Here is a 230,686-nt window from a genome sequence, read left to right as displayed (position 1 = left end):
GTTAAAGGCAAGCAACATCCAATCAACTTAGAGGTTTACATGACTATGGAAAGAAACTTTAAGTGGAGTCTAGGAGTTTTGGCTACCGCGATATGCGCCGTGTCTAGCACGGTGTATGCAGAAGAAACCAAACCGAATATTTTGGTTATTTGGGGGGATGACATAGGACAATCCAATGTCAGTGCTTATACCTTTGGTTTGATGGGTTATAAGACACCGAATATTGATTCAATCGCCAGTGAAGGCATGATGTTTACCGATTATTATGGTGAACAATCGTGTACTGCAGGGCGTTCAACATTTATTACCGGTCAGAGTGTGTTGAGAACCGGCTTAAGTAAAGTAGGTTTACCGGGTGCTGACTTAGGTTTGCAAGCGGAAGATGCCACCATCGCCGAACTGCTTAAGCCTCACGGTTACATGACGGGGCAATTTGGTAAAAACCACTTGGGCGATAAAGATGAATTTTTGCCAAGCAACCACGGCTTTGATGAGTTCTTCGGTAATCTCTATCACCTCAATGCAGAAGAAGAACCAGAAAACGTTGATTACCCGAAAGATCCCGAGTTTCGTAAAAAGTTTGGTCCTCGTGGGGTGATCAAATCATCGGCGGATGGCAAGATCGAAGATACTGGTCCTTTAACGCGTAAGCGTATGGAAACTGTGGATGAAGAAACGCTATCGGCGGCGCTCGACTTTATGGATCGCGCGGTAGAAGCGAAAAAACCTTTCTTCGTTTGGTGGAACGCCACTCGAATGCACTTCCGAACCCATGTTAAGCCAGAGCAACAAGGACAGTCTAATGTCAGTTTCTATGCTGACGCGATGATAGAGCATGACAATCATGTGGGCGAGTTGCTGAAAAAAGTCGACGACTTGGGCATCAAAGATAACACCATGGTCTTCTATTCCACCGACAACGGTCCTCATATGAATACTTGGCCGGATGCCGGCTTAACGCCATTCCGTGGTGAGAAAAACACCAACTGGGAAGGGGCGTATCGCGTGCCAGCGATGGTGCGTTGGCCAGGCAAAATCGAAGCAGGATCGGTATCAAACGATATTATGCACCACATGGATTGGATGCCGACTTTCCTCGCCGCCGCGGGTGATCCGGACGTCAAAGATAAACTGTTGAAAGGCATGACCGCGGGCGATAAGTCGTTCAAAGTTCACCTTGATGGTTATAACTTCCTACCGTATCTCACCGGAGAAAGCGATAAAGCCCCTCGCGAGGAGATCTTCTACTTCTCTGATGACGGTGATTTAACCGCGCTGAGATACAACAACTGGAAGGTCGTGTTTATGGAGCAGCGTGTAGAGGGGACATTGCAGATCTGGGCAGAACCGTTTGTCACATTGCGTTTGCCTAAGCTGTTTAACCTGCGAATGGACCCATATGAAGTCGCTGACGTAACCTCGAACACCTATTATGACTGGTTAATTGACCACGCTTATATGTTTGTACCCGCACAAGCCTACGTTGGAAAGTATCTTGAAACTTTCCAAGAGTTTCCTCCGCGACAAAAAGCCGCGAGCTTCAACCTTGATGAAGTGATGGAAAAACTGCAAACACCAGCGAACAAATAACTCGTTACTTTACCTGCAACGTTAAAGAAAAGTAGTTAAAAGGGTCAGGCTAATGTCTGCCCCTTTTTGCGCTTTATAGAACGTAGTCGGGACAGGCACTTTTAATTCTTTTAACTCTCAACCACTCCGCCATTCCTTAACCACTGCGCCATTCCTCAACCATACCGTCATTCCTTCGCAGGAAGGAATCTACTACCAGCAAGCGCCCCCCGTAAGTAGACCCCTTCCTTAGAAGGGGAGACGTCGCAGGAGTGTCATTCCTCAACCACACCGTCATTCCTTCGCAGGAAGAAATCTACTACCAGCAAGCGCCGCCCGTAAGTAGACCCCTTCCTCCGAAGGGGAGACGTTGCAGGAGTGTCATTCCTCAATCACACCGTCATTCCTTCGCAGGAGTGTCATTCCTCAACCACACCGTCATTCCTTCGCAGGAGTGTCATTCCTCAACCACACCGTCATTCCTTCGCAGGAGTGTCATTCCTCAACCACACCGTCATTCCTTCGCAGGAAGGAATCTACTACCAGCAAGCGCCGCCCGCAAGTAGACCCCTTCCTCCGAAGGGGAGACGTCGCAGGAGTGTCATTCCTCAACCACACCGTCATTCCTTCGCAGGAGTGTCATTCCTCAACCACACCGTCATTCCTTCGCAGGAAGGAATCTACTACCAGCAAGCGCCGCCCGCAAGTAGACCCCTTCCTCCGAAGGGGAGACGTCGCAGGAGTGTCATTCCTCAACCACACCGTCATTCCTTCGCAGGAAGGAATCTACTACCAGCAAGCGCCACCCTTGAGTAGACCCCTTCCTTCGAAGGGGAGACGTTGTAGGGAGTGTCATTTCTTGTTCGTTGTTGGCGTTGTACTGTTGGTGTACTGCTGTTGGGACAGGCACTTTTAACTTGGGCATTTTTACCTCTTATAAGAAACCCATAGTATTAGGAAAAAATGGCTAACTGGCACGAGTCGAATATAAATACCGCTTTAATGGTTCAGGTATCCCAAAAACTCGCAGGTTTCCTGTAATAACGAGAATGACACCCAGCATTGAAAACCCTGTCCATTGATAACCTTCAAACAGTGTGGACAGTGACAATGCAACTAAAGGAAAAAGGACCGTGCAGTAAGCGGCTTTTGCAGCCCCAATCCGACCGACAAGTGCAAGGTAGGTGTTGAATCCAATAACCGATCCTATTATTGCGAGATAAAACAAGGCTGAAAGGTAGGTTGGAGTCATAGTCACGGCTAACGACATCCCCGATACCAAAGCGATAACAACAAGATAGATTGAACCGTACCCCATCGCCCAAGCGGTAGTGGGGAGAAGCGGCATTCCCTTGCTTTGGGCTCTGGCAGAGACCAAATTTCCGATAGAAAAGAAAAAAGTGCCAAGCATGCTGAGTAACAGCCCGTACAAAATGTTCAAATCCATTTCTGCGCCCATAAATTGTGATGCAAAGAGGAAAACCACGCCAATAAATCCAATAAGTGCGCCTTGAAGAAAAATCATTGTGGGACGGCGTTTTTCTATAACCCACAGATTAAGCGCATTTAGCATTGGAGCAAGCGAGAATACAACGGCATTCAAACCACTAGGAAGGTATTGAGTGGCTATATAGAAGCATAGAAAATTATTGGAAAACAGGCAGAGACCGAGTAAAGCGGCTATTTTATGATTTTCTGTGGAAAGTTGGAGCTGGGATTTTCTAGCCAATAATAAGGCAAACAAAATCACAGAGGCGAGTGCAAATCGCCATGCAATCGAGACAACAACAGGCGTATCACCGAGTTGATAGGCAATCGCAAGCCATGTTGAACCCCATATAAGCACCGTTGTTGTATATAAAACACTCGTCATTAACTTGTCTTCTTATGCATTTCTGAAAGATGTGCTCAGATTAACGCTTGTCGCTTCTATCAAGCGTTCAAATTGTTGTGGAATTTATAGATTCTTGCGGTTTTTATTCCGAAATGTATTCATGATTGACGAAATACCCGTATATTTAACAGATAAGCGATTGAGGAGCATGGATGAGCACAGGAATACTTAAAGGGATGAAAAACAAACGTGTATTTAATGTTTTAGCTGATAACACCGCGCAGCTACACAATGAACTTTGGCTGAACAACGGTATGGGCTCTGCGGTTTGGAGCAATTGTCATGGAAGCGCATTTTATGATACGCCGAGTCACCATACGCTAAGTTTTTATCTAAAAGGCGGTCAAAGTACTCAACGGTTGATGAATTCAGGTAACGTACATGGCGGTGAGAACAAGCTGTGCCTAATGCCGCAAGGTCATCGCTCTGAATGGGCTTTCTCTACACCGTTTCGCTTTTTCCATTTCTATTTTGAACAAGAGCATCTACAGGACTTTGCCGCACAAGTGTTTGATAAAGAGGGTCGCCATATAGAGTTGAAAGAGAAAACATATGTCGACGATAAATTTGTCAACCAGTTAATTCGTGAAACAATATTAAAGCTCGACTGGAATGAGGCGACGGACAAACTAATGATATCGCACTCACAGCAGTTACTATTGCTGCACTTGATCCGTCAGCATTGCCATAATGCGCCACAAACGGTGATCAGTTCAGGTGGCTTGTCGACAATTAACCAGCGACGTGTACAAGACTACATTCAAGCAAATCTTTCAACTGCGTTTACAATCGGTGATTTAGCCGCGCTGACACATTTAAGTGACTTTCATTTTGCACGAATGTTTAAAGTAAGTTTTGGCTGTTCACCACACCAATATGTTCTTTCTCAGCGAGTTGATCTGGCGAGGCAATTGCTGTCTAGCGGTGACATGACGCTGGCGAACATCGCTCTCGCATGTGGTTTTTCTTCGCAACAACATCTTTCACAGCAATTTAAACACCGTATCGGTGTTTCACCAGCCCTGTTCCGAAGGGAGTTTCGTAATGGTGCGCAATCGTAATTATTGATGACAGATTGCGTTATAACGCAGTCGGACGCGTAGTAGCGTAATCGGGATATAATCGGGACAGGCACTTTTAATTATCGGGACAGGCACTTTTAACACTCAACCACACCGCCATTCCTCAACCACATCGCCATTCCTCACCATACCATCATTCCTTCGCAGGAAGGAATCCACTACCAGCAAGCGCCACCCGTAAGTAGCCCCCTTCCTTCGAAGGGGCGACGTAGCAGGGAGCGCCATTCCTTCGCAGGAAGGAATCCACATCAAGCGAGTACCATCCATAGCTACCGCCTTAACCTCAACGAACGTGCGGTCTATTTATAAAACTCATTAATAATACTTCGTAACAATTGCTAATAAATTAATCGGGTATCTTTATTTTCTGCACTAAGATTCATGATGACGAATATATAAATCTTAAGGCTAATCATAGGTTTTGACGTTTTGTATATAATAGTTACAAAATTAAAGTTGCTAAGTGATGTCAAATTAAGCTTACCAAGATAAACAAAGCAACACGCCTCTGATTGTAAAAAGCATTGTTTATTCCATTTTAATTTCCAGTAAAAAACAGGACGTTAATAAAGTATCGAATATGAGTCGTTTGAGTCACTAATTTATCATTTACACAAAACGAACACTTTCAACTGTTCAGTAATTTTTAGAACGGTTGAGAGACCCCCAATCGTACACCCATCTCAATCGTAACCCTTATGCCTAACCCTTAGGGAGCAAGGATTGGCGGGCATTGCCCTTAGCTGTTTCTTGACGGCAAAGAAATAAAATAACTAAAAACAATTGATCTTAATAAGTTTTTTTAGCAAATGTTCTCGCCCAATAACGACCTATTTATACCTATTATAGGTCATTGAATATAATCACTTAATTCATGCTTAAATATACCAATATTATGATGAAAATAGATTGCATTGTCGGAACGTTATTGTTTTTTGTAGGACAATTCTGTTATTGATGCTTAGGCCTAGTCTATTGTTTTCTACCATGGCAGAATCACCTCGTTGTTTAGGGATTATTCAATAACAACGGCTTATTTAATTGACGGTTTCATTTTGAATAAATTTAAAATCGTCAATGCTAAAAATTTACTTTTAACATTAGTCACAATCCAAAGGGACTCCATGATTTAATTTATGGATCTATTTAATTGTTAATTTACTTCGTCAGAAAATAAGGAAGATTTATGAGTTTTTCTAAAAAAGCAGTTGCAATTGCATGTGGTTCACTATTAATGGGCGCACAGGCTTTTGCTTCAACAGGTACTGTAACTTTCACTGGTGCTGTAACAAGTGTTACGTGTGATACATCAGTAGTCGATGGTGCAGGCGTTGCAATCCCAAGTAATATCATTGATCTAGGTACTTCGGCTGTTAGTTCAACCGCTCCAGTGGTTGACTTCTATATCGTTTCAGAAGCTGTTGGTGGCGGTGCGTGTGCGGTTACTGGTAACTCTGAGACTGTTTGGTCAAGCCCAACAATGCTGGCGGGTTCAATCGCAAACAATGGTGGCTCTGCAACAGATGCAACGATGACACTGGTATCAAAATCAGCTACAAACGGTGACGTTAACATCAGCACGACAACTGCAAAGGCAGATTTTACCAATACTGAAACCTTAGCAGCAGGCGGTATGCACTATGAGGCTCAGCTTGTCGGTGGCACCGTTCCAGGTAACTTCAATACGACTGGCACTTACAACGTTGCTTACTTCTAAGTAAATAAGCCTCCTTACGCCTCCACTTTTTGAATACATGCGTTCGTTTCCTTATCGAAAAGTGGGGGCGCTTTTTTTTATATGTTGCTCGGGTTTTTAATTATGCATCACAACTTGCTTCGTTGTTCGGTTTGTTTGTTATGTTTAAACTTTGTCGTTTACAACGATGCAAACGCAACCGATGACGTATTCGCCTTTAACACCGACTTTCTTCATGGGGTAAATTCTAATCCCAAGGTTTTTCGTAGCCAAAGTGGGATCGTGGAAGGTCGTTATCAGACGCTTGTCTCTTTTAATGGTCGTCAAATAGGACGCAAAGTCCTCGAAATTACAGCAGAAGAGGAAGCTAGGGATTCACTCTGTCTTGCGGTAGGTTTGCTTGATTCTGTTTCGGTGAACTTTAATCAGGAATTTTATGACCTTGCGTTAACCGACAATGCGTGTTTAGACCTAACCAAAATTGAGTTCGCAGACCTAAAGTTTGATTTATCCAAGCCATCGCTTGATATCGCCATTCCTCAAAAGTACATCAAAGCCAATGACGCTCGTATTGACGCGGCTGACGGAATTAATGGCATCAAAGCGGGGTACAACGTCTCCGCTTCGACGGGCACTAATGTCGATGAATCAATGTTTAGTTCTGTGAACGCACAAATAAACCTATGGGGTTGGCAAGCACATACCGATATTGCTTCTAACTGGTCGTCAGGACAATCGTTCGAAAGCAATGTGTCTAACTTGTATTTGACCAAAGCCTTACCTCAGATCCGATCGAATTTGGTGATTGGTAAAGGCAATGCCAACGGGCGTTTTGTTGAAGGATTTTCATTCGGCGGGATCGGTCTTACGTCCAGTCGTCTAATGTCGAATGCACGCTCAAGTTACCTCCCAGATATTTCAGGGATAGCGAATTCCACCTCAAAAGTGACGGTCAGACAGAACGAGCGAGTGGTTTACTCGGAAGTGATTTCATCAGGTCCCTACAAAATAGATGGCTTTGATGTGTTTGGTTCGGGGGATTTGCGGGTCGAGATTGAAGACGCTAACGGAAATATCGAAGAAAAAGTCTACCCCCTGATCTCGGTCTCTTCCTTGTTAAGAGAAAACTATTCCGACTTTAGCTTAGCGGTGGGTAAAAGGCACTTAAGTGGCAAAATCGAGGGCATGTTTGATAGCGACAGAAACTTTATTTTTGCTGATGGTCGCTATGGCTATCAAAACTACACCTTAGGGGCAGGGCTTATACTCGACGATGATTACCAGAATCTTGGCATAGGTGGCAGTTTCTATTTAGGTCGCGCTGGCTCGCTGTCACTTAAAGGCGGTATGTCTATTGCCAACTATGATGATGGCAGTCGATTAACCGGAATGACCGCCAACGTGGAATATGGCTACCAACTGCTCGAGGATACCCACTTGCAGTTAGCCGCCTATCGCTATCGAGACAGTGACTACGTGCCATACAGCAGCTTTTATCCAGAAAATTACAGCGACACCCGACAACGCCAGAAGCACCGATTACAGCTTCTCATGAGTTCAAGATTTCAAGGTGCCAATATTAGTTTCTCGGGCTGGCAACAGACGTACTGGAACAATGACGACATCAGTACAGGTGGTTCGCTTTCTCTTAGCAAATCTTGGTGGAGAGGGTTAGGAAGCAGCTTATCAGTCAGCTATTCCAACCAAAATGGCACCAGTGATACCAGTTATGGGCTGTCATTGTCTTTACCATTGAATTATGGCGATCAGTATCACACGGTAACGACGTCCGCCTCGATTGGTAGCAACTCTGATTTAGCACTTTCAGCCTCGTCCGGTGGCAACATCAGTGACAAGGTGGGCTATAGCGTGAGCGTTGGCGATTATGGTGTCAATACCTCGTTAAGCTACCGACACAATAAAGCGAGTTTGAGCTCACGCATCAATTATCAGGATGGCGAGTCATTACTCTCGGTCGGGGCAAGTGGTGCGGTAGTTTGGACTCAACCCAGTGGTCTTCTCGCGTCAAATAATCGCAGCGGTACGGTGGCTTTGGTCAGCACACAAGGTATCGAAGGGATCAAGGTAAGGGGTGCTGAGAGTGACGCTAATGGCTATGCTTTGGTCAATGTCTCTCCGTATCAAAATAACGCATTGAGAGTGGATGTGAATACGGTACCGGTTTGGGCGGAAGTGGATACATCGGTGCAAAATGTCACGCCGGTAGAAGGGGCCATTGTCCATCAAATAATAAACAGTAGCAAAGTCTACAGCTACACTTTAAGTGTCAAGGACAAAGACGGAATCAGTCTAAAGACAGGTGAACTTGAGTCAAGTGGTCTCTATTTGGGCGCTATTGCTCCCAATGGAATGGCGACCATTTCATCGGTCAACCCAATAGAACGACTCTCTATTAATAGTGATAGTCATGAATGTGAAATATATATGCATGATGTACAAGCAAATAAAAAAATAATCTCTGAGGTGATTTGTGAATAGTTTATCAAAATTTGGCGTTGTGGTCGGATTGCTGATGCCCACGTTTTTTGCCAATAGCGCTTTGGTGTTACACGGCACCCGTTTTATTTATAAACAAGAAGCCAATGCCATTCCTGTGACGGTAGAGAACAATGCTAAAGAAAAATACGGCGCACAGTTTTGGATAGAAAACAGCGACGATACCCCGGATATTCCGTTTGCCGTCAATCCAAGCATGTTCACCGTTGACCCCAATAACGGTCGACATGTGGTGCAGGTTTCACAGATGCAAACGGACAGCCTTGCCACGGACAGAGAAAGTCTATTTACCATTAATCTGCAAGAAATACCGCCAACGCCGAAAAGCGATGGGCTGTCAAATAATCAGTTTGTGATGGCGACAAGAACCATTGTTAAGCTGTTATATCGACCAAGTGAGCTCGGGGTTGAAAGGCAGGATGCGGAAAGCAATATCAAATTATTGCGCAAAAACGGACAGGTTTACATGGAGAACCCGACGCCGTTTTATTTCGCCATTATCGCCATTAACGACGATAGAACATTAGTGAACGATAGTTTGACCACAATGACGCCGTTTTCTTCCGTACCTCTAAAGAGTCTCCGGACACAAGATACAAAACTCAGTTTTTCTTCGATAGATGATTACGGCGGCGTGAGACAGTATGACTGCGATATGCGTGCTACCGAAGGAAGTCAATGCACGTTTAGTGAAAGCAAGCGCTAAGGGAGTCATCTATGAATAAAATTCACGCACTCTTGGTGTTGATATTCAGCGTCTTGACTGTGCTTCCAGCCCGGGCTGCTGATTATGATGAGATTGAAGTTATTTTTACTGTTGAATATGTCCCGGTGACTTGTTTGATCACGGTGCCACCCGTATTTGACTTAGGTATGCTGGCGAGAGGAACAAGCGGGAGTGTCGGCAATGTCGCAGTAGATATTGATTGTGACCACATCGGTTATGCAACCGGGCTTACCGCTACGTCCACGGATTTAGTGGTCGGTGATGTGACGGCACTTGAGTTAAGAACCGATGCTGAGATGAATCTAAAATATGCTGGAGCGGCGGTGGATTTAGACGGTAGCGAGGAGTTTTGTATACAAGTCCATACTACCGCTAGTCGATCGTGCGTACTCGATGTTGTAACAACGATCGGGACCGGTGCAGATACAGGTTGGTTTAGTAAGCCCGTCGTGTTTACTTTAACTTACCCTTAAGTGAAGGAGTCAATCATGAAGCTATCTTTAGCGAACAACGTCGCGAGAGTTAACAACTTTGCGATAGTTAACAACTTTGCGATAGTTAACAACGCCATTATTGTTACCGTTGCTTGCCTCGCATTCACGACTCAAAGTGCCTACGCCGATGGATCGACTGGGCTGTATCTCGGTGGGCAGTTGGGGTATGGACAAGTCTTAGGTGAAGTCGATGACAATCATCGCTTAGTCGATAATAGCAATCACCTTACCCGAGGTTTGGTGCTTGGCTATCGCTATTCAGACTATTTTTCGACACAAGTTGAATACCAACATTTAGGTCACTCTGAACAGTTAAAGCATGATGGGCTAGTCGTGAGCGGATTGCTCACCTATCCGCCCACACCCCATTTAGATATCTCCCTAAAACTGGGTGTTTCGGATATTCGCCATGCAGCCTCGGGCAGAAATGACTTATCGCTTGTAATTGGTGGTGGTATTTACTATGGATTTACGGAGCAGTTTGCCGCTGGGTTAAATTATCAATATATTGATTTTGACTCTAATGCTGACGTACACGGGCACAGTGCGACTTATGTTGAACTTAAGTGGCTAATTTCAAAATAGTTAGGATGAAATTAATAATGAATAGAGTGAAAACCTTATTAACAAGTATGTTGGTTTTTTTTGTTACATTTTCTGTGCGTGCTGATATTGAGTTGACTGCTAATACCCATTATACTTTTTTTGAAAATAATGCATACAAAGATGTGTTATTCGTTGGTACTATGACCTCGAGTCGTGTTGGTCGCTATTTTTTTAATCAGTCAGCAGATTATATATATTATTTGGAACCTGTCGGTACTAGTCCTAGTACTTGCTCCTGGTCGTCATGCGGCAGCTATGTAGATTCTTCAGTCTTTCCGTTATTATCAAACCCGCTTTATACTCCGCTGTATACTGGACCCTATGTCGATGTAAATTTAATAGGTTCAAATGTAACATGGGACACTTATGTTATTAATGAATATGGAAATGAGGTTTTTAAAAATGGCACTAATCCGAGTGATTTGAATACTGCTAATTGTTATTTAGATACCGATGCTTTAAGGTGTGATAATAGCATATTGCCTGGAAGAAAAGTCGTTTTTCATGATGTAGTTAGCGAAATGTTGAAAGTTACTCAATCTCATTCTGGTTATTTATGCCCAGATCCCTATTATAGAGATGGGTCGGTAATGGCGCATTTATGTCTTGAGCTAAAATATTATAGACATTATAAAACAGTCACACTCATATCAGAACCAGTCATTGATTTCGGTAGGCTACCTCAATCTGGGACTAGTAGTAGCGTGGAAATACCGTATACAATAGAAGTCCTTTTTGATGGTGGTCATGCGCCAGTGTCAGATTACGCCGGGCTTATGTTTATAGATTACGAAATAATAGACCCCCCCACCTGTGCTGGTGCCTCTTTCAAATTATATCGTCCCGATGGTACTTTTTGGGATACCTATCCTAATGGAGACGAAGCGGACCTAAGTGAGGTCGTGAATGGCAACATCACCGCCCAGTGGGTCGCCGACGGCAGTTGTACGGGTACAGATCAAATAAATGTGCTGTTTTTTGCTGCCTTTCATTAATGACGAAGATCTACAATAAATCACAACGCGTTACTTAACCTTCGACACTTTAAATCATGGATTTCATTTTTTGAGCCAGCATTCGTTATGCTGGTTTTTTTTGTGTCTTAAAAAGCCAATCGTTGACGATTTTGCCAACAAACTTGATTTTACTAACGCCATTACCGCAAATAGACTAAGATACACGACCCTTATTTAGCCCAGAGCCATCACACGTCATGACTGATCACACACAGCCAGCAAAATTTGCCGACCTTGGTCTGATTCCAATCCTAGTTGAGCGACTAGAGGAATTGGAGTACACCCAACCAACGCCAATCCAATCTCACACTATTCCACATCTGCTTGAGGGACGTGATTTCGTGGGTGGGGCAAATACCGGCTCTGGTAAAACAGCCGCATTCGCGTTGCCAATCTTGCAAAAGATTTACCAGCAAGACAGTTACCTGCAAAAGAAAACAAACACACGTCGTGGCAACTTCGTTTCTCACCTGGTTTTAGTGCCTACGCGTGAATTAGCCTCTCAGGTGGCTTACAACATCAAATCTTACTCGTATCACCTAAGACATGAGATTAAAACTGTCGCGGTATTTGGTGGTGTTTCAGTTAACCCACAAATGCTAATGCTTCGCGGCGGTTGCGATATTGTGGTCGCCACCCCTGGTCGTCTGCTTGACCTCGTATCGAGCAATGCCATCAACCTAGAGCAAGTCAAAACCTTAGTGCTTGATGAAGCCGACCGCATGCTCAGTCTTGGCTTTGCCGAGGAGCTCAGCAAGATCCTAGCTCTATTGCCGGACAACAAACAGACGCTACTGTTCTCTGCCACGTTCCCTGAAAAAGTGACCACTCTGGCGCAAAACCTTCTTAATGATCCCGTTGAAGTACAGCTGCAAAGCGCTGAAGCCAGCACGCTGGTACAGCGTGTATTCAGTGTCAACAAGGGCGAGAAGACCGCTGTATTGGCACACCTCATTAAAGAGAACCAATGGCGACAAGCGCTGATCTTCGTTAATGCAAAAAATGCCTGTAACCACCTAGCGCAGAAGCTATCAAAGCGCGGTATCACGGCGGAAGTATTCCACGGTGATAAAGGGCAAGGCGCTCGTACTCGCGTGCTGGAGGGATTTAAATCTGGAGAAATTCACGTGTTGATCGCCACCGACATTGCCGCGCGTGGTCTGGATATTGAAAAGCTTCCTGTCGTCATCAACTTTGACTTACCTCGCAGCCCAGCGGACTATATGCACCGAATTGGACGTAGTGGTCGTGCGGGTGAGGTGGGTCTTGGATTGTCACTGATTGATTACGATGACTACCATCACTTTAAAGTGATCGAAAAGAAAAATAAATTCCGCCTAGAGCGCGAACAGGTGGCCGGTTTTGAAGTGGAAGACGATCAAAGTGAAGCGTACTTTGCACCAATGACACCACGCCCGAAACCAGAAGGGACGGGTAAAAAGAAGAAAAAGCGTCGTCAGTAGCTGAGGTGAGCACAATCGCAAGTCGATGTGTTAGGTCGCACCTCTAAAGAGCTCTTTGATATAAGCTCTTTGATTTAGGCTATCTGAATTTAGACTTATCTGAATTGAGGTAGCTGCAATATAGCCAAATCAATAAAAGAGGTGCCCTAACATTATGTGTGTCTCAAAGCCGCTGACCGACCAAGAATCTCTAGGAAACTTCACTATTTTTTCACTCTAATGCCTATATAAATACGGTTCAGAAAACTCCTGGAGGCAATATGAAAAAAATCATAATTTATACCGTCGGTCTAATCATTATCTCAGGGGCGAGCTTTTTCGGAGCTAAAGTGTATACAGATAGCGTGTACGGAGAACCGAACCTAGCATCAGGGCAGAAACTCTATAATACGAACTGCGCCGTTTGTCATGGTTCGAAAGGATTAGGAGATGGAGTCGCTTCAAACACGCTCGCAGTTCGTCCCGATAATATTTTTGAAGAACTAGTGAACCCATTTGGTTTTAAGTATGAACTGATCAGCTCTGTGCTAGATGGTGACAACGGGCAAGATGGCTTGATGCCCGCTTTTAAGGGCATACTAACCGAAAAAGAGGTCAATGACATACTCGAACACGTCCGCCATATAAATTAATACTCGCTCTAACGATAATTAGAGGCACTAAGGTACTGGTTTACAAGGCACTAGGAGAACTAGTGCCTAACGTTCACTTTCGCAACCCCCTCTTCTGGTGGATTCAGTGGATCATCATTATTACATCTAGTAACAATGGTAGATAACAGCGCAATCGCGATTAAATTCTTCTTCATTTAGGCTTTTTAGTCGTTATATTCAGAACCACTATTGTAAATAACCCTCCTAGACTTAGACGACGTGCATTTCCTATTGATGAAACAAAAATTATTGATTTAAATTTAAAAACAAAGTCCACCACTAAACATTTACGACATGATTAGGTTCACAAAAATAATATCTACTGGCTTTGCTTTACAATCTGTTTGAGAGACGAGTGTTGCTATAGAGAGCGACAAAATGTATTTTCGAATAGTATTTATATTAATTATTATTATTCTAAATGATCGAATAACGGATTGTTTGATTTTCACACTATAGGCAGTACTTCAGTGGATGATTTGATTGATTTTAGTGACAATTTGAGCGTCGAGTCTCTGTATAAAAAATTCGATGAAAAGGGAAAATCACTTATTGAAGAGCTTATTCTGGTGGCGACCGCCGAATATTTATCTCATGAGTGTAACTCAACAATAGAAAGAATTAGAAACAGCAAATCCATAACGTTAGAGGTGGGTTTGGAGCACCTGTTTTCCGCGATATTGTCCAACGTCGAGATATTAAGTGCATTAGCGGAAAGGTTAAAGTCACAGACCTATCAGCTAGCGTTTAGCGCCAAAGCCTATCAATTAAGAGAGAATATTTTACAGGTTGCTGAAAAACGCAGTTATGGCGATCCATCGACGACTTGGTTTCAAGATGCCCACAGCTTAATTCCCAAACTCTCTTTATCGCATGATCTTGAAAGGCTCTTTTGGGAGTCGCTGGTGAGCAATCAGCTTAAAACCGATAAGCTGGTCGAAAACCTACTGGCATCCAAGAGCCGCGAAGTGGACGCATTTCTCCACTTAAACCCAGTGACAAACAACTTAGTTACTAGGGCTAAAATCAGCGAAAGAATAAATATTGAGCTCACGGGATCGGTGATCGGTCAACAGAAAGCGATTGAACAACTGTGCTATGGGTACTTAGCCTCCAGTTTGCAAGCGCAACAAGGACCTAGGCTCATTTATACTTTCGTCGGTCCATCAGGCGTTGGAAAAACCTATCTTGCCAAGCAGTTTGCAAAACAGTTGCAGCAATATGAACACTCGGGTTATCACTTTAATGTGTTTAATATGGAGCACTACCAAGATAAAAGAGACGCCCTAAAACTGTTTGGTTCAGGGAGCCAATATGCGGATGCAAACTTAGGCGCGCTGACTCGTATCGTGAGGTCTAATCCAAGACAAATATTGCTGTTTGACGAAATCGAAAAAGCGCATGCAAGCGTGGTGCAATCACTACTGTCTGTACTCGATAGTGGAAACGCGAAAGATCAAACCAGCCAAGACGACGTCGACTTTAGCCAATGCATCATCATATTCACCACCAATTTAGGTCATGACGTGATCAGTCATGCTACCCAAGGTAAAACGGTCAGTGTGTTCGATATTCTTAAAACGTCTACCAATCCAACCAATCAACTACAGCTTTCTCATGAGTTCGTTAATCGGTTAGCCAAAGGGTATCCCATTATATTTGGCGATTTACAACCGAATCACCTAATTAAAATTGCCGAAATGGAGCTTGCCAATCATGCAATAAAATCGGGACAGGCATCATTTCATTGGCAATGCTAGACCTTCATGCTATCTGTGTTTTTGCTCAGGCAAGTTCGTCTATTTCTCAAGGGGATATTCAGCAAGTGATTCAGAGTCAGTTGGCGAGCAAAGGGGGATTGGATGCATGTCACAATGTACTCGACCGCTCAGCTTTGACCTTTTTGGACAGTCAAACTCGTAAAAGCTTACGTTTGAAAAACATCAGTTTTGTTCCTAGTGCATTTGATAAGTTGAAAACCTTATACGATAAAAACGTTGATAAGAGGGTGGATTTTACTTGTCAGCTTAATGATTCATTGCAAGGAAAAGTCACCTTAGTGGGTTTCTAATTGAGTCATGGTGAAAGGGAGTACTCATTTTAACTATAGGGAAAGTACCAGTGCTATAGGGATGACTTTAGGTTCTCGATAGCCTCGAAGATATGCGGTCGTCGGTCGTTGTTTTTAATTGCAGCATAGACGTCAATATTTAGATGCTTACTATGACTGTCAGTCAGCTCTTTATAGCACAAGTCTTCATTGTAAAAAGTACACATGGAGCGAGGCATCAATGCGATGGCGTTGCCTTTGGCAACTTTGGAGAGCATTACAATAGTGTCATCGGGCTCTTTGATTCTTTTTAGAGGGAAAGGGAGCTTTTCAAACAGCTTCTCGCACTTTTTGTAAAAAGCAGGGTTGGCACTCCAAGGAAACCAAAACAAAGGTAATTCAGAGACATCTTCAAGTGATACTTGGTGTTGTGTTGCTGCTTTGTGTGAGGAAGGCATAACGAGTAACAGTGGCTCGCGGTATATCCAATGAAAGGAAATATCTTCTTCTACGCGTGTATTTTGCTCTCCAATGAGAGCGATATCCAAGGAACTCTTCTGTAAGCTTTGAATTAGCTGACTTGAATTCATACTGTGAACGTCTACACTTTCAATTCCAACGAGAGAGTTTAAAGCTCCTGCGATTGGCGAGATATTCTCGAAGTTAAGAGTATTGGTCGCCCCAACTCGAATCTTATCGACACTTCTCGCATTCAGTGCTTTTAGCCCACTAATTAGGCATAAGATTTTCTCTGCTTCAATAAGGAGATCATTGCCCGATTTTGTTAGGTGTACACCATGAGTGTTACGAGTGAATACTTCATAACCCAGTAAATCTTCTAAGCACCTTATCTGTCTAGTCAGTGGTGGTTGAGTCATATTTATACGCTCAGCCGCCTTGCGGAAGTTAAGTTCTTGTGCAACAGCCAAAAAACACTGAAGTTGTTTTACGGTTGGTAAACTACTGTTGGTTAAAGTGAATCTAGTACTCATACAGAACCTATGGATAAAAATAACGCTGATAACATTAAAGTAAATTTATTTATTCAGATTGTGAATAATTTGCACAGAGTAACCGCGTACTTTGCTTGTTTTTCGACCAAATAAGACTTCACTACGCATAGTATCGCTCCAACCAGCTTGTTTTAGCTTTGATCTCATGCTGAATTTCTTTGGATGTAAACGCGCTAGATTTAAAGTAAAACGGCGTATCACCCCTACATTTTCTGCACCGTCACCAATTCTGATACGTGAATCATCTTCTTTAAAGGTGACATCGAGCACCCAATGAACCTTATTCTATACTGCTGTAACCACTCAAGCTTATTGCATCCAAAGTCTACGATGTAGCTAAAGTGGTCTACAAAACTCATTTCGATACCTTATTTTTTGTGTGATATCGTTCTGATCGTGCTTTCTGCTTAAAGTTCCATCAAAGTACGATCTTACCTTGATAATTTGGATTGTAAAGGTTGACTTTTATAAATGACAAGATAAATGTGACTATTTTTTGGAGAGCGACTAAGTATTACAAAATTATGAAGATCTTCTCATTGGGGGTTGTATTTATATGTATTTTACTCATTAGCCTTAATGATGAGGTTGAATTTAGTAGTGATTCATAAATAAGCTATATAATTATAATTAATGGTGATTCAAAAGTTAAATTACATAATTAGTAATTCCACAATTATCAATATATGCTAATTTTGGTGCGTCTTAATTAACTGGAGTTAAACATGTCTACAAACTACCTTTTGATCTCTCGATACCCCGTAAAAAGCATTGGTAATGAAACTATTGATAGCATTAAGTTCAGTGATGATGCTAGATATTTTATTAGCGAGGATGGAAACAATGAGATCTTGGAATTAAAGGCTATAAATAAAGTTGAAGATATTTCAAATTTAGAAAAAAACCTCATAGGTGCATTTACTGTTAATAAAGATTACTTGTCTGGTGATATAAGACGCGAACTGCTTCGATTCGTAGAGGCACCTATTGCTAGTGAGTCAGAGTTGCCAAATTCGGAGTTTGTGCAGCTGCGACACGTCGAAGTGCCTGCAGAGCGTTACGATGACTATCTTGAGTGGCGTGATAGAACAATATTCAACGTTGTTCGAGGTAATGCCGACAAGATTAATAGCTTTGAAGCCTATCATTCTCTAATTAGTGGGCAGCCAGGTGTTATGTTTGTTTCTTCATTCAATGGAAATGTTAATGAATATATGCGGCCATTTAATGATGAAAACTATAAAGAGATTATTAGACAAGCCGGTGATGATTATATTACTGGTGGGGATGAAGGACTATATACGCGTCTGTATAGAGCAATATAAGAGCAAGTGATATGGAATTTAATAAAATTGTAGTCGTTGGCGATAAATATTCAGAATATGCCAAAGGAAAAAAAGCTTTAACTATTTCTCAATTAGAACTATTAGCAAAGCTACCTGACAATCTATTTCCTGATGAGTATGAGCTGATTGCAGGGCAAGGTGTTTGCAAGCACAAAGCTAAGAAAGTTATTGATGATATTGGCAATAATCAAAGGCTGAAGAGCAAGCTCAAAACTTGCTCAGTAGAAAAGCTAGCTTCTGAGCACAAAAATCGACATACCCATAAATGGGACGAGCGAAACATCCTAATTGGTCAGGCTGAAAAGGTTGACCATAAGTTAGATATGTACGCACTGCCTCTCGTCATTGATGATAACTGTGAACTGATGGGAGACCATCAGACAGGACAGCATGTTCAAGGGATGTTGGTGGTAGAGGCGTGCCGCCAAGCTTTTATTGCGGTGACTGAAGAGTTTGTTTATCAAAAGCAAAGTGACAAGTATTACGTCATCAACAGTATGTCGATTGATTTTGCGAATTTCCTATTCCCTCTGCCTGCAATCGTACATTTTGAGTTTGTCGAGAAGGATGTGAATGAGCGCCGTGGAAGATTCAAAGCTCGTATGAGTGTGATGCAGAATCAAACCAAGAGCGCCAGTATGGACGTATCTTTTTCAGTCTACTCTGCTAAATCAATACAGGCCAAAGAGTGGGAGCTCGCTGAATCCGCCACTGAGGCGGTTGTGAGCCCTAGTGACCATTTTAATATGGAGCAAGACTGTGCGTAGAAGTTACCAACTATCGGCTACGACGCAAGGTCCGCTCTATCCTCCCTCAGAAGTGATGGATGCAGAAGGCAACTTTGTTGTTGTCGGGCAAATCCCAAGTGATAGTGGTGTTTCTTGGTCTGGTGCAATTGTCGCGCCAGAAACTCCTGTGCCTGAATTTGGCGAGATCAAACCGTACCGCATTGTTACTCAAATAGAACAACTTTCTGAGCAGCAGATGAAGGATATCACCTTGTTCACACTTCCTCTGCCTCTGCCTTCGAATAACTATCCGATGATTTTCGCTCCAGAGCAGAGGTCGCAAGCCAGTCGCGAGGTGAGATCCAGCTTTCCTCTTCATCAAGGATATATTGAGGACTATCGGTATGAAGATGGTAAGCGGCATATACCACCAATCAACTTATTCGATTGGTTGCAAGCCAAAGGAGAGTTGGTAGTTAGCTTGAAGAATGACAAACAGTTGGCTCGTTTTGATTTTCAATTTAGTAACCTAGTTCCGAATAGCCTCTACACCGTGATGAGTCTAAGAGAAAAGGATCTTTGTCCCGAATCTCCGACTCGACCAGGTCCTCTAGGTATTCCGAATGTTTTTGTTACTGATGCTTTAGGTAGTGCTCAGTTTTGGGCCGAGTTGCCTGATCCTTTTCCGGCCCATGAATTAGAAGGTAACCGAGTAATAAATGTTGTCGTCTTATATATGAGCTCTCGGCAAAGTTATGGCGGCGCGATTGGCCTACATGGTCTCGGTGGAGATATTCACGCCCAGCTTAAGCTTAAACAACGATCGTTTGATGAATTTGTGACTACGAATAATAGGGAAGATTAATATGCCTTTTATCCATATTACTACTTGGAAAATGAACAACGAAGAGCAAGTTAAAGGGATGCTCGAAGACATCACACATGCAGTGCATAAGAATACTGGTGCACCTTTAGATAAGATCTCTGTCGCTGTGACAGAAGTCGCTCCAAACCGCTGGGCCGACGCTGGAGTGGTAGGAAGTGAGCCTGACTTTCCAGTGAAGAGTCGTCGCTTAAACTACGAGGAGTGATTATGACCAAAGTCGCGGCATTTTTTGATGTGGATGAAACTCTAATCCACACCAAGAGCATGTTTGATTTCTATGAATTTTGGTGTAAAAAAATCGGACAAGGTGACCTGTTTAAGCGTTATAACGCAAAGCTCAATACAGATAGAGCTGCTGGTGTTGTAAGAGAACAGTTGAACAGAGAGTACTATCAACAGTTTGAAGGACAAAGGTACCAAACACTTGAGAGCGTTGGACAGGAGTGGTTTCAAAGCTGTTGTGATGACTCTTTTTTTCTCGAACGTTCCGTTACTGCGTTAAAAGAGCATCAGCGGGCAGGCCATCAAGTGGTGTTTGTATCTGGTTCGATGTGTCCGATCTTGGAGCCTATTGCCCAGTTTCTGAATGTAGAACACATCCTGTGTACCTCTCTGATCTTAGATCAAGAAGGGATGCTAACCGGTCAAATCGGTAAACCGCAGACCATCGGAAAAGGTAAAAAGGTTGCCATGTCTGATTTTTGCCAAACACATCATATCGATCTGAATCATTGCTATGCATACGGAGACGATATCTCTGACGTCGATATGCTTGAAGCAACAGGCAATCCGATTTGTGTAGGAGAAAACCCTCACCTTCTTCGTCATGCCAAACAGCATGGATGGAAAACTCTTTAAAAACATATGGAATGAAAAATGAGTATTAGTGAAAATTCTCAGAAGATGACGCTTCGTATTTGGTTAGCGTTGTTTGTATTAGCTTTGTCGACGTTTAACATCGTCACGACCGAACTGGCTCCGATTGGCTTACTTACGCCAATGGCCAATGCTTTAGCAACCTCTGAATCATATATTGGTATGACAGTATCTTTATATGCTTGGGTTGGTGCTTTGAGTGCACTTGTGGCTTCAGTTTTTCTTGGTGCGGTCGGCAAAAAAAATCTCTTAATTGCTTTGAGCATAGTACTGGCTGTTTCCAATGGTCTTGCTGCTAGTGCTGAAACCTTTGAGAGCCTAATGTTAGCCAGAGTGATAGGGGCTGTTGCCCATGGTGCATTTTGGTCAATAATTGGTGTCAGTGCTGCGTCGATTGTTCCGTCTAACTATATCGGTGTAGCTACCTCGATCGTATTTGGTGGAGTATCAGTTGCCAGTGTGTTTGGGGTGCCTATTTCAAATTACATAGGTATGCATATAGGTTGGCGCTCCGCATTTATGGTTATGTCAGGGCTTAGCGTGTTGTCGCTTGTCGGGATTGCTAGCTTAGTCCCTCAGATTAGCGAGAAGAGTAGTGTGGGTATTGGGGCGATTAAGGCCGTGTTTAAATCGAGTTCACTGATCAAAATCTATTTTGCCACCATTTTGACCATATCGGCTCACTTTACCGCCTTTACCTATATAGAGCCTATGCTTAATTCCCTCACTCACATTAGTGAAGAGTTCGTCCCGGTTTTATTGTTGGTCTTTGGTGTCGCAGGTATTGCCGGCAATGTCATCACAGCGCTATTCATTGATAAACACCTCAAGACGATCGCGGTTTTGTCTGTACTATTTGCAGCATCAATGCTGGTTCTTATTGGTGAATTCCACGTGCAATGGTATCAGGCTCACATCGGCACAGCACTCGCTATCTGGGGAGCGACGGCATCTTGTATTTTCGTGGCCCTTCAAACTTGGGTGCTTAGACTGGCTTCAGAGCAAGCATTTCCAGCATCTGCTCTTTATGTTGCCTTCTTCAACTTGGCAATTGGTATCGGAGCGTCTTTAGGGGCATGGTTAGTTGCTTCTTACAATGTTTCCTTTCTATACATTTTTGCTGGTGTCGCGATGGCGCTTTCCTTGGTATTTATCACTATCGTTCCGATGAATTTCGAGAATGTTCAGCGAACGCAGGAGGCTTAAATAATGAGCGATAAACAGACGACGATCAAAGGCATGTACGTTATGGATCGTTTGGAAGATGGATTAGCTGAAAGAATGAGTCGTCGACTTTCCGAGCTCGATAGTGACTTACCTCGATTGATTACGGATTACGCGTTTGGCTCGGTCGTCGCTCGTCCTGGTTTAGATTTAAAAACCCGCGAAATGTTGACAGTTGCTTCTCTGATTAGCTTAGGTAACGCGACCCCCCAGCTTGAACTGCATATGAAAGCGGCGATAAACGTAGGGGTGTCGCCTGAAGAGCTGCTTGAAGTCGTTATTCAGATGGCTGTTTATGCTGGCGTGCCTGCTTGTATGAATGGTCTGGCAAGTTACCGTAAGATTATGAATGAGAAGGGGCTGGTTCTCCCTGGTCTTAAAGAGGAAGTAGAGTAATGGAAGACATTGTTGTTGTCGCAGCAAAGCGAACACCTACTGGTGCATTTATGGGGGAGCTTTCCGGTTTGTCTGCTCCTAATCTTGGTAGCTTGGTGATCAAAGCCTTGTTGGCTGATTCAGACGTTAAACCAGAGCAAATCGACAGCGTCATTCTTGGGCAAGTTCTAACGGCTGGCTGTGGTCAAAACCCAGCTCGCCAAGCCGCAATTGGCGCTGGGTTAACACATAACGCGCAGTGTTTAACAGTAAACAAGGTTTGTGGTTCCGGCTTAAAGGCGGTTCATTTAGCGATGCAAGCGATCACTTGCGATGACGCTGAATTTGTTATTGCTGGTGGGCAAGAAAGTATGTCAAATGCGCCCCACATTTTACCTAACTCTAGAAAGGGCAAACGATTGGGAGGAACTGAGCTACAAGATAGCTTGGTTCACGATGGTCTTTGGGATGCGTTTAATGATTATCACATGGGAGTGACGGCGGAAAACGTTGCCAATCAGTATGGAGTTGCTCGTCCTGATCAAGATGAGTTCGCGTTTCAATCTCATCAGAAAGCACTTGCGGCGCAAAAAGCCGGTTTGTTTGTGAATGAGATAGTGCCGATAGAAGTAAGAGATCGAAAAGGCAATGTTCGTATTTTTAGTCAGGATGAAGGTCCACGAGAAACAAGCGTGGACAAACTTGCCAGTTTGCAGCCCGTGTTTTCTAAGCAAGGTACAGTGACGGCAGGTAATGCATCATCACTCAATGATGGAGCGTCGGCACTTCTGCTCTGTCATCGCCATACCGCAGAAAAATACCAGTTGAAAGTGCTTGCTAGCTTAGGGAAATTCAGCAATTCAGGAGTTAGCCCTGATGTCATGGGAGTAGCCCCGATTGAAGCTATCTCTAAATGCCTTGACCAGTCAGGGTGGGAAGCGAGTGAGGTTGCACAGCTAGAGTGTAACGAAGCGTTTGCATCGCAAGCTATTGCTGTTGCTCGCGCGATAGATATTCCTGACGATAAAATTAATCCATATGGGGGAGGGATTGCGTTGGGGCACGCGATTGGTTCTTCAGGGAGTAGAATCCTAGTAACTCTTATTCATAGCCTGATAAGAGATAATAAAAATAAAGGTGTCGCTGCTCTTTGCATTGGCGGTGGAGAAGGTGTAGCGATGAGTATCTATCGCTAATGAAAAGCCCAGGTAGCTGGGCTTTTTCCTTTTTAGACATTGACTCCTTTCATACCCTCTTCAGAGTAACGTTGCCCTTTTACCTCAAATTGAAGTAGGATGTTATTCAATGTTGTAAGGTCTTCTCTCTCTAAGATTATTTCAGATGCCTGAACATTTTCTTGGAGATATTGCCGCTTCTTAGTTCCTGGGATAGGAACGATATGTTCATATTGAGCTAACAGCCATGCCAACGCGATCTGACCAGGTGTTGCTTGATATTTTTGTGCAATCGGCTGAATGATGTCTAGAATATTGCGGTTGTGATTGATGTTCCCATCTAGGAATCGATCGTTGGTTTTGCGAAAATCACCGTCAGGGAGATCACTATTACGCGTTAACTTGCCTGTGAGAAAGCCTCTACCTAGCGGGGAGTAGGGCACTAAGCCGATGTTATTGGTTTTCAGTGTTCCAAGAATATCTTCCTCAATGTCTCGAGTCCAAAGTGAGTACTCTGTTTGCAGAGCGGTGACTGGAAAGACAGAGTGTGCTTTAAGCAGTGTTTTCGAAGAAACCTCACAAAGCCCTACATGAGCAATTTTGCCTTCTTTGACTAACTGTCCTAGGCAATCCATGCTTTGTTCGATGATCTTACTGTCGACTCGGTGAAGGTAAAACAAATCAATACACTCGACCCCTAAGCGCTGAAGAGATTCATCGCAGCATTTTCGTATATAGTCCGGTGTGTTATTGATGCTGCGAGCATACGCACTTTCTGCAGGGCGATCGATACCACACTTGGTGGCAATTTTAATTTGGTGGCGCTGAGAAGGTTGCAGTTTAGATAGGTAGTAACCAATCAGCTCTTCATTGTGACCACGTCCATAAAAGTTTGCGGTATCAATGAAGTCAACACCAAGCTCAAGTAACTGGTCAAGTAGCTTTAGAGATTGTAAGTCATTTGTTTCGCCATAGAATTCACTCAACCCCATCGCACCATAGCCAATCGAGCTGACTGTCAACCCATTTGCAAGTTCACGTTTAAGCATAAAGCCTCCTTATTTAGAGCTCAATTATTTCATGATCTAATTAGGGACTGAATTCTCTTTTTGCTTATACCTAAAAGGTATCACCATCAATTGCGAGCTACTGGGTCTCAGTAGTGGGCTTTGTTGCTTAAACCGTATCCGCCCCATAAACCCACGGTGCGATAGTGCTAATGTTTGAAGTTCCAAGGTAGGAGCGCATCGATATCAGGCTCTGCTTTCGCCAGCTCTTTCATGCACTTAACCATGTGGTCGTAGAGTATAAGGTCGTTGGCTTTCGCAGTCTCGACGATGCTGTAAAGCATCGCGCTCGCATCAGCGCCATTGGGTGCGGTCGAGAAGAGCCAGTTCTTTCTGCCAATAACTAGCGGTTTAATTGCCCGTTCAGCTCGATTATTGTCGATAGATAAGTGACCGTCATCGATATAGCGAATGAGCTTCGGTCATTGCCCAAGCGTGTATTTTATCGCTTTACCTAACGGGCTAGACTCTATTACTCGCTGAATCATCATTCACTCGTAGAGTTCATCGAGTATCGGTTTCGCATGCAGTTGCCGCTCTGCTTTTCGCTTCTCTGCCGATGCGCCCTTTAACCTCGATTCTATCCCATAGAGCTTTTGGATTTTAGCCAAGGCATTGTCTGCTTTACCTGACTTGCCTTTACCTTGCAGCTTTTTCGCGTCCATGAACTTACGCCGAGCATGAGCCATGCAACTGTAGTAGCATTGGTATAAGAGATGACTTCTTAAATACCAAGCAAGAGATGACCGAACAAGACGAGAAAGCAGGCAAAACGGGTAAGGGCTAGATATTTTCCCGTAGAGTTGCTTGTAAAACGCAAAGTGGTTAGCACAAACTTTCATAATAAAGCAATGATGAGCCGAATAAGACGGAAGTCAGTTTGCGACTTGTTACGGTTCGTTTCATTAATGTTGGTCGGGGACTTGAATAGAAACCGTACTATTTAACGAGTTTGTGCGCTCACTGTAGTTTTTCTCGAATTTGTTTAGATTGCAGAATACAATAAAGTTAATATGGTTGATTACGATTAGTTAGACAAATTACTGATGATAAACTTCGAACCCAAACGCTCTTATCAAACGATAGGATTAATTTTAAGACAAGAACTTTCCGATGGAATGTATCCTATCGGCAGTCGCTTACCTCCTGAACGCGATATTGCAGAGCGTTTAAATGTGGGTAGGACGGTTGTGCGCGAAGCGATCATCATGCTTGAACTGGAAAACCTAGTGGACGTGAAAAAAGGTTCCGGTGTTTATGTGATCAATTTGCCACAAGACGATTTATCTCAAGGCAATTTACCTCAAAGCAAACACAGCCAGTCAGGTTCAGGCTCTGCCCGACAAGAAGATGTGGGTCCTTTCGAAATGTTGCAAGCACGACAGTTACTGGAAAGCACCATTGCGGAGTTTGCTGCCGTGCAAGCGACACCGTCAGACATCGCAAGAATGCGTGAAGCGCTTGAGATTGAGAAAAATGAAATCAACAGCGACGATGATTTAGAACCTACTGGCGACAAACTGTTTCATTTCTATATCGCAGAAGCGACCCAAAATTCTATTTTGGTGGATATGTTTAAGCAGTTGTGGGAACGCAGAGAGTCCAGCCCCATGTGGCAAAAGCTCCATTGTCATATTGAAAACAAAGACTACTGCAAAGAGTGGCTGGATGATCATGCACAGATATTGCTTGCCATGCAGCGCAAAGATCCGAGTGCCGCAAAGCATGCGATGTGGCAACACTTAGAGAATGTCAAAATAAAGTTACTTGAGTTATCTGATTTTGAAGATCCTCAGTTTGATGGCTATCTGTTTGAATCCATCCCTGCAAAGTTAGTGTTGCAAAAAAAATAGCCGGATCTGGATCTCAGACCAACTGTAAAGATTGAACAGCATAAAAACAAAATAGCAAAAAGGATGTCGTGTTTGGCGACATCCTTTTTTGTTATTTAACGGCTGGTGTCGGGACGCAGCCGAGATTCAGTGATTCAGTGATTCAGTGATTCAGTGATTCAACTGTTCAACTATGCCGGTTGAGAAACAGGGAGAGGCGGATAACACTCGATAATTTCTACCCCCTCCATCGTTTCAATCTCAATCGAATCAACCCCCGCAGGACAGAAAAATTTGTCGAATTGACGCAATGTCAGTTGCTTATCCCCCAGCGTTACCGTGCATTCACCTTGTGTGACGATACCGATGTAAAAGTCCTGTTCTTGTTTGACAATATGGCGAGTGACGTTGCTTCGACACACTCGATAGCGATCGGTGGTTGAGGCATCGATCAGCATGGACTTAGAGGAACCATCAGGGTAGGTTTGCATCGGTTTGGGTGTTTTCTTGTTTTTAGCGATCACGTCATGGGTGGATTGCTGCGAATAATCAAACACGTCCAGACAAAAATCGAGGTCACGCTTCATAAAGCGGGCTTGTTCTGGAAGGGTATAACCGCCACGCTCAAATTCAAAACGTACCGCCCAGTCCGAAGGCTCCATAATTTCGATCATAAGAATGCCTTCACCAATTGCGTGGGGCATACCGCCGGGGATGAAATAGCATTGACCTTCTTTGACGGGTATTTTTTCAAAGCATTTTTTCAGTTGAATTGCGCCTTTTGGGGTGGGTGTTGAAAGCCTAAATAAATATAAGGATCGTTGATATCTTCTCTGACTTTCAGAATGTAATAAGCTTCAGCTTTGCCAGCATCTGAGTTGAGATACTGCTGCGAAAATTCTCTTGTTGGGTGCGCTTGGAAATGCAGTCGAATCGACGAATCTAAGAACTTAACCAATACCATCGGATTGGTGCCAAATTGTGCCACATGATCACGACCCAGAAAATAGTCTGGGTCTAACGCAATCAGCTCGGAAAAAGGCATGTTCTGATCGGTGAGTAGGGCGATGGATTCTCCCTCATCGATATGCTCTCGCCCCGGATTGACCGCTTTGGTCGTTGATGCGATCCAGTCTTCCGGAAAATGCGAGTCTTGCGCTGGGACAACGCCGGCAATGTCATCAAGCACTTTTCCGCCTTTATATGAACGCCAGACTCTATTTTGTTTAAACTGCACTAATTGGTCTTTGTATTTCATGGTGCTCTCGGCTTGTTTATTTGTTTCAGGGGATGCGTCTAACGGAATTCGTTTCATGATAATTCGTTTGATGATAGCGGCTTTAACTTTATATCATTGACCATGTTGTAAACGGTGACCTTTGCTCCAGATTCTTGGATGCGAACGAATTTGTCAACGATGCGGTCAACCAATTCGGTGTCGTTTACAATGGAGTCACTGAATATCGAGTCAAGGTTGATCAATGCTAGCGCGCGCTCTCTGTTGCTGGTAGGGCTAGATTTGATGCTATCAAATACTGCGGATAGCGGATCGTTAACCTCTATCGCATCCCCATTATCGTCTTTGCCGATAACGTAACTCATCCAAGCGGCAATGCCCAACTCAAGCCAATAGGTCTGAATCCCATTGCGTCGGTTATAAATCAGGGACTCACAAAATCTTGGCGGCAGCTTTTGGCTACCATCGGTGGCAATTTGGGAGGTCGCATGCTGCAAATTATTGTTACTAAAACGGTCAACCAATAACGTCGCATAGTGCTCAACATTGACCTCTTTGGGTAAGTTCAATGTAGGCGCTTGCTCCGCTAACATAAAATCAAGGACGGCTCTAAGAAATTGCTTATCATCAATGACTTGTGAGATAAATTTATAGCCACTTAAATAGCCCAAATAGGATAAAAATGAGTGACTGCCGTTGAGCATTCTCAGTTTCATCTGTTCATAAGGGACCACGTCTTCAACAAATTCCGCCCCCACTTGATCCCAGTCAGGTCGCCCATTAACGAAATTATCTTCGATGACCCATTGACGAAATGGCTCGCACGCAATGGCGCAAGGATCTCTGTAACCCAATTGACTTTCAATATAGCTCAACGTGTCAGCGGTCACCGCAGGAACAATTCTATCAACCATGGTATTTGGGAACGTGACATGCTCCTTAATCCATTGATAAAGCTCAGGTTCAATCAGTTTGGCATAGCCAAGGATAGCTTGGCGGGCGACGTCGCCATTACTTTGAATATTGTCACATGACATCACTGTAAACGGCGGTCGTTGATGTTGTTTTCTTAACCTAAGTGCCTCGACGATATAACCGATGGCTGAGTTGGGGCTATATGGTGACTTCAAATCCTGTTGTATTAACGGATTGTTGCTATCGAGCGTACCGGAACTGGGTTCGATGCAGTATCCCTTTTCGGTAATGGTTAAAGAGACAATCGCGGTGTTCTCATCGGCAAGTGCTTCTAATATTGGCTCTTTTCCATCCAACGCAGGGTGCAGAGAATGGGTAATGGATTTGGATATTTTGACTTGCTTGTGGTTTGGACCTCTTTCCAGTACCGCGTAGACATGATTTTGCCCACGCAGTTGAGTGATCAATTCAACAGAACCGAAAAGGTTAATCGAATTGATCGACCAATTGCATTTTTCTTGGTCGATTAATTCGCTGGTATATAGGGCTTGGTGCGCACGGTGAAACGCACCCAAACCGATATGAATGATTTTGGACTGGTTCTTAATGCATTGTTTTATATTGGTTTTGTTCATAATGATATCATTCTTCCTGAGGTGCGTGACACATACAGAGTTCCACTTTTCTAGTCTATAACATACCACTCATTTGTATGATTTATACACTTTAAAAATTAACAATTATTATTCTGTGACTAAGGTCAACCAATTGGCATGCCAATTCTGTCAGTCTAATGGGGAAGAATGAAAGTGAATGAATTTTAATACTATAACGTGGACAAAGGCTGAATAATGAATATTGATATATACATAGTTTTGGGATACTTCGTGTTCCTGATGGTCGTGGGGTGGATGTTTCGATCCGCCACCTCTTCGACAAGTGAATACTTCCGTGGCGGCGGTAAAATGTTGTGGTGGATGGTTGGCTCCACCGCGTTTCTCCAAGCATTGAGTGCAATGACATTTACCGGTGTTATGGGTAAAGCATTAGATGTTGGCGTGTCTATCGTGGTTATCTTTTTTGCCAATGCGCTGGGTTACCTTTGTAACTATCTCTTTTTTGCTGCGAAAGCGCGTCAAATGCGAGTCATTAGCCCGATTCAAGGTATACGCCTACGCTTTGGTCGAGTGAGCGAACAGGTCGTGACTTGGGCGACAGTACCATCTAGCGTTTTGCAAGCGTCATTGTGGCTTAATGCGTTGGCTATTTTTGCCAGTGCGGTGTTCAACATTCCTATTGAAACCACCATTATTGCGGCGGGTGGCGTGGTGTTGTTTATGTCATTAGTCGGCGGAAGCTGGGCGGTGGTGGCATCAGATTTCATTCAAATGATCATCATCACAGTGGTGACATTTATCGCCACGATTGTTGCGATTACTAAAGCGGGTGGCGTCACGCCAATTTTGGAAGCAGGCTTACCTGATCGCGGTTTTGTCGGTGATGGTTACAGCTACGGCTACTTATTTGTTGGTTGGTTTATTTGTATTTTCATTAAACAGTTCTTTAGTACCAACAATATGATCGATTCTTATCGTTACATTGCGGCTAAAGATACTAAGAATGCTCGAAAAGCGGCGGTTCTTGCTTGTTGCTTAATGGCGTTCGGTCCTTTTATCTGGTTCTTACCAGCATGGTATGTGGGCGGACATTATCCTGATATGTCTACGTGGGGACTGGATGTGTTAGGTAAAGACATCGCCAATGCAACGTATTTTGTATTTGTTCGCAATGAAATGCCTGTCGGCATGGTGGGTCTGATGATGTCAGCAATGTTTGCGGCAACGATGTCATCAATGGATTCAGCGCTGAACCGAAATGCGGGTATCTTTATCAAGAATGTATACGAACCTTATTTTGCCAAAGACAAATCGGATAGATCGATTCTGATGGCGAGTAAAGTTGCCACGGTGTTTTTCGGTTTAATGATCATTGTCGCCGGTCTGTTTATGAGTAAGTTGAAAGACTTTGGCTTGTTCGACGCACTGATGATGGTCAGTACATTAGTGGCGTTCCCGGTTCTTATTCCGTCGCTATTATGTTTCTTTATCAAGAAAACACCCGATTGGGCATGTTGGGCGACGATTGCTGTCGGTGCCTGTGTATCTGCGGTCATTGCCTCAACGAGCGCACCGATGATCGAAAGTTTGTTCAACTTGGCAGAGCCACTGTCAAAACGTGAATTCGCAGAAATGAAATCCATCACCATGGGTGTGACGGGTCACATCATTATCACTGGTGGTTTCTTCTTGTTGACTCAGTTGTTCTATAAAGAGCCACAAGGACAACGTGCCGAGGAGATTAATGAGTTTTTCAATAACGTATCAACACCTATTGTTGTTGAAGAGACAGTGCAAAGTTTCCAAGCAGATAGACAGCAATATGTGTTACTTGGTCGTGTTCTATTAGCTACCAGTGTCGCGTTGTTGATATTGACCTTAATTCCTAATCCATTGTGGGGACGCATGTTATTCGTAGTGATGTCATTGATGGTCGGATTCATTGCTTGGTTGTTACTACGTGCCGGTAAATTAAAAGACGCTGAATTAAAAGCGTGTACGGTTTGATTATTAGAACAGTGAATTTATAGATTATTCAAGGTGGGCGGATTAGCCCACCTTATTTGAGTTGATTTTGAGGAGAGAGTTCTGTGAAACAAACATGGCGTTGGTATGGTCCGAACGATCCTGTGACCTTGAACGATATTCGACAAGCAGGGGCAACAGGTATTGTGACTGCACTTCATCACAAAGCAAATGGTGATATATGGCAGCAGCATGAAATACTTGAAAGAAAACACATGATTGAGAGTCATGATTTAACTTGGGAGGTGGTTGAAAGTATTCCTGTTCACGAAGAAATAAAAACACAAACCGGTAATTATCTGGCGTGGATTGAAAACTATAAACAATCCATTATCAATTTAGCCAAATGTGGTATTCACACCATCTGTTATAACTTTATGCCCGTTCTAGATTGGACTCGCACGGATTTGGAATATGTTCTCCCTGACGGTTCAAAAGCGCTGCGTTTTAATCATATTGACTTTGCGGTGTTTGATCTTTGTATATTAAAACGTGAAAACGCCGCCAGTGAGTACAGTCAAGCAGACATCGAAAAAGCCCACGAACGTTTTCAAGCGATGTCAATTCAGCAACTTGAGCAATTGACGTCGAATATTATTGCTGGGCTGCCCGGGGCGGAAGAAGGCTACACGTTGGATCAGTTTCGATGTCAGTTAGCAAAATATGACGCCATTGATGAAGCAAAACTGCGCCAACATCTGGTGTTTTTTCTGCAACATATTACCCCTATTTGTGAAGAGTATGGCGTTAAGTTGGCGATTCATCCGGATGATCCACCGCGCGCTATTTTAGGACTGCCACGCATCGTTTCGACGATTGAAGATATCGCCTTTCTGACGGAAGCTGTGCCGAGTGCCACCAATGGCATCACCATGTGCACCGGTTCATACGGAGTGCGCGGCGACAATGATTTAGTCAAAATGATTGAGACATTTGGCGAACGGATTTACTTCACTCATTTGCGTTCGACTCAACGGGAAGCTGACCAGAACAGTTTTTACGAAGCTGCACACTTAGACGGTGACGTTGATATGTACGGTGTTATTTTTTCTTTGCTTAAAGAGGAAAACAGACGGCGTATTGCGGGCAAAGCGGATCCTATCCCGATGAGACCTGATCACGGACACCAAATTATTGATGATCTGAATAAACAAACCAATCCGGGCTATTCATGCATCGGTCGACTCAAAGGTTTGGCGGAAATTCGTGGTGTTGAATATGCGTTAAGTAAGAGTTTTTTTAATCAGTGATTTATTAATTCAAGAAAGGGAAGTCCCTCGCTTTCCTTTCCTTTTATTCAGGTAGCGGTATGTCAGTGCAAGAGAAGTTTGGTGGTGAGCTGAGTGATGAAGAATTTCGAAAATTCACGCTATACACCAGTCAAAGTAATAACAAACAAGACGATGAAACACGCGCTCAAATTCTGGGCTTCACCAATGCGAACGTAAGAGTTGCGCCCGGAGCAATCATACGAATTGGTGATAACCAAATTGGGTGTCGAAGTTACATCGGTTTATACAGTTACATCAATGGTGACGTTGAGATTGGTGAAGAGGTTGCGATTGGTCCTCATGTTTCTGTGGTGGCTTCAAACCATGTTTTTGACCCAGCGACTCAATCCTTTAGCGCACGAAGTTGTGGCGTGAAGGGAAAAGTTATCATAGAAAACGGTGTTTGGTTAACCACGGGCGTGGTGGTGACTCCGGGAGTGACCATCGGACGGGGTTCTTTGGTGTGCGCAAATTCTGTTGTTACTTGTGGCGTTGAACCGTATTCCATTGTTGCTGGTTCACCTGCCAAAGTGGTTGGGCGTATTGATGCCGAATCAGGTGAGTATCACTGGCACAATAAGGAGTAAACGGATGCTATCACTACAAAGAACCCATGACTTTCAACTGTTTGTTTCACCTAGCATTGATAGCGCGATGGTCAATCCTCCGAGCTTTAACTGGCCTCAAGATGACGATGCTAATTTATATGACCTTGAACTTGTGGGTCTCGACCACGATGATCAATGGTGTTGGTCAGCGATTCAGTCACCTCATCAACTCGATTTTAAGCTAGAACCAGGACAATACCGCTGGCGGATAACGGAGTTAAGCCAAAATCTGACGTCGGATTGGATCGAATTTACCATTTCTACACAAACGGACTTATATCTTGCGCCGACGGCGGATACGTTGTTTGCGCTATGCGCCGACAAACAGCAGTTTCTGATGTACTTTGATGAAGACATCGAAGTTGTGCGCGATGCAAGCCAAGGCGTTAGAGACAAATTAGCGCGCAGTGTCGCTGATATCGATATTGAGCAAATCCAGTACCCCAACCATTATCGTCGGGGTCACGAGGAGGGCAAGCGAACCGCCATTGCCAATGTTCGAAACTGGATAGACCGAGATCTTATCGCCCTGACGTTATTGTATAAAATATGGGGCGATAATGAGGCCGGACTCAAAGCTTGCCAGCTATTATTACGTTTATCGGAATGGAGCCCAGAAGGCCCCGCTTCTCTGCTTAGACCTTGTCGTTGGGGAGATGAAGTCGGACTGTCTTTGGCGAGAAACCTGTATTTAGCGTATCACTGGTTGTCTCCCATTTTAACCGAGGATGAGCGGGCTTTTGTTCGCCCTCTGTTGATTCGAATAGCATTCCAAATGGAGCAGCGTTTAGAGCAAGATCAATTTAAACAGTTCCCAGGACATTCCCATACCTCAAGGCTACCCGCTTACTTGGGTATTGCGGCACTGACTTTACACAAGGAATTTGAACATAAAACCTGTGAGCGTTGGCTAAATTACGCATTGATGATCTATCGCGGTGTGTTGCCATTTTACGGTGGAAAAGATGGCAGTTGGGCTGAAGGGTCGTTTTATTCTTCTTCCTATTCCAAATGGCATCATCCGTTTTTCTTATCCGTTGAACGGTTAAGCGATTTCTCGTTTTATGATCACCCGTTTTACAAAAACTATGTGAATTTTGCGATGGATTTTGTTGCCACTCAAGAGCGTATTCATCCTTTTGGTGATGGCTTTTGGTGCCAACGAGACGGGAAAGAATGGCCCGGATTTTTTGCCCAAAACCCACTCAGAGTCTATGCACAGCGATTTGGCGACCAGAGCGCAATCGCCTTAGACGAAACGCTAGAGTCACAGATCGAGAGTTACCAACTCCATCTATTGGATATCGTTCCTACGATCATACAACTGGCTTATGCTCCGTCTTCGCGCAGGGGTAACGAAAGCGGCAATAGTGAAAATAGGAGCGGCGAAAACAGAAGTAGCGAAAATAGAAATAGCGAAAACAGCCAAGTAGCCACAACAAACCACTCGTTTTATGCTTTCGCCGGGCTTGGAAAAATCTCCAGCGGTACGTTATCAACGTATTATCGTGCCAGTCAATTTGGGAATAGTTCGCATCGACATGGCGATCAAGGTAATTTCGCGCTGTTGAAATCAGGGCTGAATATACTCACACCAAGTGGTAGCTATGGCTATCGGTTTGGCAGTAAACACCACAGCCTTTGGACTCGCACCACCCAAGCGCATAACCTGCCGCTTATCAATGGTGTTGGGCAAAAGCTTGACTGTCCCAGCGCGACCGCTTCTGTGATTGCTCGAATTGATCAAGCGGAACTTAAAGCAGTGATGCTGGATATCACCAGCGCCTATGATGATTGCAAAAGCTTTATTAGGACCTTAATCCAAGTCGCCGATCAAGGTTTGGTGGTGTATGACCAGATCGAGCTCGAACATGCAGCGCCATTACAGTGGCGATTGCATACACCATTAAACATCGCCTTTGGTCGCCAAGTTCATACTCTATTTACCGAGTTGTCAGGCCAAGACTCAATGGAGACAATCCAGTATCAAATGGAAATGCTGGTGGGTAATGCCTCTTCTTCTAAGTTAGTCGAAGAAGTGAATGATGCAGAGAGCTACTGTGTCAGTGTTGAATCCGATGCCCAAAAGGATATTAAGCATATTGAATGGGAAATACAAAGTCATACTGACCATCACGTATTATTCACCTGTGCCACTAATCCTATTGACTGTCAATATATAAAGGATAAGGGCGTCGTTGTTCGCTGTAATGGCAACGCTGTGCTTATTAATAAAGATAAGAAATTAATCGAAACCTTAGATTGATTTTTAGTGAGTAAATATCCAGCAAGCCACCTAAAACATTTGGGTGGTTCATCTAATCCGTAGTTAAATTAATGAAAAATAATGAGAGCTAATATGAAAAAAACAATTCTATCTACATTAATTCTATTGTCATCCATGTCCAGTTATGCGATTGACTTGGACGAAGTTTCTCGTCACTCATTGCTTACCAGTGAACGATTGCAAACGATAGCATCCGCAGACTTGTCCACCCAATCAGAAAAACAAGTGCAAGCGTTGAAAGCCAAGCTTGAAGCAGCGAAGACGGGTGATACGATTGTTATTCCTTCAGGTAAATACCCTAATTTAGGTATCGTTACTATAGCCGCTGATAATATTACAATTAAAGCTGAAAAGGCGGGTCAAAGTTGGTTAACAGGTTTGGTGCAACTTGTTATGAATGGTGACAATTCAACAATTGATGGCATGGTATTTACTGAAGGTGGACCGGGAGAAGAATCTGGTGGTGTTATTATTAGAGGAGACAATAATACACTGACTAACTCGACGTTTTATTATTTTAATGATGGCTATGAATATCAACCAGATGATATACGTCAAGAGTACCCTAAGCGACTTTGGATAACAGTGTGGGGAGAATCTGCAAATATAACTTTCAATCGATTTGAAGGAAAACAAAAGCGAGGGGCGCTTATCCTTTTGCGAAAAAATGAAACCCCCGATCATCATGTTATTGAACATAATATCTTCCTCGATATGCAAAAAAATAAATATGGTGAGTTGAACAATAAAGCGGCCATCCGTTACAACTCGAATAGCTGGGAAGCGTTACAAATGGGTTATAGCTCGGAGTCTCAGTACCCATCAAACTCAAGCTTTAGTCATAATCTGATGATTAATATGGATGGTGAGCAAGAGCTTATTGCCGTGAAGTCAGGAGAAAATAGAATTTCCGGCAATACTATTTATCGTTCAGCAGGTTTGATCTCTTTGCGTCATGGGAAAGCGAACCATATTGAAAATAACGTGATTATTGGTGACCACAAAAAGCTGACTGGTGGTGTTCGTATTTACGATGAAAGTCATGTGATCAAGAACAACTATATCACTCAAACCGCAGGCGGTGATGAAGGTGTTGCGGGGAATGCCGATGTCCGTGCAGGGATTGTTATCAACACAGGGATTATTGATGTTGCCAATGGAGAGCAGCTATCTAAAACTAAAAAAGGTAAGGAACTTAACAAGCAGTGGACACCAAGAAATATCCAAATATCAAATAACTCGTTGATTGATAATGAAATAGGTATTGTCTATGGAGAGCAGGTTCACCGAGTCAGTATGTATGATAATAAGGTGGTGGAATCGGTATTTGGTGCCGATAAAGTTCACTTTGAGCATAACTTTATCGATGCAATTTCACCTGATAATGTTGCGGTTCAAGCAACCAGCATTACACCACTTACCAATGCGACTTATGAAGGCGAAGTTTACTTAGGAAAGTTAGTTGAGCCAACGTATGTGAAGAGCTACAGCTCTCAACGCCCAACGCTGGTTGAAAAAGGTGGCTTTGTTTCAGCCGGAAAGGTCGGTGCCGATGTTTCCAAGTTGAAAATTGTTACTGCCGATATTGCGGGCCCGACTTATGCGGTAACTAAATAGTAATAATTCGAAAACTTTCTGCCGCCCTCTAGCCTGAACTAATACCGCTGTATGGCTCAGTTTAGAGGGCATTTTTTAGACATCGTTATCTGCATAAAATAGCGGCTTAACCAAGATCGCTTAACCAAGGATCAGTGACGAAGACAATTCACGCGCTTTTTATCTATACCCATGTGACCTCAAGATGCGAGGTTCAATGACTTATTCTTGAGTAACAAGTCTCGTGTCCCATCGAATCTCTCCGATTGCTTAACATTTGGCGGTATTACTATTCCTTATCTGCTGTAGGTGGCATCCTGCTTATAATATTTTTTATTAAATTTCATTGAGTTATGACTAGCTTAAAAAGTGGTCGATTTGAGCTTGTGTGATCGTGTGATTATTCTCGTCGTTTTTATTGAGAGTGCATGAGACACAACAATGTTGAACAAATTTAAACGCGTAAACCACAAACTATGGGCCATTATCATCGCAGCAATGATTGCGTTGTTTTTGACTTCGGGTGTCAGCGTGTTTACCAGCAAAATGCTGAAGAGTGAGTTTGATGAATTTCAGATTTATAACCAGAGCGCCATTGGTGCGGCTGAGATGGAAGCTCAACTCTTAAGTGCCAGAGTTAACGCTCTTACGTTTCGTATTTCGCAACAGCCAGACTTCTATAACAGCGCTCAAGAGCAGTTGTTAAAAACCAAGCATCAGGCATTACAGTATGCTGAAAAGAGCCGATACCCAGAGCGTGCTAACGCATATTTAAACGTTAAACAGTCACTTGATGACTATGGTTCGCGTCTAATGGAGGTGAAGCGGAGAATCGCAGAGTATAACCAGTGGGTCGCGGATGTCGGTAGCAGCGATATTGAAATGCAACAGCTACTCGAGACACTGCTGGCGAAATTGAGTCACTTACCAGTGCAATCAGAGCAGGCAACTGAGGTGGATCAGTCTTTCCAATATGCACTCGAGGCGGCGGCCGAGTTCTTAGTGAGCCACAGCCCAAAGAGTTTTGCGTCTTATGAGAAACGATTCAACCTCTACCAGCATGCATTGCAATCTTTAGCGCCATCAATTCCTTCTCAGCTAAGGTCAAACCTGATCGCAGAAAGTCAAAATTTCTCGACGCTGCTTTTGCAGATCCGTCAGGTCAACAGTGAACGCAACCAAGGGTGGGACGAGCTCAATCGCATCGGTTTTGTAATTGCTGACAAGTTACAGCAGTTGAAACAGCAATCGGTCAGCAGTCAATCTCAGGTGCAATCAGCGATTGCCGACACAATGCAATCTTCGACTATTGCGGTGTTGGTTACGTTGCTGATTACGCTGTTCACACTTTATTGGTTATGTCATCGCATTGGTCGCAGTATTACCGTTCCGTTGCAGCAGGCGAGTGCGGTAGCTCAGCGTTTATCAGAAGGTAAACTGGCGGTAACAGAGCTAGGCAGCGTTGGGCGAGATGAAGTTGGACAGTTGCTATTGCAACTTAATCGTACCGAAACTCGTCTCTATCAAACCATTGAAGAAGTGGTCACTTGCAGTGAGTTGCTCGCTTCTGCCTCTGAAGAGTTATCCGCAGTGAATAGCGAAGTGTTGCAGAGTGCGCGTGACCAACAGTTGGAGACGGATCAAGTTGCCACTGCGGTTAATCAAATGTCCGCAGCAATCAATGAAGTGGCAAGTAGCGCCAATCAAGCCTCCATCGAAGCAGAAACTGCCACGGATAACGCAAAGCGTGGTCAAAGCGTTATGGCGCAAACAATGGAGCGGGTGGGTGGTCTTGCCAACCAAATGGGCAGCTTAAGCGTAGAAGTCACCACGTTGAAGAGTGGTACGCAAGAAGTCACCGAGATCATGGATGTGATTCAAAAGATTGCCGAGCAAACCAATTTGTTGGCGCTTAATGCGGCTATTGAAGCGGCGCGGGCTGGCACTCAAGGACGTGGCTTTGCGGTCGTTGCTGATGAAGTGAGGCAATTGGCTCAGCAAACGCAAAGAGCGGTTGAACAGATTGAAGGCAAGATATCGACCTTGCAACAAAATACGATGCAAGTGGTTGAGTCAATAGATGAGAGCCAAGGTATGCTCAAGCAGACAGTGGATCAGTCACAAAGTGCCAGCCAATCATTTACCGCCATTGTCGGCTGTGTCAACGAAACCAATGCACTGAACACGCTAATTGCCACGGCGACGGAGCAACAAAGCACAACGGCGGAACTGATCAACGAGAGTATTACTTCAGTGCGCGATCGGGTCGAAGTGACGGTGGCACAAATCCAAGACAGTAACCAAGCTGCCGATGATTTGGCGCGCATGGCGGTGACATTGAGCGATCAAATTCACTTCTTTGAATTGCAAACAGCAAGGAAGAATTAAACCGGTCTTTTTTATCCAACGGTTATCTAGTTTTTTCGACAACGACGGCTATTCGATAACTTCAATCTAATCACAAGTTATCGTCCAATAGTGAGGCGCACAACTATTGCGCCTCACTATACGCAAGTTACTTCTGATATACCCAAGTTACCTCTGAACTCTGTATCTTGAGGTAACTTGGGTATAGATATTCCTTTGTTCTGCACTCTGGCTTTCCATTTTTTCAATTTGCCCTTTCAAGAAACGAATTGCCTATTTCCCTATACTGGATTCTATGTTGACAGCCTAGGAGGTATGTCGAGCGTGACATGAAGTCGCTTTTTCACTATTAATAAGGGGAAATTCGATGGCAAATAAAACTTACTTACTTATTGATCATCAACCACTGTTTTCTGATGCGGTTGAGCAGTTGATCAACGATAACTTCCAACCCAAAGAGATCATCAAATGCGATGATGCAACGACCGCTTATCAGTGGTTGCGAGATGGCGCGGTGGATGTATTAATTCTTGATATCGAGCTAAAAGAAGGCAACGGTATTGAATTGGTGAAGAGGGTACGAAAAGCGGGCTTCGCTGGTCTTATTCTATTTATCTCTTCACAAAGTTATGAAACCTATTCGAGCCTTGCAAAAAGTGTCGGTGCACAAGGCTATGTGAGCAAAACTGAATTGCAAAGCACGATTATAAAGGCGCTTAAAGCGGTCGAATTAGGTTACAGCTTTTTTAAAACCTCAGTGACTACCGATTTACCTGAGGTGAAGTTGTCTAAACGCGAACTCAGCGTACTCAACTACCTGTCACAAGGGTATTCAAACAAAGATATTTCACAGTTTCTTTATTTGAGTGAGAAGACGATCAGTACCTACAAAACAAGGTTGCTAAAAAAATACAAAGCGAATTCGCTGGTGCACCTACTTAATAGTGCTGCGGCTCATAATTCAATTACAAGCGATATGAGCGAGATAGCGATTCAACCATTTTAGCCAATATCTGATGAAAGGGGCTATGACGATGTTGTACCTTCATCATGACGCAATTCGGTGGCAACTGTTCGATTGAAATATCTAATGGAATACAATGAAACCCAGGGATGGGTTTATTGATCGTTGCTAAAATGGTCGCAGCCTCCAGTTCGAACACTGAGTTTAAAAGACAAGTAATATTCTCTATCTTCGCCACTACATCTAATTTAGTCTCCACCAATTCTTGCATCAAATCTTGATATAAAACATCATCAAACCAACCTTTCGCTTGTGGCATCACAAACGGAAGTTTGAGTGCATCTTGTTGACTGATTCCCGCCTTGTCGTTTGACACAATCAATGACATACCAAAACGCCCAATGGCTTTTTGGTAAATGGTTTTTGGCAGCTTGGAGCTTAAAAGCTGGATACCGATATCTACTTGACCTTCCAATATTTTCTTATAGGTTTCTTCATCCCATGAAGTAATGGTGACCGGAGCATTCGGGAACTGATTCATCACTTGCCTTAGCAATTCGTGGCCAATGTAATATTGCGACAATTGAGGCAGGGCGATAACAATTTCTTTACGGTAAGCGCTGGGATCAAATTCGGTACGATGGAGCGTTTGTTCTAAGGTCAATAGACCGTTTTCTATGTCGGGTAACATATCAATGGTGAATGGTGTCGGCTCATACCCATTTTGTGGGTCAAGCGTGAACAGGTCATCACCCAGTTGCTCACGCAATCTCGCCAAATACTTACTGACAGACGCTTCACTTTTACCCAAGATTTTCGCCACAGATTTAATTCTCTTATGGCGATAGATCAAGGGCAGTACTTTGAGTAAATTCAGGTCTATATCGCTTTTCATCGATGTATTTTATTGTGCCAAACGGACTTCTATTATAACACATTTTGAGGAACAGCAGCCTGTTTAGCGCAGACCTTAACTCAGACCTTAGCTTAAACCTTAACTCGCAGCTGAGTTCACTGTTTCTGTTGAACTCTTTTCAGATTTACTTTGTTGCAAAAGCTGTTTTTTATGCTCGTATAAGTTCTGATCGGCACGAATAATCGCTTGTTCGATAGGCTCATGGATTTCTCGATAGGTGACGCCCGTTGCAATCGAGATATAGAGTTGTTGCTCCAAAATCGGCGTTCGCTGCACTGCTTGTTGCAGTGACTGCGCGAGTTCATCAGCGCGAGCGCGGGAACAGTCGGGCAATATAGCCAAGAACTCATCCCCACCATTGCGAACCAGATAGTCTGATTTTCTAAATGTCGCTCGCATCGAGTTGGCGATATGTTTAATGGCCACATCGCCAGCATGATGACCATGTTGATCATTGATTGCTTTGATGCTGTTGCCATCAATGGCTATCAAGGCGGTCCCTTTTTTACTCAGGACTTCTTTAAACAACTTAGACTTAAACAGTTTGCGGTTGTGTAAGTTTGTCAGTTCATCCGTGGTCGCGTTCGATATGGCATTGACCAGTTGGCTTTTATGTTGTTTAGACTCCATAGATTTGACATGCAGTAAGTAAGTTGCAACAAACATCACCAAGAAAAAGAACAGCTGCTCGGTCAACAGTTTGCTCATTGGATAATTATAAGTAAAAATACTCATATTATCAGCGACATAGGTGCTTCTAAACGCCAAGGTATTAAACCAATAATCTTTATAGAGGATCTCAAAATGTTTAGTGCGTCCACGATAAGAGACGTCTATTTCCTTGTCATGCAGCCATGCGTTATCGAGATACAGATTAACAATGTATTCGCCGATGATGTCTTCATTCTGAATGGTTGCATCAGTTGAACTATGAGTCGTAACGGGAACCGCTATCGAAATAGCGGGTCTGCCGGTCACGGTATCAGTATGGATTGATGAGATAATCACTCGATCTTGCAATTGATCAGCCCAAGCGTACTTACTGCAAGTCTGCGTGATGACACAGTGTTCATCGGTAAAGTATTCCGCTTTAGCCTCAAACCCTTTTGATGGACGTTGCATGATGAACTTCTCTCCAGCAAAGGAGCGATACATCAGCTTAATATCGGGATTGTTGATAAAGTCCGGTAGAAAGCTGATGGCACGGTGCATCACACTACGCACGACACTTTCCTCTAAGGTCAATGCTTGATCGTTTGTACTATAAATAGCGTCACGATAACGTAGATTAATACTGTCATTGATTGTTTCCGCAGAGTGACCCTCTAATCGATCAATCTCCGATTCGGTTAATAGACTTAGTACCAGCAGTTTCTGTTTGTAGTTATCAACCTGACTGGTGACGAGTTCAAAACGAGTCAACGCAGTCTTAACAAAGTAGTTTCCTGTGGTGGCTAAGAACAGCACATAGCCAAAAACGGATAACAGTAGCGCTAAGATCAAACTGTTTGAGGTATTGGGATTAGTCAATTTCATAATATTCATCAGCCGTTATACGTTATTGCCTTGCGGTGACCTTGGAGAGTTCGAGTAAATTGGAGACCGCGTATTTATCCATAATACGTTTTTTGTAGGTGCTCACGGTTTTGTCACTGATGGACAAAATAGCGGCGACTTCTCGGTTGCTTTTTCCTTGCAATAAATAGTTCATGACGGCCGTTTCACGTTGTGACAATGACTGTGTTTGTTGCTGAGTAGAACGGGTCGGTACGAACTTAAAAAAGGAGTAGCCGTTGGCAATACCTTCCACGGCATCTTTTAGAATGCTGTGGTTTTCCGATTTGCATACATAGCCATCCGCTCCGAGTTTTAAGGCGATCTCACTAAACATTTGGCTGCTTTCAGCCGAAAAGAACAGCACTTTTCCTTTATAGCCTCGAGCAATCATGCGTCTGACTAAGTCGAAACCGTCATGATCGCCAAGATTGACGTCAACAATGATGAGATTGATGTCGTGCTGTTTAATCAGTGTTGTTACCTTAGACGCATCCATTTCCGTCTCAATGCTGTTGATGCAGGGCAGGTTGGTCAGTAGTGCTTTAATGGCAACACAAACTAAGGGATGATCATCTAAGATCAAGCAGTTAAAAGTAGACATAGTAAATTCCTATTGGATAGCGGCAAGATCTTGTACGGACATTGGGCGGTAACTGTAAAACCCTTGGCAGATATCAATGCCATAGGTTTTTAGTGTGTTCCAGGTGGTTTCGTTTTCCACGCCCTCAGCGACGACGCTGATCCCCAAGGCTTGCGCCAAACTGCAAACAAAACGAATGATTTGGCAGTTTTTCGGTTCGGTGATAAGGCCTTGCACAAATGAACGGTCAATTTTGATTTCATTGAACGGCAAAGCAGAGAGTTTTTTCAAAGATGAATGACCGGTGCCAAAGTCATCAATTGACACGCTAACGCCATTGATGCGCAAGCGTGAAAGGTTCTTAAACATGACGGTGCTATCAGAGTAGGTATCTCGCTCGGTGATCTCGATAGTGAACTGCTCCGGTGACACGCCATGCGCCCAGCAGGTGCTTAGAAACTCATCGGCAAAGGTCTCATTTTGCAGATTGACGTGGTCCACATTGAGTGAGACGTGACAATTAATTAACCCAGAACGAATATGAGCGATAGCGTGATAGAACACATTATCAAACAGTTCATGGAATAACTGGCAGCGTTCGATAATAGGCAAAAATAGCGCCGGTGAAACGATGCCGAACTGGGGGTGAACCCAGCGAGCAAGTGCTTCGACGCCAATAATTTCCTCACTGTCAAAATCGACTAAAGGCTGGTAATAATTGACGATTTGCCCTTGTGCTAAAGCGACCAGCACATCGCTTTCGCTGACTTCAACCGACTGGGGTTTCTGTGCGGGCTTTTCGACTGCAGTGACGCTCAGCAATAGCTGTTTAATCAGTGCCACTTTGTAAGGTTTACTGATTCCTGCGATCACTTTAAAGCTGAACGCGTGACACATAGAGCGAACTGCCGCCGTGATAGAGCGTTCCATCGCGCTAAGAATAATGACATGACCGGAATAGGCTTGTTGATTAAGCAGCGTTAATACTTCGATGCCGTCGTGTTCGGGCATTTGCAGATCGCAAAATACGATGTCGGTTTTATTTTTAGCGATCCAAGCTAACGCGTCCGAGCCGTGATTAAACGTTTGGATTTGTACGACACCTAAATGTCGCAAAGTTCTTTCAAGCAACGTCAGTTGCAATGGATTATCGTCGATAAGGACGATAGACATCTGCTCAATCATGATTATTGATCCAAGATATAGTGGTTTGAATTTCTGACTCCAATTGACCTACAAACTGGTTGATAGCTTGCTTAAATTGGTCGCCGCTTTGTTTCTCTATCGCAATCACCTGATCAACTAAGCCAGTAATTTGCAGTGCGGCAAGCCCACCTTTAATGTTGTGAAGGGCGCGTTTTTGTACTGGAGTAATTTTGTTGTTCGCCAGACTTTGCAGATCGTGGCGCATGGTATCGACAAACAACTGGGCAATCTGCTCTCGCTCACTAGAAGCAAAAGGCGTAAGCCATGCCGGAATGGCATCAACCGTTGACAACAGCGGTTGCAATGCAGCGGCAAACTGCTCAAGGTTATAAGGTTTCGTCAGCACAAAATTGATCCCACAGTCTTGTGCTTTGACTTGTGCAACGCGTTTATCATCGGCAGTGATCGCGATGATTGGTAAGTCACAGTAATGCGCGTGTTGGCGAACAAATCGCGCTAACTGTGGACCATCCATTTTAGGCATATGGAAATCACTGATTAGCACCTCAAAATCACTGCGCTGTTCTAGCCACTGTTTTGCCATTAATCCGTCATTAACCATTACAAAGTCCACACCTAATTCGCGTAATTGCATGTCTAAAATAGAGCGATTTAACGCATTGTCTTCAGCCACTAAAACTGACCCTGAAAGCCTCGGAAGCGCCAATTCGACAGGGGCAATTGAGGTCTGTCCGTCCTTGACGGCACGATACAGAAGGTCAGGGTACTTTTGCTCTAACGCAGTAAACTCAACCGCGGCTTGTTGTTGGCTTGCTGGCATATTGTCGACACAGGTTAGTGGTACTTGCCATATCTCCAACCAGGCTTTGGTTTGCTCTGGCAGCGAATCAAACGGCAGCGAATGCAACCAATGGTGTTCAGGCTGTTCCACCGCCTCGAATGGCAACGTCACCGTGATGGTCGTCCCGCAATTCGGTTCACTTTTTATACTCAGTTGCCCTTTCATTGTGCTGACCAGTTTGTCAACAATGGTCAGCCCTAAGCCGGTGCCACCGAATTCTCGTGTAATGGTGTCGTCAGCTTGAGTAAAGGGTTTAAGCACTTTGATTTGCTGTTCTTCACTCATTCCTATCCCCGAATCAGCAACCGACAAGATCATGGCGTGGTCGACAACCCGTGCCGAAAATTGCACAAAGCCTTGCGGAGTAAACTTAATTGCGTTCGAGAGCAAGTTGTTGATAATTTGCGTGACGCGTGTGCCATCAATGCAAACCAATCGTTGTGGAAAAGGCTTGATGTCGACGCGATATTGCAGAGACTTCAACTCGGCACGAGGCTCAAAGCTGCGTGCGCTTTCACAAAGAGTCGCGACCAGATCAATATCACTGGGATTGATGCTGATTTCACCCGAGTCGATTTTGGAAAAATCGAGGATCTCGTCCACCAATTGATTCAGATGCGAGATTGAGCGCTGAGCTTGCTCAACCATGCTGATCAGTGTTTGCTCCTTTAGCTTCATTTGCAAAAGGTCAAGCAGACCGTGAACGCCCGCGATCGGTGTGCGCAACTCATGACTCATGGTGGCGAGGAAGCGCTCTCGAGCTTCAACCGCGGATTGCGCATCCTGTTGTGCTTTGAGGTAGCCGTCCTCACGACGCTGTTGCTCGCTAATGTCTTGTATCACCGTGATGACATAAGGCTTGCCACTGGCGGTTGACTTAATCGCTTTACGCTCACGAGTGGCATGTTGAATATTTAGATGACAGCCGCTGGTGCGATGGGTCTGAGATAAGCGCTTGTTTTTAAATACCGTGCGCAGCTCTTGTGCATTGTCGGTAAGTGATTGTTGGGTGTCAGAATCTATTAGCTGGCAGCCCGAACAAGAACCATCACGCAGCTTTGAACAGTTGCTGAGTACCAGATTATTTTCGGTGTCATGGATGAAGACTAAGCTGCTGAGCTCTTGAATGATGCCCGTGAGCCAGAACTTCTCTTTTTCTTCATGATCAGCCAGTGATTCAGCCAGCTTGATTTTTAACCGCAGATTGTTGCGTCCAATGCAGCCAAAGGCGATCAGAACCAAAAATACGATAACAACGGCAATCGCAATGCGGGTGATTTCTGCCGTGTTGTAACCGTAATGAAGGTTAAATAGGCGGTAGCGCTGATTGATTTCTTCGACCTCTTGCGCATCAATGGTATCGAGTAACGCATTCATTAATTTGAGGATCTGACTGTTCGCTTTAGAGACAGCAAACGCCAAAGAGATCGACAGTGGTGCTCGGTTACCCAATAGAATGTCACTATCCACACCATTAGCAATAAAGGCGTGTGAAACATCCTCAGGTACATAAGCCACATCAATATCGCCTTCTTTCAAGGCTTCAACCATGTCAGAAAGGTCATTAAATCGAATCACTGATGAATCACGCCATGATTCCAAATGTACGATGCCTTGTTTTTGTAGACTGATTAAAACGCCGATTCTCCCGTTCTTTTCACCGGTTAATAGGCTTGAAGTCTCCATAGACACGTAATCTTGAGTGATAAATGGTTTCGTAATGTTCCAGTCCGTCGTGGGTGGTTCATTAGAGTAAGCAACCGGAACCAGATGCGCGGTAAAACCAGCCACGTCGCCCTTAGAGGTAATGGGAGAGTGATAGCTAAACTGCAACCCGGTGCGAGCTTTCAGTAACGCAAACAGATCAATAAGAAATCCTTGATTGACGCCCTCTTCATTGGTGTAGAAAAAAGGGTAGGCATTGCTGCTAGTGCTATAGGTAATAGGGCGTTGCTCGCCAAAGGTTTGGCGATATTGGCTGATCAATTTATTGGCAATATGGTAGCGATTACGAGAGGCAATCGAACGCACATTGAGCCCTTTTTCTTCCCATTCCAGAATATGGTTAAACTTGTCGACCAGTTGTTGATTGTCTTTGGTGGTCAGCAAGCGCATTTGCACTGGGGGCAAGGTGCTAGGAATCGACAGCAGACCGTCAGTGATGTTATGACGATCCAAATACTCGGAAATAGAAATAAATCCAGAGACGATGGCTTGTGCCTCACCATTTAGCACCGCTTGCATGGCTTGAGGAAAGTTGTCATAACGCTTCAGCGCTTTTGGCGAGTGCTTAAGGATATGTTGGCAAAATGTGGAGTTGGCAACACATGCCCACTCGATGCGTGACTGAGGCAGTTGTGCGAATCTTTCATCGCTATACCACTGTGCTACCGAGGACTCAAATATCGGTTTTGAAAACAGAAAGCGTTTTTCGCGTTCTGGTGTTCGACTAAACCCAAGCGCTCCGTCGATCTCTTTGTTCTCAACCGCATTTAAAATGTCGTCGATATTGCTAAAGGCTTTGAATGTGAAGTCCATATCTAATGCTCGCGCGATGTTATGCAGGTAATCAGAATTAATCGCGTAATGGGTCGTCAGATTGGCTTGATTGTGTTGTAGTGCGACAGAGTCTGTTGGGTTTTCAATGATCACCCCAAAAGTGAAGTGCTTTGAATATTGGGTAGAATGAGCCCAAGATGCTGGGCTAAAAACACCAACAATCAATAAAACTAGATAGCAAATGAGTTCGATAGGTCTGCGCACAATATTTACTCTACGGTTGAAAACCCGGCTAGATTAAGTCGTGAGCGTAATAAGTCAATTTGTGGCAATAATGTAAATTATGATTAAATTTATGTTTTAAAAGGATATTTCCGGGTCGTGTAGGACGGTTCTTACGTACGATTGTGATTACACTTACATGTGAGATTGAATTCTGTAACGATCCTTGCCCTGTTGACAGTGGCAAATTCTGTTGATTGAAAAGCGCTCTATAGAGAGCCGAGCAGTAGATAAGAAAGACTCACATCCCCGCGAACGAGCGACTCAATCGGCGTTCACATGGCACTGTCTTGCGGTTACATTTCTTGCGGTTACATTGTTACACCTGAGTAAAAGTATTTTCCTCTTGCGGGGAATTATCTTTATTGTGGAAACAAATATAATAGGCAGTTAACTCCGGTAAGCGACTGAGAGTGGGCATCAATAATCCCGTTGGCAGCAATCAAAAAACGAAGATATCGAAATGTGGAAAAACAGTAGTTATATCAGAAACAACATCAAGATGGCTTGGCCCATTGCTATTAACGCGCTCTTGATGCAAGGCATGTTGATGATCGATACCTTGTTGATTTCTCCTTTGGGCGAGGGGTCATTGGCGGCAATAGGGATTGCCAGTGCGATCGTGTTTTTGATGCTGGGGGTGCAAAATGCGTTGGCAACCGGTTCTCAAAACGTGTTATCTCGCGCAGTGGGTTCGGGAAAACAGAGCTTAATCAGTAAGTCGTTTTTATCTGGCGTCATCATTAATCTGTTGGTGGCGATCCTGTTTTTCTTATTGGTGACGTTTGCCAAGTGGCCAATCATTAAGTTATTAAGTCACGATGCGGCGCTTTATCCGGAAATTGATGCCTATCTGACCGTGATGAGTTATACCTTGATTCTCACTGGTATTTCTCAAGTGGCGATTGCTCTGTTTAATGCGATGGGCAAGACCAAACTCCCTCTGCTGAGTTACCTATTGACCATGCCGATCAATGCGGTGGTCTCTTACTATTTGATCTATGGATTCAATGACTTTACTGGCATGGGCGTAGAGGGAGCAGCGCTGGGATCGGTCATTGCTTTGCTGCTGAGAACGCTGTTTTTACTGGTGTGCTTAAAGTTTGAAAGCAGCTTGCAGTTCTCGTTATCACAAGCGATGCAGGGGATTGGGCGTAATATTTCTCTGCATTTCAAAGAGATTTTTCCTATTGCCGCCAATATGATGGTGTTAGCGATTGGGCTGGCTGCCTATAAGTTTTTATATACTCAACTTCCCACCGAAGCCTATGCCGCCGTGGTGATGGTCACGCCTTGGTTGTCAGCATTGGCGCAATTTGTGGTGGCTTGGGCGGTCTCTTCTGCCATTACTATCTCACAAGCGATTGGCGCGAATAAACTGGATACCCTTGAGGCGGACGTAAACTTAAGCATTAAAGTGACCATCGCCGTCTCTTTAATCATCTCTTTTGCTTCTTTTGTGTTGAGTTTGCTTATCGACAAAATCTACCCCGGACACTCAGCGGTGACCTATCAAGCGCTTGCGGCGATTGCTCCTCTGTATATTCTGATGCCTTTAATTCAAGGCTACGTCACGGTTCATGGACAGGTGTTGCGTGCCTTAGGGAAAACCACGGCGGTATTTAACATCAATTTTGTCACACGTTGGGTGATTGCCTTACCGCTGTTTGCTTTTGCGGTTTTGGTGCTCAATGCCTCTATCTTCTGGGTCTATGCCATTACGGTATTGGAGCAAATCTTGAAGATCCCACCGATGCGCAGTCAAGCTAGACGGTTCCTTAAGGAATTTGATAGTACTAAAGCGAGTAAATTGATGTATGACTAGTCCGAATTCGCAATTCGAGTGGGGTTGATTGAGTCTCGATTCAAAATGAATCCCAAATTGAGAATCGTAAATGTTGAATATAGTAACTGTCTGAAAATACGTTGGTTTTATAGTTGGTCTGTTTATTGAAATAGTGCTTGTACTCCTAAAAACTAAAGGAATACACAATGAGCAAACCGACTAAGCCAACGTCTGTAAAATATGGAGTTGCTGGTGTGATAGCAACAGCTCTGCTATTTCACAGCCATCTTTCTCAGGCCGACCCTTTTGATACCTGCCCCGAAAAAGCCTATCTGTTCCAGTCAAACCCTGTCCAAGTCTATGGGGTTAATCTGGCAACCGGCACCACCAATTTACTTCAAGGCGATACCGGTCTTGATGCCAACATCAATGGCGTCGGTTTTGATTTTGATAACCGCTACTTGTATGGCTACGACACCTCCAATCGACAATTGGTGCGACTCAATAAAGAGTTTAAAGCGCAAACTCTCAATACCACGGGTTTACCAACGGGTCATACCTTCTATGTCGGCGATGTCCACAACAGCGTGTATTACCTTTACAGAAAAGGTAAAGGGCTGTTCACCGTCGACTTGTCGCCCCTTGAAGCGGATCCTTTAGCCACCTTGACCGTCAATCAAGTCTCCAGTCGTGCGGTAGTTAACCTCACCGATATGGCATTCAATCCGGTGGATGACAAACTGTATGGTGTTGATAACAACTCTGGTCTGCTTTATGAATTTGACCCAACCACAGGGCAAGAGAGCCTAGTTGGTGATACCGGACAATTAGGCACCTTTGGCGCTGGTTACTTTGATGTTGACGGCTATTACTATGTATCACGTAACCAAGATGGTCAGATTTATCGTATTGACCTGACGGAAGCGAATCTGGGAACTGGCGATGCTTCGGTGGGCAATGCTTCGGCAGGTAATGCTACGGCGGAAAATGTCACGGCGGTGAAATTCGCCGACGGTCCTTACTCGAATCAAAATGACGGCGCACGCTGTGCCTATGCGCCGATAGTCGGGTCTGACTCCAATATTGATTTTGGCGATGCCCCAGTGACCTACGCCACCAAGCTCACCGACAACGGTGCAAGGCATGAGTTGGACGGCGTGACTTGGTTGGGAACATCAGCGCCTGATGGTGAGTCAGATGGTCTTGAGTACAACCTACGGGATGATGAAACCGGCATAGATGATGAAAACGGGATTGGTTTTGTCACCGCCGTTGAACCGGGATTAGATAGTATCATTGCGGTGAATGCGTCCACGTCAGGCTATCTCTCTGCTTGGATTGATTGGAATCAAGACGGCGACTTTGCTGACCAAGGCGAGCAGGTGTTTGCGGATAAGTGGATAGAGCAAGGCAATCAGTCTCTGATCTTTACTGCCGATATTGACGCACAGATAGGCTCAACCTGGAGTCGCTTTCGTTTTAGCCAACAACAAGGTCTCTCTTACGATGGCGGTTCGACCTCGGGTGAGGTGGAGGACCATACGCTAGAAGTGACCGGAGAGGGGCTGTCTATTCGTCATTATCCTGATGCGACAGGTTTTGCGACCGTTGCGTTTGAAGACAACTGGCCATACACCGCCGATTACGACATGAATGATGTGGTTGTGCGCTATCGCATTACAGAGATCCTGCGCAATGGGTCAGTGATTAAGTCCAAAGTCGAAGGTTATCTGGGCGCGGTGGGAGCTTCTTATCACAATGGCTTTGCTTTGCGCTTACAGGGACTGAATCGCTCGCAGATCGATACCGCCACCACCAGACAGATCCACAACGGTATTACGCTTGAGCAGAGTGGCTTAGAGGCGATCTCCAATGAAGCGATCTTTATCATTAGCGAGGATACATCGCTGTATAAAACGCAAGGCTGTGAATTCCATCGCACCTTAGTGTCTTGTATGGGTCAAGAGTCAGTACAGCTTAACTTTGAGCTGCATATCAATATGCTTGAGGGGACAGACACTGCAAGTTTGCTCTCAATGCCTTATGACCCGTTTATCTTTGCCACCCCCGGTTTTTATCATGGCGAGGGTTATTTGACACCGGGACGTAGCTGGGAAGTACATCTGCCCGACTATGCACCAACCGAGCAGTTTGACGCGCAACTGTTCGCAGGGCTTGGCAGCGATGTAAGCGATTCGGATAGCAATGTCTATTTCAAAACAGCCGGTAACCTTCCTTGGGCGTTGTTTATCAATGATGAGTGGCAGTGGCCAACGGAACGGACCGATCTGGTTGAGGCGTACCCCAACTTTGCACAGTACGCAGAATCAGCTGGCACGGCGTCACTCAACTGGTTTCAATCTCAATTCGCCACCCCTGGCAAATGTTATCAACCTTAGGAGAGAACGATGAAAAACGTAATGATGTTAATAGCGGCACTCGGCTTGATAACTGCGTGCGGTGGCAGCGGTGGCGGTGGCAGTAAATCCAGTGCGAGCCCTGATCCAGCGCCAGAAGTTGCAGCTATTGAAGAAGCGACTGAAGAAGTGATTGAAGTAATCGAACCCGTGGTCGTGAGTATGCAAGAACTGCAAGTTCCGGATGAGTTTGACTATCAGCCTTTTACTGACTTTACCTTAGATGTGGACTTGAGTAATGAGTTAACCCAACGCGCCTTTGTCTCAGTCTACACCGAATTTGAGCAGGGAGAATCAGGCAGTTGGACGGCTAACTATGACAGCAAAGTTGCCTCACAGTCACTTTCCAACGGTCAGGCGTCACTGAGCTTCACCAGTGCTGAACATATTAGCCAATTTTTAGTGGAGATATGGACCTATGATGGCAATGCGCCACAGCAGAAAGTGCTAGAAGGGAGCAGCGAAACACTTTATTGGTAGTTGATACCAGCGCAAAACGATATTCAAACCCAAAACCCATATTACCGAAAAGTCAGCGTCCTTCGTGTCGCTGACTTTTTGTGTCTAGCGTCTCTGATTGAGTCGCAGTACAAGATTCTATTTGAGATTGTCGCAAACTATCCTAGCTTGTAGATACAAAACATATGCACCTTCATTTATAAAGCGTCGCTTATACGTCAGTAACTTAATGATCTTAATTGGCTGGGCAGCAAGGTGACTGGTCTTAAGGAGAGAGGCCCATGGTAGAGAGAATTTTAAAGACGCCTTGGTTTGTCGGGCTAGATGAATTTAGGTCTTTGATGCTCTATCAGGCATTAAGGCTCAGATTTGCCAGAAATTTCATTTTAAGTGCCATGGTGCTCACCCTGCTTATTGGGTTAGTAGCGGTTAAGTCTTTATCCGTATTGGTTGCCACCCAGAAAGAGATGCTCGATAGTCGAGCTCAATCGACGATCGAAATTGTTCGTACCATCATACATAAAGATCTCAATGTACTGATTGATGATGTGTCGTTTCTTGCGGATCAAATAACGCAGTCTGGGTATTTGTACAGCACGAACCCCGAGGCAAGAGCGTCGATTGAGAAGCTATTTATCAGTGAGTTGGTAACGCATTCCTACTACGATCAAGCACGAATACTTGATGCCAAAGGGCAAGAGCTTATTCGAGTCAATTATAACGAGGGCAATCCATTTTCGGTTGATAAGACTCAGCTGCAAGATAAATCAGGGCGCTACTATTATAATGCCGCTCTCAACTTACAGCCGGGGGAATTTTACCTCTCTAAGCTAGATCTCAATATTGAAAATGGTGTTATCGAGTTACCAATGAAGCCAACCCTGCGAGTGTCTCTGCCTATCTGGGGGGAAAATCAACAGATCGTGGCGATGGTGGTGATCAATTATAACGCGACCCAAGTGTTGCAGTTGATTCAGCTTAATCTTAATAGCGTGCAGGGTGATGCGATGCTATTTGATAACGATGGTCACTGGCTACTGAAAGACAATGAATCGGTTAACTGGAGTTTCCAATTAGGCGGTGATCGATCCTTTAAGGAGAGTGATAGCGATATTTGGCATCAAATTCATGGTTTCCAATCCAATCAGTTTGATTTCGGCGAGCAGCATTATGTCAGTGACACGATTAATTTGCAGACCGCGAACGCATCCAACTTAATCAACGCTTCCGCTTTGGGAGACATCCATTGGAAGTTGGTCATTGCTTATCAGAAGCCGACAATTGGCTGGGCATTTTTTATTAACAACTCAGCTCTGGCTCTGTTTTTTGTCGGTATCTATCCCTTGTGCGCGCTGTTGGCGCTGACTTTGTGTATACAAGATATTAAGCGTAAGAATGCCGAGTTGGAGTTAGTGAATCTGACACATTCGTTGGAAGAACAGGTTGAGCGAAGAACTCGTGAATTGATAGTGACGCAAGATGCGACCATTGAGTGCTTAGCGGATTTAGCCGAAACCAGAGACAATGAAACTGGTGGTCATATTCGGCGTACCCGAAATTACATTCGTTTACTACTCGATGAGTTGATGTTTGACTCTCCGTATAAATCTCAACTCACGCCAAAAATCTGCAAATTGATCGTTCGCTCTGCGCCTTTGCATGATATCGGCAAGGTGGGTATTTCTGACAGCATCTTATTGAAGCCGGGCAAATTGACCGACGATGAATTTAAAATTATGAAAACACATACTTTGCTGGGATTTCAGGCGTTGGATAATGCCAAGAGAACCATCTGTACTCAGTCCACCGATAAGATCAATTTTTTAAGTTACGCCTGTGATATTGCTTTGTGTCACCATGAAAAGTGGGATGGCAGTGGTTATCCAAAAGGTCTCAAAGGGGAGGAGATTCCACTTGCTGCAAGATTAATGTCGCTGGCTGATGTCTATGATGCGTTGGTATCCAAACGGGTTTACAAGCCCGCATTTGAGAGGGCGGAAGTGGAAGATATTATTCTCAACAAGAGTGTGGGGCATTTTGATCCGGTGTTGCTCAACGCTTTTGCCAAGCTTAAAGATGAGTTTTGGACCATCCATGTTAAATATCGTGATTAATCAATACTGTTGTGATTAATCAATACTGTTGTGGCTAAAGCATCACTATCGCGATAAACCCTAACGCCGCTCAGCCGTAAGGGCAGGGCTGAGCGGCATCACCTCAAATCCATTCAATTATTGACCGCGACCATTCACCATCACTGATAGTGTTTTGAAAATAATGCTTACATCAGTCAAGATCCAAGTGCGAAAAGACATTAAGGATAGGGCATAGCCGTGGTCAAAACCGACCTTGCTACGAACATCTTCGATACAGGCGTCATAGCCTTGATTCACTTGAGCTAATCCTGTGATGCCGGGAAGGACCCCATAAGTGCGCTCAGTAAAGAACGGAATGTTTGACTCAAGGTTTTGATAGAAATCGGGTCTCTCAGGTCGAGGACCAATCAAAGACATATCGCCAGCCAGTACATTAATAAATTGCGGTAACTCATCAAGGCGACTTTTGCGTAAAAAGCGACCGACGCGGGTGATGCGAGGGTCATCTTTGGTCGCCCATTGCGCCCCTTTGACGGATTCTGCATCGCTGACCATGGTTCGGAACTTCAACACATAAATCAAGGTCATTCTATCTGGCATGGATACACCAACGCGCAATTGGCGATAGAAGATAGGACCCGCTGAGTCCCATTTGATAGCAAGGGCAATAAAGGGAAACACCATCGCAAGTATCAACATGCCAACAGCAGCGCCAATGAGGTCAACGATACGTTTTGCACGTAATACAAGTGCGATGTGACTAGGTTGTTTTAGAGAATTGATATGTTCCATTATTGACTCCCTTTATTGACGGGTTTGTTGGTGCAAGTACGGTGAGTGCGCTTGGTGAGATACTCAAGCCCACCAATAAAATTGGCCCAGTGACCCAGCAAAAGATAACGCAGCAAAGCAAACGGCTTTAAGCGAGCCAAAGCGGGTTGGTAGTGAGCAATAATGCCCAGTGTGTAGGCAATGATTTGCAACGCAAAGCTGATAACCAACAGCGGATGTGCCAGCAGCATGGCGTTACTCAATAAACAAATAAGCATCAGATAAGGCGTGATTAGGCGCAGCCCTTTGCTGGACACAAAACTAAACGCGGTCATGCCGTATTTGGGGGACAATAGGTCTTTGAGCCACAGTGTTTGCTGCATATTGCCCGCCGAGATACGCAATCGACGCGAAAAGTCTTGCTGGTCATCGCTGCCCTCAAGTTCAATGGCATTAAGTTGAGTGGCATGCACCACTTGATAACCTTTTCTGATGACTTGCATCGGGATAACAAAATCATCATTGATGGTATCAGGATCAAGCGCTGAGAACAGGTGAGTGCGAATCGCATACAGTGCGCCGTGTGCGCCAATGACTGCGCCTAATGCCGCTTCTTGTTGCTTGATCTTACTTTGGTACTGCCAGTAACTTGCCTCTCCCTGACTGCTCGCTTGATAGAGTTGGTAGTGAGAATTAACCGCGCCCACAGAGGGATTGTTCATTTGTTCGGCAATTAACAATAACGCATCAATAGAGATGATCGCCGAGGTGTCGGTCAAGACCGTCACATCGCTATCAAGCTGAGGTATGATCTGATTTAACAGCGCAACCTTGCCGATATTCTGCTTAAGTTCTAACACTTCAAAATAGGTATCGGCACAGATCGCTTCTTGGATGGTGGACTGAGCCAGTATCACGGTTTCGTCGGTGCATCCATCGCAGACAATCATCACTTTAAGACGGTTTTTGGGATAATCTAACGCCGCAAGGTTACGGATTTTTTCGGCTATCCACTGCGCCTCATTGTAAGCCGGCATCACGATGGTGATGGTGGGCAAGTGATTATCACTCACCTTCACCTGAAAGTTTCGCTGCTGAACCGATTGAGGCTTCAGCGGATGTTTTTTTATGTACCAAGCCAATAGCAGCGGGTATCCAATATGATGATAGAGAATTAACACTGCGCTAAGCGTGAATAAGCCAAACCAGAACCATTCCATAATACGACCTCAATCCATTAAACGTTAAATGAAAGCGCACGATACGCGGCTGACATCGTTGTTAAGCTGTTGTTGTGTAATATAAATTCTCGCGGCTGTTGAGAGTCCGCTTGTCGAGAAACTGTTTGTTGAGAATCCATTTGTTGAGAGAGCATGGCTTCAATTTTGTGTTGCAAGGCAAATGTTCTGCCAGCTTTCACCACGCCACTGGTCACGGGACACGCGGTTTCTTTTGCGCCACCCACATTGGTCACTAAAACTGGCGTGTTGCAAGCTTGAGCTTCGAGTGGGGATAAGGGAAAGCCCTCACACAACGAGGGTAGACAGAACAGATCTAACGCCTGGTAAAAGCGCGGCATCTCCTCACATAACCCAAGGAAATGCACTCGATTCGCCATATTTAGTTGCTGTGAAAGCTGTTTAAGTGGCTGTTGTTGACTGCCATGCCCCGCAACCACTAAGTGGATTTTCGGATCTAGCCGCTGTAAGGCGTTGATTAGGTATCGCTGTCCTTTGACGGGCTCTAAACGTCCAGCGCAACCCACCAAGGTTTTATCCAAGGGGAGTGCGAGAGATTGGCGTGCCGCGATTTGATCACCGGGCACAAACTTTTCGGTATCAATGCCGTTTTTAATCACGTAGGGATTCAGTTGCGGGAACAGCTTTTTTAGTTGTTGACCAACAAACTCGGCATCGGCGACGACTTTGGGCTTAACGAGGTTGAAAGCCACGGACTGCATTTTGCGATGTTTATCCGAATTTAGATGCCACGCATCATGCTCGGTATGTATGCAGACCGGAGTGCGGGCGAGTCGCGCTGCTATTCCACCGTAAAGCAGAGGCCCAATATGATGAGTATGCACGGTATAGGGATTAAGGCGTTTGAAGACGCGGTATAACTGCTTTACTAACTGGTACTGACGTCCGGGTTGCTTATTCATAAACAGCAGTCTGGATTGAAACGGCTTGAGCCTCGGCCAGTGAGCAATGGCTTGATCAATATTTCCCTCAAGACTAATGATAAAGGTGTTTGAGTGATGTCTTGAATGGTTGAGCAACTCTAGTACCAAGGTTTCAATACCACCCGGAGCAAGGTGTTGCACAATATGCACCGTGGTGTCTTTGCCGTGATGATCAGTAGTGTCTGGGCGTCTCATAGAAAGCATAATCAGTGATTCCTTTTTTGTGCTCATAGCCAAACAATGCATAACAAATGCCAGAATTATTTTATGTTTAAATACAGAGAGTTAAGTTTAATTGTGAGTTGTTCGTGTCCCTTGCTGCAATCTGATTTTCATTTTGACAATGACATCGCTAGTTTGGCTCAGAGAGTCTAGGAATCGTGGTGATAATCGGTGCCTTAGTGATCGCTAATAGCTGCTGCTGACGACGCACCGTACTGTCGAGCAGTTCCAGTATGATCGCGCTGCCTATTCCCAACGCGGTGCCAGCCAGTAAGCCAATCAGAATAAAGATAGCGGCGGGGAGGTTGGTGGGAACGCTGGGGGTGAAAGGCAAATCAATCACCTTGACGCGCTTGTCTTGTTCAAACACGCCCAATGAACCGGTTAATTGCGCCATTTCATAACGCTGGACTAGCTCATCATATAACTGCTGTTGCAGGGTGAACTCGCGCTGCAATTGCTGAAGGCGCTTGGCTTGGTAGCCATAAGTTGCCGAGCTATCTTCAAGATCGTCAATCATCTCGGCTAACACCTGAGTCTCTTGTTGCAGAGATTCATATTGACTGCGCGCCTGTTGCAATCCTTGTAACTGGGAAATCAGTAACGGTTGAACCTTTAAGAGCTCGGCGGTGGTTTTTCTGCTGTTGCTGTCCCATACCTGTTTGCTATTGGTTGTCGACACGTTGGACGTCATTAACTGTTTACGTTCGCTTTCAAGGCGCTGCAATTTTCTCAGTTCGGCTTGTACGGCACTGTGGCTGTCGGTGTATTTGGCTTGCAATAGCGCCAACTGACCGCGTGATTCGATGATCTGGTCCTCGATTTTGCCGATGATGGGGTTGGTTTGCGTCAGTTGCTGATCAAGGCTGCCTAAGCTCTGCTCCACGCCAGCCAGTTGTGCCTGTTTCTGCGCCAAGGTCTGTTTGAGTGCCGCAAGGCGACTAAGGTTTTCCGATTGTCTTTCCGGGGTCGAATTTGTGTATTGATTATAGAATTGCGCCAAAGCCTGTTCTGCCTGCTCAAGGGCGAGCTTTCGCTTTTCGATATGAATGGTTAAAAATTCACTGGAGTCGGTAATGGATGAGCGCTCCGGAGCCAGCAGTTCTTCCACAAAATGCGTGCTGACCGATTCTAATAAGGCTTTCATGCCTTTTGGGTTGTTCGAGGTCAATTCTATTTTTAAAAAGTCTTTACCCAATTGAGTCACCGTTAGATTTTGTGCTAGACGCGTGATGACATTATCAATAGCTTGCGGAGACATGCTGTCATTGATCAGCGCTTGTTCTTGGGCGACGGAGGTTAAGACATGGCGACTTTTTAGCAGGGTTTTCAATGCCGATAGACGATCTTTTAGCATGGTCGAGACTGCAATATCCTCTAAAAAGGGATTCATCTTAGCGGTTTCTTGGAGCAGCAAGCTGGTGTGTGCCTTGTATTTTGGTGCGCTCATACTTGCCACAGCAAACGCGATGCACGGCATAATCAATATCGGTGTAACAATGGCATAGCGGCGATGCCATGCGGCGGTGAGTAAAGTGAGCAATCGCACCTTTAATTGATTCATAGAGCCTCCAGTAACAACTCAACTTGCTGCGCTTTGTGCTGCCAACTCTCTTGTTCGACCAGACCTTTGGGCAGTCTTGTTGGCTGGTTTTTAATGGATTGCAAGCACGCCACCATCTGCTCCACATTCGCCGCCGTATGAATGTGCTGTTGGTATGGCTTAAGCGCAGGAAAAGGGGTAGAAACAACCGGCGTACCTGTCGCTAAGTACTCTTTTAGCTTGAGCGGATTGCAAGACAGAATCTGTTGATTAAGCACAAAGGGCAACAAACTTACTTGCCAATGCTGTGAATACTGAGGTAGCAAATGATGCGGTTTGGGACCCAAAAGATGGACATTGTCGGTCTGTACTAAAGGGAACGGCGTGATCTCTTGCGCGCCGATAAACACAAAATCCCAATCTGGCAGGGCCAATATGGTTTTATTGAGCAGCTCATAGTCGAGCCATTGCGATAAGCTGCCATAAAAGCCGGCAATCGGTCGACCTCGACTAGGCAGATCAGGGGCGCGCTTGGCGGGTGAGGAGAAGTGCTGACAATCCACGCCATGAGTCAGCGTCACCGTGTTGGCATCGGCAAATTTGGCGGTCAATGCGTCACTGGCGGTCAGGACCAAATCGGCTTTGTTGACTAATTCAGCTTCGTATTGAGTGACAGTGTCACCGTCAACGCCCGCCAATGAGGCAAAATCATCGCCGCAGTAATAGACACAGCCACGGTCGCCGAGTTGATTGACCATATCCACCGCGGTTGGCAGTGATGTCCACAAAATAGGGCGGTGTAATTTTAGCGCTTTAACCACAGGCTGTAGCTGTCGCGTAAGCCAGTGTTGAGCAATCCGACGCGTTATTACAGAACGAGGAGCAGGGATGGTCATCACGTTGACGACATGCAAATTTTCCGGCGCAGCAACGGGTGTTTGATTAAACTGCTGCGCTTTACTGCGCCCCAACAACTTATTGGCGGCGCGTTGCCAATCTCTGAGGTTAAATTTAGGTTGGCGCAAGCCAATGGAGTTGACCCACAGCACCTTGCGGGTTTGTGCTAAACAGTTAATTAAATGCTGAGTGCTGGTGGGCAGTGCCCCATAATCCTCACCGAAGACAATAAGATCACGCATAAGCACCTCGAGTATTCGCATCTCGACGGTTTGCATCAAGACCAAGGGTTTCTAATGAGCGAATCACCTTGACCGGTGCGCCCGCCGCTAAGCAGTACGGGGGAAGGTCATGAGTCACGATACTGCCCGCCGCGACGATTGTACCAGCACCCACGGTCACGCCGGGTAATACTCGCACGCCAGAGCCCAGCCATACATCATGCTGCAATACAATCGAGCCAACGCGGTTCTCTTCATCAGGCATGCCTGCCGCGCGATCTCTGGCATCAATCGGATGACCCGAGTAACCAAACAGTTGGCAACCTGCGGCGATCCTGACGTTATCTTCAATCACTACCTGAGTCGCCACGGAAATCGTCACCTGCCAACCGATGCCGACGTTATTGCCAATTAAGAGTTCAGGGCGCGTTGTGTTCACCAAAGTGCTGCGACCATTAAAGGTGGTCATACCGGAAATGCGGCACTCATCGCCAACAGTGATATTGAGTGGACCACTAATATAAGGCAGTCCTCCGTAAAGGTAGAGTGCATCGCCACATTGTTGGCAACGCCCTTTGAAGGCAGGAGTGGCAACAAACAGGCGTTGTAGGGTAGAAAGGCTATCTCGACCAAAGGTGTAACTGGCATAGATAACCTGATTGACCAGTTTTGGTGTCGGCAACGAAGAGGCTCTTAGACGTTTAAGTCCAATGAACAGCTTTTGCATTTTTGGATCAGGGTGCTGTTTCAGCCAGCATTTAAAGCGTTGCATAGAGTCGGCATTCATACGGACAAGTCCTCTATTGAATCATCATTGGAAATCCAATCCATCACTGAGTGAATGACAGGTTTGATAACTGGGTTGATAGAAACAGTTACAAAATGCACGCCAAAAATATATTTGCTAAAAATCAGTCAGTTACAATTTGGCTTATGGGGTTTCTCAATTTGCGACGCAATATGTGATGCAGAGATAGTCAATCCCGCAAGAATATAGATCGGCCAATTAAAGCCTTGGGTCAGAAAAGTACCGGAGACGATGGTGCCAATAAGCCCGCTGTAGGTCGCGAGGGCCGTTGCCAACAGATAGGGCGGAGGCGTGGTGAGTTTAGCCAATACCGCGATGGTTCGGCGTGAGGTTCTGATCAGTGACACACAGAAACCGATAAACACAATGAGTCCGACGAATCCGGTTTCAGCCAGTACCCCAAACCAAGTGCTGTGTACGGCATGATTGAGTCCGTCCCAGTGGGAGCTATAGAAAAAGTAATTAAAGTAGAAGTTATTTAACCCAACCCCAAAGATAGGATTATCCAGCGCCATCTTAAACGCCGCCTCCCAAGCATACAGGCGTCCCATTGCTGACGCGTCAATCCCTTGCTCAGCCGCACCTCCCGAAGCGCGATCCGAAATACCCGCCGCCGCAAACAGAGCTAACGCAGCCACAATACCGACAATAATCAAGACGGTTTTTGATGGAATCATTCGCCACGCGAATACCGCACAAACCGCTAAAGCACCGAGCAGACCCCCGCGACTTTGTGTGGCGATAATCGCAACAAACAGCAACGCAGAGGTCGCCGCGGAGAGTAGCCTTAAACCAGAGTGAATTGATGCCGTGGTCGCCAGACTAATAGAAAAACCGAGCGGGAACATTAACACTAGAGCAAGGTCATTGGGGTCGCCAAGCATCGAGCCAAAGTCACGGCCGATAGTGACGCGCGACCCCTCAACCAAGCCAATCCCATTGACAGAGTTATAGATCGCTACACAACCTACCAATAGACCGGCCAACACCATCAACAGAGAAAAGCGCGAGAGCTGTTTGTCTGAGGTGATCAGCCATGCGACGGCAAGGGTCATGATCATGATTTTCCAGTACGTCCCTTTAAACATGTTGATTGCCACCCCTTTATTGGCGGCGAATACGACGCCAATGATCACCAAGCCCCAAAACAGAAAAAGCCAACGGAAGCTGGGATGCCAATAGAGTTTGAGCGACTGACTGATAGTAGTGTGCCAAAGCAAAGAGGCGAGCGCGCCTGCCGACAGTAACAGCGGGATTTTCAAAGGATAGAGCATCGGAATCACTTCATGGATTCGAAAGAAGGAGAACACAATAAACAGCGACACCAGCCAGAAAGTCTGGCTAAGCGCAAACAAAATGGCAATTGGCACAAGGCTAATGACCAGCCCGGTTAACGGATGAGGAATCACTAGCCAGAGCAACCCCACGGTCAGTGACAGCAATACGCCGGTAATAAGATGTGGTTTGCCTTGAGGCTGGGCGCGTACCATGTTCAGTGACTCCCTTTGTTTATGCTAAGCCCAATATCGTCACGCAAACTGCGAAACTGTTGAGCAAACAGAATCAGACAAACAGGGGCAAGCAGGATTAATGATAATCGCCAGAAAAGGGAGTCCACTTGCGGTGAAGTCAGCAGCAAGGCCGCGGTGAAGGTAAACAGACATACCAGATAGACGGTTCTATAGGGGAGGCGAACACAGCGCTGGCTCAAATAGCCAACCACACACAATCTTGCCACGGCGACTGCAAGCATGCCGTAAAGCATGGCAAGGGTGCTGATATTGATCAGCAGCAAGGCGAGCAAGATAGAGGACAGGGCTGTGGCGATATTAATCATCAGCAGCCACTGGGTGCGTTTTTGCGCTAATAAACCAAGGTTAAGCAGTTCGCCAAACTCTTTACAAAGGGCAATCAGCAATACCACGCCCAGCAGTTGATTAGCAGAATGGTACTGATCATCGAGTGCATATTCGATAAAGATAGGGACTGAAAAACACAGACCAATCGCAAGCAGACAGGCAAATAATAACCCTAATTCCGTGGTGTTGGTCGTTTGTTGCCTATCCGCCTTTAAGCAGGCAAACCGTTTTGGCATCCACCACATACCGAAAGGTTGAATCAGTAAACAGAGCGCCAAAGCAAACTTAGCAGCGATAGCGTATAAGGCCAGTTGTTCTACAGACGCTCCAAGGGCGAGTACCCATTTTTCGGCGCCGTTGACCCCAAAGGCGACCACGCCAGACAGCACCAAGGGTAAGGCATAGGTGAGATAGCGTTTGCATTGTGTTACACGAAAACGACGCCAAAAAAAGCCATTGATAGACTGAAAGGCGGTCAGTTGAAATAGGGTTGCGATCAATGAAGCACTCAATATGGCGTTAATGGTCGCGGACGACATTAAGCTCACCACGATAATCACCACCTGTATGACGGTGGCGCCGATGCTGACTAGGGCAAAAGGGATCACCTTATCTTGCATTCTCAGCCAAGCGGTAGAAATCATTAACGGTCCGGTAAGGACTAAGTTGCCACAGACCAGTAAAATCGAGCGAGTGTCGATATCAAGCTGTGTGGCCAGTGGCAACAATATTCCGATAATGGGCACAATGGCTAATACCGCGAACAGGCATGATAGCGACATGATACGATTCGCCACGATAAACTGTTTTCTCTGACAGGTATGCACGCCAGCGTAGCGATACAGTGATTCATGCAAGCAAAGCGATACCGCCACGCCTAACAGTGCCCCAAAACTGGCAAGCAGCTCCAGTTTGCCAAGCTCTGTCGGAGTTAGGTAATGGGTGATAAACGGCAGCATAAATAGTGTGATACCGCGAGTTAACACTAAACTGATGCCGTAAGCGGCGATGCTGGCAAGAGGCTTATTCATCACGAGTGACCTGCTGTTTTGTGGTAATAGTTTTGTGGCAATAGTTTGGGTTGCGGTTAACAAGGCGGTCAATGCCTTGATAAATACCTTGATAGCAAGTGTCCGCTTTATAACCTGCGGCAACCGCCTGAGCTGACTGTGCAAGTCGCTGGGTTAAAGTTGGATTGGCGGCGAGTTTTGTTATGGCGTTGGCTAAATCCACACTGTCCGCGGGTCGATATTTAAGACAATTTTTACCATCGCTGAGCTGCTGATCCCAATAGGCACCGTCTTGAGGAATCACTGGACAAAGCCCTGCCGCCATTGCTTCTAATATCGCAAGCCCGAAAGGCTCACGTTCGCTGGTGGAGACAAAGATCGAGCAGTGGGCACGGATTTGATCGAAATTGTCCGGTTGTTGGTGCCATTGAATATTCGCCATATCCTTATAAGTGATGGGATCCGTAGCGTCGCTGACGAGACTGGGGTTGCTTGGCTGAATGTAACAGATGTCGGTGATAATCGGCGGTGTTATCTTTGGCAGCGCTTCAAGCAACACGTCTAGGCGTTTCCACTTTAACAGCGAGCCTGCCCATAACACCCGCATTTGCTGATGGCGACTCGCAGTTGGCCAATCGTTGTCAGCCAAGCCATTACTGAACGGATAGTGATGAATATCGTCTAGGGTTAGATTGAGGGTGCTCAGTGCCGTTGTTATCGAGTCCTTAGTTGAATTGAGGTAGTGAACCTCATCGGCGAACTGAAGACACTTACCCACCGATCTTGAATTGCCGACGGGACCATGAACCAGTTGCAACACAGGAATGGAGAACAGCCATTTCAGACCATAGATTGCCATATCAGAGCCCGGCTGGGTTGAGCCAATCAACACATCAATCTTGGGGCAGGTCAGAACATGCCAAAAGCAGACAATAAAGCGATAAAGGGTGAGTAAGTAAAAGCCTTTAGCGTTGCAGTGACTGAACCACTCAGCATAAGGTAAGGTTCGCACCGTAACTTGATCGCCATAGGTTTCAAGGACGTTGTGCCAACTATCGACATGCGCCGTGACTAAGGTAATGGCGAGTTGCTGACGTGGATAGGCTGTTAAAATGGTATTGGTCGCCACTTTTGAGCCACCCGCAAATGGAACGGGATCGAAGATAAACAGATGCTTTTGGGTAAGATCATGCATGGCTAGCTCCCGATGATTGACGTTTGGCGAGATAGATTTTTAGTGGCAGCAGGCAGCGGGAGAGCTTAACGTGATTCTGGGCTGGTTCACTTAGTACGTGGTGATAAACGCGCTCGATTTTATTGGCGTTATTGTCGAGTGTTAAGTTATGAGCCACGGTTTGCTGGGCATTTGCGCTCAATGTTGGAGCGAGGGTGTCAAAATCAGTCAGTAGATCTGACCAGCATTGCAGTAATCCTTGGTCATCATCATAGAGCAAGGCGCTGTGTTGATGTGCGACAAACTCGGGAATCCCACCAATGTTGGGGGCGATAACGGGTAACTTGGCTAGAGCCGCTTCTGCGACAACCAATCCAAACGCTTCTTCTCTTGCACCGCTAACAAATCCATCGATACCCCCCGACAACCATTGATAGACATCTCGTTGCTCACCAGCCCAAGTAACCAAATGGTCGACCTGTTGCTGCTTGGCAATATCTTGTAGCTGCTTTTTTAACGGTCCGTCACCAATCACCAGCAGATGCAGCTGTTCTCCTTGCGTGTGTCGTTTTTCTCCTTGCCTGTGTAGCTGGGCTAGCGCGTTGATCAGCCTATCGATCCCTTTGCGATGAATCAGAGAGCCGACGGTGGCAAACAGGCGTGTCTCTGGCGATAAACCAAGCTGCTCGCGTACCCAATAGGGGGAATGTAAACTGGCTGGCAACGCTGCAATACCGTTATGGATAACGGCAAGCTGCTTGTGGGGATAGCCATCAGCAAGAATATCGTGTGACACGGCATGGCTGACTGCAATAATTTTGGAAGAGGCGTAGCAGCCGGAGTAAAAACGTTCGCTCAGAATATAAGGAGAATGCAGTTGGGTAACGAGAGGCACCTGACATAGTTTGGCTGCAAACACCAACCACTGACACGGACCCGCGCTGTTGACATGGATAAGACCAATCTGGTGACGGCGTATCAGTTTCACAGCGCGAGTGACGAGCTTGCCCCACTGCCAAAAAGACGCCTTGTCGCGATAACCGTATCCGAGCAAGCTAAACGTGTCGTGATGGGTAGCGATCTGCATCGCTTCGGTTCGCTGGCACAGAACTTGGTTGTTACTCCACACTATCGGCTGAAAATGACGTTTATCTATGTGGTCTAAAAGATTCAATAAGCACTGTTCACTGCCGCGAATCCACTCTTCACCGTAATGTGCATAGAGAATATTGACCATGTGTGTGCTCCTTGAAAACAAAATAGCTTGCTGTGTCTAAAAGGAGCAATAGTGGTGCCAATATAATTTATTTAATTAAATCATGTGATTATATTTTTTCTACTTTGACGTGAGGCGGTTTTCTCATTTTGAGAATCAGGATGAAAGTCGAATCCATAGTGATTATTGAAGACGTGGAGCTGGATCTAACCGACCAAAATAGAGCTGCAACAACTGAGGGATCACCGCTTGATAGGAGTAGTGATCGATAATGGTCGTTCTGGCATACTGTTTAATCGCTTGGCGCTCACTAGCGCTTGAGTTGAGGTAGGCCTCAATCTGGATGGCCATTGTCGGAATATCGTCAACGATCCAGCCATTTTTGCCATTAACAATCAGGCTTGGTATCTCGCCCACGGCAAAGCTAATGACAGGGATACCTCGAACCATCGCTTCCAATGCCGACATCGGTAACCCCTCAAAGCGGGAAGTCAGAACAAGCAGACCAATTTGCGCCCACACGGGTTCCATATCCACTTGATGACCGTGAAATTGAACGTTGTGGGTGGCTTCACCTTCCAAAACCTCTTCCATAGGACCTGAGCCAAACAGATGAAATTCGCAGTGAGGAATTTGTTGTGCCAATTGCAAATATCGGTCAGGGCCTTTTTCATGGCTTAGACGGCCGACAAAGGCGATCTTTTCCCCTTTGGAGAGCGGGGCATCGGCGACGAAATTGTTAACCCGTTGACTCGTAACCGGGATCTTGTTTTGTATCGGACGGCTGACGGCAATTCTTATTGGACTCAGAAAAGCGGTATAGCGGTCCAGCCAGTCATAGAATCGAACGCGTCCGGTCGGCGTTTCGCCCGCGTGGAATGTGGTCGCAACGACAAGGTCTTTGGGCACAATGGAGAGAGCTTTGGCGGCACGAATCAACAGTGACGCTTTATATCCGTGGCTATGAATAACGTCCGGTTTGTCCTTGGTTTGTTGCCAAAGCTGCGCAAGGCGACCCAGTAGGTTGCTCTTTGCGTATTTTTTTGTTGCGTCTTGTTTTGAGTCTTCACTTGAATATTGACGATTGAGCGCCGTATAGGGAATACACTGACGTTCGAGTTGAGGGATCAGTAACGATTGATGATCGTAGTCTGAAAGCAGGATCACTCGGACTTTAATTTCATGGCTTAATAGCCCAGACGCCAGCGCAAGGATATGGCTTTCGATACCGCCAAATCCTTTGCTGTCGGTGAGCAACCAAACCCATTTACTCAAAGGCGTTTTCCTCGGCTTCCCATGCTTGCTTCTTGCGATAGATGGTGGATGGACTCAACTCCAACAGCATCGCGGCATTCAGCACATTACCGTCGCAATGATCAATCGCTTGCTGTATCGCATCGCGCTCTATTTGCCACATTGGACGGATTGGCTGAGCAGAATTGGTCGGCATTGGTGCTGCTGTGTTGGCAGTCACATAGGCAGAGGTTTCAATTGATAGCTGAGGCGTTTCAAGCTCAATACTGTGCGTAGGTCCCGATGATTTTGCTGGGCTTGTTTTGACTTTGATCTCATTGGGCAGATGTTGCACACCGAGGGATTTTTCATCGTTCAATACCACGATGCTGCGGATAACATTCTGCAACTGCCTAACGTTGCCGGGCCAGCGATAGCGTTTAAGGAAGCGTTGGGCATCTTGGCTAATGGATTCAAACTTACGGTTATCTTGCTTGGCGTAGAGACGCAAGAAGTGTTGAGCCAAGGTGATAATATCCTCATCACGATCTCGCAATGGCGGCATATTCAATGGCACAACATGCACGCGGTAATAGAGATCTTCACGGAACCGACCTTGTTCCACTTCTTGTAACGGGTCTCTATTGGTAGCACAAATGATACGCACATCGACCTTGTGTTCTTTGCTACTGCCTAGCGGGCTAAAGGTGCCAGTTTGCAAAAATCGCAGTAACTTTTTCTGCATTTCTAGCTCCATTTCGCACAATTCATCTAAAAACAGTGTGCCACCGTCGGCCATTGACGCGGCGCCTTTGCGGTCGAGGGTCGCACCGGTAAAAGCCCCTTTGGTGTGACCAAAAATTTCACTCTCCATCAGATCTTTGGGGATCGCGCCGCAGTTGATGGCGATAAACGGCTTATCGTGGCGATTGCTCTCTTTATGAATGGCGTTGGCACAGACCTCTTTACCAGTGCCGCTCTCGCCGACAATAAACACACTGGCGGTGGTCGAGGCAACGGAATCGATCACCTTATAGATGTTTTGCATCGGAATACTGGCACCAATAAAGTCATGAAATCGATCTCTGTCCAGCTTCTCCTTGATGTTGGTGAGCATGGTTTCCAGTTTGGCTTGCTTAAGATGAATAGCGACAGAGGTTTTTAATCGACTGGAACGAATCGGTTTTTCTAAGAAGTCTTTTGCGCCCTTTTGAATCATGTTGACTGCGATATCAACGCTACCGTGAGCGGTGGCGACAATCACTGGAATATCCAGACTCTTGTTTTCCATCCAAGACAGAATCTCGTCGCCTTGCATATCAGGCAGTTGTAGATCGAGAATAACCAGGGCGGGGGTGGTTCGCTCTAGCGTGCGTATCGCCTCGGCACCCGTTTCCGCATGGATAATATTGTATGGTTCATCTTTTAAAAATTGCTTATACAGTACCGCCAAAGAGTTTGAGTCTTCGATCAGTAAGATTGTCACTGCCATACATCCACCTTATCCCTAACTAGCCATAGTGATTGATTATTGCTATGCCTAGGCGTTTGATTATTACCTTTCCGTTGTCTTGACCTCGTTAACTGGTTTTGAATACGAGGCTGATGACAGCCTAAAAATCTGAATATTTTTAGGCTCTCTAATAGTTAAAGATAGGTTAAGTCAGTGAAAAGTCGCAAAAAAAGGTCAAAATTTCTGCGTGTTTATCGCTAAATGGATAATGATAAGAAGTGGTTAGTCAAGACTTTGGCTTTGCACCAGTCAGTCCAACGCTTGGGTAGCCAAGAGAAACGGTCGATCTCTCGAACGATTTCTTGCGCCAACGTCGGTTGATCACGGCAATTGATGAGCGTGCCAAGCAGTTGCGCGCCATGCTCATCGCTTAACATACTGATCGACCGTTCTACTTGGTCGGTCGTGGTGCTGCCGGATAGCACCAATAAATAGGCACCGTCACAGGCTCTGGCAACAACAGGAGCAGGGATGGTGTTTTTGTTGATGGCAAGAAGCGGCGAGGTGTCAAAGACAATGCGGTCGTAGTGCTGCGACCATTGCTCAATTTGACGGGCGAGACCCTGTTGATCGCGTATCTTTAGTGCGGTTGAGGGGGAGTTAGGAGCCACAACGCCCATCAAGACTCGGCTTGAATCTGGGGTTTGTACTAAAACCTCGGGAAACTCTGAGACCTTGGAAAAGACTGGGACCTCGGGAAATACAGAGGCTTCAGTTGAAGGTCCAGCAGCGTGCGCATTCTCTTGTATCTCAAGCGCGACTAAACTGGGGTTAAGCAGGTTGAGATCCACCAATAGCGTTCGATAGTCAGCCAGCAGGTAGCGTTCGCATAAAGCTTGAGCCACGCTGGAGGTTCCTTCGTCCGAATTGCTGGCGGTAATACACACCGTTTGGCACTGGTTAGATTCAGCACTAATAAATAGACGCTCAATTTCGGCATGAGTGGCGGGAATAGTCATCATAAAGCTCCAATCAGTGCGATGGTGGATACAATTCTAAATAGGTCGGTCAGACCCAGACGAGCTTGCTCGCCAAAGCTATTACGACGATCGGGAATATAGATGGTGTCGCCAGCTCGCAATATCGGTAGCATTCGAATATCGGCGGTTTTACTGAACTCCAGCAAGTCAAAAGTACGTGCTTGGTTTTGACAGCATGACATATTGACGATGCTTATCTTCTCGACATGGGCGCGGTCACTCGGTCCGCCCGCCTCAGCCAGCACATCGAGCACGGTCATATTGTCGTTAAACACATAACGACCGGGATTGTTCACTGCACCTAAGATACGCACGGTTTGCTCTTTAGGCGTGTCGAGCCAGTTACGGTTTTTTTCTGGAATATAGATGGTATCGCCACTTTTTACGCGCGGCAGTAAAGACTCATCTCCGGTTTCAAAATAGAGTGACAGATTCAGCTTACTGATTTTGGCGTAGCTTTTATCTCTATGGGTAATTCTGACATTGTGAATATCGGCATCTTTCGTTGGACCGTCGGCAGCGGAAAGAATATCAAGGAAGTGCATTTCGTTGGTGAATCGATAACGCCCCGGCGCATTCACTTGACCAAACACATAGATGGAAGCATCAGAGCTTTGTCTTACCCATTGGGATTTGTTGTCTGCGGGATCTTGCGGCAGATCGTGGACACGCACGATAGTGCCAGCAGAAATGTAAGGCAGTTCGGATTTCGGCGCCCCTTTTTTGATAAACGCATCCAGATTAAAGACCTGCATTTTACGTCCATTTGCGATCTCTATCTTGGTGGTATCCGCTCTGAGTGTCGGACCGCCAACATGCGCCAGTAGATCCATTAAATCCATTTCATCGGACCATTCAATACGACCCGGTCTCACCACCTCACCAATCACGTTAACGGCTCGGTCTGGGGCGATTTTAAGCCACGACTTCTCGTTCATATCGGTCTTTTCCGGAACGAAAATGGCATCACCAGAAGCAATGCTGGGTGCTTTGGCACCCGATATTCCCTCAGTAAATGCTGTCATATCAAAGCGAACCACTTGTCCATTGGCGCGAATAACGCGGATCTGGCGAGACTCTGCAAAACGAGTCGGCCCTCCTGCGTTAGCAAGAATATCCATAAAAGTCGCCCCAGGTTTTCCTTCGTAGGCACCCGGACTGGCGACTTCACCCATCACGTAGACAGTATTTAATCCAGATTTGATTTCCTCTTCTTGTTTGGGAATAAACACCGTCGCGCCCGGTTTAAGTGGAGGAAGTAGGCTGGTGTCACCGCTGTCTAGATAGCGTTTAAGGTTAAATAGCGTCGGAGTGTTATTGGAGATAACGCGGATCTGTTCCACAGCCGCATAGCGCGTCACACCACCGGCACGCATAAGAATGTCGACCAAATCACTGTCTGATCGAAAGGAGAATGAACCGGGCGCATTGACCTCACCGAACACCTTAATCGCTTGTCGTGCATCGCCACTATCACCCGCATCGGCAAGTTTAGCGGGGTCGAACTCTTGTTCAATGTTACCCACCAACGGTGAAGCGGGGACAAATAAGGTGTCCAAAGAGCGCAGCGACGGCAGTTTGCTTTCATCGCCGGTATCCAAAAACTGCTTATAGTCAAACTCAATGCGTTCTGCACCGCGTTTCAAAATGACTTTGTTGAGCTGTGCTCCGGCGCGCAACCCGCCCGCGGCATAGAGCGCCATTTGTATATTTGAGTGGTCGGCTAAGGTGTATTCACCGGGTGAGACCACGTAGCCTTGAATAGAGATAATAATCTGTTTTTCAGCGACATAGACCTGGATATTCGAGGTATCGCGATACACTTCGCTTAGGGCGGTAATGACATTAGCCTTGAGCTGTTGCTCGTCATACCCAGCAACAAATAGCGTCCCAACCTCTGGCAGGGTAATCCGCCCACGTTTATCGACCTGAAAGCTTTGATTAAGACTGACCTCGCCGGGTAGATCGATCTGTATCTGATCGCCTACTTGCACCACTTTGTCTTCATTGTCAGCGCTATTCACCCAACCACTAGCGAACAAAACACACAGTGAAATGACAAGGCTAATGACTTTATTCATGGCGTCTCTCCTTGTGAATAAAGGGTTTCAGTATCAGCAAGTACGTCGATACTGACTCGGCGATTGGTCAGTTTAACCCCCGCGCTATCTCCGGGATAAAGCGGTAAATCTGCCCCAAGAGATTGAGTGGTCATTCGCTCTGGTGACAACCCGAATATCATCAGGTAGCGCTTGACCTGCTCTGCTCGTCCTTTTGCCAGTTTGTCGTTGTACTCGGAAGTGCCGGTAATATCGGCGTGACCCGTCACTGAGAGTTTGATGCTGGGGTACTGCTTTAATAGGTTCGCCGCTTGTGCTAGATGACCCATGTATTTTGGGTTGATTTCCACCGAGTCGATGGCAAATTGATTGTCGATATTCAACAGTTCATGCAACTCCTTGACCACTTGCATCAGGTTTTGCATTTCATCAGCGGAGCGGGGGGGAACACATTGGGTTTGCGATAACACGTAATTGAGCTTGAGTTCTAACGCGTTAAGCTGTTTACGTTGGATGACAATATCGTTGGCAGCGTCAATCCAAAGGTTGGCTTCCAGTTCTCGGGCGATACGTTTCTGCTTGGTTTCCGCTTGCAATACCGCCGCAGGAAAGCACCAACGTGCGCCTTCGTTGATCAGGGAGTCAAGGTGGAGTTTGCTCAGCTTCCAATCGAAACGCAAACCGTGTTCGGGACCGAGGGGCTCGTCCGGCATAACAGGGGAGAAGTCAGCGCCGATGTAATATTCACCCACACCACCCGTCCCGTTGTCTGGATAACTGGTGGAGCATCCCGCGCTTAACAGCAAAGCTAAGGCAATAATCCCTGTTTGTACGTTGCTCGTTATTTCCATAAGAACCACCCTTCGCTTTGTGACGATTATTTATTGGTATTCTGTTATTGGTATTCTGTTATTTATACCTGTTAAAGGTATTCGTTCGATGAGGCGATGTTAACTGGAATGGCTTGTCCAATGCGCAATAGCGTGATGATCTTAAGTGGCTGTCCTTCCACGTTTTCTAGGCGCATTGTGCGTTGCTGTTCAACCAAACGCTTATACAAATATACAATAGCACCGATGCCTGAAGAGTCCATAAATCTTACCTGATGCAAATCCACTTCGATTTCTTGATGAGTATCGCTGCTGATCAACTCATCAATACTTGGCTGGATATCACGACATCCTTTGGCGTCTAAATCGCCAATTACATTGATATTGAGGGTATTGGTGCTGATTTCAGATTTGACTAATTGCATAATTCTATCCTCGATTTTTATTGACAGTAGATAGATAGCATTAGCTGTGCCAGTGTTTTTTGTTGTTAATTTTCAATGGCTTGGTTTTTGTGGGGGAGGGGATTCTCAATTTGAGAAATCCTTGGTGTCAAAATGAGAGGCGGAATGGAATGTGGAGAGGTAGTAGGAGACACTTGAGAGCATCAGGCACAATTCAAGCCTAGCAAGGTTGAGTGCTAGGCTTGAAACAAAGGAGCGCACCCGCTTTATATTATCTTCAGCTATAGCACTACTTTTCAGCTTGGGGTGATGAAAATGGATCCGTCATTTCATATAACGTTGTTTTCTATTATGTCTGTCCTGACTTTACCGTCCTGACTTTGCCCATAAAAAAATAACCAACCAAACTTTCGTTCGACAGAAAATACCTACAAGGAAAACCGAGTTATTGGTGGTTAATAGGACGGTAACGGAGTTGTTCTTTATGATTATTTGCGGATATGGAGTAAGCAGTATTGTATCAGTAGTGCTTCGAGATTCTGTTTTTGCTGGGCGATAACATCAACAATGACCCTATCATTTTTAGTTGGATCGATTCTATAAATAATCTTGAAGGTATCGGCGTGAAACTCTCGGTAATTGATGACTCCAAGCTCTAGTAATGATGGTGATACTCCAACAGCATGCGCGTCAACAGTAATGATTTTTTCGAACCTGTTAATTAAGCGTTCTATTCTTTCAATAACTTCTGCTTCACTAGCAAAGTCAGACAAATAAATGATTAACTTATCAAGCAAAATCTCGAAGGTTTCGGTATAGATAATGTCCAGATTATTGCTCACTTTCACGCTCCAGAGCTTGCTTTTTGCGTTCAGCAAGTTTGGATTTTAATGTAGAGCTTGTCATTACTCTTCCAGCTTTTTCATCTTCGGCAGAAAATGACAATAGCTTGAGTAATGCAAGTGCTTCATCACGTCGTTTTCTGGATTCATAGCTTTCTATAACGTAGGCTGGCTTGCCATTCTGAGTGACACACATAGGCTCTGAAAGCTCAAGATTTGCCGCATTTTTCTTTAGATAACTGATTGTTTCTGTCTTCATTTGATATACCTGACTACATTCGATGGTCTGAATATAGTTTAAATATAGGTCACATTCAAGCAAGGAAGGCTCAAAGCTATCAAGCCAGAATCAAGGCTCAAGTCGGGACAGGCATATCAAAAACTCAGCCTCTGTCAGTAAATTACGCTCGTATACATCATTTATAGCGTTTAAAGTGGTCATTTTAGGGGCGTCAGCGACTCTCAATATTGATAGGTGTATTCACAATTGACGTTCATGATTGCAGTGATAATATCGCGACCATGGTCAACAATGGTGACATCCTCCCATTTTGGTAGCGACACAGATTGCCCACTTTTAGCCGCATAATCTTTAGCCGCATTATTGATAAGTTGAGTACACCCAACAAATCCATCATGACTGCTTCTAACGAACTGATATTCACTATAATGACCAGCAACAGTGAATCCTTGTTCTGTATTTTGAATACTAAATTCGTCACCCTCTTTCGTTTTGATGGGTTCACCGACATGGCTTGGTTTAGTTGAACAGCCCGCCAATAGCACAATGAACCAAAGACTTAATAATTTACGCATAGAACACCTCAATTTTAATAATTAGTATATCATACTATAAAGCTGGAGTTTGTGCGGTACAGATTAAAATATTATATAAATCGACGTTTGATTCTATACGTTGATGCCGCCATTTTCTGTTCATCACTCTGATTTATAAAGAGTAATTAGATCGTTTAATCTAAGGTGTTTCGGTCTCGAAACCGCGACTGCACATTCGAATCTCTGACCAAAGCTTCATCGTTCACGATAAACTACGCAAAGTAATCTTGACACTTTTAAATACTCATTGGGCGCATTCTGTACTGGAATCTATCTGCTAGTGTTACAAACTTATTGCCCAATAGGTAAGCAAGTGAGAGTGAGTGCTCAAACTATCTCTATCAGTTTTTAAAGCGCCTTATGAGGTGTTTTTACCCTGACTTACCCATTTACATAAAGGGGCATGACGAATCAATCATTAGGCGAAGGTATGAATTACACGATTTATATGGTACGCTATACTGTGTTTAACGATGTGGGAGGTTTCTTGTGGAAGTTTTTGTTCAGCTTGGTATTTGTTGGTTCGGAGTCAGCTTGATTGGTGGGGTTTTAGGTAAACTTTTTGGTTTTGGTTTTTGGCGTTCTTTTCTTGTTAGTGGTGGAGCTTATTTAGTATTTACTGTCTTAAAGGCTGCAACAAGAACCTCAGGAAGCTAGGTTATGACATTAAAAAATGAAATGAAAAACGCTGCTAAAGAAGGGATTGAGCTGAGCTTGTCTGAGAATAGAAACAAGGACCAACTAAAGATAGACCTTTTTGAGAGTGAATTCTTTGTTTCAAAAATGAAGAAGCACTTTATTGTATTGGTGTTTATCAATATTTTTGTATTACTCGTTCCGGATTACTCATTTTTAGGAGCTGTATTTTACTTCCCTTTGTTTATTGTTCTTATGAGTTCTATCTCTTACAGGTGGCGAAATGCTATTGGAGATAAGGCTGCTGCGGGTTGGTTTGATAGATGGAAACCGAAAGTACTTGTTCCTATGTTATTTACGTTCGCAGCCTTCATGTTAGATGTTTTACTTCTAAAGTTTGGTCTGCCTGTATTCGGTTTATGTACTATATGTTTGATTCTATTTTCATGGAAAAAGTAGAAAATTAGACATAAATCTCGCTTTGCATACTTGTGTATACCGCAATCAAGAGACTGAAAGTTCAGTCTCTTTTTAATTCCCTTAACAAACTTTGGTGCATTTTTGCGTTAGCCAATGGTATTAAGTTTGTATGGCATACGATAAATTAGTTATGGAGGGTTCTACCGATGTTAATGGCACTCAATACTCGCTATTTTGATCATAAAAAAGCTTATGGATACGACCGTATCATTATTGATGCTAACTACGCTCAGGTTCAACGAGCCAATATTGAATGCTTAGATAGTATTACCACAATGGTTCGGTTTAGTTATACCGAAGACAAACAAGTACTGATTGAAACTTTCGACAATATCCAAGTACTAAAAGACATTACGACTAAGGACTACGATTTTGAAGATGCAGAACTAGGTGTGCTGTTATTGGGTGACCTGATAACGACAGAAACGGTCAATAAGTCTTCAGCGGCCATTCTATTTCCAAAAGCTTTTAATAAATTAGGGAACTTCAACCAGTTTACGCTTAAGTTCATGGGAGATAACTAACGTTTTATTGAGGCAGTTTTTGCGTTTTTCCACTCAGTCTAAACATCAGCACCCAGTGATCCTTTAGGATGCTGATGGTCTATCTATGCGGTGGTCTAGCGAACAGGCTCTCTATTCTAAGCTTTTCAAACTTGATGTATCGACCCCTTTCAGTACTTCCTTGGCGATATCGTCTGGGTTGGTGGTTTGAGGCTTTTGCGGATAACTAGCCGCAACCCCGTTACCTACCGCTGTTGCTTCAGCTTGTAGCTTTTTCCCCTCAACCTCACCGGCGAGCCATCCTTGTTGGTAGTCAGCATCTGATGCAAAGCGTTTTTCATCCTTGATATAGCTTTCAAAACTATTGCCCGCTTCTTGTATTCCGCTATGCCTGCCATCATGGAAACCTTGTATGTAAGCCATATTGTGACCACTCTCAATAAGAGCACTGTCACTTGTTCCACAACCCGTGGACGTAAGAGCGAACAGAAGTATTAGCAACAATTTTTTCATCTCTGGGACCCTAATTAATTCGATTTCTGGGTTAAGAATAGTTCAATATGTCGCTAGTGGGGTGTGCTGGATTAAGTGTGGGAGGTTGCTGTTAGTAGACCCCTTCCTGCGAAGGGGTGACGTGGTAATAAAGCGGTGACGTGATAAATAAAGGGATGACGGATAAATAAAGCGGTAACATGATAAATCAAGGGTAACGTGCTGTTCCTTTGTGGTTATCTGTTTGTGATTGAGAGTTGAGAACCCACAGCGCTTATTGAGACAAAATAACGCAATTTTTGCCGCTGTTCTTTCCTTGCAGCAAAGCAACGTCAGCTTGTTTGATGGCTTGGTCTTGAGATTGAACGACTTCGGCAATACCGAAAGTGCAGGTCAGGCTTTGACCATCGATTAAGTGGATTTTTTGCTCGATTAGCCCGCGAAGTCTTTCGGCAATGGCATAGGCTTGTGTTCCAGTGGTTTGTTCGCAAATCACGATAAACTCTTCGCCTCCCCATCGAGCAAGATGGCAGTTTTTCTCAATGTTGGTAGAGGTATATTCAACAATTTCGACCAGAATACGATCACCTTCATCATGTCCATATTGGTCGTTGACCGATTTAAAATTATCGACATCGAATAGAATAACGGAGCAGCCAGAGCCTAAATTGCGGCAAAGGTGATCAAGTCCGCGTCGGTTAAGGGCTTTCGTCAGGTGATCATATTGTGCCAACTTGAGGTAATTTTGCTTTTCACTGTGCAACCGTTGTGCGGATTGCGTCAGCGTGCGGATATGTCGATGGGCAATGGTAATACCGTAGAGAATGGCTGAAGAGAGCCAAACAATAACAATAAACCGATACAGGTCGAGCTTGGAGATCCACTTACCGCTAAAGGCAATATCTTCAATCTCTATTGTCACGTTTTTGGCAATAAAACTGTCGCCAGTTGCAATCTGAATATATTTCACATTGTCAAAGGTCGCTGAGTGCTGTTTAAGCTCAGGGTGATGATACATCCACCACGAAGGCACAGAAAATTGGCTCAATGGAAGTTGATAACTCGATTTATTGCCAAGATTGGGAATGATCGCCGCTTGGTTCGCTCGCATAGATTCAAAAGTATTTCGAGACTTTGGTAGACCTTCGTCATTAAGCAGATAGATAAGAATGGTATCTCTTAGCTGCTCCTTCTCTTGGTAAGAAAGCGTAATGGAAAGCTGATCGTAGCGGCTAAGATCAACGCCTTGTCCAAGGCGTTCATTCACTGGGATTAATACACTACAGAAAGAAAACGTATCCGACTGTACCGTCTCACAGGTCAACGAACTGTTACCGTTGGAGGTTTTTAGTTTACTGCGTGATAAACCACCATTTACATCATCATTCAAAGCAATCGTTTTGGAAAAAGCCGCTTGGGGAATCCGATATTGTAAATTCATCCCCAGTTCTTGCCAGACAATCAAAACAAAGCTAATCATTGTTAATGCCAGCGCGAATTTATTGAATTTTTTATCTTTACGAAACGCTTGGTTTGGAAGGGGGTGAAGCATATAACTGACCGAATGAATGCTGCCGTTTTGAAGTTAAACAATATTATATACGCTTACTGTAACAAATTACGTGATGAATCTTTAATTTTAACCAGTTTTCTTACCAGAAAGTTTGTTGGGGTGTTGGGTATTAGAGCGTAAGGAATTGAGCGAATCTTGAACAGTGAGAGTAACAAAAACGCCAAAATAACAAAAGTACCTGAACATTTACGGATGAGCTGCGTAAAAGACGGAACGTGACTCATGAGGTAAGTACTATGGATACACTCGCCGTTGATTTAGCTCGCTTTCAATTTGCGTTTACGGTCTCTTTTCATATCATTTTTCCCGCCTTTACCATCGGGCTCGCCAGTTTCCTTGCAGTGTTGGAAGGTTTGTGGCTGAAAACAGGACAAGATAAATACATTCAACTCTACAAGTATTGGATAAAAATCTTTGCCATCAGCTTTGGTATGGGGGTCGTCAGCGGTATCGTACTTAGCTATCAGTTCGGTACTAACTGGAGTGTCTTTGCCGACAAAACCGGACCGATACTCGGACCATTAATGGGCTATGAGGTGTTTACCGCCTTTTTCCTTGAAGCGGGTTTCCTTGGGGTCATGCTGTTTGGCATGGAGCGAGTTGGTAAGAAAATTCACTTTATGTCTACTTGTGTGGTGGCGTTTGGTACTTTCTTGTCAGCCTTTTGGATTCTGTCGGTCAACAGTTGGATGCAAACGCCAACGGGTTACAGTATTAACGAGGCGGGGCAGTTTATTCCAGAAGATTGGTTCGCCATCGTGTTTAACCCATCATTTCCTTATCGTTTGGTGCATATGTTGTTTGCCGCTTACCTCACCACGGCTTTTGTCGTGGCGGCGGTTGGTGCATACCATCTGCTCAAGTCACCCAAAAACCCGTTGGCACGCACCATGTTTTCCATGGCGATGTGGATGGCGGCCATTGTCACACCGTTGCAAATCATCGCCGGAGATATGCATGGATTGAATACTCTTGAGCATCAACCAGCTAAAGTCGCCGCGATGGAAGGGCATTTTGAGACTCACCAAGGCGCTCCGCTGATTTTATTTGGTATCCCGGATGAAGAGAATAAAAAGGTGGACTACGCGCTAGAGATCCCCAAGTTGGGTAGCCTGATACTGACGCATGATCTGAATGGAGAAGTGAAAGGCTTAGATGCCTTTCCCGACGATCAACATCCACCAGTGTCGATTGTGTTTTGGAGCTTCAGGATCATGGTTGCTATCGGATTTGGTATGCTGGCAATTGGTCTATTTAGCTTATGGTTGCGTAAGCGAAAAACACTTTATCAGACCACTTGGTTCCTGAAAATCTGCACCCTGTTTGGACCAGCGGGGTTTATTGCGGTCTTAGCCGGTTGGATAACCACCGAAGTGGGGCGTCAGCCTTATACCGTGTACGGCTTATTGACGACGGCGGATTCCGCCTCACCGATTGACGCCGCGGCGATCAGTGTCTCGTTAACGGCATTTATCGTGGTCTACTTTATTGTGTTTGGCTGCGGTTTTTTCTACTTGTTGCGCTTGATGCGTAAGTCTCCATCTCGATATGAACAGCCGCTCGATACCCGTCTTCCTGATGGCAGCGATGCTCATCCCGCCACGCACTCGAATCATCTGCCTTAGGAGGGAATGATCATGGATTATGCATTAATTTGGTACGCACTGATTGGTTTGGCGGTCTTGATCTACGTGGTGCTCGATGGTTTCGATTTGGGCATTGGTGTGCTGTTTCCCAGTGCGCATAGTGACAACGAACGAGATATGATGATGAACAGCGTTGCTCCCGTGTGGGATGGCAATGAGACATGGTTGGTGTTGGGCGGTGGAGGGTTGTTTGCGGTGTTTCCATTAGCTTATGCCGTTGTTATGCCAGCGCTGTACGCGCCATTGATCATTATGTTGCTGGGGCTGATTCTTCGCGGCGTGTCGTTTGAATATCGCTTTAGAACTAAGCGCGGCAAGTTCTTATGGGATGCGGCGTTTTTCTTAGGCTCACTGATGGCGACCTTGACCCAAGGGATGATGCTGGGCACCTTGCTGCAAGGGATCACCGTTGAAGGGCGAGCTTATGCAGGTGGCTGGTTCGATTGGTTATCACCGTTCAGTCTATTTTGTGCGTTTGGTTTATTGTGCGCCTACACGCTGCTTGGGGCCTGTTGGTTGATCATGAAGCTGCCCGATGACTTGAGTGGGCGTTACTACGCCATTGCCAAACGTTGGGGACTGATGATGATCGCTTGTATTGTTATTGCTAGCGCTTGGCTGCCTTTAAGCAACGCGCTGGTGTTTGAGCGTTGGTTTAGTTTTCCAAATGTGATTCTATTTTTGATTATTCCACTGGCGGCTGGACTCTGTGTCTGGCAACTGTTTGCTTCGCTTCTGAAACACAAGCCACTAAGAGCGTATCTGTTCGCTATTGCCCTGTTTGTGTTGTCTGCGCTGGGTTTTGGTGTCAGCACATTTCCATATTTGGTGCCGTTCGCACTTACTTATACCGAGGTTGCAGCCCCAGACTCCAGCCTGAAATTTTTGTTGGTTGGCGCGGTGATTCTGCTGCCGATGATTATTGCGTACTCGGCGTACTCTTATTGGGTATTTAGAGGCAAGTTGAAACATGGCGAGGGCTATCACTGATGTCAAAATCGATTAAGCGCTGGATATGGTTTTTAGTGATTTGGACCGCGAGTGTCGCGGTTCTTGCCACATTGTCATACGGGATACGCAGTGTATTGCTCTAGTGCCATGACTGTTTTAGGTTCGGTCGCTTGAGGTGCATGACCACTTTAGGACAACGACGGTATTAGGGCAATCACTGCTTTGAAGTAAAACCGCTTTGAGGCAAAACCGCTTTAGCGTATAAAATGTGGTTGTAATCGACACTTTTCCGACCATTCACTATTCTCCCATAGCTTTTAAACCGACTTTGTCCCAATATGTTGGCATTAACAGTGACATATGACGCTGAACCTCGCACCTGAGGTTATACCCAAGTGATTCTTGTTCTGCCTCGTATTTGAGGTGCCTTGGGTAGTCGACGTGGCAATGAGGTTTTAGCGTTGCTCTCAGCGATAGCGTTTAGTTAGCATGGAGATCTGCCTTGAAAAATAATCAACCCTCGGCTTTGGCTTTAGCCTTGCTCAGTATCTTATTTCCAGTGTCGACAATGGCAGCGAATGTGCCGAACTCGGTAACGCTGGCTCAGACACAAGAGTTGGTGCGTGGTAACGACGCAGAAGCGGCAACCTTAGACCCAGCCAATGCGGAAGGGATGCCCGAGATGCATATTCTGCGCGATCTATTTGAAGGGCTTGTGATACAAGATGACGAGGGCAATGTGATCCCCGGCGTGGCGGAATCTTGGCATACCAAAGACAACCAAACCTTTGTCTTTAATCTGCGTAAGCAGGCGAAGTGGTCAAATGGTGATCCCGTAACGGCTCATGACTTTGTCTATAGTTTGCAGCGAGCCAGTGATCCCGAGTTTGCCTCAGCCAATGGCTGGTACTTGAAGATGACCCGCATCAATAATATTGCTGACATCATAAATGGCAAAAAGCCGATGGATTCTCTCGGCGTTAAAGCACTCGATGACTATACGCTAGAGTTTCAGCTTGACAGTCGCGTGCCTTATTTTGTCGCCATGACCGGTCACAGCTCGATGATGCCAGTGCATAAAGCATCGGTGGAAAAATATGCCGATAAGTGGGCAAGGGAAGATCATATGGTCTCCAATGGCGCGTTTAATCTGTCGAAGTGGGTAGTGAATGAGCGTATTGAATTGACCAAGTCACCGACTTATTGGAATGCCCAACAGACAGTATTAGATAAAGTCACCTATATTCCCTTTGAGAATCAAATGTCGGCGATGAATCGCTATGCATCGGGTGAAATTGATATTACCTCAGACATTCCAGCCCAGATGGCGAGCAACCTTAAGCAGACGCACAAAGAGGCTTATACCGTCGTGCCGCTCCTGTGTACTTATTATTATGCCTTTAACACACAAAAAGCGCCGTTTAATGACGCTCGGGTAAGACAAGCGGTCTCATATTCCATTATGCGAGATGTCATTACCGACGGTATCACTCAAGTGGGCAATCAACCCGCTTATACTTTTGCTCACAGCTATGTTGCCGGGTTTGATGCCACACAACCGGATTATGCCGACTTGACTCAAGATCAGCGAGATGCGAAAGCTAAGCAGTTGTTACTAGAGGCAGGCTACAACGAGAGCAATCCTCTAAAGGCGAACTTGTTATACAACACCAGTGAAAGCAACAAAGCCATCGCGGTGGCGATTGCTTCAATGCTGAATAACAACTTAGCGGCGCAGATCTCGTTAGAGAATCAAGAGTGGAAATCTTACCTGCAATCTCGCAAAGACAAGCGTTTTGATATTTTGCGAGCCTCTTGGTGTGGCGACTACAATGAAACCTCAACCTTCCTAAACTTGCTAACATCCACCAGCAGCGGCAACCACGCTTCATTCCAAAGCACGGATTATGATGCCGCGATAGACAACGCGATGAAGGCGACGGACCAAGAGAAACGCAACCAGTATTATGATGAAGCAGAAACCATTCTCGCTGAGCAGATGCCGATTGCGCCGATCTATTATTATATGCAAGCACGCCTAGTCCGACCGAATGTGGGTGGTTTTCCGACGAACAATGTAGAAGGGCGAATCTATTCTAAAGATCTCTATATCGTTGAGTAGCGTGATCGTCGGATAGCTTAATCATCAAATAGCTTAATCATCAAATAGCGTGATCATCTAATAGCGCTGCGAAAACTAATAGCGCTGCGAAAACCAAAAGCCAGAGCCACACAGCGTGACTCTGGCTTAATTGTGATTAAAAAATAAATTCCACCAGTGCAGACTTTTTAAGCGCAAACGCGTACACTACGCGGCCGTTTTGTGTGTGAGAGTTGAGTATTATGGTAAAACGTGAGCAATTTGAGCTATTGGCTCCCGGTGGTGATTTGGACTCGATCAAAGCTGCTATCGCCGCAGGTGCTGACGCTATCTACTGTGGATTAGATCGGTTTAATGCCCGTAATCGAGCGACCAACTTGACGCTAGAGAACCTTAATGGCGTCTTGAGCCTTGCCCATCAACATAACTGCAAGATCTTTCTTACCCTTAACGTTCTGATCCTTGAGAGCGAAATCGCCGCGATAGTGCGTCTATTGGCGCAGTTGGATAAAACCCAGATTGATGGGGTTATTGTGCAAGATCTCGGTTTGGCTTACTTACTCAAGCACCATTTTCCTGATCTGGACGTTCACGCCTCTACTCAGCTGAATACACACAATGAAGGGCAGATCGAGTTACTGGCTCAGCTAACGGCAAGCCGAGTTAATCTATCTCGTGAACTGAATATTGATGAGATTAAACACCTCGCCCAGTTTGGCTTGCAGCGCAATGTATTAATGGAAGTCTTTGTTCACGGCTCTTACTGCATCGGCTTTTCGGGACAGTGCTATATCAGTTCCGCTCGTAATGGTGCGTCGGGGAACCGTGGACGATGTAGCCAACCTTGTCGAGAGCAGTACCAGACCACGAAGACCGGTAACGATTATCCGCTCAATTTAAAAGACAACTCGGCATTTTCTGATCTGCCCGCGCTGGTGGATGCGGGGGTGTATTCACTCAAAGTGGAAGGGCGCATCAAAAAGTCGCACTACGTCTATACCGTAGTGGATAATTGGCGTCAGCAAATTGATCGCTTTTGCGAACAGCAGCCTCTTTCTGAGGATACTCAAGCGTTGTATACCGTCTTCAACCGCGATTTCTCGAATGGATTTTTGCAAGGTAATGTCGGTCGAGATATGTACATCGACAATCCGAGAGACCATGCGGTGAGCCATTTTTCTGAGGTGTATCGTTGCCAAACCCCTGAACAAGTACAGGCGGTGAAACGCAAGCTCTATGATGATAAAACCGAAATCATTCACACCGTTGAGCAGCGTACGAAGGGATATTCGATTGAGACGCCTCAAGCAAGCTCGGCGAGCTTAAAAGGTGCGGTCGATGTGCCTGACGTTAGGCTTGCCAATGTCGCGGAGGACGAGGTGCAAACGCCGAAGGTGTCGGTATTGATTTCTCATGTGCAAGATATTGAGTCACTGCAACATCAAGATGTTGACCTGTATTATCAACTGCCGATGGGCTTGGCGGCTGAGCTTGAGTCAGTGTGCGCGATTCTAGATCAGTATCCTAATTTGAACCCGTGGTTCCCATCCATTTTGATTGGGGATGATTTCACGGCAGCCAAGCAACTGCTGGAGAGACTCAGACCCAACCTGTTAGTCACCAATAATTCAGGTGTGGGTTTTGTGGCTAAAACCTTGGGGCTAGATTGGATTGCTGGACCTCAGATGAATACCAGCAACTCGTTTGCTCTCGCGTGTTTGCAGCAGGAATTTGCCGCGCAAGGGGCATTTTTGTCCAACGAGCTGAGCCATAAACAACTCAAACGCATTAAGCGTCCGCTGGGCATGCGTACCTTCTACAGTGTGTATCATCCCAATACGCTGCTAACCAGTCGTCAATGTCTATTCCAGCAAACAGAAGGGTGTCGCAAGATACAAATCAATAAGGGTTGCCTTAAACGTTGTGAGAAGCGTACCTCCATTATTAACCTTAAAGACAATCCCTACGTGGTTGATAAGCAGCGTGGTAGCCATAACGCAATATACAGTGAACACAATGTGCTCAACATGGACGTAGTAAAGGATCTGCCGTACTTGTTGACGGATGTGTTGTTAGATTTGCGCGACATCGCCACGGAAACCCGCTTGCATGTGACTAAAGGGGAGTTTGTTGAGCAGTGCCTGTCGTTAGTCCAGTTATCGTCATCGCAACAAGAGACTCAATTGGTATTCGAGAAACTGGTGTCTCCGGTGACCAATCGGCAGTATCAAAAAGGCATCTAGAGACAAACGTTATTCGGCGGTAGACCGCGGCTCTAAGCTAGTTTGCAAACGAAAGTCGAGAGTTGCAGAGATTAACGGTGTTTATTTGATCTTTTGCCTAAGTTCAAATGGTGAGTCGCGTGTTTGATTAGCTTTATGTTTATAGTAGCTTTACGTCTATATTAACAATCAGTCGATTAAAAATAAGCTATCGCCAATAGTGGTAGATAATAGTGGTAGATGGAGAGGAATAATGAAATACCGTTTAGTCGTTTATGTTTTGTTGGGACTGGGTGCGGCACCGCTGGCGCATGCAGATAATGTAGAAATTGCTCTTAAACACAATCTTGATGGATTTTTGAGTGGTTATTGCTTAGATATTGTTGGCAGCGGTTCGAGAGCCGCGCTGGAAAAAGGTTTGCAATCCCATACTTGCTATAGCTATCGGGGTGATCTTGGTATTGATCAAGTTTTTGATAGCGGTAAGTTTGTTGATAATCAATTATACCTACCGCAATTTAAGGTTTGTGCTCAGTTAAGTGAAATAGCGGTGGGCGCGACGGTGGGCTTAAGTCAATGTGATAATAGTGAGTTACAGCAGATAAAGTTTGCAGAAGATGGAACACTGCGTCCTGTAAAAGATAACCTACTTTGTCTGACGGCTGGCTTGGCGACGAAGCGGGGTCGTGGCGGCACTTCAGATCATCAAATTAAAACTCTGACTCTACAGTCATGCAGTGAACAAAGGCAGATTTTCCAACAATGGTACGGGCGAACTCAAGCCTGATCTATCAAGGCAATGATTCGTCACAGGGCTCGTATACAATGCGAGCCCTTTTGATTTTTATATGGGTGATGATAGCGTAAGATTAAGCGCGATTCTGAAAATCAGACAGGCTTTGGCTATCCGATTTTGCATTAACTGATTTTGCATTAACTGATTGTGCTTCTTGCTTATGATCGTCTTCGTTGACGCGCTTATGGGGTAACCATTTTGCTAAGGCATCGCCCAGTGATTTGATATTCACCGGTTTACTCACATAATCATCCATGCCGACCTCTAAACATTTCTCTTTATCTCCTTGGAGGGCGTTGGCGGTCATCGCCACAATCGGGATTTTGTGATTGATCTGAACGTAATTTTGACTGCGGATCTCTCGTGTCGCTTGATAGCCATCCATTTCTGGCATTTGACAGTCCATAAACACCAGATCAAAGTCTGCGGCACCTTTAAGCGCATGCAGGGCTTCAATGCCGTTTTTCACTTTATCGACCTTGATACCAAACTTGCTGAGCAGGGATTGCAATACCACCTGATTGGTTGTGACATCATCGACAACCAAAATATGGGCATTGTATTGCGGCTTTTTCTCTGAGGTGTAGCGAGTAACAAAGGCTTTATCTTGAGGGCTTTCACTTAATCCGGATACCTTTTCCAACACACTGAGCAAGTCTGATTGCTGTAGCGGTTTTGTCAGATAACCAGAGAATCCGATATCTTGCATCAGTTTCGCATCGCCTCGCTGAGCGGCGGAAGAGAACATCACCAAGCGTAAGGCTTTATTTTCCGGCTTGGCAAGAATACGTTTGGCGAGTGTGACGCCATCCATTTCTGGCATCTGATAATCAAGAACCCCAATGGTGAACGGTTTCCCAGATTGGTGGCTCTGTTCGATCTGTTCAAGTGCCGCTTGACCGTTGTCCGCCACCTCATAATCTATACTCCATTGCTCAAAGATTTTTTCCATCAGAGTCAGATTGGTTTCATTATCGTCAACCACCAGAACCCGTTGTTTTCTCAGGTCTCCCGTTGGCAACTGAATGATCGATTGTTTCGAGGAGTTTTCTAGGGTTAAGGTGAACCAGAATGTCGAGCCAATATCGGGAACACTGTAGACGCCGATATCACCGCCCATCATCTCGGTGAGGGTTTTGCTGATGGTTAGACCGAGCCCCGTACCGCCGTATTTTCGTGTGGTTGAGCTGTCAGCTTGGGAGAAACGAGTGAACAATTTGCTCTGCTGCTTTTGGCTGATACCAATGCCTGTGTCACGCACTTCAAAGCGCAACACACTTTCTGAACCAAGACGCTCTTGGACAGTGACATAAACCGCCACTTCGCCTTGGTTGGTAAACTTAATGGCGTTATTGACAAGGTTGTTGAGGATTTGCCGAATGCGTCCCGGATCACCTTTGTAGCAAAGATCCATGGTTGGAGTCGCAGGACAGATTAATTGAATCTCTTTTTGTTCAGCGGCAAAGTAGAGCATGGCACCAACATCTTCAACCAACTCGCCTAGGTCAAAATCGATCACCTCTAAGTCAATCTTACCCGCTTCTATCTTAGAAAAATCAAGAATGTCATTAATGATGGCTAACAGCGACTCCGCGCTGTTTTTGGTGGTTTCTGCCATCCGCAGTTGCTGCTCATCTAAACGCGTGTCTAACAGGAGATTGGTCATCCCGATGACGCCGTTCATTGGGGTGCGGATCTCATGACTCATGGTTGAAAGGAATTCACTTTTGGCTTGTGCGGCTTGCTCAGCTCGACGACTGGCTTGTATAAGCTGGAGATTATAGTCGTCCATCTTCTGAGCATTATTGATTAAACTGACGGTCATATGCTTGAAGCTAGAGGTCAGAGTGCCCAACTCGTCGCTAAGGTTTTTATCCGGTGTCGATTGGAGAACGTTTAACCCTTTGCTTAGCTTACCTTGGCTGACTAAATCGGTGGCCTCCACGAGACGGTCGAGTTTGCGTTTAATGGTTCCTGAGCTCCAAAAGGCGACGATGATCGAGAGACATGCCGCGATCAATGTTCCCACGGCTAATACCCAGTTGGTTCGAGTGGCAGATTGAGCCGAACGCTCGGTACGGATATCGTTGAGAGCACGCTCTATCGTGATAAAGGTGGCGATCTCTTCTCTTATTTGGTCGATGATTTTTTTACCGGTTCGTTTTTTTACCAGCTCCACCACACTTTGCATATCGGCATTACCGGAGAGCACCCGTTTGCGCTGGGCAATCTCTCGATAAGCCACCGTGGTTAACCAATTTTGCAGCAGTAAATTGACGTCACTAAGACGTTGGACTTGTGGTGGGTTATCACTGACTTGTTCCGATAGCGTGGTGAATTTTTGATCCCAAAGCTCTGCGGAACCATAGAAGGGTTCCAGAAACACCTCATCACCCGTAATAAGAAAGCCGCGCTTGCCAGTTTCCATATCGACAGTCAGCCGAAGCAACTCTTGGGCTCGGCCGATAGCTTGGTGAGTATGTTCGACCCAATGCGCATCCTCGACCATTGATTGGGTGTTGTCATACACTGTGATGGAAACTGCAATCAGCAGCAGCACAGGGATTGAAAAAGCATAAAGCAGCTTTCTTTTTATCGAGAGACGGTCAAACCAATTTGCTATTGAGCCCATATCCAACCAATTATTGTCATCCATATCATCATTTATTAGCGTAGGATATTTATGACGAATGTTAAGCGACGAACATGCTTTTACGTGATAGTTCATTGATTTTTTTATTATAAGGTGCCGATTATGTCCTCAGATCAAGTTGTGAACCCTATTCAAGTGAAGTCTCTGGATCATCTGGTACTGAGAACTCAAAATTTAAACGCCATGCTCCGTTTTTATTGTGATGTATTAGGCTGCCCAATCGAGCGAGAACTGCCGGAGTTGGGACTGACTCAACTGCGGGCGGGAGAGGCAATTATTGATCTGGTGACGGTCGAGAGTGAGTTGGGCAAACTGGGCGGTAAAGCACCGAGTCAAGATGGTCGTAACCTCGATCATTTTTGTTTGCAGATCGCCGCATTTGATGAGGCAGAGATGAAGCTTTACCTTAAAAGCCAACACATTGAAGTCAATGATTTCGCCGAACGCTATGGAGCACAAGGGTTTGGTCGCTCTGTCTATATCGAAGATCCAGAAGGTAATGTGGTGGAGTTAAAACCGCGCAAAGTGAGCGAGTGATTTCAACTGGTTAGCAATTTTGGCGCTTTTCTCCATTGTCATTTTCTGCTTTCTTCACTTTAGTGCCTTCGTTTTGGTGAATAATACGCACCAAATTGGTGAAGCTTTGACTGCTGCGTGAAGAGTTCATGATGTAAGTATCTGATTTGTAATGATTGTAATGTTTGGCACACAGTTTGTATCAGTTAAGAGAGTTTTTGCGTACGAGCATAACTAGGTGTGTTAGCCACACCCAGAAAAATTGCTAAAAATAGACATCTAGGGTTCCGACTTTGTGCAGTGACAAATGGTTTGTCGTCAAAGTGTCTGGTCCGAGAGTTGTCAACCTCGCCAGAGGTCACACGGAGGGATAAAAGCCCGGGAGGCCAGCCAAACATGTTTGGTTATGTCTCTTGTGCAAATTATTTCCGTGACCCAAGGAGGAGGTTATTCCATGAAACATTCCATCAAAAAACGCTTAATTACGCTGGCGGCAACGCTGGGTCTTGCGTCTTCATCACTTGTCTCAACCGCTGCCATCGCCGAAGAAAAGCAAAGCTTTACTCTAGCATGGTCAATCTATGTCGGCTGGATGCCGTGGGACTATGCCGACTATTCTGGCGTGGTTGATAAGTGGGCGGATAAATACGGGATTGAAATCGATATTGTGCAAGTGAATGACTATATCGAGTCGATTAACCAATATACTACGGGTCAATTTGATGCCACCGTTATGACCAATATGGATGCGTTGACGATTCCAGCGGCCAGCGGCATAGATTCCACCGCGCTTATTGTCGGTGACTTCTCAAACGGTAACGACGGTATTGTGTTGAAAGGCAACAAAGGACTGGCTGATATTAAAGGTCAATCCGTCAATCTGGTCGAGCTAAGTGTGTCTCACTATCTGATGGCGCGCGGTTTACAGAGCGTCGGCATGTCTGAGCGCGATGTCAAAGTGGTCAACACCTCTGACGCGGATCTTGTGGCTGCATTCTCTACCAAAGATGTCACATCGGTCGTGACATGGAACCCATTGCTAAGCGAAATCACCACTCAACCTGACACCTCACTGGTGTTCTCTTCCGCTGATATTCCCGGCGAAATCATTGATTTACTGGTGGTCAATACCGACACCCTAAACGACAATCCAAAACTGGGTAAGGCGTTAACAGGTGCATGGTATGAAATCATGGCTATCATGCAGTCTGAAAGCGATGGTGATAAAGCGAAAAGCTATATGGCGCAAGCCTCAGGAACAGACCTTCCAGGGTATAAGGCGCAATTAGCCGCGACCAATATGTTCTACAGTCCAAGTGAAGCGGTGTCTTTTACCACAAGCTCAAAGCTGGCCGGAACTATGCAAAAAGTGAGTGAGTTCTCGTTTGAGCATGGTTTGTTAGGCGATGGTGCACCAGATGCGGGCTTCATTGGCATCGAAACGCCGACCGGTATTCTGGGTGATCCTAACAATGTGAAGCTGAGATTCTCGGCAGAATATATGGCGATGGCCGCTGACGATAAGCTCTAAGTAGAGACTGGAGTTTTTTATGACAAAAGTGATCAATCGTCATCCCTCTAGCTATGGACGATTAATGCTAGGTCTGTTGCCGTTTCTAATCATTTTGGCGCTGTATGTCACAGCGTCAGATGCCCGATTGGCGGCGAATCCTGCAGATAAATTACTGCCTGCTTTCTCTAGCTTTGTGGATGCCATCGACCGTATGGCTTTCACACCCAGCAAAAGAACAGGTGAGTATCTGATGTGGATCGACACGTTAGCAAGCTTATCGCGTCTCGTCATGGGAGTGGCGGTGAGTGCCTTCGCGGGGCTTGCAGTTGGTGTGGCGACGGGGATCATTCCTGTGGTTCGTTCGTCACTCTCTCCGGTGGTGACGGCAGTGTCACTGATCCCACCGATGGCGATTCTGCCGATTCTGTTTATTACCTTTGGTCTGGGCGAATTGTCGAAAGTGGTGTTAATCGTGATTGGCATCTGCCCGATCATTATTCGCGATATTCAATTGCGGGTACAAAGTCTTCCCGATGAACAGCTAATTAAGGCGCAGACCTTAGGCGGTAATAGCTGGCAGATCATCGTGCGCGTCATTTTACCGCAAATCTTCCCAAGACTGATTGAAGCGGTGCGTTTGACCTTGGGTAGTGCTTGGCTGTTTCTTATTGCAGCCGAGGCGATTGTGGCGACCGAAGGATTAGGCTATCGCATCTTTCTGGTTCGTCGTTATATGTCAATGGATGTGATTCTGCCTTATGTTTTGTGGATCACGATACTGGCATACAGCATGGATTGGTTACTTAAAAAACTCTCACATAAGGTGAGCCCTTGGTATCACCAAGAAAAAGGAGATGCCAATGGCTAGCCAACCCATTATCGAGATCAAACATCTTTGGAAAGAGTACGGTGACAATATCGTACTGGAAAAGTTGAACCTCACGGTAAATGAAGGGGATTTTGTAAGCATCGTCGGTGCTTCCGGCTGTGGAAAAACCACCTTTTTAAATATGATGTTAGGAACGGAAAGCCCGTCCCGAGGTGAGATTTTACTCGATGGTGCGCCGCTGAGTAATGAACCGAGCGTGGAGCGTGGCATCGTGTTTCAAAAGTACTCGGTATTTCCGCATTTGACGGTGTTAGACAACGTGATGTTAGGGCTTGAGTTTGAACAAGGGGGCGTCACTTCATTATTGGTTGGGCGTCAATTTGGGCAACAAAAGGCGCAAGCCAAGCAGCAAGCGATGGCCATGCTTGAACAGGTGGGCTTAGAGGCGTCGTTGGATAAATATCCCCATGAGCTTTCTGGTGGTATGCGTCAGCGTCTTTCTATTGCTCAATCCTTAATTAAAAAACCTCGCATCTTGTTGCTGGATGAACCTTTCGGCGCACTGGATCCCGGTATCCGAAAAGATATGCATCAACTGATTCATCAACTGTGGGAACAAGAGAATCTGACCGTGTTTATGATCACCCATGATTTGAGCGAAGGCTTCCATTTAGGAAACCGACTCTGGGTATTTGATCATGTGAGACAAGATATTCAGGCTCCGGAACGCTTTGGTGCGCAGGTCACCTTTGATATTGATATCAATAAAGCCAATACACCCGAACTGGTTCCAGAATCACTGCAAAAGAAAATAGCTTAAGGAGTATCGCTATGGAAAATAACAAACAAGCGCTATTTCGCGATGTGTTGCCCGGTGGGGCGCACTGGTCGATGAAAGTGCCAAAAGGACATACGGTTCGCTTTACCGATCTTCAAGGCGGCGCCAACTTGAGTGTGTTGTTTTATAACCCTGATAATTTGTTAGAACGCTACAACGCACCGGACACGTTGAAGGGGCAGCACACCTTTAAACTCACACAGGGACATTGCCTGTATTCGGATATGGGACGAGTGTTTGCGTCGATTGTGAAAGATGACACTGGCTGGATTGATACCGTTTCTGGTGTTGCCAATAAGCAGAAAGTGGCGGAAAAATGGGGCGAACGTAACTACCAAGCCGACCGTAATCAATGGAAACAGAATGGCTATGACGCTTTGTTGGTGGAAGTTGCCAAGTATGGATTGGGCAAACGTGATCTGGCGGCCAACCTAAACCTGTTTAGCAAGGTATCGACCAGTGCCGAAGGAGATCTGCTCTTTGCTGAACAGCATAGCAAGGCAGGTGACACCATTGAGTTGCGTTTTGAAATGGACACCATTTTAGTGATGACCACCTGTCCACACCCGCTTAACCCAGCAACCGACTACCCTTATTGCCCGGTAGACGTGTCGGTATTTCAGGCGGAACCCATGGATAACGATGATGAGTGTCTTAACTCTCGTCCCGAAAACCAGCGTGCGTTTGAGAACAATCGTCGCGATCTCGCCCCACACACTGCATTTGTCGGATAAGGAGTTAAAGATGATTGTTGAGAGTTCACTTAACCCCAAGCAAGCCACACTTCGAGATACTGTCCTTGCCGGTGACTACTTTATGAAAGTGGTGAAAGCGGGACAAACAGTGCGTATTTTAGATCTGGAAGGCAACCAAGCCGCCGATACGCTATTTTACAACGCCAATGATCCTGCTGAGCGTTACAGTGCGATTGATACCATTCGCGAACAGGGCAATGTTTACCTGACTGCAGGCAGCAAACTGCTTTCTGATCAAGGGAATGTGATGCTAGAGATTGTCGCCGATACCTGTGGACGTCACGATACAGTAGGCGGAGCTTGTGCTACTGAAAGCAATACCGTGCGTTACTCCATTGATAAAAAATGTATGCACGCTTGCCGCGACAGTTGGTTATTGGCAGTGGCAGAGAATGACCACTTTGGCCTGACCAAGCGCGATATTACCCACAACATCAACTTCTTTATGAATGTGCCCATCACCGAAGAAGGGGGACTGACCTTCGCAGACGGCATCAGTGGAGCAGGTAAGTACGTCGAAATGAAAGCGCACCAAGATGTGATTGTGTTGATTTCCAACTGCCCTCAGTTAAATAACCCTTGTAACGCCTACAACCCAACACCGATAGAAGTGCTCGTTTGGGAATAATCCAACCCGTTGCATTCAATATGAGCTAGGGACGACCCTGCCAAAGCTCAAGGATTAGCCGGGACGACCCGGATTCACGGATTTGAATTATGTTTAATAAGGTACTTATTGCTAACCGTGGTGCCATTGCTTGCCGCGTGATTCGCACATTAGAACAACTCAATATTGCCAGCGTTGCGGTTTACAGTGACGCAGACTCAGACAGTCTCCATATCGCCCAAGCGAGCGAAGCCTACTCCCTCGGACCCGGCGGCGCAAAAGACACCTATCTCGATATCGAAAAAATTATCGCCATCGCCAAACAGAGCGGTGCGCAAGCGATTCATCCCGGCTATGGTTTTTTGAGTGAAAACCCAGACTTTGTCTCCCGTTGTGAGCAAGAGGAACTGGTTTTTCTTGGTCCAACAGTCGAGCAGATTCAAGCCTTTGGCTTGAAACATTCGGCGCGAGAAATCGCCGAAAATGCCCAAGTGCCTCTGCTGCCTGGAACCGGTCTACTGACTGATAAACAGAGCGCATTGCAGCAAGCAGAACAGATCGGCTATCCGGTGATGCTAAAAAGCACCGCAGGTGGTGGTGGTATCGGCATGGAGTGCTGTTTTGATGCACAGCAATTGGAGGACGCCTTTGATTCCGTGCAGCGCTTAAGCGCTAACAACTTCAGTAATAGTGGCGTTTTCCTAGAAAAATTTATTCAACACGCCCGCCATATTGAAGTGCAGATTTTTGGTGATGGCCAAGGTCAAGTGGTGGCGCTAGGTGAACGCGACTGCTCGGCGCAGCGTCGTAACCAAAAGGTCATAGAAGAGACACCGGCACCCAACTTAACTGATGAAACACGGTACGCGTTGCAACAAACGGCGATTGATCTGGCTTCTGCGGTCAACTATCGCAACGCTGGAACGGTGGAGTTTGTTCTCGACAATCAAACCAAGCAATTCTATTTCCTCGAAGTGAATACTCGCCTTCAAGTCGAACATGGTGTGACCGAAGAGATCTTTGGGGTCGATCTGGTGGCATGGATGATAAAGCAGGGCGCAGAGTGTTTAGACTTGGCGCAAGAGTCAGCCAACCTGAAACCGAGCGGACACGCGATTCAAGTGCGCTTGTATGCCGAAGATGCCAATAAGAACTTCCAACCTTGTGCTGGTCTGCTGAGCCATGTGCGTTGGCCAACACTGAAAGGCTTGCGTATTGAGCATTGGATAGAGTCTGGCGTCCAAGTCTCACCATTTTTTGACCCGATGCTAGCGAAAGTGATTGTGCATGCTGAGACCCGTGAGCAAGCGCTTAGCCAACTGATAAACGCGTTAAACCAGAGCGAAATCTACGGTATTGAACATAACCAAGCGTATCTTAGCCAACTGCTCAATAGTGAGTTAGTGCAAAGTGGTGAGGTATTGACGCGCTCTTTGAATCACTTTGATTACCAACCGTGCACCTTGGACGTGATCAGTGGCGGGGTGCAAACCAGTATTCAAGACTACCCGGGACGTAAAGGTTATTGGCATATTGGCGTCCCGCCGTCTGGACCGATGGACCCTCTTAGTTTCCAACTTGGTAACCGACTGCTCAATAACCCACAGGAGGCGGCGGGTCTTGAAATCGTGGTTGCTGGACCGACTCTGAAATTTAATACCGATAAACATATTGTCCTCACCGGTGCGGCGATTGAAGCGACCCTTGAAGATCAGCCGATTGAACTGGGTCAAGTGGTTGCCGTGCAAGCAGGGCAAATCTTGCAGATTGGTAAGGTGAACTCGGCGGGTGCAAGAAGCTACTTACTGGTAGAAGGTGGCATTGATTGTCCTGAATACCTCGGCAGTAAGTCAACGTTTACTCTCGGGCAGTTTGGCGGTCATGCTGGGCGTGTATTGTGTGCTGGGGATGTGCTGCATCTAACGCCAAGTGATGCGCAGCAAATAGAAGCACTGAGCCAAATACAGTCGACAGTCACGCTGCCTAAAATAGAAGATGAGTGGCAGATTCGGGTTATTTACGGTCCGCATGGTGCGCCTGATTTCTTTACCGATCAAGATATTGAGTCTTTTTTTGCTGCGCAATGGAAAGTACATTTTAACTCCAGTCGTACAGGGGTGCGTTTAATCGGACCAAAGCCAGATTGGGCTAGAAAAGATGGTGGCGAAGCTGGCTTACATCCTTCCAATATTCACGATAATGCCTATGCAGTGGGTACGATCGACTTCACTGGCGATATGCCGGTGATTCTAGGACCTGATGGTCCAAGTCTGGGCGGTTTTGTCTGTCCCGCGACCATCATCAAAGCGGATCTTTGGAAGATGGGGCAACTAAAAGCTGGCGACAAGGTTCGCTTTACCCCTGTCTCCCTTGAGAGCGCAGAGCAAGCCGAGCGAGAGCAATTACAACAAATCGAGCAGTTATCGATTGAGCCGTTAGCATTAGCACCAGTGCCTATTACCACGCCGATTATCAAAACCCTCGATGCCAGTCAGTATGGTGAGCAGGTGGTTTACCGCCCAAGTGGCGAGGATTATCTGCTGGTGGAATATGGACCACAAGTGCTCGATATTGCGCTGCGATTCCGTGCCCATGCTCTGATGCTTAAGCTTGAAGCGCTTGAGTTGGATGGTGTTGAGGAGTTAACGCCGGGGATACGTTCGCTACAGATCCATTTTGATAATTTGCGACTACCACGTCAAAAACTGCTTGCCGTCTTGGAGCAGTTGGAAGCGGACTTGGAAGATATTGAGCAACTTACCGTCCCAGCTCGCGTGGTGCATTTGCCCCTGTCATGGGACGATGAAGCGACTCGACTTGCGATAAAGAAATACAATGACGTGGTGCGTAAAGATGCGCCATGGTGTCCAGATAATATTGAGTTTATTCGTCGTATTAATGGGTTAGATTCGGTTGAAGAAGTGAAGAAAATCGTCTTTGATGCCAGCTACTTAGTGATGGGGTTAGGGGATGTCTATTTAGGTGCGCCAGTGGCGACACCGATTGATCCAAGGCACCGCTTGGTCACCACTAAATATAACCCCGCCCGCACGTGGACGCCGGAGAATGCCGTCGGCATTGGTGGGGCTTACATGTGCGTTTATGGCATGGAAGGACCGGGCGGTTATCAGTTTGTCGGTCGTACTTTGCAGATGTGGAATCGCTATCGTCAAACCGAAGCGTTTGAAAAACCGTGGTTGTTGCGATTCTTCGATCAAATCCGTTTCTATCCGGTCTCGGCGGAAGAGCTGATAACCATCCGTGAGCAGCACCCAAGAGGGCAGTACCCAATTAAGATCGAACAGACGAGTTTCTCGCTCGCCGATTATCAACAGTTGGTGGAACAACATGGTGAAGAGATTGCGCAATGTCGTGAGCGCCAGCAGACCGCATTTGAGCAGGAACGACAGCGTTGGGAAGCGTCTGGGCAGGCCAACTTTGTCGCCGAAGATATTGCGCAGCCGGAGCAAGACGCACTGGTACTAGAGCAAGGGCAACAAGTGATAGAAAGCCATGTCGCTGGCAATATTTGGCAAACCTTAGTTGAGCCTGGACAGCAGGTAAAACAAGGTGATGTGGTGATGGTACTTGAGGCCATGAAAATGGAATTGGAAGTGACGGCGAATATGTCTGGCACGGTACACAGTATTTGCCAGCCATCCGGTGCGCAAGTCCATGCCGGACAGCCATTGATGATTTTGGAGAGCTAGGCGAAAAGCCGAGTGATTAAAGGATTAACAGTATGACTCAAACAACACAATTAAACGATTTGATGGATGCAGCGTTGACGATTAGTCAGCTCATTGAAAGCTATGCCAGCGGAGAGTTTTCCCCACGACAATATTTAGACTACAAACTGCAACAAGCAAAACAGGACAGCAACCATGCTTGGATCAGCCTGTTGTCGAGTTCACAATTGGATCGCTACTTGCAGAATCTGGAGCAGCAGTCGATGGAGTCGTTGCCACTCTTTGGGGTGCCATTTGCCATCAAAGATAATATTGATCTTGATGATTTACCGACCACGGCGGGTTGTGAGGCCTATCGCTATCAACCGGATTCGTCGGCCTTTGTGGTGCAACTGCTGATTAAAGCAGGCGCTGTGCCTTTGGGGAAAACCAACCTTGACCAATTCGCCACTGGCTTAGTGGGCACGCGAAGCCCCTACGGCGCAGGGAAAAACAGCTTCGATACCGACTATATTTCTGGTGGCTCAAGTGCTGGCAGTGCTATTAGTGTCGCCCACAATCAGGTGATGTTTGCCCTTGGCACCGATACCGCTGGCTCGGGACGTGTTCCTGCCGCCTTTAATAATCTGTATGGGCTAAAGGCGTCGAAAGGACTATTGAGTTGCAGCGGTGTCGTTCCTGCGTGTAAGAGCCTCGATTGCGTCACCCTATTTGCCAAATCGGCGGATGAACTGGCGGCGTTGTTTGAAGTATGCGCCCAATATGATGCGGAGGATTGTTTCTCACGCGCTTACCCTGAGCAAGCAGAGTCGAATAAACCGCAATTTAAAGGGTTAAAAATCGGCGTACCAGCGGAAAGTGACTTAACCTTTTTTGGTAATACCCAATATCAAGCCCTGTATTATCAAGCGGTTGAAAAACTGCAGCAGCTTGGCGCAATACTAGTTCCTTTCAACCTACAACCTTTTACCGATGCCGCTCGCTTGCTGTATCAAGGTCCTTGGGTGGCAGAAAGATACGTCGCCATAGAGGACTTCTATGAGCAAGATCCGCAACAGTGTCTACCCGTGATACAGACCATTATTGGTGGCGCGAAAGGTCTGACCGCCGCCGAGGTATTTAAGGCGAGTTATCAACTGCAAGCCTATAAGGTGCAGTGTGACCAATTGCTGCAACAAGTGGACTTGGTGCTAACGCCAACGGCAGGAAACATCTATACCATTGATGAACTTACCGCCGACCCGATTACTCTCAATACTAATCTGGGTTACTACACCAACTTTATGAATCTACTCGATTACTGCGCTGTGGCGGTTCCGGCGGGTTTTACCGAGCAAGGATTGCCATTTGGTGTGACTCTGTTTGCCAGTTGTTTTAGTGATCAAACCCTACTGCAATTGGCTCAAGAGTGGCAACGAGCGCAAAACTTGCCGCTGGGTGCAACTGGAAGCCAACTCAATTCCGAACCGTCGATGGATATCATGGTATGCGGCGCGCATATGCAAGGTTTACCGCTCAATCATCAACTGACGGAATTAGGCGCCAGTTTGCGATGTAAGACGACAACGTCACCTGACTATCGGTTTTACAAACTCGCCGGAGGACCGCCACTGAGACCGGGTTTAGTGCGTGATAATCAACAGGGCAGGGAGATTGAAGTCGAAGTGTGGTCGGTGCCCAAAAATAACATCGGCACTCTGTTGGCACAAATCCCACATCCCCTTGGTTTAGGCTCGGTGGAATTAGCCAATGGTGAGTGGGTTAAAGGCTTCATCTGCGAACCCATCGCGGTAACAGGCGCTGAGGATATCAGCAGCCACGGCAGTTGGCGAACCTTCTTAGCCAGCCTCCCCAACTCCTAACCCGTCTTTCAAACCGACAAGTGGGCATCCTCCCCAGATGCCCACTTGTCCCTAAAATCAAATACACAACATACTGCGAATAATATCATGCGCCCTAGCTAGGTCTCTCAGCGAACCACTCCCCATATATTCTAATGGCGTTTTGTCGCCAAACAATGCGACATTACTGCGCTGATTCATAAAGGCTTGTCGGTCTGACTCGTTGGGGTAGAGCAGTTCTAAGCACTCATGAATGGCGGAAATGTGCTGGTGCCTACCTTCATCTTCGAGTGGGCTCTCGGTAAAAGGAATGATGGCGTCAATCTGGGCTTCGGTTGCTCCCCAGCGTAACAGAATAGCGCGCGGCTGAACCTGATTGGAACTCATACTTTGGGTGATCCTTATCCTGTGGTGCCAACTTCATTTGAACGGTTAGTTGCGTTGGGCAGTATCCTTGACCGTCGTTCAAATAAGCAATTATCACCGTTTAACGGGTATAAGGATAAAGATAGATTAAGCGAGTAAAAATTCACAGCAGTAAACGGCATGAATAGCGTTTCATTTGGCGACACTCTGCTAAGTAATAGATTCATCAATTGTTACCTTGAATAGTTGAAGTCTATTTTATAATTGTTATAACATAACAAAACGTTTCGTTCTCCAGTCCCACAGCATGACACATATTAGGTACATTTTACTGGCCGTCGCCGTCGCGAGCTTCTCGTTGGCGGCGTTTCTTCCTTGGCATTCTCAATCGGTGGAGCAGCCGACCAGCATCAGCATTACACCGTATCAAGCCGAACAACAAGCCACGGAAGATTCCCCCATCGTTCCGTTGGTTGAGCCAGCCAATCCTCGTATTCACTATTTTGTCAAAGTGGGTGATACCTTAAGCGAGATTTTTTCCTCGTGGAATATTCCATATCAAACCTTACAGCAGTTGCTCGAAGCTGACTTGAGTGAGTTGATGTTGGATACCATCAAACCGGGTGATCATATTGAACTGGAGCTCGAAGCTGAGACACAGCGCCTACTCAAGTTGGTCTATCACAAAAGTTTGGTAGAAGAGGCTCACTATACCGTGAGAGAAGATAACAGCTTTGCCTATGAGTTTGTGCAAAAGCCGGGGCAATGGAAACAAAAGTTATTTATGGGGGTGATCAACGGCAGTTTTTCTTTGACCGCCCACCAGCAGGGCTTGAACTCAAATCAGGTTGCGAATATTACGCGTATTTTGAAAGATAAGATTAACTTCTCTCGCCAGCTACGCGTCGGTGATAAGTTTTATGTATTGATCAATCAACAATACTTGGGAAATCATCTGACCGGTAATACCGAGATATTAGGGATTTCCTTTTCTTTACGTGGTGACAATGTCGATGCATTTTTGGCGCAAGACGGGCGGTTTTATGATCGTGAGGGCAATAGTCTAGAGCAAGCATTTGAGCGTTTTCCCGTCGATAAGCCCTATCGACGTATTACGTCGGCATTTAATCCACACCGAAAGCATCCGGTGACAGGGCGAGTCACTCCGCATAATGGTACTGACTTTGCAACACCAGTGGGGGCGCCTGTTTACTCGACGGGTGACGGCAGAGTGATCGCGGTACGCAATCATCCCTATGCGGGGAAGTATCTGGTTATTGAACATAATAGTGTCTATAAAACGCGCTACTTACATTTACACCGTTTCTTAGTGAAAAAGGGTGACTACGTTAAGCGTGGACAAAAAATTGCGCTGTCTGGTGCGACAGGGCGCTTGACGGGTCCACATCTGCACTTTGAAGTTCTTGTGCGTGATCGTGCAGTTGACCCGATGAAAGCCGATTTACCTCTCGCAACGTCGATACCAAAGCAGCAGAAAGCCGCGTTTTTGGCGCGTATTTCCAGTTTTGATCAACTGACAAAGCAAGATCTGTTGACACCGCAAGATCAAAGTTGACGATGAAGTCTATCCGTCGCCTCGGCTATCGAATGGACTCATCAACGAACCGGTGTTGAATATAGCTGCTGAGCATTGGCGTGGTGTTCAGTCATCATGGCTGCAATTTCGTTCGCGGCAGCGGGTTTATAGAAGTAGTAGCCTTGCACATCGTGGCAACCGAGCTTCTTGACGCAGTGATACTGTTCAACGGTTTCCACTCCCTCTGCGACAATGCGCAGATCAAGGCTACTGGCTAAGAGCACAATGCCTTCGATGATCGCTTTGTTTCTTGGGTTATTGATCGAGTCGGTAACAAAAGAGCGGTCAATTTTGATGGTGTCGATAGGATAGCGGCTGATATAACTCAGTGATGAATAGCCTGTCCCAAAGTCATCAAAGGCGATCTGGACGCCAAACTGCTTGAATGTTTGTAAGATAGTGAGTGCCACTTCTTCGTTATCGATCAAAGCATTTTCGGTAATTTCTAGCACGATATCGGCAGGTTCAACCCGATACTTTTGCATAATGGCGATATAAGTTTCTACAATACTTTCGTTTTGTAATTGCAGTGCCGATAGGTTGATGGATAGGCGACGAGTGATACCGAGTTCGGCTTTCCACGTGGCGTACTGAGCACAAGCATGTTCGAACACCCATTCATCGACGAATTGGATCAGTCCGAGTTCTTCGGCAACGGGAATAAATAGATTGGGTGGGACTAAGCCATTGTCACTGTGAATCCTCACCAGAACCTCGCAGCCAATAATGCTGTTATCGAGCAAGGAAACTTGCGGTTGGTAGTGGAGAACGAACTGTTCTTTTTCAATTGCTTGGCGCAATATGCGTTCGTAGGTATTCCTTAGGCTGTTTTTGAGCTCCAATTGATGATCATAAAACACATAGCCATTACGCCCTTGCGACTTGGCTTGATACATCGCACTGTCGCCTTTCTTCAGTAGTGTTTCAGCATCTGTGCCGTCTTTAGGGTACAGGCTGATGCCTAGGCTAAGTGTGCTATAAATCGGTTTGTTATAGACATCAATCGGCTGCTTAAGGTTATAGAAAATTCGGTGTATGAGTTTAATGACTTCCTCTTGCGCATTGATATCCGACGATATAATCACAAACTCATCACCACCAAGTCGAGCGAGGGTCTCTTTGGGACCAACGGACGCCGTTAATCGCTCGGTGACTTTCACCAGTAACAGGTCGCCAGCATCGTGTCCCATTGAGTCATTGACGTGCTTGAAATGATCCAGGTCGATAAACATGACCGCAAATTTCTGCTGCTGCTCATTACTGCGAATAATGGTTTGCTCAAGGGTATCGTGCAGCATGGCTCGGTTTGGTAGCCCTGTCAGGGTGTCGGTGTAGGCGAGATTACGGATTTTTTGCTCTTGAGTTTTTTGCTCGGTAATGTCTTCGAATACACCACGGTAGCCATTAAATTTGCCATTTTGGTATATCGCCTTTGCAGAAACTAACATGCAAATTAACCGACCATTCTTGTGTTGGCACCAACACTCAATATCCACCAAGTCCTTGTGCTGAGCGATAGCAAAGAATAAGGATTGATGCTGCTTAATATTGAGGCTATCTATGCCTTTATCAATAAAATAACTCGGTTCGTAGCCTATGATGTCCAATGTTGAATTTGAGCAGTAGGTAAAGCGATGGTGTTCATTGGTTTCCCATAACCAGTTTGAGGTGCTGTGGGCAATATCACTAAAGCGTTCTTCGGCATCTCTTAGGTTCTGAATTAGCATTTCATTTTTTAACGCTGAGCTGATGATTTCTCGCAAGTTTTCAAACGCTGTACCTTTACGATGGCTAATGTTGGTGGTCATAAAGCCGATGGCTTTACTCCCGAACGCAAGGGGGAAAACCATCAGGCTATAGCGCTCGTTAAATCGTTCCACCTCTTGCGGTATTAGCTTTTTGGCATTGAGTTGTTTGTTGCTGATGCCAATAAATTGATTTTTGCGAACTGAAACAATATTTTTCGCTCTGATAGCATCAGCCTCGTCATCGGTCTTGAGGTCTTCGAACAGCGAAATATAGAGCTCCGATAATTGCAGCGTGTCAACGGCATAATGCTTGATGGTGGTGAGATCAAAAGAGGTATTGAGGTTATTGACGATGATACGAAAACAGTTGAGATAATGCTCCGCTTCAAAGCTCTGTGCCTGCACGGCCAGTTGCTCAACTTCAGATTTGATGATGGTCAGCTGCGACATAAAATGCAGCATGTTGTCTCGATCATCGGAGATCTGTAAATAGTTGAGGCAACTGCGCTGCAGCTGTGACACTAAACTGAGCCAGAACATGATGTCTTCAGACATTAGCGCATGATTGAGGCGAGTTTCCAATGTTGCTAACAGGTCAACGAAATCATCGTGTTCCACCGAATGATGAAAGGCTTGCAGTATGCGATCAACATCTCGATGAATGATGGCCCCTTTATGTTGTTCTACTAATTGATAAAAACTTTGTTTGGTCTGGTCAAATATCCAATCTCGGCTTTTAGGTTCGTGGCTCGGCTGCAATGACAGCGGCTGACTAAATGGGTTACTTTGGCTGTGGCATTTGCAGCCACAAGATTCACGAATAATAAGCTCAGTCGGAATTTCAAGCGTATCGGCGGGGGATCGCCCTTCAATTTGCGCGACCAGCTCTAAAGCCGCCGCTTGCCCTAATTCAAATAGCGGCTCTTTAATCGTGGTGAGTGATGGGTTGCAGAAAGCACCTTCTAACGTGTTCATTGAACCCGCTACCGCAATATCATCGGGGATGACCAATCCATGCTCTTTACACGCATCCATCACGCCAAGTGCTTGATTGTCATTGATGGTAATAATCGCGTCTATGGCATATTTGGAATGGCTTCTGTTATCTTGCGAAATCCCGTTCTCTTGCTCAAATAACTGACTGAGCCTGTGTTTCGCCGCCTCTCGTTTTAGGTCGCAATAGATAACGCTATGTTGGTGCTGTTCTAGCCCATGCTGTTTGAGTAAATCTAGAAAAATTTGCATGCGCTTTTCGGAGGACGCGTGATTTTTAGGACCACGTACCAGAACAATATTGCGGTAGTTGTGCTGGTGATAGTAGTGGTGAAAAAGCTCAATCATAGAGACTTTATAGTCAGTGATAATATTGGTGAAATGTGGGATCTGGCTGCCGATGTTCACCACTGGAACATCTTGAAATTGCTTTAAGAATGTTTGGCAATCTTGTGGAGTGGAATATCGAGTGTGGGAGCTAAACGGGATGATGACACCGGAAATCAGTCCCATGTCGACTAATTCAAAAACCTTACTTCTGGCTAAGGTGCGGGCATCGGGTGAGTTAATCACGCCACCGCAATAACCAATCACGTTATAGCCTTTCTCCTCAGCAACGTAAGCGGCACCTCGCATGATCCCTTCATGATAGTTAGATGCCAAAGAGCCTGCAATGATCGCGATGGTTGGTCTACCATTGTCCAGTCTGCTTGATTGAGGTGTCATTCTTGATTCCACTATTTGGAGATCCCTTCGCCAATTGATATGCACTAATTTTAATAAAAATTAGTTGCACTGATAGGTTAAGGGTTAAGCGCTGTGATCAATGTACAATTATTCTGAAAATTCAACGAAGTAAATATAGCTAAGTCACCTCTGAAGTCTGCGTCTTGAGATAACTTGGACATATATTCGACTGTTATTAACACAGAGTTACTTTGGTTCAAATCAGTATAACGGTGGTGCCAAAGTGTCAATGATAGGCTGCGGGTCGATCTATTGACTGAATTGTCGTGAAAGTTTTTTCGCTCGGTTGGGTTCTTTATCTAGACTAAAAGTAATCAGATAGGGGATGAGAATGAAAACAGTATCAAGGTGGTTTACGCGTCTATTTTTACTGACAGCAATGGTTTATGCCCCCATTACGTGGGCGTTAGAGCCAGTTTATAGTGACTTTTTTGGTCATGCGATCAAAGGTTATGATCCCGTCGCCTATTTTACACAGAGTAAACCCGTCAAAGGCGACAGTGATTACCAATACCAATGGAATGGTGCCAATTGGCGATTTTCAAGCGAACAAAATTTGCAGGCATTCAAAGCCGAGCCTGAAAAGTATGCCCCACAATATGGCGGTTACTGTGCTTGGGCGGTGAGCCAAGGCTATACTGCGAAGATCGATCCCGACGCATGGAGCATTGAAAATGGTAAACTCTATTTAAATTACAACCGTTCGGTTCAGAAAAAGTGGTTGCAGGATCCACAAGGTAACATTGCTAAAGCTGACCAGCATTGGCCGAGACTGCTGGTTGAGTAATGCTTAATTGATTCAGAAAACGGCACGTTGGGACTTGGTGCCAAATGGTCACCGTCAGGTTTTTACATCATATTTTGTTCGCTTGTTGAGTGTAAACCAGTACAATAGCGCCATTATTCACTACTCCCCAACAAACCATCATGAATCAAGACGCCTTTGAAGATTATTCCGAACCTGAAGAGATAGAAATCGAAGCGATTGGAATAGAAGTCTCTAGCCAACCGATCGAGCTCTATAAGTTGTTTAAGGTGGCTAACCTGGTCGGTGGTGGCGGTGAAGCGAAACACTTTATTGCCGAAGGTTATGTGGCAGTGAACGGTGAACTTGAAACGCGTAAACGACGCAAGATGTACGATGGCGACTTCTTCGAGTTCAATCAAGAATACTATGTCATGGTATGTGATGAGCCGCCGATGGAAGAACGACCAGAGGTCGCTGACGTTGAGAAAACGGCACCTCAGCAAAATAAAGCACCAGAAAATAAAGCGCCAGCAAATAAAGCGTCAAAAAATAAAAGCTCGGGTCGAGACAAAAAAGCCAAACAGAGTCAGAAACAAAACTCGCCATCACAGCGTAAATCGTCCGGCAGCAAAGACCCAAATAGTGGGCGCGGTAGCATAGATTTCTTCTAGATAACAAGTGATGCAAGCAACAGATAAAAGTCCCAATTTCGGGGCTTTTTTTGGTTTGGTGGTTATTTGATTGCTAGGGGCTAGGGCTGAAATGACCTCGTAAAAGTAGGCTCGGGGTTTTAATTCATTAGCTCAAATGATATGACTCGTGGTATCAGACTGAGGTTTCACTGAACAGTAAAAAGTTCGTGTTATGCTTAATCAATCGAGTAAAAGCTAAGAAGCACAGTACAGCATAAATAAGGAAGCAGAATGACAGCAACAAGATTGCATTTTGAAGTGGATACTCACACTCATACTTACGCCAGTGGTCACGCTTACAGCACGATTACCGAAAACGCCTTGGCGGCGAAGCAAAGCGGACTGAAGTTACTCTGTACCACCGATCATGCCGAATCTATGCCCGGTGCGCCGCACTATTGGTTTTTTTCCAACCAGCGTGTTATTCCTCGTTTTTTGCATGATGTCGGTATTGTGCGAGGTGTGGAAGCGAACATCATGACCACCAGCGGTGATATTGACGTCCATCCTAGTTCTTTTAAATCTCTGGATTGGATCATTGCGAGTTTTCATGAGCCGGTGTTTGCGCCGGTTGGTCGCTCGGCACATACCAGAGCACTACTGAATATTATTCGCAGCGGTAAGGTGGATGCGCTTGGGCATCTTGGCAATCCACACTTTGATTTTGATTTCAAGGCGGTAGCGCAGTGTGCCGCGGATCATCATGTCGCTATTGAAATCAATAATAGTACCCTAAGAGGGCATAGCCGTGTGGGCAGTGTTGAACGCTGTTATCAGATCGCAGAAGAGGTGAAATCCGCGGGTGGATATATCACCACAGGCAGTGATTCACATTTCTACGATTCGATTGGTCAATTTGAGCATACCTCCGCCTTGTTGGAGACGGTATCCATGCCGACAGATAAGATCATTACCTATACTGCGCGTCAATTTTTAGATTTCCTGCAACTTCGGGGTCATGAGGTGATTGAGGAATTTCAGCATCTATAACAGCCAATTAGCTTTCGAATGAAAGCTCTATTTAAAACTGGTTAATACTGTTTTGCTTTTCTGTTAATTGTGTATTCGTACCACCATTCCTATTGTCATTGGGTACAAGCCGTTTCTGGCTTAACCCACAGCGATAAGGAAAGGACTATGAGTTACCAAGGCTATACAACATTTACCGCCAAGCAAGACGATGCCATCCTTTACGTCACATTTGAATTTGGTTCGGTCAACGTTCAAGGGCAAGAGATGTTGGCTGATTTGAATGGGTTGGCATTGCGCTTAGAGCGCGATAGCAGTGTCAAAGTGGTGGTGTTTCAGTCCGCTAATCCAGAGATCTGGGTCTGTCATTACGACACCAATCTACTGAAAGAGATGTCCACCGAGGCAGTCAGTCGTGATGAAGCCAAGTTGCTCGACCTCCAATCAGTACTTGAGCGTATCAGTAAAGTTCCCCAAGCAACGATAGCGAAACTCGAAGGCTTTGCCCGTGGTGGCGGTCATGAGTTTGCACTGGCATGCGATATGCGTTTTGCCGCGCGTGGTAAATACAAGTTTATGCAAATGGAAGTCGGTATGGGCATTCTGCCTTGTGGTGGCGGTGCATCTCGTATGGCAAGACAAGTTGGTTTGGGTCGTGCGTTAGAGATCATCCTTAGCGCCAGAGACTTTGATGCCGATGAAGCTGAGGCATACGGCACCATTAATAAAGCACTAGAGCCGGATGAAATCGGTCCTTATGTGGATGCACTGGCACAACGTATTTCTAAATTCCCTGCGGAATCCATTAATGCGTGTAAGCAGATGGTTTACGAATCGATAGACAAACCGATTGATGAGGCGTTAAAAGCCGAAGCCTACTGGCTATATCAAGCCACCAGTAAAACGGCGGCGGTTAAACGTTTTAGAATTGCCGATGAGCAAGGTCTGGAGCACGATATTGAGAACCAACGCAAATGGGAAGAGTTGGTGATGAATGTTCAAGACATCAACTAAACGAGTTTGTTTTGTGTTTCAAGCAGGGTTGGCTTTGACCAATCCTGCTAACTCACGACTCATATAATCAATAAACACCCTAAGACGAGCTGGCATATACTTGCTCTGTGCATATTGTAGCGCGACCGTGCCGTGATAGTTACTTTTGATGGTCCAATCTTGCAATACCGGTTTAACGCTGCCTTGTAGCAGTGCTTCCTGAATCACAAAGTCATGGAAGATACCGATCCCCAATCCTTGTTTGACGCCGTTTAATCGCATCTGAGAATGGTTGACCGCATAGCGCCCAGAAACGGTGATCGAGTGGTATTCGTCCTCTTTAAAAAAATCCCAAACGTTGTCGCGCTCCGTCTCTGCTAAATATAGACAGTCGTGAGCTTGTAAGTCTTGTGGCAAGGTGGGTTCGCCATTTTTCGTCAGATACTCTGGACTAGCGCAAAGTACCAGATTTGTTGGCCCAAGTTCTTTCAGTACCAAATTTTCATCCGGACGGTCGGTCAGTTTAAAGGCGGCGTCTATACCATGTTTAAGCAAGTCGATGTCGCCATCCAATGCCCGCACTTTCAATTGGATTTCTGGATAGCGCTTTAAAAACGGACCAATAAGGGGCTGTAAAACGGAAAAAAGAAAAGCTTCAGGTGCGGCTATCGTCAGTGAGCCACTCGGTTCGGTGTGATCGGACTGAGACACATCGAGCGCTTGTTGAGCGGCATTGATCATCAGGACGCTTTGGTCATACACCTTTTGACCTGCTTGTGTGATCACCAACTGGCGAGTCGTACGCTGAAACAATTTCGTCGACAAGGCATTTTCTAATCGGGTAATGGTTTTTGACAGAGCAGAAGGGGTGACACCCAGCTTTTTCGCGGCAGCGGTAAAACTGCCTTCATTAACCACCAAGATGTAAGACGCGAGATCAGGAAGTAGCGGAATAAGACTCTGGTTGAACATGATTAATGCCTGAGATTCACTAATGGTTTTCCATCTTAAGGGATAATCGAATTCACGGCAATGAACTAAAATAGGGACAACAACGCAGCGCCCCTACAAGGAAACCAATATGTCCTCTGCATTTTATAATCAAATTCAACAGCAGCTTGAAGAAGTTAAAGCTGAAGGTCTGTATAAATCTGAGCGTGTCATCACCTCTCAACAACAAGCGGCCGTGAAAATTGCCAGCGGCGAAAGTGTGCTGAACTTCTGCGCCAACAACTACTTAGGTCTGGCGAATCACCCAGAGCTGATTACAGCCGGTCAGCAAGGTATGGATGCACATGGTTTCGGTATGGCATCGGTGCGTTTTATCTGTGGTACGCAAGATATCCATAAACAGCTCGAGCAGAAACTGTCAGCATTTTTGGGTCAAGAAGACACCATTCTTTACACATCGTGTTTCGATGCAAACACCGGTCTATTTGAAACTATCCTTGGCAAAGAAGATGCGATTATTTCTGATGCCCTTAACCACGCGTCGATTATCGACGGTGTGCGTCTTTGTAAAGCGATGCGTTTTCGCTACGCCAACAACAATATGGACGAGCTTGAACAGCAACTTATTGCCGCGAAAGAAGCGGGTGCCCGTCATACCTTGATCGTAACTGACGGTGTATTCTCGATGGACGGTGTGGTCGCAAACCTGCCTGCTATCTGTGATTTAGCAGACAAGTATGGTGCGCTTGTGATGGTTGATGATTCTCACGCGGTTGGCTTTATGGGCGCAACGGGTGCGGGGACTCACGAGTACCACAATGTGATGGATCGTATTGATATTATTACCGGTACGCTGGGCAAAGCCATGGGTGGAGCATCAGGCGGTTATACGTCAGGTAAAAAAGAAGTCATCGATTGGTTGCGTCAGCGCTCTCGCCCTTATCTATTCTCTAACTCGGTTGCGCCAGCCATTGTTAACGCGTCTTTGCGCGTACTTGATCTTCTGCAACAGAGTGGCGAATTGCGTGACCGTCTCTGGGAAAACGCCGCCCATTTCCGTACTCGTATGACGGATGCAGGTTTCACCATGGCGGGCGCTGATCATGCGATCATTCCAATTATGCTAGGCGATGCCAAAGTCGCCGCAGAGTTTGCCGAGCGCGCGCTTGCGAAGGGCATTTATGTGGTGGGCTTCTCTTTCCCTGTGGTGCCAAAAGGACAAGCGCGTATCCGTACTCAGATGTCTGCTGCCCACTCAAGAGAGCAATTAGATCGCGCCATTGATGCCTTTATCGAAGTTGGTAAAGAGATGGCAATCATCTAACCCATTTTACGCGGTTGGTTTTGTTATCAAATTCGACTAGCCGCGACATCGATTTCTTTAGGAAATAGTAATGAAAATTAAAGCGTTATCAAAATTAAAGCCTGAACAAGGCATCTGGATGACGGAAGTCGACAAGCCAGAAATGGGCCACAACGATCTGCTTATCAAGATCAAAAAGACCGCTATCTGTGGTACGGATGTGCATATCTACAACTGGGATGAATGGTCACAAAATACCATTCCGGTTCCTATGGTTGTCGGTCACGAATACGTCGGTGAAGTGGTTGGGATTGGTCAAGAAGTGCGTGGTTTTGAGATTGGCGACCGCGTTTCTGGTGAAGGTCATATCACTTGCGGTCACTGTCGCAACTGCCGCGGTGGTCGTACTCATTTGTGCCGCAATACCGTCGGCGTTGGCGTTAATCGCACCGGAGCGTTCTCGGAATACTTAGTGATCCCTGCATTTAACGCTTTTAAAATTCCTGAAGGTATCTCTGACGATCTCGCTTCTATCTTTGACCCGTTCGGCAATGCCGTTCACACCGCACTGTCGTTTGACTTGGTGGGTGAAGACGTGCTTATCACGGGCGCGGGTCCCATTGGTATCATGGCTGCCGCTGTTGCCAAACACGTCGGCGCACGCCATGTTGTCATTACCGATGTTAACGAATACCGCCTTGAACTCGCCAAACAAATGGGCGTGACTCGCGCCGTTAACGTTGCGAAAGAAGATCTAAAAGACGTGATGACCGAGTTAGGCATGACCGAAGGCTTCGATGTCGGTTTAGAAATGTCAGGTGTCCAATCCGCGTTTAGTTCAATGCTAGAAACCATGAACCACGGCGGTCGTATCGCGCTACTCGGTATCCCACCATCAGACATGGGCATCGATTGGAACCAAGTTATCTTTAAAGGTCTTGTGATCAAAGGTATCTATGGGCGTGAGATGTTTGAAACTTGGTACAAGATGGCTTCATTGATCCAGTCTGGCTTAGATTTAACGCCAATTATCACCCATCACTTTAAGGTTGATGAGTTTGAAAAAGGCTTTGAGGCTATGCGTAGCGGGGCTTCTGGTAAGGTTATTCTCGATTGGGAGTAAAGGGACTACAAGGTTAAAAATAGACTTCTTGCTGCTTACATAGATACTGGTTATCCGAACATGTAAAGGGTAAAAACAGCCCTGTTTTACACCTAGAAATGCCCCAAAAAAATTGAATGACGCCCCGAATGAAATCGAGGCGTCATTTTCGTATCTAGCAAACAATATCTTATTGAGTTATCCCGCTAGCTGCTTTTAAAACTCTGAACTTTTTGGGTATCTTCTGAGTGTAAAGTATGCTCGCCATAGATATGACGCTATCTCGTTAATAGATCATGTTCTGTCTCTGTAGTGCTTTCGTGACGGCTTGAATGCATAGGTCTAGATATATAGTTCTAGATATACTCTTTCATCGTTTCAGTTAAGTTATCTAATGAAAATCCACGATACTCAATGTCATAACCTTTTAGGCTTAGCTTTTTTAAAAGGTCATGGGATTTCTCTATTAGTTTTGCTTCACTGTAACGCTTTTGCTGTCTTTTAACCTCAGCGATGAGTATTTTCTTATCGAGGTCATTAATGGCAACGATATCGATCTCATTATGACCTTTCGCATCCCAGTATCCACCAATCTTCCCGAATTGCTTTGATTCGACCAGTATTGCGGTGAATAGGCTTTCTAGCTCTAGACCTGAGTATACGTTGAAATCCCGTTCAATGTATTTTCGGATATATTCGTAGTTCTCCATCTCCACAGCGCTTTTGTTGGCATGGATGAATCGAAACCAGAAGTTTAGAAATGGATCGGAAATGGAGTAGCGAATATCTCGAGAGTTCTCTTTAGAACTAATCGGACGTTTCTTGGTAATAACATCAAACACTTCATCAAGCTTTTCTAGATGAACACCAACACTCATATCTAAGAAGTTTTCAATTCTAGCTCGGCTAGTATTGCCCTTTGATATTGCCCCAAGAATATCGAAGTAAACTCGATGTTCTGAGCCAAAATCTTCTACAAGCCGGTGAGTTCCTTCCTTTATCAGCGGCGAAAACTCGGAGATCACTGCCTCAAATAGATCATCGCTTTCAGCAGAGAATCGAGTTAGCCACTCAAGGTATTTTGGGATTCCCCCTGAAAGACACCACCATTGAAGCATGTTCTCAGCATCAAATTGATGGTGGTCTTTCATTACCTCCGCAAGATAAGAGGGTTGCAAAGGTTGGATTTTAAAGAATCGATCATCACGGTTGAATAGAGGCTCGTCTTTGCCTTTGAAGATCTTAGTCATCATGCTGTATAGGGAGCCACAGCAGACAAGGTGCATCATTGACTCTCTTTTGTTTGCATCCCATAAATTTTGAATGTCGGAGAATAGAGCAGGGCAGACGATATCTATGTCTTGAAATTCGTCAATGATGACAGTCAGAGGCTTTTGCTTTGTATAATCCAACAAGAACTCAATGATATCTCGGAGTGATTGTGGTTGGAAAAACTTAACACCAAGCTCACTATTGATGATTTCTGCAAACTCATCCACTAAGGAGCTTTCACTCTTTCGACTTATGAATAGGTAAAGAAATCGAGTATTCCCTTGATGAAACGCTTCGTTTAAAAGACGGGTTTTACCCACACGTCTTCTTCCCACCATGACACTAAGTTGCCCCTTAGTTTCTGCTATCTGTCCGGAAACCGCTTGTAGGGCGTCGAGTTCTTTCTGGCGGTTATAAAACTTTTTCATCGCTTTCTACTTTTGCTTTGACCTGTTGGCTTTAAGGATAGATTACAGGGTATCTAGTGTAAATATAATTACTGTAAAAAATATTACAGTAATTATATTTACACTAATGGGTTGGTTTGTGTAATCCTCAAGGAGAATGTTGATTTTGCTAGCTTCCAACCTGAAACATATCGTGGATTTTGGGATATGGGATGATTTCGCCGCTTCTCAGCGAGTGACTAATGATGAGTCATTTCTAGACTCATCATTAGTCCATTTCGTTATTCGACGTTGTTTGCGGTTACTTGTTTTTCACCTGACTTGAACAGTTTGCAGATCAACACGAAAAAGAGTGGCGCGAAGTAAATTACCAATAAAGTGGCGCCTATCATGCCGCCGAGTACTGACGTACCAATCGCGTTGCGTGCATTGGCACCTGCGCCGGTGCTAATCACCAAAGGCAATACACCCAGTCCAAACGCCAGCGATGTCATGATGATGGGGCGCAGACGCATCTCACACGCTTGTACCGTTGCATCAATGATGTTGACGCCTTTTTCATACAGCTCTTTGGAAAATTCAACGATCAAAATGGCGTTCTTGGCGGTTAAACCTATGGTGGTTAACACGCCGACTTGGAAGTAAACATCGTTTTCCAGCCCTCGCAACATGATCGCAGCCAGTGCGCCGAGTATCCCCAACGGAACAACAAGAATAATCGCAATTGGAATACTCCAGCTTTCATACAAAGCGGCCAAGCAGAGGAAGACCATCAAGATGGAGATGGCATACAGAATCGGAGCTTGGTTGCCAGCTTCGATCTCTTGATAGGACATACCCGTCCAACTTACCTGTACATCGTTTGAAATCTCTGCGGCTAACCGGTTAATTTCAGCCATCGCTTCTCCGGTACTGTAACCCGGGGCAGCTTCACCGACGATCTCTACTGCGGAGTTGCCGTTATAACGTTGTAACTGTGGAGAACCTTGCCCCCAGTGATAAGTACTGAACGCTGAGATGGGAACCATCTCACCTTCGTTGTTGCGCACAAACCATAAATTTAGGTCTTCTGGTGTCATGCGATATTCGGCGTCGGCCTGAATGTAAACCTTTTTAGAGCGACCACGGTCGATAAAGTCATTGACGTATGATGACGCCCAAGCAATTGATAGTGACTGGTTGATGTCATCAATTTCTAAGCCGAGCACTTTGGCTTTTTCATAGTCGACATCAAGGAACAGTTGCGCCGTATCCTCAAGACCGTTTGGTCGTGTATTTCTTAATAGTGGACTTTGTGCCGCAGCGCCCAGTAGCTGGTTTCTAATCTCAATCAGTTTGTTATGACCGACAGCCCCTACGTCTTCTAAGTAGAAGTTGAAGCCTGTTGAAGTACCCAATTCTCGAATCGGTGGGCTACTAAAAGCAAAGATCTTTGCATGTTTGTAACTTGAAAACTCACCCATGACACGACCGATAATGGAATCAACATCGGTTCCCGGCTCGGTTCTTTCAGCCCAATCTTTCATGCCAATAAATGCCATCGCTGCATTTTGTCCTGAGCCTGAAAAGTTGAATCCAGACACGGTAAACACATGATCGACCGTATGCGATTCGTTCTCTTCAAAGTAATCCTTAATATCCAACATCACTTCTTGTGTCTTTTGTAATGTGGTCCCCGTTGGCGTGGTGACCATGACCATGAAGTCACCTTGGTCTTCATTTGGTAAAAATGAACTTGGCAACACGTTGTATAGGTAGGCAGTGCCTGCAAAAAGCATTAGGTAAACAAAAACGAAGCGCAATGGACGCTGTAAAGCGTGTTTAACTGAGCCTCGGTATTGAGTAGAGAGTTTGTCGAACCCTCTGTTAAACAGAGCAAAAAACTTAATGTTAGACGCTTTGTCGACAGGCTTTAGAAGCGTTGCACAAAGGACTGGAGTAAGAATCAATGCCACGATAACGGAGAGCACCATCGCCGAGACAATGGTCAAAGAGAACTGTTGGTAGATAACGCCGGTTGAACCGGACATAAACGCCATAGGAATAAATACAACCGACAACACCATCGTAATACCGATTAAGGCACTGGTAATTTGTCCCATTGACTTTTTGGTCGCTTCGAGAGGAGATAGGTTCTCTTCATGCATCAAACGCTCGACGTTTTCTACCACAACGATGGCATCATCCACCAGTAGGCCGATAGCCAATACCAAACCAAACATGGTGAGTGTATTGATCGAGAAACCCAGTATTGACATAACACCAAAGGTACCAAGGAGTACGACGGGAACGGCGATGGTTGGGATCAGGGTTGCTCGCAAGTTTTGTAAAAACAGTAACATGACGACAAAAACAAGACCAATGGCTTCAAAGAGGGTTTTGACCACTTCACTGATGGACAAGCGGATAAACAAGTTGTTATCGGTTGTTTTAACCAGTGCGAGTCCATCAGGAAAACCCTTTGAAAGCTGTTCTAGTTTTGCATCCACTGCATTTTGCGTATCTAACGAGTTCGCACCAGTTGCAAGGGTGATCGCAATACCGGAGGAGTCTTGACCCTTATAGGCAGGGATAACCGAAGAATCTTCACTGGCTAACTCTACACGCGCGACGTCTTTGAGTTTAATCTGAGAGCCGTCACTATCGACTTTGATTAAGATATCCTCGAACTCTTCAACGCTGGTTAATAGGCTTTGTGCCGTGATTGTGGCATTGATTAGCTGAGAATCAACGGCTGGCGCGCCGCCCAATTGTCCCACCGTGACTTGACTGTTTTGAACCGATACCGCATCAGAAACGTCAACGGGCGTGAGGCTATAACTGTTTAATTTGGCGGGATCTAACCAGATACGCATCGCATAAGAAGGACCGAAAATGGTCACCTCTCCCACGCCGTTGACACGGCTTAGGATATCTTTGAGGCTAGAGTTTGCGTAATCTTGAATATCACCCGCACTCATGCTGCCATCGGGAGAATATAGGTTGGTGACCGACATAAAGCCTGATGTACTTTTGGTGACAGAAGTCCCTTGATTTTGTACGGCTGTCGGTAGGCGATTACTCACTTGCTGCAAGCTATTTTGAACTTGTACCTGCGCGATGTCGGGGTCGGTGTCAGCACTAAACGTTAATGTGACACTTGCACTACCCGAAGAGTCACTTTTAGACGCCATGTACAGCAGGTTATCTAACCCTGTCATGCCTTGTTCGATAACCTGAGTCACGCTGTCTTCAATCGTTTTTGCTGAAGCGCCAGGGTAAGAGGTTGAGATAGTCACTGCTGGCGGAGCAATCGTTGGATATTGCGCGACAGGCAAGGTGACGATCGCCGTAATGCCCGAAAGCATAATGACAATGGAAATCACCCAAGCGAAAATGGGTCGGTGAATAAAAAAATTCGATAAAGACATGGTTTATTCCTCGCTCGCCGAAGCAGGAGCGGTACTTTCTGTACGGCTATCAATAACAACAGCAATATCATTTTTCATGTTGATGATATTGGTAATGACGACTTGATCACCGTTAGAAAGCCCTTCTTTAACCACCCAACTGTTGCCCACTTCATTACCAAGAACTACCGGCTTTTTCATTGTTTTATTGTCTTGGTTGACCACAAATACGGAAGGTTCCCCAGATTGGCTTCGTACCACAGCAGATTGCGGAACAACGAGATAGCCTCGCGCTTCTGGCATTGAAATATGGGCGCGAACGTACATCCCCGCGAGTAACGTATTGTCAGGATTGGGAATGATGGCGCGTAGCGTGACCGTCCCTGTCGAGTCTGAAACGGATGTGTTCGAAAACTCTAAATGCCCCGTCTGCTCATAAGCACTGCCGTCTTCAAGGGTGATCGACACTGGGATCTCAGCATCCTTGTCCGTGAAGCTAGCAAACTCTTTTCTGATTTTCGTAATCGCCAGTGAAGATTGCTGCATATCCACATAGACGTTCGCGGTTTGCACAATCGTCGTTAGGTAAGAAGACTGTTCAGCGGTCAATAACGATCCCTCTGACACTAAAGAGAGTCCAGCCTGACCTGAAATAGGCGCTTTGATTTTAGTGTATGACAGTTCAATATTGGCATAATCCAATTCGGCTTGGCGGATAGCGACTTCAGCTTGGGCTTCTTTGTAGGCCGCATCGGCATCATCAAAATTCTGTTGGCTGGTTAACTTTTTCTTAAGTAGTTCTTGGTAACGAACCTGAGTTTTTCGAGTGGTCTCTTCGCTCGTCAACGCTTTTGCTAATTGAGCTTGTGCGCTATTGACGTTTGATTGATAAGTGGTTGGGTCAATCTCATAAAGTACATCATCAGCTTCTACCTGAGAGCCCTCTTTGTATAAACGACTTTTGAGAATACCCGTCACCTGTGGTCTCACTTCCGCTTGTTTGAACGCGGCAATTCGCCCGGGCAACTCGGTCGTCAAACGCAGTGTTGTCGGGGTTAAATCTAAAACGTCAACATGAAGAGGCCCCGGTGCTGGTCGTTGGTCTATGACTTGTTCACCACAGCCGAGTAATAAAGTGCTAGAGAGAATGAGACCCAGTGGCCATTTTAACGAGAGGGGAAGAGACATGATGAAACCTTATCCTAGAAGAATGATGGCAAAAGTTACTAAAAGTATAGTGGTTAAGTGGTTAACGCGGGGTTAAGACTTATGATTGTGATGCTAATGAATTGAGAGTCGTGGAAAAAGAACTCGGCTTACCGCACAGCAGTTGCTCGACATACTGTTTCACGTTAAATCGAGTGAGGGGTGGTTCAGGTCTGTTTTTACAAGCGAAATGTAAATCAGCGCCGTCATATCGCCACTAGGCGAGCACTGGTCTTCATCAGCATTGAGTTCGTTATCTATGATGACATTATTAGCGTTAGCGCCTAAAATTAGTGTTATACTACGTCGTGCGGTTTAACTTTTAGAGCATAGAGTGAGGCAAGAATGTTGAGTTTTACTCTGCAAGCACATATCAACTCGCTCTTTTTAGGAAGTCCATCAGTATGACAAATCAAACCAGCGACTCAATGGTCAAAATAGAGAACCTAATTGAGCGTTATCAACCCGAATTTACAAATGTTCACTCTGCAGAAATGCAGGTGTTCTTGAAGGAAATTCAGAACCTCGTCGCGAGTAACAATACTTTAATTCTTAAAAGCGTAGCCGATGTGTTGCCGCTGCATTTCTTTGTTGATGATTACCAACGTGGTTACAAATGGTTGCCGCAACAAGTGACCGAACTTCTTAATGACATTAACGAGTTTGATAGTAGTAAAGGTGAGTTTTATTGTTTACAACCGGTGGTGGTTAAGCATCACAGTGCGCTGAATACAGGCGAAAAAGGATGCTGGGAATTGATTGATGGTCAGCAGAGAATGACCACTATTTTTATGATTTTGTCTTATCTTGAGCATCAACAAAAGTACACAATTGAATATCGCACACGTAAGAGCAGTAGCGTCTTCCTAAATGAATACCTGCCAAGCACATTGGCTTATGAGCAGTGGGATGACTTTATTGCCAGTCAATCATTCGACAGCGAAACGGAAGAAGCGCTGCATGCCGCTGAGCTCGATAACGTTGATAATTACCACTTCTATACGGCTTACAAAACGATAGCCGAATGGTTTAAACAACCAGACGTTGATAAGTTTGCATGGAGTAACAAACTGCTCAACCATACCAAGTTTATTTGGTATGCAGCACGTGAAGAAGATGAGTCGGTGGATCGTCTGCAGTCGATTGATATTTTTATGCGTATTAACAGCGGTAAGATCCCGCTCACCAACGCGGAGTTAATCAAGGCGCTGTTTCTGAACAATGTTTTAAAGCAGGATAAGAATGAGATTGACTTATTTCGCCAATCTGAACTTAGCCTGCAGTGGGATATGATCGAGCATGGCTTACAAGATGAAGAATTCTGGGCATTTTTAAGCTCTTCGAATAAACCGAGTGATCACACTACGCGAATCGACATGCTGTTTGATTTGCGCAAGCAAGCCGCCCATTTCGGTAAGCGCAATAAACAGAGCGAATCCGATGAGTTTTCATCTTTTCATTTTTACAATGACAAACTACTTGGCGCAGCAGACAAAGAAAAAACGGTCTATGACCTGTGGCATGAGGTGAAAAAAGATTACTACCGCCTGCTTGAGTGGTTTAAGGATGATGAGTTATATCACCTTGTTGGTTTCATCGTCAGTCGAGACATTCGCAATGTACAAGACTTGTGGCAACTGGCGGATCGTAAGGGTAAGTCCGAGTTTGCACTAGAACTGAGAAAGATCATTGCCGAAGAACTGTATGGTTACTTTGAGAATAAAGAGTTGGGTCAGTTTGACTTTGATTCAATGCATTACAACGCTAAGCGTAAGAATGTTATCTCGATCTTTATCCTGTTTAATATTTCAGTGCACCGAACCAACAAAACCCGTTTCTCATTCAAAACTTATCGAGATATGTCTTGGGATATTGAGCATATTCACGCACAGCAATCGAAAGAGTTGGATGCAGTTAAACAATACCAGACCTGGTACGACGACCAACAAGCGCTACTGGGCTCCAATCATATCCCTGAAGTTCAAAAGCAAGAGTTGATTGAGGCACTCGAACACTGGTATTCAAAGAGTAGTCATGATCTAACGAGCCATCGTGAACTTCGCAATACTTATATCGAGCTACTCGAAAGTGTGGTGGGTGAAATCCCCGATGACGAGGTACATGGAATAGACAACCTTTGCCTGCTTCCAAGTCGCGTCAATCGTAGCATTGGTAATGAAATTTTTTCCGTAAAGCGCGAACGCATCATTAATTATGAGCGAGAGCAGCATCTTTTTATCCCCATTGGCACCAAGAATGTGTTCTCGAAATTTTATAGTGACAGTGTTTCACAGATGTACAAATGGTCTGAGAGCGACAAACAAGGTTATCGCAATGCGCTAGAGGATTGCTTTAACTACTACCTCGATGTGAAAGGTAACGAAGAATGAGTGTGAAACAGACATTTTGGCAACTGTTAGATAAGTATCAAATTGAGATCCCAATTATCCAGCGAGATTACGCACAGGGGCGTAATGATAGTAAAGCTAAGCAGATTCGTGAGGGTTTTGTCAAAAGCCTGCATTCTGTGGTGACAGACACAAACAACAGTCAAGATCTGGATTTTATCTATGGTTCTGTACACAACGATACCTTGACGTTGCTTGATGGTCAGCAGCGTTTGACGACGCTATTTTTGTTGCATTGGTACATTGCCGCAGGTTGTGGTTGTTTAGCAAATGCTGAGGTTAAATTGCAGCGTTTCAGCTACAAAACCCGTGTGAGCTCTCGAGAATTTGTTGATTCGTTATTGTTGTTTGGCAGTGAAATCGACATCCTTAATTGTGAAGATACGCTATCGTCGGCGATTATTGACTCTCATTGGTTCTTCTCTGTCTGGCGTAACGATCCGACCGTGCAATCAATGCTGACCATGCTTGATGAAATTCACCGTGTATTTATTTATGAACTTGCGGGTGGCAAAGCACTATGGGAGTTGTTGACCTCAGAAACTAATCCACCCATCACTTTCCATTTTCTTGAAATGAAAGAGTTTTCATTGACGGATGAACTTTACATCAAGATGAATGCTCGTGGGCGTCCTCTCACTGAGTTTGAGAATTTTAAAGCTTGGTTGCAAAGTTATGTAGAGGAACGAACTGATCTCCAATTGACCGAAGGTTTCTGGGCGTTGATGGATAAGGAATGGACCGATGTCTTTTGGAAGCTTCGCGATAGCGGTGAATACGAAATCGATAATCTGTTTTTGAGCTGCTTTAAGAGCGTCGCTCAATTAAATAGCGCGTTATTGCTCAAACCATCTCAAGGTAATCTGGAAAGTCTCGATAACGTCTGGTTACTCGCCTGTCGTGACAATGCTTTTATTCCAACACAGGCCTATAAAGAACGTCATTGCTTTGAAGGGCAAACCTTAAACAAGATTGGTATGTTGCTTTCCCTTTGCCATCAACTGCAACTGGCACCTGCAGACAGTAAGTTAGCGAAGGTATGGCAGCAGTGTCACAGCATTTTTGTGGGTGTGCTACGCGATCGTAGCCTTCAAAACCAAGCTCGCTTCTCCGCGCTTTATCTGTTTGTTCAAAAAGTGTTTGAGCAAGACTTGGTTGAAAGCTCGTGGAGTGATGAACTGATTGATGAATTGTCAGATTGGTTATCGGTCACCATGCGACTAAGCGTAAATATCACATACGATATTACGATGAACTATGTCAGTTCTTCACATGCACTTAATCGCATTATTGAAAGTGTCGAGGTCACCAATGTACTGGCGAGTATCGCTACATTAGACAGTTCAGAATGGCGCTTTTTCAATGAAAATCAGCGTAGCGAAGAGATCTTAAAAGCCAGCCTGATTGTTCAAGACAATGCGTGGCGAGAGCGTTTCGCCAAATACGAAAATCACCGCTATTTCTATCATCAAATCGGCTTTCTACTGCTTGGTGCTAAACAGGAAGATGGCAGTTATGATGCCGATCGATTTGAAGAATTAGCTCGCAAAGCCGCAGTACTATTTGAAGATTATTTAGAAACGCCGGATTTCTTAATGCAGCGAGCATTGCTGACAACGGGCTTGTACTTAGTGAAACCGTCTCATCGTAACCACAGTTTCTGTCGAAATATTACAGGTAATGCCCGTGCTCGTTATGAAAACTGGCGTCGTGTGTTTAACAATGAATCACTGTGTGCAATCTTATTTGAATTGCTCGATAAGCTTAAGACGGGTGAAGAAGAACAGGGGATGCGGGCAATTATTGACAACGCGAACTGCCAAGACTGGCGTAAGTACGTGAACCAATACCCCAAAATTATTAGTTACTCTAGTGAGCGGCAGATTCGTTTAGGTGGCGATGAAATCTACCTGCTGAAAGGTAAGGTGATGTCAGGTCGTTATGCAGGGCTAAGAACTTACGCGCTTTATCTGGAATTACAAAATCATTTGTCAACGTTTGCAAATGAGATTGAGTACAGTGATGGCATAGGTAAGCAAAAGCAGCCTGCTGTTGTTCTGCTTGCATGGCAAAATGCATCACTCTACATCGAATATCAACATGGCATATTTATCTATAGCTTAAGAAATGAAAGTGGTGAAACATTAGACCTTGATGTATCGCAAACAGAGGACTTGGCTAAGCTTAAGTCTATTGCAGATTCAGTATTGACCATTGCGAATTGAGCCAAAGTAATCACATGACTCGCTTTAACCTCGCAAACGTCTTCATCGATTGATTCGTAGGCATTAATGCATAGTCAGGGTTGCTGGCTTTTAGCCAGTATCGACCCTGACTGCCTTTCTGTACCAAACGTAGCAAATACTGGTTATCACCAGATTCATCTTGAATCTCAACCGCCATGATATTGCCGGTAATTGAACCTGCAGAGGTTGGGGTTACAAATTCATTTAATGATCATTGAAATACTCCAAACACAAAGCGGTGGCACTGGTGCGATTGTCGACTTCTAGCTTTTGAAAAATCGCTTCTAGGTGTTTATTTACGGTTCTTGGACTCATCGTTAAAATCTGTGCAATTTCTCGGTTGGTTTTGCCTTTAGTTAGCCAAAAAGTCACTTCTGACTCGCGCTCTGTGAGTTTAAAGCGTTGGCGCAGTGACTCACGAATACTTTGTTCGTCATTGTTTAACAGGCGCAGTAGATGTTCCCCTGGAGAGGATTGGCCAAGATACTTAAGTTGAAGGGGTTTGCTGAGCTGTTGCAGGTTTAGGCTACTGTGTTTTCTTGGGGAGTGGCTGAGCCAGCGTTGGATTTGCTTTGTGAAGTTGCTGTTGACTTCGGTGTTATCGATATCAATCGTATTCAGTACCTGTTTGGCTTTACTGCTCATCCATGCGATGCCGCCGCTGGTAAAGGTGAGAGTAGCTTGACCTATTTCATCCAATGCACCGCGCACGCTGCGGGTGAGTCGAGCGTTGGTAAGGTGGACTTTAATTCGAGCTAGCAGTTCGTCCAGCTTAATCGGTTTGTTGAGATAATCTACGCCACCGGATTCTAAGCCTTTAATAACCGACTCGCTGTCGCTTAGTCCGGTCATGAATATGATGGGTAAGTCACTCAGTTCATCGTTGTCTTTTAGTAACTGGCACGCTTCAAAGCCATTCATGTTGGGCATCAATGCGTCCATTAACACTAAGTCTGGGGTAATACGCTCGGTAATGTTTATAGCTTGTTGCCCATCCATGGCGATGAGTACAGTATAACCTTGCTCAACTAAGGCTGCGTTTAACATACCCACGGATTCTGCCGAGTCATCTACGACTAAAACTATTCCTTTTGTATCAATCGTACTCATGTTGCTAACACCTTCTCACAATAATCTCTAATTTTTGAAAACTGATATTGCTCTAAGTTTTTTCGGAGTGTGGGAGTATGTACCAATAGGCTAGGGTCACACTCTAAATTAGTTAGAATTTTGTCTATTCCATGAACAAATCCTAATTGAGCCATTTCCCAGATCTCCTTCAATTGTTTGCGTTGTTCTTGGCTTAAGGAAACGGTGCTGGCTTCGATAGGGGGGATTATCTTGGGTGAGCGCTTGTAAGTATCGTGATACGTCCATTTGACTTTTAAGGCGTTAGCGATTTTATCAAGTAACACATTGTCTCGGATTGGTTTGGCTAAATAATCGTTATGTAATTGGCGCTGTGAGTGCTCTAATAGCGGTGCATCATAGGCGTCAGCCGATACCATAATTATGGGTACATCAAGCCCTTTATCACGCAGTTTTTCCAGTAGTTGCCAGCCATTCATTTCCGGCATAGAGATATCTAGAAGGAATAAATCGATGTCACCGAGTTGGGGATTGCCTAGGCAATCAATCGCATCACTGGCCTCTTTCACCACAAAACCCAAAGGAGAAAGCAGTTCGCTCACCAAGTTACGGTGATTTGAATCATCATCGACTATCATTAACGTTTTTGAGGGACCTTTATACGATTTGACTTTCGTTTGTGGTATTTGGCTGGGACCTTCGTTTTCAATGCTTGACAGCATTAAGCTCAATTTGAAACAGCTGCCTTTACCCATTGTGCTGGTAAGACTAATATTGCCGCCCATAATGTCGGTGAGCAATTGGGTAATCGTCAGACCAAGACCAGTTCCTGGTGGTTGTGGTGTGTCAAGTTTTCGCACCCGCTTAAAGGGTTTGAATATTCTAGCTTGATCGCTCTTTTCAATGCCGGGACCGCTGTCTTGAATAGTAAACTCAGCGACTTGACTGCGGTAGTGTACGCTAAATGATACGCCACCCTGTTGAGTAAATTTAACGGCATTTGAGAGTAGGTTAATTAGTATTTGTCGTAAGTGGGTTTCATCGGCGTAAACGAAATTGGGCAGATAGGGACTAGGTTGATAGTTGAAGCTGATGTCTTTTTCTTTGGTTTGTAGGCTAAACATCTCGACCAAATCGTCGAGTAATTCATTAATCGCGACTTTGTCACGCTGGATCTCTAGTTTACCTGCTTCAATTCGCGAAATGTCGAGCAGTCCTTCAATAATGTCGGCTAAGTGTTCACCACTGCGTTTAATTCGTGAGATTTTGGCTGCATGAGCAGGAAGCAAGTTAGGGGCATTTTCCAACAGTTGTGCGTAGCCCAAGACTGAATTAAGTGGGGTTCGCAGTTCGTGGCTAATCCCAGTGAGGTAACGGCTCTTGGCTTGGTTTGCCAATTCTGCGGTTTCTTTGGCTTGCTGTAAAGCTTGGTCGGTGATCTCGTGGGCCGATATTTCTTGGCTGAGTAGTTCGGTTTGGCGAAGCGATTCGGTGAATGCAAGCTGGCGACTATCATTGGCTAAAACAAATAGCCAGACTAATACTCCTACAATAATCATCAGCAAAAAGAATACATGGCTAAGGGTGGTCGATATCAGTTCTCGGGCTTCAAGCTCGCTGATAGGTACTCCCAAATACACTAGGTAGAAAAGTCCTGAAATAAGCCCGCCAATAATTATCATAAAACCGCTAAATTGCAGCAGTCGGGTGTTCATCATTGAAGAGATTGAGCTGGGGAGTATGAGTTTTACAAATTGACTCAATTGCTGACCAAAACTTGCGTGAGGCTTGCATTGGTCCTGACAACGGGCATCCAACGTACAACATAGTGAGCAGATCGCGCCTCCATAGGCGGGGCAATAGGCTAAATCTTCTACTTCAAAATGATTTTGGCAGACGCGACAGTCGCCATGTTGTGCCAACGCAAGCTCGTTATCGCGCGCCAAATAGTAACGTCCTTTGGTGAGAAAGGCGATCATTGGTGAAGAGACAAAAGCGACCACGAGCGCGATGAAAGGAGCTAATGCTTGAACGGTATCACCTAGTTGTCCGGTATAACAAAAAATGCCAAGGCTGGAGGCAATGACCATTGAACCCACTCCCACCGGGTTAATATCAAATAGATGAGCTCGCTTAAACTCGATATGTTTGGGGCTATAGCCCAGAGGTTTATTGATTATTAAGTCAGCGACTAAGGCGCCCACCCAAGCTACTGCAACATTGGAGTAGATGCCCAATATATTTTCAATAGCTGAATAAATGCCTAACTCGATAATAAGTAGTGCGATGACTACGTTAAAGACCAACCAGACTACTCGCCCAGGATGGCTGTGAGTTAAGCGAGAGAAGAAGTTAGACCATGCAATGGAACCTGCATAAGCATTGGTCACGTTGATTTTTAGCTGGCAAACAATGACGAAGATCCCCGCTAGCGATAAGGCAACCAATGGCGAAGAAGTTACATAAGAAAAGGCGACTTGGTACATTTGAATAGGATCGCCAGCGACTTCGTCTTCGACTCCAGCGTTTAGCGCGAGTACGACCAAAAAACATCCCACTAAAATTTTTAACGCGCCTACCACTATCCAACCCGGTCCGGCAGAAAGCAAAGCTGCCCACCATTTGACGCGATTGTGTTTATTTTTTTCTGGCATGAAACGCAGAAAGTCGACTTGTTCGCCAATTTGCGCCATCAGTGAGAACAAGACCCCTGATGCTGCGCCAAACAGGTGCAAATCAAAACCAGGACTTTGTTGCTGGTGGCCTTGAAATTGAGTCCACTGGTTAATGTTACTGGATTCATGCCAAAGGATAAACGCAAAGGGGAGCAGTTGCAGGATCACCCAAATAGGTTGGCTCCATAGTTGAAAGCGGCTAATAAAGGTGATGCCGTGAGTGACTAGGGGGATCACTACCACTGCACTAATCAGATACCCAATGCTCAGGGGGATAGAAAACAGCAACTCCAAAGCCGATCCCATAATTGCGGCTTCAATGGCAAAGAATATAAAGGTGAAAGAGGCATAAATGAGTGAGGTAATGGTAGAGCCAATATAGCCAAAGCCTGCACCACGGGTGAGTAGGTCGATATCTACACCATAACGCGCTGCGTAGTATGATACAGGTGCGCCGCAGATAAAAATAATCGCTGATACGACCAAAATAGCAGCCATGGCATTACTAAAACCGAATTTAAGCATCAGTGCGCCACCAATCGCTTCCAAAGCGAGGAAAGAGATTGCGCCGAGAGCGGTATTGGCTACCCGAAAGCTAGACCATTGACGAGCACTTTTGGCGGTGAACCTCAGCGCATAGTCTTCCATCGTTTGGTTGGCAACCCAGCGGTTGTAATTCCTCCTCGTTTTCAGAATATGTTGTTCATCCATGTATCAAATACCCTTTGTGTCAATAGTTTGATAATCCAATAGCTTAATAATTTAATTAACATCTTTGTCATTAATGCATTATTTAAGCCAGTCCTTTGTAATAGTGAGAATAAGAATGGTAATAATTCTATTTTGAGATGCGGATCGTTTATCGAGCATTCTAGGTATGGCATATAGCATGTCGTAACTTGAATTTGATAGGAGATCTTATCGCTTTGTGTTTAAGCGCTATTTGCATCAAAGTGTCTTGTGTAAAAAATCTTGTGTAGAAAGAAGATAAATCAAAGTGAAATCTTGTGTTTCAAAAAAGCCTTAATAAGTCTAGTGGTAGGCTCCTAACCCCGCAGCCTAGATTAACTACAGAGTCTACAAGAGGATTGTTATTGGCTATACGTCAAATGACGTAGTGGGCTAGAGCAATTAGCGAATTTTTATTTCTCTTGCGGTTTTGCATGATAGGTATCACCCAGTACGGACATACTGTCTTTCATTAACGTGTAGGGATACCACTATGCAAAAACTCAACTCTTTAGGCGTTAGCAAACAGCTACGTCGCCGCGTTCTCAAAGGAATGTTGGCATTACCCGCCGCGATGCTGATTTCTCAGCTTAGCTACGCTGCGAATCCAAGCACCGCTGAAGTGAATACCACGGGTCTCGCGGTTACCGATGACACGGTAAAAGTGGGTATTTTACACTCGGTTACGGGTACCATGGCGATCAGTGAAACTGGTTCGGTGCAGGCTGAAAAATTGGCGATCGAACAAATCAATGCCATGGGAGGAGTACTAGGTCGTAAGATTGAATACATTCAAGAAGATGGTGCCAGTGATTGGCCTACCTTTGCGGAAAAATCGAAAAAGCTATTAGTAAAAGATAAGGCGGCGGCTGTATTTGGCTGCTGGACTTCAGCTTCACGCAAGGCGGTATTGCCAGTATTTGAACAATACAACGGTATGCTTTATTACCCCACTTTCTACGAAGGGTTGGAGCAGTCACCTAATGTAATTTATACCGGTCAAGAAGCCACACAACAGATTATTGCAGGGATTGACTGGGTGACGGAAGCAAAAGGAGCGAAAAGCTTCTTCTTGCTAGGCTCAGATTACATCTGGCCTCGAACATCTAACAAGATTGCCCGTAAGCACATTGAAAAACTCGGTTTGAAAGTGGTGGGCGAAGAATATTACCCACTGGGTCACACTCAATTTAACTCGGTAATCAACAAAATCAAGCTGAAAAAACCTGACGTTATCTACGCAATTGTCGTGGGTGGCTCTAACGTCGCTTTCTATAAGCAGCTTAAAGCCGCTGGTATTGATATGACTAAGGAAAAACCGTTGGTGCTTACCATTTCGGTCACCGAGGATGAAATCCTAGGTATTGGAGGTGAGAACATTCAAGGCGCTTACGCAGCGATGAAATACTTCCAAAGCTTAACCCTTCCTAACAACCAAGAGTTTGTCGCCGCCTTTAAAGCTCGTTGGGGCGATGACATTGTAATTGGTGATGTTACACAGGCGGCTTACCTTGGTCCGTGGTTGTGGAAAGCAGCGGTAGAAAAAGCGGGATCTTTTGATATTGATAAAGTGCGAGCCGCTTCACCTAACCTTGAGCTAACGACTGCGCCGGAGGGTTATGTGAAGGTTCATGAAAACCATCACTTATGGTCTAAGACACGAATTGGTCACGCACAATCGGATGGTCAGTACCAGATCGTCTATGAAACCGATGAGCTGATTGAGCCGAATCCTTTCCCTAAGGGTTATCAGTAAAACGGGATGGGTGCTCGTTGGAGCACCCTGTCTTTTCGATGACATTTAGGAGAGGAGGGGCAGCGAATGTTTGCCGATTATACCAGCGCTGAGCTAACCGCCATTTTCGCTATGCAGGGATTTGCCGGTCTTATTTTATTTTCTGTATTTGTTCTTATGGCTCTAGGGCTTGCCATCATCTTTGGTCAGATGGGTGTAATTAACATGGCGCATGGTGAATTCATGATCCTCGGTGCTTACATCACTTATCTTACTTCACAATTTTTTAGTACCAGTTTACCTAGCCTATTTGATGGTTACTTCTTTGTGGCCATGCTATTGGCCTTTCTGGTAACCGCAGCTTTGGGAGCTTTGGTTGAGTGGCTAATGATTCGTCACCTATACAAACGACCACTCGATACTTTATTGGCTACCTGGGGTTTAAGCTTAATCTTACAGCAGCTTTACCGTACTGTCTTTGGTGCTAGAGAAGTGGGGGTAAGCCTACCGGATTGGTTGATGGGCTCTTATGCGATTACCGATATCATTGAAGTGCCAATCAACGGCATCTTTGTTATGGGCTTAACGATCATTATTACCATTTGTGTTTACCTGCTAATGCAGAAATCGCGCTTAGGTAAGCAAACTCGAGCGGTAGTACAAAACCGCCCTATGGCTGCGGCTGTGGGGATTAATACTGAGCGGGTAGACCGATACACTTTTGCTTTAGGTTGCGGTATTGCCGGTGTTGCAGGCTCAGCCTTTACAATGGTGGGCTCAACAGGTCCGACAGCTGGTCAGCTATACATTGTTGATACTTTCCTAGTGGTGGTATTTGGTGGTGCGTCTAGCTTGTTGGGTACGGTTGCTTCGGCCTTCACCATTTCCCAAGCGCAATCAACCATGGAGTTCTTCCTCAGTGGCTCGATGGCGAAAGTTCTTACCTTGTTAATTGTTGTTGGAATATTGATGCTGCGTCCTCAAGGTTTATTTTCACTTAAAGTGCGTCGCTAGGGAGAAAAAGAATGCTATTTCAAACTAATGCATTTGCTCAACAAGACAGCAGCCCTGTAGGTTGGTGGAAGTACCTTTTACTAGCAGCCTTACTGTTTATTATACTGCCCTTAGCTTTAGATATTTTCCGCTTAAACTTAGTCGGTAAATACCTTACTTATGCCTTTGTCGCTATTGGTTTGGTGCTATGTTGGGGCTGCGGTGGGATATTGAGCTTGGGGCAAGGGGTATTCTTTGGTTTAGGCGGCTATTGCATGGCTATGTTCCTAAAGCTAGAAGCCTCCGACCCGGAGTCAACGGCAATTCAGTCTACACCGGGAATACCCGACTTCATGGACTGGAACCAATTAACAGAGTTGCCGTGGTTTTGGCAGCCTTTCCATAGCTTAACTTTCACGCTGATTGCGGTGATTGCAGTTCCGGTACTGTTTGCCTTTATTATTGCTGTTGCGATGTTCACTCGCCGTGTCGGCGGGGTGTATTTTGCCATTATTACTCAGGCAGTTGCTGCCATTCTAACCATTTTGATTATTGGTCAACAGGGCTATACCGGTGGGGTAAATGGAATCACTGATTTGCGGACTTTCCTTGGTTGGGATATTCGTTCGGAATTCTCACAATATCTGCTCTATTTCATCAATGCGACTTTGTTATTTGTGTGCTTGGTGACCGCCTTGTATATCAAGCGCTGTAAGTTAGGTCGATTGTTGGTAGCAATGCGAGAAAAAGAAGACCGAGTGCGCTTCTCTGGTTACAACGTAGCCAGTTTTAAAATCTTCATTTTTTGTGTTGGTGCAGCCTTTGCAGCGATTGGGGGGGCAATGTTCACCTTGCAAGTGGGTTTCATGTCGCCTTCTTTTGTTGGCATTGTACCTTCCATCGAAATGGTGATCTTCTGTGCCGTAGGAGGTCGCTTATCCTTGCTAGGTGCAGTCTATGGCACATTGCTGGTAAATGTGGCTAAAACCAGTTTTTCTGAGTCATTTCCTGAACTGTGGTTATTCGCAATGGGGGCTTTGTTCATTGGTGTAGTCATGGCTTTCCCAGACGGTTTAGCGGGTCTCTACCAACAGCATATTGAACCGCGAATTAAGAAGCGTATGTTACGTAAATCCAGCAGCGCGCCAGTGTCAACTCCTGCCGTCAAAGTTGAGTCCAACTCAGGATCAATCTCACCATCAGTAGAGGAGCGTGACAATGCAACAGTCTAAGCATATACCACCGCAAAAAGATTTTGTGCTGAGCGTAGAGGGCTTAACGGTGTCCTTTGACGGTTTTAAGGCGGTGGATGATTTATCGTTGTACGTCGAGGAGAAAGAAATTCGAGTCATTATTGGTCCTAACGGTGCAGGCAAAACTACGGTACTGGATCTGATTTGTGGACGCACTAAGGCAACGCAAGGTTCAATTAAGTTTAAGCAAAAAGAGCTCACCAAACTAAAAGAGCATCAAATTGTGCACGCTGGTGTAGGTCGCAAGTTTCAAAATCCATCTATTTATGAAGATTTAACAGTATTTGAAAACTTAGAAATTTCCTTCCCTCGTGGTCGCAATGTTTGGGGCGCTTTGACCTTTAAACGTGATCAGTCTGTGCAAGATAAAATCATGGAAATCGCTGAAATGGTATTCCTCAAAGACAAGTTACATGATCAAGCTGATTTGCTAAGCCATGGACAAAAGCAGTGGTTGGAGATTGGCATGTTACTTATTCAAGACCCAGAGTTATTGATGCTGGATGAACCCGTAGCCGGCATGTCGGTGGCTGAGCGCAAGCAAACCGCAGCGTTACTGCAAAATATTACTCAGCACCGTTCAGTATTGGTGATTGAGCATGACATGCAGTTTGTGGAAGACATCGCCGATCGAGTCACGGTACTGCATCAGGGAAAGGTTCTGTCGGAAGGTTCGATGCAGAGGGTTAAGAATGACCCCAAAGTCATTGAAGTGTACCTAGGTCATTAAGGAGAAGATGATGCTAGAACTGAGCAATTATTGTGTGGCCTATGGGCAAAGTGAAGTGATATCGGATCTGAATTTTTCACTGAAACCAAATGAAATTGTCGCAATTTTGGGGCGAAACGGCATGGGTAAAACCACATTGATGAAATCGATCATCGGCATGATCCCAAGTCGAAGCGGCGATTTGAAGCTTGATGGAAAGAGTTTAAACAAGCAGAAAAGTTACCAGAGAGTGGCTTCGGGTCTCGGTTTTGTACCGCAAGGGAGAATGATATTTTCCAGCATGACAGTGCAGGAAAATATTGAAACCGGCTTAACCAGTATTGGCGAAAGCAAGGTGCCTACGGACTTGTACAGTATTTTCCCTGTGTTATTGGAAATGCGCCACCGCCGAGGCGGTAACTTATCGGGAGGACAACAGCAACAGTTAGCCATCGCGCGAGCGCTGGCCAGCAACCCTAGTGTGCTGTTACTGGATGAGCCTACGGAGGGTATTCAACCTTCGATTATTAAAGATATGGCAAAAACCCTAAAGCAAATCCGTGACCATTGCGGTTTGTCGATAGTAGTGTCTGAACAGGTACTCAGCTTTGCTCTTGACGTTGCAGATCGAATATTAGTGATTGAGAAGGGAAAAATAGTGCATGACGTGCTGCGGGACGAGGTTGATGAACGACAAGTGGCAGCTTATTTATCAGTTTAAAAATGGTGTTAGTTATATTCAAGGAGAAGAACGATGGCAGAAACAATTATTAAAGTGGACTTAAGTAAATCCGCCTACGAAAACGAAAATTTACACAATCGCTGGCACCCTGATATTCCCATGGCAGCGACGGTAAAACCGGGTGATGACTTTATTTTAGAGTGTATTGACTGGACTGGCGGGCAGATCAAAAACAATGATGATGCTTCAGATGTGCGTGATGTCGATCTTACACAGGTGCATTTTTTAACCGGTCCGGTTGGGGTTGAAGGTGCTGAACCGGGTGATCTTCTGGAAGTAGATATTCTAGATATCGGTACTTTTGAAGAGTCACAGTGGGGGTTTAATGGCTTCTTTTCTAAGCAAAATGGTGGTGGATTTCTTGATGAGCACTTCCCGGAGGCGCAAAAGTCGATATGGGATTTCAATGGTATGTTTACCAAGTCAAGACATATTCCGGGCGTGGAGTTTGCTGGTCTGATCCACCCAGGTTTGATTGGCTGCTTACCATCCAAGAGTATGTTGGAAGAGTGGAACCGACGCGAGAAAGAGTTGTTTGATACTAACCCAGAGCGGGTGCCGATGCTGGCGGCATTGCCTTACGCCCCGACTGCTCACATGGGAAAAATGAAGCCTGATGAGGCCAAGATTGCTGCCGAAGAGGGCGCTCGAACCGTACCACCTCGTGAGCACGGAGGAAACTGTGATATTAAAGATTTATCCCGTGGCTCTAAGATCTATTTCCCTGTTTATGTCAAAGGCGCAGGGTTGTCGGTAGGAGACCTTCACTTCAGTCAAGGTGACGGAGAGATTACTTTCTGTGGTGCTATTGAAATGGCAGGCTGGATCCACCTACGGGTTAAATTGATTAAAGATGGGATGGCTAAATACGCCATTAAGAATCCTATCTTCAAGCCAAGCCCAATTACACCACGCTACGATGACTACCTGATTTTTGAAGGTATCTCGGTGGATGAGAACGGAAAACAGCATTATCTAGACGCAAATGTGGCTTATCGTCAAGCGTGCTTGAATGCGATCGAGTATTTGAAAAAATTTGGTTATAGTGGTGCTCAGGCATACTCATTGTTAGGAACGGCGCCAGTTCAAGGTCACTTGAGTGGAGTCGTGGACGTGCCTAACTCATGTGCCACCTTATGGTTGCCTACCGACATATTTGAGTTTGATATTAAGCCAAACGCAGACGGACCAACCAAGTATCTTGATGGTAGCGTTGATATGCCGTTAGCTCCTGATTTAGATAAATAGCGAGGTGAGCCATGCCTGTTTACGATTATAAGTGTGTCGATCATGGTTTGTTTTATCAGCTTGTTGAGATGAAAGACAGCGCCGAACCGGCTAAGTGTCCAGTGTGTCAGGCTTTGTCTGCGCGTGTAATAGTGTTGCCGCCATCGTTATTAGATATGGAGAAGGGAACCAAACAGGCGATTGAGCGCAATGAAAAAGCTCAGCATGAGCCTCAGCACTCCACAGTGGAAACGAGAGCCGAAAATGCTGAAAAAGTGAAGAAAGGTTGTGGATGTACTCATCATAAACGGGGAGGTTCTAAGCTTTTTTATACCGCTAATGGTGAAAAAATGTTTCCCTCGATGCGACCGTGGATGATTAGTCACTAAGCAAAGTGAGGTGCACGCTGCCCCCTGTACTTTAATCACACCTTCTTGTGGTTAAGGTTCAGGGGGAACTTGTTTTTAAGGGGACGGCTTTTACGGGGACAGTCTAAATAAAACGGTCAAAATAAAACGATATACAAGTCAACGTTTCTAATTCAATCCGCCCTAGAGCTCCACACAATGATCTCACATCACTTAAAAGCCGCAGAGATTATAAGTGTTGGCGCTATGCTTCGCGGGAGCCACAGGCAAAACATTCTCGACTGGGAGTGGGGCGACATTGGGTAACAACAATCGAACAGCGCAACATAGTCACACAATTAATCAATTTTGTGTATGATGACGTCAGAAAAAACAAGGGAATAGCCTGGCATGAATCTGTCACAAATTGACTTAAATTTATTGTTTGTTTTAAAGCATCTATTAGAAGAAAAACATGTTTCAAATACAGCAATGGCACTCAATATGAGTCAATCCGCGGTGAGCCGCGCATTGCAAAAGATGCGTCTATTCTTTGATGATGAATTGCTGGTACGCAAAAAGTATGGCTACGAGCTCACACCAAAAGCGGAATCGATTAAAAACGATATTAATACCGTCATCACCCAATTAGAAAAGATGGCGCATAAGCAGTCATTTGATCCCAAAACGGTGACCAGTACTGTCAAAATCTATGGCTTACTGCCGCAGATCAACACACTGATGCCCAAAATCATTGCGCGAATTCGTAATGAGGCTCCCAACCTTGTTATTAGCTTAGATTCTGCGCCAAAACGACATTTTGAAGCTCTTGTGGATGGTGATGTTCACTTTGCACTTTCCTCTCACCAGCCGCCAAGTTCTGATCAGAATATATTTCGTATGGTAGTGGCAAAGCGCACATTTCGATTGTTAATGAACAGGAATCACCCACTAGTCAACGAAGAGCTGACACCTGAAAAGCTGGCAGAATTTGATTTTGGTCAAATATCCCTTCAGGGGGAAAAGCGCTTATCCTTTGAGCATAAATATCAAGAGCTTGGCTTAGCGAACAAGCAACAGAGATTATCAGCGCCAATCCAACTCAGTAATTTTAGCTCTGCGCCAAGCATCGCAGCTGAAACCGATGTGATTTTTCATTTACCCACCCCTTTTGCAGAAGCGGCATGTCAAGATGAGCGATTGATTACACGGGAAGTACCTAAAGAGTTACAGCTAGATTTTCAGGAAGTGTATCTGTACTGGCACAAGCGATTTAATGACGACCCTATGTGTGAATGGGTTCGAGGGCTATTTAAAGAGCTCTACAGTAGTGAACGCACTTTGGCTTAATCTAAAACGGTATTTCATTGCGATTCGAGCATACTACCTAAGTCACTATGCGAAATATGGATAGTGATATTCTAATATCGTGATAGTAAATCGCTTGTACAATGCACCACTTCATTGTCTAATTGATAATAGTTATCAAAATCAATCACAATAAGAGAATATGAATATCTTGCCACCTTTATCACGTTCAACACTTTCAAAGTCGATAGTTGCTGCTTGTATCGCTATTCCTACGATAGGTCAGGCAAATGAGCAAGCAACCAGCACGGATGCAAACCTAACAGAAATGGACACCATGGTCGTCACCGCATCTGGTTACGAGCAAGCGGTTACCGAGGCTCCCGCAACGATCAGTGTGATTACCCGTGAACAATTAGACAATCGCTCGTACCAAGATCTAACCGACGCTTTGCAAGATATGCCGGGTGTAACGGTCACCAGCGGTGGTGATGGTCAAGATATTTCTATTCGTGGTATGCCAGCAGACTACACTGCGATTTTAGTCGATGGTCGTAAGCAGTCTGGACGAGAAACACAGACTAATGGTAGTACGTTTACCGAGCAAGATTGGCTACCGCCATTGAGTGCTATCGAGCGGATTGAAGTTGTACGTGGTCCCATGTCGACACTGTACGGTTCTGATGCTTTGGGTGGTGTGATTAATATTATTACCCGCAAAGATTATCAACAATGGCATGGTAGTTTGCGTGCCGAAGCGACTGTTCAAGAAAATTCTGACTCTGGAAATAGTTATCAAGGTCAACTCTATCTTGCTGGACCTCTAATTGAAGGGCTGATGAGCGCATCGTTAACAGGGTTGTACCAAGAGAGAAAAGAAGACGATATAGAAGGGGGTTATGCGGGCAAGACGCTTGATAACTACCGTGCTTCTATGTACTTGACGCCAACGGAACAAGATACATTTACCTTAGAATTTACCCAGCATGAACAAGAGCGTGTGACCACGTTAGGAAAATCGGTCATAAGATCGTCTCAAGTCGCTGAACGTAAATATGAGCGTCAGTCGGTCAGTGTTGCTCATTCAGGTAATTATGCTTGGGGGACAGGATCATCATTTTTAACCCGTGAAACAGTGGAAAATTTGGGTGCTGAAAAAGAGGTGGTGAACAATCTGTTTAACACTCAATGGGGCACACTCTTTGACGAGCATTATTTAACCGTTGGCGCATCCTTTGAGCAAAAAGACTTAACCGATGATAAACAGGGACTTTCTTCCAAAAATGATCAATGGGCGATTTTTGCTGAAGATGAATGGTACTTGACCGATACCTTTTCTCTGACTTTAGGTGTGCGTTATGACCAAAATGAAACCTTTGATGGTCAATGGAGTCCGCGAGTCTACGGTGTGTGGTCTATGGCTGAAAACTGGACGCTGAAAGGCGGCGTTTCAACGGGTTATAGAGCGCCAAGTCTGACTGAAATGGATGGTGATTGGATTCAAGAAAGCTGTAACGGTCGATGTGATGTTTATGGTAATCCTGACTTAACGGCAGAAACATCGGTCAATACGGAGATGGGGCTGTACTTTGAAGGTGATCGCGACTTGTCTGCGAACATCACGGTTTTTTATAGTGATTTCAATGACAAAATTGAAACGGTCAATATTGATTCGAGCTGCTCGACTTCAAGTTGCGACCGAACCTATGTCAATATTGATGATGCGACCAGCTACGGTACAGAGACATCAATAAAGAAAAAATTCACGACCGATATTACAGTGGGCGCGACGTATACCTACACTCATAGCGAAAAAAATACCAATGATGACGATGATGGATTGCCTTTAGTCCAAGCACCTGAGCATTTGGTCTCGTTAAATGGTGATTGGGCGATAAGAGATAACGTCAACTCATGGATGCGAGTTAATTACCAAAGTGAAGAAAAAGACAATATAACCAGCACGAGTAATCGAACGCTATCACCTTCGATTACCTACGTTGACCTTGGTGCGAACTGGCACGTGACAGACAGCCTAAAATTGATGGCTGGTGTTTATAACCTGTTTGATGAAGAGACAACGGAAGATGAATTTGGTTATGTTGAGGATGGTCGCCGTTACTGGTTGGCTGCTGAAGCCACTTTTTAACGATTCACCTTTTAATGATTAGAGAAGTTTAAATAATGAATATGGTATTAAAAGGGCTACTCGTTTCTGCTTTGATTACTCCAGCAGCCCATGCGTCTGATGCTTTTCATGTAGAGAAGGACATTGTGTACAAACGTGTTGGCGAACGAGAGATTAAGCTCGATATCTATACGCCAAATTTGCAAGCTAAACAGCAATATCCTTTGTTAGTTTGGGTGCATGGTGGCGCTTGGAAACGTGGCAGCAAAGATGCTATCCCGACTAAAAACCCGTTATTGCTTGAGTCAGTGCTTGAGCAAGGGTATGCACTTGCATCGGTCGATTACCGTTTAAGTGGCGAAGCAACCTTTCCAGCCCCAGTTCAAGACATTAACGATGCATTGAACTTTCTGCACGATGAAGCGAGTCGCTATCACATTGATGCTAATAATGTAGTGATGATGGGACGCTCAGCGGGCGGTCATTTGGCCGGCTTTATTGGGGCGACAAACACGGCATACGGTGATGTTGATTTCTACTCCCAGCCTAAATATCACGTCTCTGCCGTGGTGAGTTTTTTTGGTCCGACCGATCTATTAGCACTAGGTCAAAAAGGGGGAAGACCAACAAGTAAAAAATCGTCAGTGTCGAGGTTCTTAGGTGATATTCCGGCGAATATACCCAAGCTCGCTGAGCAGGCATCAACCACCACTTACATTAATGAACAAACCCCACCTTACATCCAGTTACATGGCACGCTCGATAAACGCGTTCCACTGTCCCAAAGTGAGGTGTTAAAACAGAAATTGGATAAATTTGGTGTCGAGAATCAGCTGTTTATTGAAGAGGGCGTCGGTCATAGCGCCCCGATATTCGATACCGAGAAATATGTGCCTCATGTGCTGACATTTTTGCAAAAGCATTTTCCTAGCCAGAATCAGTAGTGAATACCAATGTCCAAAGTAGCCGTGAGCGCTTTGGACGTTAGGTCACTTAATTCACTTTACCCGGACTGATCGTTTATGGCAGTAAATTCAGCGGTTGAAGTAATTCGGTACAGTTGAAGCAAGTCGATACAAAACTCGGCGTTTGGATAATGTTTATTCGCTATATTCCATTGACGGGTGCAGGTGAATTGCTACCATCAATAAAATTAACAATGGTTCGCATTCTCATGGTAAATTTTAGTAACCTGCGAGTCGCTCTAGGTGTAAGATCCAACGGCTTTAGGTTGAACGCTCAATGCGTTATCGCTTTAGGTATGGAATGTGGCTGAATATAAGTTATGAAGGCAGTAAATATGGGTACGATCAAATCACTCTTAATAGGTTTGTTATTCACGGCAAGCTTTTTTTCTCACGCTAAAACGGTTGAGCATACGTTAGGGACTATAACGTTGAATGGGACACCGCAAAGAGTGGTCGTGCTCAGTCATGGGGCGCTCGATTTTCTCGATCAGATTGGAGTCGAACCTGTCGGAGTGATCAAACAGCTAATACCAGAATATTTGCAGTCTAAATATTCCGACTCTGCTTATCGAAGTTTGGGTAGCCTGAAAGAACCCAACTTTGAAGAGATCTATATGGCAAAACCTGATCTGATTATTGCTGAAGGTCGTCAGGCTCAATTATACCAACAGCTGTCAGAAATCGCTCCGACATACATGTTTCAGGTTGACACTAAAGCCTACTGGCAATCGACCCAGCATCACTGGCGAGTGCTTGCCGAACTATTTGGTCAATCTCAGCAAGTTGAAGATATGATCGCTAAGATTCAGGGGCAATTTGAGCAAATCAATGAGTTAACCGCATCAAACTCACTCAACGCAATGAGTGTGATGAACTCAGGCAATCGTATTTCGATGTTTGGGACTAACAGTCGTTTCTCACTGCTTTACACAGATTTGGGCTTTTCGGTACGTGAGAGTGCTAAAGTATCGTCGGTCGCTCGACCACATGGCAACCTGATCTCGTTTGAATATATTGCTGACGCTAAGCCGGACGTTCTGTTTGTTCTTGACCGTCAGCAGACCATCGGAGCGGGTAATGCCAGCTCTGAACAGTTGTTTGACAATGCACTGGTTAATAGTACGCCTGCGGCAAAAAATAATCGCATCGTTTTTTTAGATGGAACGGCATGGTATCTGACGGCGGGTGGCTATAACGCGACTCAAATCATGATCAATGACGTTAAGAAAGCGTTTTAGTTAACCTTAAACACGGGTTAGCTTTGAACACGGGTTAACCTTGAATACGGTTGGCTTGTCGTCTCCGTTTTATATCGGCTTATCATGAATTTAAACAAACCTTTAATGGCGGCAGTCACTTTAATCGTCTGCGCCATTCTTTCTCTGTTCGTTGGTGTTGCAAATATCGATCTGCAATCGGTGTTAGCGAGTGACCAGCATGCTTTGGAAATACTCTACACCAGTCGACTGCCGCGACTATTAGCGATTGGCTTAGCAGGCGCGGGCTTAAGTGTTGCCGGGCTGATTATGCAGCAAATTGTACAAAACCGATTTGCCGCCCCCTCAACAACCGGAACCATTGACTGTGCCATGCTGGGTTATATTTTTAGCTTGGTGTTTTTCGCGCAGATGGACCATTGGGTGCAACTCGCAGTCATCATGATATTCTCTGTGATTGGCACCTTGATATTTGTTCAATTCATCCAGCGTATGCAGTTTAAAAGTGCCATGCTGGTTCCTTTGATAGGCATTATGTACGGTAATGTCGTGTCAGCGTTAACCACTTTCATTGCCTATAAATACGATTTGGTTCAAACCCTTAACTCTTGGACGGTGGCAAACTTCGCTTCAGTGTTGCAAGGCAATTTCGAGTGGCTGTTTCTGGCTATTCCTGCCTCTGTTCTTGCTTACATCTATGCCAGTCAATTTAGTGCCGTAAGCGTGGGTGAAAGCTTTGCGAAAAATATCGGTTTGAACTATCAAGCCATTGTTAAAATTGGCGTGATACTGGTTGCGGTTTTATCTTCTACGGTCGTGATGATCGTGGGTGTTATTCCATTTTTGGGACTGATTGTCCCCAACATTGTTTCTCAGTTTATGGGGGACAATATGAGGAAGAATCTGCCGTGGACAGCCTACTGGGGAGCATTGCTTGTATTGGTGTGTGATGTTATCGGTCGAATCGTTATTTTCCCCTATGAGGTGCCGATCTCGATGATCATCAGTGTCTTTGGTGGCGTTATCTTTATTGGTTTGATTTTGCGAGATAAATCGAATGCGTAATTCAGTAAAAATAGTGCTTTTAAGCGGACTCGCAATGCTATTTCTGGCTTTTTTTCTGGGCAAGGGATTAACGCTGGATAACTACCAATTTTTCTTGTCTCGCCGTATCCCTAAAGTTCTCGCTATCGTGATAGCGGCAATCGCGATAACGACCTCATCTCTGGTTTTTCAAACGATCACCAACAATCGAATTTTGACGCCAAGTATTCTTGGCTTTGACTCGTTATACGTGATGCTTCAGGTACTGATGGTTGTGCTGTTCGGGAGCATGAGCCCATTAGTGATAAACAGCGAGCTCAATCATGTGGTGACTTTGGCGATTATGCTTGCTCTGGCAATGGCTTTGTTCAGCTTTTACTTTCGGCGCAGCCAGAGAAACATTTTCACGTTACTTTTGATAGGGATTGTCTTAAGCAGTTTATTTAGTAGCGTGACAGGTTTCTTCACCATGTTGGTCGATCCTGATGAATTTACCATGATTCAAGGGGCAATGTTCGCCAGTTTTAACAACGTGAACAGCGAACTTGTCTATTGGAGTTTGATTCCACTGACTGCCTGCTTGGTCTATCTCGCTCACTTGTCACCAAAGCTTGATGTATTTTGGTTGGGAGCAGATAACGCCAAGAGTTTAGGAGTCGACACTCATAAAGTGACGATGCATGTCATGTTCACGATTACCACCTTGGTCTCTATTTCAACGGTATTGGTGGGTCCAGTATTGTTCTTTGGTTTGATTGTCGTAGCGCTGACAAGACAGCTATTTACGGGCTATCAGCATCGGTTTTTATTATTTGCGTCCAGTTTACTGGCGATTGTGCTGCTCGTGGGTGGGCAATGGATGGTAGAAAATCTGCTTGATTTTCAGACGACGATCAGTGTCATTATCAACTTTGTTGGTGGGGCATACTTCCTATTACTGCTGAGTAAACAGAAATTGAACTAGGATTTGACGACATGATTAAAGTGAATGGTTTAAGTAAAAAATACGATGATAAGTATGTCGTCAAAAACGCTTCAGCACTTTTTCCGCTAGGAGAGGTGACTAGCATTATTGGTCCAAACGGAGCGGGTAAAAGTACATTATTATCCATGGCAAGTCGACTCACTCAAAGTGACGCTGGAACCGTTGTGATTGGTGACAAACCTCTGAGCCAGTGGGACACGCAGGAGTTAGCAAAACACTTGGCGGTACTTCGCCAGTCAAATAACATCAATATGCGGTTTACTGTGCGCGAGTTGGTCTCTTTTGGACGGTTCCCTTATTCTCAGGGACGCCTGAATGAAGAAGATCACCGAATCGTTGATGCGGCTTTAGAGCAACTTGAGATTGCCTACATTCAAGACCGTTTTATCGATCAGTTATCAGGAGGGCAGCGGCAAATGGCGTTTATCGCGATGGTTGTAGCTCAGGATACGGACTACGTTTTCCTTGATGAACCGTTAAACAACCTTGATATCAGACACTCAGTGGATATGATGAATTCGCTGAAGCGGTTGGCTCATGAGCAGAACAAAGCCATTGTGATTGTTATTCATGATATTAACTTCGCTTCCTGTTATTCCGACAATATTATCGCGATGAAGCAAGGGGAAGTGGTCATTAGTGGTCGCAAGTCGGACGTGATTCAAGAGCCGATACTCTCAGAAATATACGATATTCCTTTTACGATTCGAACCGTCGATGGCGAGAAAATTTGTATGTATTACACGGGTTAGTTAGCTAGCACTTAATAGAGGTTACCGCCTAGATTCCCCCCCCAAAAAAAACAAAGCCCCAAATCATTTGGGGCTTGCTCAATCTTAACTCAGTTCGGTTATTTTACCCACCATTGCGCCACATAACCCTCACCGTGGTTAACCGCAACGTGGAAGGTGGCAGCACCGGGGGTTGTTGTACTACATGCTGGTGCTGACAAACCAAATACACTATGCGAAGTGGGGTTGGTACATTTAAAAAACAGATCCGCACCATCAGCTTGATCATTGGAGAAATGTGAATCAAAGCCACCAAAAACGGTATCCAACCAAAGCGGTTCCGACCAGATGCCATTATCAAGGGGCGTGTAAAACCATATCATCCAAGAGTAGCTATTACGGTTTTGAAAAATATACGCATATGGATATGTTCCAGGCGTAATGCCATTAAATGTCATGTACATACGCTCATCCATACTGAAGGTCAAACCTTTAATCGTCCCCTTCCAGCCATCCACTTCATCACGATAGTCGGTGGTATTGAGAGATGTGCCGCTTAGACTGACTGAATCAGCACTTAATGTCTCGATTAACCAATCTTCAACAACACCATCGGGATCACTATCAATGGTTTCCACAGAGGGATCCGAGGTATAGTTAAGTCGAATGATACGCCCATTTAGTCTGTTGGCGTCTGTCTGACTAATTCTAAAGTTATTATAATCTGTTTCATGATCTTCACTCAGGGAGAGAGGATAGCCCACACCTGCTGCTAGAACGGAGGTGGATCCCCAGTGAAGATCTTTACCGGTTTGGCTAAAGACTGCTAAGTCGGGATCGGGTTGACCACCATAACGGGTCAAATTGGTTTTAGCTGAATAGGACCAAATTAAAGTATATCCGCCAACCGTTTTATTTTGAGTCAGACTATCCGCATAAGAGACCATATCGCATTGAGTCTTAAATTTTGATGGCGTGCCTTGGATCCAATACTCTCCATCGTCCGCAACGATGGCGTAAGGGGAATTGTATTCATCAAAAATAGCCTGACAGCTTTCGGCCGGCTGATCAAAACTTCCCACGATGAGTTTAAATAAATTAAACGTCTCGACTCTATAGGTTGATTGACCAAATACATCATAGCCGACCACCACCAAAGTCACGATATACGCTCTTTGCTCATTAGTAATCGTAAACGACGGAGCATTAGAAACAATTTCACCATTAATAACCCAAGTATATTCATAGCTGGTGACGTCACAATATTCACAGGTGACTTGCGCGGTAATCAGGTCATTACTTCCCTCTATAGCCTCAAGTGCCGTAATTTCTAACGTAGGAGGATCACCAATGGTAACTTTGATATAACTGGTAATCTGGTTACCTAAATCGGTGGTAATGGTGAACGCAAAATCATCAACACCATAGACATTACCACTTGGCGTGTAGGTGATGTTACTGTCACCAGGGTTGCCAGTCGCGGAAACCGTGCCTAATAAGTTGCCATAAAACTCATTTTTTACCGTTACCTCCTCGCCCGTAGCGAGACCATTAAATAGGGTAGACGCGTCTATGGTGATCGGTTGGGCTTGAGTCGGTGATGTCGCTGGATTGAAGGTGGCGCTAAAGCTACGATCCACCAAAGGCTTTTCTGATAATGTTGATATTGGATTCACTAGGAAAATAATATCCCCTTCAGTGGTCGCAAGCCCATCCGAGAAGGTGGCTTTTACATCCACAATACCTACAGTGACCGTCTTAGGCGTATAAGTAAAGGTGATATCAGCGCCTCCAGTATTGCTGGTCGTCCCTAACGCGACCGTTCCCCCATCGTGTGGCGCAGAGACACTCTGTAACGTGACGGTATCGCCATCAAGATCGATTAAGTCGCTGCTGGTGATGGTTGCCGTTGCGGTTTGTCCCGCCTCAACTTCCACAATTAATGGACCTTTAAACACAGGGGCAATATTATGAGGAATATCGACACGAACCGTGCCCATCGCAAAGCCGCCGCTGTGATCACTGACGTAGTAGGTAATATCATGGATACCAGTGTAAGCAAACGAGACATCAAACGACGTTGAATCAAGCACCGTTGGTGACGTCACACTGGCGTTAGCATTATAGGAGTAAACGCCGGTTAACTGTAAAGTGTCACCATCCGCATCATAGATACAACTATTGGTCGCAGGATCGCTGTTCGTGTAGGTACAATCTGAACTCAGTTGCTGGCTAACATCGATGGTGTACGTGGTGCCGTCGGTCTTAATATCCGCCCCCGCATTATCCCACATAAAGCTTGCCGCTACTGGCATCTGATTGCTGCCGTCAGCGCTGACGCTGATATCAATCGCACCTACCTGAAAATCGCCGATCCCATCGAGGTCAAAATCATCCGTCAGAGAATAAAGAATACGCGTAACACCACCTGGATCACTGCTACTGCTGTTATAGATAAACTTATCGGTTTCTACGCCGCCGCCAGTTACAGGGATCCGCTCAATTGAGCCATTGCCTAGCACCAGAATATTGTTGCTAAGAATGTACGACTCCCCATCCGCGGTTTCAGGAAAACTGGTTGAAAAATGGGAGGCTAAGTTGAGAATGATGGAATCACCCGCAGACGAGATGGAGGCGTGCATTGGCGCAAGCGTTGAAGACGGTATCGACAATGAACGTGCCTGTGCCGAATACTGAATAATCGGTGCCATCTCTTGCACGATAAGGCGCGAAACCATCGTATCGTCACTAAATTGTTTTCCGGTAGGGATATGTTCTACCGTATAGCGATATTCACAAAGTACAGGTTGTGAAACCGCGGGCAAACGATAACTCACCCCATCAATACTCACATTGGTGCAAGCCTCTGCTGCGGAGAGGGATTCAATACTGTCGAGTCTTAGTTCACCGCCATCGGAGGCGACTAAGTGGTGAGATAGGTCGACCGTAATCGGCATATTGGTGGCGCTTTGCTCAATGGTATCTTGGCTGTATAACGACACAGCGGGTGTGACGTCACCGCCTCCTCCCGACGAATTTCCAGTAGAGTCTCCCTCGGCACCACATGCCGTCAATAGCCCTGCAAGCGCGAAGGTTCGGGCGTAATTAACTAGATTATTCGTTTGGTATAAACTCATCTGATGTTCCTCAAAATTTGCGTCGATTTCATCCATTGCTGAATAAATCTCGGCGCAAACTATTAATTTCATTTTGTATATAACCCGAGTTGTTCAAGGCTGACTTTTTGATAATTGAGCTACGGTCTCGGGCATCAATGTTCGACTCACCTAAGTTATTTGATGACTCAGTATCAAGGCATGATTGTGCTATTAAGCAGTTCTTTTTCTTATTGTCTGAAATTAGGTAAAACACTCTATAAATCAATAAAATGCATCATATTTATTTGATGAGTATTTTTCTGAAAAGATTTTATACTCTTTAAGGTTGATTGTCTCACGCAGGGCAATGAATAACATGTAAGGCAAGTCACATCGGTTTGTAGGAAATGTTAGATGGTAAATCTAGTAAGGCTGAAAGAAATAATAAATATTGGCGTGATAATTATGATCATATTATCGATCAAAATCTTAATAGGTCTCCTCCCCAAAAAAAAGCCCCAAATCATTTGGGGCTTGCTCAGTCTTAACTCAGTTCGGTTATTTTACCCACCACTGCGCCACATAACCTTCACCGTTGTTAATCGCATCGTGGTAGGTGGCAGCACCGCCGATTGTTGTACGGCAAGATGGTCCTGAAAGACCTGTGTAACCTCCATCCCCAGAGGTGGGGTTGGTGCATTTAAAAAACAGATCCGCACCATCGGCTTGATTGTTTGAAAAATCCGTGTCATAGCCACCAAATACCGTATCCAACCATAGTGGTTCCAGCCCAATGCCATTGTCAAGAGGGACGTGAAGGAACATCATCCACGGGTGATTACTGCTGTTTTGGATAATATACGCATAAGGCACACGACTAGGAATGATGCCATTAAATGATATGTTCTCCATACGCTCATCCATACTAAACGCCATACCTTTAATCGTCCCCGTCCAGCCATTCACTTGATTTCGATAGCTGCCTGTGCCCGCCATAGTTGTACCAATTAAACTGACTGAATCAGCACTTAATGTCTCAATTGACCAATCTTCAACAACACCATCGGGATCGCTATCAATAGTTTCCACAGAGGGATCCGAGGTATAGTTAAGCCGAATGATACGCCCATTGAGTCTATCGGCATCTGTCTGACTAATTCTAAAGTTATTATAATCCGTTTCATGATCTTCACTCAGGGTGAGAGGATAGCCTACACCCGCTGCTAGATATGAGGTTGATCCCCAGTGAAGATTTTTACCGGTTTGGCTAAACACGGTGGTATCGCCACCAAAACGGGTCAAATTGGTTTTAGCTGAATAAGACCAAATTAAGGTATATCCGCCAGTCGCTTTATTCTGAGTCACACTATCTGCATAAGAGACCATATCGCATTGAGTCTTAAATTTTGATGGTGTGCCTTGGATCCAATACTCTCCATCGTCCGCAACGACAGCGTAAGGAGAATTGTATTGTTCAAAAATCGCATCGCAGCTCTCGGCTGGCTGATCAAAAGTCCCCAGTGTGAGTTTAAATAAGTCAAACATCTCGACCTTATAGGTTGATTGACCAAACACATCATAGGCAACCACCAATAAAGTCACGGCATACGGTCTTTGCTCATCGGTAATCGTAAACGACGGATCGTTAGAAACAATTTCACCATTAATGAGCCAAGTATATTCATAGCTGGTGACGTCACAATATTCACAGGTGACTTGTGCGGTCACAAGGTCATTACTTCCCTCTATAGCCTCAAGTGCCGTAATTTCTAGCTCAGGAGGATCACCAATGGTGACTTTGATATAACTGGTAATCTGGTTACCTAAATCGGTGGTGATGGTGAAAGCAAAATCGTCAACACCATAGACGCCACCACTTGGCGTGTAGGTGATGTCGCTGTCACCGGGATTGCCAGTCGCGGAAACCGTGCCCAATAAGTTGCCATAAAACTCATTTTTCACCGTCACCACCTCACCCGCAGCGAGACCATCAAATAGGGTAGATGTATCTATGGTGATCGATTGGGCTTGAGTCGGTGATGTCGCCGGATCAAATGTGGCGATAAAGCTACGATCCGCCAAGGGCTTCTCTGATAATGTTGATATTGGATTCACTAGGAAAATAATGTCTCCTTCGGTGGTCGCAAGCCCATCCGAGAAGGATGCTTTTACATTGACAATACCCTCGGTAACCGTCTTAGGTGTATAAGTGAAGGTGATATCAGCGCTTCCAGCATTGCTGGTCGTCCCCAACACGACCGTTCCCCCATCGTGTGGCGCAGAGACACTCTGTAACGTGACGGTATCGCCATCAAGATCGATTAAGTCGCTGCTGGTGATGGTTGCTGTCGCAGTTTGACCTGCCTCAACTTCCACAATGAGTGGACCTTTAAAGACAGGAGCACTGTTATGAGGGATATCGACTCGAACCGTGCCCATCGCAAACCCACCGTAGTGATCACTGACGTAGTAGGTAATATCATGGACACCAGTGTAAGCAAACGAGACATCAAACGACGTTGAATCAAGCACCGTTGGTGATGTCACACTGGCGTTAGCATCATAGGAGTAAACGCCGGTTAGCTGTAAAGTGTCACCATCCGCATCAAAGAGACAACTATTGGTCGTAGGATCGCTGTTCGCGTAGGTACAATCTGAACTCAGTTGCTTGCTGACATCGATGGTGTACGTGGTGCCGTCGGTCTTAATATCCGCTCCGGCATTATCCCAAATAAAGCTTGTCGCTACTGGCATCTGGTTACTGCCATCAGCGCTGACGCTAATATCAATCGCACCCACCTGAAAGTCCCCGATCCCATCGAGGTCAAAATCATCCGTCAGAGAATAAAGAATACGCGTAACACCACCTGGATCACCGCTGCTGCTGTTATAGATAAACTTATCGGTTTCTACACCGCCGCCAGTTGCAGGGATTCGCTCAATTGAGCCATTGCCTAGCACCAGAATATTGTCGCTAAGTATGTACGACTCCCCATCCGCAGTTTGCGGAAAACTGGTTGCAAAATGGGAGGCTAAGTTGAGTGTGATGGAATCACCCGCAGACGAGATGGAGGCGTGCATTGGCGCAAGCGTTGAAGACGGTATCGACAATGAGCGTGCCTGTGCCGAATACTGAATAACCGGTGCCATCTCTTGCACGATAAGGCGCGAAACCATCGTATCGTCACTAAACTGCTGTCCGGTAGGAATATGTTCTACCGTATAGCGATATTCACAAAGCACGGGTTGTGAAACCGCGGGCAAACGATAGCTCACCCCATCAATACTCACATTGGCGCAAGCCTCTGCTGCGGAAAGGGATTCAATACTGTCGAGTCTTAGTTCACCGCCATCGGAGGCGACTAAGTGGTGAGATAGGTCGACCGTAATCGGCATATTGGTGGCGCTATGCTCAATAGTATCTTGGCTGTATAGCGACACTGCGGGTGTTACGTCTATGTCACCGCCACCCCCCGACGAATTTCCAGGTGAGTTTCCCTCTCCACCACATGCCACCAATGACCCAGCAAGCGCGAAGGTTAGGGCGTAATTAGTTAGATTATTCATACTGTATAAACTCATCTGACGTTCCTCAACACTTGCGCCGATTTTATCCATTGCTGGATACATTTCGGCGCAACCCATTAATTTCATTCTGTATATAATCCAAGCGGCTCAAGGCTAATTGTTGAAAATTGAGCGACGGTTTCGTTCGACTGCTCGTTATTCGATGACTCAGTATCAAGGCATGATGGTGCTAGTGAACTATTCGGTGTCTTAACTTGGAATTAGATAAAATAATTTATAAATCCATCAAATACTTCGTATGTATTTGATGATTATTTTTATTAAGTGAATTACATTCTTTAATGTTAATTATCTCACGCGGGGCGATGAATGACATGTAAGGGAGGTCTGATCGGTGTGTAGGAAATATCTGATGCGCATTTGGTGAGGCTGAAAGGAATAATAAATATTAGAGTGAAGCGAATGGTTATATTACCGATCTATTTTTTTATAGCAAACTAATATTGATACCAAGTAATCCAACGTGGCACATTAGGGCATTGAGGTTTAAATCGTGAGTCATTGTATTTTCGCTATCAATTTATGATTGTGAACTTAATAGCGACCGACATGTTACCGTCACTCTATTTGCTTTGTCATTGTCTAGTTTTGTTTTTGTGCTACTACCTTAATGTCATTAATACTCATATTTACCAATGGCAATCTACGAATATTCGTACGCACTATGACGATTCAATCTCGATGGGGGGTTAAGTCTGTCTGGATAATCGCGCTAACTGCATTGATGACAGTATCGATCAGTTCATTCTGACCAAACTCTTCAGGGATAATTCCGCCTTCAATCCATATCCCATCCAGAATTGCATTACAGGCAATACTCAAAATACGCAATTCGGCTTCACTGGTTGTGCGCTTTTCCTCTTCGAGTACATCGGCAATTAATGTTTGGATATGGCGGCGAAGTAGGTGATAGGTTTTTTTATGGCTTTCTCGCATGGGTTCGTTGTGAAACAAAAGCTGGAAAAATCCGGCCCAGATTGCGAGTACCTGCGTATCCACGACGGGTGGAATGACAGATGCACGAACAAACATCGCCAGTCGTGCTTTTGCATTCGAACAACGTCTATCCGACGTACTGTGAGCGGCAAGATCGATGAGATCGGTCATATGCTTTTCGTAGGCCGCCGTGATCAACTCATCTTTGTTGGTGAAGTGATAGCGAATCAGTCCTTGCGTTACGTTTGCTTGTTCGGAAATAGACCGCACTGTCGCCGCACTGACCCCTTCTCGGGCGATGACTTGTAGAGTGGCATCAATTAACTCTGCTTTTCGGAGTTGTGACTTTTCTTGCTGTGATACTCGAATTTTAGATTTCATGTGTTTCTCGCTAACGTCGACCATGAATAAATATAACAAAAGTAGCGTAGAGACGCCGTTGGTGCTGACTAATTTTATACGATTGTATAAAACTATACAATCGTATAAAATTAGTCGGTGTCATTGGAAAATCGTTAAACAAGGAAAGTTATTATGTCTAATTATGGTTGCCAGTTAATGGCTAAAAGTATGAGCCGAGTGTTAATGCGCCGCCCAAGCGAAAGCTTAAGACAAGCAGATCCAGCTAAGTGGCATTACAATCATCTTTTTGATGCGGAACAGGCGATTGAGCAGTATCAGGCCTTTGTAGAATTGATCGAAAAATCCGGCACCGAAATTGTGTGGATAGAAGATAATGGCGATGGTTTATCTGATGCCATGTTCACGCGCGATGCGTCACTGATTACCAAAGCGGGTGCGGTTCCCTTACGCATGGGTAAAGCACTTCGCTCCCCAGAGCCCGCGTTGCATCGTCAGGCTTATGAGCAAGCCGGTATACCTATTCTCGGTGAATTGACGGGTGACGCAATGGTGGAAGGTGGTGATACCATCTGGCTAAACGAAAATACTTTATTGGTAGGACTTGGATTCCGTTCAAACGAAGAGGGGGTTAAACAGCTTAATGACTTGCTGAACCCTCAAGGTATAAAGGTACTCGGTTTTGATATGCCTTATTGGACAGGCGAAGAGGCCTGTCTGCATTTGATGTCCGTAATCTCACCGCTTAGTGAAACCAAGTATCTTGTGCATCCGCCATTAATTCCTGCCCGCTTATGGAGTTTGCTGAAACAGTCCGATATTGAATTGGTTATCGCACCCGCTGATGAATTTGAAGCGTCGTTTGGGCTTAATCTTAATGTACTTCCGACATCACCGGACAACTGCATCATGATTGATGGTTTTCCAAAAACCCAGCAAGTTATGGAAGAAAATGGGGTCACTGTTAGCGTATTTAGTGGTGAGGCACTTTGTATGGCTTGTGAAGGTGGACCAACTTGTCTTACTAATCCTATTGTTCGGGGCTAGATTCTGTTTGTTAAGGGCGAGATTATCGCCCTTATCGCCATACAATTAACTAAACATGCCACCTCGGAACATCTTCAGCCAGTTACGGGCAACGCTTAGTGCGTTCTCCGTTGCATTTTCTCTGTGCTCAATGCTCTCCCTAACCCAAAGTCCGTCAAGCACGGCCATCAAACTCTGGCTGGCGATGGAAATATCATCAATAACTAAGCCATCTTCGTGGCTGATTTCGGTTAGCAGTTCACCAAGCAGTGTTTCGAGCTCACGGTTATTACGGGTATAAGCCTCTGCCATTTCAGGTGAGTTGGGAATCAAGCTCCAGAAAACCAGCCAAGCTCGCAAATAGGACGGGCTCATACACTCTTTAGCAAAGTTCTGTTGGAAGATAATGTCTAATTTATCGGCTGCAGTGTTAGGATTGTTTTCCAGTAGGGCGCTGATGGATTGCATAAACTCCTGTGACAAGACGTCATAGGCTTGTGTGATCAGCGCGTTCATTGAGCCGAAGTGATGGTTAACCATACCTTGGGATACGTTGGCTTCTTTGGTGATTTTTCTCACGGAAAGACCAGCATGACCCTCAGCCTCTAAACAGCGAATAGCACTTCTAACTAATAGATCTCGACGTTGATCCGGTTCACATCGGGAGAATTTTTTTTCTCTCATCGTTATTGTTCTTTTGGTTATATTAGCTGGGGAAAAACAGAGGGTCGGCTGACCCTCTGGGCAAATAGTATATTACTCTGGGGCAATGTTTGTTTGGAAATAGTTCATGGATAATTTGGTATAAGTATCGCTTTTTACCAAGGTATCAATGGCAGTACTGAATTTACCTTCAAGTGCAGTATCACCATGACGAACGGCTGCCGCTACACCTTCACCAAGGATGGGTTCATGCTTTACACCGCCGTAGTTCTCAAGTAGTGACTTGTTTTTTTCGTAGAAATCTACCGCTGGGATTGCGTCTGCCATCATAAAATCGATACGACCTGCCAGCAGATCAGCATTAACTTCATCTTGAGTGCCATACTCACGAATTTCTGCAAATTTGCCTACTTTCTCTTTTATATAAAAGGCAGAAATAGTGGACGTTTGTACACCGATAATCTTGCGTTTCAGTGTTTCTTTGTCGAAAGCGAATTTCTGATTTGGTAATCCAATAACGGCCGGTAGCGTGTTGTAATATGGCTTAGTAAAAAGGACTTTTTTCGCACGCTCTTCAGTCACAGACATCGAGGTAAAGATCACATCGATCTTTTTACTCAGTAGTGCCGGAATAATACCGTCCCATGCGATTTCTTTGATCTGGCAATCAAGCTTAGCTTCTTTACAGACTTCGCCCAGCAGATCGATTTCAAAACCTTCCCATGAGCCATCAGCATTTTTGCTCGACATCGGTGGGTAGGGTTCTGCGGCAATACCGACTTTGACGACATCGGCGGCAAAACTGGTGGTCGCGGTGAAAAGAAGTGAAAGTGTGATGAGTAACTTTTTCATAATATGTCTTCCTTGTTTTATGAATAACGATGTTTACGAATAACTATGCTTTACGAATAACTATCTTGTGGTTTAAGTTGCTTTTTACGGTTATTTGCCAGAACGGACAGCAGACCGCTCAGCGAAATGAATACCGCACCAATGATCAAAAAGGTGCTAGGTTGGTTCCCCCAAATAAAGTAGGAAAATAGAAATGCCCAGATAAGACCGGTGTACTCGATGGGAGCGAGCACTGTCGCTTCTGCGTGTTCAAAACTGGCGAATAAGAAGTATTGACCTGCGAGTCCAATAATACCGGTGAATACCATGACGCCAATGGTCGGTGGATCGAATGCGGTAAATGTCCACGGAAGCGAGAGACCTGTAAGTAGGACTGTCATAGTGTTTGCGGCAAATAACTGGACAAATACGGTGGATTGACCTGAAAGCTTGCGCAGCAAAATGTAGGTATAGGCCCAAAGTAGTGCAGAAAAAAGTGCAAAGAACACTGACATTACCTGATCTGTCCCCTCTGGACGAGAAGCAATAATCACCCCGACAAAACCAACTAAGACGCTGCTCCACTGCAATTTAGTGGGTCTTTCTTTGAGCAGTGCGACGGCGAGAATGACGACCATTATCGGTGCAGAGTAGTAAATGGTGGTCATCTGCGACAGACTTAAGCCAATGGCAGAAAGGTAATAGAATACCCATGCCATGGTGGCGATAAAGCTGCGCCATATCAGTGGTTTAAGTACAGGTGAATCTATGGTTTGCCTAATTAAGGCTTTACCACCAAAAGCAAAACCAACAAGCAGAGAGGTTAGGGCACGCCAAAAAAGTAACTCTGCGACGGTAAAATCTGCCACCATCCATTTCATTACGGCATCTTGCACCGAAAAAGTCGCATAGGCAGCAAAACAGAGCAGAATCCCTTTGCTGGTATTGTGGTAAGATGCTGATTGGGCTGAAGTTGTCATAATTTACCTACCCCTTTACCGGAATACGATCTTCAATGCGACGGAACGCAAATTCAATCAGAAGGGTCATCAGCAAGTAGATGATGGCAACCAAAAGCAGCGGTTTATAGACTTCAAAGGTAATTGAACGAATACGGTTTGCTGCGCCCAGTAGATCGACCACTGCGATGGTTGACGCGAGCGCTGTTGATTTGAGAAGTAGCACGGTTTCCCCTGCAAGTGTGGGAGTTAGCAGATAGATGGCACGCGGTAGTCGAACACGTAACAGCGCTTTGAATCCTGTCATACCGAATGCACGGGCAGCTTCTACTTCCCCCTTGGGGACAGAAAGCAGACCGCCGCGAATCACTTCACCTAAGTAGCCAGCAGTGGAAATGATCAACGCAAATGCGATATACCAGTACCCGTCTCTGAGGTAAGTCCACAAAAAGCTGGAACGAATTTCTGGCATTTGTGAAAACAATGCGCCAAGGCCGTAGTAATAAATGTAGATCTGAACCAGTAGCGGTGTCCCGCGAATGATGCTGGTAAACAAGAACGCCGGGTAAGCGATCAATTTTGAGGTCGACAAACGAGCCAGCGCCACCAAGATAGCGAATATAAATCCGAAGATTAATGAGATTATCAGTAGAGAGAGCGTTGCCGACAGTCCTTCCAGTAGCAGATCCGCGTATTCCATTATGATGTCCATGCTCGTGTCCTTAATGCTTTGGCTGCCAGCGGCGCAGGTGATTCTCAAGCAGTTTCAGTCCATAGCTTGAGATAAGGGTAATGATGTAATAGATCGCGGCTGCAGCGCCAAAGAAGATCAGATACTCTCGAGTAGAGCCACCGGCCTGCTTTGCTGTGTAGAGCAACTCGTTGGTGCCAACAACACTAATCAATGCACTGTCTTTGATGATGTAAACCCAGAGATTGGAAAGACCGGCGAGGGCGTTGGGTGCCATCATTGGCAGGGTTACACGCCAGAAAGTTTGAGCCCGAGACATACCGTAGGCATAGCTTGCTTCAATCTGTCCAATATTGACCGCTTTAATCGCACCACGGAAAATCTCAGAGGAATAAGCGCCCTGAACCAAACCAAGAACCACTATCGCAACGGGCATGCCAGCGACGTCCACATCACCGAAACCTAACATACCACTCAGCGCATTGATTAGGCTGCTACCTCCGTAAAACAGCAAAATGATCAGAAGTAACTCAGGGACTGCTCGACATACTGTGGTATAGGCGTTGGCCACCCTTTTTATCGGTTTTGGGGCATTCAGTTTGGCGAGGGCAGTGATAAGACCCACAAGAAGTCCAACCGCAAAGCCGCCAATGGAGATCTGCATGGTGATCCACGCGCCTTTCATAAGGGCTGGACCCCAGCCCCCTTCTCCAAATCCGAGTAGTTCGAAAGCTTCATTCATCACAACCTCCCTTAGCGCGTATGCTGCGCATTGATGAACTGACGGAACCGTTCACTTTGCGGGTTATGGAAGATTTCGTTTGGCGCGCCTTGTTCTTCGATAATACCTTGGTGCAGGAAGGCAACGTGAGAGGATACATCGCGGGCAAACGCCATTTCATGAGTCACCAGAATCATGGTTCTCCCTTCGTCCGCCAGTGAACGGATGACTTTAAGGACTTCGCCGACCAGTTCAGGGTCAAGTGCGGATGTCGGTTCATCAAACAGCATGGCTTTAGGCTCAACAGCAAGGGCTCGCGCAATGGCGACACGCTGTTGCTGACCACCGGATAGGAAGCTTGGGTACACGTCTTTTTTCTCAATCATACCGACCCGTTCGAGTAGCGCTTCCGCGCGAACCGTTGCTTCGGCTTTAGACTCGCCAAATACATGGATGGGAGCTTCAATTAGGTTTTCAAGTACGGTACGGTGAGGCCAGAGGTTGAAGTTCTGAAACACCATGCCAAGGTGCGAGCGAACATCAAGAAGTTGTCGTTGATCACGAACAAAGGGAATGCCTTTCTGGTCGATATCGGTTTCAATGCCTTGCCCATCAATATAAACCAGTCCCTGATTTGGGACTTCCAGCATGTTAATACAGCGAAGCAGGGTACTTTTGCCTGAACCAGAACCGCCGATAAGCGAGATGACTTCCCCTTCACGGGCACAAAGAGAAACCCCTTTCAGTACTTCATGGTCTCCGAACTGCTTGTGCAGATTAGTCACTTCAATGACTTTCTTCGGTTTTTCGTCTGCTGCTTCAGCAGTTGCCGTAGCTTTAGCCGATGGTAACGGGATATCTGGGTTTAACGGCTCAATATGAATGTTGCCTTCCAGCAAATTGATGACAAAGCTTTTGATACGAGCACAGGCCTCAGCCAAACGCTCTTCACCCAAGGTGAAAGAGAGACGAACAAACCCAGAGGCGCTTTCACCGAATGCTGCGGCATCGAGAGTGGAAACTTTGGCATGTTCAAACAGTGCCCAAGTGAACTGCTCTGTGGATAGGTTGAGTTGACGAATATCCAACAGGATGAACATTCCCGAGTCCGGTCTCAATAGCTTGATCGCTGGACAATCGGCTAATCCTTCTTCGACTACACTACGGCGTTTTCGATATAGCTCGACCATTTTAGGGGTGATGTCATCAGCATGATCCAGCGCAGTGATCGCTGCTTGCTGGATAAAGCCCGGCAGACCGTAAAACATATTTAGCACCAGTGGATCCATATGCTGAACCATGGTGGTATTGGCAATCATCCAGCCAGCACGCCATCCGGTCATTGCATGGGATTTGGATAGGCTGCTGATCACGACGGTTCGCTCAGCCATGCCTTCAAGTTCACGAATAGAGATGCACTCTTTTTCGAAGCTTAGTGTGCTGTACACTTCATCGGACACGACCCATAAATCGTATTCTTTGGCGATATCGGCCAAAGCTTGTAATTCATCCAAATCCATCACGCGTCCGGTTGGGTTGTTTGGATTTGCGAAGAAAATAGCTTTAGTTTTTGGGGTAACAGCATTGCGAAGAACGTCGGGATCAAGCCTGAAATAGTCATCTGCATTGGTTGGAATAGGTACCACGGTCGCCCCCGTGGCTTTCAGAGTCGCTTCGTAGGTTAGATAGGCTGGATCAAGCACCAGAACTTCATCCCCAGTGGTTAATAGACAAGCAGCAGCACAATAGAGACCATTTTGAGTACCGGGCAAAACCACCACGTTATCGTGCGTGATTGGATACTGAGTTGAAAGGTTAAATCGTTGCGCGATTTTTTTTCTGAGATCGATGCAACCAGCAGTATCTGTGTAGTGGGTATTGCCATCGTTAAGTGCTTGAATGGCGCTGTCACAAATAATATCGGGGGTTTTAAAGTCCGGGTCGCCCACGCTTAATACGATAACATCTTCTCCTGCTCTCATCGCATCCAGTGCTTGAAAGTGAATGTTCCATGCATCGCCACCCTGACTTTTTATTCGATCAACAAACGGTGAATAATCCAATGTAATACTCCATGTAGACCTAAAATTAAGGTCATTAAATATCCCTTTCTTTAAACGTTATAACGAAAACATACGATCGTTCAATAGTAAATTGTACGACCGTTCAATAATCACCATAAAGGTGCAGTTGAGGCATTTTGGGTATATGTGTTATTGTTTGTAAGCTGTTGAAATTAATTAAGAAATAAATTATTTATTTGATGTGTGAACCAGTTTTGTGCGAAAAATAATTTATAAAAATTTTTGGGTTAATTTATTTATTCTCGATTTTAGATATGCAAGTAGGCATATCTAAACTTTAGTTATAAAAATATTAGTGGTAACAGGTGTCCAAAGTTGATAAATATTAAATAAACAGGGAGTAAAAGGTAGGTTATTCGATGAATAAGATTGTTCCTCTCAAAAAAGATAATACTGGCAGTAACCATGAAGCGATACGATTGAGGCGACACTTTCACCAAAATCCAGAGACTGGCTTTACCGAATTCTGGACAACCAGTGAAATATGCGACTATTTGTCTGAACTGGGTTATGAGATTCACTATGGAAAAGATTTATACCGATCGACCTATCCTAGTATTCAACATATTTCTGAGGTAGCGCAAATAGATAAAAACAAGGTGGATAGCGCTTATCAGACTGCAAAAGCATCACTTCCAGAAAGCCCATGGTTGGCAGAAATGGAAGGGGGATTTACTGGTGTCATTGCGATTCTTGATTGTGTGGAGAAAGGACCGATAACGGGTTTTCGTTTCGACATTGATGGTTTGCCAGTTCAGGAATCGAGCGGCAGCGAGCATATCCCTTCTAGGGAGCAGTTTGCCTCTCGAAACAATAACATGCATGCCTGTGGGCATGATGGGCATACGGCGATAGGTCTTGCTTTGGCGAAGCAGATAGCGGATAACCGGAATCAATTATCTGGGCGTTTTGTTCTGGTGTTTCAACCATCAGAAGAAGGACCGTCTGGAGGAGAGGTCTTTGCCCGATTCGATATCTTTAAACAACTGGATTATTTGGTGCCACTGCATATCGGCATCATTGACGAACGAAAGATAGTATGTGGTTTATCATTTTTAAACGTGAGGAATTGCCGGGTGATATTCAGAGGTAAAAACGCCCATGCAGCAGTAAGTCCAGAGTTGGGTAGAAACGCTTTGCAAGCGGCCTGTACTGCGGTCACTAATCTTTACGGCATCTCGCGTCATCGAGAAGGAATGAGTCGGCTCAATGTTGGTCAAATGTGTTCTAATAATCCGACTAATATCATTTCTGATCATGCTGAATTTGAACTGGAAGTAAGAGGGGAGCAAAATAAAATTTCTCACTACTTGTTTGAGCGGGCAAACAGTATTATTCGTGGCGCTGCCGCTATGTATGATGTTGAGGTAGAGATCGAAGAACTTGGAGAATATGTCTGTGCCGATAACTCTGAAAAGAGTGTGTCACTGATGAAAAAGGCCGCCATCAATATCGGTTTGGATCAAGATGTTATTGTTGAGAGGAAATTGACCTCCGCCAGTGAAGATGCCACCTTTCTGATGAATGCAGTGAATGAAAATAATGGCTCGGCGAGTTACCTATGCCTCGGCTCACCAACCTATGGTGGTCATCATCATCCTAGTTTTGATTTTGATGAGGATATGCTGGTGTATGGTGTTGATATTCTTTTTGAATATATTCGTTGTAGCCAACCTAGCCACAATAACTCATTGAGTCACCAAGCTAAAACTGCGTAAATCCCTTCTATTTCAGAAGCTAAATGGCGACCATTGACGATCAATGTTGATGGTTGCCATCTTGGGTTTCTATTTCTACGCGAGCCATAAGGTTTTTGGCATTCTATCTATCGATGCTATGTCCTGAATATCGCGTCTATGTATCAAGTTTTTTATGATAGCGCTTACTTTTGTATATTGTCTGTTTGGCACTGATATTGAGCGATTTAATTCGTGATTAATAGGGGGTTTAGCTAGTCATTATGGCAACAGTTTAGCGGTAAAATAACGCTATTATGTCGGTAAAATAAAAGGAAATCAGCCAGTAATAACTGATAACACGGAATCAATAGAGCCTTGTAACTTCTGATTTCTTAATAGAATAAGTACTTACTAATCGATGTGGGTGTGATATTAACTTATTGAATTTAAAAGTATTTATTGTTTTTTTTACGGTGTAAAGCCTAGGGTTTGGAATTAATATAATCGACTAGATCGCAGTTTCCTTATTTAATTTCATCAAATTGCGAGACAAAAGCTAAGCTAGATCACTAACGGTGAATGATTTGGTGAGTTATCTGTGACTTGGTAGCAATAAATAGAACTATGGTGTTGTTCTAAAATTAAACAGTATCCATTATCACGTTAATGAAAGCGCTTTCAATTGTTGAGGCGATATATTGAGTTAATAGGGTGGGGTATGAATAAAAATGGCAAGTTTAGGCTATCTAATGTCGCTATGTGTGTAGCGTTGGGTCTGACATTAGTTGGGTGTAGTAGTGATGATGACGATACGGTAGTAACGACACCGTCACCTTCAGAAGAGTATGTTGCAGATCAAGGGTTTCATATTTCGCCAACACAAGGCGTATTTAGTGGCGAGGATGGTGAACAACCTCAATTTGTTGTTCCAACCAACGCCCAAACGCCCATTGTTACCTCTGATGTCGCGACACAAACGGACTCGACACGAAATGTGGTTCAGTTTACGACCGCTGATGACGCGGGTTTAGTGGCTGGCTTCGATGTGGGTAGTATCTCGATAGATAGTCTTCCAGAGGAATCTACGATTGAATTTGATTTACGTCTGGTCGGCGTCGCTTCAACGTCAGCGTCGATGACACAGTACAGCGATAGCGCAACCCAGTGGACTTTTTTGGTTGAAGGGCAGAATTCTAGTGGTGCTGATGTCACGTCTACAATTGATTTCGTATCAGAACCCACAGAAGAGTGGGGACATTTTGTTTTTACTAAATCCGAGCTGATCAACAACAATGCTGACATCACCAACATTGTGGCGATTAAGATGTATCCAAATAAAGATGCGACAGTTTACAACGTGGATAACGTGGCCATTTATCCAGAATACCGAGACTCGGAGGGACCTAAGTTAACCCTTATTGGTGGCGCATCAATTACCCAACTTAACTACCCTGATGCCGTCGATGTTTTTGAAGATCCGGGCTATTCTGTCACCGATAATCAGGATGATCCCACCGAAATTAACGTTAAGCAAACCTATGGTGATTTAGGTGAAGTGGATGCGGATAGCAACGGTACTTATCAGATTACTTATAGTGCGGTTGATACAACGGGTAACGTTGGAAAACCGGTTACGCGAACAGTGATTATTGAGGCGGCACCGGATGTTGAAAATGACGTCACGCCACCAGTGCTAACATTAAATGGTGCTGCTACTGTGCGTGTAGAGCTTGACGGAGAGTACGTTGAACTCGGTGCCACCGCGAACGATGATGTTGATGGTGAAATTACCGACATTACCATTACGAGTGATGTTGATGTACATACTGTCGGTGATTATACCGTGACTTACACGGCGACGGACAGCTCGGACAATACAGGTAAGGTAGAAAGAAGCGTCACGGTTTATCAACCTGTCGAGTCTGAAAACCTTGTTGTAAACGGCGACTTTTCTACCGAAATAGGTGAAGAATGGATTCTTGATCAAGGTGAAGGTAAGACTGAAATCGTCGACGGTCAGCTGGTCATTTCTGACTTTACACCAGGGGCAACATGGCAACCAAGATTGGTTCAATCCTCGGTAAGTTTAGAACAGGGACAAAGTTACGTTGCAACGTTTGATGCAAAAGCGGGTGAGGCTCGCAATATCGTATTGCAGATTGGAGAGTTGTTAACCGCTGATCCTTGGTATTTGCCTATCATGGACGACACCACTGTGGGACTGACTACTGAAATGGAATCATACAGTATTCAATTTACTGCCAGTGAAAATGCGGCAAATCCAGGGCACGTTATCTTTGCGGTCGGTGGCGGTGCGGCCACGCCTATTACTCTCGATAATATCTCCCTAGCGGCGGTCACGGCGGAAATGATTGCGCCCGAGATCACTTTAACTGGTAGCGCTGTGCGTATGGCGGTCGGTGATGAATATGTTGAACCGGGCTATTCAGCAACGGACAACGTAGATGGCGATTTGACCGCATCCGTTGTTGTCACAGGTGATGATTTTAGTACTTCAGAAGTGGGCACGCATACCGTGACATACACCGTAGAAGATTCTGATGGCAATGAAACGGTGGCAGAAAGAACGGTCTATGTCTTAGCGGCAGCAGATATCGATAACTTAATGATTAACGGTGATTTCTCTTCTGGTTTAGAGGGTTGGTTACTATTTGGCACTGATGCAGAAGTGATTGATGGCGCAGTCAAATACACCACAGGAGTGATTAAGAAAGAGCGCTTTGCCCAAGGTTCGATCGAGCCTGGTGATGAATTGGTTGTCTCCATGAAGCTAAAGGGTGCATTCACCGATGGCGGTGTATTTAAAGTTGGTCTTCACAGTGAGTCAGCGGAAGATTCGGGTCTACCTGCTGCGTCTCAATGGGCTGAGTATTGGTCAGTGAGTTCAGACTGGCAAACAGTAGAGATCCCTTGGACACTTGGAGAGAATGCCGATTCGATTTCTGTCGAATTACTGGTTACAGGTCCGACGGCACAAGAGGTCTATTTGGATGACATCACAGTAAAACACGCCACTTTTTAACCTGATATAAACCTAGCCTCTTGGCGACCTGCCAAGAGGCTAATTTTCTCGGCACTTATCTGTTAAGCCGTTAGTGACTTCCATGACCCGCCAAGCCCCCGCCACGACGATTTGCTCACTCGCGTTGAGCATAGAATCGTTATCTAAAATTAGTAATAATCTTCGTTTGCTTTAAAATTAAGGTGTATTTTGTTTAAAATATGCCTATTTGTATTTTTATAAGTGGTGATTAAGTGACAAGGCAAAAAATCACACAGCTGGTAAATGATCGCATTAAGCAAGATGGGATGCTTGAAACTGGGGTGAAGGGCGTGAGTCTTTTTAAAGTGACCAATGCTATCCCGTGTACGCCAGCAGTTTATGAACCCACGGTGATTGTCATCCTAAGTGGTCGCAAGGAAGCAATTTTAGACGGTGAGCGATTCATTTATGACAATAGTCGCTATATGTGTTGTACGGTTTCGTTACCGGTGGAAGCGGGGACACCTGACGCTTCTTCAGACGATCCGCTGCTGGGCGTTGCGATCTCATTGGATACCAAAGTGATGACCGAATTGGCGATTGAGATGGAAACCAGTGTCGGTGCGATCAAGCAACCGAAAGGGGGAGCTCAGCCACAGAGCTTGTCGCTGGCGAATTGGGATGATGGCTTTTCTGATGCGTTGCTACGTTTGCTTCAACTCGATAACGAAATGGATATCGCTATCTTAGGTGAGAGCCGACTGCGGGAACTATACTTTTCTGTGCTTAAAGGGGATGCCGGCATTTCAGCACGACGTGCCTTTGGTATTGGTAATGAGATAGCACGCGCAATCGAATATTTGTCCATGAATCTAGCCAAGAATGTCACGATTGATCAATTAGCCTCGTTGGTGAATATGAGCCGAGCTGTATTTCATCGCAAGTTTAAAGAAGCCACTCGAATGTCGCCGATTCAGTTTATGAAATCTATGCGCTTGAATAACGCTGCGATGAAGATAGCGGCGGGTATGAATGTCAACGAAGCGGCAATGGCGGTCGGTTATGTGAGTTCGTCTCAGTTTAGCCGCGAATTCAAGCGAATGTATGGTCAATCACCTAAGCAATGGAGTCAATCGGAAGCCTTGCTTGAGAACGTCGTTTAGTCCACCTTTTAAGTTAATGACCTGTTGTTGAGATAAATAGGCAATTTTTAGAGACGATATCGTCTAGTTTGTTGTGAGTGCGCGAGATAAGGTACATGACATAGCAAATAAAGCAGGTTATTCATCATGAGAAAGCGAATCTTGTCGATAGGAGCGAGCATGGTAGTTGCAGCAACATCATTGGCCAATGACATCAATAAAGAGTTATACCAATTGGAAAACACGGTACAAGATCACGAAGGCAATGTTTATCGCACCGTGACTATTGGCGATCAAGTTTGGATGGCTGAGGGGCTACGAGTGACTCAGTTCCAAGATGGCTCAAAGGTGAGTTCCGGCGCCATTCCTAAAGATGAACCGGAGAACCTGCTTAAGTACGGGCGATTGTATAACTGGCATGATGTTGCGGATGAGAGAAACTTGTGCCCTGAGGGATGGCGTGTAGCAACCGATGAAGATTGGAAACGTTTAGAGCGCACAATTGGGATGCCCGAAGAGGAACTTGATCAACAAGGTTGGCGTGGTGGCGACCAAGATTTGGGCGTGCAATTGAAAGAGGCGCAAGCGGATGGTCTATTCAAAAAATTCGACCCTGAAAAGATCAATAAACACCAATTTTTCGCTAGACCTGCTGGTGTAAAATGGAATGGTTTTTACATTACTCAAGGTGCTTATACTGAGTTTTGGACCGCAACCAGTGCAACCGACAGAAATGCGATTATTCGCACCTTGGCGTATTCTTGGTGGAATACGCATAAAGGGGAAATCCGCCGTGCGACCAGCTCTAAAGATTATATGTTTTCGGTGAGGTGTGTGAAGGTTTAGGCGCTAGGTGCTAGGTGCTAGGTGCTAGGTGCTAGGTGTGATACGACTCTAATTAAAGTAGACGAGATCCTAGATTCTAGGACCTAAAACCTAGTCCCTTTATTTTTCTATTCCGATACAAATAGGCATCTTTTAGCGACTAATTCGCCTTTTATGTTGTCTTGGTGAGATTTATAGTAATAATCATCAAGGCGTGGCAAGTTGAACAGGCGTTGTCATTGTCACGGTAATCGCACCAGTATCAGTAGGAATCAACATTATGACTATCAACAATCCATTTGGCCCTAAAGGTTGGACTCCAGAACGACTTCATTCGCTTGTAGGTAAAACCTATCTTATTACTGGTGCCAATACCGGTGCGGGGTTTCAAGCAACCAGGCTGCTGCTCGCTAAAGGGGCGCAGGTTGTTATGCTGAACCGCAATCCCGCCAAGTCTGAGGCAGCGATTGAGCAATTAAAGCAAGAGTTTGGCGAACAAGCGTTAGTGAGCTTTATACGCATGGACTTAGCCAGCCTAGAGTCGATTCGTGAAGCCGCCGCACAAGTGTTACAAACCGTACCAAAGATTGATGCCTTAATGTGCAATGGTGCCATTGCGCAGGTTGCCCAGCAACAATTCACCGTCGATGGATTTGAAAGCCAACTCGGGGTGAACCATTATGGTCACTTTCTGCTTTGTGGTTTGCTGTTTGACAGAATTGATGAATCAAACGGTCGTATTGTCGTTGTCTCAAGTGAGGGGCATAAAATGGGGCTGAGAACCATGCAGTTTGACGATATGAATTGGGATAAAAACTACCACCCCAACAAGGTATACAGCCAAAGTAAACTGGCACAGATGATGTTTGCTTATGAGTTACAAGACAAAATTCAAGCCGCGAATAAGCGTGTTCAAGTCTATGTTTGTCATCCGGGCGCTTCCAATACCTCGCTTATTCGCGATAGCGCCAGTCTAATGACCCGATTGAGTTGGGGACTGATGGTGAAAATCGGTTTAGCGCAGACGGCTGAGAAAGGGGCTTATCCTGAGGTTATGTGCGCTACAGAAGAAAACCTTAAGCAACGTGCCTACTACGGTCCGACTGGGTTGATGAATTTTGGCGGTCCAGTGGGTGAAGCCAAATTAGAGTCGTTCGTGTTGGACAAAGCGGTGCTGACCAAATTATGGACGCTTTCTGAACAACAAACGTCGATGCAGTGGTCATTGTAATTCCTGATGACCACTATACCCAAGTTACCGCAAGATGCAGAGTTCAGATCCTAGATGACTTTATATCAAGGAAAAGATGTGAGGGAATGGTCAATCCTATCAAGCATATTTTTATATACCTCAGCTCATGAAGCGACATTGCTTGTCGCTTCAATAGAGTGCTATGGGATAGCGTTTTAGTTAAACAATGCAAAAAGTAAAATAGATAGACACCATCAAGGTGTCTGGTATTGTATTTCTGAACCAAGCAATACTAATCACTCGTGCCCATCGGTATTCGCTAGAGCGCTACATAAAAGCCATCAAGTCGACGACAACACAGCCACTAAAAGACCTACTCGCTTCTGAGGTAAAGAAGTTAGATATAAACCTAGGCGTAATTAAAGCAGCAACTCTTCGCCACGACACGTTTCCATATTCATCCTCCTCAATGCAATATGCATTTTATCGCCAGCAATCAAGTTCGATTGGTGGACTACCAAGCTACAACATCAATCGTTGATAAGTGGCAAATTCCTTTGATTACCAATGATAAAGATGGGTATTTAGATAACCCAGACAGGTTGATTTGCCAAGCAGTAAGACTCTGGCGGTAGCGGACACTGTTACCGATCTTTTGCGGTGTCATCAAATGGCAATTGAAATAGTGTCATCGCATGTGCATCTATCACCCAACTCGCAATTAACGGGCTATTGACTAATAAAAATTCACACGCTTAACAGTTAGTCACTATATTTATAAAGGCGATTTATTTATAAAGGCGATTTATTTTTAAAAACGATCGAATTGCAACGGCGATTTAAGTGTAAAGGTTATTTGGAGAATAATATCCATGTCTGAAAAGAACAATCCGTCAGAGAGTGAAGTGACAGAACAGCAAAAGCAAGGTCAGCAAGCCAAGCCGGACAAAATAAAAAAGCTAACCAATTATATGTTGGGCATTGTGGCATTTATGCTGCTATTTAGTATTGTCTCAGACCGAATTATTCCATCAACGGATAACGCTAGGGTAAAAGGTTACGTTGTACCGATTAAACCGCAAGTTTCTGGACAGGTTCTTGATATCGTGGTTCAGCCAAATCAGTTAGTGAAACAGGGCGACGTATTAGCCCGGTTAAACCCAGCGGATTATGAAATTGCGGTGGCTCAAGCAGAACAGAACTTACAAATTGCGGGGCAAAATGTCGGCGCACAGACCGCCAGTATCTCCTCTGCGCAAGCTCGATTAACCAGTGCCAATGTTGAAAAAGAAGCGGTTGAACTGCAAACCAACCGGATTTTAAAAATGGCGGAGCGAGGAGTCGTGTCAAAAGCCGATGCCGATGATGCTAGAGCGAAACTTGCCGGAGCACGCGCCAATGTGCTTAATGCTCAAGCCGACCTTGAACGAACCAAGCAGCAATTGGGCGGAGACGGTGAAGATAACAGCCAGATCAAAGCCGCATTGCTGGCATTAGAGCAAGCGCAACTTAACCTTGAACGTACCGTGATCACGGCACCAACCGATGGTGGAGTGTCTAACTTTAGCCTGTCAGAAGGCTTTTATGCCTCGGCGGGACAACCTTTCATGACCTTTGTCTCGACAGGCAGCATTTGGATTGAAGCCTATTTCCGTGAAAACAGCCTAGGTAATGTAAAAGCGGGCGATGAGGTTGAAGTCGCGCTTGATTTTGCGCCGGGTAAGGTGATCAAAGGAAGAGTGACCAGCGTCGATTGGGGCGTGGACTGGGGACAGAGTAATCAAGCAGGTAAACTGGCGCAGGCGAACAGTCAAACGGGCTGGCTTCGTCAAACTCAGATGTTACCAATCTTGATTGAGTTCGAACATCAGCACACATCTGGTTTGCTTCGAATTGGCGGTCAAGCGGATGTGATTGTCTACACCAATGATAATGCGATTTTTAACGCGTTTGGCAAACTGTGGATCCGATTTGTGAGCTTTATGTCTTATGCCCGATAGTCAAAGCCTCAGTCCTGCCACACAAACCAAGATAATTCGCTATGCCGTAGCGGTCGGTTTGGCGGTATTTTTGGCCGCCTGGATCGATTGGCCACTGGCGTTTGTAGCGCCTGTGTTTACCGCTAAGTTTTTAGTGGATCGACCTAAGTTTAATCGAGAAACCGTGTATGAATTGATACTGGCGATGGTCGTGACCATCTTACTGGGGTTATTTCTCTCCACGGGAATTACCAAGTATCCGATCCCTTTGTTGATCCTTGTCGGTTTGATGATGATGTGGAGCTACTATTTATTCACCGACCCTAAATGGAACCTGTTTGCCACCATTCTTATTATCGCGGTATTGATGCTGCCGTTTATGGCGATTGCCGATCCCGGTGTTTCGGTATTTTTAGCGGTTGGGTTATCCAGTTCTGGTTTAGTGGCTGTCGCGATGTTTGCCCTAGTGCATATCTATTTTCCCGAGGAAGACAATCAGTTTACCGGATTTTCCGCATCACCGTTAACGTCTGGACAGCGATGGTATGCCTCACTTCGCGCCATGATTATTTCGTTTCCAGTGGTGTGCTTTTTCTTCATTTTTCAAATTTCTTCAGCATTGTTGACTATGATGTTTATTGCCCTGTTGTCGTTGATGATCACCAGTGAAAAATCAGTCAAGTTAAGCGCTTTTTTAATTGTGAGTAATCTGTTGGGGGGCGTTATCGCTATTGCGGCATTTTTAATATTGAGTTTGGTTCCGACCATCGCGTTTCACACTTTGTTTGTCGCGACGATTGCCCTGATTATTGGCAAGCAGATCTACACCCAACCTGCGAAAGCGCCGATCTATGCAACGGCCTTTAGCACCGTGTTGGTGTTACTTGGCAGTACTTTGATGAGCTCGGGAGATATCGACAGCAATATGTGGATACGAATCATCCAGCTTGCTGTGGTGAGTATTTATATGATTTTAGCGTCACTGTTTTTGGAAACACGAACTTGGTCTTTTTTACAAAAACAGTCACTGTGATTTTGGAAGAAACAAGAAACAAGAAACAAGAAACAAGAAACAAGAAAAAATTAGGAATGCAGTCCCATACCCATATAGAAGTCTTACCTAAACAAGGATAAGTTATGAAAAACGATGCCCAATTTTCCCGTAATGCGATCGATGCTTTTATCAAGATTGCCGCGATTTCTATTTTGGCGATGTGGTGTTTTGCTATCCTAAGACCTTTCATATTACTGATCGTGTGGGCGGGGATCATTGCTACGGCACTCTATCCCGTCGTGACGTGGCTTAATCGAAAGTTTTCTTTGTCGACTTCAAAGGGGAGCGGGTTGATTGCTTTGGTCGGGGTACTATTGCTATTGATTCCCTTGATATTGCTCTCCACCGGTATTTATTCGAGCACCACGGATGTATTCGCCCAATATCAACAAGGCACACTGACGATACCCAAGCCGAATACATCCGTTCAAGAATGGCCCTTAATTGGCGAAAAAGCCTATGCTGCGTTTTCACTCGCCGCCTCCAATCTTGAACTTGCCATGTCGAAATATAGCGAAGAAATCAAAGCCATTGCTGGCAAACTCGCGTCGTTACTGGGCTCGTTAGGCGGTGGCTTTGTCCAATTTATTATTTCGACCATCATCGCTGGCGTGTTTATGTCGAACGCGGAAAAATGTGAAAAAGGCTTTGAGATGGTGGCGACTCGATTAGCGGGTGACAGAGGTAAAGAGTTAACTCAGTTATGCAAAACCACCGTGAGAAGCGTGGTACAAGGGGTGATTGGCGTAGCCGTGATTCAATCCGTCGCAGCAGCGATAGGGCTTATGGTCGCTGGCGTTCCTGCCGCTGGGCTTTGGGCGTTCGCGGTTCTGTTGATGGCCATTGTTCAACTGCCCCCGATTCTGGCTTTATTGCCAGCGATAATTTACCTGTTTAGCGTGGATACCACTACCACCGCAGTACTGTTTTTGATTTGGTCACTGGTGGTCAGCGGCAGTGATGCCTTTTTGAAACCGATATTGCTAAGCCGTGGCTCTGATATTCCGATGCTGGTGATACTACTCGGTGCTTTAGGCGGAATGGCGATGTCAGGCATCGTGGGACTGTTTGTTGGTGCGGTTATTCTGGGCTTGAGTTACAAACTTCTCGTAGCTTGGCTGGAAGCGGTGAATACACAGGTTAAGGAATAAACCCAATGCAGACGATTTCATTAGTGCCGCGAGACACGGTAGAGTTTTTTGCCGACATGCTGCATGAGATCGACCATCAACCTTATGAGCTATTGCGAGCGGCAACGATTCCCAGTGATATTCACTTTAATCCCGATTACCAATATTTACCGGAATCTTGCCTGAAGAACTTTTTTGAGGTGCTAACCGCGCATCTTTGTCAACAGCGCCTCGCATGGATATTTTATCGAGCTTGTAAAGAGACCTGTGTACCAAGACTGATAGCTTTGATCACCGAGCGCTCAAGTTTGCAAGCGGCTTTACAGCAGTTTTGTACACAACTGCAGACTCAATCAACGGGCAGTCACTGTTATTTAAAGCAAGTAGCAGGCAAGTGGTGGTTTATCCGAGAGAAATCGGGTGAGGATGAAGCTTGGTTTAGAACCGCAGAGACGTTTGCCGTGATCTGTATGGCGGAACTGCTTAGGACATTGACACAAGATGACTGGTGCCCAAAAAGCATTGGTATACAAAGCGATGCGACTGACGCCTTATCGCAACTCCCTTTGTTGGCAAATGCTCAATTTTTTATTGGGCGCTCAGCGACAGTCGTCGAAATATCAACAGCCTTGGTATCTAAACCAGTGAGTCTTGCTACACCGTTTATTCACGTTGACCAAACCGCCACGCCCGACAATCCCATGAGTTTTGCAGAACAATTTCGTATGTCTATTACGCCTTATCTTTCTATGGGTAAGTTGCCGATTAAAATCGCCGCTGAAATATTGCGGCTTAACGTTAGAACTTTGCAACGTAGACTTAAGCAAGAAAACATCATCTATAAATCGTTCATTGAACATTTAGTGTTTGAGCAAGTTTGTCAGCGCTTGAAGCGAGGTGATGAGAGTATTACTCAGATCGCCAATCGTTATGGTTATTCTGACGCTGCTCATTTCTCGCGGTCATTTAAGCGAATTTATGGTGTGTCACCCTCGCAATATAGAAAAATGCCAGACTTAATCGGGAGGTAACAAAATTGTTCAACCGGCGATTCTTGTTAAAACGGCAATTTTTGCTTAAACGGCAGTGAATGTGGGTGTTTTGTGTTGTGTCACCTAATGGCAAGTAAGCTGAGGTGATTGAGCCTACAATAGCGTCATCTTGTTGAGTTATTCCATTATCATCATAGCGGAGAGTAAAATACATGAGCACATCAGAGAAAGTTTACGGTTTTAACACACCACAACGTCTATTTGTTGGTTATACATTGGCGGTGTTGGTCGATTTGACTGTACTTAATCTATATAACGAGTTCTGGAGTTATGTCACTATCAGTTCTTTCTCGGTGTCGCTAATGGCGGCGATCTTGCTGCAGTTGTTACTCAAATTATCAATCAACCTTGAGCATAGAGTCGCGGCGTATTTTAAGACCAAGCCCGGTAAAGCCCCTAAGGTGTATCGCGCTATTATTACTTACATTATCTTGGTCGGTTCTAAGTTTGTGATGTTGGAAGCCATTAATATCGCTTTCGGGGATTTAGTGCAATTTACCGGTCCAATTCACGGTGTGGTCGCTTTCTTTAGTGTTGTGATTACTATATTGGTGGCTGAGGTGATTATCTCTAAGATTTATTTCAAGCTAGGTGACAAATAATACGCTACTGACGCTGAGTTTACTGAATGGTCGTTCCAAATAGGGGACGACCATTTTTATTTCTACAGTGCATAAACGTCACTTTAGCGACAAGAGGGGTTTTCCCTGTTGCAAGGCTGATAGCAGTAAGGTGTTGATATGGCGCTAAAAGCTTAGCCTTCACTTTCTGCAAGCGTTTACTAAGTGAGGCTATGATGTAACTATCGGCGAATACGCTGTCCACGCTCCCGTGGCGAGTCTTGCTCTCACTGAAATTCGGTCTGTTTAACTTCGTCTAATTGAGCTAAAAAAGCCAAATTTAGGTCAATATCGTGTAATTTTGCCGATTGAAATTATTGGTCTTATCGCTTGGGATTATATCTTTCTCGCAACAAACGTAGACGTTTGTCACAGTTCTAAAAGATAGATCGTTATTAAATCGGGCGATTCTATTTTGTGTGAGCGCTTTCTATTTTTTGCTTATTGCCTAAGCATATTTCTGTACAGAGTTTTATCTCAATAATATATTAATTTTGAAAGACGTATCGAGGTGATGGAACTTCTGAACGTGAAACAAAAAATTTTACACTGCAATGAAAGCGCTTACATTGTGAAGAAAAATCGCAGATTTGCTCAATGAAAGCTCCCACAAGGTGCAACATGGATAAAAAATTTAAACTCCTCTCTACAGCCGCACTACTGACGTCGATATCAACCCCTTCACTAGCGGGTTGGGAGGTTCAGTGGATTGATAAATTTGAGGGTTCGGGTGTCGATTGGGACAATTGGACCGCGCAAACAGAGGCAAACTACAACAACGAGCTTCAGTGCTATACCGATGATGACTCCTCTGATAATCGTAACTATGAAGTGTCTGATGGCACGCTAAAAATCATCGCGCGTAAGAATGAAACGTCCACATATTGCAGTACGGTTGGTGAGTATAAAACTTGGACCTCAGGTCGACTCAATACCAAAGATAAGCAAGAGTTTCTTTATGGGCGCATTGAATCCAGAATTCGTTTTCACGATTTAGATGCGGGGACATGGCCGGCATTTTGGATGCTAGAAAACCGGATAAATCAACAACCTATCGCCAATGACGATGATTTTGCTTCTTGGCCAAACTTTGGTGCTGGTGAGATCGACATTTGGGAGTGGTTCGCGAACGAACCTGATCTTTATATTACCAACTTTTTTAATAATTCCACCTTTTCTGGCAGCGACACCGGCGCTTGTGGTAGCAAAATTGTTTACAACTATCCGAATGGTTCACAGGATGTGCTTGATTGGCATGTTTACGCTATGGAGTGGGAGCAAGACCAGATCGATTTTTATATTGATGATGTTAAGGTCGCTACGCAAGATATGAGTGGTTGTACTCAGTATCAAGAAGATATGTTTGTGCTTATTAACTTGGCGATGGGTGGCAACTTGGGCGGTGACGTCGATGCCAACCTTACCAAGGCAACCCTTGAAATTGATTATGTTGCGCACTGTAAAGAAAGCGCTTCCAGTGATTCTAGTTACTGTAATGAAGAAGCACCACTGGGTGAAGACGGTACCGACCCTGATCCTCAACCAGAGATTGAAAACGCCTATATCGCTTATTCCGGAGAAGACGACACATTTGGTATGACTTACTGGGGTGATACATGGGGGACAGGCACGTCTATCACACAACTTTCAGAGACTTACGAAAAGAGTTACGAATTGACTCCGGGTACAGGTTGGGGCGCGTCTTGGGCTGTAATGGCTTGGGGTAATGATGTGGCTGACAGTATCGATATCTCCGACTACTCAGTGGCTAAGTTCAAAGTGAAATCTGGCAGTTATGACAGTGTGAAAGTCTCGGTACAAAACGGCAATGATTCTGATACTTCAGAAAGTGTCTATCAACTGGCTAATGGGACTGACTTAGGTAATGGCTGGGTCGAAATTTCAGCTTCGCTACCAAAATTCACGGGTATGACTTGGTTAGGCTTGATGTTTGAAGGCACGGCTACGGTTCAGATCGCAGATGTTTACTTATTAGGTTCGACAGATGGTGATGAAGACGGTGGCGGTGATGACGGCGGTGGCGACGATGGCACACCGGAAGAAGACAAAGTACCCAGCGGTGTAAGCAGTGGCGGTAGCCTCAACGTTTTTGTGCTGTTACTGATGGCAATGTTAGTAATAGCGAGAGCAAAAAAGCAGTCAATCATCAGACGCCTGTAATGAATAGGCGATGATAGATCAGCTGTAAAAATAAAAGTAACCGCTTTCTATTTGTTGAGGTAAGGATTTCTTGGGGCCTCTGCAAAATATTAGAAAGAATTAGTGAGACAAAAGGTTAATTCTATAAGGACTTAAATCAATGAAACATAGAAGAACTCTCATTTCAGCCATGGTTGCCAGCGCTTTGTTGGTAGGGTGTGGAGATGATCCAAACAGTGATAATGATGGCGGTGGTACTAATCCACCGGGCAGCAGCATGTATACACTGTCTGTGACAGTGGTGGATGAGATCAGTAACAACAAGGTAGAAGGTGCCGATGTCATTATTGATGGTGAAACGGTCACCACGGATAGTGATGGTCTTGCTGAATTTGAATTGGCTTCGGGTACCTATAACGTCGAAGTTGATGAAGCTGAAGGTTATTTTAACGAATACGCCAGCGTTACTGTTTCCGGCGATAAATCAGTAACATACGAACTCGAAGAGTATGATGAATCGGAAGCTGAAGGCGCAACGGCATCCATTGCAGCATCGGACAATGGTGACGCATTGAGCTTTGCTTATCCTGAAGATACTTGGGGATCAGGCTCAGCGATTGCTGCGGGATCGGATAGTAACTATTCTTCGCTGTTTGAGGTTACCAGTGGCAGTGATTGGGGTGCTGACAACGCGGCTATCGCTTGGGGTAATGAAGCCAGTGATACCATTAATATCAGTCAGTACACGCATGTTTCATTTAAGGTAAATCCGGATTCGTTTACGGAAGACCTTTCTACTATGGCAATCACTTCTAGTGCTGTTGTGACCGTGTCGATTCAAAGTGCAACAGAAGAGACTGTCGAAGCTGATTATCCACTTTCATCAGGTACTGAACTTGAAGATGGTTGGATTGAAATGGATATCGCATTACCAGATTTTCAAGATATGACTTGGCTTGGTCTGATATTCCCTGGTAATGGCACCATCAAAATCACGGATGTTTACTTTGTTGAAGAGCGTGAAGGGACACCGGATGACGACGATGTTGTTGAGCCGGATCCCGATCCAGACCCAACACCGGATCCTGATCCAGAGGTAGGTGAACCTTCAGTACCGAGTGACAATGACGCATTCATTGCTTATTCAGGGCAAGAAGACACGTTTACGATGGGTTATTGGGGTGACACTTGGGGTTCTGGTACCACTTATACAGAACTTACAGATGCCGACTATGAAAAAGCGTTTGACTTAACGCCAGGAACGGGTTGGGGCGCAAGCTTTGCGGTATTGGCTTGGGGTAATGATGACCAAGACGAAGTGGATGTTGACTCGATTGATATTTCTGATTACACCCATGCTCGCTTCAAAGTGAAAGCGGAATCGGCAGAAACCGTTGAAGTCTCAGTGCAAACCATTGGGGCAGAGTCTAAGCTGGAATACTCTCTATCAGACGGCACCACGCTAGCGAATGATTGGGTAGAGATGGAAGTGGCTTTACCGGGTTACACTGAAATGACGTGGTTTGGCGTGAGTTTCTCGACTGAAGAAACGGTGCAGCTAGCGGATGTCTATTTTGTGGCTGGGGAAGAAGATACGACGCCACCAGAAGTGACAGAACCAGCGACGCCAGCACCAACTCCAGCTGACTATGGTGATGACGAGGTATTCTCTTTCTATAGTGATGCATACACTTCTGATGGCACGATTGTTAACTGGTCAGAAGATTGGTGGAATGCACCTACCTACAGCGAAAATAGCGTTGATGGTGATAACATCGCGAGCTTTGAAGTGATTGCTGATGGTGGTACAAGCGGCATCGTACTTGAGCAAGCGGATGTGTCAGCTTACAAAGATTGGAACTTTGATCTCTATGTCGAAGAAGGCGCAACTACAGTTGAGTTGAAGCTAGTGTCTGTAACGGGTGAAGCTCGCTACACAATCACTCCACCGATTACCGGTGAGTGGACCAGTTATCGCCTATCTATGGCCAATGATCTCACTCAAGGGGATACTGCGTTAAATACCACTCAATTAGAGAAAATTGGTATTCAAGTTTGGGGTGAAGTCGGTAAGTCAGTCCATCTTGATAACATTTACTTCTCGGGCGAATCAAGCTCGTTTGAATTGAGTGTGACAGTGGTCGATAGCAATGGTGCGCCAATTGCAGGAGCGATGGTTTCTGTGGGCGATAATTCGACAACGACTGATGCAAGTGGTATTGCGACGCTAACTCTGACGGAAGGTGACCAAACGGTCATGGTTACTGCGGACGGATATGGTTCGGCATCGTTTACTGAAACCGTCGATGCTGATGTCAGTACCGATATTACACTTGATGCGCTTGAAGCTGCGCCAACCACGGCTGCGACCGATCCAACGGTTGATGATAGCACGGCTTATGCGCTTTACAGTGATGCCTTAGCCGTTGATCGCGCACCATCGAACTTTGTTGAAAACTGGTGGAATGCGCCTGATTTCTCGGAGGTAACGATTGCGGGTAACAACACGATTCAGTATCAGATTATCTCTGGTGGCGAAGAGGGTGGTGTTGCTGGTATTAGTTTTGGTAACCCAACCAACGACGGGTCTTATGTGGATGGTTCTACATTCAGCAAGCTTCACATTGACGGCTATGCAACAGCAGGTATCCGTTTAATCAAGCTGCAAGTTGTCTCTTCTGGTGGTGCTTATGTCGTTGAGTTTACGCCAACGACAGGTGAGTGGACTGATCTTGAGATTGACCTATCCGCAGCGGGTGAGAACTTTACACCGTCTGAGCTGCAACAAATTGGTGTACAGCTTTGGGGCACAAGTTCAGATAGTTTGTATGTAGATAATATTTACTTCTACTGATCGCAGACCAAGGCAATATGTGATTGACTAAACAATCACTAAACACTTGTTATTCAAACGGCTAATTCATTGAATTAGCCGTTTTTTTGTCTGGTAAGAAAATGGTCAGGGTCCTTTATGACGATGATACCCGCGCCATTAGCAGTCATCTTCGCCACTCGTAGTCGCTCGCACCATTAGCAATCATCCGCGTCATTCACAGTTGTCCACGTCATTCACAGTTGTCCACGTCACTCGCGGCCGTTCGCGCCACTCGCGGCCGTTCGCGCCACTCGCGGCCGTTCGCGCCACTCGCGGCCGTTCGCGCCACTCGCGGCCGTTCGCGCCACTCGCGGCCGTTCGCGCCACTCGCGGCCGTTCGCGCCACTCGCGGCCGTTCGCGCCACTCGCGGCCGTTCGCGCCACTCGCGGCCGTTCGCGCCACTCGCGGCCGTTCGCGCCACTCGCGGCCGTTCGCGCCACTCGCGGCCGTTCGCGCCACTCGCGGCCGTTCGCGCCACTCGCGGCCGTTCGCGCCACTTGCGGTCGTTCGCGCCACTCGCAGTTGTCCGCGTCATTCACAGTTGTCCGCGTCATTCACAGTTGTCCACGTCACTCGCAGTCGTTCGCGTCATTCACAGTTGTCTCCGCCATTCGCACTTATCCCCACTATCCAAATCATCCCAACCCCCTTCGGTCATCCCTTCGAAGGAAGGGATCTTATCACCGCGAGTACAGGTCTAAACGAAATCACCATAGCCTTAGTAGGTGCTAGGTCATCGCTAATTGTGAGGGGTCGCTGTAGTTTGAACTTTATTGGTGGCTATGTGTTGAGAGTAAGGTGCTATGCACAGCTCACAACCTTTGTCTGTTGTTTGAGATGCGTGACCGTTATCTGGGATGAAAGGCAGTAAAAAGGGCAGCGAGGCTGCCCTTGATGATTGGTGGGATAATCGAAAGGATTACTTAGAGAAGTTTAAATCAGTCACATACAGGGTATCGCCGCTGTTTCCGCCTGATGCGAAGATAGCTAGCTGATTAATGGTACTGGTATTCAATCCAAGTTGGCTAATATCGTAGCTAAACGTTGCCCAATCTGTTGAGACACCCTCTAAGGTGATCTCTTTTGATGCGCCTTGTGCAGTACCGACAAACAGCGTGACCTTTTCAAAGGCACCTACCGTCGCGACCGATAAGTTCAGTGTGTGATAGACAGTCGTATCAAAATCGAACTGCTGAATTTCACCGTACATATCACCACTAATGGCTAGAACAGCACCCCAACCATCAGACTTAGTCATTTCCCACGAATTTTTGCTGCTGTAAGTGGTGTCAATCACAATACCTGTGTTGGTAGACCACTCATTAAATGATGCGTTACCTACATTTAGGTGAGCACTGTCATCAAATGTCATGTCTGACTCATCAATAGTCTCGGTAGCACTGATCATAGTGAATGCATCACCGTAGTCATTGAAGTCTGTCTCGCTCTCATAGCCAGAATCGTAGGCATAGAAGTCAGTGACATACAGCGTTTGACCGGTTTCAGCGGCGTCAGTATGGGAACCAAAAACAGCGATTTGATTGATGTTGGCAAGATCAACACCCACAGCGGCAAGGTTGATATCAATCGTGTTCCATTCGCTTGGCTCTGCTAGGCTAAATGCGACTTCTTGTGACGACTCGTTCTCACCATTCTTAGCCACGAAAGAAACTGCGTATTTGCTGTAGTTACCTTGTGAAGCGACTTTAAGCGTTATATTGGTGTATTCAGAGAGATCAACATCAAGGTTGTCGATAGTGCTGCCGTCGGAAATATCGCCTTGCAGTGCAATAACGCTTCCCCAACCACCATTACCAACCATTTGCCATGCAGAGGTGTCGAGATAGGTTGCATCCATGTCTAGGATAGTACCTGTGCTCCACTCACCAAAGATAACGTTGCCAGCACTGGAGGAATCATCGCCGTCTACGACTAAATCAGAAGGCATTGCGCTATCTGAATGAACGAAGACGTATTCATTCTCAGTATTGGAATCGTAAGACTTATCGAACTCTTTGGTGAACTGGAAGTCAGTGACATAGAAGCTTGATTGGTCTGTGGTATCGGTCATACCCATCACGGCGACATGGTCGATGCTCGATAGGCTTAAACCAAGATCATCAATATCAACACGTACGTCTTGCCATGTGGTGACGTCGCTATCATTGACTGGCAGAGCGTATTCTTTTGCCACGCCGTCGCCAGACACGACTAACTTATAGCCACCGCTAAAGCTGCCTTCTGTGGCAATCGCTAGGTCAAGATAATTGAAGTGGCTAAAGTCGCCCTCAAGACCATTGGCGTACACCAACACAGCGCCCCAGCTACCAATGCCGCCAGAGGTAATTTGCCACGCTTTTTTACCGTTAAAATCCACATCGCCTTGCAAGACTGTGCCGGTATCCCACGTCTGTATGGTGGAATCGCTAAAGGTAACATCGGTGGCTTCGGTGTCGGAGTAGATAACGAAAGCGTCGGTTTCTGTACCCGGATCGCCGCCATCGTCGCCGTTGCCGTCTGAATCTGCAATGTAGACGTCAACAAGGTCTACCGATGTCGCTTCAGGGAACATCAAGCCAACCCAAGTTAGATTGGAGTAGCCAGGGAAAGAGACTTCCATCTCGGTCCAGCCATTACCCAGAGAGGTACCATCAGAGATTGAATAGGTTTGTTCGTAGTTAGATGACGAACCGACACTGGCAATCGACACCGTGATCTCGTCAATTGAGTCGCCTTTAACTTTAAATCGAGCGACATCAAGACCCGATGCATCGATGGCGTCAGCGTCTTCGTTGCCCCAAGCAACGACCGCGTTATTGGTTCCCCAATCGCTACCATAATTGATGCGCAGTACTTCACCATAGTCGCTATCCGACACGGGTTCTATGGTGCTGCCACTTCCCCAGGTATCGCCCCAATGAGCAAAAGATACATTAGACTCTTGCTCAGAGTGATAGATGTAGATTGAACTGACCGGAGTTGATGGGTCAGTGGGTGTGGTGTCATCGGTTTCGTTTGGATCGTCACCGCATGCAGTCAACAATACTGTCAGTGCTGCGGTAGAAATAAAATTCAGAGCTTTCATCCGTCATCTCCGTAATGTCTAAAAAGTAAAAAACAAAATGTAATCGCTTTCTTTTATATTCGTGGAGTACGGGCTATCGGGTCAACGCTAAAATTGTATACCTGCAATTGACGTCACAGTAATGATAGAGACTCGATATTGAAGGGTGAATTGCGTTGGATTTATCGAACTACCTCAGCATAGAAAATTGGCGCTTCAGTGAGTTGACTAATGGTCTATTATTAGCCGTATTATGTTAATGTTTTGATTTAAAGTCACATTGTCAATAATTCCACGTGGCTTTTAGCCTGTAAATAATTGAGGAAGCCAAACGTTTTTTAAGTGAAAACTCAGCGTGTAGTGATATAAAACGGTTTGAATATTGATGTATCGTAATGTGGGGTTGGGTAGTAATAAAGTGAGATATTAAGCGTTTAGAGAGCCAACAGTTGCCGATTTTCATCTGATTATCTTTGTGAAATCGCTTACATTAATCTTGGGGTTATCTTTGGACGTCGGAGTTAATAGTGATTGATAGCAGTTTATTCTGCCTAAAGCCGTTTTATTGCTGCTTAGGGTACTCTGTAAAAAGTGAAATGCGATCTGCGAAAAATAAAGTACGAAAAATTATCGACGAAAGGTAAGGTGCAAATGTAATAAAGCCCGCCGATGACAAGAAGGTCAACGGCGGGCGGGCTTTAGTTAGCTTAGAACTTAAAGCGTTCGATCTGCCCATGTAACTGATCGGCGACTTCGATCAGTTCAAGAGTGGCATGCTCAAGATGGTTAGCATCTTTTGATAAATGCTCTGCATTGGTTTTTAGACGCTGCATATCATTGGTGACCGTGTGAGTGATGTTAGCTTGTTCTTCTGTCGCACTTGCAACTGCGTAGAATTGGTCATGGATGCTATCCATCACCTGCGCAATATCTTCCAGAGCATTACTGGTTTGTTCAGCGGAACGAATGGTCTCTGTCACCTTGCTTTTGCTGTTTTGCGTCGATAAATAAGACGCTTCCGCCTTCTGTTGCAATTCAGCAATGATGGTTTCAATTTCGGTGGTGGAGTCATGAGTTCGGCTCGCCAAAGTGCGAACCTCATCGGCGACGACAGCAAAGCCTCGACCCGAATCACCGGCACGTGCAGCCTCGATTGCAGCGTTCAGCGCTAACAGGTTAGTCTGTTCCGCAATGCTTTTAATCACATCGAGTACACTGCCAATATTGTCACTGGCGACTTTCAATGCCGACGCTTCCGTTGCTGTCTGCTCTAATGTTTCGACTAGGGAGCCGATACTGGCAATGTTTTTGTCGATAGATTGACGGCTATGGCTAGACACTTGTTGTGCCTTTTGTGTTTGCTCTACCGTGAGCTCAGTGATATTGGCAATCTCCTTGGTTGCAATATCCACTTGATTAACATTGTTTACGGACAATTCAGTTAGCTGAAATTGATTGTCGGCACTTTCAATGGTGCTGTCTTTGGTAACCCGTACTTTTTCTGAAACTTGGCTGAGTTGCTCTGTTGCTTTTGCAACGTCGGTGACAATACTCTGGATAGTGGCAACAAAGCTGTTGAAGTTTTTACCTAAATCACCAATTTCATCTTTCGATTGGCAAGGAGCGCGTGAGGTAAGATCACCTCCGCCAGTGGCAATTTCTCTTAGTACATTGTTTAGATGGTCAAGGGGCTTAATGACAATCGTGCGGATTAATAGGTAGATGGCTAAAGCGAGCAGTACGATATATTGAATGGTATCGCCAATGGCAGAAAAAATAGCCGAATTGATTTTGTCCGCCATCACTTGATGAGAAAAGCCAACAGCAATAGAACCGATAGGCTGGTCATTCCATGCTAGTTCTATCGTTTCGACCTCGTCTGCTACCACATTCATCGGTGTCGATAGGGGAATAGCGCGCTGATCGACAACATTGATGTAAGCGATAATGGGGTTGGAAGAAAAAGCGCTAATAATAGACTCGATCATCTGTTTGTCGATCACAAAAACCGGCTCATTAAACACAATCGCCATTTGCTGTTGCAGTGCGATTTTCTCAGCCTCAAACTCATTATGTAGACTGTCTTGGGTGTTGATGAGTTTAGTGGTATTGATGATGGCACTCACCGCAATAACGACAATAACGAGCATCGTAATAATTTTACTGGTAATAGTTCTAAACATTATTAATACCTATCGGTTAGTGGATTGAACCAGAAACGGTCGGGGAGTGATTGAGTTTTGGTGGATAAATCGTTGTTGTGTAAATCGAAGATGGTGCGCGTATTTAGGTTGGCTTGCTTTAAAGCGTTATTGACTTCTGGATTGGCAAAGAAGAGTTTTGCAAAGGTTCCATCGTCGATCATTTCATCAAAAATCGCGCTGAGATGTTGAGCCAATGCTTCGTTTTCCCGACTCACAAAAAAGAAAGAAGGCATTTTATAACGGAATAATACATGCTTATCGACCGCCAAGTTGTACTCGGGGTAGCGTTCCGCTTCTGCATATGCTTCAAAGGTACCGCGAGGGAAGTAATGACAGCGGTCAGCTTCCAACATGGCAAAGAGATTGTGGTACTTCATGCTCTTTGCGACCACAATCCCATTTTCTTCCAAAATAAAGGTATCCGACCAAATTTTCCCCTGGCATGGAATATAGTTTTTCATCTCAGGAAAGGTGCGGACTTGAGCGAGAATATCTTGTTTATCTTGTTCAACCAGTGCGATGCGCATGCCTAATAAACCACGGTATATTGGGAAGTACAGCGCGGTCATTTCTTGCTCGTAATCACTGGTGGTTCCGAGCCAAACAATATCTAAAGCACCCGTTTTGACATCGGCAATGAGCTTGTTAGTTGCAGGCTCGGGATCATCGCCATAAGCGTATTCTAATTCAGAGTAGATCGGACTGCGTCGCACCGCCTCTGATAACAGGTTAACGGCCAATTTACTCTCATCAATACCGGTTTGAATGCGTAACGGCTTAGCAAATCCCGGACTGCACAGCGAAAGCAGAACACCCGCGAGAAGACAATGTTTTCGGAACATGTGTATTATCCTTTTACAACAGCGTGTTAAATACAACTATGTGTTGAATCCAAATATGTGTTAAATCCAGCAGCGCATTAAATATAAAATGTGTTAAGTATAAAAATGTGTTAAAGCTTGCTCCAATTACTCTCCCCAAGAGAGTGAGGCACTATACATTTATGCGCTGGCTTTATGCGCTGGATTCATAGGCGATAGCTTTGTATGGCAATCGCTTTTTTTGTCATCGCTTTTGCTGCGATAGTTTTCCATCCAATGGCTTTGATACAGTGTCTGAAATCTAACAAGCGAAACAGCGTACGATTATATAGTGAGAACGATGTATTGAATGTGATCTACTTTAAATTAATGAAAGCGCTTACAAAATAGGTGAAGTAAGCAGCACAATGGTGACTTGTCAGCGCTAGGTTCGGAATTGTTGACGATAATTTCTTGGATTGACTAGGAATTTCTGCTTAAAGCACTTAGAGAAGTAGTTGCTGTCCGAATACCCGCAACGTTCGGCAATGTCTTGAATCGTCGCTTTTTTTTCTCCGCATAATAGTTGACGCGCAAACTCTAATTGCATGTCTCTTAAATAGTGGTTGGGTGAGGTATTGAGAAATTGTCGAAAAAGGCGTTCGAGTTGACGTTTACTGATATAAGCCGCTTGTGCAATTTTGCTGCTAGTAATGCTGGTGTCAGCAAAGTTTTGCTCGACAAAAACCAGAGCGCGACTTAGCGCGAGCGTGGTTTGTGGAAGCTCCTCATTTTGTTGTTGGTACAGGCGAACAAGGGAGATCACTAACTGCTGCAATAAACTCGTCAGCATGACATCAAAGCCACTATTCGCAGCAAGGTATTCATGTTTAATTTGTGCCATTAACTCAAGGATTGAAGCGAGTTGTGATGGGCTTAAGGTGAGCATGGCTCGATATTCAGCAGACTGTCGTGCGATAGGGTCGACCTTGAACATCGCTTGATAACCGGGCTGCTGGCGCATGGACAGGGTCTCAAAAAAAGGCGTATCGGCATCAAACATTAGGTTGATAATTTTAAGCTCATCCACACTGGTAAAGCTGTGTTCTACATCGCCTTTGATAACAAAAACATCGCCGCCATTGAGCGAATATTCATGCTTGGCCACGGTGTGGGTTCCGCTACCACTCACCACTAAAAACAGTTCGGCGAAATCGTGTTTGTGTAACGCAAAGTCGCATTGATGATGTCCATCAACATACGCAAACTTCAATTGATTATATCTTTGATGTGACTTGAGTTGGTAAGTGATGCTCATGTCGCAAACTTCCTTATTAATGTCGCAATATTAGTAGAATGCCGTAACTTTGAAGAATACTATTCAAAAATATTAAAATAAAGCGCTTTCACGAAGGTGTTGTCTGCAATTTGAACTAAAGCCAAATAGGCGTTAGCACAACAGCGTGACAGTGGTTTTGATTGAATTTGTTTTGGCACCCAAGTCTTTGGCATCTATCGACAAATAGAGAAGTGAGCAACGTAAGTGATAAGGGACGATTCCCTTTGGAATACGTGGGTATTTTCTCGATTAGATGGTATCGACTGTTACTTATGGTCTCTCAATATATGGATTTAAAGCAGATGAGCGAGGCACAAAACTCCTTAGTTGTCATTAGTCGTCAAGCGGCTAGAGAAGGAATTGTGCTGTTACAGAACCGTGATCAGATTCTTCCTGTAACCAGTGACGATAAATTAGCGTTGTTTGGACGTTGTCAAATTGATACTTATCGCAGTGGCACCGGATCGGGCGGGGCTGTGAATGTTAACTATGCCGTGAATGCCGTTGACGGTTTGCGAGCGAATGCCTCGGTAGCGGTTGATGAAGAATTGGCGACTCTGTATCACGACTGGGTAGCAAAACATCCTTTTGATGACGGCGGTGGCGGTTGGGCGTCCGAGCCTTGGTTTCAACACGAGATGCCGCTGGATGATTTGACCGTCCAACAAGCCGCTTTGCGCGCCAACAAAGCGGTGGTATTTATTGGTCGTACCGCGGGAGAGGACCAAGATAATGCCGATCAACCAGGCAGTTATCGCTTGACTGACTTGGAACTGGCAATGTTAAGTCAAGTTACCCATCATTTTGAACAGGTGGTCGTGGTTCTTAATACCACGAACATCATGGACATGAGTTGGCTAACCACGTTAGACAATAGCAATTCGATTAAAGCGGTACTTTACTCTTGGGCTGCCGGAATGGAGGGTGGGCACGCTTTGGCTGACATTCTCTCTGGAGACTTTTCTCCAAGTGGTCGGTTAACCGACAGTATTGCCTATAATTTGAGTGATTACCCATCCTCCGCCAACTTTGGTCATAGTGAGCACAACTGCTATGCCGAAGATATCTACGTTGGCTATCGATATTTTGAAACGTTCAAGCCCGAGGCGGTGCAATTTCCATTTGGTGCGGGTCTGTCTTATACCGAATTCGAACACCATTTAGTGAATTTCAGCGCTACCGGAATAGGTGCTGAAAAGGTTTTACATTTCGATATCTCGGTGCGAAATATCGGCGTTCAGTTTGCCAGTAAAGAAGTGGTTCAACTCTACTTACAGGCACCTCAAGGTCTGTTAGGCAGACCAACTCGAGCGCTTATTGGCTTTGTTAAAACCGATACTATTGAGCCCGGACAAGCGCAACAATTGCGACTTTCAGTCCCTGTTGCGAGTATGGCTGCCTACGACGATGCCGGGCAAACGGGTCATTTAAGTTGCTATGTTTTAGAGGCGGGAGAGTATCATTTCTATCTGGGTGGAAACGTACGCAGTGCTAAGGCGGTTGACGCGATTTATGACCTTGAGCAACTGTTAGTTGTGGAACAGTTACAAGAAGCCTGCGCTCCAAAAGTTGCGTTCAAGCGGATGCATCCGTTAGCCAAAGAGAGTCAACCGCAGGATGGTAGGCAGAAGGATAGCAAACAGAACTACCGCATTAGTTATCAACCAGTTGCTTTACGCCAACAAGATCCGGCTGAGTACATTATTGCTAATTTACCGCAGACGATGGTAGTCACGGGCGATAAAGGCATCAAGCTAATTGATGTCAAACAAGGGCGTGCGGATTTAGCCTCGTTTGTGGCTCAAATGACACCTGCCGAACTTGCCACTATCGTCAGAGGTGAAGGCATGTGCAGTCCCAAGGTTACGCCGGGCACGGCTTCTGCGTTTGGTGGTGTATCCGATAGTCTATTTGAGTTGGGGATCCCCGTCGCTTGTGCGGCCGATGGACCTTCAGGCATTCGTATGGACAGTGGTCATAAGGCAACCCAGATCCCAATCGGTACTTTACTCGGTTGTACCTGGAATCAACCCCTAAATGAAGCGCTTCTATATCTGGTCGGTATGGAAATGCGCAGCTACCAGATCGACACGTTACTCGGTCCGGGCATTAATATTCATCGCCATCCTCTTAATGGTCGAAACTTCGAATATTTTTCTGAGGATCCTTTGATTACTGGTGCCATGGCGGCGGCACAGTGTCGTGGTTTAGCGCGCGCCGGTGTTACTGGTACGCTTAAGCATTATGCGGGCAATGATCAGGAAAGTTATCGTCAAGATGTTGATGCAGTTGTGTCAGAAAGGGCATTGCGTGAAATTCATATTAAGCCTTTCGAAATGGCGGTTAAACAAGGTAACGCCCGTTCGATAATGACGGCATACAATCCGGTCAATGGGTACTGGGCCGCTTCAAATTATGATCTCAACACTCGTATTCTTCGAGAGGAATGGGGATTTGATGGCATTGTGATGACGGATTGGTGGGCAAAAATGAACCATGCGATTTCAGGTGGCGTTGCTGATAAAACTTATACCTCTGCCATGGTACGTTCACAAAATGATCTCTATATGGTTGTTGAGCATGAGGGCGCAGAGCGCAACGCCATGCACGATGATACCTTGCAAGCGTTACAACAAGGCGAGCTGACGTTGGGTGAGCTACAACGTAGCGCAATGAATATTTGCCGCTTCCTTATGGATACGCCGGCTATGCAGCGTCCTTTGGTCGCCTACCAAGCAGTGAAGTCCATTGCCCCGCTAAGTAAGCAACCGGAGGGTGAGGTCTTTGATGTTGCCCATCCACTGGTTCTGCAAACAAAGCGAGATCAAGCTTTGAGCCTTATCGTTGATAATAAACGTCGCTATAGATTTAGTGCTCAGGTGAGTTTAAATCGTAATTCATTAGCGCAATCGACGTGCAGTCTTATGCTCAATGGCGAGTTCTTGATGACGTTTTCTGTCCACGGTACCGATGGTGAAAGTGTCATGGTTGAGGGGCTAGAGGTTGAATTGTCAGCGGGCTTTTACACCTTGGATATTGTCTTTGTCAAACCCGGACTCAAACTTGAAAAGTTATTGCTCAATTAAGTTTTCCTTACCCTGCTAGTGATATTTCCTTTGGCAGTTTTACCCATTTTGGCCCGCATTATGCGGGTCTTTTTTTACCTGAAACTCGACGAGATGGTTAGTAATGAATGAGTTAGCCGTGATGTTTTCTCTAAAACTTGCGCTCAACCAAGGATTTTTATGTATGGTAGTGAAATACTCAGCTTTTTGTCTGCAACCCGCAGATTAATTGCTAATTATATTAATGACTCATTGTATCAGTGACTCAACATCTACAGTAAAAGGACGTACTAATGAAAGACGAAACCCTGTCAATTCATCATGGTTATGAAACAGACCCTACCACTAAATCTGTGGCAACCCCGATTTACCAAACCGTGGCGTATGAATTTGATAGCGCTCAACATGGCGCGGATTTATTCAACTTAGAAGTGCCCGGTAATATCTATACCCGCATTATGAATCCAACAAACGATGTGTTGGAGCAAAGAATGGCAGCGTTGGAAGGGGGAATTGCAGGTTTGGTTGTCAGTGCAGGCAGTGCCGCCATTCATTATGCCATTCTGACACTGGCACAAGCGGGCGATAATATCGTCTCAACGCCACAACTATACGGTGGAACCTACACTCTTTTTGCCCACATGCTGCCGAACATGGGTATCGAGGTAAGATTTGCTAAAGATGACAAACCGGAGTCGTTAGCGGAATTGATCGATGATAAAACCAAAGCGGTTTACTGTGAAACGATAGGTAACCCAGCCGGTAATATTGTCGATATTGAAGCCATTGCCAAACTCGCTCATGCGCAAGGTGTGCCAGTGGTGGTAGACAATACAGTGGCGACACCGATCCTCTGTAAACCGATTGAGCACGGTGCGGATATTGTCGTCCACTCGTTAACTAAATATGTGGGCGGACATGGCACTTCGTTGGGAGGGGTTATCGTTGACTCTGGTAAATTCCCATGGGATCAGCACAAAGAACGCTTCCCAGTGTTTAATCAACCAGAGCCTTCTTATCATGGTGTGGTATATACGGAAGCCTTTGGACCTGCCGCATTTATTGGCCGTGCACGTACCGTTCCACTGAGAAATACCGGCTCTGCGCTATCGCCAATGAATTCGTTCATGTTACTGCAAGGTCTAGAAACGCTTGCACTGCGTATGGAGCGACACACCGAGAACGCGCTGAAAGTGGCTGAGTATTTAAAAAATCACGAGAAAGTAAGCTGGGTAAGCTATGCTGGTCTTGAGGATTCGCCTTATCACGAGTTAGCCAATAAATATATGGGCGGTAAACCATCAGCAATTTTGTCATTTGGTTTAAATCAAGGTTATGAAGCTGGCGTTCGTTTCTATGATGCTTTGCAGATCTTTAAGAGATTAGTCAATATCGGTGATGCCAAATCTTTAGCTTGTCACCCTGCCTCGACAACCCATCGTCAGATGACAGAACAAGAGCAGCTTGAGGCGGGTGTACGTCCAGAGATGATTCGCTTATCGGTTGGAATTGAACATATAGACGATATTATTGCCGACTTAGAACAAGCACTGAATGCCTAGTAGAGACGGTAGTGCAAAAGTTTCTAACCAAGTAATCTTGTTGCAATAGGCGATAGCCACTTGGTTAAGAAAATTTTCTTAACCAAAATAGAAAGCCCCAAGGATGAATCCCTTGGGGCTTTCTTATATGAGAAATGTCCTATGAGAGAATGCGGTATGAGCAAATGGCTTTACTCGAAGGCGACTCTCTAATAAGGAGTCATACTCTACTTTGTCATTTCCTGAACTTCGTCAACCATGTACTCGAATGCTGGTACTAAGATTTCAACACGACGGTTCTGAGCACGACCTTCTTTAGTTTCGTTTGAAGCAACTGGCGTGCTTTCGCCCATCCCTTTCACTGTCATACGAGAACTATCAATACCTTGTGACTCAAGATACGAAGCAATTGTTGTAGCACGAGCTTCAGAGATAGTTTGGTTAATAGCGGCAGAACCGATGGAATCAGTGTGACCAACGATTTCTACGTTTGCTTGTGGATGTTCTTTCAACAACGCGATAAGTGGATCAAAGTCGCCTTTACGTTCTGCAGCCAGTTTGCTGCTGTTGAACGCGAAATACTCTTGACCTGAAACCTGCTCAAAGGTTTTCGTCTTCGTTACCGTTACCATCACTGGCTCAGTTGGTGCAGGCGCAGGTGCAACCACTACAGCTGCGGGCGTATTACCAAATGAGTATGAAACACCTAGCCAGAAGGTGTCGACGTCCGTCTTGAACCAACCGTCACTAATGTCATTGAGACGTTGATATTCAAGGCGACCAGACCATGCAGTAGCAAAGTCATATTCTAGACCGAGACCACCCATTAATACCGTGTCGTCTCTGTCGCCATAGGTTGTGTATGCCGCACCAAGTTTACCGAATACTGAGAAAGTATCAGTAAATGGGTAGGAAAGTTTAGGGGCAAGAGTTAACGCACTCAGTGTGTCATCTTGCAGATAACCGGTGCTGCCCTGTACGAACGATGTTTCAAAATTGCCGAGATAATCATAAGCAAATTCGAGTGCTAGATATTCATTCCACTCGTAGCCAGTGAAGAAACCAGCACTAAACTGACTGTCATCACAAGCTGTGCCTGAAATATTACACGCGTCGTTAAGTTCTGAACCACCTAAGCGACCACCTAAATAAAAGCCTTCTGCCATTGCTGCGGGTATTGCTACTATGCCGCTCAATGCGATAGCTACCACTGTTTTTTTCATAACGACGTCCTTTGTTATTAACTAAGTTTTTTCATAGATATAGCTCCATTGCTAAAAGTAGGCGAGTTTTGATTTTTTTTCAAAGAAATAATCTTTATTTAATTGTTAAGGTTTGTATTTAAGAGGATTTGAGGCGCTAGGGAATGTAATAAATAATATTATCAGCTAATAGATTGTATTCTCTCTGATTATCGCGCCGTGATTTCAGTTTTTTTGGTTAAAATTCTTTTACAAAAATAGTCGAATAATCATTAGACTTTAGTTCTAAGGCAAGGTTAGAGAAGGGTGAGTATAATAATCCTCATTAATCTATGCTGAGGAGTATATAAATGGAACTTGCTATCTACATCAGTGAAAAGGTCGCACTCTGTATCGGAGTGATGGCGATTGTGAGTAGTTTGGTCATGTATGGGCGTCGTAGCCAAGACTGGAAAGGAATCGCGACGATGTTTTACAAACGTATACCTTTAACGACCAATGAATATAAATATTACCGTCTTGGTATCAGCCTTTTACTTATTGCAGTGATTTTGAAAATTGGCTTTGCGGTATTTTGGCCAGCTTACTCACTTTAGCGAATTAACTCGCCGTTTGAAGATACCGCTTTATAAATCCATCAAAATCGATAGGTCGCAGACATCGTCACTCCGGTAGAACTATAACCGGCATCGAGCTTTTGGTAGTTTACTTCTGCGCTTAAATCAACATATTTACGAAGTGGAGAGGGAAAAGAGACCCCAATAGCTGCGTAGGGTTGAACACTTTTATGATGGTATTTGGGATCTTTAGTATTGATGTTGCCATCAAAAAAGTGTTCATCCATATCGATGTAGCTTGCTCCAGCCTTTCCGTAAAGAGTGAAACTGCGCGTATGATGTTGAACCTTGCCGCCAACAAATAGCCCCCAATACTCAACATAAATGTCGTTACCATTGTCGTCAGAAAAGGTGCTAGTTCCGGAGATCTGCGTTGTATAACCTCCCTCTATCGAAATAAAAGGCGATAAGTTGTGCAGGTAGCCTAATTGGGTTACCCATGTCGTGTTGCTGCCATTGTCGCTGTTCAGAGAGGCAAGACCTGCTGAAGCAAAAACTTCACCTCGTCCATTAGCAACTGAAGTAGAGGGTATAACAAAGTTAAGTATGAGTGCCACGAGCATCACTATTGAAGTGTTCAATTGTACTGACATAATGGGATTTCTTTCAATATTATATGGAGTGCTGTTCTGTATAATATCTTTTGGCGATTTTTTAGTCTAGTTTGGGGTGGTTTTGATGTGACTTCTCTCGCGTTTTTGATGAAACGAAACCGTTTTCGTCTGGCAAATGACAGGTGCAAGATAGACTCTTGGTAAAGCTGCGGAATGCGTACTTAAGATTTAAATGCTTTTAAAACAATGAGTTGAGTTGGTTTTATTGAGGGGTTAAGGCGAGTTGATAACGTGTAGGTTTGTAACTAGTCGGAATGGTAACACAAAAAAAATTGAAATATCAGACTTGCGATAAAGTTATCCCAACCTATAATGCTGAAAACCGGAGCGTCTGCCAACGCTCCGGTTTTTTTGTGTCCGAAGAAAGGTGATGCGTCTGCCAACGCGTTACCCAAGCACTATGCTTTGTGGGGCTGCCACCCCATTATGTAAGTGATATGCCCACTGGAACATGTACTCACATTTAAAGGAATTTACACAATGCGTATCGAACAAGAACTTAAGTTAGGCTTCAAAGATGTACTGTTTCGCCCGAAACGTTCAACGCTAAAAAGTCGTTCTCAAGTAAATTTAACCCGTGATTTTACATTCAAGCATAGCGGCCGTCAATGGTCTGGCGTACCTGTTATTGCAGCCAATATGGACTCAGTCGGTAGCTTTGAAATGGCAACTGCACTGGCGCAACACGGTGTAATGACTGCGATGCATAAGCACTACACTGTAGAGCAATGGGCAGAATTTGTTGCGTCAGCTTCTAAAGAGACGCTAAACAAGGTATTTGTTTCGACAGGTACATCTGAACGCGATTTTGAAAAAATCCAGCAAATCCTAGTGCTTAGCGATGATTTAGAATTTATCTGTATTGATATCGCCAACGGCTACTCAGAGCACCTCGTTGAATTCGTACAAAAAGTACGTGCAGAGTTTCCAACCAAAACCATCTCAGCGGGTAACGTAGTCACTGGTGATATGTGTGAAGAGCTTATTCTTGCTGGTGCCGATATCGTAAAAGTAGGAATTGGTCCTGGTTCAGTTTGCACGACGCGTGTAAAAACAGGTGTAGGTTACCCTCAACTCTCTGCCATTATCGAATGCGCGGATGCCGCACACGGACTGGGCGGTATGATCATCGGTGACGGCGGTTGTGCTTGTGCGGGTGACGTAGCGAAAGCGTTTGGTGGCGGTGCAGACTTCGTGATGCTTGGTGGCATGCTAGCGGGTCACGAGCAATCTGGTGGTGAAGTCATCGAACAAGACGGCAAATCATTTATGAAATTCTACGGTATGTCTTCGCAATCAGCGATGGACAAACACTCTGGTGGTGTTGCCAACTACCGTGCCGCTGAAGGTAAGACGGTCCTACTTCCATTCCGTGGCGACGTAAACAACACGATCCAAGACATCCTTGGTGGCGTGCGTTCAACGTGTACTTATGTAGGTGCAGCAAAGCTTAAAGAGCTAACAAAGCGTACAACGTTTATTCGCGTGCAAGAGCAAGAAAACAACGTGTATGGTAAAGACGCATAAGCTAATGCTGAGCAAAATTTGTTGAATGAGAGCCGCTTTTTTAGCGGCTCTTTTTTTGCCTACAAAACAGTGTTTGTATCAAAAGTGTCTACACAGACTCAAAGTTAATAAGCGAAAAATGTACATTTTCTGTAGCCCGCCCTGTACTTTCCATGATTGTGGTAGCCGTTTGTAGCCCGTCGCGCGGTTTTGTTTATGCGCATTGAGACTAAAAAAAACAGAGCTAAATTTAAACGATACTTAAACAGTCGCTCTCTTTACTAAATTGGCTTTCTTGGTTCCTGTCAGCCAAAGCGACGGGCAAGCTCTTGTCTCATTGTTCATGGTTTGGGGCGCGATGCTGAGGGAGTTGCTTAAGTGATATTGATATTTCATCAAGAGTTAATCCCACTTCTTGAGCCGCTTTAATTACCGCTAATCGACGTAATACATTACGATGATATCGACGCTGGTTCCCTCGATTTCGCCAACTATAGATTAACCCTTTTTGCTCGTAAAAATGCAGAGCAGAGACTTTTACACCCGACCGTTTCGATGCTCATATCCATTTTATTTCTCCAGCCAGTAAAAAGTGCTTTACCTCAAGTTAACTTGAGGTCTTAGAGTGGCGGTAAGTTCAGAGCATATGGAGATCAGGGATGAAAAATAGAACAATGACTTACTTAAGTGGGCGATTTTTTGATGGGATATCATCCGGGCTTTTCATGATGGCACTACCATGGATGATGTTAAAAACGGAAGGAATGGGTGCATTCGTCGCCATAGTGGCATTAGCCTGTACATTAATCTCATTTTTTTCGGCACCGTTTTTTTCAACCTTAATTGATAGGCACTCAAGAAAATCAATATTGATCAATGTCCAACTTATTCAAACGTTTACTGCACTCGCTGTGTTGCTGAGCTATTTGACTAGCATGGATTCAATCTGGCTATTAGCGTTAGCACAACTGGTGTTTTGGGTATCGAGTAACCTCGCTTGGACAGCTAATAATGCGTTTACCCAAGAGAATTTTGAAGCTCATGAGTACGCTGCAATCTCCGGTAAGCAAGAAATCATCATGCAATCTACAACCATGGGAGCAGGGGCTTTAGGAGTTATGTTACTTGAAGTGTGGAGCATGAAAGAATTTGCGATGTTTGCTGCTATCGCATCCGTTATTGCGACATTGAGCTATGTTTTCACGCCCTATCGTCGTCAATTGCGTAAGTCGGTAAGCAATTCATTTGTGGATGAAGTATTAGAAAGCAAACAAATAGTCAGCAGACAGCCACAGTTCTTCATCTTTTTGATGTTTTCAGCTTTAAGTTACCCAATCATTACTTACTTAGGAAAGCTGGTTCCAATTTGGTTTTCTGAGCAAGGCATTTCTGGTGAATGGTTGGCAGGTTATAGCATGGCTTTCGGTGCGGGAGCACTAATCACAGGAATACTGATTAAAAAGCTACTTACCCTTGGCTCGCTGCCTAAAGTGATGATGCTATCCATGTTTGTAAGTGGAGTGACGATTTTGGGAATGGCGCTTTCTCCTCATCCAATCTATCTACTCGCCTTTACTGCGCTGTTTGGACTATTTAATGCGTGTAATCGAATTGCTCGAACCAACTGGATGCATCACACGATCGCCATCGAACAACGGGGTAGAGCAGACGGAGCGCTACAAATGTTTGCGACTATGGCTCAAAGCTTAAGCTATGTGGTGATCGCTATGCTCAGTCATTACGGAGTGACTCAGCTAGGTTTCGCTCTTGCAACTGTGGTTATGTTTGTTGCAATTGCAGTGATGTACTGGGTATATCCTAGCATTTCAGAGAGTAATGGAGTGTTTGTGAAGGTTGGGGAAGTGGGTGTAGGGGGCAACTAAATTTGGTCACCAGATTAGAGTCTTTGCAACACCCTAGTGAATCCATTACTTTCTAATTGAGTAATGTAACTGACTTATTCATTTTCAGACTTGTTTTAAAGGGAGATAACCCGAATCTGCCCCTTTGTTTGTTGGGTCTCTAAATACGGATTCAGATAATCAGCAATATTAAACATACAAAAAATAATACGAAGCAAAACGCGAGACCTGACCCTACTTCCAAGGCTCATTATCGATCAAGTACTGAATGGACATAGAGTTTGCAGAAGAATGACCGTATATCAAATTAGAACTGGCTGAAACTGATATTTACAATGATCTTCGGCGTAGACTAGGTTAAATGATTGCGACTGGTTATAGTAGCGTCATCTTGAATAGTTTATGTGAGAATCCAAGTGCTTATACCGTTCGGTCTAAAAGACGGAAAAATACATCACGTTAAGAATGTACCTAACGGTTTAGCCTGTGATTGCGTTTGTCCAAACTGCAGAAAAACACTCATTGCTAAGAACAACGGTGAGCGCAAGCGCCCGCATTTCGCTCATGCTGTTGATACTGACTGCTTCAACTATGAGGCGATGTCTTATCTTCATCAATACGCTCAACAGCTACTAGAGATAGAACGGAGCATTGTTCTGCCAGAGTTCTTTTTCATGCCCGAGGTCACTTTAATTGATTTCTCTGTTCTAAGAGGTCAAAGCATCGAGCACCCGACTGCTAGGGTTGCATTTGATTCTGTTCAAAGCGAATACTCGTGGGATAAGTATCGGATTGACACTCACGGCACGCTAAAGAATCGCTCGTTGTTTGTTGAAATCACTGTTACTCATGAAAGTGAGCCGGAAAAGATTGCTGCGATAATCGAGCAAGACCAACCTGCGATAGAAATTGTTCTTACTGACCTGCATAACTCTGACAAGTTGTATCAAGACGATGAGATTAGAAAAGCAGTTTTCGACCCGATTAACGCTAGATGGATACATCATCCAAAAGCAATGGAAAAGGCTAAAAAAGCTCTTGCTGAACTGGAACTAAAAGCTGAACAAAAGAACCGATTCATTCAATCACGCATAGATGCAGAGAACGAGCGTCAACAGATAAAAGCGCAGAACATCGAAAACGCGAAACAACGATTCAGAGATGAAATCAAGCATGAGCTTGAGTGGTTAGATACAGTCGATAGCACTTGGATTGAGCAACAAGAACAACAGAAGCAAAACATAAGACCTGCGTTCTTAAAGTGGTTTGATGTAGATAAGTATTCTGATTTAGTTGGTTACAGTACCGACATTGATTGGATCTTTGAGTGTAAGCGAGAACACTGGCAAGCACTTATCATTGAACAGTTGTATCGCATTGGAGATAGCCGTGAAATCAAGGCTTTTGACATAAAACGCTTTGTGCAAAAACACGTCCGTGTGAATGAAAACATGCTGCGTTTGAACACTGCTCAATATCAAGCGAGAGAGAAAGCAAAAACTAACGGTTCACAGACTAACAAACGCATTGCTTGGTATCTCACTAGAGAAGAAAACCGAAAGATCATCTCACCGTTTAAAGTGATACTCGATTATCTTCAATACCTAGCTAGTAAAAAAGTGTTGACCATGACAAGCAACGCATCGGTTTTCTATTTATGCGATCAAAGCATCGAGGATTTCAGATATCGAATTCATAAGGAAATGGATGAGTTAGCAAGGTTTAGAGAAGAATGCTTGCGCATAGAACGAGAAGAAAAACTGCTTGCTCAAAGAAGACAACAAATAACTTTCGAAATGAAGCAGAGGCGGATTGAACAGATGATTCAAGCAGACACCGTTGTTTTCAAACGCTACGGTGGGCATGGTCTTAGGTGTAACAACTGCTATATCACTTCACCGAAGATCATCGTTGTGGATTCACAATGCCCTGAGTGTAATCGAAAAGCTGACTTTGAAGATTTGTTTATTACACACGACTACATTGATACCGTAGCACACCGATACCGATGCAGCGTAATGCCACAGAAAAGCTTAGAACGTTATCTATAACTCAGAGTCCCGATAGTTACACAGAACGATTTACAGGGTCTTGCACGACCCTGTAAATAATTCTGTGTAACTGCTCTTTGTTACAAGTATTCAGTTAGTCGGTCTTCGAACATAATCATAAAGCGGTTTAGAGCTTGCTTCCAGTGATGGATTGGCATTGTCCATCTCTTGGAAGCATCCATAATCGCCAGATACACTACCTTTCTAGCCGATTCATCCGTCGGGAACAGTTTACGTTTCTTGGTCGCCTTTCTGATCACGCTGTTCAGTGATTCAATCGCATTCGTCGTGTAGATAGCTTTACGGATATCTTGAGGGTAGCTGAACAGAGTATTGAGATTATCCCAATGAGCCGTCCATGAGCGACTGATTTGAGGGTACTTTTCATCCCATTTATCACCGAAGTGCTCTAGCGCCAACAGAGCTTCATCTTCCGTCGTAGCTTGATAGATTTCTTTTAAGTCTGCGGTAATGGTCTTGTAGTCTTTCCATGGGACGTATTTGAAAAAAAAATAAAAGGACAGGCAAATTAAAAAGTAAATCTTAAAACAACTTCAAATCCGCTCTGCTTAGATTCTAGCGTATGGTGTTTGTGAGTAAGATTAAGCTGATAACCTTCAAAGTGAGGCAAATCCCAGAATAACAACCACACCAACTCTCAGCCTTAGTTGCTGATGCCAGTTACAAAGTTTTCAAATGACATTATCCGAGTTGGTAGCCACACATTCGATGCCTTTGCATCTTTATGAGTACTGAGGGAAAACTGGCTTTGCCGCCGACTAAAGTTGCACGTTGTTTTTCAAGTTGAGTACACACTTTTAGCCACTCTTGCTGCGTAAGACTCAGTCTTTCCAGAAGGGGAGGTAACTCGGGGTTAATACGCGCTTTTCCTTGCCTGAGTTGTCGCCCAGTCCAGTCGACCAGTTCCAGATAATCCATCAGCCTGAACGGGATCCCTGCTAACATGTCATTAGTTGAGCTTCCCACAAACGGATGAAGACAAGGTGCGGTGTGTTGCCCCCGATTCAAAGCCTTGAGGCGGTCTTGAACTGAGGTATAGTCTGATGTTTCTGACCTTTTAGCCGTGCCTGCTCGAATGGGATTTAAGTCGGTATAAGCCATAGCGGCCAGCAATGCTTTGTCGTCTAACAAAGCCTGACTTTTGTAGCGACTTTCCCAAAAATGCCCTTTGCAATCTTCTTCTCGGTTCGCTTTCATCGCAATATCAAAGTTCAATTCGCGCATAAACCAACTAAGGCTGTATAAGCGCTCTCGCCACTGCTCTACGATTTCATTGGCTGCGTTTAACTCGGCAACACTTTTTATCTGATTTGAAAGCAAACGCTGTATTAGCACAGGCTTTGTGTGAAGCTGACTCCACCGCTCAATCACATCAAAATCCGACAATGCTTTCGCTTGCTGTTGATTGATATGTACCACCACATGATAGTGATTACTCATCACAGCATAGGCACAGATGTCGATACAAAAAATTTGGCTTAGTTGCTTGATTCTGGACTGTATCCAGCCGCGTCGATGCTCATAACTTGTTTGTGATTGTTCATCATAACCGCACAGAAATGTACGGCGAACACAGCGGGAAACGCAGTGATAGTACGATGTGGCTTCTAAACAGACTTGCTGACTTCTGGCTTGGGTCATGATGGGCTCCGACGGTGGAATTTTCACCAATATAGCTCGCCACTTGATAGAAAACTGAATCACAACAGAATTTTACGAGTGACTTTGCGAAGTTTTATGAAACGACTGTTTCATTTTAGAATAAAAGGACAGGCAAATTAAAAAGTAAATCTTACAACAACTTCAAATCCGCTTTGCTTAGATTCTAGCGTATGGTGTTTGTGAGTAAGATTAAGCCGATAACCTTCAAAATGAGGCAAATCCTAGGATAACAACCACACCAACTCTCAGCCTTAGTTGCTGATGCCAGTTACAAAGTTTTTAAATGACATTATCCGAGTTGGTAGCCACACATTCGATGCCTTTGCATCTTTATGAGTACGGAGGGAAAACTGGCTTTGCCGCCGACTAAAGTTGCACGTTGTTTTTCAAGTTGAGTGCACACTTTTAGCCACTCTTGCTGCGTAAGACTCAGTCTTTCCAGAAGGGGAGGTAACTCGGGGTTAATACGCGCTTTTCCTTGCCTGAGTTGTCGCCCAGTCCAGTCGACCAGTTCTAGATAATCCATCAGCCTAAACGGGATCCCTGCTAACATGTCATTAGTTGAACTTCCCACAAACGGATGAAGACAAGGTGCGGTGTGTTGGTCCCGATTCAGAGCATTGAGGCGGTCTTGAACTGAGGTATAATCTGATGTTTCTGACCTTTTAGCCGTGCCTGCTCGAATGGGATTTAAGTCGGTATAAGCCATAGCGGCCAGCAATGCTTTGTCGTCTAACAAAGCCTGACTTTTGTAGCGACTTTCCCAAAAATGCCCTTTGCAATCTTCTTCTCGGTTCGCTTTCATCGCAATATCAAAGTTCAATTCGCGCATAAACCAACTAAGGCTGTATAAGCGCTCTCGCCACTGCTCTACGATTTCATTGGCTGCGTTTAACTCGGCAACACTTTTTATCTGATTTGAAAGCAAACGCTGTATTAGCACAGGCTTTGTGTGAAGCTGACTCCACCGCTCAATCACATCAAAATCCGACAATGCTTTCGCTTGCTGTTGATTGATATGTACCACCACATGATAGTGATTACTCATCACAGCATAGGCACAGATGTCGATACAAAAAATTTGGCTTAGTTGCTTGATTCTGGACTGTATCCAGCCGCGTCGATGCTCATAACTTGTTTGTGATTGTTCATCATAACCGCACAGAAATGTACGGCGAACACAGCGGGAAACGCAGTGATAGTACGATGTGGCTTCTAAACAGACTTGCTGACTTCTGGCTTGGGTCATGATGGGCTCCGACGGTGGAATTTTCACCAATATAGCTCGCCACTTGATAGAAAACTGAATCACAACAGAATTTTACGAGTGACTTTGCGAAGTTTTATGAAACGACTGTTTCATTTTCATAATATGCCTGTCCTTTTTGGGTTTGTTTTTGGCTTGCACTAACTTACGCCAGTTAAATTAGCAAGGAGGGTTTAAATAAACAGCATGATGCAACCGTTTTTTTTTTTTGCATGGCAGGCTGTAAAGCTTTGTCGTGACGGTGGATGCATTTGAACTTGCACGGATATCTGAAAAGTTTGGCTGTTATAGGTGGGATGTGGAAAATATAATGAAAATTAAAAAATATATAATATTATTCTTACTGTTTAGTGTTTTTGGCTGTCAGTCTGAATCGGAAAAAGATAATAGCAACCTAGTACAAGAGGCATTACCGGTGACGATTAATGCACAAAACTTTGTTGTTACCTCAGAGTTTGGTCAATCATTAACTGTCGACCTTGATAATAAGGTCGCCGTGTCTGATAAAAGTGCCTTTACAGTAAGTAGCATCGAGCGCTTAACCAACACCAGTGCCGATTGTGCAACGCCAAAAATACACAACGCGAGTCTTTTGATTTCGCCCCTGTCAGAGTCAGCAACGGCAGTGTGCGATTATCGTTATACCGTCACCAGTGCAGCACCGATTACTAATGATTCTGTGGTCTCTGGGGTGATGCGTTTGGTTGCCCCTTCACCGCGAGCCACCGTAACGGTACTCGATATGATGCCCATCAGTGCCGCTGTGTTGGTCGATGGCGGTGTTCAGACCATTGATATTGCTGCCTTGCTTGCCGATGCGGGTGAGGTGCTTACCGGCTTTACCCTGTTGTCTACCTATTCTCATGCTTATCCTTATGCGGGTGGCGTGACTCTTTCTGCTGCCAGTCAAACCTTAGACTACACCCCAGCGGCAACCGTGGGTCATGACCGTATTTTGTTTACTTATACCAATGCAGGCACCAATACCAACAAGCTGGGGATTCTTGATATTGTGGTCGGCGAGAGCCACAACCAAGGTGTTACCCTTATTCCAACCTGTTATTACCCGTTCGTTGTGCCGCCCAACATAGAAACCGCTCTTGATATCACCACATGCGTTACAACCGATCATGACGGTAATGATTACGGTCTCAATCGCGTCGATGCATTTTATGCCTCGGTCGCCATCGCTTCAGCGGCATGGAATGAAAAAAACATCAATTTTAAAGCCAGCGAAAACCGCTACCATGATGTCAGCTATATGATTGATGACGGCAAAGGCGGGACAGAAATGGGCATACTCCGTGTTGCCGTTGGTGACGCCGACCAGTTGCCGGGTTGGGAAGCGATTGAAATCAATCAGGATATTGCACCTAATCAAAAAATTACCCAATACTTTATCGCGCCCAAGAGTGTCCTTGAGTCACTCTATTCAAATGCCGTGTATTCAGAATTATTGACCGATAGCAGTTATTCCCCCGCGATTGATATCGCCGGTTATTACGCCAATGAAGTCATCGGTCATTGCCAATCATTAGGCGCAACCCTGCCGACGACGCAGCAGCTGCAAGATTTGGTCAATAACCCCGCAGGAAAACCACAAACGTTAAAAGATTGGCCGATGGCTTATCACTACCTTGCTAATGATGGGACGGCGTTAGCGCCAGACTATCGCATTGTAAATTTAGACGATGGCACTATTTCTACCGTCACGAGTGGCGAGGCATATTTTGTGTCCTGTTATAGAGAGGGGGAGTTCAGCATTGCATTAACCAGCAGTTCGCGCTGTGCTGTTCCCGGTGACACGCTGGAATATAAGACAACCGTAACGACTCCCTTTGGTCCATACGCGAATGAGTATATCCATCAGTCACTGTCACCAACGCCCACCACAGCGACGTTTAATCCCGCAGTGCCAGGAGACAACTACTTCACCGACAGTAACGGGCAATTCACTTTTGGCATCACAGATACAGTTAAAAGCGCAGTCACTGCGACGGCAAATGTTGCTCCGAGTGTTGTTTCCGATAAAGGCTATTTTGGTTACGCTGACATTTCCTTAAATTATAGCTCATATGCGGCATTAAAGCCTGACGGTACGGTTGTTGCTTGGGGACATAGCTTTGAGGGAGGGGATGCAAGTACGCTTTACCCAGCAGGCAGTACTCTAACGGATGTGGTATCTATCACTGCGGCTAGTGCTGGATACGCGGCATTAAAAAGTGACGGGACCGTCGTATTTTGGGGAGGTCACGACATTGTGGTGACGCCGACTGGTAGCACTCTAGACGATGTAAAAAGTATTGTAGGTGGCAACGGTTTTGCTGCGCTTAAGAACGATGGCACCGTCGTTTCGTGGGGTAATTCGTATGATGCAGATACACTGTATCCTGCCGGAAGCACATTGACGAATGTCGAAAGCATTACTGTCAGTGAAGGCGGTTTTGCCGCGTTAAAAACCGATGGCACAGTGACGGCATGGGGGTTTGGTACAGACACGAGTACGCTAACTCCAGTAGGAAGTACTCTGACGGATGTGGTTAAAATATTTACCAGTAACTATGATTTTGCGGCACTAAAAGATGACGGTACAGTGGTGGCTTGGGGACCCAATAGTGGAGCCGATGTCAGCAGCCTCACTCCCACAGGCAGTACCCTTGATGATGTAAAAAATATCGTCAGTAATAACAATGCTTTTGTTGCGCATAAAAAGGATGGTTCTGTGGTCGCCTGGGGAGAGTCATCTTATGGTGGCAATCTTAATGCGCTGACGCCGACAGGAAGTACTGCTGCTGATGTGATTGGTATTGTTGGTGCTAGTTATGCTATGGCTGCATGGAAAAGTGACGGTACTGCCATTGCATGGGGATACTCATTGTGGGGAGGCAATGCCAATGTGATCACGCCAACTGGGAGTACACTCTCCGATGTCAAGAACATAGTGAGCGGTCACAAAGCCTTTGCCGCACTAAAAAATGACGGTACGGTGGTGGCTTGGGGAGATGCAGATAGTGGTGGGGATGCCAATGTAATCACCCCCGCAGGTAGTTCTCTTACTAATGTGAAGAGTATTGTTAATACTCAGCGTGCTTTTGCTGCGCTGAAAAATGACGGTACGGTGGTAGCTTGGGGACAAGCAGGTTGGGGTGGGGATGCCAATGTAATCACCCCCGCAGGTAGTTCTCTTACTAATGTGAAGAGTGTTATTAGTTCTTACGGGGCTTTTGCCGCACTAAAAAATGACGGTACGGTGGTGGCTTGGGGAAATATTGGTTGGGGAGGAGATGTCAGTACACTGACGCCTGCTGGCAGTACACTGACTGATGTCAAGAGTATTGTCAGTAATGATTCATCATTTGCCGCGATGAAAAATGATGGCTCTGTAGTTGTGTGGGGGAATGCAAGTCGTGGGGGAGACGCGTCAGGCGTAAATGTTACTCATTGTGATTAGAATGCTAATGCAGGTCGGGATTGGGATGTCCACGCCAAAGTGATAAGCACAATCATAGAGTGACAATAACGGAATATCGTCAAACGGCGATAACCTTTAAAATAGGGCGCACTATTAAAATAAATACGTGTGCCCCATAAGTCCGCCATTCTATATGTATGTCTTTTCCACACGAACGTCATTCCTTTGCAGAAAGGAATCAAAAGTATGTATAAAGGTCTTAAAGTGTGTGTCCCCTTGAGGAGTGAAACAGAAACTGCAGTTCAAGTAGGGATTGATGCTGGTTATAAGTTTGAGAACAACATCGATCTGGCAATTGGTTATCGTTATTTAACGGCAGATTTTGATGGTGTGGATTTTATCAATAGAGGAGTCAATATCGGGCTCCGCTATAACTTTTAATAAAAATTCCAAATAACGCACTCTGAAAAGGTCACCAGTGGTGGCCTTTTTGACGTTGCACGGTCGTGCTAAACAGCCCAAACATAAGTTTAGGCTGTTATCTTCTGGCTTTGGTGTTTAAATGGATTACAACTTATCCACCGTTGCCCACACAGCACTCAAGGTATCATGACCGAAAGCCGCACTGCGTTCAGGTGACCAACCATACAACTCATCCGCTTGGCTAATGTGATCTTTAAATGGCATCTCTAAGGTCAAGGACAGGCATTTGAACTGTTCGCCTACCCAGTTAGAACCTACTGTCAGATTGGCTTTGCCAGGTTCATCTTTGTCGTAACCGATCGCATCTTGAAACTCAGGGGTAATGGTGAGCAGCGATTGCTTAAAGTGATTTTCTAGGTGTTGAATGCGCTTATCGTAGCTGGGTATGCCTTCTCCCCCTGCAACGAAATTGTAGGGTATGGCTTCGTCGCCATGAATATCGAGGAAGAGATCGACGCCAGTTTTGAGCATACGCTCGCGGACTAAGTAAACCTCTGGGCTGCGCTCCATTGATGGCGTTTGCCACTCACGGTTTAGGTTGACCCCAATGCCATTAGTACGCAAATGACCGCGAATACTGCCATCTGGGTTCATATTCGGTACGACGTGAAACACCACGTTATTGACTAACGCACGGGCAACGGTGTCGGTTTCATCGAGAAGACGTTGCAAAAGACCTTCGATAAACCATTCTGCCATAGTTTCGCCGGGATGCTGGCGACCAATCACCCAAATGTTTTTCTTGTTATCGCTTGGTTCGCCTATGGTCAGTATGCTGATGTCGTTGTTATCCAAAGTATGACCAAGGGTTTCGAGCTTACAAGCAGGGTGTGTTTGCGCGCTATGGAGTAAGTCTTGGTGACGGTCGTAAGAGTAGGGTGCAAAGTAGCTGAAGTACATGGACTCATCTTCTGGGATGACATTAAACGTGAGTTTGTCACCATCGAACTTGGCAGGAATACGGAACCACTCTTCTCGGTCATAGGAGGCGACGACATCGTAATCCACCCAACCCTCAGGGTAGGCCGATTTTGTCAAATCGTTGATGGTGAAATGGTGAGCTTGTTGCGCTTCGCTCTCTAGGCGAAAGTGAAACCACTGTGCAATATCGGTATTATTATCGGCAGGGATAGATAGCTGAATATCCTGTGGGGAATCATCAGCGATAACATGAATGTTGCCACTCTCGAAGTTACTAAAAATTTTCATTGTCGTTGCCATCTCGTTGTTGAGGTGTAGTAAGAGTACCATATATCTTGTGATACCAAGGGGTTACGACGATTATTTGTTGGCTTATTACATAGCTGAAGGGTGAGCACTGAATTATCAAGGCAGCCGCAAGGTCAATAGCTTCATTTTTTAGTTCTTTTTCGGTTTGGTTTTTCACTAGCGGTTGGTATAGAAAGCGCCATAAAAATAAGCTGAACTTTAAACAATGATGGAAGTAAAAGCTCGTTTTGAGCAAGCGGTTGGCGTGGCGGTTTGCCACTTTATGCTAACATTGTCGGTAAACAACGGACGGGTTCAAAGCTCATCTTTGCCCTTTATAACGGAGTGAGTGATGGGTGCAAATCGCTACAGGTGGTGACTAATATGAGAATACTGTTTCTATCGATATTTCTGGTTGCTTGTGCTTCTAACCCAGTCAACTCTGCCAGAACAGATCGCAGTTTAGAGCATAATCAACAACAACTGGTTTCTTTTGCGAGAGGGTATATCGGTTCGGATTATGTTTGGGGCGGTAGCTCACCGAGCGGTTTTGATTGTTCTGGTTTTATTCAATATGTCTATGGGCACTTCAACATCCCCATGCCTCGCACCACATCGCAATATACCAGCCTGTATGCTAATAAGATCAATATTGAGCAGGCGCAGGTTGGAGACTTGATCGTCTTTACTGGCACAGACCCTAAAATCCGCAAGCCCGGACATGCAGGAATCATTACTGAAGTGGGAGTCAACAGCTTGAGCTTTATTCACAGCTCGTCATCAAAGAAGCATTATGGTGTCACCGAAACCAGTTTCTTTAACAGCGGCTATCCGAAGCGTTATATCACGGTAATACGTATCGACTTGAGTTGAGATGATTTTTGGTGCCATTTGCCCATTTGCCCATTTGCCCATTTGCCCATTTGCCTATTGCCCTAGCGCGTATTCACATGCTCTAGCACAAAATCCCGAAAGGCTTGGTTGGCGCTAGAGAGATAGCGGTCTTTTTTCCAAGCAAGGCTTAGTTCAATATAGAAAGGTTTAGCGAATCGGCGTGTGACAATGCGATCGTCATCCTGAATGGCTACTTTCCACATGGGCGAGATGGCATAACCTTGCCTGACAATGGTCTTGATCAGTGGCAGTAGGTTACTGGAAAAAGAGACCTTGGGGATCATGTTCTCTTCGCGGCTGATACGCTCAATTAAGGAGTGGTGATAGTAGCCTTTGCGGAACAGAGCCAGCTCATGCGCCAGAAAATCTTGATACTCTATCCGCTCTTTCTGGGCTAAGGGATGGTCTTCGGCCATACATACCACGATCTCTTCTGTGACCAATTTGCTGCCATCGAGCTCCGGAGTGAAGTAATGGTCTGCGATGACGCCAAGTTCTAAGTCGTCATTAAGCAGTCGCTGTTGGATATTGCGGGTACCATCATCAATGATATTGAGCTGTAATCCTGGATACTGGTGTTTGAATGCCATCAAAATAGGGGGGAAATAGTAAGACCCAACCATACTTGGCATTCCTATCTCAACCTCACCTTTATCCAAGCCGACCAAGTTTTGCATGGCGAGTTTGGCATCAGAGGTCTGCTGGAGAATCTGTCGAGCGTGTAGCATAAACTCTTGTCCTGCAACAGTCAGGCTGACGCCACGCTCCTTACGATAAAAAAGCACGCTATTGAGATCCGCTTCCAGTTTTTTGATTGAGCTGCTGATTGCTGGCTGAGCGAGATTAAGTTGGCGCGATGCCGCAGAGATAGATCCTTGCTCTGCAACTGCCACAAAATATTTAAGTTGTCTAAGTTCCAATGGTCGTCCCTAGAGATGTCTCTCAGCGTCCGTTAAATGGACGTATAAATAAAATGTATGACTTGAATAAATATATTATATTTTATTTATTGGCAAGGGGTTTTTATGCTAACAGGTATCGCAGGTCACAAAGCCTTAACCCTCGCTAATAAGTTGTCGTGAAGTGAAAAAAATAAGTCGTTATCAAAGTTATATACTCTGCATCTGCCTCAGTTCTATGATTGCCTTCGCCAATATTTATTGGCTACAGCCATTGCTCCCCACTCTACAAAATGTGTTTGTCGTTTCGAGTATGGAGGCTAACTTGGCAATGTCGGTGCCGTTGCTAGGCTTGGGGGTGGGTTTAATTTTATTTGCTTCGCTCTCCGACACCTTTGGTCGCTGCACCGTTTTGCTGTCAGGCATGGCCTGTGGGCTCTGTTTCTCTATCCTTCTTCCAGTGATCGAAAACTATCACGGTTTTTTGCTGGTGCGCTTTTTTCAGGGCGTCTGTTTTGCTTCGTGTCCGGCGATCGCTATCCCTCTTTTGGCCGAAGAATTAAGAAAAAGTTGGCTCTCTTCCGCAGTGGGGTATTACATCGCCTCGAATACTTTAGGCGGGTTGCTCAGTCGTATAATCGGAGGGATGGGGGCGGAATATGCGGAACACTGGGCGGCAGGAGGATATATCATCACTGCCATAAGTGTGGTGCTGTTTATCCTAGTGCTGTATTGCTTACCAAAACAGCGCCACTTTACAGCGAGTCGATTTAGTCTGTCATCGTGCATCAAAGCGTATGGTAACCATTTGACGTCTTGGCGTTTACTGTTGATCTATATGATTATCTGTATCGGATTTGGTTGCTTTGTCAACATCACCAATTATTTGATGATGATACTAGAAGGTGCACCTTATAACATGTCCAGCGATATGCGCAGTATGATGTTTGTGACCTTGTTGGGGGGAACCATGAGCTCGTCATTGGCGGGTAAGTTTGCCCGTAAGCATAATCCAGTGACCGGAGTGGGTGTAGGCATTGTCATCATGCTCACCTCTGTCGGGTTACTGTTTCAGGCGCCATTGATCTTTGTGGTTTCTGGCATGATATTACTCTCGTTTGGTTTTTTCTTTTGCCATGCGAATGCCAGCGCCCTTGTCGGACAAAGCGTAAAAACAGCCAAGGGCAGCGCTCAGGCCTTGTACAGTCTGTCTTATTATTCGGGGGCGAGTTTAGGTGTGTTCTATTTTGAACCCTATTTTATTGCTTTTGGTTGGCAAGGTGTGCTGGTGAGTAGTGGGGTGCTGCTGCTGATCGCGATCTTGTTGGTAGCGACCTATCAGAAGCTGGCAGTTAAGCAAAAGCCGTCATCCATAGGTACTGCGTAGCGGCTGACTGATAATCCGCCATACGGTTTTTTAACAATGGGTAAAAGTGCTGATGTTGGGAGAAAAACTAATGCTGGGTTATAAAACTAACAATGGGTAAAAAGCACGAATAAGTTCGCCATTAGTTCTTATCCTTTGCTAAGAACTAATGGCTGGTGTGTGACGTTACAACATATCCCTGACGCGATAGTAAGCCATACCTAGTACCATGGCTGGGGTTCTAAATACGCGACCGCCAACGAAGGGCAGATGAGGGATTTTTTGGAAGGTGTCGATACGGCTCGCGGTTCCTGCCACCGCTTCCGCCATCAGTTTACCCGCTAAACCTGCCGCAGCGATACCGTGACCAGAGAAGCCTTGAGCATAATAGACGTTATCTTTTAAACGACCAAAATGGGGTGCTCGGTTGATAGTGACGGCGACATTTCCACCCCACGCTTGTTCTACTTTGACGTTCTTTAGCTGTGGGAACACCGAAATCATACGTTTACGCATGGTCTCTTTCAGGTTCATTGGCTCAAGACCGGAGTAACTGACTTTGCCGCCAAACAGCATGCGATAGTCTGCTGAAATACGGAAATAGTCTAAAACAAAATTGATGTCACAGGCCGAGATATGATCCTTCATCAAGCTCATCGCCAGTTCTTTACCTAAGGGTTCGGTAGCACAAATGTAGGTGCCAACAGGCATGACTCGCGATTCGATCGGGTAACTAATGCCCTTTAGATAGGCGTTGCCCGCCAGCACAACGTGGTCGGCAATCACCTTGCCTTTATCTGTGATCACCATGGCTGGTGAGCCATGTTTAATATTCTTAACAGCGCTGCCTTCATAAAAGATAGCACCAGCCTCTTTGGCGGCTTTGACGAGCCCTAAGGTATAGTTGAGAGGATGTAGATGACCGCTGTTGGCATCGAATAAACCGGATGTGTAGCGATCACTGTTGATGTGTTGACGTACTTGTTCTTGGTTCCAGAGTTGTAATGAAGAGTAACCATAGTCCTCGTTCATTTGACGATACCAAGCTTCGAGCTCTCGGTCATGGCGGGGCTTGACGCCCAAATGCACCATGCCGTCACGCCAGTCACAATCAATATTGTAGCGATTGATATAATCCTTAGTGACGGAAAGAGATTCAACAGAGAGATCCCATAGCTTTTTCGCGTCGCTGTGGCCCACTAAGTTCTCGATAGTATCCTGATCACAACCCCAGCCAAAAATAGCCTGACCACCACTGCGCCCTGATGCTCCCCAGCCGACACGCTCTGCCTCTAGGACGATAACCTTTAAGCCTTTACTGGCCAGTTCTAATGCGGTGGCTGCACCAGTGATCCCGCTTCCAACCACGCAGACGTCGGCCATCTCCTCCGTGGTCAATTCGGGAAAGTCAAAACTTTGGTTGGCACTGGCTGCATAGTATGAATTGGTATGATCTTGTTTCATCAATGTATCCTTACATATCTTGAGTAATGGTCCTTATTGGCACTTATTGGTACCACTCGTATTCCAAAGGGGTAATGTTGGTCGCGAAAGCGAGTTGTTCACTGTATTTGTTGGCGTGGTAGACACGACAAAAATTAGCTGATAGGTGACGCTCTAAGACTTTGCTGGCATCAAACTGCTCCAACGCCTGTGGCCAAGAGAGAGGAAACGGATTATCGAGCGGAAGCTCAAAGCCGTTACCATCGATTGCTTGTGGCGCTTGGAGTTGCTGTTGTACCCCTTCTAAAATTGAGGCCAGAATCACGCCAACCACGAGGTAGGGGTTACAATCCGCACCGGCGACACGATGTTCGACTCGGCGGTTTTCTTCGGTATCGGAAGGCACTCGCAATGCAACGGTTCGGTTGTCCCAGCCCCAATTGGGTTGCATAGAAACAAACATGTTGGGTTGAAAGCGGCGATAGGAGTTGGCATTAGGTGCTAAGATCGCCATTGTTTCTGACATATATTTTAAAATGCCAGCGATGGCGTGTTGAAACACTTCCGGCTGGTCACTGAAAATATTGTTGCCATCATTATCTAATAGGCTGACATGGATATGGCAGCCGTTACCCGAGTATTCGCTGTAGGGTTTGGCCATAAAGTTGGCGCAGAATCCATGTTTTTTGGCGATAGCACGAATCACCCGCTTCATTAACATCGATTGATCGCAGGCCGCGACGACATCACTACTGTGTTTGAGGTTGACCTCAAACTGCCCCGGGGCGTATTCGGCGCTGATATTAGAAGCTGGGATCCCTTGCTGCTGACATACCTCAATAACCTCATCAATAAAGCTTTTAAATTCATCCAACTCATCTAAGGAGTAGACCTGTGTCTGCGCCATTCGGGTTTGACTTAGTGGCATGATGGGGGGCTGAGGATTCCCTTGTTCATCTGGATGGAGATCTTGCAAGTAGAACTCATATTCAACTGCTACGCAGGGATTGAAGCCTTGCTGTTGCAGGTCTTGTAACTGTTTGGTTAACACCAGTCGAGGGTCGGCGAAAAAGCCATCACTCTGTTGTCGATTGCACATGGTCAGTACCGCTTGGGCGACACCCGGTTTCCAAGGAATAGGCTGGAGTGATCCGGGAACAATGCGACAAATTCGGTCGGAATCGCCTTGGTCAAAACCGAGTCCGGTCTCTTCTATGGTTTCGCCTTTGATATCAAGGGCGAACACCGACGCAGGCATACAGACGCCTGACTCATACACCTTGGGCAGTGAAGAGACGGGGATGCGTTTGCCGCGCTCTTTGCCGTTGATATCGAATAATATTAGGTCAATGCTGGTGATATCGGGATGGCTTTCAATAAAATCGTAGGCTTGATTTAGGTCAGCACTCGTGACCCAAGGTTTGCGTTCTGCACTCATATATCCCTTCCTTTGCATGCTTTTATCGCTGTAATCCTTTACTCGCTGTCCAAAACAGGCTACTCGAACTCGGCAGTAGGTGTAAAGTATTTTGTTTCAGTTGTTGTTAATTATAGTGCTTCATTTTGATTGTTTTGAGGGATTACTGTGCTTTATTGGTAAAATATAGTTAACACTGACTGTTGACAGTTAACAAAAATAGTGTCATTCATAATAACAGAACGCAGAAAAGCAGGGTGCGCTAGAACACTGCTCAAGTTGACAGGGCGTTAGCTTGATACTGCCACCAATCATTCATTACCCCTCGCAGCAGGGAAGGCGGCAACTCATGGATATGATCAAGGAATGGATCTTAGAGAATAGAATTACAGAGGTAGAGTGCTTGGTTCCGGATATTACCGGTAATGCCAGAGGTAAAATTATACCCGCACACAAGTTTCTACGTGATAAGGGGATGAAGCTGCCCGAAAGCTTATTCTTTCAAACCATCACAGGGGACTGGCCTGACGACGATGAGATGATTGATCTCACTGATAGTGATATGAATCTCAAACCCGATGAAAAAAGTATCCGATTTGTCCCTTGGGCGAAAGAGCCTACCGCACAAGTCATTCACGACTGCTTCGTTGGCGACGATGAATATGTCGATATCGCCCCAAGAAGTGTGCTTCGCAGAGTATTGCAACTCTATAAGGACAAGGGGTTAACCCCAATTGTCGCACCCGAACTGGAATTCTATCTGGTCAAAAAAAATATTGATGAAGACTTTCCCCTAGAGCCACCAATCGGTCGTAACGGTCGTCCGGAAACCGCCAGACAGTCTTTTAGCATTGATGCCGTGAACGAATTTGATCCCCTTTTTGAAGAGATGTATGACTTTTGTGATGCACAAAAGTTGGACGTCGACACCTTAGTTCATGAGTCAGGCGCGGCCCAAATGGAGATTAACTTCGACCACGGCGATGCCCTTGAGTTAGCCGATCAGGCGTTTCTATTCAAACGAACCGTGCGTGAAACTGCCTTGAGGCATGATGTTTACGCCACCTTTATGGCTAAGCCTATGCAGCACGAACCCGGTTCATCAATGCATATTCACCAAAGCATGTTGGATCGAGAAGGCAAGAACATTTTTAGTAACGCCGATGGCAGCAACAGCCAAGCATTGCTGCACTACATCGGAGGGCTACAAACATTTGCCCCCGCCAGTATTGCCTTTATGGCACCGAATGTGAATTCCTACCGACGCTTGATTTTTGGTGAGTGCGCACCGGGTAACCTTGAGTGGGGAGAGGATAATCGCACGGTCGGCATCCGAGTTCCGGCCTCCGATGCCAAGGCGCGACGGGTTGAAAACCGTTATGCCGGCGCGGATGTAAATCCCTACTTGGCCATGGCCGTCTCACTGGCGTGTGGCTACCTTGGCTTAGTCAATGAAATTGAACCACGTGACAAAGTCACCACAGACATCAGCGGTTCCCCTTACAGCTTACCTCACACCTTAGAAGAGGCATTGTCCATCTTAGAGCAGTGTGTGGAACTGAGAGAGATCCTTGGCGAGCGTTTCGTGTCGGCATACGTCTCGATTAAACGCAAAGAATATGAAACCTTTTTCCAAGTCATCAGCTCCTGGGAGCGGGAGTTTTTGTTGCTTAATGTTTAACCCCTACTTTATAGGACAACGCTATGAGTTCACTTGTTGAGTATGATGCGAATCATTGCTTTCACCCGTTTAGTAATTACCAAGAATTAAACAGTCAAGGCGCTCGCATGATAGAGCGAGGCGAAGGCATCTATATCTATGACGATGCAGGCAATGAGATCCTCGATGCCATGTCTGGGCTATGGTGCACGAATCTGGGGTATAGCTGTCAGCCTCTCATCGACGCCGCAACGACGCAAATGCAATCGCTGCCTTACTACAATTTGTTTTTCCAAACCACGCATCCACCGGCTGCCGAGTTGGCTAAGTTGCTGGCAGAGGTGACACCTGACGGGATGAACCATGTGTTCTTTACTGGTTCTGGCTCAGAGTGCAATGACACCGTGATTCGCATGGTTCGTTATTACTGGAATGCGAAAGGACAGTCGAGCAAGAAGACCATCATTAGCCGAAAAAATGCCTACCATGGCAGCACCATCGCGGGCGCAAGCTTAGGCGGTATGGGCTTGATGCATAAACAGACGGGTTGTGTGGTGCCGGATATTGTCCATATCGATCAGCCTTATGCCTTTGAAGAGTGCCTTGACGGCGACCTTCAAGCCTTCGGTCTTGAGCGAGCCCAGCAACTAGAACAGAAAATCCTTGAGCTTGGTGAAGCCAACGTCGCCGCTTTCATCGCGGAACCGATCCAAGGGGCGGGTGGGGTGATTATTCCTCCTGAAAGTTATTGGCCAGAAATCCAAAGGATCTGCGATAAATACGACATCTTGTTGATCGCCGACGAAGTGATCTGTGGGTTTGGGCGCACCGGAGAGTGGTTCGCCAGTGATACCTATAACATTCGACCCGACTTGCTTTGTATGGCAAAGGGCATCACTTCCGGCTATTTGCCACTTGGCGGTGTCATGGTTCGCGAGCAGGTCGCAGACGTGTTGAAGTCTGCCAATTCCGAGTTTGCACATGGCTTTACTTACTCTGGTCATCCTGTTGCCTGCGCGGTGGCCATCGCCAACATTAAGCAGATGCAGTCGCGTCAAATTATCCCCAACTTGCAACAGAGCATCGCCCCTTACTTTGCAGAAAAATGGAGTGAACTGATGCACCACCCATTGGTTGGAGAAGCGCGGGTTAAAGGGTTGGTGGCGGCGATTGAAATCGTACAGGACAAAACGACCAAACAGCGCTACGACGAATCACTGCAAGTGGGCATGTTATGTCGTGAAAACTGTATCAAGAGTGGGCTAGTCATGCGAGCTGTGGGTGACACTATGATTGTCTCCCCGCCGCTGATTATCACTCTGGAAGAAATTGATTTGCTCGTTGAACGAGCGAAGCAAGCACTCGACCTGACGATGGCGTCTTTATAGCCTCAGTCAAAGGATCTTTACCCCATGGATTGGAGACAATTATGAGAAATGGAACCCCTGTAAAAGGGCTTTTACTGGCAATAACAAGTGCACTGTTTGTTGCCTCTGCGACTGCGGAAGAGGAGAAAATCCTTAACGTATACAACTGGTCAGATTATATCGCCGAAGACACCATTAAAGGCTTTGAACAAGAGACTGGGATCAAGGTGGTTTATGATGTATTTGATTCCAATGAGGTACTCGAAGCCAAGATACTATCTGGTCAAACGGGCTATGACTTGGTGGTGCCATCGAATGACTTTTTGGCGCGCCAAGCACAAGCGGGTGCTTTTATGCCTTTGGACAAGGCCAAGCTGACCAACTATGGCAACCTTGATCCAAAACTGATGCAAGTCTTGGCGCAAACGGCCGATCCTGACAACACTTATGCCGTTCCCTATCTTTGGGGCACAACGGGTATTGGCTATAACGTAGAAAAAGTGCAACAGATATTGGGCGACTCAGCTCCTGTTGATAGCTTGGATCTGGTATTTAAACCAGAAAACATGCAGAAGCTAGAGCAGTGTGGTGTCGCCTTCCTCAACGCACCAACAGAAATTTTTGCCGCTGCGCTTCAGTATATTGGCAAAGATCCTAACTCAAAAACCGCGGATGATTATAAGCAAGCACTTGCGCTGCTGAGTGAAATTAGACCCTATATTACCTATTTCAACTCTTCAAAATATATCAATGATTTAGCGAATGGTGACGTGTGTGTTGCCGTCGGTTGGTCTGGTGATGTGTTACAGGCGGCCGCCCGTGCAGAAGAAGCGAACAATGGTATTGAAGTGGCGTACTCGATCCCTAAAGAAGGGGCTCAGGCTTGGTTTGATTTAATGGCGATTCCAAGAGATGCCAAGCACCCAGAAAACGCTATGGCGTTCATTAACTATCTGCTACGACCAAAAGTCATTGCGGGTATCAGTAACTATGTTTGGTACGCCAACCCCAATGTCCCGTCAAAACAATTTATTGATGCGGAAGTCTTGAATAATCCGGGTATCTATCCACCGGAAGCGACGGCAAGCAAGCTGTATAGCGCTGAGGTGAAGCCCAAAAAGATTGACCGTGTGATTACCCGCTCATGGACCGACTTTATTAAGAACTAACACAGGCTGTGTCGGCCCTACTTGTTGTCTTAGTAGGGCCTTTTCAAGGAGGAATTTGAATGACAGTGATTGCATTGGAAGCGGAGGGAGAGCTAGCCCCGCCGAACGTTGAAACCCCGATCAAGACCGCGTCAAAGGCCAATAGACGACCTTTGTTGCAAATAAAAGGATTGACCAAATCCTTTGATGGGCATACCGCTGTCGACAACATCGACTTGGATATCCATCAAGGTGAAATATGTGCCCTCGTAGGCGCATCGGGCTGTGGTAAGTCGACCTTACTGCGTATGCTCGCCGGCTTCGAAAAGCCAGACGGTGGCGAGATCCTTCTCAATGGCGAAAGCCTAACGTCCATTCCTCCCTACCGCCGTCCCGTCAATATGATGTTTCAATCCTATGCTCTGTTTCCTCATATGACGGTGTTCAATAATATCGCTTACGGGTTAAAGCAGCAGGAAAATTTATCGAAGCCGGAGATCCGCAAAACGGTGCAAGAGCTGCTTGAATTGGTCGACCTCACTGAATACGCCAATCGTAAACCTCATCAACTGTCCGGTGGTCAGCGACAGCGGGTAGCCCTCGCGAGAAGTCTCGCTAAAAAGCCAGTGCTGCTTTTGCTTGATGAGCCGATGGGTGCGCTGGATAAAAATCTAAGAGAAAAGATGCAGCTAGAGATTGTCGATATTCTTGAGCGTGTTGGTGTCACCTGTGTGATGGTGACTCATGACCAAGAAGAGGCAATGACTATGGCGGATCGCATCGCGATCATGAATAAGGGGCAATTTGTCCAGATAGGCTCACCTAATTCCATCTACGAGTCGCCCAACTCTCGCTACAGTGCCGAGTTTATTGGTTCGGTGAATATTTTTGAGGGTACTCTGAATAAGACGTCGCAAAATCACTCGTCTATCCAATGTGATGATCTCGACAAACCGATCCTTTTCGACCATGCAGTGACGGCAACACCGGGCACGCAACTCATGGTCGCGGTGCGCCCAGAAAAGATGTTTCTCTGCACCGAATCGCTCAGTACAGGCAACAGCTGTGCTGGGGTAGTGGAAGATATCGCCTATATTGGCAGCCAGTCGATTTATCACGTTAGGCTAGCGAGCGGTAAATTAGTTACGGCTTCGGTGCAGAATGTCAGTCGTAAAGGTGAAAACTTACCGACATGGAACGACCCTGTGAGTCTGTTTTGGGAAATGGATAGTGGCGTGGTGTTAACAATATGAAGATATCTCAAACCTTAAAACAACTGCCCATCGCCAAATACTTGGTGATCTCCCTGCCTTATAGTTGGCTGCTGCTGTTCTTCCTTGCCCCGTTCTTGTTCGTATTAAAAATTAGCTTAGCGGAATCGGAGATTGCGATTCCCCCTTATTCCGAACTATTTCAATTAGTTGAGCAACAAGTACAGCTGTTTCTTAATATCGGCAACTATCTGTTTCTGATTGAAGATAGCCTCTATTTCGAATCTTATATGTTGTCGATAAAGATCGCTTTCTTCTCTACCTTACTCTGTTTGATCATCGGCTTTCCCACGGCTTGGGCCATTGTTCACTCGTCGCCAGCGACGCGGAATATTCTATTGATGCTTATCATCCTTCCTTCTTGGACCAGTTTTTTGCTGCGTGTTTACGCCTTAATGGGTCTACTCAATTCGAATGGATTGTTGAATAGCTTTTTGCTGATGTTGGGGGTCATTGACCAGCCGTTGAAGATTTTGCACACCGACGCTGCTATCTATATCGGTATCGTTTACACCTATTTACCTTTCATGGTTTTGCCTTTGTATACCGCGTTGATGAAGGTGGATTACACCTTGGTTGAAGCTGCTTTTGATTTGGGCACGCGTCCATTTGGTGTTCTGGTGCAGGTGCTGATCCCGTTAACTAAGGCGGGCATCATTGCCGGCTCTATGCTGGTGTTTATTCCGGCGGTGGGTGAGTTTGTGATACCTGAACTGTTAGGCGGGGCGGATTCAATACTCATTGGTCGAGTGCTGTGGCAAGAGTTCTTCAATAACCGCGACTGGCCAGTGGCGTCGGCGGTGGCGATCACTATGCTGTTGGTGCTTATGATCCCGATCATTTGGTTCCACCATTATCAGAAGCGTGAGTTGGAGGTGCAGTCATGAATGCGATCCCGGTTTATAACAGTAAATGGAAGTGGTTAATATTAGGACTGGTGTTTAGCTTTCTCTATATTCCTATTCTGGTGTTGATTGTTTACTCCTTTAATGAAGGGCGTTTAGCCACTGTGTGGTCGGGCTTTTCTACGAAATGGTACGGTGTGCTTTTTGAAGATAAGCAGCTGATGAACAGTGTCAGGTTGAGTTTAACCATAGGCTTTCTCTCGGCTTCCACTGCGGTGGTGTTAGGGACGTTGGCGGCGTTTGTTTTGCAGCGGCTGGGTAAGTTTAAAGGGGAGACGGGGTTTGCTTTCATGATTACCGCACCCCTTGTGATGCCTGATGTGATTACTGGTCTCTCTTTGTTGCTGCTGTTTATCTCATTAGGGCAGTTTTTTGACCTGTTTGCGCATCGCGGCATGCTGACGATTTGGATTGCCCATGTGACCTTTTGCACAGCGTATGTCACTGTGGTGGTGAGCTCACGACTGCAAGAGTTGGATCGCTCGATAGAAGAAGCCGCAATGGATTTGGGTGCATCGCCGCTCAAGGTGTTCTTTACCATCACGCTCCCAACCGTTGCACCCGCCTTGTTAGCTGGGTGGTTGCTGGCATTCACGCTCTCTTTAGACGATCTGGTGATATCGAGTTTTGTCTCTGGTCCGAGTTCGAGTACCTTACCTTTGGTGATATTTTCTAGTGTTCGTCTGGGCATTAGTCCCAAGATCAATGCGTTAGCGTCGCTGATGGTGCTGGTTGTTGCCTTGGCGTCATTTATCGCTTGGTGGCTGATGGCGCGGGCAGAGAAGAAGCGTAAATTGGAAATCCGCGCCTCATCTTAGCTGGGTATACCTTGTGAGCTTGGTATACCTTGAGAGCTTGGCATATCTTGGCTCGGCATAGCTGTATGGAAAAATATACCCCAATTACCTCTGAATTCTGCATTTTGAGGTAACTGGGTATAGAGGCGTATTTCCCCTAATTTGGGGTTTAAGGAGCAAGACATGGATGTCGGTGAGCAACTCAAGAGTATTCGTACCATGAAGGGTATTTCCCAGCGTGAACTGGCTAAGCGCAGTGGGGTGACGAATGCGATGATCTCTCAGATTGAGAATAATCAGGTTAATCCGTCGGTGGGATCGCTGAAAAAAATATTGGATGCGATGTCCATCTCTATGGGGGACTTCTTTACCGTTGATATTAAGGCGGAAGATAAAATATTTTTCAATCGTGACGAGTTGGTGGATATTGGCGATAGTCAAATCAGCATGTTGCTGGTCGGCAGTAAAACCAAACACCGACAACTGGCGCTGCTACGAGAAACCTACCCTCCTGGCGCGGATACCGGGACGGACTTTATGCAGCACGAAGGCGAGGAGAGCGGCATCGTGCTCAGGGGAGAAATAGAGATCACGGTGGGTAATCAGAAGCAAGTATTAAAGGCGGGGGATTCTTACTATTTCTCAACCCACCTCCCACACCGCTTTCGCAATGTAGGCAAAATAGAGTGTGAACTGATCAGCGCTGCCACGCCTCCTACGTTCTAGGTTTACCGCTATTTTGCTCATCATCATCAGTGTTGATTGAAATAAAATTGGGAGTTTATAAATTCTGGTTTATATATTGCAAGTTATCGCTTATCAACTCATTAGTTCGATAACTCACTGTTAAATAAACCAGGATGGTGTAACGATGAGCAAGGGATTTAGAGAAGTAGACGCTTATCAAGCAAGAATTACTCGCGATGGAATGCGAAACGATTTGGTGCAAAATTATACAGAAAGCGATCATTCTGCACCTTATTGGTTAGATGTTCTGACAGAAGCGGAGCAGGGTTCGAGTGATTTTGTAGGGGATGATACGGAGCGGGTTTTTCCGTTTGTTTGTGATCACTTTGACCCTAAGGATCAGCCCAGCTATCAGTTATACCGTTGTCATCGTGATGTCGTGTCTTCAGACATGATCTCGCAAACGTCTGTCGATAAGTTGCAACGCGAGCTGGTTGAGCAAATACGTGGGCAACTCAATTCACAATACCGAATTAACGTGTCGAGTGAGCAGATATTATTGACACAGGGACGAGAACAAGCACTCACCTTACTCGCCGATGAACTGGTTTCAGAGTCTAGTGTGGTTGCTTTGGAAAACCCCGGTAGAGCCGTCTATCAAACGGTTTTTCAGCAGTCGAAGGCACAAGTGCAATGGGTTGACGTGGACCAAGATGGCTTAACTATAGGCGATGCGCTTAATGGTAGCAATATCGTCTGTGTAACCCCAAGCAGTCATTATCCCACCAGTGTGACGATGTCTTTGAATAGACGCCAAGCTCTGCTTGAACAGGCTAGCGAGCAAGGTTTTTATATTATTGAGGACATGTGTGAGACCGATACTCACTTCTTAGACCAAGCCCTGCCGCTATTACATCGCCTAGATGCCCATGACCGAGTGATATCAGTGGGCTGTTTATCCTCCTCGACTGCCCCGCAATTGGACGTGGGTTATATCCTCGCTCCAAAAGAGATGATAGCGAGGCTCAGTGATCGCCAACCGACAACGGATTGCAATGCCTTATCAATGGCCATTACCACGCAATTTTTAGCATTAGGATATTATGACAACCATATTCGCAGAGTAAGACACACCATGGAGCAGAAGTGGTTGGCTATGCTCAGTGCGCTGGAATGTCATATGCCCGATTACCCATACTATGCCACGCCCGGAAGCACTTGCTTCTTGCTCACGCTTCCTCAAACCCTAGATTGTCATACGTTGATCACACGAGCGGCGATGGAGGGCATCGTGCTGCAGGCGGATAACGTTCGCTTGAACTCGGCGTCGGGTCAACCCAGAGTCGTGTTAGGGTTTGGTGCGATCAATATTGACGATATTGAGGCGGGCATCATGAAACTGAAGCCGTTAATTACCACACTTTGTCAACCCATGTAGCACTGGCGAGCACCAATAGGCTAGTCACCATCAGATCATTTGTTGTATCATGTGCCTCCTTATGTAGTAGGGTAACATCGCCCTTGGACTGAAGTAATTGGGGAAGCAATGGACGTAGGCAAACAGCTTAAAACTATCCGAACTATCAAGGGTATGTCGCAAAGAGAGTTAGCCAAATTGAGTGGTGTTACCAATGCCATGATATCGCAGATCGAGAAGAACCAAGTGAACCCGTCCGTGGGCTCTTTAAAAAAGTTGCTCGATGCCATGTCCATTTCTATGGGTGAATTTTTCACCATAGATATAGAAGCTGAAGACAAGATCTTTTTTACCACAGACGAGCTGGTAGATATTGGCGACAATACCATTAGCATGCTCTTGGTTGGGGGTAAAAAAGCCGACCGTAAAATGGCCATTATTCGTGAAACCTATCCACCGGGTGCCGATACAGGCACTGACTTTATGCAGCACGATGGGGAAGAGGGCGGGATTGTACTGCGCGGTGAGATTGAATTACAGGTAGGTAAACAGACTCAGGTGTTGAAGCCGGGGGATTCCTATTACTTCAAAACCCGCCAGCCACACCGCTTTAGAAATAAAGGTAAAGTGGAATGCGAACTGATTAGTGCCTCCACACCACCTACTTTTTAATGCCAATGGGCGAGTGTGTCGCCCATTGACGCTGACACGCTTATGAGCGGGTTAACCCAACTCTATCCATGTCGATTTTAGCTCAGTGTATTTTTCCAGCGCGTGCAGTGATTTGTCGCGACCGTTACCACTCTGCTTATAGCCACCAAATGGCATTGTCATATCGCCACCATCCCAGTTATTGACAAACACCGTCCCAGCTCGCAGTGCTCGAGAGCCTTTTATCGCCTTGCTAATATCACTGGTCCAGATCCCTGCTGCCAAGCCATATTCAGTATCGTTTGCGATGTCGATGGCTTGCTCTAAGGTATCAAAGACAATGACGGATAATACAGGACCAAAGATCTCCTCTCTCGCGATTCTCATCTCTGGAGTCACGTCGACAAAGATCGTGGGCTCGATATAGTAGCCGCCAGTTGCCTGCAGCACTTGCTGGCCGCCGCACAACAACGTTGCCTCCTGCTGTTTACCGATGTCGATATAACTTAAAATGCGTTCCATTTGAGCTTCATCAATGATAGCGCCCATTCGGGTATCCGTCATCAGTGGGTCAGCGGGTTGCCAGTTGGCAGCGCCTTGTTTTAATTTCTCGATCACTTCGCTGTAAATGCTTCTCTCAACCAGCAATCGCGAGCCAGCGGTGCATACCTCGCCTTGGTTGTAACAGATGGCAGAGAGCGCGGTGTCGACCGCTTTTTGTAACTTATCGGTGTCGGCGCAAATAATGTGGGGGCTTTTACCGCCACACTCCATGAAGGTGCGTTTGAGATTAGATTCACCCGCAAAAGTCAGCAATTTTTTGCCCACAGCGGTAGAGCCAGTAAAGGTAAGACCGTCAACGTCGTTGTGCAGCGCCAATGCTTGTCCGGCTTCGTAACCAAAGCCAGGCAGAACTTGAAACACCCCGGCAGGCAATCCCGCTGCCAGTGCTAGCTCAGCAAGGAAGATGGCCGAAAGCGGGCTTTTTTCTGACGGTTTAAGGATCACCGAGTTGCCCGTTGCTAGCGCGGGTCCTAGTTTCCAAGAGGCCATGACGGCTGGGAAGTTCCAAGGAACAATCGCCGCCACCACACCAAGAGGTTCTCGTGTCACCAGTGCCAGCGCATCGGCTGTCGTGGGGGCAACTTCATCGTACAGTTTATCAATGGCTTCAGCATTCCATGCAATACAGCGGGCAGTAGCAGGGGCATCGTAGCCTAAGGTATCGGAGATGGGCTTGCCCGCATCTAAACTCTCCAATAACGCCAGCTTATCCTGATTTTCTTCGATTAATCGGGCAAATTTCAGCAAGGTCGCTTTACGCTCTGCTGGCTGTAATTGTGACCAGACACCACTATCAAAGGTTGCGCGAGCCACTTGCGCCGCAAGATTGACATCCGCCTCATCACACTGAGCGATGTGCGCTATTAGTGAACCATTGCTCGGATTGATACAGGGGAACGTCTTGCCACTAATGGCGTCCATTAATTGTCCATTGATGACGGCTTGAGTAGAGAAAGTGAGATTCGCTAAGCGGTCAGACCATGTTTGATTGTCCATAAATTCCCTTTTGATGTCGATTGTCCGTAAAGCCATTAGCTCAAGCAATTTACGGCGTACTGTCCTTAGAGTGCAACGCAAAAAATGATGGTGAGCAAATGACCTGTCGTGTTAATTATTTTGCTTTATTAAGCTCTATTTATCGTATAAATTTGCCTTAATGTAAAGTATATTGTGTTTTTGTTCGATTTATTGTCACGGAGGAATGACATGAATATAGGGATTATTGTTTGCGATCGTGTCGACCCGATATTATCGGCTGAGTTTGGCGAATTTGCCGATATGATTATTGAAACATTGTCACCACATGGTGATTTTAACTATCAACTGTTTGATGCTATGGAAGGGGTGTTACCGATGACCGATCACGGTTGTGATGGTTTTATTATTACCGGTAGCACCTTTGATGCCTATGCAGACATCGACTGGATCAATCAATTAGCGCAGTGGATTGTGACTTGTGATGAGGCGCAAACCCCACTGATTGGTATCTGTTTTGGGCACCAGATCATTGCCAGAGCATTAGGAGCTCAAGTGGCTAAGTCTAATAAGGGCTGGGGTATTGGCATGAGCGTCAACCAAGTCACCGGTCAACATGATTGGATGCAGCCCAGAAAAGAGATGATCAACATCTTGGTCAGCCATCAAGATCAAGTTCTGCAATTACCGGATTCACTGACCACCATCGCATCCAGCGACTTTTGTCCAAACTATATGCTGATTAAACAAGACCACATCTTGACCATTCAAGGACACCCAGAATTCTCAACCGACTTTGAATATAAACTCTTGGAACGCAAGCGAGAGTTGGTTGGGGAAGAGGCTTATCAAAACGCCCGCACCAGTCTTGAGTTGCTGCCAGATTCAGCACTGATCATGCAGTGGTTTGCGCAATTTTTCTATCGTGCTGTAGCATAGATATGGGGCAAACGTGTTGCCGCTTCGCTTGGGTGTCTGCGCAGCGGCGATACGTTATTCAAGCATCATTTTTAACCGGCACTAGAGCGGTATTCCAGTAAGTACTCGGCGTCCGTTTCAGCCACTTTTACAAAGCCTAGATGATAATACAGATGTTGGGCTGGGTTGGTCTTCAATACGCCGAGTGCGACGGAAGAGGCGGTAATTTTGGCCAGCTCAAACAGCTCTAAAATAAGAGTACGACCTATTTTTTTATTCTGAAAGCTGGGGTGCACTTGGATCTGCACCACGTACCACTGATTTTGTTGCGGTCGAAATTTTACCTTAAACAATCCGGCCATTTTGCCGTCGACTTCGATGATGTTAGCGCAGTCATAATCGAGTCTCACTCGTTCTACCATCGCCATCTTGTCCGTCGGCCAATTCATATCCTGCATGTATTGTGTCATGGTGTCGGTGCGCAGCTCGATCAGGAAGTCTAGGTCGGTCTCATCCGCTAGTCGTAACGAAATTTTCATTCAATATCAGCGCTCCATGGTAGCATTTTCTAGTCCGACTAGAGTATACGATAAGCGCGTTAAAGCCTACTCTTAAGAAGAGGTTACACCGATCTAGCTAGCACTGGAGCAAGAGTCAGGGATTCAATTGAGCGCCATTTTTTGAGTGGCTATTTTTTGTCTTAAATTGGAAGGGCGGCAGTGATTGTATTCGAGGCGAACTTATTTCATATGAAAAAAGCCAGCGACAAGCGTCACTGGCTTAATAAAAACGTCAACTCATTTTAGGGTGGGACACATCGAGAGACCTAGTCTACGTGGACTATTTCTACCGTTTGCTGTTTCATCTTATCAAGTGGATAAAACTTGATGTCACCCTTGGTAAAATCAATATCATTTAGGTCTATTTTACGTAGAGTACGATTGTCCAGCGTATGGTAATAATACTCTAGTGATTTGGCATTCATCGCCGTTGTCCATTGGGTGCTACCCTGTAGCCCATCCTCTGGTAATTGATCTGATGCCGTTGTTGAACCCAGTGGAATATTAAAGTTATCCAAAATTCGAAATGACTCATTGATTGCTTGTTCACTATCTTCCAACTTCACAACGGTATTTCGTAATGCCGCAGCCCGAACAAATCGAGATGGCGGAGTGAAATCACCAGGGAGCCCTAACATACCAGAGCCAACTCCAATCGGACTTAACGTGATCTCATCAACTGTCTTTGGACCCGCTGCTCTGGGTTGTAAGCCAATATAGTTTCTAAGATTAATGAGGTGCCAAGGGTAGCTAGGGCTGTTTGTCACTACACCGACTTCGTTGTCGTAAATGTCTAGCTTACCCTCTGTGTATTCGATAACAATACTGCCGCCCTTACTGTCGGTAACGAGGAAGTGGATCGGCGGTGCAATATTACCAAATGAGGCAACTTTAACATCTGATACGCGAATGTTCGGGAGTTCAGCTTTGATTTCTTCGACGTTGGCCTTTGTTGTTAATATCCATGTTGGTAAATCAAAGGCTGCGATAGTCCTGTCACGCTGTTGACTATCGTAATCTTGGAATTGAGCAAAGCCAGGCAGATAAAGAACGGAAACAGCAAGCCCTTTCTCGTTCATTCCATCGACAAATATTGGTAAATCTATGGCGTTGATGCCCACTGCGCCGTATTTAGTCTCCCAACTGAGACCATTTTTCCCGTCGGGTGTCGTGCCTTGCATCGCCACTTTCTGTGGTACTTTGATAACCTTTGAGCGGAGGTCAAATGAGCCCCACTCTTGTGTTCGAGCTTGAATGATTGAGCCATCATCAGCATTTAATGTTATCGCCGTACATGCAAGCACACTCTGTGCAGGGATAGTAAAGGCGAGTAGTGATGATACTAAGGCTAACTTACGAAACGGTGTTTTCATAATATCCTCAATATAGAAATTTTCAGGAACTTATATATTAGTAAAGAATAGGAGAAAGAAAAATTAATCGGTTGGGTTTTCAAGGCTATCAAGATTTTCGAACGGGTTGTCACTTCAGGTAGCGGCGTCGGAAGGTGACTAATTGCTGACTGAGTTTAGGAGTTGGAAACACGTTGCCAATTTTAGTTGACCATTACAAAGGTTCTATCCAAAGCAACGTGCACCCATTTAAACTTACAGCTTGACGATCAACTTGCCTTTGTTGTCACCAGTGAGCAGCAAGTTCAGCCCCGTCATCGCACTTTCCAGTCCTTCCAGCACATGGCTGCGGTATTGAACGTTACCTTGCATGACATAAGGCGTGAGTTTAGCCAGCAATGCAGGGACTTCACCAAAGTGATCAGGCATAGTAAAGCCTTGAATGGTGATTCGTTTCTTGATGATATTGATCCAGTTTGGTCCCAGTGCTGGGTTTTCGCTGGTGTAGTCGGCAATCATTCCACACACTATGATGCGACCGAAGGCATTCATACGGTTGAAAATAGCGTGCTGAATTGGACCGCCGGTGTTTTCGAAAAAGAGATCGATACCATCCGGTGTTAGCTCGGTCAGTTGCTGCTCCAAGTCATCAGACTTATAGTTAATCGCACCGTCAAAGCCAAGTGTGTTGACTATCCAGTCTGCTTTTTCATCGCTGCCCACCACACCGATAACACGCAGACCTTCGGCTTTTGCCAATTGACCAACAATCGAACCGACCGATCCGGCTGCACCAGTAACCACAATGGTCTCACCCGTTTTAGGTTTACCCACATTGAATAGCCCCTGCGTTGCAGTGAGCCCCGGGAGAGCAAAGACCGACAGCGCCATTTCAGGGTCAATGTCAGATTGAACTTTATTGATACCTTGTCCATTGGTTAACGCGTACTCGGTCCAACCGATCATACCCATAACTTTGTCACCAACGGTAAAGTCAGGATGGTTCGATTCTACAATCTCCCCAAAACCACTGGATCGCATCACAGAACCGAGTTCGACGGGAGGAATATAGCTTTCGGTATCAGGGCTCATCCAACCGATCATGGCAGGGTCGAGAGACATGTGTGTCTGCTTGATGAGAATTTGTCCTGGACCCGCAGTTGGGATCTCTTTGCTCTGCACCTCAAAAAGATGAGAACCTACAGGGCGATGATCGGGGCGCTGTGCTAGCAAAATTTTAGTGTAATGGCTCATGAGTGATTCCTTTTGATTTTGTTGTCCACTTTCGGCTGATAAAACAATTATTACTTATAGTATTGGTGTTATATAGTGGGTAAATAGCTAAACTATATTGTCTTAATAGCAATAATGTAGAATGTTCACCATCAAGTGACCGAATAAAAGCCGTGATGGGCATCATCGACCAACTTAAGTGAACGTGGATTATGGATAAACTTAGGGCCTTAAAATACTTTGCTGCTACCGTCGAGGTAGGAAGCTTTACTTTGGCAGCGAAACGATTTGGTGTGCCGGCTTCTTCAGTTTCTCGCCGAGTCGCAGATTTGGAACAAAGCCTAGGTGCGCAATTGCTCACGCGCACAACGCGTTCCGTCGTATTGACCGAAGTCGGGGAGCAATACCTTCAACAAGTCAATGCGATTTTGTTGCACTTAGAGCAGAGCGATCAGGTGGTTCGTGATTATCAAACGACGCCAATGGGTGTGTTGAAAATCAGTTCGATGGTTGGGTTTGGCGAGCAAGTATTAGCGCCAATTTTAGATGAATTCTCAGAGCGTTACCCTGACGTGTTGCTCGATGTTGTGCTCACGGATGAACTGTCTAAGTTAAATCGTGATGATGTAGATATTGCCATTCGTGGTGGTTACGCTCCCGATGAGCGCGTGGTGGCGATTCATTTGATGGACAATCAATTTATTGCCGCTGCATCGCAAGGCTATCTCGATAAAGTTGGGGTTCCACGTTCAACGCTTGAATTAAAAAACCATAAAGGGCTGTATTTTAAAACACCCATCGGGGCAACGCCTTGGTTAAGTGAGGTGAATGGCGCCTGGCAAAATGTGTCAGCACCTAGCGTGTTGACCACCAATAATGGCAAATGGCTGACTCGCAAAGCGATTGAGGGATTAGGCATCTTGATGATGCCTCGCTGGGCATTGCAACCTTATTTTGAAAGGGGGGAGTTAGTCGAGTTAACGTTTGATGAACCATTGAATATTACCGAAAACCAATATCTTGGTGTCTATATGCTGTATCAAAAATTAAGCTATGCCACACCTAAGGTCAAAGCAGCCGTGGATTTTATTACTGCAAGAGTAAAGGGTTCAGGGTTTGTCTTAGATAATAAGTAATATAAAAAGAACCAATATGAGCATGTTTGCGACCCAGTATGGAAACGCACGGAGAGCGCCTATATTGGAAATGTCTTCGTATATCTTTGAACGCCTCAAAGTGAGCACAAAGTACAGCGAAATAACGGTTGTTTTTTGTGACAGGTTGCCTTAATAAATGTTTATTCAGTTATCCACATCGTGCCTTCATGTTAGCATCATCATTAGCGGTTACAGGTACATTTAGTGGTTGTATTTTTACCCATCAAAGCAGACCGTCGAATCATACCGCACCTAATGGAGTTCATCATTTGTTAAATAAGGAGTTCCCTATGAGTGAAACTCTAGACACTTTCCGAATCAAACACACCGAAGATAACGTTGTTAGTAAAGAAGTCGTCAAGCAATTACTTCAACAGAAGAGCTTTGCGTCTCAGAGCGAAATCTGTAAAGCCTTAAATGAAATGGGTTACACGGGTATTAATCAATCAAGAATATCAAGGTGGCTGAGTCAACTTGGTGTGACAAAAGGTACCAATTCAAATGGTCGCAGGGTGTACTGCGTGACCTCTGAAACTGCACCTGTGAAAGTCAATTCCGCTGTATCATCTCAGATTGAATTTGTTACCCATAATCAGATGATGGTGGTGGTGAAAACCAATCCAGCTAGTGCGCAGCTTGTGGCTAGAATGATTGATACTGAACCACACCCTGAGATACTTGGCACCGTCGGAGGCAATGATACGGTTTTAGTGATTCCTCATGATGTCGGTAATATCGTTTTGTGTGAGAATATTGTGCGTAAGAGACTCGGTTTACAAGAGATCTAGCGATCAGAACAAGGGGCTAAACAGCACTCGATTGAACCGTCCTTATATACAAAAATCCCCAAGCCAAGCGCTTGGGGATTTTTTCGAGCCCAGATCATGCAGTTATCACTTCAGAAAACGACTATGAGCCCATTTGTTGCAAAGGATTAGTCGCCAATAGCGAGTCACCTAAAGCGAGTCACTCAAAGCTAGTCACCCAAAGTCGCAACCATCACAGCCTTGATAGTGTGCATACGGTTCTCAGCCTCATCAAAGACAATAGAGTAATCCGATTCAACGACTTGGTCTGTCACTTCACAGCCATTTTTGAGCATGGGGTAGTCTTGTGCCAACTGCTTGCCAATCGTGGTGTCCTCACCGTGAAATGCGGGTAGGCAATGCATGAATTTCACATGAGGATTTCCGGTGGCTTCGATCATTTGCATATTGACTTGGTATGGCAGCATCAACTTAATGCGTTCTGCCCACGCTTCTTTCGCTTCTCCCATGGACACCCAGACATCGGTATATAGGAAGTCACAACCTTTCACGCCTTGTTGCACGTCTTCGGTTAGAGTGATTTTCCCGCCAGTCTTTTCTGCAATGCTTTGGCATAGCTCAACCAGTTCCTTTTCTGGCCAGAATTGCTTAGGCGCGACAAGGCGAATGTCCATGCCCATTTTAGCGGCTCCCACCATCAAAGAATTGCCCATGTTGTTACGAGCATCACCAAGATAAGCAAAGCTCATTTCGTGTAGTTGCTTACCACGACCAAACTCTTGCATGGTTAAGAAATCGGCAAGAATTTGGGTAGGGTGGAACTCATCGGTTAAGCCGTTCCAGACAGGAACCCCCGCGTATTTTCCTAGCTCCTCAACAATTTCTTGCCCAAATCCGCGATATTCAATGCCGTCGTACATGCGACCAAGAACGCGAGCGGTGTCTTTCATTGATTCTTTATGACCAATTTGAGAACCACTCGGACCTAAGTACGAAACTTGTGCTCCTTGGTCGAAAGCCGCAACTTCAAATGCACAACGGGTGCGAGTCGATGTTTTCTCAAAGATCAGGGCGACATTTTTGCCTGTTAAACGAGGTTGTTCATAACCGTTGTATTTCGCTTTTTTTAGCTCCGCAGACAGATCTAAAAGGTGTTGGATCTCGCGCGGGGTAAAATCTAGTAGTTTTAGGAAATTACGATTGCGTAGGTTAAAAGCCATGATTCTTTCCTTCTTATTTACGTATATTAATGATTAGTGATATTGGTTCCTGCCGTCCCCTCAAGGATGCGTAAACCATCTTTTAATGACCCAATGCCAACCACTTTGCCACCTTGCTTAATAAACTCGCAGGAGGCTTCAATCTTAGGTTTCATCGAACCTTCCTCGAACTCGTACTTGGCTAATTCCGCCGGATTAGTAGCACGCAGCGCTCGCTGTGTTGGTTTTCCCCAGTCTAGGTAAACGCTGTCACTGTCCGTTAATACAAGCAGTGCGTCGGCGTTAATCTGCCCGGCGAGCAGGGCGGCTGACATATCTTTATCAATCACGGCTTCTACACCGATCAACTTGCCATCGTCATACATAACCGGGATCCCGCCGCCACCGGTACAGATAACTAAGTGGTCCTCATTAATCAGATGCGTTATTGCTTCATGCTCAATAATGCCAATGGGGGCTGGACTAGGAACAACACGACGGAAATAGTCGCCATCGGGTTTGAATGTCCAAAGGTACTTTTCAGCCAGTTCTCGCGCTTCTTCTTCTTCGTAGATAGGACCAATCGGTTTTGTTGGATCGTTAAATGCAGTGTCCATTGGGTCAACGGTCATTTGAGTTAAAACACAAGTCACTTTCTGTTCAGGCATTTGGTTTGTTAGCTCTTGCATGAGCATGTAACCGATCATGCCTTGGGTTTCACTCACCAACACATCTAGGGTGTAAGGTGCCACCTTCTTGTATTCCAAACCTTGCAGCGCCAGCAAGCCGACTTGGGGACCATTACCATGGACAAGCACGATGTTGTAATGTTTGGATATCTCTAAGATCGCTTTAACGGCTACTTCAATGTTTTCGCGCTGAATACTTTGCTCTAGCGCTTGGCCGCGACGTAATAAGGCATTGCCACCAAGGGCGACGACGACAGTTTGTCTTTTCATTACTTAACCCCCCTTATTTAAATGCCATCACGTTCGATAGGGCAGCTCATACAACGCGCACCACCACGTCCACGCCCAAGCTCATCACCTTGGATTGGTAGAACGGTAATCCCCGCTTTATCGTATTTTTCGTTGGTATAAGCGTTACTTTCATAGCCGATCACGACTCCGGATTTAACGGTCAACACGTTGTTTGCATCTTTCCACTGCTCGCGCTCTGCTTCGAAACTGTCACCGCCGGTGGTGATCAGGTTGAGTTGTCCAACGCCGAGCGCTTTTTCAATCGCTTTAACAAAATAATCTTCTTGCTTAATCGACACGGCACCGGATTCATCACCCGTTAGGCTCCAACATTTCACATCTTTGCGAACGACTTCTGGATAGACCGAGAAAGTATCTTCGCGCATGTGTGTCATTACCGTATCTAAGTGCATACAAGAGCGATGTTTTGGTAG

The 230,686-nt window shown here is 45.4% G+C and carries 175 protein-coding genes, 6 pseudogenes and 1 riboswitch (1 of these 182 running past the window's edge); of the genes and pseudogenes, 106 read left to right on the top strand and 75 right to left on the bottom strand.

Translation table 11 applies throughout. The features are described from left to right. Positions 1-39 precede the first annotated feature (39 nt). Positions 40-1,590, top strand: a complete 1,551-nt coding sequence (locus L9Q39_RS18390; RefSeq protein WP_435532851.1) for an arylsulfatase — start codon at positions 40-42, stop codon at positions 1,588-1,590. A 946-nt stretch (positions 1,591-2,536) separates the two neighbouring features. Here the strand turns inward: L9Q39_RS18390 and L9Q39_RS18385 are convergent. Next, on the bottom strand, positions 2,537-3,442 hold the full coding sequence (locus tag L9Q39_RS18385; RefSeq protein ID WP_237486539.1) for a DMT family transporter: 906 nt from the start codon (positions 3,440-3,442) through the stop codon (positions 2,537-2,539). Positions 3,443-3,615: 173 nt separating this feature from the next. On the opposite strand from L9Q39_RS18385, the gene L9Q39_RS18380 reads away from it, so the two are divergent. The 11 genes from L9Q39_RS18380 (at position 3,616) to L9Q39_RS18330 (ending at position 15,788) form a co-directional block, all read left to right on the top strand. After that, positions 3,616-4,524: a helix-turn-helix domain-containing protein gene (locus tag L9Q39_RS18380; RefSeq protein ID WP_237486538.1), complete on the top strand. Its 909-nt coding sequence runs from the start codon at positions 3,616-3,618 to the stop codon at positions 4,522-4,524. A gap of 1,207 nt (positions 4,525-5,731) precedes the next feature. Continuing rightward, complete coding sequence (locus L9Q39_RS18375) at positions 5,732-6,262, top strand: fimbrial protein (protein ID WP_237486537.1); 531 nt, start codon at positions 5,732-5,734, stop codon at positions 6,260-6,262. Between the two features lie 81 nt (positions 6,263-6,343). After that, positions 6,344-8,740: a fimbria/pilus outer membrane usher protein gene (locus L9Q39_RS18370; RefSeq protein WP_354004660.1), complete on the top strand. Its 2,397-nt coding sequence runs from the start codon at positions 6,344-6,346 to the stop codon at positions 8,738-8,740. Next, entirely contained in the window at positions 8,733-9,464 is a 732-nt protein-coding gene (locus L9Q39_RS18365; RefSeq protein ID WP_237486535.1) for a fimbria/pilus periplasmic chaperone, read from the top strand. The genes L9Q39_RS18370 and L9Q39_RS18365 overlap by 8 nt, the downstream gene beginning before the upstream one ends. Before the next feature lie 11 nt (positions 9,465-9,475). After that, on the top strand, positions 9,476-9,958 hold the full coding sequence (locus tag L9Q39_RS18360) for a hypothetical protein (protein ID WP_237486534.1): 483 nt from the start codon (positions 9,476-9,478) through the stop codon (positions 9,956-9,958). Positions 9,959-9,973: 15 nt separating this feature from the next. Next, positions 9,974-10,564 (top strand): outer membrane beta-barrel protein, encoded by a 591-nt coding sequence (locus L9Q39_RS18355; protein WP_237486533.1) that lies wholly within the window; start codon positions 9,974-9,976, stop codon positions 10,562-10,564. Between the two features lie 17 nt (positions 10,565-10,581). After that, complete coding sequence (locus tag L9Q39_RS18350; protein ID WP_237486532.1) at positions 10,582-11,580, top strand: hypothetical protein; 999 nt, start codon at positions 10,582-10,584, stop codon at positions 11,578-11,580. Positions 11,581-11,798: 218 nt separating this feature from the next. Beyond that, positions 11,799-13,064: a DEAD/DEAH box helicase gene (locus L9Q39_RS18345; protein WP_237486531.1), complete on the top strand. Its 1,266-nt coding sequence runs from the start codon at positions 11,799-11,801 to the stop codon at positions 13,062-13,064. A gap of 260 nt (positions 13,065-13,324) precedes the next feature. Then, entirely contained in the window at positions 13,325-13,696 is a 372-nt protein-coding gene (locus L9Q39_RS18340; protein ID WP_237486530.1) for a c-type cytochrome, read from the top strand. A 491-nt stretch (positions 13,697-14,187) separates the two neighbouring features. Continuing rightward, complete coding sequence (locus tag L9Q39_RS18335; RefSeq protein WP_237486529.1) at positions 14,188-15,477, top strand: AAA family ATPase; 1,290 nt, start codon at positions 14,188-14,190, stop codon at positions 15,475-15,477. After that, complete coding sequence (locus L9Q39_RS18330; protein WP_237486528.1) at positions 15,471-15,788, top strand: hypothetical protein; 318 nt, start codon at positions 15,471-15,473, stop codon at positions 15,786-15,788. Before L9Q39_RS18335 ends, L9Q39_RS18330 begins: the two co-directional genes overlap by 7 nt. A 53-nt stretch (positions 15,789-15,841) precedes the next feature. Here the strand turns inward: L9Q39_RS18330 and L9Q39_RS18325 are convergent, their stop codons facing one another. Both L9Q39_RS18325 and L9Q39_RS18320 read right to left on the bottom strand, forming a co-directional pair. Next, positions 15,842-16,759: a LysR family transcriptional regulator gene (locus tag L9Q39_RS18325; RefSeq protein WP_237486527.1), complete on the bottom strand. Its 918-nt coding sequence runs from the start codon at positions 16,757-16,759 to the stop codon at positions 15,842-15,844. Positions 16,760-16,867: 108 nt separating this feature from the next. Beyond that, a pseudogene (locus tag L9Q39_RS18320) lies at positions 16,868-17,065 on the bottom strand (transposase); the annotation flags it as partial. Positions 17,066-17,505: 440 nt separating this feature from the next. Between L9Q39_RS18320 and L9Q39_RS18315 the strand changes: the two are divergent. From L9Q39_RS18315 to L9Q39_RS18280, 8 genes are read left to right on the top strand one after another with little or no spacing between them, the layout of a single operon-like run. Next, positions 17,506-18,105 carry a hypothetical protein gene (locus tag L9Q39_RS18315; protein ID WP_237486525.1) on the top strand — a complete coding sequence of 200 codons (600 nt, stop codon included), beginning with the start codon at positions 17,506-17,508 and terminating at the stop codon, positions 18,103-18,105. Positions 18,106-18,116: 11 nt separating this feature from the next. After that, a complete protein-coding gene (locus tag L9Q39_RS18310; RefSeq protein ID WP_237486524.1) occupies positions 18,117-18,893 on the top strand; it encodes an AfsA-related hotdog domain-containing protein in 777 nt (258 codons plus the stop codon). Continuing rightward, a complete protein-coding gene (locus L9Q39_RS18305) occupies positions 18,886-19,719 on the top strand; it encodes a hypothetical protein (protein WP_237486523.1) in 834 nt (277 codons plus the stop codon). The genes L9Q39_RS18310 and L9Q39_RS18305 overlap by 8 nt, the downstream gene beginning before the upstream one ends. 1 nt (position 19,720) lies before the next feature. Further along, entirely contained in the window at positions 19,721-19,945 is a 225-nt protein-coding gene (gene thmT / locus L9Q39_RS18300; RefSeq protein ID WP_237486522.1) for a 2-hydroxymuconate tautomerase, read from the top strand. 2 nt (positions 19,946-19,947) lie between these two features. Further along, positions 19,948-20,598: an HAD family hydrolase gene (locus L9Q39_RS18295; RefSeq protein WP_237486521.1), complete on the top strand. Its 651-nt coding sequence runs from the start codon at positions 19,948-19,950 to the stop codon at positions 20,596-20,598. 18 nt (positions 20,599-20,616) lie between these two features. After that, a complete protein-coding gene (locus L9Q39_RS18290) occupies positions 20,617-21,822 on the top strand; it encodes an MFS transporter (protein ID WP_237486520.1) in 1,206 nt (401 codons plus the stop codon). A 3-nt stretch (positions 21,823-21,825) separates the two neighbouring features. Next, complete coding sequence (locus tag L9Q39_RS18285) at positions 21,826-22,236, top strand: carboxymuconolactone decarboxylase family protein (RefSeq protein WP_237486519.1); 411 nt, start codon at positions 21,826-21,828, stop codon at positions 22,234-22,236. Further along, positions 22,236-23,411 carry an acetyl-CoA C-acetyltransferase gene (locus tag L9Q39_RS18280; protein ID WP_237486518.1) on the top strand — a complete coding sequence of 392 codons (1,176 nt, stop codon included), beginning with the start codon at positions 22,236-22,238 and terminating at the stop codon, positions 23,409-23,411. The genes L9Q39_RS18285 and L9Q39_RS18280 overlap by 1 nt, the downstream gene beginning before the upstream one ends. 32 nt (positions 23,412-23,443) lie before the next feature. Here the strand turns inward: L9Q39_RS18280 and L9Q39_RS18275 are convergent, their stop codons facing one another. Both L9Q39_RS18275 and L9Q39_RS18270 read right to left on the bottom strand, forming a co-directional pair. After that, positions 23,444-24,439 carry an aldo/keto reductase gene (locus L9Q39_RS18275; protein WP_237486517.1) on the bottom strand — a complete coding sequence of 332 codons (996 nt, stop codon included), beginning with the start codon at positions 24,437-24,439 and terminating at the stop codon, positions 23,444-23,446. Positions 24,440-24,606: 167 nt separating this feature from the next. Next, positions 24,607-25,149, bottom strand: a pseudogene (locus L9Q39_RS18270) (IS66 family transposase); the annotation flags it as partial. A gap of 354 nt (positions 25,150-25,503) precedes the next feature. Between L9Q39_RS18270 and L9Q39_RS18265 the strand changes: the two are divergent. Beyond that, entirely contained in the window at positions 25,504-26,310 is an 807-nt protein-coding gene (locus L9Q39_RS18265; protein ID WP_237486516.1) for an FCD domain-containing protein, read from the top strand. Positions 26,311-26,480: 170 nt separating this feature from the next. On the opposite strand, the gene L9Q39_RS18260 is transcribed toward L9Q39_RS18265, so the two are convergent. The 3 genes from L9Q39_RS18260 to L9Q39_RS18250 form a co-directional block, all read right to left on the bottom strand. Continuing rightward, on the bottom strand, positions 26,481-26,963 hold the full coding sequence (locus L9Q39_RS18260) for a cupin domain-containing protein (protein WP_237486515.1): 483 nt from the start codon (positions 26,961-26,963) through the stop codon (positions 26,481-26,483). 89 nt (positions 26,964-27,052) lie between these two features. Continuing rightward, entirely contained in the window at positions 27,053-27,604 is a 552-nt protein-coding gene (locus L9Q39_RS18255; protein WP_237486514.1) for a cupin domain-containing protein, read from the bottom strand. Next, the gene (locus L9Q39_RS18250) at positions 27,601-29,076 is read right to left on the bottom strand and encodes a mannitol dehydrogenase family protein (protein ID WP_237486513.1); all 1,476 of its coding nucleotides are present in this window, start codon (positions 29,074-29,076) and stop codon (positions 27,601-27,603) included. The genes L9Q39_RS18255 and L9Q39_RS18250 overlap by 4 nt, the downstream gene beginning before the upstream one ends. 216 nt (positions 29,077-29,292) lie before the next feature. Between L9Q39_RS18250 and L9Q39_RS18245 the strand changes: the two genes are divergently transcribed. The 7 genes from L9Q39_RS18245 to L9Q39_RS18215 all read left to right on the top strand — a co-directional run bounded on the left by L9Q39_RS18245 (position 29,293) and on the right by L9Q39_RS18215 (position 40,218). Next, positions 29,293-31,065 carry a sodium:solute symporter family transporter gene (locus L9Q39_RS18245; protein ID WP_237486512.1) on the top strand — a complete coding sequence of 591 codons (1,773 nt, stop codon included), beginning with the start codon at positions 29,293-29,295 and terminating at the stop codon, positions 31,063-31,065. Positions 31,066-31,148: 83 nt separating this feature from the next. After that, positions 31,149-32,333, top strand: coding sequence for a mannonate dehydratase (gene uxuA / locus L9Q39_RS18240; protein ID WP_237486511.1), 1,185 nt, complete (start codon positions 31,149-31,151; stop codon positions 32,331-32,333). 59 nt (positions 32,334-32,392) lie between these two features. Beyond that, positions 32,393-32,941 carry an acyltransferase gene (locus tag L9Q39_RS18235; RefSeq protein WP_237486510.1) on the top strand — a complete coding sequence of 183 codons (549 nt, stop codon included), beginning with the start codon at positions 32,393-32,395 and terminating at the stop codon, positions 32,939-32,941. Between the two features lie 4 nt (positions 32,942-32,945). Continuing rightward, positions 32,946-35,228 (top strand): heparinase II/III domain-containing protein, encoded by a 2,283-nt coding sequence (locus L9Q39_RS18230; RefSeq protein WP_237486509.1) that lies wholly within the window; start codon positions 32,946-32,948, stop codon positions 35,226-35,228. Between the two features lie 246 nt (positions 35,229-35,474). Further along, a complete protein-coding gene (locus L9Q39_RS18225) occupies positions 35,475-36,866 on the top strand; it encodes a polysaccharide lyase 6 family protein (RefSeq protein ID WP_237486508.1) in 1,392 nt (463 codons plus the stop codon). Between the two features lie 420 nt (positions 36,867-37,286). Continuing rightward, positions 37,287-39,233, top strand: coding sequence for a methyl-accepting chemotaxis protein (locus L9Q39_RS18220; RefSeq protein ID WP_237486507.1), 1,947 nt, complete (start codon positions 37,287-37,289; stop codon positions 39,231-39,233). 346 nt (positions 39,234-39,579) lie between these two features. After that, positions 39,580-40,218 (top strand): response regulator transcription factor, encoded by a 639-nt coding sequence (locus tag L9Q39_RS18215; protein WP_237486506.1) that lies wholly within the window; start codon positions 39,580-39,582, stop codon positions 40,216-40,218. Here L9Q39_RS18215 and L9Q39_RS18210 read toward each other — a convergent pair. The 5 genes from L9Q39_RS18210 to L9Q39_RS18190 form a co-directional block, all read right to left on the bottom strand. Beyond that, entirely contained in the window at positions 40,178-41,071 is an 894-nt protein-coding gene (locus tag L9Q39_RS18210; RefSeq protein WP_237486505.1) for a LysR family transcriptional regulator, read from the bottom strand. The two genes, L9Q39_RS18215 and L9Q39_RS18210, sit on opposite strands and share 41 nt — an antisense overlap. Before the next feature lie 99 nt (positions 41,072-41,170). Beyond that, positions 41,171-42,628: a GGDEF domain-containing protein gene (locus L9Q39_RS18205; protein WP_237486504.1), complete on the bottom strand. Its 1,458-nt coding sequence runs from the start codon at positions 42,626-42,628 to the stop codon at positions 41,171-41,173. 22 nt (positions 42,629-42,650) lie between these two features. Beyond that, positions 42,651-43,250: a response regulator transcription factor gene (locus L9Q39_RS18200; RefSeq protein WP_237486503.1), complete on the bottom strand. Its 600-nt coding sequence runs from the start codon at positions 43,248-43,250 to the stop codon at positions 42,651-42,653. 9 nt (positions 43,251-43,259) lie between these two features. Next, positions 43,260-44,414: an EAL domain-containing response regulator gene (locus L9Q39_RS18195; protein WP_237486502.1), complete on the bottom strand. Its 1,155-nt coding sequence runs from the start codon at positions 44,412-44,414 to the stop codon at positions 43,260-43,262. Beyond that, positions 44,407-48,000 (bottom strand): ATP-binding protein, encoded by a 3,594-nt coding sequence (locus L9Q39_RS18190; RefSeq protein WP_237486501.1) that lies wholly within the window; start codon positions 47,998-48,000, stop codon positions 44,407-44,409. The genes L9Q39_RS18195 and L9Q39_RS18190 overlap by 8 nt, the downstream gene beginning before the upstream one ends. 520 nt (positions 48,001-48,520) lie before the next feature. Here L9Q39_RS18190 and L9Q39_RS18185 point away from each other — a divergent pair. The 4 genes from L9Q39_RS18185 (at position 48,521) to L9Q39_RS18170 (ending at position 54,794) form a co-directional block, all read left to right on the top strand. Next, positions 48,521-49,843, top strand: coding sequence for an MATE family efflux transporter (locus L9Q39_RS18185; protein ID WP_253073295.1), 1,323 nt, complete (start codon positions 48,521-48,523; stop codon positions 49,841-49,843). Between the two features lie 167 nt (positions 49,844-50,010). Next, complete coding sequence (locus tag L9Q39_RS18180; RefSeq protein WP_237486500.1) at positions 50,011-52,203, top strand: LruC domain-containing protein; 2,193 nt, start codon at positions 50,011-50,013, stop codon at positions 52,201-52,203. Between the two features lie 9 nt (positions 52,204-52,212). After that, on the top strand, positions 52,213-52,701 hold the full coding sequence (locus L9Q39_RS18175) for a hypothetical protein (protein ID WP_237486499.1): 489 nt from the start codon (positions 52,213-52,215) through the stop codon (positions 52,699-52,701). 260 nt (positions 52,702-52,961) lie between these two features. Further along, positions 52,962-54,794: an HD domain-containing phosphohydrolase gene (locus tag L9Q39_RS18170; protein WP_237486498.1), complete on the top strand. Its 1,833-nt coding sequence runs from the start codon at positions 52,962-52,964 to the stop codon at positions 54,792-54,794. Between the two features lie 117 nt (positions 54,795-54,911). Here L9Q39_RS18170 and L9Q39_RS18165 read toward each other — a convergent pair whose 3' ends face one another. From L9Q39_RS18165 to L9Q39_RS18075, 19 genes and pseudogenes are all read right to left on the bottom strand, one after another. Further along, positions 54,912-55,568 (bottom strand): sugar transferase, encoded by a 657-nt coding sequence (locus L9Q39_RS18165; protein WP_237486497.1) that lies wholly within the window; start codon positions 55,566-55,568, stop codon positions 54,912-54,914. Beyond that, entirely contained in the window at positions 55,568-56,767 is a 1,200-nt protein-coding gene (locus L9Q39_RS18160; protein WP_237486496.1) for a glycosyltransferase family 2 protein, read from the bottom strand. Before L9Q39_RS18160 ends, L9Q39_RS18165 begins: the two co-directional genes overlap by 1 nt. A 17-nt stretch (positions 56,768-56,784) precedes the next feature. Further along, positions 56,785-57,933: a glycosyltransferase gene (locus L9Q39_RS18155; protein ID WP_237486495.1), complete on the bottom strand. Its 1,149-nt coding sequence runs from the start codon at positions 57,931-57,933 to the stop codon at positions 56,785-56,787. A 148-nt stretch (positions 57,934-58,081) separates the two neighbouring features. Next, positions 58,082-59,515, bottom strand: coding sequence for a GumC family protein (locus L9Q39_RS18150; RefSeq protein ID WP_237486494.1), 1,434 nt, complete (start codon positions 59,513-59,515; stop codon positions 58,082-58,084). Next, on the bottom strand, positions 59,512-60,633 hold the full coding sequence (locus tag L9Q39_RS18145; RefSeq protein WP_237486493.1) for a glycosyltransferase family protein: 1,122 nt from the start codon (positions 60,631-60,633) through the stop codon (positions 59,512-59,514). The genes L9Q39_RS18150 and L9Q39_RS18145 overlap by 4 nt, the downstream gene beginning before the upstream one ends. Beyond that, complete coding sequence (locus L9Q39_RS18140) at positions 60,626-61,399, bottom strand: acyltransferase (protein ID WP_237486492.1); 774 nt, start codon at positions 61,397-61,399, stop codon at positions 60,626-60,628. Before L9Q39_RS18140 ends, L9Q39_RS18145 begins: the two co-directional genes overlap by 8 nt. A gap of 128 nt (positions 61,400-61,527) precedes the next feature. Continuing rightward, positions 61,528-62,910, bottom strand: a complete 1,383-nt coding sequence (locus L9Q39_RS18135) for an O-antigen ligase family protein (RefSeq protein WP_237486491.1) — start codon at positions 62,908-62,910, stop codon at positions 61,528-61,530. A 2-nt stretch (positions 62,911-62,912) separates the two neighbouring features. Further along, positions 62,913-64,310, bottom strand: a complete 1,398-nt coding sequence (locus L9Q39_RS18130; protein ID WP_237486490.1) for a lipopolysaccharide biosynthesis protein — start codon at positions 64,308-64,310, stop codon at positions 62,913-62,915. Then, the gene (locus tag L9Q39_RS18125; protein ID WP_237486489.1) at positions 64,303-65,484 is read right to left on the bottom strand and encodes a glycosyltransferase family 4 protein; all 1,182 of its coding nucleotides are present in this window, start codon (positions 65,482-65,484) and stop codon (positions 64,303-64,305) included. The genes L9Q39_RS18130 and L9Q39_RS18125 overlap by 8 nt, the downstream gene beginning before the upstream one ends. After that, positions 65,477-66,700 (bottom strand): glycosyltransferase, encoded by a 1,224-nt coding sequence (locus L9Q39_RS18120; RefSeq protein WP_237486488.1) that lies wholly within the window; start codon positions 66,698-66,700, stop codon positions 65,477-65,479. The genes L9Q39_RS18125 and L9Q39_RS18120 overlap by 8 nt, the downstream gene beginning before the upstream one ends. A gap of 162 nt (positions 66,701-66,862) precedes the next feature. Continuing rightward, a complete protein-coding gene (locus L9Q39_RS18115; RefSeq protein ID WP_237486487.1) occupies positions 66,863-67,954 on the bottom strand; it encodes a glycosyltransferase family 4 protein in 1,092 nt (363 codons plus the stop codon). Beyond that, a complete protein-coding gene (locus L9Q39_RS18110; protein WP_237486486.1) occupies positions 67,947-69,404 on the bottom strand; it encodes a sigma-54-dependent transcriptional regulator in 1,458 nt (485 codons plus the stop codon). The genes L9Q39_RS18115 and L9Q39_RS18110 overlap by 8 nt, the downstream gene beginning before the upstream one ends. A 218-nt stretch (positions 69,405-69,622) precedes the next feature. Then, on the bottom strand, positions 69,623-70,387 hold the full coding sequence (locus L9Q39_RS18105) for a P-loop NTPase family protein (RefSeq protein ID WP_237486485.1): 765 nt from the start codon (positions 70,385-70,387) through the stop codon (positions 69,623-69,625). Next, positions 70,384-72,405: pseudogene (locus L9Q39_RS18100) on the bottom strand (SLBB domain-containing protein); the annotation flags it as partial. The pseudogene L9Q39_RS18100 and the gene L9Q39_RS18105, both read right to left, overlap by 4 nt. 77 nt (positions 72,406-72,482) lie before the next feature. Next, complete coding sequence (locus L9Q39_RS18095) at positions 72,483-73,316, bottom strand: OmpA family protein (RefSeq protein ID WP_237486483.1); 834 nt, start codon at positions 73,314-73,316, stop codon at positions 72,483-72,485. Between the two features lie 71 nt (positions 73,317-73,387). Then, complete coding sequence (locus tag L9Q39_RS18090; RefSeq protein WP_237486482.1) at positions 73,388-73,720, bottom strand: STAS domain-containing protein; 333 nt, start codon at positions 73,718-73,720, stop codon at positions 73,388-73,390. Between the two features lie 467 nt (positions 73,721-74,187). Beyond that, the gene (locus L9Q39_RS18085; RefSeq protein ID WP_237486481.1) at positions 74,188-74,541 is read right to left on the bottom strand and encodes a type II toxin-antitoxin system RelE/ParE family toxin; all 354 of its coding nucleotides are present in this window, start codon (positions 74,539-74,541) and stop codon (positions 74,188-74,190) included. Continuing rightward, positions 74,531-74,800, bottom strand: a complete 270-nt coding sequence (locus tag L9Q39_RS18080; protein WP_237486480.1) for a type II toxin-antitoxin system Phd/YefM family antitoxin — start codon at positions 74,798-74,800, stop codon at positions 74,531-74,533. The genes L9Q39_RS18085 and L9Q39_RS18080 overlap by 11 nt, the downstream gene beginning before the upstream one ends. A 203-nt stretch (positions 74,801-75,003) precedes the next feature. Continuing rightward, entirely contained in the window at positions 75,004-75,357 is a 354-nt protein-coding gene (locus L9Q39_RS18075) for a hypothetical protein (protein WP_237486479.1), read from the bottom strand. A gap of 510 nt (positions 75,358-75,867) precedes the next feature. On the opposite strand from L9Q39_RS18075, the gene L9Q39_RS18070 reads away from it, so the two are divergent. From L9Q39_RS18070 to L9Q39_RS18060, 3 genes are all read left to right on the top strand, one after another. Further along, entirely contained in the window at positions 75,868-76,035 is a 168-nt protein-coding gene (locus tag L9Q39_RS18070) for a hypothetical protein (protein WP_237486478.1), read from the top strand. Between the two features lie 3 nt (positions 76,036-76,038). Beyond that, complete coding sequence (locus L9Q39_RS18065) at positions 76,039-76,473, top strand: hypothetical protein (RefSeq protein WP_237486477.1); 435 nt, start codon at positions 76,039-76,041, stop codon at positions 76,471-76,473. A gap of 167 nt (positions 76,474-76,640) precedes the next feature. Then, a complete protein-coding gene (locus L9Q39_RS18060) occupies positions 76,641-77,018 on the top strand; it encodes a hypothetical protein (protein ID WP_237486476.1) in 378 nt (125 codons plus the stop codon). Between the two features lie 111 nt (positions 77,019-77,129). Here L9Q39_RS18060 and L9Q39_RS18055 read toward each other — a convergent pair whose 3' ends face one another. Both L9Q39_RS18055 and L9Q39_RS18050 read right to left on the bottom strand, forming a co-directional pair. Next, on the bottom strand, positions 77,130-77,420 hold the full coding sequence (locus L9Q39_RS18055; RefSeq protein WP_237486475.1) for a hypothetical protein: 291 nt from the start codon (positions 77,418-77,420) through the stop codon (positions 77,130-77,132). A 343-nt stretch (positions 77,421-77,763) separates the two neighbouring features. Further along, entirely contained in the window at positions 77,764-79,041 is a 1,278-nt protein-coding gene (locus L9Q39_RS18050; protein ID WP_237486474.1) for a GGDEF domain-containing protein, read from the bottom strand. A 257-nt stretch (positions 79,042-79,298) separates the two neighbouring features. Between L9Q39_RS18050 and L9Q39_RS18045 the strand changes: the two genes are divergently transcribed. From L9Q39_RS18045 to L9Q39_RS18025, 5 genes are all read left to right on the top strand, one after another. After that, positions 79,299-80,687, top strand: coding sequence for a cytochrome ubiquinol oxidase subunit I (locus tag L9Q39_RS18045; RefSeq protein WP_237486473.1), 1,389 nt, complete (start codon positions 79,299-79,301; stop codon positions 80,685-80,687). A 12-nt stretch (positions 80,688-80,699) separates the two neighbouring features. After that, positions 80,700-81,698 carry a cytochrome d ubiquinol oxidase subunit II gene (cydB, locus tag L9Q39_RS18040; protein WP_237486472.1) on the top strand — a complete coding sequence of 333 codons (999 nt, stop codon included), beginning with the start codon at positions 80,700-80,702 and terminating at the stop codon, positions 81,696-81,698. A 463-nt stretch (positions 81,699-82,161) separates the two neighbouring features. Further along, complete coding sequence (locus L9Q39_RS18035; protein ID WP_237486471.1) at positions 82,162-83,781, top strand: ABC transporter substrate-binding protein; 1,620 nt, start codon at positions 82,162-82,164, stop codon at positions 83,779-83,781. A 221-nt stretch (positions 83,782-84,002) separates the two neighbouring features. After that, on the top strand, positions 84,003-86,003 hold the full coding sequence (locus L9Q39_RS18030; protein WP_237486470.1) for a U32 family peptidase: 2,001 nt from the start codon (positions 84,003-84,005) through the stop codon (positions 86,001-86,003). A 232-nt stretch (positions 86,004-86,235) separates the two neighbouring features. Beyond that, the gene (locus tag L9Q39_RS18025; protein WP_237486469.1) at positions 86,236-86,769 is read left to right on the top strand and encodes a ricin-type beta-trefoil lectin domain protein; all 534 of its coding nucleotides are present in this window, start codon (positions 86,236-86,238) and stop codon (positions 86,767-86,769) included. Positions 86,770-86,851: 82 nt separating this feature from the next. Here the strand turns inward: L9Q39_RS18025 and L9Q39_RS18020 are convergent, their stop codons facing one another. Next, positions 86,852-89,434, bottom strand: a complete 2,583-nt coding sequence (locus L9Q39_RS18020; RefSeq protein ID WP_237486468.1) for a response regulator — start codon at positions 89,432-89,434, stop codon at positions 86,852-86,854. 99 nt (positions 89,435-89,533) lie between these two features. Here L9Q39_RS18020 and L9Q39_RS18015 point away from each other — a divergent pair, with 99 nt between their 5' ends. From L9Q39_RS18015 to atzF, 8 genes are all read left to right on the top strand, one after another. Then, positions 89,534-89,968 (top strand): VOC family protein, encoded by a 435-nt coding sequence (locus L9Q39_RS18015; protein ID WP_237486467.1) that lies wholly within the window; start codon positions 89,534-89,536, stop codon positions 89,966-89,968. A gap of 247 nt (positions 89,969-90,215) precedes the next feature. Continuing rightward, a riboswitch (guanidine-I (ykkC/yxkD leader) is annotated at positions 90,216-90,334 on the top strand. A gap of 67 nt (positions 90,335-90,401) precedes the next feature. Continuing rightward, a complete protein-coding gene (locus tag L9Q39_RS18010; protein ID WP_237486466.1) occupies positions 90,402-91,478 on the top strand; it encodes a putative urea ABC transporter substrate-binding protein in 1,077 nt (358 codons plus the stop codon). A 19-nt stretch (positions 91,479-91,497) separates the two neighbouring features. Beyond that, positions 91,498-92,328, top strand: coding sequence for an ABC transporter permease (locus L9Q39_RS18005; protein ID WP_237486465.1), 831 nt, complete (start codon positions 91,498-91,500; stop codon positions 92,326-92,328). Further along, the gene (locus L9Q39_RS18000; RefSeq protein WP_237486464.1) at positions 92,321-93,109 is read left to right on the top strand and encodes an ABC transporter ATP-binding protein; all 789 of its coding nucleotides are present in this window, start codon (positions 92,321-92,323) and stop codon (positions 93,107-93,109) included. The genes L9Q39_RS18005 and L9Q39_RS18000 overlap by 8 nt, the downstream gene beginning before the upstream one ends. Positions 93,110-93,120: 11 nt before the next feature. Further along, a complete protein-coding gene (locus L9Q39_RS17995; protein ID WP_237486463.1) occupies positions 93,121-93,861 on the top strand; it encodes an urea amidolyase associated protein UAAP1 in 741 nt (246 codons plus the stop codon). A 10-nt stretch (positions 93,862-93,871) separates the two neighbouring features. Beyond that, on the top strand, positions 93,872-94,510 hold the full coding sequence (locus L9Q39_RS17990) for an urea amidolyase associated protein UAAP2 (RefSeq protein ID WP_237486462.1): 639 nt from the start codon (positions 93,872-93,874) through the stop codon (positions 94,508-94,510). An 89-nt stretch (positions 94,511-94,599) separates the two neighbouring features. After that, positions 94,600-98,199: an urea carboxylase gene (gene uca / locus L9Q39_RS17985; RefSeq protein ID WP_237486461.1), complete on the top strand. Its 3,600-nt coding sequence runs from the start codon at positions 94,600-94,602 to the stop codon at positions 98,197-98,199. Positions 98,200-98,231: 32 nt separating this feature from the next. Further along, positions 98,232-100,040 (top strand): allophanate hydrolase, encoded by a 1,809-nt coding sequence (atzF, locus tag L9Q39_RS17980; protein ID WP_237486460.1) that lies wholly within the window; start codon positions 98,232-98,234, stop codon positions 100,038-100,040. Positions 100,041-100,097: 57 nt separating this feature from the next. On the opposite strand, the gene L9Q39_RS17975 is transcribed toward atzF, so the two are convergent. Beyond that, entirely contained in the window at positions 100,098-100,406 is a 309-nt protein-coding gene (locus tag L9Q39_RS17975) for a hypothetical protein (RefSeq protein WP_237486459.1), read from the bottom strand. A gap of 286 nt (positions 100,407-100,692) precedes the next feature. Between L9Q39_RS17975 and L9Q39_RS17970 the strand changes: the two genes are divergently transcribed. Further along, positions 100,693-101,961 (top strand): peptidoglycan DD-metalloendopeptidase family protein, encoded by a 1,269-nt coding sequence (locus L9Q39_RS17970; protein WP_237486458.1) that lies wholly within the window; start codon positions 100,693-100,695, stop codon positions 101,959-101,961. 41 nt (positions 101,962-102,002) lie between these two features. Here the strand turns inward: L9Q39_RS17970 and L9Q39_RS17965 are convergent, their stop codons facing one another. Beyond that, complete coding sequence (locus L9Q39_RS17965) at positions 102,003-105,449, bottom strand: EAL domain-containing protein (RefSeq protein ID WP_237486457.1); 3,447 nt, start codon at positions 105,447-105,449, stop codon at positions 102,003-102,005. A 400-nt stretch (positions 105,450-105,849) separates the two neighbouring features. On the opposite strand from L9Q39_RS17965, the gene L9Q39_RS17960 reads away from it, so the two are divergent. The 4 genes from L9Q39_RS17960 to L9Q39_RS17945 all read left to right on the top strand — a co-directional run bounded on the left by L9Q39_RS17960 (position 105,850) and on the right by L9Q39_RS17945 (position 108,893). Further along, the gene (locus tag L9Q39_RS17960) at positions 105,850-106,257 is read left to right on the top strand and encodes a YHS domain-containing (seleno)protein (RefSeq protein WP_237487070.1); all 408 of its coding nucleotides are present in this window, start codon (positions 105,850-105,852) and stop codon (positions 106,255-106,257) included. Between the two features lie 140 nt (positions 106,258-106,397). Beyond that, a complete protein-coding gene (locus L9Q39_RS17955) occupies positions 106,398-106,889 on the top strand; it encodes an RNA-binding S4 domain-containing protein (protein WP_237486456.1) in 492 nt (163 codons plus the stop codon). A 267-nt stretch (positions 106,890-107,156) separates the two neighbouring features. Beyond that, positions 107,157-107,900 carry a phosphatase gene (locus L9Q39_RS17950; RefSeq protein ID WP_237487068.1) on the top strand — a complete coding sequence of 248 codons (744 nt, stop codon included), beginning with the start codon at positions 107,157-107,159 and terminating at the stop codon, positions 107,898-107,900. A 147-nt stretch (positions 107,901-108,047) separates the two neighbouring features. Beyond that, entirely contained in the window at positions 108,048-108,893 is an 846-nt protein-coding gene (locus L9Q39_RS17945) for an enoyl-CoA hydratase/isomerase family protein (RefSeq protein WP_237486455.1), read from the top strand. 18 nt (positions 108,894-108,911) lie between these two features. Here the strand turns inward: L9Q39_RS17945 and L9Q39_RS17940 are convergent, their stop codons facing one another. Further along, entirely contained in the window at positions 108,912-109,844 is a 933-nt protein-coding gene (locus tag L9Q39_RS17940) for a LysR family transcriptional regulator (RefSeq protein ID WP_237486454.1), read from the bottom strand. 109 nt (positions 109,845-109,953) lie between these two features. Between L9Q39_RS17940 and L9Q39_RS17935 the strand changes: the two genes are divergently transcribed. Beyond that, positions 109,954-111,147 (top strand): glycine C-acetyltransferase, encoded by a 1,194-nt coding sequence (locus L9Q39_RS17935; protein ID WP_237486453.1) that lies wholly within the window; start codon positions 109,954-109,956, stop codon positions 111,145-111,147. 70 nt (positions 111,148-111,217) lie between these two features. Beyond that, positions 111,218-112,249 carry an L-threonine 3-dehydrogenase gene (gene tdh / locus L9Q39_RS17930; protein WP_237486452.1) on the top strand — a complete coding sequence of 344 codons (1,032 nt, stop codon included), beginning with the start codon at positions 111,218-111,220 and terminating at the stop codon, positions 112,247-112,249. A 335-nt stretch (positions 112,250-112,584) separates the two neighbouring features. On the opposite strand, the gene L9Q39_RS17925 is transcribed toward tdh, so the two are convergent. The 3 genes from L9Q39_RS17925 to L9Q39_RS17915 all read right to left on the bottom strand — a co-directional run bounded on the left by L9Q39_RS17925 (position 112,585) and on the right by L9Q39_RS17915 (position 118,484). Beyond that, a complete protein-coding gene (locus L9Q39_RS17925; protein ID WP_237486451.1) occupies positions 112,585-113,928 on the bottom strand; it encodes an ATP-binding protein in 1,344 nt (447 codons plus the stop codon). Between the two features lie 260 nt (positions 113,929-114,188). Then, positions 114,189-117,317, bottom strand: a complete 3,129-nt coding sequence (locus L9Q39_RS17920; RefSeq protein WP_237486450.1) for an efflux RND transporter permease subunit — start codon at positions 117,315-117,317, stop codon at positions 114,189-114,191. A 3-nt stretch (positions 117,318-117,320) separates the two neighbouring features. Then, on the bottom strand, positions 117,321-118,484 hold the full coding sequence (locus tag L9Q39_RS17915) for an efflux RND transporter periplasmic adaptor subunit (protein ID WP_237486449.1): 1,164 nt from the start codon (positions 118,482-118,484) through the stop codon (positions 117,321-117,323). Positions 118,485-118,906: 422 nt separating this feature from the next. On the opposite strand from L9Q39_RS17915, the gene L9Q39_RS17910 reads away from it, so the two are divergent. Together L9Q39_RS17910 and L9Q39_RS17905 are read left to right on the top strand one after the other, a co-directional pair. Further along, positions 118,907-120,892: a DUF262 domain-containing protein gene (locus L9Q39_RS17910; RefSeq protein ID WP_237486448.1), complete on the top strand. Its 1,986-nt coding sequence runs from the start codon at positions 118,907-118,909 to the stop codon at positions 120,890-120,892. Then, the gene (locus tag L9Q39_RS17905) at positions 120,889-123,135 is read left to right on the top strand and encodes a DUF262 domain-containing protein (RefSeq protein WP_237486447.1); all 2,247 of its coding nucleotides are present in this window, start codon (positions 120,889-120,891) and stop codon (positions 123,133-123,135) included. The genes L9Q39_RS17910 and L9Q39_RS17905 overlap by 4 nt, the downstream gene beginning before the upstream one ends. A gap of 10 nt (positions 123,136-123,145) precedes the next feature. On the opposite strand, the gene L9Q39_RS17900 is transcribed toward L9Q39_RS17905, so the two are convergent. Genes L9Q39_RS17900 through L9Q39_RS17890 form a run of 3 tightly spaced genes read right to left on the bottom strand, consistent with a single transcriptional unit; the run spans position 123,146 to position 127,631 of the window. Beyond that, positions 123,146-123,313 carry a hypothetical protein gene (locus L9Q39_RS17900; RefSeq protein ID WP_435532850.1) on the bottom strand — a complete coding sequence of 56 codons (168 nt, stop codon included), beginning with the start codon at positions 123,311-123,313 and terminating at the stop codon, positions 123,146-123,148. 47 nt (positions 123,314-123,360) lie between these two features. Then, entirely contained in the window at positions 123,361-124,266 is a 906-nt protein-coding gene (locus L9Q39_RS17895) for a response regulator transcription factor (protein ID WP_290369170.1), read from the bottom strand. Continuing rightward, entirely contained in the window at positions 124,263-127,631 is a 3,369-nt protein-coding gene (locus tag L9Q39_RS17890) for a hybrid sensor histidine kinase/response regulator (protein WP_237486446.1), read from the bottom strand. Before L9Q39_RS17890 ends, L9Q39_RS17895 begins: the two co-directional genes overlap by 4 nt. Before the next feature lie 511 nt (positions 127,632-128,142). Between L9Q39_RS17890 and urtA the strand changes: the two genes are divergently transcribed. From urtA to L9Q39_RS17820, 14 genes are all read left to right on the top strand, one after another. Next, entirely contained in the window at positions 128,143-129,405 is a 1,263-nt protein-coding gene (urtA, locus tag L9Q39_RS17885; protein ID WP_237486445.1) for an urea ABC transporter substrate-binding protein, read from the top strand. A gap of 66 nt (positions 129,406-129,471) precedes the next feature. Further along, a complete protein-coding gene (gene urtB, locus L9Q39_RS17880; protein WP_237486444.1) occupies positions 129,472-130,398 on the top strand; it encodes an urea ABC transporter permease subunit UrtB in 927 nt (308 codons plus the stop codon). Positions 130,399-130,409: 11 nt separating this feature from the next. Further along, a complete protein-coding gene (urtC, locus tag L9Q39_RS17875) occupies positions 130,410-131,609 on the top strand; it encodes an urea ABC transporter permease subunit UrtC (RefSeq protein ID WP_237486443.1) in 1,200 nt (399 codons plus the stop codon). Further along, the gene (gene urtD, locus L9Q39_RS17870) at positions 131,596-132,360 is read left to right on the top strand and encodes an urea ABC transporter ATP-binding protein UrtD (RefSeq protein ID WP_237486442.1); all 765 of its coding nucleotides are present in this window, start codon (positions 131,596-131,598) and stop codon (positions 132,358-132,360) included. The genes urtC and urtD overlap by 14 nt, the downstream gene beginning before the upstream one ends. 10 nt (positions 132,361-132,370) lie before the next feature. Next, positions 132,371-133,060: an urea ABC transporter ATP-binding subunit UrtE gene (urtE, locus tag L9Q39_RS17865; protein WP_237486441.1), complete on the top strand. Its 690-nt coding sequence runs from the start codon at positions 132,371-132,373 to the stop codon at positions 133,058-133,060. A gap of 33 nt (positions 133,061-133,093) precedes the next feature. Next, a complete protein-coding gene (gene fmdA / locus L9Q39_RS17860) occupies positions 133,094-134,329 on the top strand; it encodes a formamidase (RefSeq protein WP_237486440.1) in 1,236 nt (411 codons plus the stop codon). Between the two features lie 11 nt (positions 134,330-134,340). After that, positions 134,341-134,697, top strand: coding sequence for a zinc ribbon domain-containing protein (locus L9Q39_RS17855; RefSeq protein ID WP_237486439.1), 357 nt, complete (start codon positions 134,341-134,343; stop codon positions 134,695-134,697). Between the two features lie 369 nt (positions 134,698-135,066). Next, positions 135,067-136,005 (top strand): LysR family transcriptional regulator, encoded by a 939-nt coding sequence (locus L9Q39_RS17850; RefSeq protein ID WP_237486438.1) that lies wholly within the window; start codon positions 135,067-135,069, stop codon positions 136,003-136,005. A 160-nt stretch (positions 136,006-136,165) separates the two neighbouring features. Continuing rightward, positions 136,166-138,112: a TonB-dependent receptor domain-containing protein gene (locus tag L9Q39_RS17845; RefSeq protein ID WP_237486437.1), complete on the top strand. Its 1,947-nt coding sequence runs from the start codon at positions 136,166-136,168 to the stop codon at positions 138,110-138,112. A gap of 35 nt (positions 138,113-138,147) precedes the next feature. Then, a complete protein-coding gene (locus L9Q39_RS17840) occupies positions 138,148-139,035 on the top strand; it encodes an alpha/beta hydrolase (protein ID WP_237486436.1) in 888 nt (295 codons plus the stop codon). A 356-nt stretch (positions 139,036-139,391) separates the two neighbouring features. Continuing rightward, positions 139,392-140,297: a siderophore ABC transporter substrate-binding protein gene (locus tag L9Q39_RS17835; protein WP_237486435.1), complete on the top strand. Its 906-nt coding sequence runs from the start codon at positions 139,392-139,394 to the stop codon at positions 140,295-140,297. A gap of 84 nt (positions 140,298-140,381) precedes the next feature. Next, a complete protein-coding gene (locus L9Q39_RS17830) occupies positions 140,382-141,341 on the top strand; it encodes an ABC transporter permease (RefSeq protein ID WP_237486434.1) in 960 nt (319 codons plus the stop codon). Further along, complete coding sequence (locus L9Q39_RS17825; protein ID WP_237486433.1) at positions 141,334-142,284, top strand: iron chelate uptake ABC transporter family permease subunit; 951 nt, start codon at positions 141,334-141,336, stop codon at positions 142,282-142,284. The genes L9Q39_RS17830 and L9Q39_RS17825 overlap by 8 nt, the downstream gene beginning before the upstream one ends. Positions 142,285-142,295: 11 nt before the next feature. Further along, entirely contained in the window at positions 142,296-143,057 is a 762-nt protein-coding gene (locus L9Q39_RS17820; RefSeq protein WP_237486432.1) for an iron ABC transporter ATP-binding protein, read from the top strand. A 98-nt stretch (positions 143,058-143,155) separates the two neighbouring features. On the opposite strand, the gene L9Q39_RS17815 is transcribed toward L9Q39_RS17820, so the two are convergent. The 3 genes from L9Q39_RS17815 to L9Q39_RS17805 all read right to left on the bottom strand — a co-directional run bounded on the left by L9Q39_RS17815 (position 143,156) and on the right by L9Q39_RS17805 (position 151,039). Beyond that, the gene (locus tag L9Q39_RS17815; RefSeq protein WP_237486431.1) at positions 143,156-146,173 is read right to left on the bottom strand and encodes an Ig-like domain-containing protein; all 3,018 of its coding nucleotides are present in this window, start codon (positions 146,171-146,173) and stop codon (positions 143,156-143,158) included. Positions 146,174-146,692: 519 nt separating this feature from the next. Then, the gene (locus L9Q39_RS17810) at positions 146,693-149,788 is read right to left on the bottom strand and encodes an Ig-like domain-containing protein (protein ID WP_237486430.1); all 3,096 of its coding nucleotides are present in this window, start codon (positions 149,786-149,788) and stop codon (positions 146,693-146,695) included. Between the two features lie 606 nt (positions 149,789-150,394). Beyond that, on the bottom strand, positions 150,395-151,039 hold the full coding sequence (locus L9Q39_RS17805; RefSeq protein WP_237486429.1) for a TetR/AcrR family transcriptional regulator: 645 nt from the start codon (positions 151,037-151,039) through the stop codon (positions 150,395-150,397). A gap of 153 nt (positions 151,040-151,192) precedes the next feature. Here L9Q39_RS17805 and L9Q39_RS17800 point away from each other — a divergent pair, with 153 nt between their 5' ends. Continuing rightward, on the top strand, positions 151,193-152,065 hold the full coding sequence (locus L9Q39_RS17800) for a dimethylarginine dimethylaminohydrolase family protein (RefSeq protein WP_237486428.1): 873 nt from the start codon (positions 151,193-151,195) through the stop codon (positions 152,063-152,065). Between the two features lie 45 nt (positions 152,066-152,110). On the opposite strand, the gene L9Q39_RS17795 is transcribed toward L9Q39_RS17800, so the two are convergent. The 7 genes and pseudogenes from L9Q39_RS17795 to L9Q39_RS17765 form a co-directional block, all read right to left on the bottom strand. After that, positions 152,111-152,728: a TetR family transcriptional regulator C-terminal domain-containing protein gene (locus L9Q39_RS17795; RefSeq protein ID WP_237486427.1), complete on the bottom strand. Its 618-nt coding sequence runs from the start codon at positions 152,726-152,728 to the stop codon at positions 152,111-152,113. Positions 152,729-152,800: 72 nt separating this feature from the next. Next, on the bottom strand, positions 152,801-153,559 hold the full coding sequence (locus tag L9Q39_RS17790; RefSeq protein WP_237486426.1) for a transporter substrate-binding domain-containing protein: 759 nt from the start codon (positions 153,557-153,559) through the stop codon (positions 152,801-152,803). A gap of 50 nt (positions 153,560-153,609) precedes the next feature. Beyond that, positions 153,610-154,518 (bottom strand): DMT family transporter, encoded by a 909-nt coding sequence (locus L9Q39_RS17785; RefSeq protein ID WP_237486425.1) that lies wholly within the window; start codon positions 154,516-154,518, stop codon positions 153,610-153,612. A 7-nt stretch (positions 154,519-154,525) separates the two neighbouring features. Then, a complete protein-coding gene (locus L9Q39_RS17780; RefSeq protein ID WP_237486424.1) occupies positions 154,526-155,209 on the bottom strand; it encodes an ABC transporter permease in 684 nt (227 codons plus the stop codon). A gap of 10 nt (positions 155,210-155,219) precedes the next feature. Next, positions 155,220-155,930, bottom strand: a complete 711-nt coding sequence (locus L9Q39_RS17775; RefSeq protein WP_237486423.1) for an ABC transporter permease — start codon at positions 155,928-155,930, stop codon at positions 155,220-155,222. Between the two features lie 11 nt (positions 155,931-155,941). Next, the gene (locus L9Q39_RS17770) at positions 155,942-156,700 is read right to left on the bottom strand and encodes an ABC transporter ATP-binding protein (RefSeq protein WP_237487064.1); all 759 of its coding nucleotides are present in this window, start codon (positions 156,698-156,700) and stop codon (positions 155,942-155,944) included. 138 nt (positions 156,701-156,838) lie between these two features. Further along, positions 156,839-157,891 (bottom strand): annotated as a pseudogene (locus tag L9Q39_RS17765) (pyridoxal phosphate-dependent aminotransferase); the annotation flags it as partial. 461 nt (positions 157,892-158,352) lie between these two features. Here L9Q39_RS17765 and L9Q39_RS17760 point away from each other — a divergent pair. The 12 genes from L9Q39_RS17760 (at position 158,353) to L9Q39_RS17705 (ending at position 176,684) form a co-directional block, all read left to right on the top strand. Beyond that, positions 158,353-159,711 carry an amidohydrolase gene (locus L9Q39_RS17760; protein WP_237486422.1) on the top strand — a complete coding sequence of 453 codons (1,359 nt, stop codon included), beginning with the start codon at positions 158,353-158,355 and terminating at the stop codon, positions 159,709-159,711. A gap of 679 nt (positions 159,712-160,390) precedes the next feature. Then, positions 160,391-162,715: an immunoglobulin-like domain-containing protein gene (locus tag L9Q39_RS17755; RefSeq protein WP_237486421.1), complete on the top strand. Its 2,325-nt coding sequence runs from the start codon at positions 160,391-160,393 to the stop codon at positions 162,713-162,715. Between the two features lie 233 nt (positions 162,716-162,948). Next, positions 162,949-163,839 carry an AraC family transcriptional regulator gene (locus tag L9Q39_RS17750; protein ID WP_237486420.1) on the top strand — a complete coding sequence of 297 codons (891 nt, stop codon included), beginning with the start codon at positions 162,949-162,951 and terminating at the stop codon, positions 163,837-163,839. A gap of 159 nt (positions 163,840-163,998) precedes the next feature. Further along, positions 163,999-164,664, top strand: a complete 666-nt coding sequence (locus L9Q39_RS17745) for a fibrobacter succinogenes major paralogous domain-containing protein (RefSeq protein WP_237486419.1) — start codon at positions 163,999-164,001, stop codon at positions 164,662-164,664. Between the two features lie 259 nt (positions 164,665-164,923). Beyond that, positions 164,924-165,874 (top strand): SDR family oxidoreductase, encoded by a 951-nt coding sequence (locus tag L9Q39_RS17740; protein ID WP_237486418.1) that lies wholly within the window; start codon positions 164,924-164,926, stop codon positions 165,872-165,874. Positions 165,875-166,707: 833 nt separating this feature from the next. Beyond that, positions 166,708-167,835: an HlyD family secretion protein gene (locus tag L9Q39_RS17735; RefSeq protein ID WP_237486417.1), complete on the top strand. Its 1,128-nt coding sequence runs from the start codon at positions 166,708-166,710 to the stop codon at positions 167,833-167,835. Beyond that, positions 167,825-168,847: a DUF2955 domain-containing protein gene (locus L9Q39_RS17730; protein ID WP_237486416.1), complete on the top strand. Its 1,023-nt coding sequence runs from the start codon at positions 167,825-167,827 to the stop codon at positions 168,845-168,847. The genes L9Q39_RS17735 and L9Q39_RS17730 overlap by 11 nt, the downstream gene beginning before the upstream one ends. 104 nt (positions 168,848-168,951) lie before the next feature. Continuing rightward, complete coding sequence (locus tag L9Q39_RS17725; protein WP_237486415.1) at positions 168,952-170,019, top strand: AI-2E family transporter; 1,068 nt, start codon at positions 168,952-168,954, stop codon at positions 170,017-170,019. Between the two features lie 5 nt (positions 170,020-170,024). Beyond that, complete coding sequence (locus tag L9Q39_RS17720) at positions 170,025-171,029, top strand: helix-turn-helix transcriptional regulator (protein ID WP_237486414.1); 1,005 nt, start codon at positions 170,025-170,027, stop codon at positions 171,027-171,029. A gap of 173 nt (positions 171,030-171,202) precedes the next feature. Further along, positions 171,203-171,652: a hypothetical protein gene (locus tag L9Q39_RS17715; RefSeq protein ID WP_237486413.1), complete on the top strand. Its 450-nt coding sequence runs from the start codon at positions 171,203-171,205 to the stop codon at positions 171,650-171,652. Positions 171,653-172,291: 639 nt separating this feature from the next. Continuing rightward, on the top strand, positions 172,292-173,851 hold the full coding sequence (locus L9Q39_RS17710; protein WP_237486412.1) for a glycoside hydrolase family 16 protein: 1,560 nt from the start codon (positions 172,292-172,294) through the stop codon (positions 173,849-173,851). A gap of 139 nt (positions 173,852-173,990) precedes the next feature. Then, positions 173,991-176,684 carry a carboxypeptidase regulatory-like domain-containing protein gene (locus L9Q39_RS17705; protein WP_237486411.1) on the top strand — a complete coding sequence of 898 codons (2,694 nt, stop codon included), beginning with the start codon at positions 173,991-173,993 and terminating at the stop codon, positions 176,682-176,684. Between the two features lie 941 nt (positions 176,685-177,625). On the opposite strand, the gene L9Q39_RS17700 is transcribed toward L9Q39_RS17705, so the two are convergent. From L9Q39_RS17700 to L9Q39_RS17685, 4 genes are all read right to left on the bottom strand, one after another. Then, positions 177,626-179,791, bottom strand: coding sequence for a hypothetical protein (locus L9Q39_RS17700; protein ID WP_237486410.1), 2,166 nt, complete (start codon positions 179,789-179,791; stop codon positions 177,626-177,628). A 686-nt stretch (positions 179,792-180,477) separates the two neighbouring features. Next, entirely contained in the window at positions 180,478-181,953 is a 1,476-nt protein-coding gene (locus L9Q39_RS17695) for a methyl-accepting chemotaxis protein (protein WP_237486409.1), read from the bottom strand. A gap of 2 nt (positions 181,954-181,955) precedes the next feature. Continuing rightward, the gene (locus L9Q39_RS17690) at positions 181,956-182,816 is read right to left on the bottom strand and encodes an ABC transporter substrate-binding protein (protein WP_237486408.1); all 861 of its coding nucleotides are present in this window, start codon (positions 182,814-182,816) and stop codon (positions 181,956-181,958) included. A 403-nt stretch (positions 182,817-183,219) separates the two neighbouring features. Next, positions 183,220-184,092 carry a helix-turn-helix domain-containing protein gene (locus L9Q39_RS17685; protein ID WP_237486407.1) on the bottom strand — a complete coding sequence of 291 codons (873 nt, stop codon included), beginning with the start codon at positions 184,090-184,092 and terminating at the stop codon, positions 183,220-183,222. Between the two features lie 308 nt (positions 184,093-184,400). On the opposite strand from L9Q39_RS17685, the gene L9Q39_RS17680 reads away from it, so the two are divergent. Continuing rightward, positions 184,401-187,199 carry a glycoside hydrolase family 3 protein gene (locus L9Q39_RS17680; RefSeq protein ID WP_237486406.1) on the top strand — a complete coding sequence of 933 codons (2,799 nt, stop codon included), beginning with the start codon at positions 184,401-184,403 and terminating at the stop codon, positions 187,197-187,199. A gap of 272 nt (positions 187,200-187,471) precedes the next feature. Further along, positions 187,472-188,740 (top strand): O-acetylhomoserine aminocarboxypropyltransferase/cysteine synthase family protein, encoded by a 1,269-nt coding sequence (locus L9Q39_RS17675; protein ID WP_237486405.1) that lies wholly within the window; start codon positions 187,472-187,474, stop codon positions 188,738-188,740. Between the two features lie 206 nt (positions 188,741-188,946). Here the strand turns inward: L9Q39_RS17675 and L9Q39_RS17670 are convergent, their stop codons facing one another. Beyond that, positions 188,947-189,942: an OmpA family protein gene (locus L9Q39_RS17670; protein WP_237486404.1), complete on the bottom strand. Its 996-nt coding sequence runs from the start codon at positions 189,940-189,942 to the stop codon at positions 188,947-188,949. Between the two features lie 329 nt (positions 189,943-190,271). Between L9Q39_RS17670 and L9Q39_RS17665 the strand changes: the two genes are divergently transcribed. Then, positions 190,272-190,517 carry a hypothetical protein gene (locus L9Q39_RS17665; RefSeq protein ID WP_237486403.1) on the top strand — a complete coding sequence of 82 codons (246 nt, stop codon included), beginning with the start codon at positions 190,272-190,274 and terminating at the stop codon, positions 190,515-190,517. A gap of 41 nt (positions 190,518-190,558) precedes the next feature. Here L9Q39_RS17665 and L9Q39_RS17660 read toward each other — a convergent pair whose 3' ends face one another. Next, on the bottom strand, positions 190,559-191,131 hold the full coding sequence (locus tag L9Q39_RS17660) for an outer membrane beta-barrel protein (RefSeq protein WP_237486402.1): 573 nt from the start codon (positions 191,129-191,131) through the stop codon (positions 190,559-190,561). A 501-nt stretch (positions 191,132-191,632) separates the two neighbouring features. Between L9Q39_RS17660 and L9Q39_RS17655 the strand changes: the two genes are divergently transcribed. Further along, positions 191,633-192,679, top strand: coding sequence for a GMP reductase (locus L9Q39_RS17655; protein ID WP_237486401.1), 1,047 nt, complete (start codon positions 191,633-191,635; stop codon positions 192,677-192,679). Between the two features lie 316 nt (positions 192,680-192,995). Here L9Q39_RS17655 and L9Q39_RS17650 read toward each other — a convergent pair. After that, a pseudogene (locus L9Q39_RS17650) lies at positions 192,996-193,214 on the bottom strand (MerR family transcriptional regulator); the annotation flags it as partial. Between the two features lie 103 nt (positions 193,215-193,317). Between L9Q39_RS17650 and L9Q39_RS17645 the strand changes: the two are divergent. Then, positions 193,318-194,541 carry an MFS transporter gene (locus tag L9Q39_RS17645; protein WP_237486400.1) on the top strand — a complete coding sequence of 408 codons (1,224 nt, stop codon included), beginning with the start codon at positions 193,318-193,320 and terminating at the stop codon, positions 194,539-194,541. A 395-nt stretch (positions 194,542-194,936) separates the two neighbouring features. Further along, on the top strand, positions 194,937-196,571 hold the full coding sequence (locus L9Q39_RS17640) for a competence protein CoiA family protein (protein ID WP_237486399.1): 1,635 nt from the start codon (positions 194,937-194,939) through the stop codon (positions 196,569-196,571). An 80-nt stretch (positions 196,572-196,651) separates the two neighbouring features. Here L9Q39_RS17640 and L9Q39_RS17635 read toward each other — a convergent pair. From L9Q39_RS17635 to L9Q39_RS17625, 3 genes and pseudogenes are all read right to left on the bottom strand, one after another. Next, positions 196,652-197,074 (bottom strand): annotated as a pseudogene (locus L9Q39_RS17635) (transposase); the annotation flags it as partial. 199 nt (positions 197,075-197,273) lie between these two features. Further along, complete coding sequence (locus tag L9Q39_RS17630) at positions 197,274-198,233, bottom strand: transposase (RefSeq protein WP_237486398.1); 960 nt, start codon at positions 198,231-198,233, stop codon at positions 197,274-197,276. Between the two features lie 310 nt (positions 198,234-198,543). Next, complete coding sequence (locus tag L9Q39_RS17625) at positions 198,544-199,503, bottom strand: transposase (protein ID WP_237486397.1); 960 nt, start codon at positions 199,501-199,503, stop codon at positions 198,544-198,546. Between the two features lie 328 nt (positions 199,504-199,831). Between L9Q39_RS17625 and L9Q39_RS17620 the strand changes: the two genes are divergently transcribed. Both L9Q39_RS17620 and L9Q39_RS17615 read left to right on the top strand, forming a co-directional pair. After that, positions 199,832-202,972, top strand: coding sequence for an adhesion domain-containing protein (locus L9Q39_RS17620; protein WP_237486396.1), 3,141 nt, complete (start codon positions 199,832-199,834; stop codon positions 202,970-202,972). A 207-nt stretch (positions 202,973-203,179) separates the two neighbouring features. Then, positions 203,180-203,374, top strand: a complete 195-nt coding sequence (locus L9Q39_RS17615) for an opacity family porin (RefSeq protein WP_237486395.1) — start codon at positions 203,180-203,182, stop codon at positions 203,372-203,374. Positions 203,375-203,500: 126 nt separating this feature from the next. Here the strand turns inward: L9Q39_RS17615 and L9Q39_RS17610 are convergent, their stop codons facing one another. Then, on the bottom strand, positions 203,501-204,625 hold the full coding sequence (locus L9Q39_RS17610; RefSeq protein ID WP_237486394.1) for a M14 family metallopeptidase: 1,125 nt from the start codon (positions 204,623-204,625) through the stop codon (positions 203,501-203,503). 384 nt (positions 204,626-205,009) lie between these two features. Between L9Q39_RS17610 and L9Q39_RS17605 the strand changes: the two genes are divergently transcribed. Next, positions 205,010-205,498 (top strand): C40 family peptidase, encoded by a 489-nt coding sequence (locus tag L9Q39_RS17605; protein ID WP_237486393.1) that lies wholly within the window; start codon positions 205,010-205,012, stop codon positions 205,496-205,498. 62 nt (positions 205,499-205,560) lie between these two features. Here L9Q39_RS17605 and L9Q39_RS17600 read toward each other — a convergent pair whose 3' ends face one another. Beyond that, complete coding sequence (locus tag L9Q39_RS17600; RefSeq protein WP_237486392.1) at positions 205,561-206,439, bottom strand: LysR family transcriptional regulator; 879 nt, start codon at positions 206,437-206,439, stop codon at positions 205,561-205,563. A 163-nt stretch (positions 206,440-206,602) separates the two neighbouring features. Here L9Q39_RS17600 and L9Q39_RS17595 point away from each other — a divergent pair, with 163 nt between their 5' ends. Continuing rightward, entirely contained in the window at positions 206,603-207,805 is a 1,203-nt protein-coding gene (locus L9Q39_RS17595) for an MFS transporter (RefSeq protein ID WP_237486391.1), read from the top strand. 165 nt (positions 207,806-207,970) lie between these two features. Here the strand turns inward: L9Q39_RS17595 and L9Q39_RS17590 are convergent, their stop codons facing one another. Together L9Q39_RS17590 and L9Q39_RS17585 are read right to left on the bottom strand one after the other, a co-directional pair. After that, positions 207,971-209,248 carry an NAD(P)/FAD-dependent oxidoreductase gene (locus L9Q39_RS17590; protein ID WP_237486390.1) on the bottom strand — a complete coding sequence of 426 codons (1,278 nt, stop codon included), beginning with the start codon at positions 209,246-209,248 and terminating at the stop codon, positions 207,971-207,973. Between the two features lie 43 nt (positions 209,249-209,291). Beyond that, entirely contained in the window at positions 209,292-210,665 is a 1,374-nt protein-coding gene (locus L9Q39_RS17585) for a glutamine synthetase family protein (RefSeq protein ID WP_237486389.1), read from the bottom strand. Positions 210,666-210,993: 328 nt separating this feature from the next. Here L9Q39_RS17585 and L9Q39_RS17580 point away from each other — a divergent pair, with 328 nt between their 5' ends. The 9 genes from L9Q39_RS17580 to L9Q39_RS17540 all read left to right on the top strand — a co-directional run bounded on the left by L9Q39_RS17580 (position 210,994) and on the right by L9Q39_RS17540 (position 220,568). Further along, complete coding sequence (locus L9Q39_RS17580; RefSeq protein ID WP_237486388.1) at positions 210,994-212,325, top strand: glutamine synthetase family protein; 1,332 nt, start codon at positions 210,994-210,996, stop codon at positions 212,323-212,325. Between the two features lie 23 nt (positions 212,326-212,348). After that, positions 212,349-213,692 carry an aspartate aminotransferase family protein gene (locus L9Q39_RS17575; protein ID WP_237486387.1) on the top strand — a complete coding sequence of 448 codons (1,344 nt, stop codon included), beginning with the start codon at positions 212,349-212,351 and terminating at the stop codon, positions 213,690-213,692. Between the two features lie 41 nt (positions 213,693-213,733). Next, positions 213,734-214,840, top strand: coding sequence for an extracellular solute-binding protein (locus L9Q39_RS17570; RefSeq protein WP_237486386.1), 1,107 nt, complete (start codon positions 213,734-213,736; stop codon positions 214,838-214,840). A gap of 59 nt (positions 214,841-214,899) precedes the next feature. Further along, the gene (potA, locus tag L9Q39_RS17565; RefSeq protein ID WP_237486385.1) at positions 214,900-216,072 is read left to right on the top strand and encodes a polyamine ABC transporter ATP-binding protein; all 1,173 of its coding nucleotides are present in this window, start codon (positions 214,900-214,902) and stop codon (positions 216,070-216,072) included. After that, complete coding sequence (locus tag L9Q39_RS17560; RefSeq protein WP_237486384.1) at positions 216,069-216,977, top strand: ABC transporter permease subunit; 909 nt, start codon at positions 216,069-216,071, stop codon at positions 216,975-216,977. Before potA ends, L9Q39_RS17560 begins: the two co-directional genes overlap by 4 nt. Next, entirely contained in the window at positions 216,974-217,813 is an 840-nt protein-coding gene (locus tag L9Q39_RS17555) for an ABC transporter permease subunit (protein WP_237486383.1), read from the top strand. Before L9Q39_RS17560 ends, L9Q39_RS17555 begins: the two co-directional genes overlap by 4 nt. A 162-nt stretch (positions 217,814-217,975) precedes the next feature. Then, positions 217,976-218,518 carry a cupin domain-containing protein gene (locus L9Q39_RS17550; protein WP_237486382.1) on the top strand — a complete coding sequence of 181 codons (543 nt, stop codon included), beginning with the start codon at positions 217,976-217,978 and terminating at the stop codon, positions 218,516-218,518. A gap of 145 nt (positions 218,519-218,663) precedes the next feature. Further along, positions 218,664-219,917 carry an aminotransferase-like domain-containing protein gene (locus L9Q39_RS17545; RefSeq protein WP_237486381.1) on the top strand — a complete coding sequence of 418 codons (1,254 nt, stop codon included), beginning with the start codon at positions 218,664-218,666 and terminating at the stop codon, positions 219,915-219,917. A 108-nt stretch (positions 219,918-220,025) separates the two neighbouring features. Further along, positions 220,026-220,568, top strand: coding sequence for a cupin domain-containing protein (locus L9Q39_RS17540; protein ID WP_237486380.1), 543 nt, complete (start codon positions 220,026-220,028; stop codon positions 220,566-220,568). A 51-nt stretch (positions 220,569-220,619) separates the two neighbouring features. Here the strand turns inward: L9Q39_RS17540 and L9Q39_RS17535 are convergent, their stop codons facing one another. Then, positions 220,620-222,107, bottom strand: coding sequence for an aldehyde dehydrogenase (locus L9Q39_RS17535; RefSeq protein WP_237486379.1), 1,488 nt, complete (start codon positions 222,105-222,107; stop codon positions 220,620-220,622). A 210-nt stretch (positions 222,108-222,317) separates the two neighbouring features. Here L9Q39_RS17535 and L9Q39_RS17530 point away from each other — a divergent pair, with 210 nt between their 5' ends. Further along, positions 222,318-223,025 (top strand): glutamine amidotransferase-related protein, encoded by a 708-nt coding sequence (locus L9Q39_RS17530; protein WP_237486378.1) that lies wholly within the window; start codon positions 222,318-222,320, stop codon positions 223,023-223,025. A 71-nt stretch (positions 223,026-223,096) separates the two neighbouring features. Here the strand turns inward: L9Q39_RS17530 and L9Q39_RS17525 are convergent, their stop codons facing one another. The 3 genes from L9Q39_RS17525 to L9Q39_RS17515 form a co-directional block, all read right to left on the bottom strand. Further along, complete coding sequence (locus tag L9Q39_RS17525; protein ID WP_237486377.1) at positions 223,097-223,543, bottom strand: GNAT family N-acetyltransferase; 447 nt, start codon at positions 223,541-223,543, stop codon at positions 223,097-223,099. A gap of 287 nt (positions 223,544-223,830) precedes the next feature. Next, positions 223,831-224,937: a linear amide C-N hydrolase gene (locus L9Q39_RS17520; RefSeq protein WP_237486376.1), complete on the bottom strand. Its 1,107-nt coding sequence runs from the start codon at positions 224,935-224,937 to the stop codon at positions 223,831-223,833. A gap of 234 nt (positions 224,938-225,171) precedes the next feature. Beyond that, positions 225,172-226,170, bottom strand: coding sequence for an NADP-dependent oxidoreductase (locus L9Q39_RS17515; protein WP_237486375.1), 999 nt, complete (start codon positions 226,168-226,170; stop codon positions 225,172-225,174). Positions 226,171-226,361: 191 nt separating this feature from the next. Here L9Q39_RS17515 and L9Q39_RS17510 point away from each other — a divergent pair, with 191 nt between their 5' ends. Together L9Q39_RS17510 and L9Q39_RS17505 are read left to right on the top strand one after the other, a co-directional pair. Then, a complete protein-coding gene (locus L9Q39_RS17510) occupies positions 226,362-227,285 on the top strand; it encodes a LysR family transcriptional regulator (RefSeq protein ID WP_237486374.1) in 924 nt (307 codons plus the stop codon). A gap of 311 nt (positions 227,286-227,596) precedes the next feature. Further along, positions 227,597-228,094 carry an arginine repressor gene (locus tag L9Q39_RS17505; RefSeq protein WP_237486373.1) on the top strand — a complete coding sequence of 166 codons (498 nt, stop codon included), beginning with the start codon at positions 227,597-227,599 and terminating at the stop codon, positions 228,092-228,094. Between the two features lie 188 nt (positions 228,095-228,282). Here the strand turns inward: L9Q39_RS17505 and L9Q39_RS17500 are convergent, their stop codons facing one another. The 3 genes in view from L9Q39_RS17500 to arcA are tightly spaced (at most 26 nt apart) and all read right to left on the bottom strand, a layout consistent with a single transcriptional unit that may run on beyond the window. Continuing rightward, positions 228,283-229,293: an ornithine carbamoyltransferase gene (locus L9Q39_RS17500; RefSeq protein ID WP_237486372.1), complete on the bottom strand. Its 1,011-nt coding sequence runs from the start codon at positions 229,291-229,293 to the stop codon at positions 228,283-228,285. 26 nt (positions 229,294-229,319) lie between these two features. Next, positions 229,320-230,231 carry a carbamate kinase gene (arcC, locus tag L9Q39_RS17495; protein ID WP_237486371.1) on the bottom strand — a complete coding sequence of 304 codons (912 nt, stop codon included), beginning with the start codon at positions 230,229-230,231 and terminating at the stop codon, positions 229,320-229,322. A 17-nt stretch (positions 230,232-230,248) separates the two neighbouring features. Further along, positions 230,249-230,686, bottom strand: the final stretch of a protein-coding gene (gene arcA / locus L9Q39_RS17490) for an arginine deiminase (RefSeq protein ID WP_237486370.1). 786 nt of this gene lie beyond the right edge of the window; 438 of the gene's 1,224 nt are visible here — the last part of the coding sequence; the start codon falls outside the window, past its right edge; the stop codon is at positions 230,249-230,251.

It is taken from the genome of Vibrio hippocampi, from assembly GCF_921292975.1.
GTDB lineage: Bacteria > Pseudomonadota > Gammaproteobacteria > Enterobacterales > Vibrionaceae > Vibrio > Vibrio hippocampi.
This window is presented reverse-complemented; position numbering and strand designations above follow the sequence as displayed.

Excerpts from the sequence above, each read along its gene's own strand:
- L9Q39_RS18390 (WP_435532851.1), top strand. The coding sequence starts at position 40 with ATGACTATGGAAAGAAACTTTAAGTGGAGTCTAGGAGTTTTGGCTACC.
- L9Q39_RS18385 (WP_237486539.1), bottom strand. The coding sequence starts at position 3,442 with ATGACGAGTGTTTTATATACAACAACGGTGCTTATATGGGGTTCAACA.
- L9Q39_RS18380 (WP_237486538.1), top strand. The coding sequence starts at position 3,616 with ATGAGCACAGGAATACTTAAAGGGATGAAAAACAAACGTGTATTTAAT.
- L9Q39_RS18375 (WP_237486537.1), top strand. The coding sequence starts at position 5,732 with ATGAGTTTTTCTAAAAAAGCAGTTGCAATTGCATGTGGTTCACTATTA.
- L9Q39_RS18370 (WP_354004660.1), top strand. The coding sequence starts at position 6,344 with ATGTTGCTCGGGTTTTTAATTATGCATCACAACTTGCTTCGTTGTTCG.
- L9Q39_RS18360 (WP_237486534.1), top strand. The coding sequence starts at position 9,476 with ATGAATAAAATTCACGCACTCTTGGTGTTGATATTCAGCGTCTTGACT.
- L9Q39_RS18355 (WP_237486533.1), top strand. The coding sequence starts at position 9,974 with ATGAAGCTATCTTTAGCGAACAACGTCGCGAGAGTTAACAACTTTGCG.
- L9Q39_RS18350 (WP_237486532.1), top strand. The coding sequence starts at position 10,582 with ATGAATAGAGTGAAAACCTTATTAACAAGTATGTTGGTTTTTTTTGTT.
- L9Q39_RS18345 (WP_237486531.1), top strand. The coding sequence starts at position 11,799 with ATGACTGATCACACACAGCCAGCAAAATTTGCCGACCTTGGTCTGATT.
- L9Q39_RS18340 (WP_237486530.1), top strand. The coding sequence starts at position 13,325 with ATGAAAAAAATCATAATTTATACCGTCGGTCTAATCATTATCTCAGGG.
- L9Q39_RS18330 (WP_237486528.1), top strand. The coding sequence starts at position 15,471 with ATGCTAGACCTTCATGCTATCTGTGTTTTTGCTCAGGCAAGTTCGTCT.
- L9Q39_RS18325 (WP_237486527.1), bottom strand. The coding sequence starts at position 16,759 with ATGAGTACTAGATTCACTTTAACCAACAGTAGTTTACCAACCGTAAAA.
- L9Q39_RS18315 (WP_237486525.1), top strand. The coding sequence starts at position 17,506 with ATGTCTACAAACTACCTTTTGATCTCTCGATACCCCGTAAAAAGCATT.
- L9Q39_RS18310 (WP_237486524.1), top strand. The coding sequence starts at position 18,117 with ATGGAATTTAATAAAATTGTAGTCGTTGGCGATAAATATTCAGAATAT.
- thmT (WP_237486522.1), top strand. The coding sequence starts at position 19,721 with ATGCCTTTTATCCATATTACTACTTGGAAAATGAACAACGAAGAGCAA.
- L9Q39_RS18295 (WP_237486521.1), top strand. The coding sequence starts at position 19,948 with ATGACCAAAGTCGCGGCATTTTTTGATGTGGATGAAACTCTAATCCAC.
- L9Q39_RS18290 (WP_237486520.1), top strand. The coding sequence starts at position 20,617 with ATGAGTATTAGTGAAAATTCTCAGAAGATGACGCTTCGTATTTGGTTA.
- L9Q39_RS18285 (WP_237486519.1), top strand. The coding sequence starts at position 21,826 with ATGAGCGATAAACAGACGACGATCAAAGGCATGTACGTTATGGATCGT.
- L9Q39_RS18280 (WP_237486518.1), top strand. The coding sequence starts at position 22,236 with ATGGAAGACATTGTTGTTGTCGCAGCAAAGCGAACACCTACTGGTGCA.
- L9Q39_RS18275 (WP_237486517.1), bottom strand. The coding sequence starts at position 24,439 with ATGCTTAAACGTGAACTTGCAAATGGGTTGACAGTCAGCTCGATTGGC.
- L9Q39_RS18265 (WP_237486516.1), top strand. The coding sequence starts at position 25,504 with ATGATAAACTTCGAACCCAAACGCTCTTATCAAACGATAGGATTAATT.
- L9Q39_RS18260 (WP_237486515.1), bottom strand. The coding sequence starts at position 26,963 with ATGATCGAAATTATGGAGCCTTCGGACTGGGCGGTACGTTTTGAATTT.
- L9Q39_RS18255 (WP_237486514.1), bottom strand. The coding sequence starts at position 27,604 with ATGAAACGAATTCCGTTAGACGCATCCCCTGAAACAAATAAACAAGCC.
- L9Q39_RS18250 (WP_237486513.1), bottom strand. The coding sequence starts at position 29,076 with ATGAACAAAACCAATATAAAACAATGCATTAAGAACCAGTCCAAAATC.
- L9Q39_RS18245 (WP_237486512.1), top strand. The coding sequence starts at position 29,293 with ATGAATATTGATATATACATAGTTTTGGGATACTTCGTGTTCCTGATG.
- L9Q39_RS18235 (WP_237486510.1), top strand. The coding sequence starts at position 32,393 with ATGTCAGTGCAAGAGAAGTTTGGTGGTGAGCTGAGTGATGAAGAATTT.
- L9Q39_RS18230 (WP_237486509.1), top strand. The coding sequence starts at position 32,946 with ATGCTATCACTACAAAGAACCCATGACTTTCAACTGTTTGTTTCACCT.
- L9Q39_RS18220 (WP_237486507.1), top strand. The coding sequence starts at position 37,287 with ATGTTGAACAAATTTAAACGCGTAAACCACAAACTATGGGCCATTATC.
- L9Q39_RS18215 (WP_237486506.1), top strand. The coding sequence starts at position 39,580 with ATGGCAAATAAAACTTACTTACTTATTGATCATCAACCACTGTTTTCT.
- L9Q39_RS18210 (WP_237486505.1), bottom strand. The coding sequence starts at position 41,071 with ATGAAAAGCGATATAGACCTGAATTTACTCAAAGTACTGCCCTTGATC.
- L9Q39_RS18205 (WP_237486504.1), bottom strand. The coding sequence starts at position 42,628 with ATGAAATTGACTAATCCCAATACCTCAAACAGTTTGATCTTAGCGCTA.
- L9Q39_RS18200 (WP_237486503.1), bottom strand. The coding sequence starts at position 43,250 with ATGTCTACTTTTAACTGCTTGATCTTAGATGATCATCCCTTAGTTTGT.
- L9Q39_RS18195 (WP_237486502.1), bottom strand. The coding sequence starts at position 44,414 with ATGATTGAGCAGATGTCTATCGTCCTTATCGACGATAATCCATTGCAA.
- L9Q39_RS18185 (WP_253073295.1), top strand. The coding sequence starts at position 48,521 with ATGGCTTGGCCCATTGCTATTAACGCGCTCTTGATGCAAGGCATGTTG.
- L9Q39_RS18180 (WP_237486500.1), top strand. The coding sequence starts at position 50,011 with ATGAGCAAACCGACTAAGCCAACGTCTGTAAAATATGGAGTTGCTGGT.
- L9Q39_RS18175 (WP_237486499.1), top strand. The coding sequence starts at position 52,213 with ATGAAAAACGTAATGATGTTAATAGCGGCACTCGGCTTGATAACTGCG.
- L9Q39_RS18170 (WP_237486498.1), top strand. The coding sequence starts at position 52,962 with ATGGTAGAGAGAATTTTAAAGACGCCTTGGTTTGTCGGGCTAGATGAA.
- L9Q39_RS18165 (WP_237486497.1), bottom strand. The coding sequence starts at position 55,568 with ATGGAACATATCAATTCTCTAAAACAACCTAGTCACATCGCACTTGTA.
- L9Q39_RS18160 (WP_237486496.1), bottom strand. The coding sequence starts at position 56,767 with ATGGAATGGTTCTGGTTTGGCTTATTCACGCTTAGCGCAGTGTTAATT.
- L9Q39_RS18155 (WP_237486495.1), bottom strand. The coding sequence starts at position 57,933 with ATGCTTTCTATGAGACGCCCAGACACTACTGATCATCACGGCAAAGAC.
- L9Q39_RS18150 (WP_237486494.1), bottom strand. The coding sequence starts at position 59,515 with ATGAATCAATTAAAGGTGCGATTGCTCACTTTACTCACCGCCGCATGG.
- L9Q39_RS18145 (WP_237486493.1), bottom strand. The coding sequence starts at position 60,633 with ATGCGTGATCTTATTGTCTTCGGTGAGGATTATGGGGCACTGCCCACC.
- L9Q39_RS18140 (WP_237486492.1), bottom strand. The coding sequence starts at position 61,399 with ATGAATGCCGACTCTATGCAACGCTTTAAATGCTGGCTGAAACAGCAC.
- L9Q39_RS18135 (WP_237486491.1), bottom strand. The coding sequence starts at position 62,910 with ATGGTACGCGCCCAGCCTCAAGGCAAACCACATCTTATTACCGGCGTA.
- L9Q39_RS18130 (WP_237486490.1), bottom strand. The coding sequence starts at position 64,310 with ATGAATAAGCCTCTTGCCAGCATCGCCGCTTACGGCATCAGTTTAGTG.
- L9Q39_RS18125 (WP_237486489.1), bottom strand. The coding sequence starts at position 65,484 with ATGCATGATCTTACCCAAAAGCATCTGTTTATCTTCGATCCCGTTCCA.
- L9Q39_RS18120 (WP_237486488.1), bottom strand. The coding sequence starts at position 66,700 with ATGGTCAATATTCTCTATGCACATTACGGTGAAGAGTGGATTCGCGGC.
- L9Q39_RS18110 (WP_237486486.1), bottom strand. The coding sequence starts at position 69,404 with ATGGCAGTGACAATCTTACTGATCGAAGACTCAAACTCTTTGGCGGTA.
- L9Q39_RS18105 (WP_237486485.1), bottom strand. The coding sequence starts at position 70,387 with ATGATGACTATTCCCGCCACTCATGCCGAAATTGAGCGTCTATTTATT.
- L9Q39_RS18095 (WP_237486483.1), bottom strand. The coding sequence starts at position 73,316 with ATGGAAATAACGAGCAACGTACAAACAGGGATTATTGCCTTAGCTTTG.
- L9Q39_RS18090 (WP_237486482.1), bottom strand. The coding sequence starts at position 73,720 with ATGCAATTAGTCAAATCTGAAATCAGCACCAATACCCTCAATATCAAT.
- L9Q39_RS18080 (WP_237486480.1), bottom strand. The coding sequence starts at position 74,800 with ATGAAGACAGAAACAATCAGTTATCTAAAGAAAAATGCGGCAAATCTT.
- L9Q39_RS18075 (WP_237486479.1), bottom strand. The coding sequence starts at position 75,357 with ATGCGTAAATTATTAAGTCTTTGGTTCATTGTGCTATTGGCGGGCTGT.
- L9Q39_RS18065 (WP_237486477.1), top strand. The coding sequence starts at position 76,039 with ATGACATTAAAAAATGAAATGAAAAACGCTGCTAAAGAAGGGATTGAG.
- L9Q39_RS18060 (WP_237486476.1), top strand. The coding sequence starts at position 76,641 with ATGTTAATGGCACTCAATACTCGCTATTTTGATCATAAAAAAGCTTAT.
- L9Q39_RS18055 (WP_237486475.1), bottom strand. The coding sequence starts at position 77,420 with ATGGCTTACATACAAGGTTTCCATGATGGCAGGCATAGCGGAATACAA.
- L9Q39_RS18050 (WP_237486474.1), bottom strand. The coding sequence starts at position 79,041 with ATGCTTCACCCCCTTCCAAACCAAGCGTTTCGTAAAGATAAAAAATTC.
- L9Q39_RS18045 (WP_237486473.1), top strand. The coding sequence starts at position 79,299 with ATGGATACACTCGCCGTTGATTTAGCTCGCTTTCAATTTGCGTTTACG.
- cydB (WP_237486472.1), top strand. The coding sequence starts at position 80,700 with ATGGATTATGCATTAATTTGGTACGCACTGATTGGTTTGGCGGTCTTG.
- L9Q39_RS18030 (WP_237486470.1), top strand. The coding sequence starts at position 84,003 with ATGGTAAAACGTGAGCAATTTGAGCTATTGGCTCCCGGTGGTGATTTG.
- L9Q39_RS18025 (WP_237486469.1), top strand. The coding sequence starts at position 86,236 with ATGAAATACCGTTTAGTCGTTTATGTTTTGTTGGGACTGGGTGCGGCA.
- L9Q39_RS18020 (WP_237486468.1), bottom strand. The coding sequence starts at position 89,434 with ATGGATGACAATAATTGGTTGGATATGGGCTCAATAGCAAATTGGTTT.
- L9Q39_RS18015 (WP_237486467.1), top strand. The coding sequence starts at position 89,534 with ATGTCCTCAGATCAAGTTGTGAACCCTATTCAAGTGAAGTCTCTGGAT.
- L9Q39_RS18010 (WP_237486466.1), top strand. The coding sequence starts at position 90,402 with ATGAAACATTCCATCAAAAAACGCTTAATTACGCTGGCGGCAACGCTG.
- L9Q39_RS18005 (WP_237486465.1), top strand. The coding sequence starts at position 91,498 with ATGACAAAAGTGATCAATCGTCATCCCTCTAGCTATGGACGATTAATG.
- L9Q39_RS18000 (WP_237486464.1), top strand. The coding sequence starts at position 92,321 with ATGGCTAGCCAACCCATTATCGAGATCAAACATCTTTGGAAAGAGTAC.
- L9Q39_RS17995 (WP_237486463.1), top strand. The coding sequence starts at position 93,121 with ATGGAAAATAACAAACAAGCGCTATTTCGCGATGTGTTGCCCGGTGGG.
- L9Q39_RS17990 (WP_237486462.1), top strand. The coding sequence starts at position 93,872 with ATGATTGTTGAGAGTTCACTTAACCCCAAGCAAGCCACACTTCGAGAT.
- uca (WP_237486461.1), top strand. The coding sequence starts at position 94,600 with ATGTTTAATAAGGTACTTATTGCTAACCGTGGTGCCATTGCTTGCCGC.
- atzF (WP_237486460.1), top strand. The coding sequence starts at position 98,232 with ATGACTCAAACAACACAATTAAACGATTTGATGGATGCAGCGTTGACG.
- L9Q39_RS17975 (WP_237486459.1), bottom strand. The coding sequence starts at position 100,406 with ATGAGTTCCAATCAGGTTCAGCCGCGCGCTATTCTGTTACGCTGGGGA.
- L9Q39_RS17970 (WP_237486458.1), top strand. The coding sequence starts at position 100,693 with ATGACACATATTAGGTACATTTTACTGGCCGTCGCCGTCGCGAGCTTC.
- L9Q39_RS17965 (WP_237486457.1), bottom strand. The coding sequence starts at position 105,449 with ATGACACCTCAATCAAGCAGACTGGACAATGGTAGACCAACCATCGCG.
- L9Q39_RS17960 (WP_237487070.1), top strand. The coding sequence starts at position 105,850 with ATGGTTTATGCCCCCATTACGTGGGCGTTAGAGCCAGTTTATAGTGAC.
- L9Q39_RS17955 (WP_237486456.1), top strand. The coding sequence starts at position 106,398 with ATGAATCAAGACGCCTTTGAAGATTATTCCGAACCTGAAGAGATAGAA.
- L9Q39_RS17945 (WP_237486455.1), top strand. The coding sequence starts at position 108,048 with ATGAGTTACCAAGGCTATACAACATTTACCGCCAAGCAAGACGATGCC.
- L9Q39_RS17940 (WP_237486454.1), bottom strand. The coding sequence starts at position 109,844 with ATGTTCAACCAGAGTCTTATTCCGCTACTTCCTGATCTCGCGTCTTAC.
- L9Q39_RS17935 (WP_237486453.1), top strand. The coding sequence starts at position 109,954 with ATGTCCTCTGCATTTTATAATCAAATTCAACAGCAGCTTGAAGAAGTT.
- tdh (WP_237486452.1), top strand. The coding sequence starts at position 111,218 with ATGAAAATTAAAGCGTTATCAAAATTAAAGCCTGAACAAGGCATCTGG.
- L9Q39_RS17925 (WP_237486451.1), bottom strand. The coding sequence starts at position 113,928 with ATGAAAAAGTTTTATAACCGCCAGAAAGAACTCGACGCCCTACAAGCG.
- L9Q39_RS17920 (WP_237486450.1), bottom strand. The coding sequence starts at position 117,317 with ATGTCTTTATCGAATTTTTTTATTCACCGACCCATTTTCGCTTGGGTG.
- L9Q39_RS17915 (WP_237486449.1), bottom strand. The coding sequence starts at position 118,484 with ATGTCTCTTCCCCTCTCGTTAAAATGGCCACTGGGTCTCATTCTCTCT.
- L9Q39_RS17910 (WP_237486448.1), top strand. The coding sequence starts at position 118,907 with ATGACAAATCAAACCAGCGACTCAATGGTCAAAATAGAGAACCTAATT.
- L9Q39_RS17905 (WP_237486447.1), top strand. The coding sequence starts at position 120,889 with ATGAGTGTGAAACAGACATTTTGGCAACTGTTAGATAAGTATCAAATT.
- L9Q39_RS17900 (WP_435532850.1), bottom strand. The coding sequence starts at position 123,313 with ATGGCGGTTGAGATTCAAGATGAATCTGGTGATAACCAGTATTTGCTA.
- L9Q39_RS17895 (WP_290369170.1), bottom strand. The coding sequence starts at position 124,266 with ATGAGTACGATTGATACAAAAGGAATAGTTTTAGTCGTAGATGACTCG.
- L9Q39_RS17890 (WP_237486446.1), bottom strand. The coding sequence starts at position 127,631 with ATGGATGAACAACATATTCTGAAAACGAGGAGGAATTACAACCGCTGG.
- urtA (WP_237486445.1), top strand. The coding sequence starts at position 128,143 with ATGCAAAAACTCAACTCTTTAGGCGTTAGCAAACAGCTACGTCGCCGC.
- urtB (WP_237486444.1), top strand. The coding sequence starts at position 129,472 with ATGTTTGCCGATTATACCAGCGCTGAGCTAACCGCCATTTTCGCTATG.
- urtC (WP_237486443.1), top strand. The coding sequence starts at position 130,410 with ATGCTATTTCAAACTAATGCATTTGCTCAACAAGACAGCAGCCCTGTA.
- urtD (WP_237486442.1), top strand. The coding sequence starts at position 131,596 with ATGCAACAGTCTAAGCATATACCACCGCAAAAAGATTTTGTGCTGAGC.
- urtE (WP_237486441.1), top strand. The coding sequence starts at position 132,371 with ATGCTAGAACTGAGCAATTATTGTGTGGCCTATGGGCAAAGTGAAGTG.
- fmdA (WP_237486440.1), top strand. The coding sequence starts at position 133,094 with ATGGCAGAAACAATTATTAAAGTGGACTTAAGTAAATCCGCCTACGAA.
- L9Q39_RS17855 (WP_237486439.1), top strand. The coding sequence starts at position 134,341 with ATGCCTGTTTACGATTATAAGTGTGTCGATCATGGTTTGTTTTATCAG.
- L9Q39_RS17850 (WP_237486438.1), top strand. The coding sequence starts at position 135,067 with ATGAATCTGTCACAAATTGACTTAAATTTATTGTTTGTTTTAAAGCAT.
- L9Q39_RS17845 (WP_237486437.1), top strand. The coding sequence starts at position 136,166 with ATGAATATCTTGCCACCTTTATCACGTTCAACACTTTCAAAGTCGATA.
- L9Q39_RS17840 (WP_237486436.1), top strand. The coding sequence starts at position 138,148 with ATGAATATGGTATTAAAAGGGCTACTCGTTTCTGCTTTGATTACTCCA.
- L9Q39_RS17835 (WP_237486435.1), top strand. The coding sequence starts at position 139,392 with ATGGGTACGATCAAATCACTCTTAATAGGTTTGTTATTCACGGCAAGC.
- L9Q39_RS17830 (WP_237486434.1), top strand. The coding sequence starts at position 140,382 with ATGAATTTAAACAAACCTTTAATGGCGGCAGTCACTTTAATCGTCTGC.
- L9Q39_RS17825 (WP_237486433.1), top strand. The coding sequence starts at position 141,334 with ATGCGTAATTCAGTAAAAATAGTGCTTTTAAGCGGACTCGCAATGCTA.
- L9Q39_RS17820 (WP_237486432.1), top strand. The coding sequence starts at position 142,296 with ATGATTAAAGTGAATGGTTTAAGTAAAAAATACGATGATAAGTATGTC.
- L9Q39_RS17815 (WP_237486431.1), bottom strand. The coding sequence starts at position 146,173 with ATGAGTTTATACCAAACGAATAATCTAGTTAATTACGCCCGAACCTTC.
- L9Q39_RS17810 (WP_237486430.1), bottom strand. The coding sequence starts at position 149,788 with ATGAAATTAATGGGTTGCGCCGAAATGTATCCAGCAATGGATAAAATC.
- L9Q39_RS17805 (WP_237486429.1), bottom strand. The coding sequence starts at position 151,039 with ATGAAATCTAAAATTCGAGTATCACAGCAAGAAAAGTCACAACTCCGA.
- L9Q39_RS17800 (WP_237486428.1), top strand. The coding sequence starts at position 151,193 with ATGTCTAATTATGGTTGCCAGTTAATGGCTAAAAGTATGAGCCGAGTG.
- L9Q39_RS17795 (WP_237486427.1), bottom strand. The coding sequence starts at position 152,728 with ATGAGAGAAAAAAAATTCTCCCGATGTGAACCGGATCAACGTCGAGAT.
- L9Q39_RS17790 (WP_237486426.1), bottom strand. The coding sequence starts at position 153,559 with ATGAAAAAGTTACTCATCACACTTTCACTTCTTTTCACCGCGACCACC.
- L9Q39_RS17785 (WP_237486425.1), bottom strand. The coding sequence starts at position 154,518 with ATGACAACTTCAGCCCAATCAGCATCTTACCACAATACCAGCAAAGGG.
- L9Q39_RS17780 (WP_237486424.1), bottom strand. The coding sequence starts at position 155,209 with ATGGACATCATAATGGAATACGCGGATCTGCTACTGGAAGGACTGTCG.
- L9Q39_RS17775 (WP_237486423.1), bottom strand. The coding sequence starts at position 155,930 with ATGAATGAAGCTTTCGAACTACTCGGATTTGGAGAAGGGGGCTGGGGT.
- L9Q39_RS17760 (WP_237486422.1), top strand. The coding sequence starts at position 158,353 with ATGAATAAGATTGTTCCTCTCAAAAAAGATAATACTGGCAGTAACCAT.
- L9Q39_RS17755 (WP_237486421.1), top strand. The coding sequence starts at position 160,391 with ATGAATAAAAATGGCAAGTTTAGGCTATCTAATGTCGCTATGTGTGTA.
- L9Q39_RS17745 (WP_237486419.1), top strand. The coding sequence starts at position 163,999 with ATGGTAGTTGCAGCAACATCATTGGCCAATGACATCAATAAAGAGTTA.
- L9Q39_RS17740 (WP_237486418.1), top strand. The coding sequence starts at position 164,924 with ATGACTATCAACAATCCATTTGGCCCTAAAGGTTGGACTCCAGAACGA.
- L9Q39_RS17735 (WP_237486417.1), top strand. The coding sequence starts at position 166,708 with ATGTCTGAAAAGAACAATCCGTCAGAGAGTGAAGTGACAGAACAGCAA.
- L9Q39_RS17730 (WP_237486416.1), top strand. The coding sequence starts at position 167,825 with ATGCCCGATAGTCAAAGCCTCAGTCCTGCCACACAAACCAAGATAATT.
- L9Q39_RS17725 (WP_237486415.1), top strand. The coding sequence starts at position 168,952 with ATGAAAAACGATGCCCAATTTTCCCGTAATGCGATCGATGCTTTTATC.
- L9Q39_RS17720 (WP_237486414.1), top strand. The coding sequence starts at position 170,025 with ATGCAGACGATTTCATTAGTGCCGCGAGACACGGTAGAGTTTTTTGCC.
- L9Q39_RS17715 (WP_237486413.1), top strand. The coding sequence starts at position 171,203 with ATGAGCACATCAGAGAAAGTTTACGGTTTTAACACACCACAACGTCTA.
- L9Q39_RS17710 (WP_237486412.1), top strand. The coding sequence starts at position 172,292 with ATGGATAAAAAATTTAAACTCCTCTCTACAGCCGCACTACTGACGTCG.
- L9Q39_RS17705 (WP_237486411.1), top strand. The coding sequence starts at position 173,991 with ATGAAACATAGAAGAACTCTCATTTCAGCCATGGTTGCCAGCGCTTTG.
- L9Q39_RS17700 (WP_237486410.1), bottom strand. The coding sequence starts at position 179,791 with ATGAAAGCTCTGAATTTTATTTCTACCGCAGCACTGACAGTATTGTTG.
- L9Q39_RS17695 (WP_237486409.1), bottom strand. The coding sequence starts at position 181,953 with ATGTTTAGAACTATTACCAGTAAAATTATTACGATGCTCGTTATTGTC.
- L9Q39_RS17690 (WP_237486408.1), bottom strand. The coding sequence starts at position 182,816 with ATGTTCCGAAAACATTGTCTTCTCGCGGGTGTTCTGCTTTCGCTGTGC.
- L9Q39_RS17685 (WP_237486407.1), bottom strand. The coding sequence starts at position 184,092 with ATGAGCATCACTTACCAACTCAAGTCACATCAAAGATATAATCAATTG.
- L9Q39_RS17680 (WP_237486406.1), top strand. The coding sequence starts at position 184,401 with ATGGATTTAAAGCAGATGAGCGAGGCACAAAACTCCTTAGTTGTCATT.
- L9Q39_RS17675 (WP_237486405.1), top strand. The coding sequence starts at position 187,472 with ATGAAAGACGAAACCCTGTCAATTCATCATGGTTATGAAACAGACCCT.
- L9Q39_RS17670 (WP_237486404.1), bottom strand. The coding sequence starts at position 189,942 with ATGAAAAAAACAGTGGTAGCTATCGCATTGAGCGGCATAGTAGCAATA.
- L9Q39_RS17665 (WP_237486403.1), top strand. The coding sequence starts at position 190,272 with ATGGAACTTGCTATCTACATCAGTGAAAAGGTCGCACTCTGTATCGGA.
- L9Q39_RS17660 (WP_237486402.1), bottom strand. The coding sequence starts at position 191,131 with ATGTCAGTACAATTGAACACTTCAATAGTGATGCTCGTGGCACTCATA.
- L9Q39_RS17655 (WP_237486401.1), top strand. The coding sequence starts at position 191,633 with ATGCGTATCGAACAAGAACTTAAGTTAGGCTTCAAAGATGTACTGTTT.
- L9Q39_RS17645 (WP_237486400.1), top strand. The coding sequence starts at position 193,318 with ATGAAAAATAGAACAATGACTTACTTAAGTGGGCGATTTTTTGATGGG.
- L9Q39_RS17630 (WP_237486398.1), bottom strand. The coding sequence starts at position 198,233 with ATGACCCAAGCCAGAAGTCAGCAAGTCTGTTTAGAAGCCACATCGTAC.
- L9Q39_RS17625 (WP_237486397.1), bottom strand. The coding sequence starts at position 199,503 with ATGACCCAAGCCAGAAGTCAGCAAGTCTGTTTAGAAGCCACATCGTAC.
- L9Q39_RS17620 (WP_237486396.1), top strand. The coding sequence starts at position 199,832 with ATGAAAATTAAAAAATATATAATATTATTCTTACTGTTTAGTGTTTTT.
- L9Q39_RS17615 (WP_237486395.1), top strand. The coding sequence starts at position 203,180 with ATGTATAAAGGTCTTAAAGTGTGTGTCCCCTTGAGGAGTGAAACAGAA.
- L9Q39_RS17610 (WP_237486394.1), bottom strand. The coding sequence starts at position 204,625 with ATGAAAATTTTTAGTAACTTCGAGAGTGGCAACATTCATGTTATCGCT.
- L9Q39_RS17605 (WP_237486393.1), top strand. The coding sequence starts at position 205,010 with ATGAGAATACTGTTTCTATCGATATTTCTGGTTGCTTGTGCTTCTAAC.
- L9Q39_RS17590 (WP_237486390.1), bottom strand. The coding sequence starts at position 209,248 with ATGAAACAAGATCATACCAATTCATACTATGCAGCCAGTGCCAACCAA.
- L9Q39_RS17585 (WP_237486389.1), bottom strand. The coding sequence starts at position 210,665 with ATGAGTGCAGAACGCAAACCTTGGGTCACGAGTGCTGACCTAAATCAA.
- L9Q39_RS17580 (WP_237486388.1), top strand. The coding sequence starts at position 210,994 with ATGGATATGATCAAGGAATGGATCTTAGAGAATAGAATTACAGAGGTA.
- L9Q39_RS17575 (WP_237486387.1), top strand. The coding sequence starts at position 212,349 with ATGAGTTCACTTGTTGAGTATGATGCGAATCATTGCTTTCACCCGTTT.
- L9Q39_RS17570 (WP_237486386.1), top strand. The coding sequence starts at position 213,734 with ATGAGAAATGGAACCCCTGTAAAAGGGCTTTTACTGGCAATAACAAGT.
- potA (WP_237486385.1), top strand. The coding sequence starts at position 214,900 with ATGACAGTGATTGCATTGGAAGCGGAGGGAGAGCTAGCCCCGCCGAAC.
- L9Q39_RS17560 (WP_237486384.1), top strand. The coding sequence starts at position 216,069 with ATGAAGATATCTCAAACCTTAAAACAACTGCCCATCGCCAAATACTTG.
- L9Q39_RS17555 (WP_237486383.1), top strand. The coding sequence starts at position 216,974 with ATGAATGCGATCCCGGTTTATAACAGTAAATGGAAGTGGTTAATATTA.
- L9Q39_RS17550 (WP_237486382.1), top strand. The coding sequence starts at position 217,976 with ATGGATGTCGGTGAGCAACTCAAGAGTATTCGTACCATGAAGGGTATT.
- L9Q39_RS17545 (WP_237486381.1), top strand. The coding sequence starts at position 218,664 with ATGAGCAAGGGATTTAGAGAAGTAGACGCTTATCAAGCAAGAATTACT.
- L9Q39_RS17540 (WP_237486380.1), top strand. The coding sequence starts at position 220,026 with ATGGACGTAGGCAAACAGCTTAAAACTATCCGAACTATCAAGGGTATG.
- L9Q39_RS17535 (WP_237486379.1), bottom strand. The coding sequence starts at position 222,107 with ATGGACAATCAAACATGGTCTGACCGCTTAGCGAATCTCACTTTCTCT.
- L9Q39_RS17530 (WP_237486378.1), top strand. The coding sequence starts at position 222,318 with ATGAATATAGGGATTATTGTTTGCGATCGTGTCGACCCGATATTATCG.
- L9Q39_RS17525 (WP_237486377.1), bottom strand. The coding sequence starts at position 223,543 with ATGAAAATTTCGTTACGACTAGCGGATGAGACCGACCTAGACTTCCTG.
- L9Q39_RS17520 (WP_237486376.1), bottom strand. The coding sequence starts at position 224,937 with ATGAAAACACCGTTTCGTAAGTTAGCCTTAGTATCATCACTACTCGCC.
- L9Q39_RS17515 (WP_237486375.1), bottom strand. The coding sequence starts at position 226,170 with ATGAGCCATTACACTAAAATTTTGCTAGCACAGCGCCCCGATCATCGC.
- L9Q39_RS17510 (WP_237486374.1), top strand. The coding sequence starts at position 226,362 with ATGGATAAACTTAGGGCCTTAAAATACTTTGCTGCTACCGTCGAGGTA.
- L9Q39_RS17505 (WP_237486373.1), top strand. The coding sequence starts at position 227,597 with ATGAGTGAAACTCTAGACACTTTCCGAATCAAACACACCGAAGATAAC.
- L9Q39_RS17500 (WP_237486372.1), bottom strand. The coding sequence starts at position 229,293 with ATGGCTTTTAACCTACGCAATCGTAATTTCCTAAAACTACTAGATTTT.
- arcC (WP_237486371.1), bottom strand. The coding sequence starts at position 230,231 with ATGAAAAGACAAACTGTCGTCGTCGCCCTTGGTGGCAATGCCTTATTA.